Consider the following 230,686-nt stretch of genomic DNA (forward strand, 5'->3'; position numbering starts at 1 on the left):
CAGGCGTTCGAGCACCTGGCTCATGCGTTCGCGGGTCGACAGGGCCTCGCGGCTGACCTGATGGCTTTCGAACATGTCGCTGCGCCGTAACACGTCGGCCATCGACATCAGCAGCTCGTCCAGGCTGACCTCGGGCAGCAGCTTGCGTACCTTGGCCTGAGGTGCATCGAGCCTGGGCACGTAGAGGTCGCGGCCTACCCGCTTGAGGGTATCGATACCTTCGGCGGCGGCCTTGAAGCGCTCGTATTCCTGCAGGCGGCGAATCAGCTCGGCCCGCGGGTCGTGCTCGTCATCCTCGACCACGGCGCTGCGCGGCAACAGCATGCGCGATTTGATCTCCGCAAGCATGGCGGCCATCACCAGATATTCGGCGGCCAACTCCAGGCGTACGGTTTTCATCAGCTCGACGTAGCCCATGTACTGACGGGTGATCTCCGCCACGGGGATGTCGAGTATGTCGATGTTCTGCTTGCGGATCAGGTACAGCAGCAGGTCGAGCGGGCCTTCGAACGCTTCGAGGAACACCTCCAGCGCATCCGGCGGGATGTACAGGTCCTGCGGCATCTGGGTGAACGCCTGGCCGTAGACCAGCGCCAGTTGCAGCTGCTCGGGCGAGCCCTGGGCGAGATTCGCCGGCGGATCTTCGACCGCACTCAGATCACTCACGCCATGGCCGCGAACGGTGCCGGATCGCCACAGCCCACGCGCACCACCTGCGGATCGCCATCGGCCAGGTTGATCACGGTGGACGCCTCGGTGCCGCCGAAACCACCGTCGATGATCAGATCAACCTGCTTTTCCAGCAACTGGCGCATTTCGTAAGGGTCGCTGAGCGGCTCCTTGGCGCCGGGCATGATCAGGCTCACGCTCATCAGCGGTTCGCCCAGCTCTTCCAGCAAGGCCAGAGCGATCGGATGGCTGGGCACGCGCAGGCCGATGGTGCGGCGCTTGGGGTGCAGCAGCAGGCGCGGCACTTCACGCGTGGCACTGAGGATGAACGTATAGGGCCCCGGCGTGTGCGCCTTGAGCAGGCGGAACGCTGCCGTATCGACCTTGGCGAACAGCCCCAGCTGCGACAGATCGCAGCAGATGATCGCGAAATTGTGCTTGTCGTCCAGCTGACGCAGGCGACGCACCCGTTCCACGGCGTTCTTGTCGCCGATCTGGCAACCGATGGCGTAGGAAGAATCGGTGGGGTAGATCACGATGCCACCGCCGCGAATGATCTCGACCGCTTGCTTGATCAGCCGCGGCTGCGGGTTCTGCGGATGGATCTGAAAGAATTGACTCACGTTGGCATCCTGTTCAGGCGGAGGTTGACGGGTCGTGCTTGAACCGCGCGGACAACGGCGGCAGGTCGACGGGCAATGGCCGATAGACACCGATTTCACCCCACGTGCCCGGGCCGTGGAAGTCGCTGCCGCCACTGACCATCAAGCCGAATTCGCGGGCCAGGATGGACAGCGTGCCGACCTGTTCGGCGGCCTGCATGCCGTTGACCACCTCGATCGCATGGCCACCGGCCTGGATGTAGTCGCCGATCAGCTTGCGCCGCTTGCTGCGCGTGAAATCGTAGTGCAGCGGATGAGCCAGGCTGATCCAGGCCTTCGCCTCGCGCAATGTGCGCACGGTGTCCTCGAGGGTGGGCCAGTGTTGCTTGACGTCACCCAGCTTGCCCGCCCCGAGCCACTTGCGGAACGCTTCCTGGCGGTCCTTGACGTGGCCCTGCTGCACGAGGAAATCGGCGAAGTGCGGTCGCGCCGGCGCATTGCCGCTGTCGCCCAGACCCTTCTGGATGGCCCGAGCACCGTCCAGCGCACCCGGCATGCCCTTGAGCGCCAGGCGTCGGTCGATTTCCTCGGCACGCAGCCAGCGACCGTGGTGCAGGCTGTCGAGCGCGGCCACCAGCGGCGGTGCATCCAGAGCGAAATTGTAACCGAGCACGTGGATGGTGGCACCGCCCCAGGTGCACGACATTTCGACACCACTAACCCACTGCATGTTCAGTGCTGTGGCCGCCGCACGGGCCTCTGGCAGGCCTTCCAGGGTGTCGTGGTCGGTCAGGGCCAGGGTCTGCACGCCATGATCGAACGCTCGCTGCACCAGAACGGCAGGCGCGAGGGCGCCATCGGAGGCGGTGCTGTGGCAGTGCAGGTCAACATTCATAGTGGCGCTTTCGCAGTCATTGATGTTTGTTATTATGCCGTCACATCCTGCTTCTGGCTGCCATTGTGAAACAATTGATCGATTTCATCCCGCTGCTCCTGTTCCTCATCGTCTACAAGACCGACCCGCACATGGTCGACCTGGCGGGGTACAGCTTCGAACTGGGCGGCATCTTCAGTGCTACCAAGGTGCTCATCGCCAGTTCGGTGATCGTCTATGGCCTGCTGTTCCTCAAGCAGCGCAAGCTGGAAAAGGGCCAGTGGCTGACCTTGATCGCCTGCCTGGTGTTCGGCAGCCTGACTCTGGCCTTCCACAGCGAAACCTTCCTCAAGTGGAAGGCGCCGGTGGTCAACTGGCTGTTCGCCCTGGCGTTCGCCGGCAGTCATTTCATCGGCAAGCAACTGCTGATCAAGCGCATGATGGGCCATGCGCTGACCCTGCCGGACCCGATCTGGGCGAAACTCAACGTTGCGTGGGTGGTCTTCTTCCTGTTCTGCGGCGCCGCCAACCTGTTCGTGGCTTTCACTTTCGAGCAGTTCTGGGTCGACTTCAAAGTGTTCGGCAGCCTGGCCATGACCTTGCTGTTCCTGGTGGGCCAAGGTATCTACCTGTCCCGTCACCTGCATGATTCCGATCGTACAACACCTAAAACCGAGGATTGACATGCTCTACGCCATCATTGCCACCGACACGCCCAACTCCCTGGAAAAGCGCCTGGCCGCACGGCCCGAGCACCTGGAACGGCTGAAACAGCTGGAAGCCGCCGGGCAACTGGTACTCGCCGGGCCACACCCGGCCATCGACAGCAACGACCCAGGCGAGAGCGGCTTCAGCGGCAGCCTCATCGTGGCCCGCTTCGAGTCCCTGGACGAAGCCCAGGCCTGGGCCGGCGCCGACCCGTTCGTTGCCGCCGGGGTGTACAAGGACGTGCTGGTCAAACCCTTCAAGCAGACTTTGCCTGCGCCCGAATGAAGGTCTAGATGAGCGATCTGCTACTGATCGACGATGACGTCGAGCTGTGTGAACTGCTGAACAGCTGGTTGAGCCAGGAAGGTTTCCAGGTCCGCGCCTGCCACGATGGCAGCAGCGCACGCAAGGCCCTGGCCGAGCTGGCACCGGCGGCCGTGGTGCTCGACGTGATGCTGCCCGACGGCAGCGGCTTGGAACTGCTCAAGCAGCTGCGCAGCGAACACGCCGAGTTGCCAGTGCTGATGCTCTCGGCCCGGGGCGAACCGCTGGATCGCATCCTGGGCCTGGAACTGGGCGCCGACGACTATCTGGCCAAACCCTGTGATCCGCGCGAACTGACCGCCCGCCTGCGCGCGGTACTGCGCCGCAGCCACCCGGTTGCCGTGGCGGGGCAGATGGAGCTGGGCGACCTGTGCTTCAGTCCGGCGCGCGGCGTGGTCAGCATCGATCAACACGACATCAACCTGACGGTGTCCGAAAGCCGCCTGCTCGAGGCACTCATGCGCCAGCCGGGCGAGCCACTGGAGAAACAGGAGCTGGCGCAGATCGCACTGGGCCGCAAGCTCACCCTCTACGACCGCAGCCTCGACATGCACGTCAGCAATCTGCGCAAGAAGATCGGCCCGCACGCCGACGGCCGCCCGCGGATCATGGCGCTGCGCAGCCGCGGCTATTTCTATGCGCAATAGCTGCCGCCGCGTACGGCGCGAACGGCCTGGTTTGTAAATGCCACCCGCGTCATGTCTTTACACAAGCCTTACGCGGCATTGACCGCGCCTGACCTTGATCTCCATAAACTGGGCACATCCGGTAAACACCGGGAACCAGACAGGAGATTCACCATGCGCAAGACCACACTCGCAATGCTGTTCGCCGCTACCCTGCCAACCCTGGCCATGGCCATGCCGCAGGGCGGCCCTGACGGTTTCGGCCCAGGCCCAGGCAAGGGCGGCCCAGGCCCCCGTGGCGGCGAGCCGTTCGCCCAGCTCGACCTGACCCACGAGCAACGCACCCAGGTGGGCAAACTGATGGGCGAAGAACGCCATCAGCAGCGCGACATCACCAAGAAGTACCTGGACAAGCTGCCGGCGGCCGATCGCAAGGCCATGGAAGATGAAATCAAGGCCAACCACGACAAAGCCCAGGCCGACGTACGTGCAGTGCTCAAACCCGAACAGCAGAAGCAGTTCGACGAAATGAAAAAGAAGCAGGACGAGCGCCGCGCCGAATGGGCCGAATTCCAGGCCTGGAAAGCCCAGCAAGGCAAGAAAACCCAGTAATATCGGCGCAAGCCCCCAGCCCGGTCCGCGCATGCGTACCGGGCTTCTTTCATTGAGGAATTTGCCTTGCGTTCACTGTTCTGGCGCATCCTGGCCAGCTTCTGGCTGGCCATCGCCCTGGTAGCCGGCCTCTCGGTACTGCTGGGCCACATGTTGAACCAGGACACCTGGATCCTCAGTCGGCACCCGGCGGTGAAGCATTTTGCCCAGGACTGGGTGGAGCGTTACGAAAGCAAAGGCGCCGAGGCGGCCCAGGAACTGCTCGAACAGCGCAAGCGTCGCTATCGCATCGACACCCAGGTCCTCAACGAGGCCGGCGAGGCGGTGGTGCCGGGGACCTTCCCGCGTCGCGCCGAAGCCTTCGAGGCGCGCCACAACGAAGCCGATCGCGACCTGCCGTGGCGCCGACTGACGGCGGACTACACCAGCCCCACCACGGGCGACACCTACTTGCTGATCTACCGCATCCCGCACCCCGAACTCGACTCGTGGCATCGCGACTCCCTGCTCATGCCGATCAGCGCACTGGTGATCGCATTGGTCGTACTGACGCTGTTCAGCCTGATGGTGACGTTGTCCATCACGCGCCCATTGAGCAGGCTGCGCGGTGCCGTGCACGAATTGGGGCAGACCACCTATCAGCAGAACAGCCTGGCGCAGCTGGCCAGTCGTCGCGACGAATTCGGCGTGCTGGCGCGCGACTTCAACCGCATGGGTGCGCGCCTGCAGAGCCTGATCGGCAGCCAGCGACAGCTGTTGCGCGACGTGTCCCACGAGTTGCGTTCGCCCCTGGCGCGGCTGCGCATCGCCCTGGCCTTGGCGGAACGGGCCGAGCCTGCCCAGCGCGACCTGTTGTGGCCGCGCCTGACGCGCGAATGCGATCGTCTTGAAGCCTTGATCAGCGAGATCCTGGTGCTGGCGCGGGTCGATGCGGAACAAGCCACGGCCGAAGACGTGGACCTGCCGGCACTCCTGCAGGCGGTGCGCAAGGACGCCTTGATCGCCGTGCCGGAGCAGGCCATCGAGCTGGACGTTGCCGCGCACCTTGCGCTGCAGGGCTGGCCGACCATGATCGAACGGGCCGTGGACAACCTGCTGCGCAACGCCCTGCGCTTCAACCCTGGGCCCGCACCGGTCGTGCTGTCGGCGCAACAGGTGCAAGGGCGGGTGCGCATCAGCGTGCGCGATCACGGCCAGGGCGTGGCGGAGGAACACCTGGCGCGCCTGAGCGAGCCATTCTTCCGCGCACCGGGCCAGAGCGCTGCTGGCCATGGCCTGGGCCTGGCCATCGCCCGCCGCGCCGCCGAGCGACACGGCGGCAGCCTGCAGCTGGAAAACCACCCTGAAGGCGGCTTGATCGCGACCCTGGACCTGCCGCCGGTACCGGTGGTGGTGGCCTAGACCGCCGCGATCGGTTGGCTCGAACCTGAACGCTTCAGGCCTCGACGCCCCAGGCTTGCACGAAGTCGGCGGTAGCCAGCGCCGGCGCTTCGCGCAACTCTCGCGCCGGCGTGCCCAAGTACAGGAAGCCGATGATCTGTTCGCCTTCGATCAGGCCCAGCTTGCCGGCCACATAAGGCGCATAGGACAGCTCGCCGGTGCGCCATACCCCACCCAGCCCTTGAGCATTCGCGGCAAGCAGAATGCCATGGGCGGCGCAGCCAGCCGCCAGCAGTTGTTCGCTCTGCGGCACCTTGCGATGCTCCTGCAAGCGGGCGATCACTACCACCACCAAGGGCGCGCGCAACGGCATGTTGCGGGCTTTTTCCAGCGCCGCTTCGCCAGCCTCGGGGTTGAGCGCAGTGGCCTCGGCCAGGACTTCGCCGAGCTGCTGCAAGCCTTCCCCTTCGACGGTGAGAAAACGCCATGGCCGCAGCTGGCCGTGGTCGGGCGCGCGCAGCGCGGCCTGGAACAGCACTTCACGCTGCGCGGCCGTCGGCGCGGGCGCCATGAGCCGGGGAGCTGAAACACGATTGAGCAAAACCTCGAGCGCCTCCATGGGCAACCTCCTGTCGAACGATAAGCCGCTATTCTAGACCCAAGCGGCCTTCGCCTGCCGGGTTTACATGCTGTGGCCCGCAGGTAGAATGGCGGCCCTTTCCTTCATGGCCAGAGCTGACCCCATGGCGTTGCCGACCCTGCGCATCATCGGTTTCATTATCGGCATCTTCCTGATCACCCTGGCCGTGAGCATGGTCGTGCCCATGGGCACACTGGTGGTGTTCGAACGCACCGAAGACATCCAGTCGTTCCTCTGGGCCAGCCTGATCACCTTCGTCGCCGGCCTGCTGCTGGTGCTGCCCGGCCGCCCCGACAACGTCAACCTGCGGCCGCGCGACATGTACCTGCTCACGGTCAGCAGCTGGGTGGTGGTGTGCGTGTTCGCCGCCCTGCCCTTCCTGCTGACTCAGCACATCAGCTACACCGACGCCTTTTTCGAAAGCATGTCGGGCATTACCGCCACGGGTTCCACGGTGCTCAGTCATCTGGACGAGATGTCACCGGGCATCCTCATGTGGCGCTCGATGCTGCACTGGCTGGGCGGCATCGGCTTCATCGGCATGGCCGTGGCCATTCTGCCGCTGTTGCGCATTGGTGGCATGCGGCTGTTCCAGACCGAATCCAGCGATCGCTCCGAAAAAGTCATGCCGCGCTCGCACATGGTCGCCAAGTACATCGTGCTGGTGTATGTCGGCTTCACCGCCCTGGGCACCCTGGGGTTCTGGTTGGCAGGGATGAGCCCGTTCGACGCGGTCAACCACGCGATGTCGGCCATTTCCACTGGCGGCTTCTCGACGTCCGACCTGTCTCTGGGCAAATGGCAGCAACCGGCCGTGCACTGGGTGGCCATCGTGGTGATGATTCTGGGCAGCCTGCCGTTCGCGCTCTACGTCTCGACCCTGCGCGGCAACCGCCAGGCGCTGCTGCGCGACCAGCAGGTGCAAGGCATGCTGATTCTGTTGATCGCCACCTGGCTGGTGCTGGGTACCTGGTACTGGGCCACCACCGAGCTGCCGTGGTGGACGGCCTTTCGTCACGTGGCCCTGAACGTCACCTCGGTGGTGACTACCACGGGCTTCGCCCTGGGCGACTACAGCCTGTGGGGCAATTTCTCGCTGATGCTGTTTTTCTATCTGGGCTTCATCGGTGGCTGCTCGGGCTCGACCGCGGGCGGGATCAAGATATTCCGCTTCCAGGTGGCCTATATCCTGCTCAAGTCCAACCTCAACCAGCTGATCCATCCGCGCGCGGTGATCAAACAGAAATACAACGGCCATCGCCTCGATGAGGAAATCGTCCGATCGATCCTGACGTTCTCGTTCTTCTTCGGCTTCACCGTCGGCATCATTGCCCTGGCATTGTCACTGCTGGGGTTGGACTGGATGACCGCCCTGACCGGCGCCGCCAGCACGGTTTCCGGTGTAGGGCCGGGGCTGGGCGAGGTGATAGGGCCGGCCGGCAATTTCGCCACGCTGCCCGATGCGGCGAAGTGGATCCTGGCCCTGGGCATGCTGCTGGGCCGACTGGAAATCATCACCGTGCTGATCCTGTGCATGCCGGCTTTCTGGCGACACTGAGCATGAGCCGGCAGAGGCTTACTCGGCTGCCGGACTTCTGGATTCGTTATGGCCCAAGTCGCGCTCGGGATCGATCAGGTCACGGATGCGCTGCTTGAGCACCTTGGCCTCGGGAAAACCACCGTCGGCCTTGCGCTCCCAGACCTGCACGCCGTCGCAGGTTATGAGAAAGCGCCCGCCACTGGCGGGCGCCAACGCCACCTGCCCCAGGTCCTCGCCAAAAGTGCTGAGCAGCTCCTGGGCCAGCCACGCGGCGCGCAGCAGCCATTGGCACTGTGTGCAATAGGTGATCACCACCTGAGGCTTGGATGCCGTGGCTTGGCTCATGCTTCGTCCATCCGATTCAGCAACTGCCGGGCCGCCTGCTTGCAGGAGTCATCGCCTTCGCGCAGCAGTTCGTGCAAGAGCACGCTGGCTTCGCTGGTATCGCCGTCGTCGAGCAACTGCTGGGCCTGATCGAGTTTCTCCGCCGAAGCGTGCTGCAGTTCCAGGTCGTCGAAATCCACGGTCAGGGCATCCAGCTCGGGCAGGTCGCTGTCGGCAATGAAGCTGTCGAGGAAATCGTTGTCGATGTCGTCCTGAGTCTTCCCGGCCGGGGCCTCGTCCTGCTGGAGGAACGGCTCCTCCTCGACATCGGCGAAGTCGCTGAGGAACTGCTCGTCGGGCATCTCGAAGACTTCCGGCAGTTCGTTCAGATTGCTGGTGAACGCCGGGTCCATCTCGACCTCGGGCGGTGTCTCGACGACCACCGGCTTGCCTTTGGGCGACGGCGCATCATCGAATGGGCTGACCAACGCCCAATCGGCGTCCATGGACAGGTCATCGAGGTTGAGCTGGAATTCGTCTTCCTGCTCGCGCCGCGGGGTTGACCGAGCTGATGGCTCAGGCGCTGCCAGGTCGAGATCGGGCAGCTCGAATTCCGGCTCGGGGTCCGGCTCGGGCTCAGGCTTCGGAGCGGGCTGCACCGACGCTGCGGCTGCTGCAGTGGACGCCAGCGTCACTGCAGTCGCTGCCACTGCCGGTGACAGACCCGCGGTAGCGGTTGGCGTCGACGCTGCTGGCGCGGGTTCGAGATTGGCGAAGCGGCTGCGTATCTCGGCCAGCGTCGCCGCGCTGAAGCCTGCCGCCAGCAACAGGCTTTCCTGCTCGGCAAATCCCTTGGCATTACCCTGCTGGCCCAGCACTTCGAGCATGCGCACGCGCAGGTCGGTACGTTCTGGCTGCTTGGCCAGCCCGTCGCGCAGAATACCCAGCGCTTCGTTGAAGCGGCCGTAGGCGATATAGATGCTTGCACCATCGAGGGCGTCGGTGGCAGTCGGTGTTTCACGGCGTACCACCGGCGCCGGCTCCGCACGCAGCGGCGCGGTGGCGGCCGCCTCTGCAGCGGCCGGCACAGTGGCGACCGGCGCCGCACGGACCGGCTGGGTAGCGACCGGCTCGAAGGCGTCCTGCAGCGCGGCCGACTTGCGCTGTCGCTGGCGGCGCAACAGCAGCAACAGTGCGATGATCAACAGCAGTGCCGCAACCAGCGCCAGGATGTTCAACCAGCCACTGCCATCCTCCACCGGAGCCGGAGCCGGGGCCGGTGCTGGCGTGGCAACCGCTGCGGGTGGGGCAGATACAGGCGAAGGCGCAGGCGTTGCCGCAGCGAGTGCGGTTGCGGGAGCGACGGACGAATCGGCCTCGGCCGCAGGGGTTTCAGCCATGCGTGCCTGCAGCTGGGCAACCTGCTTGTCCTTGTCGGCTACCTGCGCCTCCAGGCTCTGCAGGCGCGCCTGCACCTCGTCGAAGCTCTTCTGCAGTTGCTGGTTTTCCAGGGCGGCGGCAGCCAGTTGCGCAGCGTCCTGCGCAGCGGCCTTGGCCGGCGCCTGTTTCGCAGGCTCACTGGCGCTCGGCGTGGGTGCACTCGCTTCCCTGGGCCTGGTCGGCGCTGCTGCAGGCTGCGCACTGGCCTGCGCCGGCTGTATGCGCTGCGGCGCGCGGTCGGCGAGGCCTGGCCCCATCCCCGGCGGGTCGAGCAATACCGTGAAGGCACGCAGCAGCTGCCCATTCGGCCGGCCGACCTGAATCACGAAACTCATGAAGGGCTCGGTGACCACTTTGCTGGAGCTGACATGAATGACCTTGCGCCCGCCGCTGAAATCGGGCGAGAACTTGAGGTCGTTGAGGAAGAAACTGCGTTCCACCCCTGCCCTGGCGAACTCTTCGGCCGTCGCCAGGCTGGCACGGATGTCGTCCTGCTCCAGCCCTGCGGTGTCGAGCAAGGCGATATCGGCGCGAAACGGCTGGTTGAGCGATGAGCGCAGGGTCAGCTCGCCAAGGCCCAGCGCGGAGGCGGCCGTGGAATAGCACAGCGCCATGGCCCACACCGATGCCAGCAGACGACGTGAAGCAAACCTGGTACGCGACGGTATACGCACTTGCATGGGAATCCCTTGAAGACCGACATCCAATAACTTTATAGCCCGTACGGCCCACTTGCTCCAAGCGGGTGACGGCCCGTTGACTTCAGGATTTCTTTTCCAGATTCGCCAGGATGCGGCTGTGTACCCGCATGGCGGTGCTCAGTTCTTCTTCGTCGACCCCCATGAACAGCTCGGCACGCAAGGCGTTGGCGATGGTTTCGATCTGCTCGATGAGCGGCCGGGCGGGCGCGCACAGCGTGATCTTCTTGGCCCGACGGTCTTCGACCACGGCCTGGCGCTCGACCAGGCCCTGGGCTTCGAGACTGTCCAGCAAGCGTGCCAGGGTCGGCCCCTCGACGCCCACGCTCTGCGCCAGCTCGCGCTGGGTCGGCGCTTCGCCGAACCGCGCCAGGTGCAGCAGGACCAGCCAGCGCGCCTGCGACAATCCCAGGCCCGCCAGCCGACGGTCCAGTTCGGCCCGCCAGCCACGGGACATGTGCGCCAGCTGCATTCCGAAGCGATGTTGATCAGTTAACGGCATAGATCTCTCTTGAAAAAACAGCCTTGCACAAGCAGCGCATGCGTGAAGGTCGGAGCTGATGATTAGTCAGCTAATCATGACCTTAGCCCACAGGCAAGACTCATGCCGAGTGGCAGCCTCGTTCACACCTCGAATTCGGACTGCAACGCCGCACGTATGCAATACAGGACGCCTTCGGGCACACGGCCGGTGAACTGCCCCGCAATCTCGGCGACGCCGGGCAATTCCCCTTCGCCGTCGAGAAAGGCGTCCTGGATTTCACTGAGCAGTTCCTCGGGAAGATCCAGCGCCTGCTCCAGCGACAGCTGCTGCTGGCCGATGGCTTCGGCCAGCAGGCTGTAGACATTCTTCTCACTGCACTGTAACTGGCCAGCGATCTGCAGCGGCGTCATGCCTGCGCGGGCAAGGCTGATGAGCTCGTGGCGGATATCGGCCACCTCGCGTGGCGCCTCTGCCCCGCCCGACCCAGCCAGTACCTGCAGGAACGCTTCACCGTAACGCTCGAGCTTGCGAGCGCCGACGCCACTGACCCGCCCCATATCGGCCATGCTGGTCGGCTGGCTGCGGAGCATTTCGAGCAGGGTCGAGTCCGGGAAGATGACGTAGGGCGGTACCGCATGTTCCTGCGCCAGGTTGCGCCGCAGAGTGCGCAGTGCTTCCCACTGTTCACGTTCCTCGTCGCGCACCAACTGGCTGGCGGGGCTTGCCGAGCCGCTGCCGCGGGCAGAGGTCTGCGGCTTGATTTCCTTGCGCAGCGCAAGCGTCACCTCGCCGCGCAGCAGCGGTCGGCAGCTGTCGCTCAAACGCAGGCCGCCGTAGCCCTCCAGGTCGATATCGGCCAGACCGCGCGCGACCACCTGGCGATACAGCGACCGCCACTCGCCTTCCGAGCGGCCCTTGCCGACACCGAACACTGCGAGTTTGTCGTGGCCGAAACTGCGCACCTTTTCGGTGTCCTTGCCCAGCAGCACGTCCACCAGATGGCCGACGCCGTAGCGTTGCCCGGTGCGGTAGATGGCCGACAGCGCCTGGCGCGCCGGCTCGGTGGCATCCCAGGTCTGCACGCCGTCGACGCAGTTGTCGCAGTGACCGCAGGGGTTGGGCATCTCTTCATCGAAATAGGCCAGCAGCGATTGACGGCGGCAGCGGGTTTCTTCGCACAGCGCCAGCATGGCGTCGAGCTTGTGCTGTTCAAGGCGCTTGTGGCGCTCGTCACCTTCGGAATTCTGCAGCATCTGCTTGAGCATCAGCACATCCTGCAGCCCGTAGGCCATCCAGGCGTCTGCCGGCAGACCATCGCGGCCGGCGCGGCCGGTTTCCTGGTAGTAGGCTTCCAGCGACTTGGGCAGGTCCAGGTGCGCGACGAAACGCACGTTGGGCTTGTCGATGCCCATGCCGAAGGCGATGGTGGCCACCATGATCAGGCCTTCCTCGTTGAGGAAGCGCTTCTGGTTGGCGGCCCGCGTCGCAGCAGGCAGACCGGCGTGGTACGGCAACGCCGGAAAGTTGTTTTCGCACAGGAACGCGGCGACTTCGTCGACTTTCTTGCGCGACAGGCAGTAAACGATACCGGCATCGCTGCGCCGCTCGGTGAGGAACGCCAGCAACTGTTTGCGCGGGCTTTCCTTGGGTACGATGCGGTAGAAGATGTTGGGCCGGTCGAAGCTGGACAGGAATCGCTCGGCGTCCTGCAGGTGCAGACGGGTGACGATCTCCTCGCGCGTGCGCTTGTCGGCAGTGGCGGTCAGGGCGATTCGCGGCACCTGGGGAAACTGTTCGGCCAACTGGCCCAGCTGCAGGTATTCGGGACGGAAGTCATGCCCCCATTGGGAAACGCAGTGGGCCTCGTCGATGGCGAACAGGGCGATGTCCAGGCCGCGGAGGAAATCCAGCATGCGCGGCTGCACCAGGCGCTCCGGCGCCAGGTACAGCATCTTGATTTCGCCCCGGCGGATGCGCGCGGCCAACTCGCGCTGCTCATCGGAGCTGAGCGTGGAGTTCAGCGCCGCTGCCGCCACGCCCAGTTCCTCGAGGGTGGCGACCTGGTCGTCCATCAAGGCGATCAGCGGCGAAACCACCACTGCCAGGCCGTCGCGCAGCAAGGCCGGGACTTGAAAACACAGCGATTTGCCACCGCCGGTGGGCATCAATACCAAGGCATCGCCACCGCGGGCCACACGCTCGATAATGGCACCCTGGCGACCGCGGAAGCTGTCATAGCCGAAGATGTCCTTAAGAACGCGTTGAGCCTGTTCGAGCATGGGTCACTCCAGAAATCGTAAAACCACCCGGGCCGCACAGGCTGGATGAAAAGCGCTTTTGCCGCATCCGCCTTTGCGTAAGCGGGGGTTACCGCCCCGTGAACTCGGGGCCTGAGCGAAAGACCGCGGCAGTATACCCCAGTGCCAGCACCGCGGCGCAGCACCCGCCCATCCTGCCATTTCACCCCTTGGGTGGCGCACAGGGCCTAACAAGGCCTAGAATTCAGTATCCGCATAGTCTTCCAAGGTAACCTGTTAATGTCCTTCGCCGAGCAACTGACCCGCCTGCAAGCCTTCCTCGACGCCGATGAGCTGCATGACGAGGCGCTGGACTACGTCGCCGCCCATGGCTACCTGACCGCCCTCTCCATCTGTTCCGAAGAGGTGCCCGAGCGCGAGTGGATCGACGCCTTGTTCGCCGAGCCGCCGCACTACAGCGACGATGCCCAGCGCGAAGAGATCGAAGGCACCCTCATCCAGCTCAAGGCGCATATCGCGCGCCAGCTGGCCAGCGACGAGGAGTTCGAGCTGCCCTGCGAGCTCGACCTGGGCGACGAGCCGGATGATTCCGACCTGCGCGGCTGGTGCATCGGGTTCATGGAAGGGGTATTCCTGCGCGAGGCCGCCTGGTTCGAGACCGCCGAAGACGAAGTCAGCGAGATGCTCCTGCCGATCATGGTCGGTTCCGGCCTGTTCGACGAGCAGCCGGAGTTTTCCGACATTGCCGCCGATGCCAATCTCATGGACGACATGATCGTGCAGATCCCCGAAGCGCTCACCGCCCTCTACCTGCTGTGCAACGCTCCGGACGAGAAACCGGCCATCCTCAAGCCCCGTCATCACTAAGTCCTGCGCCATGCGGCCGGCTCGGTCCGCCTGGCTGCGTTACCTGCTGTTGGGCATCGGCTGCATCAGCGTTGCACTCGGTGTCATCGGCATCTTCCTGCCGGTGATGCCCACTACCCCCTTTCTGCTCCTCGCCGCAGCGTGCTTCGCGCGAAGCTCGCCGCGCTTCCATGCGTGGCTCCTCGGCCATCCGCAACTCGGCCCTTTGCTCAAGGCCTACCTGGGCGGCGAAGGCATTCCGCGCAAAGCCAAGGTGCTGGCCATTGGTTCCACGTGGGTCAGCATCGCGGTGTCCTGCTGGCTGGTGCCCTGGCCGTGGCTGGGTGTACTGCTCGTGGGCATCGCGATGGCAGTGACCGTCTATATTGCTCGTCTGAAGACAAGTGCCGTAAAGGGTCAGCATCCGTTGGGCAATGATGTCGACGAACGGTCGATACTCGACAAAAACCGAATGAAATCAACTGACTAATCTCATCTCTCGGAATGAATCAACGGTGATACACCCTATATTCACTGTGACAATTTTCCGTCACTAACCGACTGCAATTTTCCGTCTTCTCTCGCCTATGCCCCGCGACCCCCGAAAACGCTGGCGTTGCGCCTTCTTTATCGCCGAACCCCGCTCACACCGCGCGCCTCAGGAGCAGTGAAATCTATTTGCCATCATCGAAACGAATGATGGCATAAGTGTTTTTTGCTCTATATCATGTGAAAATTCCGTTGAACGCGCTGCTTTCGGCGCCTCGGTTGCGCTTGTTACAAACCCGAAACGGACTTTTAAACGAGTTATTCGCCAACATTCTGGCGTCTGCACGACTTCACACATCACGGAGAAGCACCCGAATGCGCGTTTTCACCCCCATCTGCAGCGCGATTTTGTTGGCCATGGCGTGCTCGCACGCGCAAGCCATGTCGCTCACCGAGGCGATCCAGAGCACCGTGGATAACCACCCTGAGTTGGCATCCAACATCAACAGTCGCCTTGCCGCGGATGAGGACACGAAGATTGCCCAGGGTGCCTACCGCCCCAGCGTCGATTTCGTTGCAGGCTACGGTCGCGAGCGTTCGGACAACCTGAACACCCGCGCACGCGGCAATCACAACAAGGAAACGCTGAACTACACCCAGTCCGAGTTGCGCCTGCGCCAGATGCTGTTCGACGGCTCCAGCGCCTCCAGCGAAGTCAGCCGGACCCGCTCGACCGCCACGTCGCGTGCCTACTATGTGCAGGCTACCGCCCAGGACCTCGCCCTGCGCGCCGTTCAGGTCTACCTCGACGTACTGCGCAACCGTGAACTGGTAACCCTGGCCAAGAACAACCTGCAGGCGCACCTGCGCGTCAACGACCAGATCGGCCTGCGCAGCGAGCGCGGCGTGGGCAGCACCGCCGACGTCGACCAGTCGCGTGCTCGTCGCGCCCTCGCCGAGAACAACTACAACACCGCTCAGGTCAACCTGGCCGATGCCGAAGCGGCCTTCTTCAGCGCCGTGGGCCGCATGCCCGACGAACTGGAACCGCTGCCTTCGATGCGTGGCGAACTGCCGGCCGACCTGAACGCCGCCCGGCAGTCGATGATGGAAAACAATCCGTACCTCAAATCGGCCCAGGCCGACGTACAGGCTGCCGAAAGCCAGTACGCAGGCGCCAAGTCGGCGTTCTACCCACGGATCGACGCTGAACTGGCCACCGGTGCCAACAACAACCTCTCGGGCGAGCGCGGCCACAACAACACCGATTGGCGTGCCGGCGTGAGCATGAGCTACAACCTGTACCGTGGCGGCAGCGACAAGGCTCGTCTGCAGGGCGATGCACATCGCATCAACCAGGCCATGGACATCCGCAACAATGCCCTGCGTCAGTTGAACGAGAACATGGCGCTGTCGTGGAACGCGATGAAAAACGCCAGCACGCAGATTCCGTACGCCCGTGAATACGCCGAGACCACCACCCGCGTGCGAGCGGCCTACCAGGACCAGTTCGGCCTGGGCCAGCGTACCCTGCTCGACGTACTCGACAGCGAGAACGAGCTGTACACCGCCAACACCCGCTACGCCGAAGTGCGCTACACCGAGGAATACTCGATGTACCGCGTGCTCTCGAGCATGGGTGAGCTGCTGGCCAAGACCCGCGTCGTGCTGCCAGCCGAAGCCGTTGCCCTGAGCGAAGTGAAGAGCGAAGCGCGCCTGCCAGACATGCGCTGATTGCCGCTACGCCGAACCCCGTGACCGCTCGTTCGCAGCCGGTCACGGGGTTCGCATGACGAAAGCCCTGGGCTCAGCTCAGGGTTTCGTCGATCACCAGCACCACCTTCCCGGAAATCTGATTGCTCGCCAGCGCTTCGAACGCCGCTTCGGCGTCGGCAATCGGAAACGTCTTGGCCAACTGCGACTTCAAACGCCCTTCGGTGAACAATGGCCATACCTGCTGGCCCAGGTCACTGAGCAGGTCGGCCTTGAACTGATCGTCACGACTGCGCAAGGTGGAACCCTGCAGGCGCACCCGTTTGGCCAGCACCTTGGCCAGGTCGAACTGCGCCTCGCGACCGCCCATCAGGCCGATCATCACCCAGCGCCCGTCCAGTGCCACTACGTCCAGGTTCAGCTCGCTGTAGTTGGCGCCGACCGGGTCGAGGATCACATTGAAGGGCCCCAGGTCCTTCAGCGCTTCAAGCCCGTCGCCGCGTACCACACCGCCCTGGGCGCCCAGCGCTTCGCAATAGGCCAGGCGCTCGGCGGAACCAACGCTGACCCAGGTTGGGTTGCCGAACGCCTTGCACAGCTGGATCGCCGCCGAGCCAATGCCACTGGCACCGGCATGCAGCAGGACCTTCTCGCCCGGCTGCAGGTCGGCCAGCTGGAACAGGTTCAGCCACACCGTCGCGTAGACCTCGACGATGCCCGCGGCTTCGTGCAGGCTCAGCCCCTCGGGCACAGGCAGCACATGGCGGCCATCGACCACCACTTCTTCGGCCATGCCGCCACCAGCCAGCAAGGTGCAGACACGGTCGCCGACCTGCCAGGACGATCCCACGCCGACTTCGCTGATGACGCCCGCACATTCCAGGCCGAGGATATCGCTGGCACCCGGCGGCGGCGGGTACAAGCCTGCGCGCTGCATCAGGTCGGCCCGATTCAGGCCGGCCGCGGCTACCCGAATCTTCACTTGACCTACGTCACACGTCGGGCTCGGTTGTTCGAGCCACTCCACATGTCCTTCCACGCCTTGCAATGCCTTCACGGTGCCTCCATAGTTGAGTCATGACTGAGCCCGACGCCTTGGCGTCGGGCTTTTCGCATTATGCGTCCGGCTTCAACGGAACCGGCGAATTCAAAGACGGCCTAATATGCGTGATCAATTGCCCCCACGTCGAATCAGCATGAAGCATTTCATTCCCGGCAGTGCCCTGGCGCTGTGTATCGGCCTCGGCACCCTGTCGATGTCCGCCAATACCTTCGCTGCCAACAGCTGGGACAAACTTCAGCCGGATCGCGACGAAGTGGTGGCCAGCCTCAATGTCGTCGAGCTGCTCAAGCGTCATCATTACAGCAAGCCGCCGCTCAACGATGCGCGCTCGGTCATCATCTACGACAGCTACATCAAGCTGCTCGATCCCTCGCGCAGTTATTTCACTGCGGCCGACATCGCCGAATTCGACAAGTGGAAGACCCAGTTCGACGACTTCCTGAAGAACGGCAACCTGGATCCCGGTTTCGTCATCTACAAGCGCTATCTGGACCGGGTCAAGGCACGCCTGGACTTCGCCCTGGCCGAACTGAACAAGGGCGTCGACAAGTTCGACTTCACCACCAAGGAAACCCTGCTGGTAGACCGCAAGGATGCCCCTTGGCTGAAAAACGAGGCCGAACTCGACGACTTGTGGCGCAAGCGCGTGAAAGATGAAGTGCTGCGCCAGAAGATCGCCGGCAAGGACGCAGCGCAGATCCAGGACACCTTGTCCAAGCGCTACAAGAACCAGCTCGCGCGCCTGGACCAGACCCGCGCCGAGGACATCTTCCAGGCCTACATCAATACCTTCGCCCAGTCCTACGATCCGCACACCAACTACCTGTCTCCGGACAACGCGGAAAACTTCGACATCAACATGAGCCTGTCGCTCGAAGGTATCGGTGCGGTCCTGCAAAGCGACAACGACCAGGTCAAGATCGTCCGCCTGGTACCCGCGGGCCCGGCCGACAAGACCAAGCAGGTCGCCCCTGCCGACAAGATCATCGGTGTCGCCCAGGGCGACAAGGAAATGGTCGACGTGGTCGGCTGGCGCCTGGATGAGGTGGTCAAGCTGATTCGCGGCCCGAAAGGCTCCACCGTGCGCCTGGAAGTCATTCCGCACACCAATGCGCCCAACGACCAGACCAGCAAGATCGTTTCGATCACCCGCGAAGCGGTCAAGCTCGAAGAGCAGGCGGCGAAAAAGTCGATCCTCAACCTCAAGGAAAACGGCCGCGACTACAAGCTGGGCGTGATCGAGATCCCTGCGTTCTACCTGGACTTCAAGGCATTCCGCGCCGGTGACCCGGACTACAAGTCGACCACCCGCGATGTACGCAAGCTGCTCACCGAATTGCAGAAAGAGAAAGTCGACGGCGTGGTCATCGACCTGCGCAACAACGGCGGCGGCTCCCTGCAGGAAGCTACCGAACTGACCAGCCTGTTCATCGAGAAAGGTCCGACCGTGCTGGTGCGCAACGCCGATGGCCGGGTCGACGTACTTGAAGATGAAAACCCCGGTGCGTTCTACAAGGGCCCGCTGGCGCTGCTGGTGAATCGCCTGTCCGCTTCGGCCTCGGAGATTTTCGCCGGCGCCATGCAGGACTATCACCGCGCGTTGATCGTCGGCGGCCAGACCTTCGGCAAGGGCACGGTGCAGACCATCCAGCCGCTCAACCATGGCGAGCTCAAGCTGACCCTGGCCAAGTTCTACCGCGTCTCCGGGCAGAGTACCCAGCACCAGGGTGTACTGCCGGACATCGCCTACCCGTCGATCATCGACACCAAGGAAATCGGTGAAAGCGCCCTGCCCGAAGCCATGCCCTGGGACACCATCCGCCCGGCCATCAAGCCGGCCAGCGATCCGTTCAAGCCCTACCTGGCCAAGCTGACCGCCGACCACGACGCCCGCACCGTCAAGGATCCGGAATTCATCTACATTCGCGATCGCCTGGCCCTGGCCGAGCAGTTGATGAAAGAGAAGACCGTCAGCCTGAACGAAGCCGACCGTCGCGCACAGCACAGCGATATCGAAGCCAAGCAACTGGCCCTGGAGAACACCCGACGCAAGGCCAAAGGCGAAGAACCGCTGAAAGAGCTGAAGAAGGAAGACGAGGATGCCTTGGGTGCCGATCCGGACAAGACCAAGCCGGAAGATGACGCCTACCTCGCGGAAACCGGGCGCATTCTGCTCGACTACCTCAAGCTCAACACGTCGGTGGCCAAGCATTGACCGGAGCATGGCCCTGCATTGACGGATAGGTGACAGGACGGTCATCAAACCGACATGAAGCTGTCGTGAAATAGGGACCCGCTGCGCCTGCAGCGGGTCTTTTTTTGCGTCTGGCCCGCGGCTTTCGACCCGTTCGCGCGACCGGCCAGCACGACATTCAGCAAGGTAGGAACCGATGACCGTCATAGAACAGCTCAGCGCCCTGGACACCATTCTTGCCCAAAGCGGTGTGCACTGCTTGTTCCAGCCGATCGTGTCACTGTCGCAACGGCAGATACTGGGCTTCGAGGCATTGAGCCGGGGGCCTTCGAACAGCCCGTTGCATTCGCCCATCAATCTGTTCGCGGTGGCACGCCAGGCCGGTCGGCTCAACGAGCTGGAAGTGATGTGTCGGGAAACCGCCTGCCGCCGTTTCAGCGAACAGCGCCTGGACGGCAAGCTGTTTCTCAACGTCTCGCCCGAGTCGCTGCTCGAACCGCTGCACGAGGACGGCCGCACGTTGCAGCTGTTGCAGCGCTACGGCATCAGCCCGAGCCAGGTGGTCATCGAACTCACCGAGCAGACTCCTACCGACGATTTCCAACTGCTGTTCAACGCCCTGCATCACTACCGCGCCATGGGCTTTTCGATTGCCCTGGACGATCTGGGTGCAGGCTATTCAAGCCTGCGCCTGTGGTCCGAGTTGCGTCCGGACTACGTAAAGATCGACCGACACTTCATCGACGGCATTCACCAGGATGCGCTCAAGCGCGAATTCGTCGGTTCCATTCTGCAGATCGCCAAGGCTTCCCGGGCCCAGGTGATCGCCGAAGGCATCGAGCTGGTCGAGGAGTTGCTGGTATTGATCGAAATGGGTGTCGACCTGGTCCAGGGTTATCTGCTCTGCCGCCCTCAGGAACAGCCGCCACGGGACGCACGTGGGCTGGTCCCGCGGCTCGAGGACGGCAATCCGCCGCTTGGCGACAACGGCAGCGACCTCGCACCGTTGATCATCGAGCAGGCTGCGGTGCATCGCGATACGCCGACTCAGCAGGTCCTGGAAGCCTTCCGGCTGCAGGCCAACCTGAACACCCTCGCCGTCGTCGACGGCGAGCGGCGCCCCTGCGGCATCGTTCATCGGCACTCGCTGTCCGATGCATTGCTCAAGCCATTCGCCACCGAGCTGTTCGCGCGCAAGCCGATCAGCCGATTGATGAGCAATGATTTTCTGGCAGTGGACTGCAAACAATCGCTGCAACAGGTCAGCCGTTTGCTCACCGGGCGTGCGCGGCAGCGCATCGAGGAAGACTTCATCGTCATCCAGGGTGGGTGCTACCTGGGGCTGGGCCGGGTCATCGACGTGCTCAAGCTGATCACCGAGCTGAAAATCCAGCAGGCCAGGCATGCCAACCCCTTGACCCTGTTGCCTGGCAACGTGCCGATCCAGCAGTGCCTGACCCGTGTGCTGGAACAGGGCCGCGAGGCGATCATCTGCTATGTGGACATCGACAACTTCAAGCCCTTCAACGACATCTATGGCTACGCACGTGGCGATGAGGTGCTGCTGTGCCTGGCCCAGTGCCTGAGCGAGCGCGTGGATCCGAGCCGAGACTTCGTCGGCCACATCGGTGGCGACGATTTCATCCTGGTCATCAGTCCGGCCGACTGGTGCCGGCGCCTGAGTCAGTTACAGGAAGACTTCCAGCACCAGTGCCGGCGCTTCTATCGCCCCGAGCATCTGCAAGCAGGCTGTTTTCTGGCCACGGATCGTCGCGGCGAGCAGCAACGATTTGCCCTGCTGTCGCTGTCCATCGGCGTGGTTCATTTGCGGGCCGAGGCCTGTAGCCTCATGGATGGCAGTCAACTGGCGGAAATGGCTTCGCAGGCCAAGCACCTGGCCAAAGAGGTCCAGGGGTCCAGTGTGCACGTGATCGACACGCAGCTCGCCGAGTCGGCCTGACGACTCAGGCCGTCGTAGTGGGCGGGTAGATGTATTCGAACACCCGCGCCACTTCCGAGGCATGCCACGAGGCGGCGGCAACGCCATCCGACGGGCCGCAGAAACGTCCGAGTTTTTCCGCACACTCGAAAAAACCGGTACGCGGCAGGCGGCTGGCGCCCTGGCTGATCACCAGAGAGCTGCGCAGTGGCTGATCGGCGCGGGCGTCGATCATGGCCAGGTATTCGAGTGCCGCCGTCAGTGTCTGCATAGCGGGCGTGGGCAATTCCAGGCGTTCGAGCAGCGCGCGGTAGGTGAGCAGGTGACGCTGGCGGCGAGCGTGGTCCAGCTCGCCGAGCAGGCCGTCCCATTGCTGCCGACTGATGCGCACGCTCACGAGCGGGTGCTCCAGCCCGGCACCCCCAACTCCCAGGCGAGGCTGCGGCGAATGGCGGCATCCGGCTCCCGCTCGCCGGTTTCGATCATCGACAGGTAGGAGGGACTGATGCCCACGGCGCGCGCCAGGCTTTCAAGCGGCAGGCCCTGCGCCTCGCGCAGTTCGCGCAGACGCTCGAAGCCTGGCGGGGGGGCGAGCGGCGCAGCGCCGACAGGGCCGGCAGCAGGCTGCGAGGCTGCGACGTCGGCAGAGGCGCCAACCGGGTTGACCGCAGCTGCAGCAATCAACCGCTGATACTCGTCCCATGGCACGACCGCATACTCCGGCTGGCCGTCGCGGCTGATCACTTGAACCCCCATTGCATCCTCCCGCCCGATGAGCGCGCACATCGGACGATGCGAGCGTAATGGCGGAATGTTAACAGGGGATTGCCGACTCCGGGGCGTTAACTGCGCGCCAAAGCCAGCGGGGCGGCTTCAGCGGTGGGACTTTTCCAGTTCCAGATCCTTCTCCGAGGCTGGCAGGCGTTCGAGCACTCGCAGTTTCTCCGGCGACTGACGCTGACGCCAGGCACGGAACGCATCGAGTTCCCCGGACAGGGTCTTCATCACCCAGGCCAACACGGCAATGTCATCGAGCATGCCGACACCGATCAAAAAGTCGGGGATCGCATCGATGGGGCTGACGAAATAGACCAGTCCGGCAACGATGGACACCAGTGCCTTGGGGCTGATGCTGCGGTACTCGCCGCGCCAGTACGCCAGGCACAGGGCCTGCAGCAGTTGCACGTCCTCTTTCAAAGCGCCCAACCGGTAGCCCTTGCCCTTGCGTGCCACGGCGAAGATCAGGGCCGGCAGACGGCCTCGACTCAGGACACGTTCGGCAATGGGCAGGAAACGAGTGAAATTCCAAGGTGCTTTCATGAGCCCTCCGATGCCGAATGATGGTTTGAGGTTATCCACAGTATTTGTGGATAACCTTGTGAACAGAGCCGCTTTTCGCGCCTGACCTGCCCGGTTTCCAAGGGCTGAGGTCAAATCGGGCGTTTTTTACTCACACAAAAAACCCACGAAAATCCTTGACGCAGCGTTCTGAAAACAGTTACTGCCGCTTCCTTTAAGACCCATTGGCACAGACCCGGTTCAAACGAAAACGCCCCGTCGAGACGGGGCGTTCCGGGAAACGAAGCAGCTTACTTGGCGGGTGCTGCTTCTTCGACTTCAGCGTCGTCGGTTGCAGCTTCAGCGTCAGCGGCAGCCTTGGCTGCGTCCTTGATGGCGATCAGCTCGAGGTCGAACACCAGCACCGAGTTGGCTGGGATGGTCGGGCTCGGGCTCTGCGCGCCGTAGGCCAGATCAGCCGGAATGAACAACTTGACCTTCTCGCCCACGTGCATCAGTTGCAGGCCTTCGACCCAGCCCGGGATCACGCCGCTGACCGGCAGATCGATCGGCGCGCCGCGCTCGATGGAGCTGTCGAAGACCTTGCCGTCGATCAGCTTGCCTTCGTAATGAACGGTAACCACATCGGTCGGCTTGGGCTGGGCGCCTTCGGCCTTCTTGATGACCTGGTACTGCAGGCCGGAGGCGGTAGTGACCACGCCGTCTTTCTTGGCATTGTCCTCGAGGAACTTCTTGCCGGCGGTCTGCGCCTCGGCGTTCATCTTGGTCATGCGTTCTTCGGCGCGCTTCTGCAGATCGGCAAAGGCTGCGACCAGGTCGTCGTCCTTGATCTTCTGCTCTTTCTTGCCGACGGCGTCTTCGATACCCAGGGCAACGGCCTTGGAGTCGAGATCGTCCATGCCTTCCTGAGCCAGGCTCTTGCCCATGTTCAGGCCGATACCGTAGGAAGCTTTCTGCGCCGGGGTTTTGAGCTCGACGCTGGTCTGGGAATCGCAACCTGCGAGGACCAGGGTGACCAAGGCAACTGCCGCCGCCAACCGATGCTGTTTCATGCTATTTCCTTGTTCATGCGCCATAAGGGCAATCGAATGAGGCCGCGAGCTTATCAGGCGGCCACGACCAATGGCTACCGGCATGAGAGAGGCAAAAAGACGATAAGTTCAGGCCAGCAAAAGGAAAGTGGTGCGGCAGCGGCTGGATGAAACATGTGTCACGCAGGGCTGGGTGCCTGGCCGTAGTGCGCAGCCACTTCACGCACCACCTCGCACAGCCACTGAGCCGGCAAGGCCAGCGGCAGCGCGGCGTTGCGGCAGATACCCACCGAACCACCCGGCTCGTGCACGCCCAGATCCAGTTCGCACAGCTGGCCGGTGGCGATATCGCGCTGCACCGCATCGCGCGGGGCCACCCAGATGGCGTCACTGCTTGCGACGTAGCGTCGACTGAGGGTCGGTGAAAGCGTTTCCAGACGTTGCGCCGAGGGCGTGATGGCGCATTGCACGAACAAACTGTCGGCATGCTTGCGAATAGTCGTACCGGCCAGCGGCAGCACCCAGGGATAGCTGCCGACCTGTTCGGCGCTCAGCGGGCGCATCTGCAGCAGCGGATGCGCCGGGCGCACCACCAGCGTCATGGATTCGCTGTACAGGTGTTCGAACGACAGACCCTGGATCTGCGGGCTGTCGGTCATGCGGCCGATCACCAGGTCCAGTTCGCCGACGTGCAGTTGCGCCAGCAGGTAGGCACCGGGGCCGGTCGCCACGCTGACCACCAGGGCGGCGTGGCGTTCGTGCAGGCGGCAGAGTACTTCGGGCAACAGCTGGCTTTCCACGGTCGACAGCACGCCGATGCGCACCTGGGGGGCTTCGTGGGGCTCGCCGCGCAAGCTGCTGACGCCGTCGCGCAAGGCCTGCACGCAGGGCCCGGCATAACGCATGAAGCGCACGCCGGCGGCGGTCAGTTCGACGCCGCTCTTGTCGCGGTCGAACAGACGGGTCTGCAACAGGTCTTCGAGTTCCTTGAGCGTCTTGGAAATCGCCGGCTGGCTGATGGACAGGCCATCGGCAGCCTTGGCGAAGCTGCCCTGGCGGGCAATTTCGAGAAAGCACAGCAGGTGGCGGAATTTGATGCGGCTGTCGAGGTTCATGGCGCCAATCGTAGCATTGGGCCATGGGGTTTGCTTTGGTAGTCAGGGCCTCTTCGCGGGCAGAGGCCAGCAAGACCACCCTAGACCCTGCCAATCTCCACCCGATCACCATTGAAGCGCACCGGCCACACCCTGATGCCCTGCTCCGGCGCCTCCAGGCAGCGCCCGTCGCTGAAACAGTAATGCTGCTTGTACAGCGGCGCAGCCACCACCAGCTCGCCCTGCAGATACCCGACGATGCCACGCCCCAGCACATTGGCGCCCGAGCGCGGGTCGTGGTTGTCGATGGCGTGCAGCACCCGGCCCTCGCCCGCGTCGGGGAGATAGAACACTGCCACCTGGTCGCCGTGCAGCCATACCACTACACCAGAATTGGAGATCAAGTCCGCTCGATCGCACACTGCTTGCCAGTCCATCGCTTGCACCGCCTTGGCCGCCTGCATCACAACACCTCCTCCATCACCGGGATCAACGTGACCACATCGCCCACCTGCGCCGGGCGACGCTGGCCACGTTCCTTGACGAACTGCACACCCGGGTCCGCACGCTTGTCGTTGACGAAGGTGCGGAAGCGCTTGAGCTTTTCCGGATCCTTCAGGGCATTGGCCCATTCGCATTCATAGTGATCGACCACCCGCTGCATCTGCGCTTCGAGTTCGGCGCCCAGGGCCAGGCTGTCCTCCAGCACGACCTGCTTGAGGAATTCCAGCCCGCCCTCCAGGCTTTCGCGCCAAACCGAGGTGCGCTGCAGCTTGTCGGCGGTACGGATGTAGAACATGAGGACGCGGTCGATGTAGCGAATCAGCTGTTCATCGTCTAGATCGGTGGCGAACAGTTCGGCGTGCCGCGGACGCATGCCGCCGTTGCCGCACACGTAGAGGTTCCAGCCCTTCTCGGTGGCAATCACGCCGATATCCTTGCTCTGCGCCTCGGCACATTCGCGGGTGCAGCCGGAGACGGCGAACTTGAGCTTGTGCGGCGAGCGCAGGCCCTTGTAGCGATCCTCGATGCGCAAGGCCATGGCCACGCTGTCCTGCACGCCGTAGCGGCACCACGTGCTGCCCACACAGGATTTCACGGTACGGGTCGACTTGCCGTAGGCATGACCGGTCTCGAAGCCGGCTTCGATCAGCTCGCTCCAGATCTCCGGCAACTCGTGCAACTGGGCACCGAACAGGTCGATGCGCTGGCCGCCGGTGATCTTGGTGTAGAGGTCGTATTTCTTCGCCACCACACCGATGGCGATCAGCTTGTCCGGGGTTATCTCACCACCCGGAATGCGTGGCACCACCGAGTAGGTACCATTCTTCTGCATGTTGGCCATGAACGTGTCGTTGGTGTCCTGCAGCGGCACCAGCGAGGGGTCCATGATCGGCTGGTTCCAGCAGGAGGCGAGGATGTTGCCGACAGTGGGCTTGCACACGTCGCAACCTACTGCGCCGCGGCCATGGCGGGCGAGCATGTCCTCGAAGCTGGCGATGCCCTCGACACGGGCCAGGGCATAAAGCTCGGCGCGGGTGTAGGCGAAATGCTCGCACAGGCTCTTGTCGACGCTGACGCCGCGGGCAATCAGCTCATGTTCGAACACTTGCTTGAGCAGCGCGGCGCAGCCGCCGCAACCGGTGCAGGCCTTGGTCTGCGACTTGAGCGCCGACAGGTCGCCACAGCCTCCATCGATGGCAGAACAGATCGCCCCTTTGCTGACGTTGTGGCAAGAGCAGATCATGGCGGTGTCCGGCAACGCATCGGCGCCCAGGGTCGGTGCACCGTCGGACAACGGCAGGATCAGCGTCGAAGGATCGGCCGGCAGGGCGATGCCGTTCTGAGCATATTGCAGCAGGGTGTCGTAGTAACTGTTGTCGCCGACCAGCACAGCGCCCAGAACGTGTTTGCCGCTGGCGTCCACCACCAGGCGCCGGTAGCTGGCGTTGGCTTCGTCGATGAAACGGTAGCTCTTGGCGCCCGGCGTGGTGGCATGGGCATCGCCGATGGAGCCGACGTCGACGCCCAACAGCTTGAGCTTGGTCGACATGTCGGCGCCGCTGAACGCGACCGGCGCCTCCCCGGCCAGCTCACAGGCGACGTTGCGGGCCATGCTGTAGCCCGGGGCCACCAGGCCGAAGACGCTGCCGTTCCACGAAGCGCATTCGCCGATCGCATACACCGCCGGGTCGCTGCTGCGGCAGTGCGGGTCGATGACGATGCCGCCGCGGGCGGCGATCTCCAGGCCGCAGGCGCGGCCCAGCGCATCCTGTGGACGAATGCCGGCGGAGAATACGATCAGGTCGGTTTCCAGGAACTCGCCGCCGTCGAAGTTCATCCGGTAGCGATGGGTCTCGCCGGCCTCGACGTTCTGCGTGGCACGGGAGGTGTGCACGCCCACCCCCAATGCCTCGATGCGCGCACGCAAGGCAGCGCCGCCGTCGACGTCCAATTGCACGGGCATCAGACGCGAGGCGAATTCGACCACGTGAGCTTCCAGCCCGAGCGACTTCAAGGCATTCGCCGCTTCGAGGCCAAGCAGACCGCCGCCGACCACCACACCACGGCGCGCACCGCACGCGGCTGCACGAATGGCGTCCAGATCGTCCAGGGTGCGATAGACCAGCCGTGCGTTGCCTTCGCAACCTGGAATCGGTGGCACGAAGGGGAACGAGCCGGTGGCCAGTACCAGCACATCGTAGCCATGCCGCCCAGTGGCGGTGACGACTTCGCGGGCCTGGCGATCGATCTCGAGTACCGGCTGCCCCAGGTGCAGGGTGACGCCGTGCAGGCCATACAGCTGGGCATCGCCCAAGGCCAGGGTTTCGGCACACGAGCCGCCGAAGTATTCGGACAAGTGCACTCGATCGTAGGCGCGCTGGCGTTCTTCGCCGAAGACATGGATCTCGTAGCGATCGACCGCGCTGCGCTCGATCAGCTGCTCGACACAATGATGACCGACCATGCCGTTGCCGATAACGATGAGCTTCTGCCGGGGCCTGAGGTTCACGAGCGCATTCATAGGTATCTCCAAGCGGGTCACGGTGTCCTGACCATCGGGCAAAAAAAAACGCCTGGAGCGAATGCTCCAGGCGCCTTTGCCTGATGGTCGGATTGAGGTTGTCCGGTAGGGTGATCGTCGTTGATCACCGGGACTTGGCCAAGGTGAAAGCAGATTGCGTGCCAGGGTGGTTTGGTGTGTGTCAGGTAGGGCCTTTCCGCGGGCAGAGGGCTCGCCGCGAAGAAGCCCTCACTGACAACAAGACCCATCCCAGTGCACCACGCACCGTTTCAGTACACATCCCGCACGTAGCGCTTGTCGCGACTGAGCTGCGCCATATAAGCCTCGGTCTGTACCTCGCTCATGCCGCCGTGCTCGGCCACTACCTGCCGCAGCACCGCATCGACATCCTTGGCCATCCGGCTGGCATCCCCGCAGACATAGAAATGGCCACCTTGCTGCAACCATTGCCAGACCTGGGCACCCTGCTGGCGCAAGCGGTCCTGGACGTAGATCTTTTCCGCCTGATCCCTGGAGAACGCTGTATCGAGCCGATGCAGATGGCCGCTGCGCAACCAGGCGTGCAGCTCGTCGCGGTAGTAGAAGTCGCTGAGCTCGCGCTGCTCGCCGAACAGCAGCCAATTGCGTCCGCTGTGGCCGAGCGCCTGCCGCTCGTGGAGGAAGGCGCGAAACGGCGCTATGCCGGTACCCGGTCCGACCATGATCATCGGTGTCTCGGGTTGGCTGGGCACGCGAAACCCGGTGGCCTTGTGCACGAAGATCGGTACCAGCGCCGCCGCCGAGCGATCCGCCAGAAAGCCCGAACACACCCCGCTGCGCACACGCTCGTTGCAGTGATAGCGCACCGTCGAGAGGGTGATGTGCACCTGCTGCGGGTCGGTGCGGGCACTCGAGCTGATGGAATACAGCCGCGGCTGCAGCGGCTTGAGCAGGCCAAGCAGTTCCTGCGTGGTGAGTGTGACGGGAAAGGCGTCGAGCAGGTCGATCAGTTGCCGACCCCACAGCCATTGCTGGAGCTCACCGGCGCGGTCGGGCGTGAGCAGCGTGGCCAGCAGCGGGTCGGCGCAGCGCTGGCCAATGAACGCCAGCCACTGCGGGGTGATGCGGGTAATGTCCAGATGCTTGTGCAACGCCACCGCCAGCGGCTGTTCACCCTGCCCCTTGAGCATCACCCGCTCGCTGCTGTCCAGGCCCAGGCACGCCAGCAGTTCCTCGACCAGGCTCATGCAGTTGCTCGGCCACACCCCAAGCGCATCGCCGGCCTCGTACACCAGCCCGCTGTCCTTGAGGTCGAACACCACATGGCGAACTTCCTTCTCGGTACCTGCCGCATTGAGCACTTGATTGTGCAGGACCCGCGCGAGCCATGGCCGCTTGCGGGTGTACAGCGGCGGGTCCTGGGTCGCCAACGCAGGCGTGCTGCCCGTTGCTGCGCCAGCAAGCAAAAGGCCGACGTCCTGCGTCCACTGCTCGGCGAGTTCCTGATCGTCGGGTTCGCACTCGACACGGGCAAGCAGGCGCTGCCCGCCCAGTTGGTGCAGGCGTTCGTCCAGCTTGCGGGCGAAGCCACAGAACTGTCCATAACTTGAATCGCCCAGAGCCAGCACAGCGTAGCGCAGGCCCGAGCAGCGCTCGATCCGCTCGGCCTGCAGCTGCGCCCACAGGCCCACGGCGTTGTCCGGTGCGTCGCCGTCGCCGAAGGTACTGGTCACCAGCAATACGTCGCGCTCGGCCAACAGGTCGGCGGGGGTGATCGCGTCCATGCCGCGCAGCAGTACCAGGGCACCGCGTTCGCGCAAGGTCTGCGCGCAGCGCTCGGCGATGGCCTGCGCGTTGCCGGTCTGCGAGGCCCAGAGCACCAGGGTCCCCCCTTGCCCGGCAAGCGGCGCAACAGCCTCGGCCAGCGCTGGATCGAGGTCGTGCAGGGTGATCTTCGGCGAGCCGACCCGTTGCAGGGCCACGGCCGCGAATTTGAACGCGGGCTGTTGCGACAGCGGATCGCTGGCGTCGCTGGTCAACGCATTGATGGCCAGGTCGCTGCCGTAGACATCGCTCCAGTGAAACGGCGCGAAGCAATTGCCTGGCCGCACTCGGTCGCTGATGCGTGCCGGCAATACCGCCTGGCCGCGCCGCGAGCGGACCTGCACTTGATCGGCCTCGCCGATGCTCAGGCGCTCGGCATCATCGGGGTGGATTTCAATGAACGGGCCAGGGTCGAGCTTGTTCAGCGTAGCGACCTTGCCGGTCTTGGTCAGGGTATGCCACTGGTGCTGCAGACGGCCGGTATTGAGCACCATCGCGAACTGGCCGTCGGGCAGGTCGGCGGGCGGCAGATGCGGACGGGCGAAGAAACGTCCGCGGCCGCTGGCGGTCGGAAAACGCGGCCCGGCGTCGGTCAGGTAGCGAATCGGGCTGCGCGGATCGTCTTGGCCAGGGGCAGCGGGCCATTGCCGTGGCTGCTGGCGCAGTTGCGCATAGCCTGCGCCACGGATGTCATAGCCGCTCTGCGGATTGTCGAACCGTTGCAGCTCTTCATAGACCTGCTCGGCGCTGGCGTAGTCGAAGCCTTCGGCGAAGCCCATGGCGCAGGCCACCCGGGCGATGATCTGCCAGTCGGCCAAGGCCTGTCCCGGTGCGTTCACGGCCTTGGGCATCAAGGTCATGTTGCGCTCGGAGTTGATCATCACTCCTTGCGCTTCGGCCCACAGCGCAGCCGGCAGCAGGACGTCGGCGTAGCGGTTGGTTTCGGTATCGAGAAACGCATCCTGGGTGATCACCAGTTCGGCGGCCTGCAAGCCCTCGATCACTTGCCGGCGGTTGGCGACACTGGCCACCGGGTTGGTGCAGATGATCCAGCAGGCCTTGATCGCGCCCTCGCCCATTCGCCGGAACAGGTCGATGGTACCGGCGTTGCCTTCCTTGCGCAGGCTGCCGGAAGGGATGTTCCAGAGCCGCTCGACATGGGCCCGGTCCGCGTCCACCAGCAATGAGCGCTGGCCGGGCAGACCAGGCCCCATGTAGCCCATTTCGCGTCCGCCCATGGCATTGGGCTGGCCGGTCAGGGAAAACGGCCCACTGCCCGGACGGCAGATGGCGCCCGTGGCCAAGTGCAGGTTGCACAGCGCATTGGTGTTCCAGGTGCCCTGGATACTCTGGTTCAGCCCCATGGTCCAGCAACTCATCCAGTTCGCCGCGCCGCCGATCCACTGCGCGGCCTGACGGATCGCTCCTTCATCGAGGCCGGTGATCTCGGCGACCCGCGCCGGCGTGTAGTCGGCCAGAAACGCTGGCAATTCCTCCCAGCCTTCGGTGTGTGCCGCGATGAACGCAGGGTCGGTAGCGCCATCGGCATGCAACAGGTGCAGCAAGCCGTTGAGCAAGGCCAGATCGGTGCCCGGCTCGATCTGCAGAAAGAGGTCGGCCTTGTCGGCAGTGGCAGTACGTCGCGGGTCGACGACGATCAGCCTGGCGCCCGCCTTGAGCCGGTCCAGCAGGCGCAGGAACAGAATTGGATGACAGTCGGCCATGTTCGCGCCGATCACCAGGAACACGTCGGCGTGATCGAAATCATCATAGGAACCGGGCGGGCCATCGGCACCCAACGACAGCTTGTAGCCGCTCCCCGCACTGGCCATGCACAGCCGCGAGTTGGACTCGATGTGCCGAGTGCGAACGTAGCCCTTGGCAAGCTTGTTGACCAGGTACTGGGCTTCCAGCGACATCTGCCCGGAAACATAGAAAGCCACTGCATCCGGGCCATGTTCATCGAGGATCTGCCGCAAACGGCCACCGGCGTCCGCAATGGCCGCGTCCATGCTCGATTGCACCGGCTCGTGGTCGCGCCCGTGGCGCACGTAGGCATGCTGCATCCGGCCCGGATCAGTCAGCGGCTGGGCACAGCTGCTGCCCTTGGTGCACAGGCGCCCGGCGTTGGCCGGATGCTGCTTGTCACCGCTGACCTTGACCACCCGATCGTTCTCGACGGTCATGACGATACCGCAGCCCACCCCGCAGTACGGGCACACGCTACGGACAGAAGTGCGGGTCATCGGCGTTCCTCGCTGCTGGCTACAAAACAAAAACGGCGCCGGCTGCCTTCGCTCATCAGAGCGGGCAGCACGGCACCGTTGTCGTGTGGGGGCAATCGGCATCGATTGCATTGTGTGCGAGGGTGCTTGCAATACATGCGCCAACCCCATCGGATCGAGCGGATCACGTTAAACGAGGGTCAGCGCGGTTGAGTGGGTCAGGAATTTTCAGGTGCGGCGCACCGTTGAGGCGCGCTATGCACCGTGGGTGCTCAGCGACTCAGCAAGATGGACAACGTAAAAAAAGGCGCCAAGCCTTACAGTTGATCATGAGCGCACCCAGGCATCATCTATCTGGTGCAGTGAGTCTGCGGCCAATCAATGATCATTGATCAGCGCTTCAGCCACCTAAAGCAATTTCGCTTCTGTTGATCACCTTTTCATTGACCACGCGCCTTACTACCGGGACAGAAGGTTTCTTCGGCGGAATCGGCTTGATATAGCCATTCGGCTTGGATTTCTCGTTGTCGGGTTTCATTTTCTTTCTCCTGGTGGCGCCTCATCCAATGTCATTCGACGAGGGGGGGCTGCAGGTTTGACTGGAGCTGGAGGCTTTGACTGCTGTTCAGCAGTGGCTTTTTCAGAGTCACTCAATGTTCTCGACCTCATTGCAAGCAAAGCATTTTCCAGAATTATAGTCCTTTTTTCCAAATCTGCTATCTGATTACGTCCAGGACCAGCAAGGAGCTGATTCTTTAACGACGAGATCTCATCTCCTACATAGCTGTCCCTGATAGACAGGTTTTTTCTCGGAGACGATGTATCCATATCAAAGACAACGAACAGGACGCTTGCCAACACGAGAGGTATGCACGCGATCAGGAAGGCTGCAACCGATTTGAAGACCCATCTTGAACGTTGCTCGTTGACCAATGCGTTATGAGTTGCGCACCGCACGTAGGTTTGGGAAATATAAGACTCGGTTTCATGTATGGGGTCTACGAGATCAAGTTGTTCGGCATGGCTGACCTGGAAATTATATTTCTTGACCTCACTGTTATAGTTTAGTTGGTCGTCATGGTATTTCTTTACCTCAGCGGCATATGGCATTCGATTGAACTCAGACCCACTGAATGCCCTGCAGTTGAAATAAACAGAAACCGAAATAATGACAATCACCAATAGAATCAAAGAAGCGATCACATAAGCAATACCATGACGTTCAGTGAAGTCCAGAAATCTAGCCAAATACGCAGATACGGACAAGAGCGCGAAGATGGCAGTGAATATCAATTGGGTCTTGATGGAAATACTGTTCTTTATCTCCTCTTCATAGGCATACATTTTCTCATAAGTAACTTCTATGCTTCGATCCTTCAAAATAATCATCCTTAATCCGGTCATTACATCCATGGACGGACTCGATCTTCGTGATCGATTTCCCCCTCGCGGCGGCATCTGTGAATACTAGCACCCGCATGCCTGGGCTCAACGCACGCAGGCAGCATCCATCAGCTGTGCGAAGCCGCGTATGAGTCAGCCAGCCCCTTAGAGCCGGAGTGCAACATCAGGCAAACCCCCTACCTGCGGCTTCTCAGCTTTCGCCGCGCTGCAGGGCTGTCAGGCGCGCCTTGATGCCGGCGGCGGTCTGCTCACCGAGCAACTGGTCGCGCACCTTGCCTTGGGCGTCGATGATATAGGTGACCGGCAAGGCCTGGCTGCGGGGCAGCTCGAAGCGCGGTGCTGGATCCTGGGCCAGCACCGTGAAGTCGATTCCCAGGGTCTTCGCGGCGGCGCTCAATTCGGCGCCCTGCAGGTTGTCGAAATTCACCCCGAGCACGCGCACGCCCTGCCCTTCCAGGCTCTGCGACAGCGCATTGAGTTCGGGGATCTCGCGGCGGCACGGCCCGCACCATACGGCCCAGTAGTTGATCACCAGCCACTGCTTGTCCAGCGTCTTGGCGCCGACCTGCGTGCCATGCTGATCGGGCCCGTAGTCGCCGCCGCAACCGCTCAGCAGCAGGGCGCCCAGCAACAGGCCAGCCAGCGGCGCGATGTGGGTCTTGATACGCCAGTTCATGGGTCTATCCTTCCTTATTCCTGAGGCCATGCGAAAAAGGCGACCGAATACCGCCACGTGGTTAGAATACCCGCCACTGGATGCCGGAGGCGACTTTTCCCATGACCCAACTGACCCTTTACCACAATCCGCGCTGCTCCAAATCACGCGCGGCGCTGGAGCTGCTGCACGCCCGCGGGCTTGCGCCCGTCGTGGTGCTCTATCTGGAAACGCCTCCCGATGCGGCCACCTTGCACGCCCTGCTGGGCAAGCTGGGCGTCAGCGCCCGAGCCTTGCTGCGCACCGGCGAAGAGGAATACAAGACCCTGGACCTGGCCGACGCGACGCTGGGCGAAGAACAACTGGTGCAAGCCATGGCCAGCCACCCGAAACTCATCGAGCGTCCGATTCTGGTCAACGGTGAGCGCGCGGTGATTGGCCGGCCACCGGAAAACGTCCTGGAGATTCTTGCGTGAACACACCTTACATCCTGGTGCTCTATTACAGCCGCCACGGCGCGACCGCCGAGATGGCCCGACAGATCGCCCGCGGCGTCGAGGCCAGCGGTCTTGAGGCACGTCTGCGCTGCGTGCCGGCGATCTCCACCGAGTGCGAGGCCGTCGCACCGTCAATTCCCGAGCAAGGCGCGGTATACGCCAGCCTCGACGACCTGAAGAACTGCGCCGGCCTGGCCTTGGGCAGCCCGACGCGCTTCGGCAACATGGCCGCGCCGCTCAAGTACTTCCTCGACGGTACCAGCAGCCTGTGGCTCAGTGGCGATCTGGTCGGCAAGCCGGCCGGGGTATTCACTTCCACCGCGAGCCTGCACGGCGGCCAGGAAACCACCCTGCTGTCCATGCTGCTGCCCTTGCTGCACCACGGCATGCTCGTCACCGGGCTGCCCTATAGCGAGTCGGCACTGGTGGAAACCCAGGGCGGCGGCACCCCGTATGGCGCCAGCCACCACGCCGGTGCCGACGGCAAGCGCCTGCTCGACGAGCACGAAAAGACCCTTTGCCGGGCGCTGGGCAAGCGTCTGGGCCAGACCGCACAACTGTTGAGCACACCGCGTGGCTAAGTTGAATCTCGGGTTGAATCGCAGGTTGAATCGCACGATGGCGGGTCACGCTTGAGTATCCACACCTACACCAAGTACCCCGCCACGGCCCTCGGCGACGAGTCGCCGCTGGCCTGGATCAGCGAACACATCCGCAAGCATTATCAAGGCCATCGGCACACCTTCGTGGTGGCCATCGCCGGCAGCGTCGCCGTGGGCAAGAGCACCCTGTCCACGCTGCTCAAGGAGCGGTTCGAGCGCTGGCCGCAAGCACCGCGGGTCGAGGTGGTCAGCACCGATGGTTTTCTGTATCCCAACCGGATTCTGGAACAGCGCCAGCTGATGCCACGCAAGGGCTTCCCGGAAAGCTATCGCACCGACGACTTGAAGGCGTTTCTGCATGACCTCAGGCAAGGTGCGCGCGGTTTGCAGGTGCCGGTCTATTCCCAGGTGCTCAAGGACATCGATACGCACTTCCACCTGATCGACCAGCCCGACATTCTCATTCTGGAAGGCCTGAACATCCTGCAGCTGGACCACGCCCACGACTTTTCCATCTACCTGGATGCGCCTACTGCGGACATTCGTCACTGGTACATGGAACGCTTCATGAGCCTGACCACTCTATCGGGCGACGCTGCACAGGCGCGCGCCGACTATTTGTGGGAAGAGGTCAACCTGAAGAACCTCACGGAAAACATCCTGGTGACCCGCGATCGGGCGCAGATGATTCTGCACAAGGCACCGGACCACCGCATCGACGAGGTCTGGCTGCGCGAAGGCGACCTGCCCGTGCATTCATCCAGCAGTTGAGGACACCGGTTCCATGCATGACTACAAGTGGCTGAACGAGTACTGCCTGAATCGCTTCGGCTCGCAGAAAGCGCTGGAAGCGCGTTTGCCGACGGCCAAGTCGGCGGCGCAGCTGCGCAAGATCAGCGCCGACCGCTACCTGTCCACCATGGCCCTGAGGGTCTTCCGCGCAGGCTTGAAGCACAGCCTGGTCGACTCGAAATGGCCTGCCTTCGAAGAGGTGTTCTTCGGCTTCGATCCGGAGAAAATCGTGCTGATGGGCGCCGAGCGCCTGGAACGGCTGATGCAGGACACGCGCATCATCCGCCATTTCGGCAAGCTCAAGAGCGTGCCGCGCAACGCCCAGATGATTCTCGACGTGGCCATGGAACACGGCAGTTTCGGTGACTTCATCGCCGATTGGCCGGTAGAGGACATCACCGGGCTATGGCAGTACATCGCCAAGCATGGCAACCAGATGGGCGGGTTGTCGGCGCCACGCTTCCTGCGCATGGTGGGCAAGGACACCTTCATTCCCAGTTGGGACGTGGTAGCGGCACTGAGCGCCCAGGAGATCGTCGACAAGGTACCCAGTTCCAAACGCGATCAGGCGGCGGTCCAGGCGGCATTCAATCAGTGGCATGCCGAAAGCGGTCGACCGATGTGCCAACTCTCGGCGATGCTCGCCTTTACCGTGAACCACTGATGCACTGATGCATCCGTTTGGTTGCAGGGCCCGGCTCGCGGTCCTGCTACCCTGCTCTCCTGCTCTCCTGCTTTCCTGCGGCCGCCTGTCCGTGCATACCCTTGTGTACATGTCCGCTTGCAACTGCCTTTCCTTAGCACCGATCGAAGCGGCAAATCTCGTCTACGCTTAGCCTCCAAGGGCACGACTGCCCTGGGCATGCCTGTGGCCGACGTGCTCGACGTCAAAATGTCATGAGCGTCACCTACGTTGGCTCGGGTATTGCTGAATCCAGATCAATCCAGTCGTCGACAGTCCCCTCGTTTCGATAGGCGCCCATAGGAGCACCGGATGAAAAAGCTTTTCCTGGCCACACTGTTAGGTTCGAGCATCGCGTTGTGCAATCTGGCTTCGGCCGCAGATACCGATCTGCAAACCCTTGAAGCCGCGGCCAAGACCGAAGGCATGGTCAACAGCGTCGGCATGCCCGACGCCTGGGCCAACTGGAAGGGCACCTGGGACGACCTGGCCAGCAAGTACGGCCTCAAGCACATGGACACCGACATGAGCTCGGCGCAAGAGGTGGCTAAGTTCGCTGCCGAGAAAGACAACGCCAGTGCCGATATCGGCGATGTCGGTGCAGCATTTGGCCCCATCGCCACGAAACAGGGCGTGACCCAGGCCTACAAGCCTTCCACCTGGGCGCAGATCCCCGATTGGGCCAAGGATGCCGATGGCCACTGGATGCTGGCGTACACCGGCACCATCGCGTTCATCGTCAACAAGCAACTGGTCAAACCCGAAGATGCCCCGAAAAGCTGGGCAGACCTGAAGAACGGCAAGTACAAGGTGGCCATCGGTGATGTCAGCACCGCGGCCCAGGCAGCCAATGGCGTGCTGGCGGCGGCAATCGCGTTCAAGGGCGATGAAAGCAACCTGGCGCCGGGCCTGCAACTGTTCACCGAACTGGCCAAGCAGAAACGCTTGTCCCTGGCCAACCCGACCATCCAGACCCTGGAAAAAGGCGAGATCGAAGTGGGTGTGGTCTGGGACTTCAATGGCCTGAGCTATCGCGACCAGATCGATCCGAAACGCTTCGATGTGCTGATCCCTTCCGACGGGTCGGTGATTTCCGGCTACACCACCATCATCAACAAGTACGCCAAGCACCCGAATGCCGCGAAGCTGGCCCGCGAGTACATCCTCAGCGATGCCGGGCAGATCAACCTGGCGCGCGGCTACGCCCGGCCGATCCGTGCTGACCACATCAAGCTGCCGGATGATGTCGCGGCCAAGCTGCTGCCGGCCGAGCAGTATCGCCATGTCACACCGATCAAGAATCCGGACGTCTGGGAGGCAAGCTCCAAGGCCCTGCCACAGCAGTGGCAGGAACAGGTGATCTTCGAAATGCAGTGATCGCGGTGCATCAGGTAGGGCCTCTTCGCGGGCAGAGCCCGCTCCCACATGAGCAGGAGCGTCGATCCCTGTGGGAGCGGGGCTCTGCCCGCGAAGAGGCCAACACCGATCACCTCCGATACCCCGCAACATCTGTAGGAGCGGTCAGCGGCCGCGAAGCCGCCAACGCCGACATCCCTGACACCCCGGAGCCATGCAACAGTGACCACCCCCACCCGCGGCAGAACCCTGGCCCTGCTACTGCTGGTGCCCTTCGCCCTGTTCTTTTTCGTCTTCCAGATCGCTCCACTGGCCTGGGTGGCGATCCACAGCGTGCAGACCGACGCCGGTTGGAGCCTGGACAACTTCAGCAAGGCCTTCGGCTCGCGGTTCTATCGCCAGGCCATCCAGTTCAGCCTGGAAATCAGCTTCTGGTCGAGCCTGTTCGGCATCGTCATCGCCGTCATCGGCGCCAGTTCACTGCGCCGGGTCGACTCGCGGCTACGGGATTTCGTCAGCGCCTTCGCCAACATGACCAGCAACTTTTCCGGCGTACCGCTGGCGTTCGCCTTCATCATCCTGCTGGGTTTCAATGGCGCGATTACCATGATGCTCAAGCAAAGCGGCCTGATCGACGATTTCAACCTGTACTCCAAGACCGGCCTGATCATCACCTACACCTATTTCCAGATCCCGCTGGGCGTACTGCTGCTCTACCCCGCTTTCGACGCGTTGCGCGAAGACTGGCGCGAGTCCGCCGCCCTGCTCGGGGCCAGCGGCTGGGCCTACTGGCGCCACATCGGCCTGCCGGTGCTGACCCCGGCGCTGCTGGGCACCTTCGTCATCCTGCTGGCCAATGCCCTGGGTGCCTACGCCACGGTGTACGCGCTGACCACCGGCAATTTCAACGTGCTGCCGATCCGCATCGCCGCCATGGTGGCCGGCGACATCAGTCTGGACCCCAACCTGGCCAGCGCCCTGGCCATGATTTTGGTGGGGCTGATGACCCTGGTCACCCTTGTCCATCAATGGCTGTTGCGCAGGAGCTACCATGTCGCGCGCTGAACTCGACGCACCCGGCCTCTACCACCGGGCCGTGGTCTGGCTGCTGTTCCTGATTCTGCTGCTGCCGTTGGCCGGTACCCTGCTGTACTCGGTCGCCACCAGCTGGTCGGCATCGATCCTGCCCAGCGGGCTGACCTTCAAGTGGTACCTGCAGCTGTGGGGCGACCCGCGATTCCTCCAGGCCTTTGGCCAGTCGCTGGTGGTCTGCGTCGGTGCGCTGGTGCTGTCGGTGCTGGTGATCCTGCCGCTGCTGTTCGTGGTGCACTACCACTTTCCGCGGCTGGATGCGCTGATGAACATTCTCATCCTGCTGCCCTTTGCCGTGCCCCCGGTAGTGTCCTCGGTGGGCCTGTTGAACCTGTACGGCTCGGGACCGCTGGCCATGGTCGGCACACCCTGGATCCTGATCGGCTGCTATTTCACCGTGGCCCTGCCGTTCATGTACCGCGCCATCACCAACAACCTGCAGGCGATCAACCTGCGCGACCTGATGGACGCAGCGCAGCTGTTGGGCGCCAGCACGTTCCAGGCGGCTGTTCTGGTGGTGCTGCCCAACCTGCGCAAGGGCCTGATGATCGCCCTGCTGCTCTCGTTCTCGTTCCTGTTCGGCGAGTTCGTGTTCGCCAACCTGCTGGTGGGCACCCGCTACGAAACCCTGCAGGTCTACCTGAACAACATGCGCAACAGCAGCGGCCACTTCAACAGTGCGCTGGTGATCTCCTATTTTCTTTTCGTGTTGCTGCTCACCTGGGGTGCCAATCGCTTGAACAAGGACAAAGACTGATATGAGCTTCGTCAGCGTCGAAAGACTGGATAAGCGCTACGGCACTACCGAAGTATTCAGCGATATCAGCTTCACCGTCGAGCGAGGCGAATTCATCACCCTGCTCGGGCCCTCCGGCTGCGGCAAGTCGACCCTGTTGCGCGCCATTGCCGGGCTGACCCCGATCAATGCCGGCACAATCCTGCTCGATGGCCAAAACCTTGCTCCGCTTGGCCCGCAGAAGCGCGATATCGGCATGGTCTTCCAGAGCTATGCCCTGTTTCCCAACATGAACGTGGAACAGAACGTCGCGTTCGGCTTGCGCATGCAAAAGGTCAAGGGCGCCGAAAGCACACGCCGCGTGGCCGAGGTACTGGCGCTGGTGGAGCTGGGTGAGTTTGCCGGGCGCTATCCCCATCAGTTGTCCGGCGGCCAGTGCCAACGGGTCGCCCTGGCCCGCTCGCTGGTCACCCGCCCGCGCCTGTTGCTGCTCGACGAGCCCCTGTCGGCCCTGGATGCACGTATCCGCAAGCATCTGCGCGAGCAGATCCGGCAGATCCAGCGGGAACTGGGCCTGACCACGATTTTCGTCACCCACGACCAGGAAGAGGCGTTGACCATGAGCGACCGCATCTTCCTGATGAACAAGGGTCGTATCGTCCAGAGCGGCGATGCGCAAAGTCTGTACACGGCGCCGGTCGATGCGTTCGCTGCCGGTTTCATCGGCAACTACAACCTGCTCGATGCCGCCCAGGCCAGCGCCCTGCTGCAGCGGCCGATCCACACCCGCGTGGCGATTCGCCCGGAAGCCATCGAACTGGGGATTGACGGTGCCCTGGACGGCGAGATCCGCAGCCATAGCCTGCTGGGCAACGTAATCCGCTACCGGGTGCAGGCCCACGGCGTGCAGTTGCTGGTGGACGTGCTCAACCGTACCGCCGCCGACCTGCTGCCCGACGGCCAAAGGGTGTCCCTGACGATTGGGCCCGACGCACTTTGTGAGGTAGCCTGAGCGTCTTTCCACGGGAGGTTCCACATGGCTCTGGCGATTTTCGATCTCGACGAAACCCTGATCCACGGCGACTGTGCTTCGCTCTGGAGCGAACAGATGGGTCGCCTCGGCTGGGTCGATCCCGAGTCCTTCATGCGCCGCGACCACGAGCTGATGCAGGCCTACAACGACGGTCGGCTGGCCATGGAAGACTACATGGCGTTCAGCCTGGAGCCGATGCTCGGGCGCACGCCGGAAGAGGTCGAACACCTGGTCGAGCCGTGGGTGGAAGATTTCATCGAGCCGATCATTTTCAGCGACGCCACCCGCACCATCGCCGCCCACCGCGCGGCCGGTGACCGCATCCTGATCATTTCCGCCTCGGGCATTCACCTGGTCGGGCCCATCGCGGCGCGGCTGGGCGTCGACGATGTGCTGGCCATCGAGCTCGAGCTCAAGCACGGCACCTACAGTGGCAATACGGTGGGCGTACTGACCTACCGCGAGGGCAAGATCAAGCGCCTGCGCGAATGGATGCACGACGAGGGTGAAACCCTGCAAGGCGCAAGCTTCTATTCGGACTCACGCAACGACCTGCCGCTGTTGCTGGAAGTACCGTCGCCTCATGCGGTCAACCCCGACCCGGTGCTGCGCGAGCATGCCGAACAGGCCGGCTGGCCGATCCATCAATGGCGCTGATGGTTGCGCCGATAGACCTCTTCGCCCATGGCAGCGATCTGACCTTCGATGAGCGCGTCGAAGGGCTTGAGCAAAGCCTGAAAGGATGCCGGTGATTCGAGTACTTCCAGCGCCTGGGTGATGGCTTCGAGGGTCGATAATGCGCCGGGGCCGGGTGCCTTGCGCAAGCGATAGCGCGAAGGCTCGGCGGTTGCCAACTGAACCCTGGGCAAGGCGGCCAGTGGTGGATTGAGGTGCAGCAGTTTGCGTGCCTTGCGCCAGGTACCATCCGGTACCACCAGTAGCCTGGGCTGGGCGGCGGGCTCGTAGGCGCTCAATGCTTCGCTGTGTTCCCCGGGAAACAGCAGGCAGGGCTGATATCCCGGCTGGGCCAGCCACTGGGGCAGGTCTTCGAAGATTTCGCCGACTCTGATTTCGCACTGCTGCAGGCCCAACGCAGCCAGGCGCGCGGTGTTGAGGGCGTGATCGACCTCGCTGGGGTGCTGCAGGATCAGCACCCGCGTATGGCTGGGCAGGTTCGGGATCAGGGCGCACAGGCACTGTGCAAGGGGGCGATGGCAGCGCGGGCATTGGGGTCTGGACATGCGCAATTGTGCCACGGCGCGGCGAGCAGGCAACACCTTGCCCGATCGACCAGCACGGAAAAAGTCGCCCACGGTGCCGCTAAACCTTTGTACCCACGTGGCCGATCCGCTCTAATGTAAACCCCACTGTCCCAGGACCTTGCCGCAATGAAATACTGCTGCGCATTACTTCTCAGCTTCCTGTCCCTTACTGCCCAGGCCACGGAGATCGGTGAACGCCTGGGCCCCTGGACCCTGCTCGACCAATTCGAACAACCCTACTCGCTCAGCGACCAGACCCAGTTGATCATCGTCGCACGCAGCATGGACGCCGCCCAGTTGATGGGGACTGCCATGGAGAAGCGGCCCAAGGACTTTCTCGAATCACGGCATGCGGCCTACATCGCGGATATCGAGCACATGCCTTCGGTGGCCAAGTGGATCGCCATCCCGGGCATGAAGAAACTCAACTACCGCATCCTGCTGGACGAAGAAGGCCGGGTGGCGCCGCGCTACAACGGTGATCGGGAAACCGTGCAGTGGCTGGAACTCAAGGATGGCGTAGTGGTGGACATCAAGACCTTCAATGACCCGCAGCAACTGGCCAGTGCGCTCTCGGCGCGCTGAGCCACTGCCGCTCACACCGGCCGGACCGGAATCCTGAAGATGGCGCGCAGGCCGTCTTCGCCACTGTCGAAGTCCAGGCTACATCCGCAACGCTGGGCGATGGCCTGAACGATCGCCAGGCCCAGCCCGCAACCGGCACTGGCGCGGCTGCGCCAGAAACGCTGGGTAAGGTGTTGCAGGTCTTCGGCACCGATGCCAGGGCCGAAGTCGCGCACCGTGAAGCAGACCCAGCCAGGCTCGGTGGCCAGCGTCAGCCACACCGGCGCCCGGTCGGGGCTGTGCCGCAGGGCGTTGTCGATCAGGTTGCGCAGCGCCTGTACCGCGAGGGTCGACGGCATGCCCAACGCAATCGACGGCAACTGCGGCGGCATGTGCAACTCGACCCGCCAACGATCCGTCTGACTGGCATCGCCGATGGCCAGGCGCGCCACATGTTCGGCACTGCACGGTGCGCCATCGTCGAACGACAGACTGCCCTCGACTCGCGCCAGCAGCAGCAACTGCTCGAGCGTGCGCTGCAGCCGGTCGGCGCCTTCCTCGGCGTGCGCCAGAGCCTGCTCATGGGCAAGGCCGGTGGTCATGCGGGCCACCTGCAAGTGGGTCTTGATCGCGGTCAGCGGGCTGCGCAACTCATGCGCCGCATCGCCTGTCAGTTGTCGCTCGCGCTCGAGGGTGCGACCGATGCGCAGAAACAGCTGGTTCTGGGTGTCCAGCAACGGCTGCAGTTCGCTGGGCAGCGACTTCAGCACCAGCGGGTCGAGGGCATCGACATCGCGCTTGCGCAGCGCCTCGCACATCCGGTTGAGAGGCGCCAGGCCCTTGCCGATACCCAGCCAGAGCATCGCGATGCTGCCGAGCAGGGCCATGAGCACCGGCGCGGAGGCAGCCAGCATGACCGAACGGTTCAAGGCTTCGCGTTCCAGTTCGCGGTCGGCGGTGGTGATTCGCACATCGTCACGGGCCAGGGTAAAACTGCGCCAGTGCTCGCCATCGATGGCCTGATCGTGAAAACCGGTGCGCTGATCGTCCAGCACCTGGTCGGCATTGCTGTGGCTGCGGGCAAGGATTTCGCCGCGCAACGAGCTGATCTGGCAGGCGATGCCATCAGGAATGCTCCATTGGTCGGCACTGAAGCGGGTGCCTTCGCCCTGTGCCGCAAGCGGTTGCGGCAAACGGTCTACCATGCCGGCGACCATGCGTGCCGAGGCCACCAGACGCTGGTCCAGAGAGAACATCATCTGGCTGCGCAGATCGCGGAACATCCAGGTGGCGGCGAGTGCCCAGATGACCACGAAGGCCGCGCCGAGGATCAGGCTCAAACGCAGACGCAGGCTCATGGGGCCTCTTTTGGTTCGGTGTGGGCCGGGCCCAGGCGGTAGCCCAGCCCGCGGACGGTTTCGACGATGCCGTTACCCAGCTTTCGGCGCAGGTGGTGAATGTGCACGTTCAATGCATTGCTTTCCACTTCGTCACTGAAGCCGTAGACGCTGTCCTTGAGCTGTTCGCCGGAGAGGACGCGGCCGCGGTTCTGCAGCAGGGCGTACAGCAGCGCCTGTTCGCGGCGGGACAGGTCGATGGCCTGGCCGGCCAGCCAGGTCTGCCGGGTGCTGGGATCATGCTGCAGCGGGCCATGTTCGATCATGTTCAAGGTGCGGCCAGCCACGCGGCGCTGCAGGGTGTGCAGCCGCGCGCACAGTTCGCGCAGGTCGAAGGGTTTGAGCAGGTAGTCGTCGGCGCCTGCCTGCAACCCGGCGACCCGGTCGCTGACGCTGTCGCGGGCGGTCAATACCAGCACCGGCAGAGCCACCCCACGCTGGCGCAGGCGGTGGAGCAGTTTGATACCGTCTTCGTCGGGCAGACCCAGATCCAGCACCAGCACATCGAAGCTGGCTGCCTGCAGCATGGCCTGCGCGGCCGAGGCGGTGGCCACCCGGTCGACGTTCAGCCCCTGGGCATTGAGCCCGGCGACGATGCCGCTGGCGATCAGGTCGTCGTCTTCGCAAAGCAATACGTGCATGACAGCGCTCGAAGAATAAAGGCCGCACAGTGACGGGCCGTGATTAACACAACATTATGCCCCTGATACAGGGTAGGAGCGGTCATTGGCCGCGAAAAACGCACCGCGGTGCATCTGTGCGAACTGCACTGGCCCTTCGCGGCCACGGACCGCTCCTACAATGCGCTGAACAGCGCCCCCCTGTAGGAGCGGCCATCGGCCGCGAAGCTGGCGCTGCGGTCTGTCTGATATACCGTGCCGCCCTTTCGCGGCCACGGACCGCTCCTACAGGGAGATATCGAGTGCACACAGTGACAATGGTCTGGAGCTGGTTAACCATCGGTTAACCTTGATGCAGCCATACTTGTCGGATCACTTCATCAGGATCTGTTGTCATGTTGAGCCTTGCCGTAGGGCCTTTCGCCCTTTCCCTGCATCACCTGCTGATATTGCTGGCGCTGGGCTTGGCCAGCCTCGTGGGCTGGCAGCTGGCGCGCAAGGGGTTTGGCAGCAATCCAGAAGCGCTGATATTTCGCCTGTTCCTGCTGTGCCTGGTGGTCGCGCGCGGGGCTTTCGTGCTGCGCTATTGGGCGCAGTATCGGCAGGATCTCTGGCAGATTCCAGACATCCGCGATGGCGGTTTCCTGCTGTGGCCGGGCTTGCTGGTGAGTGCTCTGGTGGCGTTGGTGTGTGCCTGGCGGCGCCCTTCAATGCGCCGCACGCTGGGCTGGAGCCTGGCCAGCGGCCTGTTGTTCTGGACGCTCGCCAGCGTCGGCAGCCACGGGTATCAGCAGGCGCGGCACTCGCAGTTGCCCGAGGTCACCTTGCACACCGCCACAGGCCAACCCGTAGCGCTGCGCAGCTACGATGGCAAACCTATGGTAATCAACCTCTGGGCAAGCTGGTGCCCACCCTGCAGACGAGAAATGCCTGTGCTGCTGGAAATGCAGAAACTTCACCCCGAGGTGCGTTTTCTGTTCGTGAACCATGGCGAAACCGCGCAGATCGTGGCGAGCTTCGCCGGGACGACGGGGCTGGATTTGACTCAGGTGCTATTCGACAGCCAAGGCGAACTGGGCCGCGCGCTGGGTTCGGTCGCGCTGCCGACCACGCTGTTCTACAGCAGCGAAGGAAAGCTGCTCGGCAGCCATCTCGGCGAATTGTCGAAAGCCAGCCTGCAGCATGCGCTGGAAACCTTCCCAGCCCAATAAGCACACCACCCCACCACAACCCCCGTAGCAGCGGCGCAAGCCGCGTCGGCGGTGGGTGCGGCATTCCTGAAAGAACGCGTTGGATCCGGACGCGGCTCGCGCCGCTGCTACAGAGATCCAACCCCCTGTAGCAGCGGCGCAAGCCGCGTCGGCGGTGGATGCGGTAATCCTGGACGAACGCGTTGGACCCGGACGCGGCTCGCGCCGCTGCTACAGAGATCCAACCCCCCGTAGCAGCGGCGCAAGCCGCGTCGGCGGTGGATGCGGTAATCCTGGACGAACGCGTTGGATCCGGACGCGGCTCGCGCCGCTGCTACAGAGATCTAACCCCCTGTAGCAGCGGCGCAAGCCGCGTCGGCGGTGGATGCGGTCACGCTGGAGGAATCAGCGCTCCAGCAGGATCCGCAGCATGCGACGCAGCGGCTCGGCGGCGCCCCACAGCAGTTGGTCGCCGACGGTGAACGCGCCCAGGTACTGCGAGCCCATGTTCAACTTGCGCAGGCGCCCGACCGGGATGTTCAGCGTGCCGGTAACCTGTGTAGGCGTGAGTTCCTGCATGCTCGCTTCGCGGCTGTTCTGCACCAGCTTGACCCATGGGTTGTGCTGGCTGATCAGCCCTTCGATGTCCGCCATCGGCACGTCCTTGTTCAACTTGATGGTCAACGCCTGGCTGTGGCAGCGCATCGCACCGATACGCACACAGATACCATCCACCGGGATCGGGCTCTTGAACCGTCCCAGAATCTTGTTCGTCTCGGCCTGGGCTTTCCACTCTTCACGGCTCTGCCCATTCGGCAGTTCCTTGTCGATGTAGGGAATCAGGCTGCCAGCCAGTGGCACACCGAAGTTCTCGGTCGGGTAACCCTCGCCACGCATGGCTTCGGCGACCTTGCGATCGATGTCGAGAATGGCGCTGGCCGGGTTGGCCAGGTCATCGGCAACCGAGGCATGGGTGCTGCCCATCTGCCTGATCAGCTCGCGCATGTTCTGTGCGCCGGCGCCCGAAGCCGCCTGGTAGGTCATGGCACTCATCCACTCCACCAGCCCGGCCTCGAACAGCCCGCCCAGGCCCATCAGCATCAGACTCACGGTGCAGTTGCCACCGATGTAGTTCTTGGTGCCGGCATCCAGTTGCTGGTCGATCACCCGGCGGTTGACCGGGTCGAGCACGATCACCGCGTCATCCTGCATGCGCAGGCTGGAAGCCGCGTCGATCCAGTAACCCTGCCAGCCGGCCTCGCGCAGCTTGGGGAATACCTCGCTGGTGTAGTCGCCACCCTGGCAGGTCAGAATCACGTCGAGTGTCTTCAGCTCTTCAATGCTGTAGGCATCCTTGAGCGGGGCAATGTCCTTGCCGACCGCCGGGCCCTGGCCGCCGACATTGGAAGTGGTGAAAAACACCGGCTCGATCAGATCGAAGTCCTGCTCTTCCAGCATCCGCTGCATAAGCACGGAACCGACCATACCGCGCCAACCGATCAGACCTACACGTTTCATCGCAACTACACCTTCTTGAAAAGTGGGCCGCTGCTGTCGATGGAAAGTCGCAGCGGGCCCAAGAGATTACAGATTCCGCAGCGCGGCGACTACTGCATCGCCCATTTCCTGCGTACCGACCCGTGTGGTGCCCTCAGACCAGATGTCGCCGGTGCGCAAGCCCTGATCCAGCACCAGGCTGACCGCCTGCTCGATGGCAGCGGCAGCATCGTGCTGGTTGAAGCTGTAACGCAGCATCATCGACACCGACAGAATGGTCGCCAGCGGGTTGGCGATGCCTTGCCCGGCGATGTCCGGCGCCGAACCGTGGCAGGGCTCGTACATGCCCTTGTTGTGGGCGTCCAGCGAGGCCGAAGGCAACATGCCGATGGAGCCGGTAAGCATCGACGCCTCATCGGAAAGAATGTCGCCGAACAGGTTGTCGGTGACCATCACGTCGAACTGTTTCGGCGCGCGCACCAACTGCATCGCGGCGTTGTCGACGTACATGTGGCTCAGCTCGACATCGGGATAATCCTTGCCGATCTCCTCGGCAACTTCGCGCCACAGCTGGCTGGAAGCCAATACGTTGGCCTTGTCCACCGAGCACAGCTTCTTGCCGCGCACCTGGGCCATGTCAAAGCCGACGCGCACGATGCGGCGGATTTCGCTCTCGCTGTACGGCAGGGTGTCGTAGGCCTGGCGCTCGCCGCCTTCCAGCTCGCGCACACCACGCGGCGCGCCGAAGTAGATGCCGCCGGTCAGCTCACGGACGATGAGGATGTCCAACCCGGCAACGATTTCCGGCTTCAGGCTGGAAGCATCGGCCAGTTGCGGGTAGAGAATGGCAGGACGCAGGTTGGCGAACAGGCCCAACTGCGAGCGAATCTTCAGCAGACCGCGTTCCGGGCGAATATCGCGCTCGATCTTGTCCCATTTCGGCCCGCCCACCGCGCCCAGCAGCACCGCGTCGGCGGTACGGGCACGTGCCAGGGTCTCGTCGGCCAGCGGCACGCCATGCTTGTCGATGGCAGCGCCGCCGATCACGTCGTGGGCCAGTTCGAAGCCCAGCTGGAACTTGGCGTTGGCCAGTTCCAGCACCTTGACCGCTTCGGCCATGATTTCCGGGCCGATGCCGTCGCCTGGGAGAATCAGAATCTGCTTGCTCATGCGTTCCTCGTTAATTCCGGTAATACGGCATGCCCTCGGGCGGGCCGTGAATAAATGCTCAACGCTGGGCCCACAACACCAGCACGTCGGTACTGAACGAGCCATTGTCGTCGATCTGGTAATACTCGCGCACCTCGGCGCCCACGGCTTGCTGCAAGGCGCGGATGGCCGCGCGCATGACCTCGGGCGTGCGCATGCGCTCGACCCACGAGGCGTATTCAAGGCGCAGGCGCTGGCGAGTGTGCCCGCGTACCTGCAGACCCGCTTCATTGACCTGGCTCAGCCATTCGCCGGCACTGTAGTCGCGCACATGGCTGGTGTCGCGCAGCACTTCGACACTTTGCAGATGGGTATCGAGCAGCGGGCTGCCCGGCGACATCACGTCGATGAAGCAGGCCATGCCACCGGGTTTGAGCACACGGCGCACTTCGCGCAGGGCCAGGCCGAGGTCGCTCCAGTGATGCGCCGAATAGCGGCTGAACACATAGTTGAAGGCGGCGTCGGCGAACGGCAGCCGCTCGGCCGGGCCGAGTTGGGTGCTGACATTGCCCAGCCCCCGCTCGCTGGCAGCGCTGGCGACCACGTCGAGCATCTGTTGCGACAGATCATAGGCCACCACCTGTTTGACCAGTGGCGCGCAATGAAAACTGACGTGGCCGGCGCCACACCCCAGGTCCAACAGCCGAGCCTGGGACTGGCCCGCCAGCTCCGCCTGAAGCAGCGCAAATTCCGCGCCCTGGGCGTGAACGGTGCTGCTCAGATAGGCCGAAGCCTGTTCACCGAACTGTTTCTGCACGACTTGGGTGTGCTGGGTCATGGGCTGGGCTTCCTTGTGCCTGGGTTTTCGGTGGCCTTGCGGGCCTCTTCGCGCGTAGAGGACTCGCCGCCCATGTGGGAGCGGGCTCTGCCCGCGAAGAGGCCAAACCTGCCTACATCAATCAATCACGAAACAACCAAGGCTGGCTGGCCCGATGCTTGGCCTCGAACGTCGCAATCGCCTCACCGTCCTGCAAGGTCAAGCCGATATCGTCCAACCCATTCAACAGGCAGTGCTTGCGAAACTCGTCGATCTCGAAGCTGTAGACCTTGCCGCTCGGGCTGGTCACGCTCTGGGTCGCCAGGTCCACGGTCAACTGGTAACCCGGCGCGGCCTCGACTTCCTGGAACAACTCATCGACTTGCTCATCACTGAGGATGATCGGCAGCAAGCCGTTCTTGAAGCTGTTGTTGAAGAAGATATCTGCATAGCTCGGCGCGATCACGGCGCGAAAGCCATACTCATCCAATGCCCACGGCGCATGCTCGCGGCTGGAACCGCAACCGAAGTTCTCCCGCGCCAGCAGCACGCTGGCACCTTGGTAGCGCTCGTGATTGAGGACGAAATCCTTGTTCAACGGGCGCTTGGAATTGTCCTGGTAAGGCTGACCGACATCCAGGTAGCGCCATTCGTCGAACAGGTTCGGGCCAAAGCCGGTGCGCTTGATCGACTTCAAGAACTGCTTGGGAATGATCTGGTCGGTGTCGACGTTGGCACGATCCAACGGAGCGACCAGGCCGGTGTGTCGAGTGAAGGCTTTCATGCTGCGTCCCCCTGGATCAATTCACGAACGTCGACGAAACGACCGACGACGGCGGCGGCGGCGGCCATGGCCGGGCTGACCAGATGGGTACGCCCACCGGCGCCCTGGCGGCCTTCGAAGTTGCGGTTGGAGGTCGATGCGCAGTGCTCGCCCGACTCCAGCCGGTCCGGGTTCATCGCCAGGCACATGGAGCAGCCCGGCTCACGCCATTCGAAGCCCGCCTCGAGGAAAATCTTGTCCAGGCCTTCGCGCTCCGCTTGCGCCTTGACCAGGCCCGAGCCTGGCACGACGATGGCCTGCTTGATGGTCGAGGCCACCTTGCGGCCCTTGGCGATCACTGCGGCGGCGCGCAAGTCTTCGATGCGTGAATTGGTGCACGAGCCGATGAACACGCGGTCGAGCTGAATGTCGGTGATCGCCTGATTGGCGGTCAGGCCCATGTATTTCAGCGCGCGCTCGATGGAACCGCGCTTGACCAGATCCGACTCGCGCGCCGGGTCCGGCACGTTCTGGTCAACGGCCAGGACCATTTCCGGCGAGGTCCCCCAGCTGACCTGCGGCTTGATCTGCGCGGCATCCAGGCGCACCACGGTGTCGAAGTGGGCATCGGCGTCGGACACCAGCCCTTTCCACGACTCCACCGCCTTGTCCCAATCGGCGCCGCTGGGCGCGAACGGCCGACCCTTGACGTAGGCGACGGTCTTTTCATCGGCAGCCACCAGGCCCACGCGGGCGCCGGCCTCGATGGACATGTTGCAGATGGTCATGCGGCCTTCCACCGACAGGTCGCGAATGGCGCTGCCGGCAAACTCGATGGCATGGCCATTGCCGCCGGCGGTGCCGATCTTGCCGATCACGGCCAGCACGATGTCCTTGGCGGTCACGCCAAACGGCAAGGTACCTTCGACCAACACCTGCATGTTCTTCATTTTCTTGGCCACCAGGCACTGCGTGGCGAGCACGTGCTCGACCTCCGAGGTACCGATGCCATGGGCCAGGGCACCGAAGGCACCGTGGGTCGAGGTATGCGAATCGCCGCAGACCACGGTCATGCCGGGCAAGGTCGCGCCCTGCTCCGGGCCGATGACATGGACGATGCCCTGGCGTACGTCGTTCATCTTGAATTCGGTGATGCCGTACTCGTCGCAGTTGTCGTCCAGGGTCTGCACCTGCAGACGCGACACCTGGTCGGCGATCGCGCCGATGCCGCCCTTGCGTTCCGGGGTAGTCGGCACGTTGTGGTCGGGCGTGGCGATGTTGGCGTCGATGCGCCACGGTTTGCGGCCGGCCAGGCGCAAGCCTTCGAACGCCTGGGGCGAAGTCACTTCGTGGATGATGTGACGGTCGATGTAGATCAGCGCCGAGCCATCGTCGCGCTGCTTGACCAAATGCGAATCCCAGAGCTTGTCGTAGAGCGTTTTGCCGGCCATCAGACGTTTCCTCATCAGTCTTGCTGTCTTTTCTATGCCTATAACCGCTTGGCTTGTAGGGGTGATGCTATGAGGTTATCTTGAATAACTCAAATTCATAATTTTCATACTTTGGATAACCAAAAGGAATTCGCGCATGGACCTGGCCAGTCTCAATGCCTTTATAGCCATCGCCGAAGTGGGCAGTTTTTCCAGGGCCGGGGATCGGCTGCACCTGACCCAGCCGGCGATCAGCAAACGCATCGCCGGGTTGGAATTGCAGCTGGGCGTGCGTTTGTTCGATCGCCTGGGCCGCGAAGTCAATCTGACCGAGGCCGGCCGGGCCCTGCTGCCACGCGCCTACCAGATTCTCGATGTGCTGGAAGACACCCGCCGCGCCCTGACCAACCTGAGCGGCGACGTGACGGGCCGCCTGACCCTCGCCACCAGCCACCACATCGGTCTGCACCGATTGCCCTCGCTGCTGCGCACCTACACGCGGATGTACCCCAAGGTCGCCCTGGACATCCAGTTTCTCGATTCGGAAGTGGCCTATGAGGAGATCCTGCACGGACGTGCGGAGCTGGCGGTGATCACCCTGGCGCCCGAGCCCCATCACCTGGTGCGCTCGGTACCGGTGTGGCATGACCCGCTGGATTTCGTCGCCGCCCCGGAACATCCGCTGGCCCTGCAGGCGGTGGTGAAGCTGAGCGATATCGCCGAACATCCGGCGGTGTTTCCGGGCGGCAATACTTTCACCCACCACATCGTCAGCCGCCTGTTCGAGGCGCAAGGCCTGAGCCCGAACATCGCCATGAGCACCAACTACCTGGAAACCATCAAGATGATGGTGTCGATCGGCCTGGCGTGGAGTGTGCTGCCGCGCACCATGCTCGACGAGCAAGTGGCGCGCTTCCAGCTACCCGGTGTGCAGCTGAGCCGCCAGTTGGGTTATATCCTGCACACCGAACGGACCCTGTCGAATGCGGCGCGGGCCTTCATGGCGCTGCTCGACGATCAGGCCGGCACACTGGCTTCGGCGCAATCAGGGCTGGGCACCGAGCAGTAGCCGGCCGCTGCTGATCAACGTGGCGTAGCCGCCGATCTTGACTCGTTCGCCTTCCATCCGGCAAAACAGATCGCCACCCCGCGCCGAGCACTGGTAGGCAGTGAGGCTGGTCTTGACCAGACGCCTCGACCAGTACGGGATGAGGCTGCAATGGGTGGAGCCGGTGACCGCGTCCTCGTCGATGCCGATGGCAGGTGCGAAGTAGCGCGAAACGAAGTCCTGATGGTCGCCCCGGGCGGTAATGATCACCCCGGGCCAGGGCAAGCGTGCCAGGGCCGCCATGTTCGGGCGACACTGGCGTACCGCCTGCTCCGACTCCAGCAGGACGAACAGCGACGCCGCCGCCATTACGTCGACCGCTTCGCAACCCAAGGCACGCTCGACCTCCAGGGTCAGGCCCAACTGCTCCTCGGGCATCATCGCCGGGAAGTCCAGCCACAGCCGGTCGCCCTCGCGGCTGACGGTAAGGTTGCCCGAGCGGCTGGCGAATGACAGGCTCGACGCTGTCTCCCCATAGACATGAAACAGCACGTAGGCGCTGGCCAGGGTGGCGTGGCCACACAAGGGCACCTCGGTGCGCGGGGTGAACCAGCGGATGTGCCAGCCCTGCGCTTCGCGAACCAAAAACGCGGTCTCCGCCAGGTTGTGCTCGGCGGCGATCTTCTGCATCAGCTCGTCGGCCAGCCAGCTGTCGAGGCGGTAGACCATTGCCGGGTTGCCAGCAAAAGGCTGTTGGGTAAACGCATCGACCTGATGGAAATCCAGTTGCATGGCAATCCTCGCTGTTGCGGAAAGGGGTGGCGGCCAAGCCGTCTGGCTATCGGCGTTCGACTCGTCGAGTCGATGAGTAATTTCCTTGGTGCATCAGGGGCGGCCGATATCGGCGAAGCGACCCTGGGTGTGCTCGGCCAGCAGCTGCGGCGCCAGCTCGACTTCCAGCCCGCGCCTGCCGGCGCTGACGAACATGCTGGGCAATGCCTCAGCGGTTTGGTCGATGAAGGTCCGCAAGCGCTTCTTCTGCCCCAGCGGGCTGATCCCGCCCAGCAGATACCCCGTGGCCCGCTGCGCAGCCTGCGGATCTGCCATCTCGCATTTCTTCACGCCGGCCGCATGCGCGAGCGCCTTGAGATCCAGGGTGCCGGTCACCGGCACCACTGCCACCAGCAGCTCGCTTCTTTCGGTGGCCGCCAGCAGTGTCTTGAACACCCGCGCGGCGGTCAGACCGAGCTTTTCCACCGCTTCGAGTCCATAGGAAGCTGCCTTGGGATCATGTTCATAGGCATGCACTCGATGCTCGGCGCGGTGTTTCTTCAAGAGGTCCAGGGCGGGGGTCATGCAGGGACTCCAGACAAATAAAAAACATGCCCGGCATTAGGACACAGGCGGGCAAGCCACGCCAACCGTGGCTTTGCCGGAAATGCGCGGAAAAGTTTGCAGGCAATGAACGAACTCGTTCGCTTTCGACCTTTGACAGCGGCGTTTCTTGTCTATATTTTTTCGTTTGTGAAGATAGGCACGATAGTACAATGTGCTCGAAGGCTGTACTGCGACGTGCGATGGGGATCGTACGACGACAGATTCCAGGCGCCGAAAACGGCGTCAGACAAAAAAAACAATTGGGGTAATACACGATGACCGCACAGCAACAACCGACCTTGTCGGGCCAGTGCACTGCCGAGTTTCTCGGCACCGCGCTGCTTATCTTCTTCGGTACCGGCTGCGTCGCGGCGCTCAAGGTCGCCGGTGCCAGCCTCGGCCTGTGGGAAATCAGCATCATCTGGGGCGTCGGCGTGAGCATGGCGATCTACCTGACGGCCGGCGTGTCCGGTGCCCATCTGAACCCGGCGGTCAGCATCGCTCTGTGCCTGTTCGGCGGCTTCGAGAAACGCAAGCTGCCCGTCTATATTCTGGCTCAGGTGGCAGGCGCGTTCTGTTCCGCAGCACTGGTCTATACCCTCTACAGCAGCCTGTTCTTCGATTACGAACAAACCCACGGCATCGTCAGGGGCACGCAAGCGAGCCTCGAAACGGCGAGCATCTTCTCCACCTACCCCCATGCGGCGCTGTCCATCGGTCAGGCCTTTTTGGTCGAGATGGTCATCACCGCCATCCTGATGGCGGTGATCATGGCCCTGGGCGACGAGCACAACGGTCTTCCGCGCGGGGCCATGGCGCCGCTGCTGGTCGGCTTGCTGATCGCCGTGATCGGCAGCGCCATGGGGCCGCTGACCGGCTTTGCCATGAACCCGGCCAGGGATTTCGGTCCAAAGCTGATGACGTTCATCGCCGGCTGGGGTGAAATAGCCTTCACCGGTGGCCGCACGATTCCCTATTTCATCGTTCCCATCGTGGCGCCGATCGTAGGTGCCTGCCTGGGCGCTGGCGCCTACCGGGTACTGATCGCACGCCATTTGCCAAACTCGAACAACGAGTCGGCCGAAGCGTCCGCATCGAAGGTGCAGGCCTCCTGAGCCTGCACAAACACCACATTCCGCATTTATTGCACACTTGCGCAAGGCCATCGACATGACCGATACCGACAACAAGAACTACATCATTGCCCTGGACCAAGGTACCACCAGCTCCCGGGCGATCATTTTCGACCGCGACGCCAATGTCGTCGGCACCTCGCAGCGCGAATTCGTCCAGCACTATCCGCAGGCCGGATGGGTCGAGCACGACCCGATGGAAATCTTCGCCACCCAGAGCGCGACCATGGTCGAGGCCTTGGCCCAGGCCGGGCTGAGCCACGCCCAGGTTGCGGCCATCGGCATCACCAACCAGCGTGAAACCACCGTGGTGTGGGACAAGAACAGCGGTCGCCCGATCTACAATGCCGTGGTCTGGCAGTGCCGACGCAGCACCGAGATCTGCCAGCAGCTCAAGCGCGACGGCCTGGAAGACTACATCAAGCAGACCACCGGCCTGGTGGTCGACCCGTACTTTTCCGGCACCAAGCTGAAATGGATCCTCGACAACGTCGAAGGCAGCCGCGAGCGCGCACGCAACGGCGAGCTGCTGTTCGGCACCGTCGATAGCTGGCTGATCTGGAAATTCACCGGCGGCAAGGTGCACGTCACCGACTACACCAACGCCTCGCGCACCATGCTCTTCAACATCCACACCCTGGAGTGGGACGAGAAGATGCTGCAGACCCTGGACATCCCGCGCGAGATGCTTCCAGAGGTCAAGTCGTCGTCGGAAATCTACGGCCATACCAAGAGCGGCATCGCCATTGCCGGGATCGCCGGCGACCAGCAGGCCGCCTTGTTCGGCCAGATGTGCGTCGAGCCTGGCCAGGCCAAGAACACCTATGGCACCGGCTGCTTCCTGCTGATGAACACCGGCAAGAAGGCCGTGACGTCGCAGCACGGGATGCTCACCACCATCGGCTGCGGCCCGCGTGGCGAGGTGGCCTATGCCCTGGAAGGCGCCGTGTTCAACGGCGGCTCGACCGTGCAGTGGCTGCGCGACGAACTGAAAATCGTCAACGACGCCTACGACACCGAATATTTCGCCAGCAAGGTGAAGAACACCAACGGTGTCTACCTGGTCCCGGCGTTCACCGGCCTGGGCGCGCCCTACTGGGACCCCTATGCCCGTGGCGCACTGTTCGGCCTGACCCGCGGCGTACGCGTCGACCACATCATTCGCGCGGCGCTTGAGTCGATTGCCTACCAGACCCGCGACGTGCTCGACGCCATGCAACAGGACTCCGGCGAGCGCCTGAGCGCCTTGCGCGTGGACGGCGGCGCGGTGGCCAACAATTTCCTCATGCAGTTCCAGGCCGACATTCTCGGCACTCCGGTGGAGCGTCCGCAGATGCGCGAAACCACGGCCTTGGGTGCCGCCTACCTGGCGGGCCTGGCGTGCGGCTTCTGGGGCAGCCTGGATGAGTTGCGCGGCAAGGCCGTGATCGAGCGTACCTTCGAGCCTCTGCTCGACGAAACCGGCAAGGAAAAACTCTACGCAGGCTGGAAAAAGGCCGTTGAACGCACCCGTGACTGGGAACCGCACGAAGAGCAGTGACCGAGTGAACGCGCAGACCGGCCAGTTCCGGCCTGCGCAAGTGCGGTCCATGGAATCACTTCTGGCGATGGGGCCCGTTCCTGCGGCATCATGCATGCTTTTGCATGGCAGCCAAAGGAAGCCCCATGAACCTGCCTCCCCGCCAACAGCAGATCCTCGAACTGGTACGCGAACGCGGCTATGTCAGCATCGAGGAAATGGCCCAACTGTTCGTCGTGACGCCGCAAACCATCCGGCGTGACATCAACCAGCTGGCCGAGGTCAACCTGCTGCGTCGCTATCACGGTGGCGCCGCCTATGATTCGAGCATCGAAAACACGGCCTACGCCATGCGTGCCGACCAGATGCGCGACGAGAAACAGCGCATCGCCGAGGCGATTGCCGCCCAGATCCCCGACCACGCCTCGCTGTTCATCAATATCGGCACCACCACCGAATCCATCGCCCGCGCCCTGCTCAACCACAGCCACCTGAAGATCATCACCAACAACCTGCACGTGGCCTCGATCCTCAGCGGCAAGGACGACTTCGACGTGCTGCTGGCCGGCGGCAACGTACGCCGTGACGGCGGCGTGGTGGGCCAGGCGAGTATCGACTTCATCACCCAGTTCAAGGTCGACTTCGCCCTGGTCGGCATCAGTGGTATCGACGAAGACGGCAGCCTGCTGGACTTCGACTATCAGGAGGTTCGCGTCAGCCAGGCGATCATTGCCAATGCGCGCCAGGTCATTCTGGCCGCCGACTCGAGCAAGTTCGGCCGCAATGCCATGGTCCGCCTGGGCCCGATCAGCCTGATCGACTGCCTGGTCACCGATCAGCCACCCGTGCCCGCCTTGCTGCAATTGCTGCAACAACACAAGATCCGCCTCGAGATCGTCTGACCCTGTGGCAGCGGCGCAAGCCGCCCTGCCCGTCCACAATCCCCACCTGGCAACGCCCACGGCGCATCAGCTTCGCTTCTGATGTTCGTATTTCTTCGCTTTGACCCCCTTCGATCAACAATTTCAATCATCTTCGACTGGCTAAGCCCTTCGTATTGGGCTAGTATTTTCGAAATTGAACATTGATGTTCGAATTCAAAGCACTCATTCGAACGCTCCTTGATAAACGCAGGAGGCTGCCATGCCCCATTCGACCTTGCCCCGCCAACCGCTGGCTGAAATCTACGACGTCGCCGTGATCGGTGGTGGCATTAATGGCGTAGGGATTGCCGCCGACGCTGCCGGGCGTGGGCTTTCCGTGTTTCTCTGCGAGAAGGACGACCTGGCCAGCCACACCTCTTCGGCCAGCAGCAAGCTGATCCACGGCGGCCTGCGTTATCTGGAACACCACGAATTTCGCCTGGTACGCGAAGCATTGGCCGAACGCGAAGTGTTGCTGGCCAAGGCTCCGCACATCGTCAAGCCCATGCGTTTCGTCCTGCCGCACCGGCCCCATCTGCGTCCTGCCTGGATGATCCGCGCCGGGCTGTTCCTCTACGACAACCTGGGCAAGCGAGAAAAGCTGCCTGGCTCGCGCAGCCTGCGCTTCGGCGCCGACAGTGCGTTGAAGCCGGAAATCACCCGCGGTTTCGAATATTCCGACTGCTGGGTCGACGACGCTCGCCTGGTGGTACTGAACGCCATGGCAGCGCGGGAAAAAGGCGCACACATCCATACCCGCACCCGCTGTGTCGACGCGAAGCGTCTAGACGGTGTGTGGCAGGTCAATCTGCAGCGCGAGGACGGCAGCACATTCACCCTCAAGGCGCGCGCGCTGGTCAATGCGGCCGGACCCTGGGTAGCGAAGTTCATTCGTGACGACCTGCAGTTGCAATCCCCATACGGCATCCGCCTGATCCAGGGCAGCCACCTGATCGTGCCACGCCTGTACGAAGGCGAGCAGGCGCACATCCTGCAGAACGAAGACCAGCGCATCGTCTTCACCATCCCGTACCTGGATCGCTTCACCATCCTAGGCACCACCGACCGTGAATACACGGGCGACCCGTCCAAGGTGGAGATCACCGACGCCGAGGCCGACTACATTCTCAAGGTGGTGAACGCCCACTTCAAGAAACAGGTCAGCCGCAGCGATGTGGTGCGCACCTATTCGGGCGTTCGCCCGCTGTGCAACGACGAGTCGGACAACCCATCGGCCATCACCCGCGACTACACCCTGTCGCTCAGCGGCGGCCAGGGCGAGGCGCCGATCCTTTCGGTGTTCGGTGGCAAGTTGACCACTTACCGCAAGCTGGCCGAGTCGGCCATGGCACAGTTGAAGCCATTCTTCGCGCAGATGCGCGGTAGCTGGACGGCGACCAGTGCCTTGCCCGGTGGCGAAGACATGAGCACGCCGCAGGCCCTGGCTCAGGACATGCGGGTGAAAGCTCCCTGGCTGCCAAACGGCCTGGCCGAGCGTTGGGCGGTCAGCTACGGCAGCCGCAGCTGGCGTTTGATCGAAGGTGCACAGTCGGTAGTCGATCTGGGCGAGGAATTGGGCACGGGGCTGTTCAGCCGCGAAGTCGATTACCTGTACGAGCAGGAATGGGCCACCCGCAGCGAAGACGTGCTGTGGCGTCGCAGCAAGCTGGGGCTGTTCGTCGATGATGCGGCCGCGGTTCGCCTGGATGCTTACCTGGCGAAAGTCGACGCCAGCCGGGCCAATACCCAGGCGGCTTGAGCGCTGTCAGCAACGAAAAACGCCCCGTAAGGGGCGTTTTGCATGGCGCGCGACGGGCCCGGAGGGCTCAGCGCCGAGGGCGCTGCCGAGGCCGGTGGTTGTCGGCCGGGATAGGCACAGGCTGTGGTGGCGGCGGCACCAGCCCCAGTGCGACAGCCAGATCGTGGAGCCAGTTGTACAAGTTACCGTTCATATCGCCCCCCTTCAGGGAAAAGCCCGAACGACGGTCATGGTCCGTCGCTTCTGTTCGATCATAGCGCTAAGCGACGTAGGATGCATTCACGCACTTGTGTCGAAAAGTCGCAGTCCTACGTATTGATCATCTGCCGGGCAAGTAATTCATTACCTTATCCACGTTCGTAATCGTCGGCGCACCCACTGCTCGGCGCTGACCAAGGTGATGCCCAGCAGTACGAACAGCGCGCCCAGAATGAAATTCACGCTCAGCGGTTCGCCCAGCAGCAGCACACCGAACGTCACGCCGAACAGCGGGGTCATGAACGAGAACACGGCCAGATTGGACGCCAGGTAGCGTCGCAGCAGCCAAAACCAGATCAGGAAGCTGGCGAAAGACACCACCACCCCTTGGAACAATACGCTGGCGATGCCGACCGGGGTAAAACTGACCTGCGTGAACTGCCCCGTGGCCAGGGCGATGAGCAACAATCCGATCACGCAGACGATTAGCTGGTAGAACAGCGTCAGCGTCACGGGTGCTTCTGAGAGGCGCGAGGTGCGCACCACCACCGTGGTCGCGCCCCAGCACAAGCCTGCCATCACGCCCAGTGCATCACCCAGCAGCATGCGTCGGTCCAGATGTTGCCAGGAAATTCCGCCGGCGAAAGCGAAGGCGATACCGCTGAACGCCAGGGCAATGCCCAGCCATTGCAGGGGCCGCAGGCGCTCTCCGGGTAGCAGGGCGTGCAAGCCAAGCGCCGTGAACACCGGGGCGGTGTAGAGAAAGACCGACATGTGCGCTGCCGAGGTCAGCTTCAGGCCTTCGGCGATGAACAAGAATTCCAGCCCGAACAGCGAACCGGCCAGCAACCCGGCGCGCCAGGTGTAGGGCATGTGCGCCCAGCCCCCGCGCCAGCACATCAGTGCGGCCACCAGGACCGCGGAAATGCCCGAGCGCATGGCCGCCTGCATCACCGGAGCGATATCGGGCGCGGCCCACTTTATGGTGACCTGCTGGATACCCCAGATCAGGCACAACCCGAGCATGACCTTGAGCGCGAATCCATCGGGTTGACGGCGTTCGATGCTCATCGGCGAATTGACCACGACATGACGATGCCTTCAGGCAATGAGGAATCGCCAGTGTAACAAGCCACGCGCCACAAGGCTTACGCGGCGGATGGCTGCGCTCACACAGGCACACCATGTCGCCTGCTTCGCGGCCGCGGACCGCTCCTACATCGGCACACCGTATTCCGCCCTTGTAGGAGCGGTCAGCGGCCGCGAAGAGAGCAACACGGTTTCAATCCATGCCAAAGGCTCAGACAATCTGCGGCTTACTGGCCAGCTCATCGAAGGTGGCCGGGTCCAGCGCATCGTCCTGCTCGTCGAGCACTTCCAGCCCGTGATCGTTATCGGGGATGCTGCTGTCGAGCAGGCTCAGCAGGCTGGAGCCACGCATCGTCAACTGGAAATTGCGGCCCGTGCCACCTTCGCTGTCAGGACGCTGCTCGATGAACCCGCGCTCCAGCAACAGCTTCTCATAGTCGCGGGCCTGGGTTTGCAACTGGTCGACAGCAGCAGGCGTGTCACCCTGAGCGGTGGCTGCATCGGCGTGGTCCTGGGCATAGCGGTGCGGGGTGAAATCCTGATTGGCGCCGTTCTGCACTTCGTGCAACAGCCGTTCGATCAACTGCCAGTCGTAAGTGGTCATCCGGAAGAACCTCCAACACATGAGTGAAAGGGCTTGCCAGGTATGGGACCGGGTGGGTGCGGGGGAGTTGCGCGAAGACAGCTTTGCGGGGTGTTTTGGCAGGTCTGGCCTCCGCCGGGAAGCCAGCCTGCCTGGCGCAGTTTACTCGCTGACAGCCGGCTTGCGACGCTTGAGCGGTGCCAGCCCGTCCTGGCTTACCAACGCCGGTGCATCGGCCTTGGGACGGTTGACGCTCTTGCGCTTGGTCGGGCCCTTGGCAACGCTTTTCTTGTCGCCCTTTTTGTCCTTGTCGGTCTTTTTCTTCTTCACGCCGACCGCCTTGCCCGACGCCTTGACCTTCTTCGGTCCGCCGTAGGTACCTTTGACTTCCTTGATCACCCGGCGCTCGAAGGTCTGCTTGAGGTAGCGCTCGATGCTGGACATCAAGTTCCAGTCACCGTGGCAGATCAGCGAGATCGCCAGGCCTTCGTTGCCGGCGCGGCCAGTCCGGCCGATGCGGTGCACGTAGTCATCGCCGCTGCGCGGCATGTCGAAGTTGACCACCAGGTCCAGGCCGTCGACGTCCAGGCCGCGGGCCGCCACATCGGTAGCCACGAGGATTTTCACGCCGCCCTGCTTGAGGCGATCGATGGCCAGCTTGCGGTCCTTCTGGTCCTTGTCGCCGTGCAGCACGAACGCCTTGTATTCCTGCGCCACGAGGCGCCCATAGATACGGTCGGCCATGGCCCGGGTGTTGGTGAAGACGATTGCCTTCTGGTACGTCTCGTTGGCCAGCAGCCAGTTGAGGATCTGCTCTTTGTGGACGTTGTGGTCGGCGGTGACGATCTGCTGGCGAGTGCCCTCGGCCAGTTGGCTGACGTTGTTGATCAGCAGGTGCTCGGGATCCTTCAACACCTTGCCGATCATGTCGCGCAGCCCGGCACCGCCGGTGGTGGCCGAGAACAGCAGGGTCTGTTCACGCTGGCCGCACTCGTCGCTCAGGCGCGTCACGTCTTCGGAGAAGCCCATGTCGAGCATGCGGTCGGCTTCGTCGAGCACCAGCACCTCGACCTTCTTGAGGTCCAGGTTGCCGGCGTTGAGCTGTTCCAGCAGGCGGCCAGGGGTGCCGATGAGGATATCCGGTACCTTGCGCAGCATGGCTGCCTGCACCTTGAAGTCTTCACCGCCGGTGATCAGGCCCGCCTTGATGAAAGTGAACTGGCTGAAGCGCTCCACTTCCTTCAAGGTTTGCTGGGCCAGTTCGCGGGTCGGCAACAGGATCACCACGCGAATGTCGACGCGCACCTTGGCCGGGCCCATCAGGCGGTTCAGAATCGGCAGGACGAATGCGGCAGTCTTGCCGCTGCCGGTTTGCGCCGTCACCCGCAGGTCGCGCCCTTGCAATGCCAGGGGAATGGCGGCCAGCTGCACCGGCGTCGGCTCGACAAATTTCAGCTCGGCGACGGCTTTGAGCAGGCGTTCATGCAGGGCGAATTGGGAAAACACGGGTGTTACCTCGACGGAGTACATAAATTCGACTGCATAGGGTACCGGTTTGCGCACGATTAGCCGAATTTCTTTACCCGTAAGTCGGTAAATTGCGTGCAAATCTTTCCAGGCGTGGCGATTGCCCCACTCGATGGGCTTTAATCCCCGCCCCTTTTCAATCCGGGAGCTGCACGCCACCCCATGAACATCGAATCGCTCTGGCACCAAACCGTCACTTTCATCACTGGCCTGGACGACCAGCCGGTCCTGCAGGCCGGTGTGTCGCTGTTCCTGCTGCTGATCGCCGCCTTCGCCCTGGGCCGATTGGCGCGCTTCCTTACCCTGCACGCGGTCAAGCTGCTCAGTCGCCGGCCATCGCTGCACTGGCTCAACGACTTTTTGCACAACAAGGTCTTCCATCGCCTGGCGCAAATGACGCCGTCGCTGGTGGTGCAGTTCAGTCTGGGCTTGATCCCGGTGCTGAGCGACAACAGCAAGCACGTGATCGGCAACATCGCGCTGGGCTTCACCATCCTGTTCCTGGTGCTGGCCCTGGGGGCCCTGCTCAATGCACTGATCGACATCTATGCGCGCACCGAGCACGCCCGCACCCGCTCGATCAAGGGCTACGTGCAACTGGCCAAGATGATCCTGTACATCTTTGGTGCCATCATCATCGTCGCCACGTTGATCGACCGCTCGCCGCTGTTGCTGCTGTCCGGGCTGGGCGCCATGTCGGCGGTCATCCTGCTGGTCTACAAGGACACCCTGCTGTCGTTCGTGGCCAGCGTGCAGTTGACCAGCAACGACATGCTGCGCGTCGGCGACTGGATCGAGATGCCCCAGGTGGGCGCCGACGGCGACGTCGTCGACATCACCCTGCACACCGTGAAGATCCAGAATTTCGACAAGACCATCGTCTCCATCCCCACCTGGCGGCTGATGAGCGAGTCGTTCAAGAACTGGCGCGGCATGCAGCAGTCCGGCGGCCGGCGCATCAAGCGCAGCCTGCACATCGACGCCAGCGGCATACGCTTTCTCGACGAACAGGAGCAGTTGCGCCTGACCCAGATTCGCCTGCTCAGCGGCTACGTCAGCAGCAAACAGGCCGAACTCAAGGCGTGGAACGCGGCGCAGGGCGAGGTCGCGGAACTGTCGGCCAACCAGCGGCGCATGACCAACCTGGGGACTTTCCGCGCCTACGCGCTGGCGTATCTCAACGCCCACCCGGACATCCAGCCGAACATGACCTGCATGGTCCGTCAGATGGAAGCCACCGCCGAGGGCGTGCCGCTGGAAATCTACTGCTTCACCCGCACCACGGCGTGGGCGGAGTACGAACGGATTCAGGGCGATATCTTCGATTACCTGCTGGCCGTGCTGCCCGAGTTTGGGTTGAGCGTCTACCAGAAGCCCAGCGGCGCCGATCTGCGCGGCGGGTTGACCGCAGTGACCGGTCCGCACTGAACGCAACCCCGTTCGTAGGAGCGGTCCGTGGCCGCGAAACAAGCGCCGCGGTGTGTCAGGTACCATGCGGTGAACCCTTCGCGGCCAATGACCGCTCCTACGGGATGCCGCAGCCCCTGTGGGAGCGGGCTCTGCCCGCGAATGAGCCGCCGCGGTGGATCAGGGACTGCGCGGTGTGCCCTTCGCGGGCAGAGCCCGCTCCCACAATTGGCGCGAGATTTCCCACAGGTGGGTCAGTTTTTTCTGTGGGAGCGGGCTCTGCCCGCGAATGAGCCGCCGCGGTGTGTCAGGCACTGCGCGGCACGCCCTCCTCGGCCGATGACCATGTGGCGGAAAACCACGATCAGTTCTCATGTTCGCGCGCCCGCAGCCGAAACGCTTGAGACCACCGTTATCGGCGCAACTCGATGGCCGCCATCCGGTGCTCGCCCCCAGTCCGACCTGCTGCCTGACAGCGCTGCCGCATCCCCAGCACGGCGCCTGGCTTTCGCCCCCTCATGCCCCGGAACCTCTAGCGTCCATGAACTTGAAATTCAGCCATAAAATCCTGATCGCCGGGTGCAGCATCGTCATCCTGGCGTTCGCACTGTTCACGCTCTACAACGACTACCTGCAGCGCAGCGCCATCCAGCAGAACCTCAGCGCATCGGTCAAGCAGTCGGGCGAGCTGACCGCCAGCAGCGTCAAGAACTGGCTCAGCGGCCGGATGCTGGTGATTGAAAACCTGCGCCAGAACATTGCCTATCAAGGCGATAAGGCGGACTACCCGGGCCTGCTGGACCAGCCCGTGATCACGACCAACTTTCAATTCACCTACATGGGTGTGGCCGACGGCACCTTCATCCAGCGGCCCGACACCAAGATGCCTGACGGGTACGATCCGCGTCAGCGGCCCTGGTACAAAGCTGCAGTGACAGCGGATCAAGTCATGCTGACGCCGCCCTATCTGGCATCGGTGGGTGGCCTGGTCGTCACGGTGGCAGCGCCCGTCAAACGCCAAGGTCAGTTGATGGGCGTAGTCGGCGGCGACTTGAGCCTCGACACATTGGTGCAGATCATCAATTCGGTGGATTTTGGCGGGATCGGCCAGGCGTTTCTCGTCAGCGCAGACGGTCAAGTGTTGGTGTCGCCGGACAAGGATCAGGTCATGAAAAACCTGAAAGACATCTACCCCGGCAGCACGCCGCGAATCGAGAAGAATCTGCAGGAGGTCACCCTCGATGGTCAGGCGAGACTGCTGTCGTTCACGCCGGTCACAGGGTTGCCTTCGGCGGATTGGTACGTGGGTCTGTCGATCGACAAGGACAAAGCCCACGCCCCACTGCGCCAGTTCCGTACGTCGGCCGTGATCGCCATGGTCGTTGCCGTTCTCGCCATTGCCTTGTTGCTGACCTTGCTCATCAAATTCTTAATGCGTCCACTGGTCACCATGGGCCGGGCAATGCGTGACATCGCGCAGGGCGAAGGCGATCTGACGCGTCGCCTGGTCGTTGAAAGCCGTGATGAATTCGGTGAACTCGGTACCTCGTTCAACCAGTTCGTCGAGCGCATCCATGCCTCCATCGGCGAGGTGTCGTCGGCTACCCGGGAAGTGCATGCATTGGCCCAACGGGTCATGCACTCTTCCAACCAGTCCATCGCAGGCTCCGACGAGCAAAGCGCCCGTACCGAAAGCGTTGCAGCTGCAATCAACGAGCTGGGTGCTGCCGCCCAAGAGATTGCACGCAACGCCGCGCAAGCGTCGCGTCAGGCCAGCGATGCCAGCGGTCAGGCCGACGACGGTCGCCAAGTGATGACGCGGACCATTGAGGCAATAAGCACGTTATCCGAGAAAATCAGCCTGTCGTGCGAGCAGATTGAAACCTTGAACGCGGGCACCGACAACATTGGCCACATCCTCGACGTGATCAAGGGTATATCCCAGCAAACCAATCTGTTGGCCTTGAACGCTGCCATCGAGGCGGCGCGGGCCGGTGAAGCGGGCCGTGGTTTTGCAGTCGTGGCCGATGAGGTGCGAAACCTGGCGCATCGCACCCAGGAGTCTGCAGAAGAGATTCACAAGATGATCACGGCGCTTCAGGTGGGTTCGCGCGAAGCGGTGGTGACCATGAATACCAGCCAGGCTTCCAGTCAGCAAAGCATGACGGTGGCCAACCAGGCCGGCGATCGTCTGGCCATCGTGACCCAGCGAATCGGCGAGATCGACGGCATGAACCAATCCGTTGCTGCCGCTACCGAGGAGCAGACTTCGGTGGTGGAGGCGCTGAATGTGGATATCAGTCAAATCAACATGCTGAATCAGCAGGGCGTGACCAACCTCACCGAAACCCTGCGAAATTGCGATGCGCTCTCCCAGCAGGCCAACCGTTTGAAGCAGTTGGTGGACAGCTTCAAGATCTAGTCATGCCCGCTGTGGCATTCAGGCCTGATGCTTGATGAATTGTGAAGAGGCGGAAAGGCTTACCCTTCCGACTTTTCCTTAGCTTCCTGCTCGGCTGCAGAGTGTCGGGTTTCGGATTTCTCGTCACCCTCCGTCATCCACGGCTTGGCGCTCTGCTGCGCCTTGTCGATCGTCTCGTTGATCTGCTTGGCCGATTCGCTGAAGGTGTCACGCGCTGCTTCGACCAGTTGCGTCTTGGAGGTTTCGATGACCTTGTTCGCCGCGGTTTCGGCCGCGTCACAGCCGGCAAGAAGGACGGTCAGCGCGACCATGGCCGGGTAAGCGATGAGTCTGGACTGCATGGAAACCTCTGGGAGGGATGGGAATGCGCCAGATCATACCGTTACAGGTTTTTGCCGAAGCAGGGATTCTGAATCAAGGTGTGTCCTGGTAGAGGCACCAGGCCCTGGCCCCGAAGCAGATTCATCTGTAGGAGCGGTCCGTGCCCCTGCCCACAGGTCATGGTCAGTACGCCATGGACAGGCTCATGGTCACCTGAGGGACCACGCTGTCGGTTTCGCCGCTCGGGCCGCTGAGTTCGCGCAAGGTGCCATCGCGGTAGATTGCCAGGGCCTCGGCGCGGGCGCTCCAGCGTGTTTCCCCCCACTTGAAGGGCTGCTCGAGCGCCAGCCCGCTGCGGGCATAGAGACGGTCGCCGGAATCGGGACCATAGAATCCATTCCAGCCGATACCGACCGTGCTGGGAAAACTCAAGCGCAGACCGGCATCGCTCAGGTCTACGCCCGGCTCCACGCTGCCTTGGGTATACAGGCCACTGTCCCCCTGCGTACGGCTGGTGACCGCCAAGCCTGGCCGCCATGCGCCAAACCCCGACTCAGCCTGGTAGGCCAGGGTGAAGCTCGCCTCCTGAGTGGTGTCGGCGACATCGTTCGGACTGGTCTTGACCGTGTAGACAAACCCCAGCCTCAACCCCTCGACGGGCGATATCACCAATCCCAGCAGGTTGTTGCTCTCGTACCAGCGCCGCGGGCTTACCCTTTCATCGCTCGATGGATCATGGAAACCGTTGCTGGTGCTGAACACCAGCCAGGCATTGGCACGACCGTCGACAGCCTGGTGCAGGTCGAGGGCAAAACCGGCCTGGGCATGCAATGGCACGCGACCCAGGCTCGCCGCGTCATCGTCATAGTTGCCGCGGGCGAAATCGCCATTGCGGACATCCACACTCAGTTGCGGGTGAAAGCGGCCTGATGCCTCGCCGATCTCGACACTGCCCAGTGCGGCATCTTCGGTATCGATGGAAGGCACGCTGCGCGGTGCCGCCACGCTTGGTTGGATGACTGCGACCAGCGCGAAGGCGAACAGTGGAAGACGAGATACGGTGGGCATGCGCGAACGCTCTGTCAGAAAAGTCACTGTGTAGACTCTGCACGACTGAAAAAGTACCGCGAGCTGCCTGCCAGCCCATCACCGTTTTGCGTGCCGAAGCGACCGCCTGTCCGTCGCCCGCCGGACGCGGTTCAGCTTGACCTTTCGTCGCCGATAGGTTGAAAGCGATGCGAAGAACAATTCCCGAGACTGCACGCAGCACACTGCCTTTCCTTCTGCCGACCAACACCTATAAAACCAGCGGAATACACCATGAACATCAAGCAAAAATTGACCTGGGGGTTCGCGATCATCGCCTGCCTGCCAGTGATCGTGGTCGCCGTGCTCGTCGTCTTCAACTTGCGCGAAGCTGCCAGGGCCGACTTCGTCGACAGCAGCGGGCGGGAGATCCGTCAGATCGACAATGGCATGAAGCAGTTCTTCGATGGCATCAGCCAGAACGTGGAGTACCTGGCCAAGGACCCACGTATCGTCGCCGCCACGGGTCTGAAGAATTACTCGGGCGCAGACGCCCCACAGATTCCCCTGACCGAAAACAACCAGCGTTTGCTGGAGATTTTCAACGGTTTCGCCAAAACCCATCCGAGCACCGCCTACCTGTCCCTGGGGCTCAGCGATGGCGGCTACGCCAGTTGGCCCAACGATCCGAAGATCGCCAACTACGACCCGCGCCAGCGCCCCTGGTACAAGGCGGCGATGGCCGCACCCGGCACCACCGTGCGCACGGACGCCTACTATTGGGCGGCCGATGATGTGTCGTTGATCGGTACGGTGCACAGCGTCACCGACGCTGCCGGCAAGGTGGTCGGCGTGGTGGGCCTGGATGTTTCGCTCAAGCAGATGACCGAACTGGTGAAAAACATCAAGCTGGGCAACAGTGGCTACCTGATGCTGATCGAAGCCAACGGCAACGTGTTGGTGGACCCCAGCGATGCACAGCACAACTTCAAGCCGCTGGCCGACCTGGGCGCCAACTACGCCGAGCTGGCCAGGCACGGCGACGGTTCGACCCAGGTCGAGATCGACGGCAAGGTGTACATGGCCAACATCGTCAGCTCGTCCGGGCTTGGCTGGCGCTTCATCGGCCTGATCGAGCGTGAAGAGGTGATGGCCCGGGCATCGAACCTGACCTGGCTGATCGCAGCCATCGCCGCAGCCCTTGCCGTGGTATTCGCCATCGTCGGTGCAAGCTTCGCCGGGGTCATCGTGCGGCCGATCCGGGGCGTCGCCAACGGCCTGCAGGAAATTGCCGAAGGCGAAGGCGACCTGACTCGTCAGCTGACGGTTCAGGGCAAGGACGAGACGGCGGCGTTGGCCGGGTGGTTCAACCAGTTCATCGGGATGATTTCGCAGCTGGTGCAACGTATCGGCACCGCATCGTCCGACCTGCAGGTGGCCGCCGCCGACACGCACGAGGTCGCGCGCAATATGGATGAAGTGGCTGGGCGCCAGCGCGAAGCGGTGGAGCTGGTCAGCACGGCGTTCAACGAAATGGTCGCGACGGCCAACGAAGTGGCGCGTTCCTGCGGCGAAGCGGCCACCAGCGCCGACAATGGCTACCAACAGGTCAGCGACGGTCAGCAGCGTATTGGCGAGGCAACCACCTGCGTGCTCAAACTGAGTTCGGAGCTGCAACAGTCGACCGAAACCATGCAGCTGCTGCAGCAGGACAGCAAGAACATCAACAGCATTCTGGACACCATTCGCTCCATCGCCGAGCAGACCAATCTGCTGGCGCTAAACGCCGCCATCGAGGCGGCGCGGGCCGGAGACCAGGGGCGTGGTTTTGCCGTGGTCGCCGACGAGGTGCGGGCGCTGGCCCGTCGTACCGCCGACTCGACCGGGGAAATCGACGGCCTGTTGGGCAATCTCGCTCGTCGTACCCAGGTCATCACCCAGCAGATGCAGGGGAGCCTGCAGGTGTCCCAGGACAGCGTCGAATGCATCCAGCAGGCGCGGGATAGCTTCGACAAGATTCGGACTTCGGTTGATTCGATCCGTGATCAGAACAACCAGATCGCCACGGCGGCAGAGGAGCAGCACCAGGTGGCCGAAGAAATCAACCGGCACATCGCGCAGATCCATGCCGATGCTCAGTTGGTCGAAGAGTACGCGCACACGGCACAATCGGGATCGGGGCGGCTGACAGACATTTCCGGACATCTGAAAGGGTTGGTCGGACGCTTCAAGGTTTAAGCCGATACACCGCAGTGTCTTTTTCGCGGGCAGAGCCCGCTCCCACAGGGTCCCGCTTCAACCTGTGGGAGCGGGCTCTGCCCGCGAAGGCTTCATCGCATACCGTCTGACACACCACAGCGCCCGCTCCCACAGATGGCTGGTCCCACGGACAGTCAGAAGCCAACCGTGGCGGAGACCAGGTAGGTTCTCGGGGTGGCCAAGGTCAACCCCGGCTCGCTATCGTCCGAAGCGCCAGCCGACGCCCAGTAGCGCTTGTCCAGCACGTTCTCGACATTGGCGCGCAGCGTGACGGCCTTGCCCTGCACCTTGAACGCGTACCGCGCACCCACGTCGAATCGCTCCCAACTGTCGATTTCCTTGCTGTTGGCTTGATCCAGGTACTGCGCGCTGGAGTAGATCCCGCGTCCACTGAGCGTCAACCCTGGCAAGGCCGGCACGTCCCACTCTGCACCCAGGTTGACATTGAGCTCGGGCGTGGCGGGTGCACGGTTGCCATCGAAGGCGCCTGCAGTGGTACCGCTCAGCTCGCTGTCGATGTACATCACCCCGCCCAGCAGGCGCACGCCAGCAAGCGGCTCACCAAACACGCTCAATTCCACGCCGTTGTTTTCGCGCTTGCCATTGGGCCCGAAGGTGCGGGTGACGGTGTTGGTTTCGTACGCCGGCTGCTTGATACGAAACGCGGCCGCGGTGATAGCCAGGCTGCCCAGATCGTACTTGGCACCCACCTCCACCTGGCGGCTGATGAAAGGCGGGAAAATCTCGTCCTCGTTGATCGAGGTGGAAGGCGCGATCTTGCCCTGGCTCAGGCCTTCCAGATAGTTGGCATACAGCGACAGCTCGTCGGTGAGTTTGTAGAGCACGCCTGCCGAAGGCGAAAACTTCTCCTCGTCGTAGCCCGTATCGCCTTTCACCCCATCGCTCCAGTCATCGACCTTGACCCGCTGCCAGCGCCCGCCCAGGGTCAGCAGCAAGCGGTCGTCGAAGAAGCCGAGGGTGTCGGACAGCGCCACGCCGTCGAACCTGTTCTCGGTATAGACCTTCGCGTCCTGCCGCGTGGGATTGTTCGGAGTCGGCGTCGCTATCGGGTTGTAAAGGTTGCTGCGCCCCCTGGCGTACCGCGCGCCGCCATTGGTGAAGTCCATGTAGAAATGACTGGCGGCCAGATTCACTTCATGACTGACCGGGCCGGTCTGGAACCAGTTGCGCACGCCCACCGTGGCCGTGCGCACGCTCTCGTCGCGGGTGAAGTCGCGGGGCAGTACCTCGAAGTCACCGGCATCGTTGGTGACGGACACGTTGTGCCGGAGGAAATCGTGGTTGCTTTCCCGTGCACCGATGCTGCCGTACAGCAGGGTCGAATCATTCAAATCGTATTCGCCATTGAACGCCCCGAACGTATCCTCGGTACGCGCCTTGCTCCAGCGTTGCGCATAGTTGTCGCGAACGTGGTTGGCGCCCGGCACGCGCGCGTTGACACCGACCTGGACGCGCTCCTGCGGCGCATCGGTATCACGTTCGGTATGCCCCAGGTCGGTGGAAAGCCGCAGGCGCTCGCCGCGAAAATCCAACCCGATCGCGGCCATCTCGCGGTCCACGCTCTGCTGGTCCCACGTGGTATCACCTGCTTGCTTCACCGCATTGAGGCGGACACCAAAGCGCTGATCTTCACCAAAGCGGCGGCCGACATCCACCGCGCCGCCGGCCTGGCTGTCGGAAGCGTAGCTGGCGGTGAACTCGTTGATCGGCGTATCGGTGGCACGCTTGGGCACCACGTTGATGCCGCCACCGACACTGCCCCGCGGGGAAATGCCATTGATCAACTGACTGGGCCCACGGAGGATGTCCACTCGGTCGGCCATTTCCATGTCGATGGAATACGTGGGCAGTATTCCGTACAACCCGTTGTAGGACACATCGCTGTTGAACAGGCTGAAGCCACGAATGGTGAACTGTTCGAAACGCCCGCCTGCCGGGTTGGTGGTACGCACTGCCGGGTCGCTGGCGACCAGATCGCCCAGGGTGCGGGCCTGCTGGTTCTTGCTGGTCTCGCTGGTGTAGCTGGTCATGCTGAACGGCGTGTCCATGAAGTCTCGCACACCCAAAAGGCCTTGCGAGCCACGCCGCGCCACCTGTCCACCGGCATACGGCTCGCCTGCAAGGCTGCCTTGCGCGGCACCGGTCACCGTGGTGGGGGTGATCTCCACGACGTCTGCCCCTTGGGGCGCAGCTACCAGGATATAGGCATTCTGCCCTACCGCCTGCAGACGCAGACCGCTACCGGCCAGCAACTGGGCGAAACCGCTTTCGACGCTGTACTCACCGGCCAGCCCGGCGCTGCGCCGACCGTCGACCAACGCGGGGGCGACCGACAGGCTGACACCGGCCTGGCTGGCAAAGCGTGTCAACGAAGCAGCGAGATCGCCCTGCGGCACGCTGTAGACGCGAGCGCTACCTTCGGCAAGGGCCATTTGCAACGGCATCGGCGCCAGGCCGAGCAGCACGCTGAGATGCAGCGCACGAGCATAGTGGGTCGGTGGCTTGCGGGTGGACCGGGGAAACGAACGAGGGGGCCGTGCGGGCATGGCTGAAGGCTCTTTGAGTGTGCTTACCTTTCCATGACAAGCGAGCGCGCAAAAGGGGACAGGCGCTACGCGGATTTTTCCTGGGGCACCAGGGTGGCCCAATAGCGCGTGCGCCACTGCACGCGCAGCTGCAGGCTGACCGCCAACAGATTCAATACCTGATCCGGCTCGTCCAGGCGAAAACTGCCGGTCACGCGCAAGGCGTCCAGTTCGGGCTGCCAGCGCAGAATGCCGGGGCGATAACGGTCCAGCTCGCGCAGAAACTCCCCCAGGGGCTGGTTGAGGGCAACGATCACGCCTTCGCGCCAACCCGGTTGGCGAGGATCGAAACCGGTGATCGGACCAGGCCCTGCGTCGGATAACTGTATACGTTGCCCCGCGCGCAAGGTAAGCGCGGCAAAGCCTGTGGGGCGAACCTCTGCCTGCCCGGCAAGCACCGACAGCCGACAGACGCCGCTGCCCTCGCGGACGTTGATCTCACCCTGGTCGAGCCTCACGTCGGTGAGCGCCGTGCGGATGTGGAACGGCGTGGCGTCGGCCAGGCGCAACATGATTTCTCCGCGCCGCAGCCTGAGTTGCCGTTTTTCGGCATCGATATCGACCGCCGTCGAGGTATTGATATGCAACACGCTGCCATCGGCCAGTGTCAGTCGGCGCCGCTCGCCAGTCCCGGTGGCCTCATCGGCGCGCCAGGCGTCGAGGGGCAGCTCGCGCGCGAGCCACCAGCCGGCGGGGGCCACTACGGCTACGCCCAGCAAGCCCTTGAGCATGTCGCGACGGCCTGGCGCCGGACGATCCAGGCTGGCCATGGCCAGCGCTGGCGGCAGGATCTGAAAGCGGCCCTTGAGCGCCGATACCCGCCGCCAGGCCGACTCGTGGGCGTCGCTGGCTTCACGCCAGCGTTGCAGGCGGGCAAGATCCTGCTCGCTGACCGCGCCGGACTCGATGCACACCCACCAGCGTGCCGCCGACCGGGCAACCCGACGTGCTTCGTCGCTCGGCTCGGGGCTCAGCACAGCTCGGCCAGCAGGCAGTGCTCGTAGGCCTGCGCCATGTAGCGCTTGACGCTGCGCTCGCTGACCTGCAACCGTTCGGCGATTTCCCGGTACCCCAGCCCCTCCAGCTGGCTGAGCAGAAAGGCGCGGCGAACTGCGGTGGGCAGGCCATCGAGCAGCTGATCCAGGGCGTGCAGGGTTTCCAGCACCTGCCAGCGCTGTTCCGGCGAAGGCGCGACGTCTGCAGGCAGCGTGGCGAGCGCATCCAGATAAGCTTGCTCCAGGCTGCGCCGTTTGTAGAAGTTCACCAGCAGACGTTTGCCGACGGTCTTGAGATAGGCGCGAGGCTCCTGCAGGTCAGCCACCGACTGAGGGCTGGCCAGCACCCGGACAAACGTATCCTGGCTAAGGTCCGCCGCATCCCAGGCACTGCCCAGCCGGCGGCTGAGCCACTGCTCCAGCCAGCTGCGATTGTCGCGGTAGAGCGTTTCGAACGCCCGAACGTCCGCCCCCGCAAGATCGACCATCATCGGCACCTGTCAGATGTAAATGAGATCGATTGTATTTTAAAAAGGGTTGCAAGCGGAACCGTTAGTTACGCCCTCGATGCTGCATCCGACCAGCACGCGGTCACCCAGGCAAACCGCATGCGCCGCCGACGCGGCTCGCGCCGCTGCTACAGGGACCGCGTTGCCCTGTATCGGGCCTCAACGCGTTACCCCAGAAACACCGCATTCCCCTGCATCCGGCCTTAACGCGTTCCCCCGACCCCCCGCATTCCCCTGTATCGCGCCTCAACGCGTTACCCCAGAAACACCGCATTCCCCTGCATCCGGCCTTAACGCGTTCCCCCGACCCCCGCATTCCCCTGTATCGCGCCTCAACGCGTTACCCCAGAAACACCGCATTCCCCTGTAGCAGCGGCGCAAGCCGCGTCCGGGATCGGCGAGGTGTTGCAGACCGGTCAACCCGAGGCGGGTGCCGAATGACCACGCCGATACGTCGTGTGCCAGCACAGCAGCAAGCCCGCCCCCGCCATCAGCGCACCGACGCTGCCGATGTTCGCCACCCCCAACTGGGTGATCACCACACTACCCAGCAGCGCCCCACCGCCAATGCCGACATTATAGATGCCCGAATGCAGCGCCATGGCCACGTCCGTGGCATCCGGCGCCAGCTCGAGCACCTTGGACTGCATCGCCAGGCTGAAGCACATGATCGATATGCCCCAGACCACGCTCACCACACTCAGGTAGGTGGCGTGGCGCGCCAGCGGCAACAGCAGCATCAGGCACAGGCCCAGCAGGGCGATCGACACCACCATGAAGCTACGCGGATAACGGCCGCTGTAGCGGCTGAATACCAGGGAGCCGATCACCCCCGCGCCGCCGAACAGCAGCAGCAAGGTCGTGGTCATCTCCCCGCTCATGCGTGCCGCCGCCTGCACGAACGGTTCGATGTAGCTGTAGGCCGTGTACTGCGCAGTGATCACCAGCGCCGTGGTTACATACAGCGCGACCAGCACCGGGCGCTTGAGCAACATGGGCAGGCTGCGCAGCGAACCGGAGTTCTGGCTCGGCAGCGCCGGCAGGCTTTTCGCCAGCCACAGCCCCACCGCCGTCGCCACCACACCGATTCCGACGAACGTGGTGCGCCATCCCAGCGCCTCGCCCACCACCCGCCCCAGCGGTACGCCCAGCACCATGGCCAGGCACGTCCCGGTGGCCAACAACCCCAACGCCTGGGTGTGCTTGCCCGGTGGCGCCAGCCGCACCGCCAGCGATGCCGTGATCGACCAGAACAGGGCGTGGGCAAAGGCGATACCGATGCGACTGGCCAGCAACACTGCGTAGCTCCAGGCGACACTGGACACCACATGGCTGACCACGAACAGCATGAACACCCCGATCAGCAACCGGCGACGTTCGACGTTGCGCGTGAGCAACATGATCGGCAACGACATCAGCGACACCACCCAGGCATACACCGTCAACATCAGCCCCACCTGCGACGTTGGCATGGCGAAGCTCTGACCGATGGACGTCAGCAGCCCGACCGGCGCGAACTCCGTGGTATTGAAGATGAACGCCGCCAGTGCCAGCGCGATGACGCTGGACCAGTTGCGTGTGGACGTTTCTGTGGATCCTGTTTTCATCATGCTCGCACCTTGCTGTCACGCACGCCCAGACGGCTCAACCACACCGAGAAAAGGATCACACCGCCACCCAGGAACAGCCGTCCCAGTGGTTCGTCCTGGTTCCAGATCAGCAGGTTGAGCAGCAGACCGACCGGTACGTGGAGGTTGTTCATCACCGCCAGCGTCGCCCCCGGCACAAGGCTTGCGCCCTTGTTCCACCAATACATGCCGAGCGCCGTCGACACCAGCCCGAGAAACGCCAGCACGCCCCATTGCAAGGGCGCCTGCGGCAGGTGGTCGGGGTTGCCGAACAGCAGGAATGCCGGAAGTACCACCAGCAAGGCGCCGACATAGAAATAGCCGAAGCGGCGGTATTGCGGCTGATCGCTGGGGTGGCGCGCGAGCAGATGCTTGTACAGCACCTGACCGGCAGCATAGGTGAAGTTGGCCACCTGCAACAGCAGGAAACCGATGAAGAAGTCCGGGCTGACGCGGTCGAAGCGGATCACGGCGGCACCTGCCACCGCGACCAGGGCCGCTACCAGCGCCCAACGGTTGAAACGGCGATTCAGCGCATCCTCGATCAAGGTCACGTGCACCGGCGTCAGAATGGTGAACAGCAGCACTTCCGGCACGCTCAGCACGCGAAAACTGAGGTACAGGCACACGTAGGTAATGCCGAACTGCAGCGCGCCGATCAGCAGCATGGCGCGCACAAAGCGCGGTTCGACCTGGCGCCAGCGGGTGAGCGGCAGGAACACCAGCCCGGCGAGCAGGACCCGCGCGAGGACGGCAAAATAGCTGTCGACATGACCGGCGAGGTATTCGCCGATGAGGCTGAAAGAGAAGGCCTGGATGAGGGTGACGATCAGAAGGTATTGCATGGTGCGCCCCGAATTTGCGAGGCGCGGACCTTAGCGCATCTGGGGCAGGTCAGGCCAGTGAAGCCAGCGTGGGATCGATGGAAGACCCCTGGATACCTGCTACGACCCATCAAATAAGTTGTCTTGTCCGATCATTCCTCTACCCTGTGGCGCATCGGGACGGATCGCTGCACCCTCGGGCGGGCGGTGCGCACAAGACACAGGAGTCGAAGATGAAAGCGCCGCGCGTCACCCTTGATCAATGGCGAACCCTGCAGGCCGTGGTCGACCATGGCGGCTTCGCCCAGGCGGCCGAAGCCCTGCACCGCTCGCAGTCTTCGATCAGCTACACCGTGGCCCGCATGCAGGACCAGCTCGGGGTACCGCTGCTGCGCATCGACGGGCGCAAGGCGGTGCTCACCGACGCCGGTGGCGTGCTGCTGCGCCGTTCCCGGCAACTGGTCAAGCAGGCCAGCCAGCTGGAAGACCTTGCGCACCACATGGAACAGGGCTGGGAAGCCGAAGTCCGCCTGGTGGTCGACGCGGCCTACCCCAACGCGCGGCTGATTCGTGCCCTGACCGCGTTCATGCCGCAGAGCCGCGGCTGCCGAGTGCGGCTGCGCGAGGAAGTGCTGTCGGGGGTCGAGGAAGTGCTGCAGGAAGGCGTCGCCGACCTGGCGATCAGCAGCTACAGCATTCCGGGCTACCTGGGCGCCGAAATGAGCGCCATCGAATTCATTGCCGTCGCGCACCCCGAACATGCCCTGCTGGCCATGGGCCGGGCGCTGAGCGTGCAGGACCTGCACGGCCACATGCAGGTGGTGATCCGTGACTCGGGGCGCCAGCAACCGCGCGACGTCGGCTGGCTGGGCGCAGAGCAGCGCTGGACCGTCGGCAGCCTGGCCACCGCCGCCAGCTTCGTTGGCAGTGGCCTGGGCTTTGCCTGGTTGCCCCGGCACATGATCGAACGCGAGCTGCGCGAGGGCACCCTCGCCGCCTTGCCTCTGGAACAGGGCGGCAGTCGGCACCCCACGTTCTATCTGTATTCGAACAAGGACAAGCCGCTGGGTCCGGCCACGCAGATTCTCGTCGAACTGCTGCGCACTTTCGATACCGCCCCGCTGGACGTGCCGATCCTGGCGCTGGAGCAGATGGTGCTGGATCAGGGCGCCTGACCCCCTCGTTCTGCGAACATTCGGTAACATTGATTTTTCCACTGCGGCTCGCCGTGGCCGTCCTTTGGCGGCACGCTTGCCACACATTGCCCCGAACGCTTGCGCCGCTTTTGGCTCAAAGCATTTGCCTCCCCTTTTCAAGGACTTCACACCCATGCTGAAAAAAATCCTTCTGGCCGCCTGTTCCCTGTCCCTGGCGGGCCACCTGATGGCCGCCGACGCCCAGCACCCTCACGTGTTGCTCGACACCAGCATGGGCCCGATCGAAGTCGAGCTGGACGCAGCCAAGGCACCGATCAGCACCGCCAACTTCCTTGCCTACGTCGACAAGGGCCACTACAACAACACCGTGTTCCACCGCGTGATTCCGGGTTTCATGGTCCAGGCTGGCGGCTTCACCGCAGACATGCGTGAGAAGGCAACCCAGGGTCCGATCAAGAACGAAGCCGACAACGGTTTGCACAACGTCCGGGGAACCCTCGCGATGGCTCGCACTCAAGTAAAGGACTCGGCCACCAGCCAGTTCTTCATCAACCAGAAGGACAACGACTTCCTCGACCATGGTGGCCGTGATTTTGGCTATGCAGTCTTCGGCAAGGTGGTCAAGGGCATGGAAGTGGTCGACCAGATCGCCAACGTGCCGACCACGACCTCACGCGGCATGCAGAACGTGCCCAGTGATCCGGTGATGATCAAGTCGGCGAAACGCGTGGACTGATTCGCACGCCACGTCGGCCCCGGCCAGGACCGTCAACCCGCATAGGAGAGCACGCTTGAGCATTTATCGCCGCTTCGAACAATGGATCGATATCTTCCGCGAAGCGCCTACGGAAACGCCCCCCAACAAAGTCCTGGCCTTCTACATCTACTACCTCAAGCAGGTGTGGCCCAGCTTCGCCACCCTGTTGGTGGTGGGCTTGATCGGTGCATTGATCGAAGTCGCACTGTTCCGCTACCTCAGTCGCATCATCGACATGGCCCAAGGCACGCCCAACGTGCACTTCTTCAGCGACAACGCGCTGGAGCTGACCTGGATGGTGGTGGTGGCGCTGGTGTTCAGGCCTATCTTCATCGGCCTGCATGATCTTCTGGTGCACCAGGCGATCAGTCCCGGCATGACCAGCCTGATTCGCTGGCAGAACCACAACTATGTGCTCAAGCAGAGCATGAATTTCTTTCACAGCGACTTCGCCGGGCGCATTGCCCAACGCATCATGCAGACCGGCAACTCGTTGCGCGATTCGGCGGTCGCCGCAGTCGACGCCCTGTGGCACGTACTGATCTACGCGATCAGCGCCCTGGTGCTGTTCGCCGAGGCCGACTGGCGGCTGATGATCCCGCTGATCCTGTGGATCGTCGCCTATGTGATCGCGCTTTATTACTTCGTTCCAAGGGTCAAGGAACGCTCGGTAGTGTCTTCGGACGCACGCTCGAAACTGATGGGCCGCATCGTCGACGGTTACTCCAACATTGCCACGCTCAAGCTGTTCGCCCATACCAGCATGGAGCAGCAGTACGCGCGTGATGCGATCAGCGAGCAGACCGAGAAAACCCAACTGGCAAGCCGCGTGATCACCGCCATGGACTTCGCCATCACCACCATAAACGGCCTGTTGATCGTCGCCACCACGGGGTTGGCGCTGTGGCTGTGGACGCAGTCGCTCATCTCGGTGGGCGCGATTGCCCTGGCCACCGGCCTGGTCATCCGTATCGTCAACATGTCCGGTTGGATCATGTGGGTGGTCAACGGTATCTTCGAAAACATCGGCATGGTGCAGGATGGCCTGCAGACCATCGCCCAGCCCGTCAGCGTGACCGACAAGAAAGGGGCTCCACGGCTCAAGGTCGACCGCGGCAACGTGCGCTTCGAAGACGTGCACTTCCATTACCCCAAGGGCGACAGCATCATCGAGGGTCTGACCCTGGATATCCGTCCGGGTGAAAAGATCGGCCTGATCGGCCCCTCAGGGGCGGGTAAATCCACGTTGGTCAACCTGCTGCTGCGGCTGTACGACCTGCCCAGCGGCCGCATCCTGATCGACGGCCAGGACATTGCCGAGGTGACCCAGGAGAGCCTGCGTGAGCAGATCGGCCTGATCACTCAGGACACCTCGCTGCTGCACCGCTCGATCCTCGACAACCTGCGTTACGGCAAGCCCAATGCTACCGAGGAGCAGGTCTGGGAAGCGGTACGCAAAGCCCGCGCCGATGACTTCCTGCCGCTGCTGTCCGACAGCGAAGGCCGCCGTGGTTTCGACGCCCATGTGGGTGAACGCGGCGTGAAGCTCTCCGGCGGCCAGCGCCAGCGCATCTCGATCGCCCGTGTCCTGCTGAAGAACGCGCCGATCCTGATCATGGACGAAGCGACTTCGGCGCTCGATTCCGAAGTCGAAGCGGCGATTCAGGAAAGCCTGGAAACTTTGATGAAAGGCAAGACCGTGATTGCAATTGCTCACCGCCTGTCCACCATCGCCAAAATGGATCGCCTGGTGGTGCTGCAGAAAGGCAAGGTGGTCGAAATCGGCAGCCATACCGAGCTACTGGCGCAACGCGGCCTGTACGCAAGGCTGTGGCATCACCAGACCGGCGGTTTCGTAGGCATGGACTAAAATCCCCCCGTGGGAGCGGGCTATGCCCGCGAAAGGCAACACTGCGGTCTACCAGACACACCTCAGTGCACCCTTCGCGGCCACTGACCGCTCCTACAGTTGATCGCATGTCACACCCACCCCCCTGTGGGAGCGGGCTCTGCCCGCGAAGGCAGCACTGCGGTCTGCCAGACACACCTCAGTGCACCCTTCGCGGCCACTGACCGCTCCCACAGTTGATCGCATGACCGCATGTCACACCCACCCCCTTGTAGGAGCGGTCATCGGCCGCGAAAGGCGCGCCGCGATGCATCAGGCATACCCGTGGAATGTTCAGGCCTGCCGATACGGCAAGGCTTCCCGTGCCTGCTCGGCGTAGGCCAGCACCCCTGCCCGCTCGGCCTGCAGAAAATTTTCCACCGCATCGCGTAGCCCTGGGTGGCGCAGGTAGTGCCATGAGCGCGTGATCACCGGCTCGAACCCGCGAATCAACTTGTGCTCGCCCTGCGCCCCGGCATCGAACCGCTCGATGCCGTGGGCGATTGCATAGTCCATGCCTTGATAGAAACAGGTTTCGAAGTGCAGCCGGTCATACTCGGCCAGGCAGCCCCAATAACGGCCGTAGAAACTGCCCCCACCCACCAGGCTGAAAGCCATGGCCACCGGACGCCGCTCGTGAGTCGCCAGCACCAAACGTATCGCCTCGGGCATCCGTTCGGCCAAAAGGCTGAAAAAATCCCGGGTCAGGTACGGCGAACGCCCGCGTACCAAGTACGTATTGGCATAACACGCATAGACGAAATCCCATTCGGCTTCGCTCACCTGCGCGCCTTCGCGCCATTCGAACTCGATACCCTGGGCTCGCACCTGCTCCCGCTCCTTGCGCATCTGCTTGCGCTTGCGCGAGCTCAGTGCATCGAGAAAATCATCGAAGTCCCGATAGCCTCTGTTGTGCCAGTGATACTGGCAGCCCAACCGCTCCATCCAGCCCTGCTCGGCCCTCAACAGTTCATCGAGGGCGGGGTCGGTGAAATTGACGTGGGCACCACTGAGCCCTTCCATCTCCAGATAGCCCGGCACACAGCGCAGCAGCTCGACCCCGTCCCCAGGGAGACGCGCAAGCAGTCGCGGACCACTCACCGGACTGAAGGGCACCGCGCCAAGCAGCTTGGGGTAATAGTCGATACCAGCGCGCTCGCAAGCGTCGGCCCAGCCGTGATCGAACACGTACTCCCCGTAGGAATGCCACTTGCGGTAGCTGGGCAACGCCGCCACCAGCCGCCCTTCTTCGATCTGCACCAGGTGCTCGGGCGCCCAGCCCGAGCGCTCGCCCAGGCTGCCGCTGTCCTCCAGCGCGCTTAGAAAAGCATGCCGCAGGAACGGCTGCGGTTCAGGCAGCAGCGCGTCCCACTGCGCGGCGTCGATGGCGGACAAGCTGGCAGCTACATGCAGCGGCATCGGTAGGGCTCCAATTGACGGGACGTGCCGCCCAGTATCGCGCAGGCTCTCGTCGCGGTCACCCGCGAATACGGTGCCATCACTCGGCAAAGGCTCTGGCTCAAGCTATTCAGTCATTTCAGTGTCATCGCTAAGCCATTGTTCTGACATTATTTTGTCATCACCCCTCGCAATACTTGCGCCAGTTTTCCGGGGTCAGCCACGCCGTCTGCCAGGCGCGTCCGGAAGTACTTTCAGGCTCGGCGCTTGCCGGCCTTTTTTGCGATAGGGAGAATGTCATGCGTCGTGTTTCAACACTCACCAAGGTCAGCCTGAGCGCCACCGTCCTCATGGCCATCAGCACCCAGGCCAGTGCCGCGGTCGATGCCAAGCTGCTCGACATGCTGCGCGCCAATGGCTCGATCAACGCTGCGCAATACGCCGAATTGAAGACCGAGCTAGACGGTGAGAAACAGGCCCAGCAAGTGGCCGCCGCCGAACAATCGAAGAAGATGAGCGCGTTCGACCAGAAAGTCGCCTGGGCCGCAAAGACACAGATCAAGGGCGACGTACGCCTGCGCCACGAAAGCATCAACGTCGATGGCGAGCGCGATGGTTCCAGCGGCGACCGCAACCAGGACCGCCAGCGCATCCGCGCCCGCATCGGCGTCTACAGTGAAATCAACCCACAGGTCGATGCCGGCATCCGCGTCGCCACCGGCAGCAGCGCCGACGCCCGCTCCACCAACCAGAGCCTGGACGGCGCCTTCAGCAAGAAATCCATCTGGCTCGACCAGGCTTACCTCGACTGGCACCCTACCGCCATCAAGGACCTGCACCTGATCGGCGGCAAGATGGCCCAGCCTTGGGTCAGCATGGGCGACGTGATCTGGGACGGCGACATCAACCCCGAGGGCGTAGCCGCCACCTACAAGCTGCCTCTGGGCGGCGCTGAACTGTTCGGCAGCACGGGCTACTACGTACTGACCGACAACATCGACGGCGAAGGTCGCCAGTTCGAGCACGACCTGCGCATGTACACCGGCCAGGCCGGCGCGCGCTTTGCGCTGGGCGACAACGTCAAGATGACCCTGGGCGGCAGCGTCTATTCCTACGACAATGACAACGCCACCAACGCCGCCGCCGTGCTGGCCGTCAACGGCAACGCCTCCACCGAATTCACCCTGTACGAAGGCTTTGGTCAACTGGACATCACCGGCCTGCCGTTGCCGCTGTCGGTCTATGGTCAGTACGTGGTCAACGGTGATGCCGAAGCCACCGCTCTGGTCGGCAAGCAGGACACTGCCTGGCTGGCCGGCTTCAAGACCAAGTTTGCCGGCTTCGGCCTGGACTACAACTACCGCGACGTGCAGCGCAACGCCGTGGTGGGGGCTTTCACCGACTCCGACTTCGCCAACGGCTTCACCGGCTCGCGCGGCCACAAGGTCAAGCTGGGCTACGAAATCGACAAGAACTTCGCCGTGGGTGCCACCTACTTCCTGGCCGAATCCGACGTTGCCAGCCGGACCCGCACCGATGCCGACGTGAACACCCTGCAACTGGACCTGGAAGCCAAGTTCTAACTCCACATCGCCCTACTGAAAAAGGCGCAACGTGCGAGTTCATCGCAGGTTGCGTCTTTTTCATTGGTGTTGCGGCAGTCGATCAGCGCTTGCGCAGAATCACGCTGCCGATGGAGTAGCCTGCGCCGAAGGAGCTCAACACCCCGAGCGAGCCTGGCGCCAGATCATCCTGATGGGTGTGCAAGGCAATCATCGATCCCGCCGAACTGGTATTGGCATACCGGTCGAGAATCACCGGCGCCTCGTCGACGCTGGCGTCGCGGCCAAGCAGCTTCTTCACGATCAAGTGATTCATGCTCAGGTTGGCCTGATGCAGCCAAAAGCGCCTGACGCTTTGCACGGCAATGTCGTTCTGCGCCAAATGGGCGCTGATCAGTTCGGCAACCATCGGGCAGACTTCCTTGAACACCTTGCGGCCTTCCTGCACGAACAGCTTGTCGTCGCCTCCTGCCCCCAACGCTTCGGCCCGATTGAGGAAACCGAAGTTGTTGCGGATATTGTTGGAGAACTGCGTCTGCAGACGGGTGCTGACGATGTCGAACTGGTTAGTCGAAGTGGCCAGGTCTGCCCGTTCCACCAATACGGCCGTTGCTGCATCGCCGAAGATGAAGTGGCTGTCGCGGTCGCGGAAATTCAGGTGCCCGGTGCAGATCTCAGGGCTCACCACCAGTACTGCGCGCGCCTGCCCCAACTGAACACTGTTACTGGCCTGCTGAATGCCGAAGGTGGCCGAGGAACAGGCCACGTTCATGTCGAAGCCGAAACCCTGAATACCCAGCGCCTGCTGCACCTCGATGGCCACCGCCGGATAGGGACGTTGCAGGTTGGAACAGGCAACGATCACCGCGTCGACATCGGCGGCAGTGCGACCGGCCCGTTGCAGCGCCTGCTCCGCCGCAGCGACCGCCATCTGGCACAGAATGGACTGCTCGTCATTGCTGCGCTCGGGCAGGTGCGGTTTCATCCGCTGCGGATCGAGAATCCCGGCCTTGTCCATGACGAAGCGGCTCTTGATGCCACTGGCCTTCTCGATGAAAGCCGCGCTGGACGGCGCCAGCGCCTGTGCATCGCCACGCTCGATGGCGGCGGCGTTGTCTGCATTGAACGCTTCGACGTAGTGGTTGAAAGACTCGACCAGCTCTTCGTTGGAGATGCTCTGGGCCGGCGTATACAGGCCGGTGCCGCTGATGACGACGTTATGCACGCTCGTTCCTCTATTGTTAGGGGCAACTCATTCACATGGACGCCACGCAGGCCCAGGTCAATCGACCCGGGCAGATTCAGGCGTCCACTGCGCTCCACTGCTTGCTCAAGCGCTTGTCCGATACCGGCACCTTGGTGCCCAACTGCTGCGCGAACAGCGACACTCGATACTCCTCCAGCAGCCAGCGGTAGGCCGCCAGCTGTGGATCACGCTTGCCTTCCTGGCCATGCTTGTTCAGGCGTGCCTGATACTGGCTCCAGAGATTGGACAGCTCACCGCTCCAGACCCGGTCTTTCTGCACCTGGCTGGGCAGTTTCTCCAAGCGTAGCTCGACAGCCCTGAGCAGGCGCGGCATTTCCTTCAACCACGCCGCGGGGGTGTCGCGCACAAAACCGGGATAGACCAGATTGCCCAGTTGCTGCTTGATATCGTTCAACGCCACGGCATGGGTCAGATCGATCTTGCCCTTGAAGCGCTTCTGCAGGCCGTGCCAGAGCTTGAGAATATCCAGGGTCAGGCGCGCCAGACGCTCGGCATGCTCCGCCCAGGCACCGCGCTTGCGCTCGGCCAGCGTTGCCAGTGCCACGCCATCGCGCGGCAGGCTGGCCTCGCCCTCGAGCACGCAGCCGTCGAGGCTGGCCAGCAGAATATCCTCGACCAAGGCTTCGACACGGCCCAGTTCGCGGTACAACAGGCCCAGCTCGGTCTGGCCCGGCAACTTGCCGCGCAGGAACTTGGCAGGCTCGGCCAACTGCTGCAGCAACAGGCGCTGCAGAGCGCGGCGATGCTGGTATTCGGCTTCGGCCGCTGTCGAGAAGCGCCCTTCCTTGACCGTACCACCCTCTTCGACCAATGCGGGATACACCGTCATCGACAGTCCGGCGATGTTCTGCTGGGTAGTCTGCTCGACCTTGGCGAACGCCTTGGCCTGCACCGGTTGCTGGCTCTTGGCCGTGCTCGGCACGGCCAACGCCGCGCTGCTGGCCTCGGCGAAGCGCGCGGTCAGCTCGGCCAGGTCACGCCCTTCACCCAGAAACTTGCCCTGGCCGTCGAGCACTTCGATGTTCATGCGCAGATGGCTGTCGACCTGCTGGGCCGCCTCGGCCCACGCCTCGTCGCTGACTCGCGCGCCGGTCATGCGCAGCAATTCGCCCCCCAGCGCCTGCGGCAGCGAGCCTGCGCCGAACGTCAGGCGTGCGAGCGCTGCGCGAACGAAGTCCGGCACCGGCACGAAGTTCTTGCGCAAGGCCTTGGGCAGGTTGCGCACCAGCGAAATGCATTTGGCTTCCAGCAACCCCGGCACCAGCCACTCCAGACGCTCACCCGGCAAAGCGGGCAGCAGCGGCGCGGGCACGCACAACGTCACGCCATCGCGCGGATGATTGGGCTCGAAGTGGTAGCTCAGCTGCAGGCTCAGGTCGCCCAGCCGCAGGGTGTCCGGGTACTGCGCGGCAGTGACTTCGCTCGCCTCGCGGGCCAGTACGTCCTCTTCGCGCATGATCAGTAGATCGGGTTGTTTCTGACTGTTGACCTTGTACCAGCTGTCGAAGGTCGCGGTCTGGTGAATCTCGGCAGGAAGGCGTGCCTCATAGAAGCCGTAGAGGGTTTCTTCGTCGGCGAGAATGTCGCGGCGGCGGGCCTTGGCCTCCAGCTCGTCGAGTTGCTCGAGCAGCAGGCGATTGGCCGTCAGGCACTTGGCCCGCGACTGGATCTCGCCACGTACCAAGCCTTCGCGAATGAACAGCTCGCGTGACGTCACCGGATCAATGGGGCCGAAATGCACCGGGCGCCGGCCAACCACGATCATGCCGTAGAGCGTGATCTGCTCGAACGCCACCACCTGGCCGCGCTTCTTCTCCCAATGCGGTTCGAAATGGTTCTTCTTGATCAGATGCCCGGCCAGCGGTTCGATCCAGTCAGGTTCGATCTTGGCGACCATGCGCGCATACAGCTTGGTCGTTTCGACCAGCTCGGCGGCCATCAGCCACTGAGGCTTCTTGCGCCCCATGCCCGAGGACGGGTGGACCCAGAAGCGACGCTGGCGTGCGCCCAGGTAGTCGCCGTCTTCGGTCTTCTGGCCGATCTGACTGAGCAGGCCGGACAGCACCGCCTTGTGGAACCTGGGATAGTCCGCAGCGTCCTTGTTCACTTCCAGCTGCAGGTCACGGCAGATCAGGCTCAGTTGCCGATGCGCATCGCGCCATTCGCGCAGGCGCAGGTAATTGAGGAACTGTTTGCGGCACCAGTTGCGCAACGCGCTTGCGCCCAGCTCCTGGCGCTGGGTTTCGAAACCACGCCACAGATTGACCAGCGCGGCGAAGTCCGAATCGGCATCCTTCCATTGCGCATGCGCCTGGTCGGCAGCCTGCTGGCGCTCGGGCGGACGCTCGCGCGGGTCCTGCACCGAGAGCACGCTGGCAATGATCAAGACTTCCTGCAGGCTGCCCTGGCGCGCGCCCTCGAGCAGCATGCGGCCCAGCCGCGGGTCGATCGGCAACCGGGCCAACTGGCGGCCCATTGGCGTGAGCTGGTTCTCGCGGTTGACCGCGGACAACTCCTGCAAAAGATTGAAGCCATCGCTGATAGCCTTGCCATCAGGCGGCTCGATGAACGGAAACTGGTCGATTTCGCCCAGGCGCAGGTGCAGCATCTGCAGAATCACCGCCGCCAGGTTGGTGCGCAGGATTTCCGGATCGGTGAATTCGGGGCGCGAGAGAAAATCCTCTTCGCTGTACAGGCGGATGCAGATGCCCGGCTCGACCCGGCCACAGCGACCCTTGCGCTGGTTGGCGCTGGCCTGGGACACCGCCTCGATCGGCAGGCGCTGGACCTTGGCACGGTAGCTGTAGCGACTGATGCGTGCGGTGCCGCTGTCGATCACGTAGCGAATGCCTGGCACGGTCAGCGACGTTTCCGCCACGTTGGTGGCCAGAACCACACGGCGCCCGGGATGGGACTGAAAGATGCGCTGCTGCTCGGCCGGCGACAGGCGCGCGTACAGCGGCAAAATTTCCGTGTGCCGCAGCTGCGCCTTGCGCAGCATGTCGGCGGCATCGCGAATCTCGCGCTCGCCGGGCAGGAACACCAGCACGTCGCCCGGCGTCTTGCGCTCGCTGCGCTCGAAGGCGGCGATTTCGTCGAGCGTCGCCAGGATCGCCTGGTCGACGGTCAGGTCGTTCTCGATCTGATTGCCTTCCTCGTCCTGCTCGGCAGTGAGCGGCCGATACCAAGTGTCCACCGGGAAGGTCCGCCCGGACACCTCGATGATCGGCGCGTCGTCGAAGTGCTCGGAGAAACGCTGCAGATCGATGGTGGCCGAGGTGATGATGACCTTGAGGTCGGGCCGCCGTGGCAGCAGGGTCTTCAGGTAGCCCAGCAGAAAATCGATGTTGAGGCTGCGTTCGTGCGCTTCGTCGACGATGATGGTGTCGTAGCGTTCGAGGAAGCGGTCGTGCTGGGTCTCGGCCAGCAGGATGCCATCAGTCATCAGCTTGACCAGGGTATTGGCATCGCTCTGGTCTTCGAAGCGCACCTGATAGCCAACCAACCCGCCCAATGGCGTGGCCAATTCCTCGGCGACCCGACTGGCCACGCTGCGCGCGGCGATCCGGCGCGGTTGGGTATGAGCGATCAGACCATGCTGGCCGCGGCCCATTTCCAGGCAGATCTTGGGCAACTGGGTGGTCTTGCCCGAGCCGGTTTCACCGGCAATGATCAGCACCTGGTGCTCGGCGAGGATTTTCTTGATCTCGTCGCGCTTGGCGGCAATCGGCAGGCCTTCGTCGTAGCGCACGCTTGGCACGCTCAGCCGACGCGCCTGGACGCGGGCGAACGAGGCCTGGACTTTCTCGACCCATTGGCCAAGCTTCGCCTCGTCAGGACGCTTGCGCAGTTCGTGCAACTGTCTGCGCAGGCGGTGACGGTCGCCGATCATGGCCTGGTCGAGGTTTTTCAGAAGCTGGTCAATCGAAACGGTTTGGTCGGTCATCAGGTACGCAGAGGTCTTGGTGGGGTACGTCGAAGGTTACACCCCGCGATTGTCGCAGATTTGCGGGGGTTGTGTCGGCAGCCCCCGGAGCTGGGCAGAGATCAGGCCGATTTCTTGATGCCCAGTTTCTTCAGTTCTTCGTCGCGCAGTTCACGCCGCAGGATCTTGCCCACGTTGGTGGTCGGCAGCACGTCGCGGAATTCCACCGTGCGCGGCACCTTGTAGCCGGTGACGTTGGCACGCATGTGCTCCATGACCTTCTCCTTGGTCAGGGTGACACCCGGCTTGGCCACGACGAAGATCTTGATCGACTCGCCGGACTTTTCGTCCGGTATGCCGATGGCGGCGCACTGCAGCACGCCCGGCAGGGTCGCAAGGACATCCTCAAGCTCGTTGGGGTACACGTTGAAACCGGAGACCAGGATCATGTCCTTCTTGCGATCGACGATACGCATGTAGCCGTCGGGCTGTATCAGTGCGATGTCGCCGGTCTTCAGCCAGCCCTGGGCGTCGAGGATCTCGGCAGTGGCGTCCTGGCGCTGCCAGTAGCCCTTCATGACCTGTGGGCCCTTGATGCACAACTCGCCGATTTCGCCCAACGGCAGCTCTTCGCCCGCATCGTTGATGATCTTGGCCAGGGTGGACGGTACTGGAATGCCGATGGTGCCGATCTGGATGCGCTGGTTGGGGTTCACCGAGGCGACCGGGCTGGTTTCGGTCATGCCATAGCCCTCGCAGATGGCACAGCCCGTCACCTCTTTCCAGCGTTCGGCGGCCGCCAGTTGCAGGGCCATGCCCCCCGACAGGGTGACTTTCAACGCCGAGAAGTCGAGCTTGCGGAACGCATCGTTGTTGCACAGGGCCACGAACAGCGTGTTGAGCCCGACGAAGCCGCTGAACTTCCACTTGGAAAGCTCCTTGACCATCGCCTGCAGGTCGCGCGGATTGCTGATCAGCACGTTGTGGTTGCCGATCAGCATCATCGCCATGCAATGAAAGGTGAAGGCATAGATGTGGTAGAGCGGCAGCGGCGTGATCAGCACTTCGCAGCCTTCATCGAGGTTGGCGCCCATCAAGGCCTTGCACTGCAGCATGTTGGCGACCAGGTTGCGGTGGGTGAGCATCGCCCCCTTGGCCACCCCGGTGGTACCGCCGGTATATTGCAGCACGGCTACTTCCGAGCTGGCCGGATTGGCCTCGGTGACGGCCTGGCCGCGACCCTTGCTCAACACGTCGTTGAACTTCACCGCACGCGGCAGGTGATAGGCCGGGACCATTTTCTTCACGTACCTGATCACGCTGTTGACCAGCAGTCGCTTGAGCGGTGGCAGCAGGTCGGCGACTTCGGTGACGATGACGTGGCGCACGGCCGTTTTGGGCACGACCTTTTCTGCCAGGTGCGCCATGTTGGCCAGACAGACCAGGGCCTTGGCGCCGGAGTCCTTGAACTGGTGTTCCATTTCCCGCGCGGTGTACAGCGGGTTGGTATTGACCACCACCAGGCCTGCGCGAATGGCACCGAAGACCGCCACCGGATACTGCAGGACGTTTGGCAACTGCACCGCAATGCGGTCACCCGGCACCAGGTCGGTGTGCTGCTGCAGGTACGCGGCAAAGGCACCGGACAGCTCATAGAGCTCGCCGTAGCTGAGGGTCTTGCCCAGATTGGTGAACGCCGGCTTGTCGGCGAAGCGCTGGCAGGACTGCTTGAGCACCGCCTGGATATTGGGGTACATGTCTGGATCGATATCCGCCGCGATTCCAGCCGGATACTTATCCTTCCAGAAATTTTCGATCATGGAAGCCCACTCCTCCAGCGCCAGCGAATCTTCACCGCATTCGATGCGATTATTATTGATATGTCAGCACGACCGCTACAGGTCCGAATGCCGAAAAGCGCGCCGAGAGTAGCAGCTTTGCCATAAGGCGACTAGAGGCCGAAGGTGGCTCGCCGGTAACCATTGTGACCGGATCGTCAATTCCGGTCACACCTGATTTCACACGACGCAGGCCAGCAGGCGTCAGCGTTCGAGGGCTGTGACACCAGCGCCTGGCGCCTGCATTGCGCGTCACTCGTCGCGCAGCTCACGCCGCAGGATCTTGCCCACGGGCGTCATCGGTAAGGCATCGCGCAGGACAATTTCCCGTGGCAGCTTGTAGCCGGTGAAGTTGGCCTTGCAGTAGGCCATCAGCTCGGTCGTGGTCAGTTGCGGATCCCGAGCCACGACGAACAGCTTGACCGCCTCGCCTGAGCGCGCGTCCGCCACGCCAATGGCCGCGCAGTTGGCCACTTGCGGATGGGCCATGACTACGTCCTCGATCTCGTTGGGATAGACGTTGAAACCGGACACGATGATCAGGTCTTTCTTGCGGTCGACGATGCGCACGTAGCCATCGGGATCTATGACGGCGATGTCGCCGGTCTTGAACCAGCCTTGCGCGTCCAGCGCCTCGGCGGTCGCCTCGGACTGCTGCCAGTAGCCGCGCATCACCTGGGGCCCCTGGATGCACAGCTCGCCCCGCTCGCCCAACGGCAACTCGCAGCCCTGCTCGTCGATCACCTTCAACGCCGTGCCAACCACAGGAATACCCACGCTGCCGATGCGCGCGCTCTGGCCATACGGGTTGGTGCAGGCCACCGGCGAAGTCTCGGTCAGGCCATAGCCTTCGACGATGCGGCAACCGGTAAGGCTTTCCCAGCGTTCGGCAGTGGCCTTGACCAAAGCCGTGCCGCCGGAGTTGGTCACCTTGAGGCGGGAGAAGTCCAGCGAACGGAACTGCGGGTGCTCCATCAATGCCACGAACAGCGTGTTCAGGCCGAGCAGCGCGGTGAACCGCCATTTTTTCAGCTCCTTGATGAAGGCACCGATATCGCGGGGGTTGGTGATCAGCACGTTATGGTTGCCGGTGACCATCATGCACAGGCAGTTCGCGGTGAACGCATACACGTGGTACAGCGGCAGCGGCGCGATCATCACCTCGTGGCCTTGCTGCAGGATCGTCTGCCCCTGTTCGTCGAGCTGATGGAAACACGCCCGTACCTGCTGCATGTTGGCGACCAGATTGCCATGGGTGAGCATGGCGCCCTTGGCCAGGCCAGTGGTGCCGCCGGTGTACTGCAGCACCGCGAGGTCTTCGAGGGTCGGCGCTACCGGACGTGGCGCAAGCTCTGCGCCTCGCGCCAGAACCGTCTTGAACGACGCCGCCTGGGGTAGATGGTAGGCAGGCACGCGCTTCTTCACCTTGCTCACCAGCGTGTTGACCAGCCAACCCTTGGCAGTGGGCATCAGATCGCCCAGGCGGGCTTCGATCAGGTAGTGCAGCGTGGTGTCCGGCAGCACCTGTTCGACCTTGTCGCCGAACAGATTGAGGTAGACCAGCGCCCGCGCACCGGAATCGCGAAACTGATGGCGCATTTCCCGCACGGTATATAGAGGGTTGGTATTGACCACGACCAGGCCCGCGCGCAGCGCGCCGAACACCGCGATCGGGTACTGCAGGACATTGGGCAACTGCACGGCGATGCGGTCGCCGGGGACCAGATCGGTGTGCTGCTGCAGCCAGCTGGCAAAAGCGCTGCAGAGCCGATCGAGCTCGGCGTAGGTCAGGGTAACGCCCATGTTGCTGAAGGCCGGACGATCGGCAAAGGTGCTGCAGGAGCGGTCGAACACATCGACAATGGACGTGAATTCATCGACGGGGAGCGTGTGGGGCACGCCCGGTGGGCGCTTGTCGTTCCAGAAATCAGGATGCATTATTATTGTCCTCTGATTCGAAGCCCGCCCGGCCATTGCGCCTGCGGTATGCTGCCGACGTTAGCAGCTGCCGCAACCCACGCAAATGCGCACGACCCCGCTGTTAACATCGTGAATCTATTTGACGCGGCCACGACCGTCGCCAAGCCAAGGACCCACCGCTCATGACCCAAGTCACCAATACCCCGTACGAAGCGCTCGAGGTCGGCCAGACCGCCAGCTTCAGCAAGACCGTGCAGGAACGCGACATCCAGCTGTTCGCCGCCATGTCGGGCGACCACAACCCGGTGCACCTCGACGCAGAATTCGCCGCCAGCAGCATGTTCAAGGAACGCATCGCCCATGGCATGTTCAGTGGTGCGCTGATCAGCGCCGCAGTGGCATGCGAGCTGCCAGGGCCCGGCACCATCTACCTGGGCCAGCAGATGAGCTTCCAGAAGCCGGTGAAACTGGGCGACACCCTGACCGTGCGCCTGGAAATCCTCGAGAAACTGCCCAAGTTCCGCGTCCGCATTGCCACTCGCGTGTTCAATCAGCGCGATGAACTGGTGGTCGACGGCGAGGCGGAAATTCTTGCGCCACGCAAGCAGCAGACCGTGACCCTGGTCAGCCCGCCCCCCATCAGCATCGGCTGAAGGGCCTTCAGCGCTTCTTCGGCTTCTTGGCTTTCTTCCCGGCCTTGGCCTGGGCCAGTGGCAGCGCCTGTTCGAATGCCTGACGCATTTCGTTGAGGCGCTTGTCCTTGAGGTCATGGATGCGCTTGCCGCGTTCGCTGGCAAAATCGATCAGGTTGTCGTCTTGGCTCATGGCAGTGTCGGGTCGGATGGCGAAAGGATGGTCCATGATGCAGCGCGCGAACGGCTCTGACTAGACCTGGATATCGACCCACAGCCCCTGGCGCGGCGGGTCCTCGACCAAAGGCGCCACCGGAACCGTATTGTCGGCGTTGAGCGAGTCACCCGGCACCGGCGTGTGCTCGTCGGGGTCTGGCTGCCGGCCCTCACGCTGGCGTCGTCGCTGCTCCTCGCGCAGGAGCAGGGCGGTCTGGTCGGCATCGTGATGGCGCAGGTCGATGGCGGTTTCGTTCGAGCCGGGCTGGGCTGGCGCGACCGGCGCGATGCTGGGCGTGGACTTGACCGGGTCCAGTTGCGAGGTCACCGGCACGACGCTGATCGGGATCAGGGGCGGAATCATGAGGGAAGTCTCCTAATCTCAGGTTGTCGGCCGTCCTCGCAGCGACTTGAGGCATTTTGTCGCATTGGCATGATCGCACTGACGCGGACGGATCACCGAACGCTGCTCGCAAGCCCTGACAACAGGTGAAAAAATCCCTTGGCCCCTTTATAGTGTTCGGTCTTCGTTTCACTTCCAGTAGCCGAGCCCCATGTCCGAGCCACGCAAGATTCTCGTCACCAGCGCCCTGCCCTATGCCAACGGTTCCATCCACCTTGGCCATATGCTGGAGTACATCCAGACCGATATGTGGGTGCGCTTCCAGAAGCATCGCGGCAATCAGTGCGTCTATGTCTGTGCAGATGACGCCCATGGCTCGGCCATCATGCTGCGCGCGGAAAAGGAAGGCATCACGCCGGAACAGCTGATCGCCAACGTCAAGGCCGAGCACAGCGCCGACTTCGCCGACTTCCTGGTGGACTTCGACAATTTCCACTCCACCCACTGTGAAGAAAACCGCGAGCTGTCGAGCGAGATCTACCTGAAACTGCGCGAAGCCGGTCATATTGCCCAGCGTTCGGTCACCCAGTACTTCGACCCGCAGAAGCAGATGTTCCTGGCCGACCGCTTCATCAAGGGCACCTGTCCCAAGTGTGCGGCAGCCGACCAGTACGGCGACAACTGCGAAAAGTGCGGCGCCACCTACGCACCCACCGAGCTCAAGGATCCGAAATCGGCGATCTCGGGCGCCACGCCCGTACTCAAGGATTCCCAGCACTTCTTCTTCAAGTTGCCTGACTTCCAGCAGATGCTCGAAGGCTGGACTCGCAGCGGCACCTTGCAGGACGCAGTGGCCAACAAGATCGCCGAGTGGCTCGATGCCGGCCTGCAGGAGTGGGACATTTCCCGCGACGCGCCGTATTTCGGCTTCGAGATTCCCGGCGAGCCAGGCAAGTATTTCTACGTGTGGCTGGATGCGCCGATCGGCTACATGGCCAGCTTCAAGAACCTCTGCGCCCGCCGCCCCGAACTCGACTTCGATGCGTACTGGGGCAAGGATTCGACGGCAGAGCTGTACCACTTCATCGGCAAGGACATCATCAACTTCCATGCGCTGTTCTGGCCAGCCATGCTCGAAGGCGCCGGCTACCGCAAGCCGACCGCGCTGAACGTGCACGGCTTCCTCACGGTCAATGGCGAGAAGATGTCCAAGTCGCGCGGCACCTTCATCAAGGCCCGTACCTACCTGGATCACCTGGCACCCGAATACCTGCGCTACTACTTCGCATCGAAGCTGGGCCGTGGCGTGGACGACCTGGACGTCAACCTCGATGACTTCGTGCAGAAGGTCAACTCCGACCTGGTGGGCAAGGTGGTCAACATCGCCAGCCGCTGCGCCGGTTTCGTCCACAAGGGCAACGACGGCGTGCTGGTCACCGTCAATGCCGCGCCGGAGCTGACCCAGGCGTTCCTCGATGCGACGCCAAGCATCGCCGAAGCCTATGAAGTCCGCGACTTCGCCCGTGCCATGCGCGAAATCATGGCACTGGCCGACCGTGCCAACGCCTGGATTGCCGAGAAAGCGCCGTGGTCGCTGGCCAAGCAGGAAGGCCGCGGCGACGAGGTACAGGCCGTCTGTGCGGTGGGCATCAACCTGTTCCGTCAGCTGATCATCTTCCTCAAGCCGGTATTGCCCGAGCTGGCCCGCGAAGCCGAACGCTTCCTCAATGTCGAACCCCTGAGCTGGGACGACCATGCCACATGGCTCGCCGACCATCGACTCAACCCGTTCCAGGCCTTGATGACCCGTATCGACCCGGTCAAGGTGCAGGCGATGACCGATGCCTCCAAGCAAGACCTCGCCGCTGCCCAGGATCCTGTCGCACCTGCGCCCGCCACCGGCAACGGCGAGCTGACCAAGGAACCACTGGCCGCCGAGATCGACTTCGACGCCTTTGCCGCGGTCGACCTGCGTGTCGCGCTGATCCTCAAGGCCGAAGCGGTGGAAGGCGCAGACAAGCTGCTGCGTTTGACCCTGGACATCGGCGATGAACAGCGCAACGTCTTCTCCGGGATCAAGAGCGCCTATCCTGACCCGGCCGCGCTGGAAGGTCGATTGACCATGATGATTGCCAACCTCAAGCCTCGCAAGATGCGCTTCGGCATCTCCGAAGGCATGGTCATGGCAGCGGGCCCTGGCGGCGAAGAAATCTACCTGCTCAGCCCCGACAGCGGCGCCAAGCCCGGCCAGCGCATCAAATAGGTCCGCGGCTCGCGCACCCTGCCCGTCATCTTCAGCGCATGACGACGGGCCAGGCTGCTGCCAACGTCACCCTTGCCATCTGCCCTCATCCGCACTCCGGCCGGCCCATGACCCTGATCCAACGCATCGACGCATTGCTGCCGCAGACTCAATGCGGCAAATGTGGCCATGCCGGCTGCAAGCCCTACGCGGCCGGTATTGCCGCCGGTGAACCGATCAACCGTTGCCCGCCAGGGGGTGATTCGACCATCGTCGCCCTGGCGCAGTTGCTGCAGTTGCCGGTACTGGCACCGGACCCGGAACGCGGCACGGCACCCGCCCAGGTCGCCTACATACGCGAGGCGGAATGCATCGGCTGTACCAAATGCATTCAAGCCTGCCCGGTGGACGCCATTCTCGGCGCGGCCAAGTTGATGCACAGCGTACTGGCAGACGAATGCACGGGTTGCGACCTGTGCGTGGCGCCCTGCCCCGTCGACTGCATCGAGATGCGCCCGGCGCCGACATCGGCTTTCACGTCGCTGGCGAGCGACCCTTCGTGCGGTCCCGAACAGCAACGCGCTCGGCTGCGAAAGCGCGGTCAGGCCCGACAACGCTACCAGGCCCGCAACGAGCGCTTGCAACGGGTCGAGACTGCCCGACAGGCCGAGCGAGCGCCAAGGCCCCTGCGTTCAGCGACCGTTGCGCTAGCGCAGGGCCCAGCCCTGTCGGCACTCGAACGGATCAAGGCAGCGAAGGCGGCCAAGGCCAGCGGTGGCGATAGCGCCCTGAAACAGGCGAAGATTGCCGTGGCCATGACCCGCGCACAGCTGGTGAAAACCCGGAAGGCTTTCGTGACCCCGCCAACATTCGAGCAATTCCTCGTGCTCGACACCTTGGGCCGCGAGCATGAGGCCGCCGAACGTCAGCTCGCCGCACTGCAAACACTCTAGCCCAGCCTGCCAAGGATCTATTCACCCGATGAACGCGACGAAACGCCAGGAAATCTTCCGTCGACTGCACGAAGACAATCCAGAGCCCAAGACGGAACTGGCCTATGGGTCTGCCTTCGAGCTGCTGATCGCCGTCATTCTCTCTGCACAATCCACTGACGTGGGCGTGAACAAGGCCACCGCGAAATTATTCCCCGTCGCACCGACTCCCCAGGCGATGCATGCGCTGGGCGTCGAAGGGCTGTCGAGCTACATCAAGACCATCGGCCTGTACAACAGCAAGGCGCGCAATGTCATCGAAACCTGCCGCCTGCTCGTGGAACGGCACGACGGCCAGGTGCCGCAGACCCGCGAAGCTCTCGAAGCGCTGCCTGGCGTTGGACGCAAGACCGCCAACGTGGTGCTCAATACGGCGTTTCGGCAACTGACCATGGCCGTCGACACTCACATATTTCGTGTCAGCAACCGCACCGGGATCGCGCCGGGGAAAAACGTGGTCGAGGTCGAGCAGAAACTGATGAAGTTCGTGCCCCGCGCGTACCTGCTCGACTCGCACCACTGGCTGATCCTGCACGGACGCTACGTTTGTCAGGCGCGAAAGCCCCGCTGTGGTAGCTGTCGCATCGAAGACCTGTGTGAATACAAGCACAAGACCAGCGACGATTGAGGTTGCCTGTAAGAGCTCAGCTCTCGATTGAAAAAATCTTTTTTACGCCGTCTTCGAATATCGCTATAAGGTCCGCCATTGGCAGCACATGCCTGGAGCTGACATCATGAGTACCGATAACGAAGTGCTGGAAACGGAAGACGACTTCACCACCGTAGAAAGTGAAGAAGCCGAGCCCGTCGTCGAGCCCGTCAAGAGCAATCTGAGCAAGCGCCGTACGATCGATAACCTGCTCGAGGAAAAACGTCTGCAACGGCAGTTGGCTGACTACGATTTCGATATATAGGCCACATGGCTTGCCTGCAGATCAGGCCAACCCATTGCGCTGAGCCAACTCGATCAGGTCGACGAGCGAGCGAGCATTGAGTTTCTGCAGCAGGCGCGTCTTGTAGGTACTCACGGTCTTGTTGCTGAGGAACATGCCGTCGGCGATCTGCTTGTTCGACTTGCCCTTGGCCAATTGCTGCAACACCATCATTTCTCGCCCGGACAGGCGATCCACCATATCGGCTTCCGAGGCATTGCCCAGGCTCGCTCGCACCGAGTGCAACGCCTGATTGGGGAAATAGCTGTAGCCGGACAATACGGCCTTGATCGCACTGAGCAGTTCGGTGAGGTCCTGCTGTTTGCACACGTAGCCCGCCGCACCTGCCTGCATGCAACGCATGGAGAAATGCCCCGGTGCCTGCGAAGTCAGCACCAGCACCTTGAGCTGAGGCTCGCTGACCGTGAGCCGACCGATGACTTCCAGCCCGTCGAGCTTGGGAATACCGATATCGAGAATGACGATGTCCGGGGCGTGGTCACGGGCCAGTTGCAACGCGTCGACGCCGTTGTCGGTCTCGGCCACTACCTCGTAGCCGTGGCGCTCCATCAGCAACCGCACGGCGAGGCGGATGACCGGATGGTCGTCCACGATCAGCACTTTATTCATGGGAAGATCCAATTTTCGCTGTTCGAATTCTAGAGCCCGCACATTACCCCAGACAACTGCCGCCTTGGACGATAGAGAATCTGGGCAGGCAATAACTAAGACACTTCCTACAACACCCGACGAATATTCCTACATATTAAGCCGGTGAAAATTTCTGTACAGTGTTTGGCGGCATCGAGCTCTGCTTATAAAACCAAGGAGCAGGAGCATTGCATAATTGACCAGCCGCTTCAATTGAGCCGTGCACCTCGAACCGGCCAAGCTGTTGCAGGATAAATACCGGCAATCGATCTACACAACTTCAGCTGGAAAACACCGGGCCAGAGCCTTGGCGACCGCGTGCAGCGGCGCATGCCCGTGGGCACCACGACAGCGGCAGGCAGATAACTATGCATCCTGCGCGGCCCGGCGACCCTACTACTATCGTTGGCCCAGCAACTACCGGCCGGACACGGCCCTGCGAGGCACACGTGGCTAACAAGAAGATCACCCGTCCCAATCCGCTGGGCGTCATCGCGCTGTTCACGGCCATGGTCGAGGCATCGGCCTTGGCGAGCCTGCCGTTTCTGGACGACACCAGCCAGACCATCTATATATGGTTTCTGGTAGGCTTTCCAACTTTCCTGGCCATTCTTTTCTTTGCAACGCTCAACTTCAATCGACGTGCACTTTACTCGCCCTCGGACTTCGAGAGTTCAGCGTATTTTCTTGAAAGTCTCGACAACGAAGTGGACGCTTATAAATACCGAGCCGATAACCGGGTACGCCTGGCGCACAATGATCTGCATATCATCGACACCAGCACGTTGCCCACGCGTACCCGCGTGGCAGCCCATCTGGAACGGCTGGCTGATATTCTGGAAACGCGCAAGCACGTCCGACCGTTATTGATCGTGCTGGTGGGCCAGGCTGCACCGCCACCCTTGCCCAGTGCACTGGTCACGCGCCTGACCGGGCTGCATTGCCAAGTGGCGGCGCTGCAGCCCGGTCGTTTGAAGTGGACGGTACTGCTGAGCTGATCGATAAAAAAACCCCGGTCGAAACCGGGGTTGACGACACGCCTGCGCTGTATCAGAACAGCGTGCGGCCCTTGTTGGCGGCAATACGCATGCGCAGAGCGTTGAGCTTGATGAAGCCTGCGGCATCGGCCTGATTGTAGGCGCCGCCATCTTCCTCGAAGGTCGCGATGTTGGCGTCGAACAGCGAATCGTCGGACTTGCGACCGGTAACGATCACATTGCCCTTGTACAGCTTGAGTCGGACCACACCGTTCACGTTGACCTGCGAGGCGTCGATCATCTGTTGCAGCATCAGACGTTCAGGACTCCACCAGTAGCCGGTGTAGATCAAGCTGGCGTACTTGGGCATCAGCTCGTCCTTGAGGTGGGCCACTTCGCGATCCAGGGTGATGGATTCGATCGCACGGTGGGCGCGCAGCATGATGGTGCCGCCCGGAGTTTCGTAGCAACCACGGGACTTCATCCCCACGTAGCGGTTCTCGACGATATCCAGGCGGCCGATGCCGTGCTCGCCGCCGATGCGGTTCAGCGTCGCCAGCACGGTCGCGGGGGTCATGTCGACGCCATCCAGCGCGACGATGTCACCATTGCGGAAGGTCAGCTCCAGGTACTGTGGGGTGTCCGGGGCGTTCTCCGGCGAGACGGTCCAACGCCACATATCTTCTTCGTGCTCGGTCCAGGTGTCTTCCAGCACACCGCCCTCGTAGGAAATGTGCAGCAGGTTGGCGTCCATCGAGTACGGCGATTTCTTCTTGCCGTGGCGCTCGATCGGAATGTTGTGCTTTTCGGCGTAGTCCATCAGCTTTTCACGGGAGAGCAGATCCCATTCACGCCATGGTGCGATGACCTTGACGCCGGGCTTGAGTGCATAGGCGCCCAGTTCGAAGCGCACCTGGTCGTTGCCCTTGCCGGTGGCGCCGTGGGAAATGGCATCAGCACCGGTTTCATTGGCGATTTCGATCAGGCGCTTGGCGATCAGCGGACGAGCGATGGACGTACCCAACAGGTACTCGCCTTCGTAAACGGTGTTGGCGCGAAACATCGGGAACACGAAGTCACGCACGAATTCTTCGCGCAGATCGTCGATGTAGATTTCTTTCACGCCCATGGCCTGTGCCTTGGCGCGGGCCGGTTCGACCTCTTCGCCCTGACCCAGGTCGGCAGTGAAGGTCACCACTTCACAGTTATAAGTATCCTGCAGCCACTTGAGGATCACCGAAGTGTCCAGGCCGCCGGAATACGCCAGAACGACCTTGTTTACGTCCGCCATGCCATCACTCCACGGGTTCTACGGAAAGCCGTCGATTCTACCGCCCAAGGCCGCGAATTTACAGGGGCGCGACAGCTTTGGTTGAACAAGCGACAATCACAAAGGCTTGGCAGGGGGTTTTTCCGTGGCCAGAACGGCGGGCGAATCGGTAGCTGGGGTGACGTTCGGGGCCGCTTCGGCTCGGCTCAACTCAATGCTCACACGGCGGTTGCGCGCCCGATTGGCAGCTGTGTTGTTGGTCACCAGCGGGTAGCTTTCGCCATGGAAGCGCAAGGTGATCTGGCTGTCGCTCAAGCCATGGGCCAGCAGGTATTCCTGCACGGCCATGGCCCGACGCCTGGACAGATCGCGATTGACCAGGCGGTTGCCGCTGTTGTCCGAGTGCCCGTCGAGCTGAACGTGATTGACGCTCGGATCGGCCTTCATGAAAGCCAGCAGCTTGTCCAGGCGCGCCTTGGCCGCCCCATCGAGCTCGAGGTTGCGGGGAAAGCCTACTTCGCTCAGGCGGATCTGGTCGTAGTTCATCGGCATCAACTTTGCTGCACAGGCCTGGTACTCGCCGAAAGCCTGGCCGAAACGCGCCGAGAGCAGGCGGATCTCCACCGGCTGGCCGCCTCCGGACTGGCTGCGTACCAGGGTCATGCGACCCTCAAGCAGGCCATTGATCAAGCCGCTGGCCTGGCTTTGCGAGCTGGTGAGCAGGGCTTCGCCATGGCCCAGGCGTACGCTGCCCAGATTGATGTCGCCGCGACCGGGTTGCCACGGTGCCGCAGCCGCAATCAGCGTGGCAGAACCCGTGCCCAGCAGGCGGCTGGCGGAAGTCAGGCGAAACACGGCCTGCTCGCCGGCACGGCGGACGAATTCGGCCGAACCGAAATTGGTCACCGGCTGGCCCAGGCGGCATTCGAACTGGTCACCCGCGACCTTCCACTCGACGTTCTCCAGACGGGTCTGGAAATTCATCGCCAGGGCCGGAAGGCTGGCAAACACACTGAGCAGGGCAATATAACGCTGGCGCACGACAGGCTCCACGGGTTCGAACAGGGTACTTCCAAGGTATCGGACATGGCCTGCAAAACTTGATAGCGGATGCCGTGCACGGCGTTTTCCGGTAGCATTCGCGGCGAGTTCGAACCGCCTGGAATCCCCAATGTCCGACCGCCTGACCCTTCTGCGTCCCGACGACTGGCACATTCATCTTCGTGATGGTGCCGTGCTGCCGCATACCGTGGCCGATGTATCGCGAATCTTCGCCCGCGCCATCGTCATGCCCAACCTGGTACCGCCGGTGCGCACCGCCGCCGAAGCCGATGCCTATCGCCAGCGCATCCTTGCCGCACGCCCTGCAGGCAGCGCCTTCGAACCGCTGATGACCTTGTACCTGACCGATCGCACCAGCGCTGCCGACATCCGCGCCGCCAAGGCCAGCGGCGTCGTCAAGGCGGCCAAGATGTACCCGGCCGGCGCCACTACCAATTCCGATTCCGGGGTGACCAGCCTGGACAACATCACCGAGGCGCTCGAAGCCCTCAGCGATGCCGGCATGCCGCTGCTGATCCACGGCGAGGTCACCCGTGGTGATGTCGACGTGTTCGACCGCGAAAAGATCTTCATCGACGAGCACATGCGCCGGCTGGTAGAGCGCTTTCCCGCGCTCAAGGTGGTGTTCGAGCACATCACCACGGCCGAGGCTGCCGAATTCGTCAAGGCCGCGCCGGCCAATGTCGCGGCGACCATCACCCCGCAGCACCTGCTGTACAACCGCAACCACATGCTGGTGGGCGGCATCCGCCCGCACTTCTATTGCCTGCCGATTCTCAAGCGCAATACGCACCAGGTTGCCTTGCTCGACGCCGCCACCAGCGGCAGCACCAAGTTCTTCCTGGGCACCGATTCGGCGCCCCACGCGCAGCATGCCAAGGAGGCGGCCTGTGGCTGCGCCGGCTGCTACAGCGCCTTCGCCGGTATCGAGCTGTACGCCGAGGCGTTCGAGCAGCGTGATGCGCTGGACAAGCTGGAAGGCTTCGCCAGCCTGCATGGCCCGGACTTCTACGGCCTGCCGCGCAACACCGACACCATTACCCTGGTCCGCGACGAGTGGACCGCCCCAACCAGCCTGCCATTCGGTGAGCAGGTAGTCATCCCGCTGCGCGCCGGTGAAAAACTGCGCTGGCGCCTGCTGGAGAAAGATGCGTGAGTGAAGACAACTACGACGACGAAGACACGGGCGGTTCGGGCACTGGCTCGCGCCATCCCATGGCCGCACGTTTCCGCGGCTACCTGCCGGTAGTCGTGGACGTGGAGACGGGCGGCTTCAACTGCGCCACCGACGCCCTGCTGGAAATCGCCGCAACGACCATCGGCATGGACGAGAAAGGCTTCGTCTTTGCCGACCATACCTACTTCTTCCGCGTCGAGCCGTTCGAGGGGGCCAACGTCGAGGCCGCTGCGCTGGAGTTCACCGGTATCAAGCTGGACCACCCCCTGCGCATGGCCGTCAGCGAAGAGACAGCGTTGACCGACATCTTCCGCGGCATCCGCAAGGCGCTGAAGGCCAACGGTTGCAAGCGCGCGATCCTGGTGGGCCACAACAGCAGTTTCGACCTCGGCTTCCTCAATGCCGCGGTTGCGCGTACCGAAATGAAACGCAACCCGTTCCATCCCTTTTCCAGCTTCGACACCGCTACCCTGGCAGGGCTTGCCTACGGCCAGACCGTCCTGGCCAAGGCGTGCCAGGCCGCCGATATCGATTTCGACGGGCGCGAGGCTCACTCGGCTCGCTACGACACGGAGAAGACCGCCGAGCTGTTCTGCGGCATCGTCAATCGCTGGAAGCAGATGGGCGGCTGGCAGGATTTCAACGATTGAACCGGTGCAGCAGGGAACGTCGAGAACGATCGACGGCCCCTGCTGCAACCGTTCATCGCTTGTGCCAAACGTAGTCGCGAGTTGCTTTGACAAGCATTCTCATTAACATTAGGATCGTCCGCATTGAAACCAACACAGCGGCGGTTCTTACGTATGTATGTCTGTCTTTGCCAGGGTGTCACCGATGGTCAGATTCGCGATGCGATCTACGAAGGCTGCTGCAGCTTTCGTGACGTGCGTGAAACCCTCGGCGTGGCCACGCAGTGCGGTAAATGTGCCTGCCTAGCCAAAGAAGTGGTACGCGATACCCTGACTCAAATCCAGACCGCTCAAGCCTCTGCACTGCCCTACCCAGCAGAATTTACACCCGCGTGAAACCACCGTCTTTGAAGAAACCGGGCCCCGCCCGGTTTTTTTATGTCTGGAATACAACGACTTAGCAACAAACGCGGAACTCAGTCATTCTTATTCCGATTAATTTTCATATAGTATTCAATAACTTAGGTTTGACATGCTTAGTTCCTGAGGCCAAACTTCACGCCATTACTCCTATACCCGCGCAGGCTCTCTGATCATGAAAGGCGATATCAGCGTCATCCAGCATCTCAACAGGATCCTCGGAAACGAGCTGGTCGCCATCAACCAGTACTTCCTGCATGCCCGCATGTACGAAGACTGGGGCCTGAACAAGCTGGGCAAGCACGAATACAAGGCGTCGATCGACGCAATGAAATACGCCGACAAGCTGATCAAGCGCGTGCTGTTCCTCGAGGGCATTCCCAACCTGCAGGAACTGGGCAAGATTCTGATTGGTGAACACGCCGGTGAAATGCTGGCCTGCGATCTCAAGATCGAATACAAGGGCCTGGGCGATCTGAAAGGCGCCATCGCTCATTGCGAAACCGCTGGCGACTTCGGCAGCCGCGAAATGCTCGAAGACATCCTTGAAGGCAAGGAAGAACAGATCGACTGGCTGGAGACTCAACTGAGCCTGATCGACAAGGTCGGGATCGAGAATTACCTGCAGTCGAGCATGGGCGAAGAAAGCTGAGTCTTCCCAACCCTGACGCGAAACCATGAAAAAGCCCCGCGCTGTGTGAACAGGCGGGGCTTTTTCATGGCTGGCTGGCACCCAGGCCAGCCAGCAAGCGGATCACGCGTCGGCTTTGGGCTGTGCGGCCTTGGCCGAAGCGTCCTTGACCAGCGTCTGCAATTCACCGTTGGCGGCCATTTCGGCCACGATGTCGCTACCGCCTACCAGCTCGCCGGCCACCCACAGCTGCGGGAAAGTCGGCCAGTTGGCGTACTTGGGCAGGTTTGCACGGATTTCCGGGTTCTGCAGGATGTCGACGTAGGCGAACTTTTCGCCACAGGCCATGATCGCCTGCGAAGCCTTGGCCGAGAAACCGCACTGGGGCGCATTCGGCGAGCCTTTCATGTAAAGCAGGATTGTGTTGTTGGCAATCTGCTCTTTGATCGTTTCGATAATATCCATGGAGCACCTCGCTCGGCTTGTATATCCGACTCAGTCGTCGGCACGGTGAGGCATTGTAACGGAAAGCCGAGCGCTACGCTCGGGCTCTTGCGCTGACCGTTGCTCAGAGCGAAGGCGTTGCCAGGTGTGCCGAACTAGTTCAGCGGCAGCGAAGGTGGCAGTGCCTGCAGCTGGATTTCCAGGACAGTTTCGACTTCTTCCTGGGCGACATGCACACCGGTCAATTCGCCGATGAGGCGCCAGTGGTCGTCCAGGCCGGTGCTGATGGTCGCCATGCGATCGATCATGTGCTTGCCGGCCGAGCGTGTGACCTCGTCGGAACTGCGCAGCAGTTCGAACGACATCGAGGTCATGGATGCCGTCAGGTGGGTCAGGGTGCGCGCGGTCAGGCCGAGCAGCTCCAGCAGTTGTTGTTCTTTCGATTCCATTCCGCAAACTCCGTGTGTTTCCCAAGACGCATTTATAACCCACGCCCGATGTTTAGGAAACGTCAGATGGTCGGGCGAAACATCCAGCTATCGAAACCCTGTGAAACTTGTTGGCCCCGTTCAAAACTGCAGTGGCTGTTGGTAAAAGGCGACAGTTCCTTATAGGATGGCGCCTTCCCTTATTTCGTCGCCCCGTGCGGCTTTCGCCGCAGGTCTCACTCGTTTTTCCGAAAAACCTGTTTTCGAGTACCTGCGGTCCGTGGCAAAAGGTAGTCAATGATGAGCGCAAGGCACTTTCTCTCCCTTATGGATTGCACGCCCGAAGAGCTAATCAGCATCATTCGTCGAGGCATCGAGCTCAAGGACCTGCGCCAGCGCAGCGTGCTTTTCGAACCCTTGAAGAACCGCGTACTGGGCATGATCTTCGAGAAATCGTCGACGCGTACCCGCCTGTCCTTCGAAGCCGGCATGATCCAGCTCGGCGGCCAGGCGATTTTCCTGTCCCCGCGCGATACACAGCTGGGCCGTGGCGAGTCCATCGGCGACTGTGCCATTGTCATGTCGCGCATGCTCGATGCGGTGATGATCCGCACCTACGCCCACCAGACACTGACCGAGTTCGCCGCCAATTCGCGGGTACCGGTGATCAACGGCCTGTCCGATGACCTGCATCCTTGCCAGCTGCTGGCCGACATGCAGACGTTCCTAGAACACCGTGGTGCCATTCAAGGCAAGACAGTGGCCTGGATCGGCGATGGCAACAACATGTGCCACAGCTATATAGAAGCGGCCATCCAGTTCGACTTCCAACTGCGCATTGCCTGCCCCGAAGGCTTCGAGCCCGACTCGCGATTCCTCGCCATGGCGCCGGACCGCGTCAGCGTGGTCCGCGATCCGCGCGAAGCCGTACGTGGTGCGCATCTGGTCAGCACCGACGTCTGGACCTCCATGGGCCAGGAAGAAGAAACCGCCCGCCGCCTGAAGCTGTTCAAGCCCTATCAGGTCAACCGCGAGCTGCTCGACCTGGCGGCCGACGACGCGTTGTTCATGCATTGCCTGCCTGCACATCGCGGCGAGGAAATCAGCCACGACGTACTCGACGACCCACGCGCCGTGGCCTGGGACCAGGCCGAGAACCGCCTGCATGCGCAGAAGGCGCTGCTGGAATTTCTGGTCGCTCCCGGATACCGTCCTGAATGAGCACCGCACTGCTGCTCGAACTGCGCAACCTGGCCTGCGGCTACGGCGCCCAACGCGTGGTGCAGAACCTCAATCTGCACCTTAATGCCGGCGATATCGGTTGCCTGCTTGGCTCCTCCGGATGCGGCAAGACCACGACCCTGCGCGCCATCGCCGGTTTCGAGCCGGTTCATGAAGGCGAGATCACGCTCGATGGCGAAATCATTTCCAAGGCCGGGCACACCCTGGCCCCGGAGAAACGTCGGATCGGCATGGTCTTTCAGGACTACGCGCTGTTTCCCCACCTGACCGTGGCCCAGAACATCGCCTTCGGCATTCGCAAGCACCCGCGTCAGGCACAGGTCATCGGCGACATGCTCGAACTGGTCAACCTGGGTGGCCTGGATGCGCGCTATCCCCATGAATTGTCGGGTGGCCAGCAACAGCGTGTCGCGCTGGCCCGAGCACTGGCGCCGGAGCCGCAGCTGCTGTTGCTGGACGAACCCTTCTCCAACCTTGACGTCGAGCTGCGCCGTCGCTTGAGTCACGAAGTGCGGGACATTCTCAAGCGCCGAGGTACCAGCGCGATCCTGGTCACCCATGATCAGGAAGAAGCCTTCGCCGTCAGCGATCATGTGGGCGTATTCAAGGAGGGTCGGCTGGAGCAGTGGGATACGCCGTACAACCTGTACCATGAACCCGCTACGCCGTTCGTGGCCAGCTTCATCGGCCAGGGCTATTTCATACGTGGTCAACTGCTGGATCCGGAGACGGTGGGTACCGAGCTGGGTGCTCTGCGTGGCAACCGCGCCTATACATGGCCTGCCGGTAGCGCCGTCGATCTGCTGCTGCGTCCCGACGACATCGTGCACGCGCCCGACAGCTCGCTCAAGGCACGCATCGTCGGCAAGAGCTTCCAGGGCGCCGCTACCCTGTATCGCCTGCAGCTACCGACCGGCAGCCAACTTGAAGCCGTATTCCCCAGTCACCTGGACTATCAGCCAGGGGCCGAAGTTGGTATTCAGGTCGCCGCCGACCATCTGGTGTTGTTTCCTGCAGCAGGCAGTGTGCCGGTGCTGGCCGGCACGCGCCGACAGGCCTGACAACCCGAAGAATTTCAGGCAATAAAAAAGGGCGCCCCACCAGGCGCCCTTTCTTCTACGGCTTCAAGCGTTACTGCAGACGAGTCTGCGCGGATCCATTGATGGGGATCCGCTTGGCCTTGGCCTCTTCAGGCACGACACGCAGCAGGTCGATATTGAGCAGCCCGTTGTTCAACGCTGCGGCCTTGACCTCGATATGGTCGGCCAGGCGGAACGACAGCTTGAACGCGCGCTGGGCAATGCCCTGGTGCAGGTAGGTCACTGCACTGGTATCGGCGTCGCGCTTGCCACCACTGACGGTCAGTACGCCCTTCTCGACCTGCAGCTCCAGGTCTTCTTCCTGGAAGCCTGCGGCAGCGATGACGATCCGGTACTGATCATCGGCATGCTTTTCGACGTTGTAGGGTGGGTAGCTGCTGGCCGACTCGTTGCGTGCGGCAGACTCGAACAGGTCATTGAACCGATCGAAGCCCACGGAGTGGCGAAACAGTGGAGCAAGGGAAAATGCGGTAGTCATGTGTCTCTCCTGAATCTCAGCGAGTGGTTGTCTCCGCGACCCGAATTCGGCATCGCGTACCCCATAGATAGGGACCACCCAAGGGCTTTCAAGAGTTCGCACGAAAAAATTTTAACGGCGCAGCGATTTTTTCGTGCGGTAAGGCGACCCACTAGCCCGGCTGCAGCAGCCGTTCCACGGCGTCGCAATCCTGCTCGCGACGCACGAGGGTGAACAGCTCGGTCGCTTCGGGGTAGGTGCGGGTCAGCATGGCCAGCCACTGCTTGAGTCGGCCCGGTGCCTGGCGTGGTGTCAGTTGCGCACGGGCCTGGCGCCAGAATTCGCGGATCAATGGCAGCAGCTCGGACCAGGTCATGTCAGGCAGCTCGATGCCTTGCCGGGCCGCGACGATCTGCCGAGCCAGGTCGGGCCTGGACACCAGGCCACGACCGAGCATGAAGTCTTGCGCGCCACTGACCTCGCGACAGCGCCGCCAGTCGGCCACGGTCCAGATGTCGCCGTTGGCATAGACCGGCACCTTCACCACGTCCTGCACCTTGGCGACCCACTCCCAGTGCGCAGGCGGCTTGTAGCCATCGACCTTGGTCCGCGCGTGCACCACCAGCACATCCGCCCCGCCCTCGGCCAAGGCCGTGGCGCATTCGATGGCGCTGTCTGGGGTATCGAAACCCAGGCGCATCTTGGCCGTCACGGGGATGTGCGCAGGGACGGTGGCGCGCACTTCGCGCAGGATGCGGTGGAGCAACTCGGGCTCCTTGAGCAGCACCGCACCGCCACGGGATTTGTTCACCGTCTTGGCCGGGCAGCCGAAATTCAGATCAATCACAGGCGCGCCGAGGGTACAGGCGAACGCGGCGTTGTCGGCGAGGGCCGAGGGGTCGGAGCCAAGCAGTTGCACGCGCAGCGGCACCCCGGCGCGGGTCTTCGCACCGGTAAGCAGCTCGGGGCCGAACTTGTGATAGTAGGCGGCGGTGAGCACGCGCTCGTTGACGCGGATGAACTCGGTGACGCACCAGTCGATGCCGCCGACCTGGGTGAGGACGTCGCGCAGGATATCGTCGACCAACCCTTCCATGGGCGCCAAAGCTAATTGCATGGGGTAGTTCTCGGGCAGAGGCGTGAAAGGGAGCGGATTCTAGCAGAAAGCCTGCACATCGACGGCAGCGCTGCTACCCGATGGTGCCAACGCTTGATGGCTCTAGGACTCCAGGGCTCTAGGGCTCGATAGCTATCGCCGAGCCATACCCTTCCAGAAACTGCGGCGGCATGCGTTTGGGCTTGCCGCTGGACAGCTCGATGCACACGAAGGTAGTGCGGGCCCGCAGCAGCACCGCACCATCGCGCGGACGCAGCAGCTGGAATTGGCGTGTCATTTTCAGGCGGCGGTCCCAGTCGAGGATCCAGGTACCCAGGTGCAGCTCATCGCCTTCGTGGGCACTGGCCAGGTAGTCAATCTCATGGCGCACCACGGCCATGGCGCGATCCAACTGGCGATAGGTCGCAAGATCCAGACCCAGGTGCTGCGAGTGCTGCCAGGCACAGCGCTCGAGCCAGGTCACGTAGACTGCGTTGTTGGCATGCCCGAGGCCGTCGATGTCGTCGGACTGGACCTGGAGCTGGATAACGAAGGGGGTGGGCCGATCCCAGTTCATGGGCGCTCCTGAAGAATTGGGCGGTGGCGATTCAGGAATGGGCGATTATTGCGAGGGCAGAAAAACAAAAGGCTCATTCAATAATCGAATGAGCCTTATAAGTCCCGCAGAGCGGGTAATCGTGGCGTCCCCTAGGGGACTCGAACCCCTGTTACCGCCGTGAAAGGGCGGTGTCCTAGGCCACTAGACGAAGGGGACGCAAAACCTTCAGTCAAGCCCGCTGACGCAGGCTCCGGCAAATTGGTGGAGCTAAACGGGATCGAACCGTTGACCTCTTGCATGCCATGCAAGCGCTCTCCCAGCTGAGCTATAGCCCCGAATTTATCGCCCTGCGGCGGAATGCCGACTTCACTCGGCATTTCTGTACAACTGGCGTCCCCTAGGGGACTCGAACCCCTGTTACCGCCGTGAAAGGGCGGTGTCCTAGGCCACTAGACGAAGGGGACATACCTTCTACCAAGATCAGTCTGGAACTGATCGGCTCGTTATCAGCACGTGACATCGAACCTGGAATTTGGTGGAGCTAAACGGGATCGAACCGTTGACCTCTTGCATGCCATGCAAGCGCTCTCCCAGCTGAGCTATAGCCCCAAACAGTGTGTTGCTGTGTGGACGGGGCGCATATTAAGACGACCTCGCCAGGGTGTCAAACTTATTTTCAGAATTATTTTGAAGTTTTTTATCGCGATTACAGGGACTTACCGGATATGCGCGGTTGGAGCCAAGGGCGACGCGGCTTGCGCCGCTGCTACAGGGGGCGTGGGGTGCCTGATGGACGGATAGTATGGGCGGACGCGGCTTGCGCCGCTGCTACAGGGGGCGTTTGTAGCAGCGGTGCGAGCCGCGTCATTTGGGGTGGCGAATAGCTGCGGTCAGGCGATTGCGGCCAGGAGCTTTTCCCATTCCTTGTTTTCTTTCTTGGAGACGCCGCCGAGCAGGTCGAGGGCCTGGCGCAGACGGAAGCGGGTCAGGTCCGGGCCGAGGATTTCCATGGCATCCAGGACCGACACCGAGCTGGCTTGCCCGGTGATTGCGGCGAACATCAGCGGCATGGCGTCGCGCAGTTTCAAACCAAGCGACTCGACCACGGCCTGGATGGTCGCGGTGATGCGTTCCTTGTCCCACTGGCGCAGGCTTTCCAGCTTCCACAGGATCAACTGCATCAGCTGCCGCACCTGGTCCGCAGAGAGTTTCTTGCTTTCGAACAGGCGCGCGTCCAGCTGCAGCCCGCCGGCGAAGAAGAAGCCGCCCAGCGGAACGATCTGACTGAAGGTTTCCACCCTGCCCTGCACGTGGGGAGCGATCTTCATCATGTAGTCAGGGTTGAAAGCCCACTGTTGTACCCGTGCGGCGAACTGCTCCACCGGCAGCTCGCGCAACCACTGGCCGTTGAGCCACGAGAGCTTCTCGATATCGAAGATCGGACCGCCCAGGGATACACGGGAAAGATCGAAGTGCTCGACCATTTCAGTCAGGGAGAACTTTTCGCGCTCGTCGGGCATCGACCAGCCCATGCGGCCCAGGTAGTTGAGCATGGCTTCAGGCATGAAGCCCATGCGCTCGTAGAACGTGACCGAGGTCGGATTCTTGCGCTTGGACAGCTTGCTCTTGTCAGGATTACGCAGCAGCGGCATGTAGCACAGTGCCGGTTGCTCCCAGCCGAAGTATTCGTAGAGCTTCATCAGTTTGGGCGCCGAGGGCAGCCATTCTTCACCGCGCAGCACGTGGGTGATGCCCATCAGGTGGTCATCGACCACGTTGGCCAGGAAGTAGGTGGGCAGACCGTCGGTTTTCATCAGGACCTGCATGTCCATGCGGTCCCACGGGATTTCGACATCGCCGCGCAGCATGTCCGGGACCACGCAGACGCCCTCGGTAGGGACCTTCATGCGGATGACGTGGGGCTCGCCTGCTGCCAGGCGACGCTGGACTTCCTCGGCCGATAGCAACAGGGCACGACCGTCGTAGCGCGGGGTTTCGCCCCGGGCGGTTTGTTCTGCGCGCATCTGGTCGAGTTCTTCGGCCGTGCAGAAGCAGGGGAACGCGTGACCCATGTCGACCAGTTGCTGGGCGTACTGCTTGTAGATGTCGCCCCGCTCGCTTTGCCGGTAAGGGCCGTGAGGGCCGCCTACATCCGGGCCTTCGCTCCACTCGATGCCCAGCCAGCGCAGGGCGTCGAAGATCTGCTGCTCGGATTCGCGGGTGGAGCGCAACTGGTCGGTGTCTTCGATGCGCAGGATGAATTCGCCGCCATGCTGTTTGGCAAAGCAATAGTTGAACAGGGCGATGTAGGCCGTGCCGACATGGGGGTCGCCGGTGGGCGATGGGGCGATACGCGTACGAACGGTCATGAAGGGTCTCGAGCAGGTTGAATCGAAACGCCGATGTTAGCAGGGCTTGGGGGCAAGGCTCCAGAATCGTATGGCGACGGGCATGGGTGCTTGGCTAGGAACGCAGTGCGGCCTTCGCGGGCAGAGGGCTCGGCCGCCCGCCCCGCTCCCACATGGGGGCGGGCTGGGTGACGCTTTTCTGTGGGAGCGGGTTCTACCCGCGAAGGGGGCGACGCGGTGTCAGACCTTGAGCAGACGCTCGCGCAGCTTGCCGATTTCGTCGCGCATCTGTGCTGCCGCTTCGAACTCCAGGTCCCGCGCCAGCTGGTACATCTTCTCTTCCAGCTGCTTGATGCGCTTGGTGATCTCGCTCGGCGAGCGCAGCTCGTTCTCGTAGCGTGCGTTTTCCTCGGCAGCCTTGGCCATGCCCTTGCGCTTCTTGCTGCGCGAGCCGGGCACGGTGGCGCCTTCCATGATGTCGGCGACATCTTTGATCACGCCCTTGGGCACGATGCCATTGGCCTCGTTGAAGGCGATCTGCTTTTCGCGACGGCGCTCGGTTTCGCCGATGGCACGTTCCATCGAACCGGTCATGCGATCGGCATACAGAATGGCACGCCCATTGAGATTTCGTGCGGCACGGCCAATGGTCTGGATCAGCGAGCGGTCGGAGCGCAGGAAACCTTCCTTGTCGGCATCCAGAATCGCCACCAGCGAGACCTCGGGCATGTCCAGGCCTTCGCGCAGCAGGTTGATCCCCACGATCACGTCGAACGCGCCCAGGCGCAAGTCGCGGATGATCTCGACCCGTTCCACGGTGTCGATGTCCGAGTGCAGGTAGCGCACGCGCACGTCATGGTCGGCCAGGTAATCGGTAAGGTCCTCGGCCATGCGCTTGGTCAGCACGGTAACCAGAATGCGATCGTCGGTTGCGACGCGCTTGCGGATCTCGGACAGCAAGTCATCCACCTGGGTCAACGCGGGCCGCACTTCCACCTGGGGGTCTACCAGACCGGTCGGACGCACCACCTGCTCAATGATGCGGCCGGCGTGCTCGGCCTCGTAGTTGCCGGGGGTAGCAGAGACGAAAATGGTCTGCGGGCTCACCCCCTCCCACTCGTCGAAACGCATCGGCCGGTTATCCAGCGCCGACGGCAGGCGGAAGCCGTACTCGACCAGGGTTTCCTTGCGCGAGCGGTCGCCCTTGTACATCGCCCCGACCTGCGGAACGCTGACATGGGACTCGTCGATCACCAGCAGGGCGTCGGCTGGCAGATAATCGTACAACGTGGGCGGAGCGGCGCCCGAAGGGCGGCCGGAGAGGTAGCGCGAATAGTTTTCGATGCCGTTGCAATAGCCCAGCTCGAGGATCATCTCGAGATCGAAGCGGGTGCGTTGCTCCAGCCGCTGGGCTTCAACCAGCTTGTTCTTGTCGCGAAAGTAGTCCAGGCGCTCCTTGAGCTCTTCCTTGATGCCTTCCACGGCGCCGAGCAGGGTCTCGCGCGGAGTAACGTAGTGGCTCTTGGGGTAGAAGGTGAAGCGCGGCAGTTTGCGCGTGACCTCGCCGGTCAGCGGGTCGAACGCGGCGATGTTCTCGACCTCGTCATCGAAAAGCTCGATACGGATGGCTTCAAGATCGGACTCGGCCGGGAACACGTCGATCACGTCGCCGCGCACACGGAACGTGGCGCGGGCGAAGTCCATTTCGTTACGGGTGTATTGCAGGTCGGCCAGACGGCGCAGCAGCGCGCGCTGGTCGAGCTTGTCGCCGCGGTCCACGTGCAGGACCATTTTCAGATAGGTTTCAGGGCTGCCCAGACCGTAGATGCACGACACCGTGGTGACGATGATGGCGTCCTTGCGCTCTAGCAGTGCCTTGGTGGCGGACAGGCGCATCTGCTCGATGTGATCATTGATCGAGGAATCCTTCTCGATGAAGGTGTCCGACGAAGGCACGTAGGCTTCGGGCTGATAGTAGTCGTAATAGGAGACGAAATACTCGACGGCGTTGTTCGGGAAAAACGCCTTGAACTCGCCGTACAACTGAGCTGCCAGGGTCTTGTTGGGCGCCAGCACCAGTGTCGGACGCTGAACCTGGGCAATCACGTTGGCAATGCTGAACGTCTTGCCCGATCCGGTTACCCCCAGCAATGTCTGGTGCGCCAGCCCTGCCTCGATCCCCTCCACCATCAGGCGAATGGCTTCCGGCTGATCGCCAGCAGGCTCGAAACGGGTAACGAGTTGGAACTCGGACATGCCACACCTCATGAGTCGCACCAGCCGGACATTTTCCGACTGTATTTATAGACAGTACTTAACCCTAGTTTGCGCCTGTTCCTACGAGTTTCAAGGGCAAGGCCCAAGACCTCCGGTAAACGCGGGACCAATGGTCGAAAATAAATCGGCAAAAACAGGTAAAACCAGGTGCAACCTGTCGCCCCGTCAGCCAAGCGTCTTTATACTGACATCCCACTCGTGCACCGCTTCGCGCAGCATGGATGAAGCGTGCATCCTTCCTTACTCCCGATCAGAGCTACGGTAAAAATGAGCCTGTTTTCCGCTGTCGAATTGGCACCCCGCGATCCTATCCTGGGCCTCAACGAAGCATTCAACGCCGACACCCGCACCGACAAGGTGAACCTGGGCGTGGGCGTGTACTGCAACGAAGAGGGGCGAATTCCCCTGCTGCGCGCGGTGATCGAAGCCGAAGCGCAGCGCGTTGCACAGCACGCGGCCCGTGGCTATCTGCCCATCGATGGCATCGCTGCCTACGACAAGGCCGTACAGACCTTGATATTCGGTGCCCAGTCGCCCCTGCTGACAGCAGGCCGCGTTGTGACCACCCAGGCCGTCGGTGGCACCGGTGCCCTGAAGATCGGCGCCGACTTCCTTAAGCAGCTGTCGCCCGATGCGGTCGTCGCGATCAGTGATCCCAGCTGGGAAAACCACCGTGCGCTGTTCGAAGCTGCAGGCTTCGGCGTCCGCAACTACCGTTACTATGATGCGACCAGCAACGACGTGAACCGTTCAGGCATGCTCGAAGACCTCGACGCCTTGCCCGCAGGCTCCATCGTCGTGCTGCATGCATGCTGCCACAACCCCACCGGGGTCGACCTCAACGCGGCGGACTGGGTCAACGTGTTGGATGTGGTCAAGCGCAAGGGCCACGTGCCGTTCCTCGACATGGCTTATCAGGGCTTTGGCGACGGCATCGAGGAAGACGCGGCGGCCGTGCGCCTGTTCGCCGAGTCGGGCTTGAGCTTCTTCGTTTCCAGTTCGTTTTCCAAGTCGTTCTCGCTGTATGGCGAGCGGGTGGGCGCGCTGTCGATCGTCACCCAGTCGAGCGACGAGCGCGCGCGCGTGCTGTCGCAGATCAAGCGGGTCATTCGTACCAACTACTCCAACCCGCCGACCCATGGTGCGATGATCGTAGCCAACGTGCTCAACAGCCCCGAACTGCGAGCCATGTGGGAAGCCGAGCTGGGCGAGATGCGCCAGCGCATTCGCGGCATGCGCCTGCAAATGGTCGAGGGCCTGGCTGCCCACGGCGCGAACCGTGACTTCACCTTCGTCGCTCGCCAGGCGGGGATGTTTTCGTATTCCGGGCTGAGCGCCGAGCAGGTCGGTCGCCTGCGCAGCGAGTTCGGCATCTACGCGCTGGATACCGGGCGCATCTGCGTGGCCGCCTTGAACCAAAGCAATATCGACGGCGTGATCAAGGCCATCGTCAAGGTGCTGTAACAACCTTGCTAAGGGGAAAGCTTGACTTCCCCTTAGCAATCAGTAACATACGCAGCAGATTCCGCGATAGCTCAGTTGGTAGAGCAAATGACTGTTAATCATTGGGTCCCTGGTTCGAGTCCAGGTCGTGGAGCCAGATCCTGAAACAAGCCCCTCATCGCAGGGGCTTTTTCATGCCTGCGTCACGGGCCACGCGCAGCGCTCGTCAAGGCGCATGCCTTCGAACTTTCCCCTGCCCCACCCCCTCATAACAACACACCCATTACCTGGCCGACCTGCCATGGATCTTGTCGTCGCTCGTCCCGAAGGTCTGTATTGCACCGCCGGCGATTTCTATATCGATCCGTGGAAGCCCGTCGAGCGCTCGGTGATCACCCACGGTCACGGCGACCACGCGCGCACAGGCAACCAACACTATCTGGCCGCAGCACCGGGCGAAGGCATCCTGCGCACTCGCCTGGGCCAGGACATAAATCTGCAATTGCTCGAGTACGGCGAAGTCCTGCAGCACAACGGTGTGACCCTGAGTTTCCATCCTGCCGGACACGTCCTGGGCTCGGCCCAGGTCCGCCTGGAATACAAAGGTGAGGTGTGGGTAGCCTCGGGCGACTACAAGGTCGAGCCAGACGGTACGTGCGCGCCCTTCGAGCCGGTGCGCTGCCACACCTTCATCACCGAATCGACCTTCGGCCTGCCGATCTATCGCTGGCAGCCGCAAGCGGAGATCTTCGAGGAAGTGAACCAGTGGTGGCGAGCCAACGCCGAGCAAGGCAAGGCCAGCGTGTTGTTCGCCTACGCCTTCGGTAAGGCCCAGCGCTTGCTGCACGGCATCGACGCCAGCATCGGACCGATTCTAGCCCACGGCTCGGTCGAACCGCTGAACCGCGTCTACCGCGATGCCGGTGTCTATATTCCGGAAACCCAATACGCCGGGGACTTCAAGAAAACCGACCCGGCACTGCGCAACGCGTTGATCATCGCCCCGCCCTCGGCCGGGGGCAGTATCTGGATGCGCCGCTTTGGTGAGTACAGCGACGCCTTCGCCAGTGGCTGGATGCGTCTGCGCGGTACCCGCCGCCGCCGTGGTGTGGATCGAGGCTTCGTGCTGTCCGACCATGCCGACTGGCCAGGCCTGCTCTGGGCCATCGAGCAGACCGGAGCCGAGCGGGTCATGGTCACCCACGGCTCGGTAGAGGTGCTGGTGCGCTATCTGCGAGACATCGGCCTGGACGCACAGGGGTTCACCACTGAGTACGGCAATGAAGAGGAACCTCAGGAGGTCGCGTCTTGAAAGCTTTCGCGCAGTTGTATGCCAATCTCGACGAAACCACCTCGACCAATGCCAAGCGCCAGTTTCTGGAAGATTACTTCCGTCAGGCGCAACCGGCCGATGCTGCCTGGGCGGTGTACTTCCTTTCCGGTGGCCGTCCACGGCAGCTGGTGCCGACCAAGATCCTGCGCGAGCTGGCGATCAAACTGGCGAACGTGCCCGAGTGGTTGTTCGAAGAAAGCTATCAAGCCGTAGGTGACCTGGCCGAGACCTTCTCGCTGTTGCTGCCCGAAGCTGAGCAAAGCAGCGACGAAGGCCTGGCCTGGTGGCTGGAAAACGCCCTGTTGCCCCTGCGCGGGCTGCCGCCCGAGGAGCTCCACGCGCGCTTGCCGCCGCTGTGGGCGCAGCTGGATCGGGCCAGCCTGATGCTGTGCCTGAAGCTGATCACCGGCAGCTTTCGCGTCGGTGTGTCGAAGCTGTTGGTCACCCGCGCGCTGGCGCAGATGGCCGGTATCGACAGCAAGCGCGTCGCCCAGCGCCTGGTGGGCTACACCGACCTGTCGCACCGTCCGGTCGCCGAAAGTTACCTCAAGCTCATCGCCCAGGAATCGGCGGACGAACATGCCCAAAGGGGTGGCCAGCCCTACCCGTTTTTCCTCGCCCACTCTCTGCAGCAACCGGTCGATCAGTTCGACACCTTGCTGGGCCCCAGCAGCGACTGGCAGGTGGAATGGAAGTGGGATGGGATTCGCGCCCAGCTGGTCAAGCGCGAGGGGCGCTTGTGGATCTGGTCGCGCGGCGAGGAACTGGTATCGGATCGCTTCCCGGAGCTGCACTCACTGACCGCGAGCCTGCCTGACGGTACGGTCATCGACGGTGAGATCGTGGTCTGGAAAACCCCGCCAGCAACCGATGTGGCACCTGAACATTTCAGCCTGGACGAGTCATCGAGTGCGTCGGCCGATGCACCCGCCGTGCAGCCGTTCGCCCTGCTGCAGCAGCGCATCGGCCGTAAAACCTTGAGCAAGAAAATCCTTGAAGAGATTCCGGTGGTGGTGCTCGCCTACGATCTGCTCGAATGGGCAGGGGAAGACTGGCGCAACCGCCCGCAGCACGAACGTCGCACGCGGATGGAACAGGTCATCGCGCAGGCCGCCGACCCCGTGCTGCGCCCCTCGCCGGTATTGACCGGCGACGATTGGCAAGACCTCGGCCGACAGCGCGAAGCGTCGCGCGCGCTGGGTGTGGAAGGCATGATGCTCAAGGCCCGCGATTCGCTGTATGGCGTCGGCCGCACCAAGGACATGGGCACCTGGTGGAAATGGAAGGTCGACCCGTTCAGCGTCGACGCGGTATTGATCTATGCCCAGGCCGGCCACGGGCGCCGGGCAAGCCTGTACAGCGATTACACGTTCGCCGTGTGGGATGGCCCACCCGAAGCGTCCGAGCGAACGCTGGTGCCGTTCGCCAAGGCCTATTCCGGATTGACCGATGAAGAAATGCGCAAGGTCGACGCGATCGTTCGCAAGACCACCGTGGAGAAGTTCGGCCCGGTGCGCAGCGTGACCCCGACGCTGGTCTTCGAATTGGGCTTCGAGGGCATTGCCTTGTCCAAGCGCCACAAAAGCGGTATTGCGGTGCGCTTCCCGCGCATGTTGCGCTGGCGCCACGACAAACCGGTGGCAGAAGCGGACAGCCTGGCGACCCTGCAGGACCTGTTGGCCTGACCCTTCTGAATGCACCGTCGAGGTGCATTTTTTTGCCGTGGATTATTTCAGGGCATTGCTGTACCAATGACGCGCAGCGCGGACATCCAGGGTCACTCGGGCCATGGCGAAACTTGCTGCCACGCGACACAACCTTGCTCAGAGCGGTCTGCACTGGGACTATGGTGCGGAAATTGCTATCAAAATGATGTCTGGCACTTGCCGGTAACGCACATCGCCCTCACCAACGCATTCAACTGGTTTTAAGGACTGCACGATGAAAAAAGCATTGCTGACCCTTTCTGCTCTGGCCCTGGCGTTTTCGGCCGGCAGCGCAATGGCCAAGGAATACAAGGAGTTGCGCTTCGGGGTCGATCCTTCCTACGCACCGTTCGAATCCAAGGCCGCCGACGGCAGCCTGGTGGGTTTCGACATCGATCTGGGCAATGCCATCTGCAAGGAACTGAAAGTGACCTGCAAGTGGGTCGAAAGCGACTTCGACGGCATGATTCCCGGGCTCAAGGCGAAGAAATTCGATGGCGTGATTTCCTCGATGACCGTCACCCCGGCGCGGGAGAAAGTCATCGACTTCTCCAACGAACTGTTCTCGGGCCCGACTTCGTTGGTGTTCAAGAAAGGTGCAGGCCTGAGCACCGACCTGGCGTCGCTCAAGGGCAAGACCGTCGGCTACGAGCAGGGCACCATCCAGGAAGCCTACGCCAAGGCCGTGCTCGACAAGGCTGGGGTGAAAACCCAGGCCTATCAAAATCAGGACCAAGTGTACGCCGACTTGATCTCGGGTCGTCTCGACGCATCCATCCAAGACATGCTGCAGGCCGAGCTTGGCTTCCTGAAGTCGCCACAGGGTGCTGGCTATGAAGTCAGCGAGGCTATCGACAGCGAGCTGTTGCCGGCCAAGACGGCCGTGGGTATCGCCAAAGGTAACAAGGAACTCAAGGCGTTCATCGATAAAGGTATCAAAGCGTTACATGATGATGGCACCTACAGCGAAATCCAGAAGAAACACTTCGGTGAGCTGAACCTGTACAGCGGTAAATAAATCCCCGCTGTGACAGCGCCCATTCCCGCTCGGGGATGGGCGTTTTTTTGATCGGCAAAGGCCAGATTCATGTTCGATGACCTTTTGCAGTACCTCGGGTTGTCTGCGTTCAGCTTGAAGGGCTTCGGCCCGTTGCTGCTCGAGGGCACCTGGATGACCATCAAGCTTTCCCTGCTCTCGCTGCTGGTCAGCGTGGTGCTGGGCCTGCTCGGCGCCAGCGCCAAGCTGTCCGGCGCTGCGGCGCTGCGCGTGCCTGCGCAGCTCTACACCACCCTGATTCGCGGCGTGCCCGACCTGGTGCTGATGCTGCTGATTTTCTACAGCCTGCAAACCTGGCTGACCGGTATTACCGAAGCGCTGGAATGGGACTACATCGAAATCGATCCTTTCGCCGCTGGGGTCATCACCCTGGGTTTCATCTACGGCGCCTATTTCACCGAGACCTTTCGCGGTGCCATGCTGGCAGTACCGCGCGGGCAACTCGAAGCGGCCACGGCCTATGGCCTCAAGCGCTCGCAGCGCTTTCGCTATGTCGTGTTTCCGCAGATGATGCGCTACGCCCTGCCCGGTATCGGCAATAACTGGATGGTCATGCTCAAGGCCACGGCGCTGGTGTCGATCATCGGCCTGGCCGATCTGGTCAAGGCCGCCCAGGACGCGGGCAAGAGCACTTATCAGTTGTTCTACTTCCTGGTGTTGGCCGCGCTCATCTACCTGTTGATCACCAGTGCCTCCAACATCGCCCTGCGCTGGCTTGAACGACGCTACAGCGCGGGCACCCGGGAGGCCCTGCGATGATCGAGCTTCTTCAAGAATACTGGCGACCGTTCCTCTACTCCGACGGGCAGAACATCACCGGCCTGGCGATGACCCTGTGGCTGCTCACTGCCGCCCTGGTGATCGGCTTCGTGTTCTCGGTGCCGCTGTCGATCGCACGGGTCTCGAATCGGCGCTGGGTACGCTGGCCAGTGCAGTTCTACACGTACCTGTTCCGCGGCACCCCGCTCTATATCCAGCTGCTGATCTGCTACACCGGCATCTACAGCCTGGAGGCGGTGCGTGGGCAGCCTCTGCTCAACGACTTCTTCCGCGACGCGATGAACTGCACGGTGCTGGCATTCGCGCTGAACACCTGCGCGTACACCACGGAAATCTTCGCCGGGGCCATCCGCAGCATGAACCACGGCGAGGTCGAGGCGGCCAAAGCCTACGGCCTCAGCGGTTGGAAGCTGTATGCCTACGTGATCATGCCGTCCGCCCTGCGCCGTTCGTTGCCCTACTACAGCAACGAAGTGATCCTCATGTTGCACTCGACCACGGTGGCGTTCACCGCCACCATCCCGGACATTCTCAAGGTCGCGCGTGACGCCAATTCGGCGACCTTCCTGACCTTCCAATCCTTCGGTATCGCCGCGCTGATCTACCTGACCGTCACCTTCGCTCTGGTTGGACTGTTTCGCCTGGCCGAACGCCGCTGGCTGGCCTTTCTCGGCCCGACGCACTAGGACCTGAACATGCAACACGACATTCATGAACTGCTGGCTCCGCTGCCGGGCACCGCGCGCCAGATACACAGCTTCAGCTACGGCCCGAGCGGTGCCGGCAAGGTCTATATCCAAGCCTCGCTGCATGCCGACGAGCTGCCGGGGATGCTCGTCGCCTGGCACCTGCGTCAGCGCCTGGCCGAACTGGAAAGCGCCGGGCAACTGCGCTGGCAGGTCGTGGTGGTGCCCATCGCCAACCCGGCCGGGCTCGACCAGATCGTCATGGACACCCCCATGGGCCGCTACGAGCTGGAGACCGGCGAGAACTTCAATCGCCGTTTCGTCGACCTGGCCGATCAGGTCGGGTGCGCCGTCGAGAGCCTGCTGGGTGAGGATGTGGCACGCAATACCGCGCTGATCCGCACGCATCTGCGCGATGGGCTGAACCGGCTGCAGCCCGCCACCGCCCTGCAGTCGCAGCGCCTGACCCTGCAGCGCCTGGCGTGCGACGCCGATATGGTGCTGGACCTGCACTGCGACTTCGAAGCCGTGCAGCATCTGTACACCACGCCCGAGGCCTGGCCGCAGGTAGAGCCGCTGGCGCGCTATCTGGGCGCCCAGGCCAGTCTGTTGGCTACCGATTCGGGCGGGCAGTCGTTCGACGAGTGCTTCAGCCTGTTGTGGTGGCAGCTGCAGCAACGTTTCGGCGAGCGCTTCCCGATCGCCATGGGCAGCTTTTCGGTCACTGTCGAATTGCGCGGCCAGGGCGACGTCAACCATCCGATGGCCAGCGGTGACTGCCAGGCCATCCTCGACTACCTGGCCAGCGTCGGTGCCATCGACCGCCAGCCGGCCGAGCTGCCGGCGTTGCTCGCCGCAGCAACGCCGCTTGCTGCCGTAGAACCGGTTACAGCGCCGGTGGGTGGGCTGCTGGTGTACAGCGCGATGCCCGGACAGTACCTGGAAGCCGACCAGTTGATCGCCGAGATCATCGATCCGCTGAGCAATACGGTTACCCCGGTGCGCAATCGTCAGCCTGGCCTGATGTACGCCCGCTCGCTGCGGCGCATGGCCACCGCTGGCATGCTGGTGGCCCATGTCGCGGGTACCCAGGCCTGCCGCAGCGGCTATCTACTTCAACCTTGAGGACGTGTTGCGCATGTACAAACTGACCATCGACGGCCTGCACAAGAGCTATGGCGACAACAAGGTGCTCAAGGGCGTCTCGCTCAAGGCCAGCACGGGTGACGTGATCAGCCTGATCGGCGCCAGCGGCTCGGGCAAGAGCACCTTTTTGCGCTGCATCAATTTTCTCGAGCAGCCCGACGACGGCGCCATGAGCCTGGATGGCAAGCCGATCCAGATGATCAGCGACCACGGCGGCATGCGGGTTGCCGACGCCGAAGAATTGCAGCGCCTGCGCACGCGCCTGGCCATGGTGTTCCAGCACTTCAACCTGTGGAGCCACATGACCGTGCTCGACAACATCACCATGGCGCCACGCCGGGTGCTGGGCATCGACAAGGACGAAGCGCGGGCCCGCGCGTTGCGCTACCTGGACAAGGTCGGCTTGCCTGAGCGGGTTGCCAGCCAGTATCCAGCGTTCCTCTCCGGCGGCCAGCAGCAACGCGTGGCCATCGCTCGCGCACTGGCCATGGAACCGGAGGTCATGCTGTTCGACGAACCTACCTCGGCGCTCGACCCGGAGCTGGTGGGTGAGGTGCTGAAGGTGATCAAGGGCCTGGCCGAGGAAGGCCGGACCATGATCATGGTCACCCACGAGATGAGCTTCGCCCGCGAAGTCTCGAGCCAGGTGCTGTTCCTGCATCAGGGGCTGGTCGAGGAAGAAGGCCCGCCCTCCCAGGTGCTGGCCAATCCGAAAAGCGAACGCCTCCGGCAGTTTCTCAGCGGTAATCTCAAGTAGCCTTCAAGCGCCGCCGACCTGTGGGAGCGGGTTCTACCCGCGAATGCGTCTTCGGACACTTCTCCTCCTTATAACCGATCGTTCTAAAACTCTCGCTACCCGCCTCGGTCAGTTTCATACCTGGCCGAACTTCACTCGGCCATTCCCCAACGGAAAAACCGGTAAGGACTTATGTGCGGATTAGCTGGTGAGTTGCGCTTCGACTTTCAACCTGCGGACCTTGCGGCCGTGGAACGCATTACCCATGAACTGGCCCCACGCGGGCCGGACGCCTGGGGTTTTCAGGCGCAAGGGCCGATTGCCCTGGGCCATCGCCGCCTGAAGATCATGGACCTGTCGGACGGCTCCGCGCAGCCGATGACCGACGCCCAGCTGGGCCTGAGCCTGGCGTTCAACGGTGCCATCTACAACTTTCCCGAACTGCGCAGCGAGCTGGAAGCGCTGGGCTACAGCTTCTATTCGGGCGGCGACACCGAGGTGTTGCTCAAGGGCTATCATGCCTGGGGCGAAAAACTGCTGCCCAAGCTCAACGGCATGTTCGCCTTCGCCATCTGGGAGCGCGACACGCAACGTCTGTTCATTGCCCGCGACCGTCTGGGCGTCAAGCCGTTGTACCTGTCGCGTACCGACAAGCGCCTGCGCTTCGCTTCGGCCCTGCCGGCGCTGCTCAAGGGTGGCGACATCAGCCCGATGCTCGACCCGGTGGCGTTGAACCACTACCTGAACTTCCACGCCGTAGTGCCTGCGCCACGGACGTTGATCGCGGGCATTGAAAAGCTGCCGCCAGCGACGTGGATGCGCATCGATGCCAACGGCAAGACCGAACAGCAAACGTGGTGGACCTTGCCCTATGGGCCCCATGCCGACGAAGCCAACCTGACCCTGGAAGACTGGCGCGACCGTGTGCTGGAAAGCACCCGCGAAGCGGTTGCCATTCGCCAGCGGGCCGCCGTGGATGTGGGCGTGCTGCTGTCTGGCGGCGTCGATTCGAGCATGCTGGTAGGTCTGTTGCGCGAAGTGGGCGTGAAGGATCTGTCGACCTTCTCCATCGGCTTTCAGGACGCCGGCGGCGAACGTGGCGACGAGTTCCAGTATTCCGACCTGATCGCCAAACACTACGGTACTCAGCACCACCAGCTGCGCATCGAGGAGCGAGAGATCATCGAGCAGCTGCCCGCCGCGTTCCGCGCGATGAGCGAGCCGATGGTCAGCCACGACTGCATCGCCTTCTACCTGCTCTCGCGGGAAGTTGCCAAGCATTGCAAGGTCGTACAGAGCGGCCAGGGCGCCGACGAACTGTTCGCAGGCTACCACTGGTACCCACAAGTGGACGGCGCCAGCGACCCGTACCAGGCCTATCGCGATGCGTTCTTCGACCGCAGCTACGACGACTACGCCGCAACCGTGACTCCCAAATGGCTGACCGCCAACGATGCTGCCGGTGACTTCGTGCGCGAGCACTTCGCCATGCCCGGCGCCGATGCAGCGGTGGACAAGGCCTTGCGCCTGGACAGCACAGTGATGCTGGTCGACGACCCGGTCAAACGCGTCGACAACATGACCATGGCCTGGGGCCTGGAAGCGCGCACGCCGTTCCTGGACTATCGACTGGTCGAACTTTCCGCGCGGGTTCCAGGCAAGTTCAAGCTGCCCGATGGTGGCAAGCAGGTGCTCAAGGAAGCGGCGCGGCTGGTGATTCCGAGCGAGGTCATCGACCGCAAGAAAGGCTATTTCCCGGTGCCTGGCCTCAAGCATCTCGAAGGCGACACACTCAACTGGGTGCGCGACCTGCTGTTGGACCCCAGCCAGGACCGCGGCTTGTTCAACCCGAACATGCTCGACCGTCTGCTGACCGATCCGCAAGGCCAGCTCACGCCACTGCGCGGCTCCAAGCTCTGGCAGCTGGCGGCGTTGAACCTGTGGCTCAGCGAACAAGGACTCTGATCGATGAAAGCTCATGCCACGGCATTCAACCAGCGCTTGCAGCGCGGCCAGTCGCCGTCCTACGAGCGCTTGCAGGCGCGGCTGGCCGAAGAAGGCCATAGCGACGACCTGCAACAACGACCGTTGCACTGCGGCTGGGGCCGCGTGCTGATCGGGCATACCTACCCCGACGCGGACGCCCTGGCTGCCGAGCTGCTCAACGAACAACCGGGTGAGCGGGACATCGCTCTGTATGTTGCCGCGCCGCAGCAGGTGTTGGCCAAGGCGCCTCAACAACTGTTCCTCGATCCGTCCGATACCCTGCGCCTGTGGTTCAGCGATTATCGACCCGCGCAGCGGGTGTTTCGTGGGTTCCGTATTCGTCGGGCGCAGAGCGATGGCGATTGGCAGGCCATCAACCAGCTTTATCTCAAGCGCAAGATGCTGCCCATCGACCAGAGCCTGCTGACCCCACGACATCAGGGCGGGCCGGTGTACTGGCTGGCCGAAGATGAAGACACCGGGCATGTGATCGGCAGTGTCATGGGCCTCAACCATGCCAAAGCCTTTCGAGATCCGGAAAAAGGCAGCAGCCTGTGGTGCCTGGCCGTCGACCCACGTTGCACACGCCCAGGTGTGGGCGAAGTGCTGGTGCGGCATCTGGTCGAGCACTTCATGAGCCGCGGCCTGGCCTACCTCGATCTGTCGGTGATGCACGACAACCGCCTGGCCAAGAACCTCTACGCCAAGCTGGGCTTTCGCAACCTGCCCACCTTCGCCATCAAGCGCAAGAACGGCATCAACCAGAAACTGTTCCTGGGCCCCGGCCCGCAGGCCGATTTCAATCCCTACGCGCGGATCATCGTCGACGAGGCGTTTCGCAGGGGCATCGATGTGCAGGTGGACGACGCCGAGGCTGGTCTGTTCACGCTGGCGCACGGTGGCCGGCGCATCCGTTGCCGCGAATCATTGTGCGACCTGACCAGCTCGGTGAGCATGACCCTGTGCCAGGACAAGAGCCTGACCCACAAGGTGCTCAGGGCCGCTGGCCTGAGCTTGCCGGCGCAGCAGCTGGCGGGCAGTGCCGACGACAACCAAGACTTCCTCGACGAACATGGCCGGGTGGTGGTCAAGCCGCTCGACGGTGAGCAAGGCAACGGTGTGGCCGTGGACCTGAGCACACTCGACGAGGTGCAGCAGGCCATCGAGCATGCTCGTCAGTTCGATAGCCGGGTCCTGCTCGAAAGCTTCCATGAAGGGGTGGACCTGCGCATCGTGGTCATCGGCTACGAAATGGTTGCGGCAGCCATCCGCCGGCCGGCGCAGATCATCGGTGACGGGCACACCGACATTGGCACGCTGATCGATGTGCAGAGCCGCCGTCGCCAGGCGGCCACTGGCGGCGAGAGCCGGATTCCGCTGGACCAGGAAACCCTGCGCACCGTGCAGGCCGCCGGTTTCGATATGCACAGCATTCTGCCGAGCGGCCAGACGCTGACAGTGCGCAGAGCGGCCAACCTGCACACCGGCGGGCATCTGGAGGACGTCACGCAGACTCTCCACCCGGTACTGGCCGACGCAGCGGTGCGTGCCGCTCGCGCGCTGGACATACCGGTGGTGGGTCTGGACCTTTTGGTTCCGGCCGCCGACCAGCCGGAGTACGTGTTCATCGAAGCCAACGAGCGCGTGGGCCTGGCCAACCACGAACCGCAACCGACGGCAGAGCGTTTCGTCGATCTGCTGTTCCCGCACAGCGGCCCCAGGTAAAAGCCCGCATGGAGCCTGCCGCGGCGACCCGCACAGGCTCCGCGCTGAAACGCTACCGGGATCGTGAAGAAGCGGTCCCCATAACCCTATCCACCTCAGGAGTTTCCATGACAGCCAAAATTCCCGAACCGGATATCCAGTACTTGCAGAAAGTGCTGCTGGAAATGCTCGCCATTCCCAGCCCTACCGGGTTCACCGATACCATCGTGCGCTACGTCGCCGAACGTCTCGAAGAGCTGGGCATTCCCTTTGAAATGACACGCCGCGGTACCATTCGCGCGACTCTCAAGGGCAAGCAGAATTCACCGGACCGCGCGGTGTCTGCGCATCTGGACACCATTGGCGCCAGCGTACGGGCGGTGCAGGACAACGGTCGCCTGTCACTGGCGCCGGTAGGCTGCTGGTCGAGCCGCTTTGCCGAAGGCAGCCGTGTCAGCGTTTTCACCGACAGCGGCGTGATCCGCGGCAGCGTGCTGCCCCTGATGGCCTCCGGGCATGCGTTCAACACCGCCGTCGACCAGATGCCAGTGACCTGGGACCATGTCGAGTTGCGCCTGGATGCCTACTGCGCGACGCGTGCCGACTGCGAGTCGCTGGGGGTGAACATCGGCGACTATGTGGCGTTCGATCCACTGCCCGAGTTCACCGACAGCGGCCACATCAGTGCCCGCCATCTGGACGACAAGGCAGGTGTTGCCGCGCTGCTGGCATCGCTCAAGGCCATCGTCGAGAGCGACTACGAGCCTCTGATCGATTGCCATCCATTGTTCACCATCACCGAGGAAACCGGCTCCGGCGCGGCGGCGGCTCTGCCGTGGGACGTCAGTGAGTTCGTCGGCATCGACATCGCACCTGTCGCACCCGGCCAGCATTCGAGCGAGCACGCCGTGAGCGTGGCCATGATGGACTCCGGTGGCCCCTACGACTATCACCTGTCGCGGCATCTGTTGCGGCTCGCCGACGAGAACGAACTGCCGGTGCGGCGCGACCTGTTTCGTTACTACTTCAGTGACGCCCACTCGGCCGTCACGGCCGGACACGACATTCGTACCGCGCTACTGGCGTTCGGCTGCGACGCAACCCATGGCTATGAACGCACCCACATCGACAGCCTGAGCGCGCTGAGCCGCATTCTTACCGCCTACATGCTGAGCCCACCGGTGTTCGCCAGCGATGCCAAGCCGAACAACGGCTCGCTCGAGCGTTTCAGTCATCAGCTGGAGCACGACGCGCAGATGGAATCGGACACCCGCGTACCTGCGGTCGAAGACGTGCTGGGGCAGAAATCCAGCCATTGATCGGCCTGATCCAACCGGACCACCGCCGCCCTCCCCCTTGCCGCTGTCTGGCTTGGGGCCTCGGGCAGGCGCGGCACTGTTACAATGCCGGCCTACCCTGTGAGCGCCGAACATGCTGATTCCCTACGACCACCTTGAAGCCGACACCCTGACCCGCCTGATCGAAGATTTCGTGACCCGCGACGGAACCGACAACGGCGATGAAACACCTTTGCAGACGCGGGTCGAGCGCGTGCGTCATGCACTGGCCAAGAAACAGGCGTTCATCGTTTTCGATCCGGAGAGCCAGCAGTGCACGCTGATGCTCAAGCACGACATAGCGCCCGAGCTGTTCGACTGAGCGTCACACCACCGGCACCTCCTTGGCATGCTTGCCGTGCTTCTCCTGGATTCGCCGATAGACCTCGGCACGGTGCACTTCCACGTCCTTGGGCGCCTGGATGCCGAAGCGCACGGTGTTGCCCCGCACGTCCAGCACCTTGATCCAGACGTCATCGCCGATCGAGATCAGCTCGCCTACATGTCGCGTCAATACCAGCATGGCTTTGTTCCCTCAAATGAATGCTTCTTGAGGGTGGACCCTGTTTTCGACCATCACAAGGCAAGCAGAGCAATACAGTTTAAGCCTACGAAAGTTAGTAAATTCCCTGTCAGATATTTCGCACTTGCAGCAGGCAAGCCGTCACTTAGTTGTACCGATCCATACACTTCAGGCTTTCTTTGTATGGATATTTACAATCTTGGCCACACTCGCCACTCCTAGCCCTGTTGCAGCTTCGGCCCCCACAGGATGATGCTCGCCCCCAGCACGCACAACGTTGCGCCGAGCCAGTCGAAGGTCTGCGGCCGAACTTTCTCGACCACCGCCAGCCACCCCAGCGAAGCGACGATGTAGATGCCACCGTAGGCTGCATACGCACGGCCAGCATAGGCGGCTTCCACGCGCGTGAGCAGCAGCGCGAAACAGGTCAGGCTCAGCACGCCCGCCAATGCCCACAGCGCGCTCTTGCCCATCCGCAGCCAGAGGTAGAAGGCATAGCAGCCGGCGATCTCGAAAAGGGCGGCCAGCAAAAACCACGCATAATTGAGCACTCGAACTCTCCAGAGCCAATATCAGCCCGCGAGAATACGCCAGCCCAGACCCGGCTCGGAAACATTTTTAAATCTTTGGGACTTTTTACGGCAGGTCATAGTCCGAGCTATTAGGCGGACGAGTGCTACTGGCTCGCTGACGAATCATCTCATTGTCCAAATAAGGAAATCGCCATGGGCACCATACTGATCATCGTTCTGATTCTGCTGTTGATTGGCGGATTGCCAGTATTCCCGCACTCCAGAAGTTGGGGTTATGGCCCGTCGGGTATCATCGGTACTGTACTGGTCATCCTGCTGATCCTGGTATTGCTCGGCAAGATATAATCTTGCCGATGTGCAGCCTGCACCGGGCCGCACAGCAGAAATGAAAAAATCCGATGCCCTCGCGGGCATCGGATTTTTTTTGCTTGCAGCGTGGTGCAGGTATCAGTGGGAGACTGCCCCGCTGGAACCCAGACCGGTTTGCGAACGCACGAACTGCGGGTAGAACAGCGCACGCTCTTCGTCAGCGGCTGCCGACTTGTCGGTGATCGAGAAGAACCAGATACCGATGAAGGCGATGGCCATCGAGAACAGTGCTGGGTACTCGTAGGGATAGATCGGTTTGTCGTGATGCAGAATCTGCACCCAGATGGTCGGGCCGAGGATCATCAGCGTCACGGCGCTGATCAAGCCCATCCAGCCACCGATCATGGCGCCGCGAGTGGTCAGGTTCTTCCAGTACATCGAGAGCAGCAGGACCGGGAAGTTGCAGCTGGCCGCGATCGAAAACGCCAGGCCCACCATGAAGGCGATGTTCTGGCTTTCGAACGCGATACCCAGGCCGATCGCCAGGACACCGAGGCAGACGGTGGTGATCTTGGAAACGCGGATCTCATCCTTGTCGTTGGTCTTGCCTTTCTTGATGACGCTGGCGTACAGGTCGTGGGACACCGCCGAAGCACCGGCCAGGGTCAGGCCGGCTACCACAGCCAGGATGGTGGCGAAGGCCACGGCCGAGATGAAGCCGAGGAAGATGCTGCCGCCGACCGCATCGGCAAGGTGCACCGCGGCCATGTTGTTACCACCGAGCAAGGCACCGGCTGCGTCCTTGAACGCCGGATTGGTGCTGACCAGCAGAATCGCGCCGAAACCGATGATGAAGGTCAGGATGTAGAAGTAGCCGATGAAACCGGTCGCGTACAGCACCGACTTGCGGGCTTCCTTGGCATCGGACACGGTGAAGAAGCGCATGAGGATGTGCGGCAGGCCGGCGGTACCGAACATCAACGCCAGGCCCAGCGAGAAGGCCGAGATCGGATCCTTCACCAGCCCACCGGGGCTCATGATGGCTTCACCCTTGGCGTGCACCTTGATGGCTTCGGAGAACAGCACGTTGAAGTCGAAGTTGACGTGTTTCATCACCATCAGGGCCATGAAGGACGCACCGGACAGCAGCAATACCGCCTTGATGATCTGTACCCAGGTGGTCGCCAGCATGCCGCCGAACAGCACGTACAGGCACATCAGGATACCCACCAGAACCACGGCCACGGCGTAGTCGAGGCCGAACAGCAGCTGGATCAGCTTGCCGGCACCTACCATCTGCGCGATCAGGTAGAACGCCACCACCACCAGCGAACCACAGGCCGACAGGGTACGGATTTCTTTCTGCTTCAGGCGATAGGACGCCACGTCGGCAAAAGTGTACTTGCCCAGGTTGCGCAGACGCTCGGCGATCAGGAACAGGATGATCGGCCAGCCCACGAGGAAGCCGATGGAGTAGATCAGGCCATCGTAGCCGGAGGTGAACACCAGCGCGGAAATACCCAGGAAGGACGCCGCCGACATGTAGTCGCCGGCAATTGCCAGGCCGTTCTGAAAACCGGTGATCTTGCCGCCGGCGGCGTAGTAGTCCGCGGCTGACTTGTTGCGCTTGGAGGCCCAGTAGGTGATGCACAGGGTGGCACCGACGAACAGCACGAACATGATGATCGCCGCCACGTTGAGCGGCTGCTTCTGCACCGCGCCGGTCAGTGCATCAGCCGCCATCACGCTTGGAGCCAGGGCGAATGCGCCCAGTGTTGCCAATAGACGCCGCATCATTGCTTGGCCTCCTGCAGGATCAGGCGATTCAGGTCATCGAACTCGCCATTGGCGCGCTTGACGTAGATACCGGTCAACACGAAGGCGGAAAGAATGAGGCCGACACCGATGGGAATGCCCCAGGTGATCGACGACTCAGGACTGATCTTGGCGCCCAGGATGTGCGGGCCGTAGGCAATCAAGAGGATGAAGGCCGAATACAGTCCAAGCATGATTGCTGAAAGTATCCAGGCGAACTTCTCTCTTTTTCTCACCAGCTCCTTGAAGCGTGGGCTGTTTTGAATCGAGAGGTAAATGCTGTCGTTCATTGTTTTTGTCCTCGCAGCATAGATGGATAGAACGTATTCCACTTTAGGCTGCTCTGGAGCGCACTCCAGACGACCTTAGTAGTAGATCGGGGCCTGGAAATGAAAAAAGGTCGCCCATGGGCGACCTTTTCACAATTCGACGTAGGAGCGGTCCGTGGCCGCGAATGGTGCAGTGCTGTATCTGGTGCTCCGCGGTGCCTGATTCGCGGCCGATGACCGCTCCTACAGGCGGCCCTTTTGGGGGTTACTTGGTTACTTGGCGGTCCACTCGGCCACACGGTCAGGGTGCTTGTCGACCCAGGCCTTGGCGGCGGCATCAGGCTTGGCACCGTCCTGGATGGCCAGCATGACTTCGCCGATCTCGTCCTTGGACGACCACTGGAACTTCTTCAGGAAGGCAGCCACTTCCGGCGCCTTCTTGTCCAGGCCCTTGCTGCCGATGCTGTTGACGGTTTCCGCAGCGCCGTACACGCCTTTAGGGTCTTCGAGGAAGCGCAGTTTCCACTTGGCGAACATCCAGTGCGGCACCCAACCGGTCACGGCAATGGATTCGTTGGCCTTCTCGGCACGGGTCAGCTCCGAAATCATGCCGGCGCCGGAGCTTGACTGAAGCTTGTAGGTGGACAGGCCGTAGTCCTTGATCGCCTGATCGGTCTTGAGCATCACACCCGAGCCCGCGTCGATGCCCACGATGCGATTCTTGAAGGTCTCGTCGGTCTTGAGGTCGTCGATGGTCTTGGCCTTGACGTATTCAGGCACGATCAGGCCGATCTTGGCGTCCTTGAAGTTGGGGCCGTAGTCGACCACCTTGTCCTTGTTCTTGGCCCAGTACTCGCCGTGGGTCACCGGCAGCCAGGCAGAAAGCATCGCGTCGAGTTTGCCGGTGGCCACGCCCTGCCACATGATCCCGGTGGCCACTGCCTGCAGCTTCACGTCATAGCCCAGCTTCTGCTTGATGACCTCGGCGGCGACATGGGTGGTGGCAACGCTGTCCGACCATCCGTCGACGTAGCCGATGGTGACTTCCTTGGCGGCAGCGCTGGCCCAGCTACATCCCATGGCCAGAACCAGAGCAGCACTGGCTCCGAGAACTTTCTTCATGTTCATTCTGCTTCCCCGATAAGGCTGCGCGCGACGAATGCCGCACGGCATATGTTGGCGTCCTGATCATCGACTTCGCGCGCCGATGATCATGCTCCACCTACGACCTTGAACCGTCGAGAAACGACATGGCCGGGCCTTGCGGTCCGGCCGGGGGAACTCAGCTGCGCATGCCGCGACCACTGACCAGCAACTTCACGCAGGCGAAGTACAGCACCACCGTGGCCACCAGCATGAATGCCACCGCTACGCCGATGCTGATGTCCGAGACGCCGAGGATGCCGTAGCGGAAGGCGTTGACCATGTGCAGCACCGGATTGGCCAGGGACACGGTCTGCCAGAACGGCGGCAGCAGGCTGATCGAATAGAACACCCCACCCAGGTAGGTCAAGGGTGTGAGGACGAAGGTCGGCACGATGGAGATGTCGTCGAAGTTGCGCGCGAACACCGCGTTGACGAAGCCCAGCATGGAAAAGATCGTGGCGGTCAGCAGCACCACCAGCACCGTGATGCCCAGGTGATGTACCTGCAGATCGGTGAAGAACAACGACAGTGCGGTGACGATGATCCCGACCATCAAGCCGCGCAACACCCCTCCTGCAACATAGCCGATCAGAATGGTGTGCGGCGACAGTGGCGAAACCATCAGCTCTTCGATGGAGCGCTGGAACTTGGCGCCGAAGAAACTCGAGACCACGTTGCCGTAGGAGTTGGTGATCACCGACATCATGATCAGCCCCGGCACGATGTACTCCATGTAGCTGAAGCCACCCATGCCACCGATCTGCTTGCCGATCAGGTTACCGAAGATGACGAAGTACAGCACCATGGTGATGGCTGGCGGCAGCAGGGTCTGCGGCCAGATCCGCGTGAAGCGCCGCACTTCGCGGTAGACGATGGTGTTGAGAGCGACCACATTGGCCTGAAATTCGGAACTCATACCGCAACCTTCCTCAGATTCTTCTCCACCAGAGACACGAACAACTCCTCCAGGCGATTGGTCTTGTTGCGCAGGCTCAGCACCGGAATGTTCAACAGCGCCAACTGGCCGAACAGCGAGGTGATGCCGATCTCCTTGTCGACCTGCACTTCCAGCGTCTGCGGGTTGACCAGCGTGCAGGGGTAGCCTTGCAGCTGCGGCGCCGCGTTCAGCGGCTGGCCCAGATCGAGCAGAAAGGTCTCCACGTGCAGGGTGCCGAGCAGTTCACGCATGCTGGTGTTCTGGACGATGGTGCCGTGGTCGATGATGCCGATGTTGCGGCACAGCTGCTCGGCCTCTTCCAGGTAATGGGTGGTGAGGATGATGGTGATGCCTTTTTCGTTCAGCTCGGTGAGGAAGCCCCACATCGAACGCCGCAGTTCGATGTCGACGCCGGCGGTGGGCTCATCGAGAATCAGCAGGCGCGGCTCGTGGATCAGCGCCCGTGCGATCATCAAGCGCCGCTTCATGCCGCCCGACAGCGACCGCGACGGCGTATCGCGCTTGTCCCACAGCCCCAGCTGGGTCAAGTACTGTTCGGCACGCTGCTTGGCGACCTTGGCCGGAATCCCGTAGTAGCCGGCCTGGGTCACGACGATGTCGAAGGTCTTCTCGAACTGGTTGAAGTTGAACTCCTGAGGCACCACGCCAATGCTGCGCTTGAGCGCTGCCGGCTGGCGGTCCAGGTCGTTGCCGAAGATGTTGACCGTGCCGCTGGTCTTGTTGACCAGGGTGGAAAGAATACCGATGGTGGTCGATTTGCCTGCGCCGTTGGGGCCCAGCAGTGCGAAGAAGTCGCCTTCCGCTACGTCGAGGTCGATGCCGCTGAGGGCCTGAAACCCGTTGCCGTAGGTCTTGGTCAACTGTCGAATGGACAGAGCAGAACTCATAAGGGGTCTATACGCCGTGTTGAGAGTGGTGATGAAGTAAGGGCGACTGCGATGATTTGCAACCAGATGTGTAACAGCTGACTCCATGATGGGCGCGGTGACCGCCCCCGTAAAGTGACTGCTGTCGATAGTGCACATCAGTCCCACGCGTGCCGCGAGCGCCCATGCAGATAGGGCCACAGCGGCCAGCGAACGTTCCGGGCAACTGCCTGCGGCCTTCTGCGCCGCGAACTCCCCTACCCTGCAACGGTCACTATCCAGGCAAGTACCGGATCTGTCCCACACCGAAGCTTACGTGCCTGGCCACCGTTTTCCCGTCTGCCGCCCCGTGTCGACGGCAACTGCAGGTGGTTCGTCCCGCCTGGCTTACACGGAGAAAACACTATGTTGTTGTTGTGGATCGTCGCCCTCGTGGTCGGCATCGCCTGGCTGGCTCATCGGCGCATTGCCGCCCTGCCCGCCATGGGTATCGTCGCCGTGTTTCTGGTGATCATGGGCGCGGCCAGTCACGCGCCTGGATGGTTGCTGACGCTGCTCTGGCTGTTGCTGATTGCCAGCGCGCTGCCATTGCTGCTGCCAGAGCTGCGCCGCAAGCATTTCAGCGCGCCCTTGTTTCGCTGGTTCAAGAAGACCCTGCCGCCGATGTCCGACACTGAGCGCGATGCCATCGATGCCGGCACGGTCTGGTGGGATGGCGAACTGTTCAGCGGCCGGCCCGACTGGAACACCTTGCTGGCCTACCCCAAGGTGCAGTTGAGCGCAGAAGAGCAAGCATTCATCGACGGCCCGACCGAGCAGCTCTGCGCCATGGTCAGCGACTGGCAGATCGGTCAGGACATGGACCTGCCGCCGGCCGCCTGGACCCACATCAAAGAGCATGGCTTTTTCGCCCTGATCATTCCAAAGGAATATGGCGGCAAGGGCTTTTCGGCCTACGCTCACTCCCAAGTGGCGATGAAGCTGGCCACTCGCAGCGGCGACCTCGCGTCTACCGTCATGGTGCCGAACTCGCTCGGCCCCGCTGAACTGCTGCTGCACTACGGCACCGACGAGCAGCGCAATCACTACTTGCCTCGCCTGGCACGGGGCGACGACATCCCCTGCTTCGCGCTGACCGGCCCCCTGGCAGGCTCGGATGCGGGCGCGATGCCCGACGTCGGTGTCATCTGCAAAGGCCAGTGGCAAGGTGAGGAAGTCATCGGCATCCGCCTGACCTGGGAAAAGCGCTACATCACCCTGGGTCCGATCGCCACCCTGCTTGGCCTGGCCTTCAAGGCCCACGACCCCGAGCACTTGCTGGGCGACAAGGAAAACCTGGGCATCAGCCTGGCGCTGATTCCGACCGACACACCGGGTGTGGAAATCGGTCGTCGCCACTTGCCACTCGGCGCTGCTTTCATGAACGGGCCGAATTCGGGCAAGGACGTGTTCATCCCCCTCGACTACCTCATCGGCGGCCAGCCGATGCTGGGCAAGGGCTGGATGATGCTGATGAATTGCCTGTCGGTGGGTCGTTCGATCTCCTTGCCGGCAGTCGGCACCGGTGCCGCCAAGTACACCAGCCTGGTCACAGGCCAATACGCGCAGATTCGCGAGCAGTTCAACGTCCCGCTGGCGGCCTTCGAAGGGATCCAGGAATCTCTCGCCAGGATTGGTGGCAACGCCTGGCTGATGGACAGCGCCCGCATGCTGACCGCCAATGCGGTAGACCTGGGGGAGAAACCCTCGGTGCTTTCGGCCATTCTCAAGTACCACCTGACCGAGCGCGGGCGCGATTGCATCACCCACGCCATGGATGTCCACGGTGGCAAGGGCATCATCATGGGCCCCAACAACTACCTGGGTCGCAACTGGCAAGGCGCACCGATCTTCATCACCGTGGAGGGCGCGAACATTCTGTCGCGCAACCTGATGATCTTCGGCCAAGGTGCCATCCGCTGCCATCCGTTCGTGCTCAAGGAAATGGCCCTGGCTGGCCGCGAAGACCAGGATCAGGCACTGCTGGAGTTCGACGCGCTGCTGCTCAAGCACATCGGCTTCGCCGTCGGTAACGCGGCCAGTACCTTTGTCTTGAGCCTGGGCCTGGGCCACTTCGAACAGGCGCCGGGTGACCGTCTTGCCCAAGGCTATTTCCGCGCCCTGAACCGGCAGGCAGCTGCCTTTGCCCTGCTGGCGGACCTGAGCATGATGCTGCTCGGTGGCGAGCTCAAGCGTCGCGAGCGGCTGTCGGCGCGTCTGGGCGATGTGCTCAGCTACCTGTACCTGAGTTCTGCAGCGCTCAAGCGCTATCACGACCAGAACTCGCCCGAGCATCTGCGGCCGCTGTTGTGCTGGGCCATGGAAGAAAGCCTGGGCCAGGCCGAGCACGCGCTGGATGGCATCTTGAAAAACTTCCCCAACAAGGCGCTCGGGTATCTGCTGCGTGGCGTAGTCTTCCCGTTCGGTCGGCGACACACCGGGCCTTCCGACAAGCTGGAAGCCGAAGTGGCGGCCATCACCGGTCGCCACAAAGGCGACCCGGCGCTGGAAGAACTGCTGGCCGGCTGCTACCGCCCACAGGACGCGGACGATCCGGTCGGCGCGCTGCAGGTTGCCTTCGATCTGCTGCGTGACAGCCAGCCGTTGCACAAGAAGCTGCAACAGGCCTACAAGGCGCGCCAGTTCAGCGCCACGCCCGGGCAATCGCTGATCGACGCAGCCCTGGAAGCTGGCGTCTTGCAACCCGCCGAGGCGCAGACGTTGCAACAGGCTGAAGCGGCGCGACGCAAAGTGATCGACGTCGACGACTTCAGCAAGGAAGAGCTGCTGCCCACTGCGGACAAGGTCCGCTGAGGATCAGCGAAAAGACAGCGGGCGCGTGGAGCTTTATACTCCCGCGCCCGTTTCGCTCAAGAGGACCCCACCATGGCCATTAACCATCTCGAATACCACCTTGTCCTGCTCGACCATCTGCGCAGCATCCTCGGGGCTCTGGGCGAGGCGGAGCAGGTCCCCGAGGAAAGCCACGCGCTGTTTCTGGAGCGCTTCGATGAGCTGCGTGCGCAACTGCCGGTCGACCCGGTGGAAAGCCAGTACCTGGGCCAGGACATCATGTGCCAGGTGATCACCCGTTACCCGCAGATTGCCCACCTGGTGCCGCGCGACCTGCTGTGGTTCTTTGCCGGCGACTGCCTGCACTACATGCCTGACGAAGAAATCGCGCTGTACCAGGCGCTGGAAGAGCGCCGTTTCGAAGCCGAGGAGAACGACGAACCGTTCGACTGGAATCAGGAGAAGCAATTGATGGCGATGTCGGGGCAGGAAGCTCGCCACTGACTGGACGCCGGATGCATAACGACAAAGGGGTCGCTCATCGAGCGACCCCTTTGTCGTTTCAGCCAGGTGGGATCAGATCACATCTGATCCAGCAGACCCTCCACTTGACTGGCGAACCCTGGCCCACCATCCACTGCGGTGTAGCGCAGGTTGACGATGATGTCAGTCAAGGTATCGAGCATTGCGCTTTGAGGCGCACGATCGTGGCGAGGGAATTTCAATTGCCAGCTGGAAACCGCGCCAGTTCCCTCGAACGGCAGGTAGCGCTCGTCGTTGAAGTCGAGCATGAACAGGCCGTGATCGTCCATGCCAGAGGACAGGGCGATGCTTTGGCTGGCACGGGGGTTGAACAGGATATGCTGGGTGTTCGCATCCGGCAGGCCGTACAGCGAATTCATCGCCCGCAGGTCGGCCTTGGTCACGGTTTTGCTGGACACTTGGGTCAACACGCCATGGATCTGCTGATAGGGCCCGACCACAACCGGCAGTGATACCGAGACGCTGACCAACTGCCGCAGGTAATGCCCCGGGTAATCGCCGTCGAACAACGAGCAGTGAAGGTCGAACGTCAGTTCCCCGCGCTCCTTGAGCTGGGTCAGCGCCATCTCCCAGCGCTCTTTGCTGCCTATCTTCTCGAACAGAGACTTGAGGGAAACAGTCTTGGTCAGCTCCAGACGCCGTTCATTGCGTTTCAGGTAGGCCGCCTCCATGCGCAGCAGTTGCAGCTTCAGCGCGTCGCCGGCGGTGAGGCCGAAGTAGTTTTCGAACCACACGTTGGGCTGGATGAATCGAGTCTGGAAATCACCCAGCTCATACTGCCAGCAGGCTTCCAGATTCAGGCTCAACGCGACAACCGCATCGTACGCCTGGAAGTAAAAGGTCGACAGCTGACTGAGCAGCCATTGGTACAGGCCGGCATTGGTGCTGCGGGTTTTCAGAAATGCATAGTAGTCCTGCGACTGCTGTTCGCTGCGTACGGCATGGGCCAGTTGCTCACGAGCGGATTCTATCTGCAGCTTCTGGACATTGATCTGCTTGTCCACCGCCGACAGCTCGGCCGACGCCTGGTCGCGCTGAAACTCCCACTCGACCAGGCGACGCCGGTATTGCTCGTTGATGGAAAGCATCTCGCCATTGATACGCATGGAATCGGCTGCCATTCCGGCAACCACGGCCACAGCCTGGACGGCCGAACCGGCACGGGTGTGTCCACCACCCACAGCCGTGACGATCACCGAGCCCATATTCACCGCGCCGGCGACACGTTCCAGGGCCTGAGTGCCTGCGCTGGCGATGGCGGACTTCAAGTTCAGGTCCTTGGCCCGCTCCTCTGCCGACGAAACGTTCTCTTCGGCCAGCTTTGAGTAGTAGTCGAAGCGCTGCTTGATGACCTGGCGACTGCTGGTCAATGCCACCAGACCTGCGTCAGCTTGGTCGATCGCCAATTCCTGCAGCTTGATCCCGAACTGCGACAGCTCCAGGACGTGGGACTGTTGCAGTTCTTCCTGCTCGGCACGATCCTTGAGCTCACGGTAAGTGCGTACCTGCTCGCCGAAACGAATCAGGGTCTCCACCGCATTCTGCACCCGCGGCAGCAGCGCGCGGAAGCGATACGGCGGAATCGGCGCCATGCCACCGACACTGCGCTGTACCAGCCCACTGGCGCTGTTCTGCGCGCGCAGCAGCATTTTCGGGTCCACCGGCGGAGCATAGAGCGGCAACAGCAGCGGCTTGCCGTCGATGGTCAGATTGTTGCGCAGGTTCTCGAGTCGCCGCGCAATGTCGTCCCAGATATCCAGCAGCTGGGTGTTGACCGGCAGGCGGAAACGTTCGGAGTCGAGCAGTTCGAACCACGGCCGATCCTCGCCCTGTATGGCGGGTAGCGAGCGTGCGCTCAGTGGATGTTCGTAGCGTGCGAACGTTTGCCCGTTCATTTCAGCAGCCACGCCCAGGCTGACAGGTTCCCAGCGACCGACCATCCGGTTGTCCGGTTTGTTACCCATCAACGAGAGCGCACGCACGTACATCAGCTTCGCCTCGTTCAAACTGTCGCGGGTCAGGCGACGGTACAGGGAATCGCCATAGGCCATGAGGTTGCGCACATACAAGGTAAAGATCGCTTTGCGGTAGTGCTCTGGATGTGAATAGCAGATCGCGTCGGGATCGGTGATACCGACCACTTCATAGTCACCACTGCTGGCCTCCTCTAGAGGGCGCACCGACCAGTACAAGGGGCTGGGCGGCTGGGTGGGCTTGATCTTGGCTTGCGGGTTGAAGATGTAGTGGAGCCACTCTTCGGCACCGAAGAAATCGAACTCGTTGTGCAGACGTTGGGCGACCGCATGGGGCACATGGAAAAACAGCTCCCAGAAATATCGTCCGTTGGCGCCATGGAAGTCCATGTAGCTCACCGCAGTGCTACCCGGAAGCGGCGGTTCCTGCATATGCTGGGTGGACCAGTTGAGTACGGCATCTACCGACACGTTTGCCTTGGCAACCAGGTCTCGGGCAAACAGCGTATTGAGGCGGACGTATTGCAGTCCAGTCAGCCGCAGCGCGGTCAAGTCGAGAAACTGCCCTCCAGTCGCCTCGTGACGCAGTTTGGGACGAGCCTCGGGCAAGGCATTGAGCGTGACCACATAATGATCCCGCGAAGGTGTGCTCGCCACGTCGCCAAAGCTGATGTCGATCGTGGACGGGATGTCCCCAGGTTGTGCGCCAAACACAAACATGACATCCGGCGTCCAGGCATTGCCGTTCAGGGCGATGTCGCGGAACTCTGCCCCCGCCTTTTGCACCCCGCTGACATAACAGCTCAAAATTAAATGGGCGTTATGCGGGCGTTCTGTCGTGGCGTTGATGAAGGCTTTAGTGACTTGACCACGAACGCGCAGGCAGTAGCGCCCTTCTTTATCGATGCAGAACCACGTCACCAACCGCATCCACCCACTCAAAGCGCCAACTTTATGATAAGCCTCTTCATAGCCTTGAGTCACTGCAGGGTGGGTCCAGCGGTCGCTGGCCAGCGGATGTTGCAACGAATTATCTGCGTTGGAGAAATGCTGCAAGGCATTGAGCATTTTTCCCAGATAACCGCTGACGCCAGTGTGATTCACGACATCGTGAAACAGCACATTGAACCGCGCATCGAAAATCAATCCTTCATAATCAGGCTGGTCTGCATCGGTCACGCCATATGCAAAGACAATTTTCTTGTCGTCTGGATCGGCCTCGCTGACAAAGGCCACGAAATAGTCGGCGTCTGGATCGTATTTACGCTTATCCATGAGCACCGTGACCATGGCTGGCGACCAACTGCCATCAATCATTTGGTAGGCCACGTTCAGACTGTAACTTGGCACGGACTCGTGGGTACCTACCACGTCGTCGCCGTCGGGGCGTTCGCGCATCTTTTCTTGCTGGCTGATCCACGCGACATACAAACGACCGTCCAGTAGTAGCGGCCTGATGTGCAGGATCTCGCTTCCCGAAGGGATGTTTACCGGCAACCACTCGCTCCAGGCAGTGGGGCTCAGGTAATCGTCACCTTCGGCCTGGCCGGTGGCCTCGCCAAAACGTACCTGGGCCTTGCGCCAGAAATACTGATAGGGCTCGACGTTCTGCCGCCCCAGAAAGTAGTAATCGGCATTACGAAAGTCCACGCCATCAATATAGCCGGCCACCACGTTCAGATTGCTCAAGTGTTCGAACTTGTTCAAGTAGTGCCGCAATGCGTGCTGCACGGAATCTTTGGACGGACGACTCTGATTGATATCGTTGGTGAACTCCGTGAATGCCTGCGTCTGATTGAGACGTAGTGTGGGTTCGATGTAGTTCTCGGGGTAATCCTGCAACATCTGATTACCCGCCCAGATAGCGTACTCACTCTTGCTTTCGCGCCAGAGTTGCTGCGCCTGCTTGTCGAAAATTCCACGATAGCCAGGCTCCATCCCATTGTAGATGGCATGAATGTATTGCTGAAGACTGGCCATGCCCATGGCGATACGGCTGGTATCGACAGGGGCATTGACCTGGTTATCGATAAGCAGGTATTCGTACAAGTCCTCAGGGGTTTCCAGACGGCGAGCGCCGGGCACGGGGTGTTCCAGAACTATTTGGCCTAGGTAATAGGCGACCAGTGCGTCGCGGTGTGCGGAAAATAGAGCAGCAGTGAACTCGGTCACGATAATATCTCGATAATAAGGGCAATACAATTGATCAACCAGACACTTTTATTCCGGAATGATCTTCATGATTTCGTAGCCTACAAAATTGTCCACCACGCTGTACGGACTGGTTTGAGTCTCGGACAGCATCAATTCCATGTAGCCATCCGGGCCGCAGGTTCCAGGTGTCGAGACGACCCTATAGCCAGCAGGAGTTATAGCCAGCACGGGTTCGTTACCGTACAGAACCCTGACCGTCATCGGCACTTCGGCGCGTTTGGGAACATAAGCAATGTTTCCTTCGAACCGTACGCGTGAATCACTGCTACTGGCCACAGTTCTGAACGCCGCCGGCAGATTTCGCCGGTCTTCGGGGATAACAAAGTTCACATGATCAACAGTGTTCATTCCGTCCCTGAACACCGCGCAGGTATCCGGGCGTACAGTAAGCGTGTTATCCCAGCGGTTATTACTGGTATAGATTCCTCTGTAAGCACAGCCCCCAGCACTGTTTGGTAATAGAGGTCTTTCCGGGGGGTTTCCATCCGTTTGCCTGAAGTGCACCGTGCCGCCTATCAGCGGACGTCCACTTTGCGAGTTCAGCTGGACACTGAGCCCGTGGGTATTTAGGTAGTCATGCTGCCTCCAAGCTTGAAAGATGCCAAGTGTCACGATCTCCTTCACATGCACTTCTCGGGTTTCAATGACACCCAAATTGCTCTCGAATCTCAAGACAAGCACGTTATCCGCTGCACCACCTTCTTTGAAATCGGCGTACTCCCCATTGAAATCAAAATGCATGTGCCCTTGCTCATCGGCATAGGCTTTCTCGCCCGCTGCAGGTGAAATGACAATTCCTTGCATGTCGGCAGCGCCGCCAACCAAGCTCCATTGCACCCATGCACGATCATCGCCGATATCCCCACGGACAGCACGTACGCTCAATGCTCCCTGCCCACCACGCCCCATGACGAACGAGCTGCCATCAGAATGATTCAACAGATCACCCGTTTCACCCAGCGACGACACTTGTAAAGATTCGTGAGCGTGCATGACTGCGACTGCGAAATCAGCCGCGTTGTTTACCCCAATGGTTCGCGCTGTCACCACTTTCTGGCCGTGATCACCCGCCGCGAAGCGATATTCGAATGCGGTCCAACCTTGACTATCGGTGTAGCTGGTTCCGAGCTCCCTACTGCCTTGGTGCCACGTCACGGGGTAGCGGCTCAATGCTGGCTCCAGGCGTACACGGAACTGCGCTGGGCGTGACTGGCCGATGCCGAAAATCTGCTCCAATGGTGCATGTTCGACCAGTCTTGGCAGCTCGAAGATAGGCGTCGCAGCACTGGCGAGGGGGCGCAATTGGGTGTCCGACACAGTGGCATCAACGCTCACTATCACGGACCCTGCCTGGGCTGCGGTGAAATTGATGCGGGCAATACCCTGCCCATCGGTGATGCTCGTAGCTTGCTGATCAAAGCCGCCGACGGTGCAACCCCAAGTCACTGTGGCGCCGATTACAGGCGTTTCATCCAGGTTGATAATGCGGCAAGTGACCTCTACCGGCTGGGTCGCCGCGATGGCGCTCGCGAAGCGTATGTATTGAAAGTAAGGCTGTTCCAGGAACCTGACGGGTTGAAACGCGTGCTCGTTACCGTTGAACTCGAACACCGCTACCACGCTGGCCGGACCCGACGGCTGGCTGTGCAACGTCGCATACGCCAGGCCTTCGCTATCGGTGCGCGTCTGCGGACGCAGGAATTGACCCAGGTCCGTCTCCCACCGCACCACACGATCGCGACCCACGTTGCCATGCATATCCACGAGTTCCACCGCAAACTCGATTTCTTCACGGTCACCCGCCAGCGCCTCGGCAGGATTCGGGTAATGGGGCACCTCGATGAAGTCAAGGGTGCTTTCATCGCAATCGATCCGCACCAGCGGCGCCTGGATCTGCCGGTCCAGGCCGTAGGTGGCGGTGACCTGAGCGGTGCCCATCTCATCGCCAGACATCAGGGTCGCGGTCATTTCGCCATTGGCGTCGGTTTCCGTCATCGCGGGTAATTGCAGTTCGCCCAGGCTGGTACGCCAGGCGACTCGAATACCACCCATCGGCTGGCCCAGGAAGTTTCTGACGGTAATGGTGAAGCGTGCGACCTCGTCGGTCCTGGCCACCAACAGCTCACGGTCGACAATGATCCATGAAGACTCGCTTTGCCCCAGTTCACCTTCCACTTGTTTGCCTTCACCTGACAGGCTGGCGGTCAAGCTGGCCAAGGCACCCTCGCCAGCGGCCCGGTAGTCGTTGCGCGAACTGTCGCTGCGCAGCCGACTCAAGTCGACCACTGCCGTGGTGCCCAATTGCAGCTCGTTACAGAACTCGCGAATACGGATCAGGTGATCCAGTTCCAGCACGGTCAGCAGAATCCCGTTGTCAGCCAACAGCGCGGCTGTTTGCAGAATGTCGCGAGTGCCGAAGCCGATAAATCCGGCGATCTTGCCCGCAGCATCTTCGCGTACAAGTTCGGCATCGGCATCGCTGAGCTCTTGGGGCAGGCTGTTCACCAGCTGTAGGTAGTCGAGCAACTCCTGCTCACCGCGACGGCTGAATTTCACCACTCGCTGGTACTGCACCAGGCTGTAGAGGTCTGCAAAGCCGATGTCGTCGATCGACCAGGTGGCGGATCTGGTTCGGCGAACTTGCGCCGGGCGGCCGAACCACTCAGGGTTACGCACAAAACTGCGCAAGGCCATGGCGCTGACGTTCAGCTGTTGCGCGATCGCTGCCCGGCGGGCCAGACGTGCCAGGATGGTCAGCACTTCATCGCCCACGGGCACCGCGACACCGGCGCCCCCCTCGATGGCGAACACCCGCAGTACTTCGGCAAGCAACTGATAGGTCGTGCCACGCGCCCACAGCAGCAGCTCGCGGCACTGCTCGGCAGTCACCTTCAAGGTGCTGGCCAGGCATTCCCAAACCAGGCTCTGCTGAGCGGCACGGGCGTCCATCACCACACTGAACAGTTTGATGCGCAGGTCGGAGATCGCTGTGACGCCATGGCGGCTCATCACGCGATCGATCAGCTCCAGCAGCCGCTCGGTATAGTAGGCTTCGTCCTCGTACTCGGGGGCCATGATGCTGCGATCAATGATCAGGCCGTCACCGGAAACGAGCGCTTCGAATTCAGCCAGCCAGTCAATCGCAGTTGGCGCATCACCCGCTGAATACTGCGGTGCACCTGCTTCGACGAAGGTCGCCTGGCTGACCAATACCGCTCCCATACGTGATTGAATCTGCTTGAGCAGATCGATCTCGTGCTCGGTCGCTGCCGCAACGGGAGTCAGTGGCATGACCTGCTGATACAACCAGTTGACCGACAACTGATGCGTGTTGCACCACTTGATCACATCGGCCAAGGACTGGATCACACTCAGGGTGTCAGTCGTTTCCGAGTGCTGATGCACGGCAAGCCGGGGCTGCGCCAGGCGGTTGATGTACTGGTTGGCGCTCTGGTTGATCAATTGCAGCAAGGCAATCGCCTCGATACTCGAAATGCCCAGATAGCGTGGCAGCTTCACCAGGCGGTAGAACGCCGAGACTACAGCGTGGGACCACCGCAAGCTGTTGATATCGAAGTCAGCCATGCTTTCGTTGCCCTGACTGTGGAGCCCCTGAGCGATGTAGCGAGCGATATAGACGTAGGTTTCGAAACTGATGCCCAGCGCGCTGCACAGATGATCGACCTTGCGGTACTGATTCTCCGTCGCCGGGACGATTGGAAATACGCTGTCGTCCAGACACAACGGCGTTTCAAACAGGCCGCTGGCATTGAAAATGCGATCGAACTGCGGCGTGTCACTGCCGCACGCATACAGGCCTACGCCATGAACGAGCGCCGAAAAGTCTTCAGCGGTTACCTTGAAATCGCGCTGCAGTTGGCGAAACAGACCCAGCATGCGCAGGGTGTTTTCGGTGATCTGAAAAGCGTGCGGGGTCTTGCCGTGCTCGGTCTTGAAGGCTGCCGATAGCAGCAGATCGATGTCGGCGAAGCTCAGCTCCATCCAGCGCGACAGACGAATGATGCGTTGCAGGCGGTCGAAATGGCCATCGGTGTGGCCGATGAAACGGTGCATCGCCCCACCCTCACTGACCACGCCCAAGGTCGGCGCGGTACCCGCGTTGATGTAGCTGGAACCGACCACGGCAGGCGATGCCGGCGCCAACCCGGCCACATTGGGCGAAGCCACCGGTGCGCGCGTTTCAATGGACAGCAGGTCTTCCAGTTGCGCCTGGTTGATGCCCGTGCGCTTGCAGAAGGTAGGGATATCCACCAGCGGCTCGGCGTTGGCAACACCGTAGTGACGGTTGTAGAAGCTGGCCTGAGCCACGGCCATGGCTGCCTGGCGCTGGAGGCCTGGGGCCTTGCGGGCCAGGTTCGTCAGCGGAAAATAAGGCGCTTCCAGCAGCAGCGCGCGCTGCTCGGGGCCAAACGCGGCGTCCAGTTGCAGGGCATCGTCGGAGGCCGCCGAATGCAACCCTTGCTCCTTGAAATAGGGGAACTTGGGATCGAGTTGTCGAACCACGTCACCCAGTTGGTAGCGCTTGCGCTGCAGCACATGGTTGATCTGCGCCTGATACCGCTCATACGGCAACTGGAAAGGATAACGGGTGGCCAGCAGTACATCGTCTACCGCTTCTTCGCTGCGGTTGCGGCCGTCCAGAAACTCGCGCGCGGCGCGCTCGAGAATCTCATTGACGATCACTACAGTCGGCTCGACGCGCTCCAGGCTCACAGGGTCCAAGGTCAGGTCAACCAGATCGGGACGACGCTTGGCCAGCGTGATGGCTTCACCTTCGATTGCCAGAGGCTCGATGGTCTGGGTGGCAAGACGGTAAAGACTGGTCAGATAAGCCGCAGGCGAGGAGGTTGCCTCGATAGCGCCGGGCATGCAGTTGCTCGACCAACTGGGGGTGAACTGGCTTTCGAAGCTGGGGCCGTCGACCAGCGCACGGACGCCGCTACGGGCCATGGCCGCCGAAGCCGGCTCGCTGGCCTTGAGGCGTTGTTCGCGCATCTGTCGCGCTGCGAGCACGGCCACCGAGCTGGCGCGCTGATGCAAGGCTTGCGCTTGATCTACGTCAAAACCCTTGCCGAGCTTGATCAGGTCGTCGACGCTGCCTTGAGCGATCTCCATTGCCGTGCAGCCTTGAACCTTGGACAGGGTCTGGTGCTGTTCGGCATTGACGGCGATATTCTTCAAATGTGCGGATAGGGTACGTTCCGCCGGCGTTTCATCTTTCATGGCTATCTACCTTGGCTGTTCGGCGCAGGCCCGCGAACGGGCTGCGCAGTGAAGCCGCCACACTAGGTAATGTTTCCTTGGACGTCGCCTGACAGAAGTGATAGGTACGTGTATGTTTTTAAAAGAGAAATTTGTATATGCGAAGATGACAGGCGCCTACTGAGAACCTTTCGCATCGATAAAGAACCGGCGGGTGAAGTGCAGTGCGAATCAGTTTGGCCGGTGAGGCTGCATAAGCTGATAACTAAACGCCATTACCGTGCGTTGAACTGTTCTTCTATAGTCGCTTCACCGGATCACCGGCATGCCCTTCCCCGTTCTCTTCGAGCCGACCGCGCCCCGCGGATGCGTCGGAGACGAGACTTGAAACCATGTCCACCCTCTTCACCCCGCGGCACCTGCTTGCCGCCAGCCTCAGCGTTGCGCTCGGCGTTGCCTTCAGCTTTTCGGCAGCGGCAGAAACCCAGCTGCGCATCGGTTACCAGAAGTCCTCGACGCTGATGGTGCTGCTCAAGCAGCAAGGTACGCTGGAGAAGCAACTGGCAGACAAAGGCGTGCGCGTCAGCTGGCACGAATTTGCCAGTGGCCAGCCGCTGCTCGAAGCGCTTAACGTCGGCAACGTCGACCTGTCGGCAGACGTTGCCGACACGGTGCCGGTGTTCGCTCAAGCTGCCGGCGGCAAGCTCACCTACTACGCGTCCGAATCGGCTTCACCGCAGGCCCAGGCGATTCTGGTGCGGCAGGACTCGCCGCTCAAATCGCTGGCAGACCTGCGTGGCCATACCGTAGCAGTCACCAAGGCGGCAGGGGCTCACTACCTGCTGCTGGCGGCCCTGCGCAAGGGTAATCTGACGTTCACTGATATCAAGCCGGCCTACCTGACCATCGCCGACGGCCGCGCCGCCTTCGAAAACCAGAAGGTGGATGCCTGGGTGGCGTGGGAACCGTTCCTCAGTGCCGCGCAGCAGCACCAACCTACCCGCGTACTGGCGGGCAGCGAAAACCTGGCCTCGTACAAGCGCTACTATCTGGCAGGCACGCCTTATGCGAAGGCCAACCCGGCGATCCTGAAAACGGTGTTCGACGACTTGGCCGAAACTGGCAAATGGGTCAAGGCAAACCCGGCCGACGCCGCCGCGATTCTGGGTCCGCTCTGGGGCAATCTTGACCCGGCAGTGGTGCAGCAGGCGAACGCCCGCCGCAGCTACGATGTGCAGCCCGTCACCCGCGAAGGATTGGCCGAGCAGCAGAAGATCGCCGATGCCTTTCACGACGAGAAGCTGATTCCCAAGCGGATCGATGCGGTGAACGTGGAGGTGTGGGCGCCGGGCGAGTAATCCAACGACGCACTCCCAGGATCTGTGCGGCGGCCCCTCACCTGCCGCCGCCAACCGGGCCGGAAAACGCAGCCCATGAGCAGTCCACTGCTCCGATTACGCCGCAGACAAATGCTCGTAGAGAATCACCGCACCGACCAGCATCAACACGATGCCGCCCACGATTTCCGCGCGCTTGCCCACCACGACGCCCAGTACCCGACCCAGCATCACGCCGATCGTGACCATGACCGTGGTCGCCACGCCGATGGCGGCGGCTGCAATCCAGATGTTCACGTCGACGAAGGCCAGGCCTACGCCAACCGCAAGAGCATCGATGCTGGTGGCAAAGGCGGTGACGGCCAGAATGGCAAAGGAATGCTGTTGCGGCTTGTCTTCTTCAGGGGCTTCATCCTTGACGCCGTTGTAAATCATGTGCAGCCCAAGTCCCACCAATAGCACGAAGGCGATCCAGTGGTCGAAGTCTTGAACGTACTCAGTCGCCGCCTGGCCTATGAACCACCCTATCAAGGGGGTGATGGTCTCTATAGCACCGAAGATGACACCCGTACGAAGTGCTTCCGTGAATCGCGGTTTGTGCAGTGTCGCGCCTTTGCCGATGGCGGCGGCGAAGGCGTCGGTGGACATCGCCAGGGCGACGAAGATGATGGAAATGGGGTTCACGGTCGAAGATCCAGCCGGGCTATGAGTCAACGACGCGACCACACGCCCGGCTTTAGGCATGGATGCATCGTTGGTCTCACCAACCACAAGGTGTTCGTGCCACGGCAGGCAGCCGAGAATGTTGACACGAACGCGCTGGACCGAGGTCCAGAGCAGGCTACTCCCCAACAAGGGACGCCACTGTAATCAGCGGCACATGAAAATTTCGTGAGCTCGTTGATGGGTGTCAGAGCGCCAGTGCCTGACGCCCTATTGCAACCAGGGCGCTGTCATCCTGAGGCGTGTGAATGCGCGCGCAGAGCACGTTGCGGTAGTGCCTTTCCAGCGCGTTGCGACGGTCCAGCGCCGGGTTGCCGCCGGCTTCGATGGCCAGAGTCACGGCGCGTATGGCCTGGTTGCACACTAGGTACTTGATGGCGGGCCAGCGCTCGGCGGGCAGGCGGCCTTCGGCGGCCGATTGCAACAGGGCCTGGTTGGCCAGCAGCAGGCTGTCGATCTCGCCGACCCGTTCCTGGAAGCGCGGCAGCGTCGCCAGGGCGGCACCGAGATTGGCCGGTACGCGGTGCTGCAGCCAATCGATGAACGAATCACGTGCGGCCTGGGCGACGCCGTCGTAGACACTGGACATCAGCACCGCCATCCACAGCAGGCCTTCGCCGTCCAGTTCCGGCTGCGGCGTGCTGGCCGGACTTACGCTGACGGCCTGGTCGAACGGCACCAGCACGTCGTCGAAGACCACATCGTGGCTGCACGTGGCACGCATGCCCAAGTGGTCCCAGGTGTCTTCGATGGTGATTCCGGGGGTGTCTCGGTGCACCAGCCAGGAACCCACCAACGGATCGTCATCATCGCTGCGCGCCCACACCAGCAGCCAGGTCAGGCCGTGGCTGCCAGTGGAATAGATCTTGCGGCCGCCCAGTCGCCAGCCCTCGGCGGTACGTCGCGCCACGGTGTTGGGCAGGCCGCCGCGGGCCGGCGTGCCCAGTTCGGGCTCGACCCGCAGCGAGTTGATCAGCGCCCCTCTTTCCACGGCGTCCAGCGCCAGGCGCTGCTTCCAGGCCTGAGGCCAACGCTCGCTCTGGTGCAGACGGGCCTGCTGCAGGTACTGCATGACCAGGATCAACGCCGTCGCCGGCTCGCCCTTGGCGACTGCGGCCACCACTTTCTGCGCTGTTGCCAGGTCGGCCCCGCCGCCGCCATAGGCCGTGGGCACGGTCAGCGCGAGCAGGCCGAGGCTGTGCAGGTGGTCGATGTTGTCATGGGGGAACTCGCCACTGCGGTCGTAGCGCTCGGCGTGCAGTGCCATTCGTTCGGTGAGCGCGGCAAGGGCGCCGGGGTCTAACTGGGGCATGGCGAGAACTCGGTCGGACAAGTGCACGGCAACGCAACTCGAAGCGGCAGCGCTGTGGTTGTGGACTAATCTACGCACCTTCAAGGACATGAGTAAAGATCATTTTAGGCATATCCTAATATGCGAAACGCGCACATATCTTGCTCCATCAGTCCGTATTCATCCCTTGTGCCACGCTTTCCCCGAACAGCCTGATCGCGCCTTGCAGGTTGCCGACGAACGCCGCATGCACCAGCCACAGGTCGACCATGGGTTTGAAATCCGCCACCTGCAGAACCTGCAGTTGTTCGCGGTGGCGACTGTGCTGCAACAGCGGTGCCGGGACCAGACCCAGGCCCATGCCGCTGGCCGCCAGGCCCAATTGCAGGTCGGTGCCGAAGGTCTCCAGGTTCAGTTTCAGGCTCAGGCCCTGCTCGGCCAGGGCGTGCGAGAGACCAGCGCGAAAGCCACAGCCGTCGGGGTTCAGCACCCAACCTTCGCCTTGGCAGTCGGCCAGCTTGCAGCGTTTGCCGAAATCCAGGCCCTTGGCTCCAACCACCAGCAGCGGCATGCGCGCCAGCGAGTGACCCACCACGCCGTCGGGAAACACCTTGCCTGCCGGGAACAACGCCGCAGCCGCATCCAGCTCACGGTGCTGGATACGCTGGACCAGCTGTCCACCCCAGCCGTGGGCAACCTGCACGTGCAAATCGACGAAGCGCTGCTTCAAGGCTTGCAGGGCATCGAGCAGCACGGCGTCACCGACCGTCTGCGGCACGCCGAGGCGCAGCGTGCCGGAGGGCGCTGCGTCTTCGGCCACCAGCTCGTGCAGCGAATCGACCTCGCGCATCACGCCCTGGCAGCGTTCATACACGCGCAGGCCGATGGCCGTGGGTTTCATCGGCTTGGTGTGCCGGTCGAGCAGAATTGCGCCCAGCGACTCTTCGAGACTTTGCAGGCGCCGGGTGACGGCGGACTGAGTCAGCTGCAGGGATTCGGCGGCCACGCTCAGGGACTGCAGGCGCACGACTGCCAGGAACGCTTGGATGTCATCTATCTTCATTCGCTTTTCGCATATTAGCTTATGAACAAATTGAATTTCGGGAAGCTTAATCCCTTTGCTAGGGTAATAACGAATCTGTTCGAGGGCTACTGAAATGACTCATCCACTGCGCTATGACCGCTTTCGCCAGTTCGTCGGCGACCTGGCCGAGTTGCTGGATCGCGAACCCAGCGAGCCGGCGGTGCTGGAACAAGGCGCAGTGCTGCTGCAGCGGCTGGTCAGCCACGACGACTGGCTGCCGGCCATCGCTGTCCAGCCCGATCCGCAACGCTACCAGCAATTCCTGCTGCACGCCGACGCCCGCCAGCGCTTTTCCGTGGTGAGCTTCATCTGGGGCCCTGGGCAGAGCACACCGATCCATGACCATCGCGTCTGGGGCCTGATCGGCATGTTGCGCGGTGCCGAGTTTTCCCAAGGCTTCAGCCGCGAAGCCGATGGGCGCCTGGTGCCCGACGGCGCGCCGATCCGCCTCGGGCCGGGCCAGGTCGAAGCGGTATCACCCAACATCGGCGACATCCATCAAGTCAGCAATGCCTTCCACGATCGGGTGTCCATCAGCATCCATGTCTACGGCGCCAATATCGGCGCGGTAGCGCGCGCTGTGTACAGCGAAAGCGGCGAAGAAAAGCCATTCATTTCCGGTTATTCCAATGCCGGTATCCCCAATTTCTGGGACTTGTCCAAAGAGCGCCAGCCAAAAGAGAGTTCACCTGCATGAGCCAGATTGCCGTACGCCCCTACTCCACCTTGCGCCAGGCACTGCTGGACGGCCAGGAAGTGGCATTGATCGATGTCCGCGAAGAGGCGCCTTTCGCCGAGGCTCACCCGCTGTTCGCCGCCAATATCCCCCTGTCCCGGCTGGAACTGGACATCTACGCCCGGGTACCGCGCCGCGATACGGCCATCACCGTCTATGACGAAGGCGAAGGCCTTGCCGCCGTGGCCGCGCAACGCTTGCAAGCGCTCGGTTATACCGATGTGGCGCTGCTGCAAGGCGGGCTTGCCGGCTGGCACGATGCAGGCGGCGAGCTGTTTCGCGACGTCAACGTACCGAGCAAGGCCTTCGGCGAGCTGGTCGAAAGCCTGCTGCATACGCCTTCACTGGCGGCCGAGGACGTGCAGGCCCTGCTCGACAGCCGGGCCGACGTGGTGGTGGTCGACGCACGACGCTTCGACGAATACCAGACCATGAGCATTCCGGGCGGCATCAGTGTGCCGGGCGCCGAACTGGTGCTGCGCATCCGCGAGCTCGCGCCCGATCCGCAGACCCGGGTGATCGTCAACTGCGCCGGTCGCACCCGCAGCATCATCGGCACGCAGTCGCTGGTCAATGCGGGCATTCCCAACCCGGTGTCGGCGCTGCGCAACGGCACCATTGGCTGGACACTCGCCGGTCAGGCACTGGAACATGGCCAGCAACATCGCTTCGGCGAAGTCGCCGAGCACACCCGCGCGGCAGCGGCGCAGTCGGCACGCGCGGTCGCGGACAGGGCCGGTGTGCAACGCGCGACGCTTGCAGCGCTGGCCCGCTGGCAAACCGAACAGGGCCGCACCACCTATGTGTTCGACGTGCGCACCCCGGAAGAATACGCGGCCGGGCACCTGCCTGCGGCGCGCTCTACCCCGGGCGGCCAGTTGGTGCAGGAAACCGATCATTTCGCCAGCGTGCGCGGTGCGCGGCTGGTGCTGGTGGACGACGACGGCGTACGCGCCAACATGAGCGCGTCGTGGCTGGCCCAGATGGGTTGGGACGTGTTTGTGCTGGACGATGCACAGTCCAGCGATTTCACAGCCGACGGCGCCTGGCAGACGCCCCTGCCGACCCTGCCGGAAGCCGAGACGATCAGCCCGGCAACGCTCGCTCGGTGGCAACGCGAGGGCAACACCCAGGTGTTCGACTTCACCAGCAGCGCCAACCACGTGCAACGTCATATCGCCGGTGCCCATTGGGCACTGCGCGCGCAATTGCCCCAGGCCCTGGAGAACGTACCCGTGGCCGAACGCTACGTGGTGACCTGCGGCAGCGGCCTGCTGGCGCGCTTCGCGGTGGCCGATCTGCAGGCGTTGACCGGCAAACCGGTGTTCCTCCTCGAAGGTGGCAACGCCGCCTGGGTGGCCCAGGGCCTGCCGGTGGAAACCGGCGAACGCCATCTGGCCGTGCCCCGCAGCGATCGCTACCGGCGCCCCTACGAGGGCACCGACAACCCTCGCCAAGCCATGCAAGGCTACCTGGATTGGGAGTTCGGTCTGGTCGAGCAACTGGCCAGGGACGGCACCCACGGCTTCAAGGTGATCTGACACCGCAACGCCCCTACATCACTGGCTGCTCGGGACCTGATGAAACCGGACCGAGCGGCGATCGCACTCATGTGCCGTCGCCGCCGGCACGCACGTTTTTCAGGAGAGACCCGATGACTTCGTTGTCCGTTCTGCACGATTCCACGCCCACGCTGCGCCAGCGTGTCACGCCGCAGGAATGGGAGGTGCGCGTCAAGCTCGCGGCCGCCTATCGCCTGGCCGCGCAACTGCGCTGGACCGACCATATCTACACGCACTTCTCGGCCCGTGTGCCGGGTGATCAGGAGCACTTCCTGATCAACGCCTTCGGCCTGCTGTTCGATGAAATCACCGCATCCAATCTGGTCAAGGTGGATATCGACGGCGAGCTGATCGACGATCCGCTGGGGCTGGGCATCAACCACGCCGGCTACGTGATCCACAGCGCCATCCACCGCGCACGCCCCGACCTCAAAGCCGTGTTGCACACCCATACCCGCGATGGTGCTGCAGTGTCGGCCCAGCGCAACGGCTTGCTGCCGTTGTCCCAGCACGCATTGCTCTACTACAGCCGCGTCGCCTACCACGGTTATGAAGGCATAGCCCTGGACCTGGACGAACAGACGCGCCTGGTTCGCAACCTGGGCAACAGCAACATCCTGATTCTGCGCAACCACGGCCTGTTGACCGGAGGCGTCAGTGTCGAGCATGCCTTCCGCGAACTGCATGGGCTGGAGCGGGCCTGCAACATCCAGATCGCCGCGCAGGCCGGCGGCAATGCCGACCTGCTGCTGGCGCCGCAGGCGGCCATCGACAAGGTGCATCAGCAATCCGCCAGTGCGGCCAGCGGCGACAACCCCAAGATCCAACTGCACTGGGACGCCCTAATCCGTCAGCTCGATCGCGAGGGCCAAGACTATGCCACCTGAAATCGCCTCTGCGCCGATCGCCAGGGCGCCCATCCACATGCTCGAAGTCACGCCCAGCGCACCCCGGCGCGGCGTGCAGGTGCCAGGCTTCGTACTCAGGCTGCTGAGCCCGCTGGCGATCCTGGTGCTGTGGGAGCTGGCCTCGCGGGCCGGGCTGATCCCGCCGCGTATCATCGCCGCGCCGTCGAGCATCGGTGTGACGTTCTGGGCGCTGACCATCAGCGGCGAGCTCCCGGCGCATCTGCTGATATCCCTGCAGCGCGCGGTGTCGGGCCTGGCCATTGGTGTGTTCATCGGCACCGTCGCGGCCCTGCTCACCGGCCTTTCGCGGCGTGGCGAAGTGCTGCTCGACTCACCCATGCAGATGCTGCGCACCGTACCTTCACTGGCGCTGGTGCCGCTGTTCATTCTGTGGTTCGGCATCGGCGAGTTCACCAAGGTCGCGCTGATCGTCATGGGCACCACCTTTCCGGTGTACCTGAACCTGTTCGCCGGCATCCGCAGCATCGACCCCAAGCTGATCGAAGCCGGCAACACCCTGGGGCTGAACCGTCGCGAACTGGTCTGGCACGTGATATTGCCCGGCGCGCTGCCGTCGTTCTTCGTCGGCCTGCGCTATTCGCTGGCGATCTCCTGGCTGGCGTTGGTGTTCGTCGAGCAGATCAACGCCACCTCCGGCATCGGCTTCCTTGCCAGCGACGCGCGCGACTTCATGCGCACCGACATCATCGTCATCTGCCTGCTGGTGTACAGCCTGCTGGGGCTGCTGATCGACGGCATCATCCGCGCCCTGGAGCACTACGCCCTGGCCTGGCGCCCCTCCTTCGTGAAGAGCTGATCCCATGACCGCACACAACGTCACCCGCCCGTTGCACCCACAACCCGCCGTCAGCCTGCAGAACGTGGTACGTCAGTTCGGCGCCAACCGCGTCATCGATGGCTTGAACCTGGACATCGCGCCCGGCGAGTTCGTTGCCCTGCTGGGCGCCAGCGGCTCGGGCAAGACCACCCTGCTGCGCTCGCTGGCCGGGCTCGACCCGATCGAAGGTGGCCGCCTGCTGGTGCCTGCGGCCCGCTCGGCGGTGTTCCAGGAACCGCGCCTGATGCCGTGGAAGCGCGTGTGGAAGAACGTCACCTTGGGCGTGCGCACCCCCCAGGCCCGCGAGCGTGCGGTCAAGGCGCTGACCGAAGTGGGTTTGGCGCATCGGCTCGATGCCTTTCCCGCCACCCTGTCCGGGGGTGAAGCCCAGCGCGTGGCATTGGCCCGCAGCCTGGTGCGCGAGCCCCGCCTGCTGCTGCTGGACGAACCGTTCGCTGCCCTCGATGCGCTGACCCGCATTCGCATGCATCAGTTGATCATCGATCTGTGGCGTGCCCACGGGCCTGCAGTGCTGCTGGTCACCCACGATGTCGAGGAAGCGATCCTGCTGGCCGATCGCATCATCGTGCTCAAGAACGGGCGCATTGCCGAAGCGCTGCCCATTGGCCTGGATCGCCCTCGGGAAAAAGGCACACCGGCCTTCAATGCCATTCGCCGACGCCTGTTGGGGCTGCTGGGCGTGGAAGCCGGCCCGCCTCAGGTGGCCGATGGACCCTTGCCGCAGGCCAACAGACCACGAGCGCTCGCTACCTGAATCGAAGTGGGGCCATTCGCGGGCAGAGCCCCGCTCCCACAGAGAACTTGCCGCCCGCCCCGTTCCCACAGGCACCACCAACCTCTGTGGGAGCGGGGCTCTGCCCGCGAAGGCCCGCACCCCAAACCCAAGCCGATCACAGCACTACAAAGGACAGTCACCCATGCCCCACCCAACCCACCCATCGGCTTCGAACCTGCCCCAACGCCCCCGCCTGCTGGCACTGGGCATACTGCTCGCAACACTGGCGGGCTGCTCGCCCTCGGCCCCCGAACACGCCGACAAGACCCTCAAGATCGCCTTCTTCGGCGACAACACCACCCTGGTCAGCGTCGACCCGTTCCAGGTCTATTGGCTCGAACATCGCGTGCTGCTGCGCAACGTCGCCGAATCACTGACCGACCAGGACCCGGACACCGGCAAGATCATTCCCTGGTTGGCCAAGAGCTGGGACATCAGCGACGATGCCCTGAGCTACACTTTCCAACTACGTGACGACGTCACCTTCAGCAACGGCGAGCGCTTCGACGCCCACGCCGTGAAGGCCGCCTTCGACAGCGACAAGGCATTCGCCCAGGAGCTGCCGGCGACCTTCGGCGCAACCTACCTGGCGGGCTACGACCATGCCGAAGTGCTCGACGACTTCACCGTCAAACTGGTGCTGTCACGACCCAACGCCGGCTTCCTCCAGGCCACGTCCACCACCAACCTGGCAATTCTTGCACCGGCCTCCTACCAGTTGACCGCCAAGCAGCGCTCGCTCGGCCAGATCATCGGCACCGGGCCGTTCGTGCTCGAGCACTACACGCCGGAGAGCGGCGCCCGACTGACCCGTCGACCGGGCTACCACTGGGCGTCGGCGAACATGAAGAACAAGGCCGACGCCCATCTGGATACCGTGGAAATCAGCTACATCGCCGAGGAAAGCGTACGCAACGGATTGTTCCTGCAGGGCAAGGTCGATGTGCTGTGGCCGCGCAACCCGTTCTCGGAAGTCGACCTCAAGCTGTACCAGAGCAAGGGCGCTACCATTCAGAGCCGCGCCTTGCCCGGCCCCGCGTTGAACCTCTACCCCAACACCCGCAACGGCCGTGTACTGGCCGACAGGAAAGTGCGCCAGGCACTGCTAAAGGCCATCGACCGCAAGAGCTACGCCAGCACCGTGTACAACGCCGATTTCCCCGTCGTCGACGGTGTGTACGACAGCACCACGCCGTACTTCAAGGCCCAGGGCGCCAAGCTTGGCTACGACGCTGTCGGCGCCGCACGGCTGCTGGACGAGGCAGGCTGGGCACCGGCTGCCGATGGCTATCGACACAAGGACGGCAAGCGACTGAGCCTGGCCTACAACATCAACGGCAGTGAAACGGCCGGCGATGTGCTGGTTCAGGATCAACTGCGCAAGGTGGGTATCGACCTGAAACTCAACGTGGTGACCCGCGCCGAATGGACCGCCGCCAATGCCCAGGGCAACTACGACCTGACGTCCACCTACATGACCCGCGCCGATCCGATCATTCTGCAGACCATTCTCGATCCGCGCAGTGCCAACAGCTCGACCCTGGCCACCAATACCTACGAACCGGCGACCCTGAACCGGGCCACCGCGCTGTTCGACGCTGGCATCACTGCCACTCGAGCCGAGCAACGCGCCAAGGCGTACGGCGATCTGCAGGACCTGCTGGTGGACGAGGCCTCGGCCATCCCGATCTACGAGCGTGTCTGGCAGGCAGCCACGGCGGCTCGGGTGAAGAACTTCCACTGGACCGCAGAAGGCTTCGCCTTCCTCGGTGACATCGAGGTCGGCACGCCATGAACCGTTACCTGCTGGGGCGTGTCGGCCAGGCGCTGCTAGTGCTGTGGGGCGCCTATACCATCACCTACTTCATCCTCTACCTGCTGCCCGGCGACACGCTGTCGATCATGCTCAGCGCCTCGGGCCTGGAAGTCGATGCGCTGTCACCGGCGGACCTGGCCAAGGCGCGTGCCTACTACGGGCTGGATCGCGGGCTGTTCGAGCAGTACGTGCATCTGCTCTGGCAGGCCCTGCACGGTGACTTCGGCCAGTCGCTGTCGCTCAACCGCCCGGTGACTGCGCTGCTGGCCGAGCGCCTGCCACAAACCCTGACCCTGGCCGGGTCGGCCATCGTGCTGTCGTTGATCGGCGGCATCGGTCTGGCCTACCTGACCGCCTACGTGCGCTGGCAACCCCTGCAATCGGCCATGGCGCGCCTGCCGTCGCTGGGGTTCTCGGTGCCGATATTCTGGCTGGGCCTGCTACTGATCCAGGTGTTCGCCTTCGGCCTGGGCTGGTTCCCCGCCACCGGCAGTCAGGGCCTGGACAGCCTGGTGCTGCCGGCCATCACCCTGGCGATCCCCAGCGCAGCGGTGTATGCCCAGGTGCTGCAACGCGGATTTCAGCAGGTGTGGCGCGAGCCCTACATCACTACGGCCTACGCCAAGGGTCTGAGCCGCGCCCAGGTGCAGTACCGCCACGGCCTGAAGAACGCCGCGCTGCCGATTCTCACGCTGTTCGGCCTGCAGGTCGGCAACACCGTGTCGGGTGCGGTGCTGGTGGAAACCATCTTCAGCCGCAACGGTGTCGGGCGCTTGGCCCAGGAAGCCGTACTGCGCCAGGACATTCCGGTGGTGCTGGCGATCGTCGCCATCTCCGCGGCCGCTTTCGTGGTGGTAAACCTGTTGGTGGACCTGCTCTACCCGATGTTCGACCCCCGTATCACCCACGCGCCCCGTGCGCCCAGTGCGGCCTAGGCCTGCCAAGGATTCCGCTCATGCCTTCATCCAACGCCGTGCACAACCTCGACCGTCGGTTCGGCTCGCCGTCGATACAACGCTTGCCGGCTACGACGCCATCCGCGCCATTGCCAGTGGAGGCCACCACGCCATGGCGACGGCGCAATCGCTGGTCACGCCTGCTCAGCGCTTCACGTCCCCTGTTGCGCCGGCCCGGCTTCATGCTGGCCGCGCTGGTAGTCGCCTTTGCTTTGCTGGCTGCGCTGGCACCGGGCGTGCTGAGCGGCTTCGACCCCAATGCCACGGCGCCGCTGGCCAAGCTCACCGCGCCCAACGCCACCCATTGGTTCGGCACCGACGAGCTGGGCCGCGACCTGTATACCCGCGTGATCCACGGCGCCAGCCTGTCGATTCAGGCAGCGCTGCTGGCGGTTGGCCTGGCCCTGCTCGGCGGCTTGAGCCTGGGCGTGCTGTCGGGGTTCGCCGGGGGCCGCGTGGATGCGCTGATCATGCGCGTGATCGACGTGCTGCTGGCCCTGCCTGGCTTGCTGCTGGCGCTGGCCATCGTCACCGCCATCGGCTTCGGCACCTTGCCGGTAGCCCTTGCCGTGGGTGTAGGGATCATTCCCGGTTTTGCCCGCACCACCCGTGCCGAGGTGTTGCGGGTGAAGACCCTGCCCTACGTGGAGGCCGCCCGCTTGGGCGGCGCGAGCTGGTTGCAGACGTTGTGGCGGCACATCCTGCCCAACGCCTGGGGGCCGGTCGCCGTGCTCGCCACCCTGGACTTCGGCGCCGCCATTCTGGCCACCGCAGGCCTCAGTTTCCTGGGTTTCGGCGCCGCGCCACCGGCGCCGGAATGGGGCACGCTGATTGCCACCGGCCGGCATTTTCTGATCACCGCGCCATGGGTGGCGCTGTCGCCCGGCGTCTTTGTCGTGGCCGTGGTGTTCAGCCTCAATCACCTGGCCCGCACCCTTGAAGAGATCAAGCGATGAACGCGCTCATTGAAGTCCACAACCTGGGCATCGCCTACCGCCAGGGTGCGCAGCACACCCAGGCGGTGACGGATGTATCGTTCAGCCTGGCCCAGGGCGAGACCCTGGCCATCGTCGGAGAATCGGGCTCGGGCAAGACCACTGTGGCCAACGCTATGCTCGGCTTGCTGCCTGACAGCGCCGTGCTGACCGCCGGTCGGCTGGTGGTGGCCGGGCAGGACCTGAGCCAGGCCAGCGAACGCGTCAAGCGCCAACTCCGCGGCCGCACCATCGGCCTGGTGCCTCAAGACCCGATGGTCAGCCTCAACCCCACCCAGCGCATCGGCGTGCAGATCGCCGAGGCTCTGGTGCTGGCCAGAGGTGGGCGCTACCGCGGGGTGGACAACGATGTCGGCGAGCTGCTCGCCCAGGTCGGCCTGGACAACCCGACGCTGCGCGCCCGGCAGTACCCTCACGAGCTGTCAGGCGGCATGCGCCAGCGCGTGCTGATCGCCATCGCACTGGCCGGCAACCCGCGACTGATCATCGCCGATGAGCCGACCAGTGCGCTGGATGTGACCGTGCAGCAGCGGATTCTCGATCATCTCGAGGGGCTGGTGCGCGAGCGAGGCATCTCGTTGCTGATCATCACCCACGACCTGGGCGTGGCCGCCGACCGCGCCGACCGGGTGCTGGTGATGAAGTCCGGGAGGCTGGTCGAGCACGGCACGCCGCAGCAGGTGCTGGCCAAGCCGACCCAGCCTTACACCCGCGCCTTGATCGCCGCCGCGCCGGCCTTCGCCGAGCCCCGCGCACCGCGTACTGCAGCTGCGCCAGGGCAACCGCCGCTGCTGGCGCTGACTGCGGTGAACAAGCATTACCGGCTGCCACGGGTCCGTGGCCAGGCCGACCGCTTCCAGGCGCTGGCCGATGTCAGCTTCAAGGTCTGCGCCGGGCAGACCCTGGGCATCGTCGGCGAATCCGGGTCGGGCAAAAGTACGGCGTTGCGCATTGCCCTGGGGCTGGAGAAAGCCGACAGCGGCCGCATCGAGTTTGCCGAGCAGGACGTGACCGATTTCGGCTGGCGACAATTCCGGCCGCTGCGTCGGCGCATGCAACTGGTGCAGCAGAACCCGTTCGCAGCGCTGGACCCGCGCTTGTCGATCTTCGACAGCATCGTCGAACCTCTCGTCTCGTTCGGCCTGGCCCGAGGGACGGAGCTCGATCGGGCTGCGCGTGAATTGATCGAACGAGTGCATCTGCCGGCCCACTTCCTCGACCGCTTGCCCAGGGAGCTGTCCGGCGGCCAGCGCCAGCGTGTGGCCATCGCCCGGGCCCTGGCACTGCAGCCCGACCTTCTGCTGCTGGACGAGCCGGTGTCGGCCCTGGACGTTTCGGTGCAGCGGCAGATCCTGGATCTGCTCGACGAGCTGCAACGCGAGCTGGGCATCGCCTACGTCATCGTCTCCCATGACCTGGCGGTGATCGCCAACGTCGCCGATGCGGTGCTGGTCATGCGCCAGGGCCGCATCGTCGACCAGGGCCCCACTGCGCAGCTGTTCAACCATCCGGGGAATGCCTACACCCAGGCCCTGCTGGACGCCGTCCCCGGCAAGCGCCAACGCGCCCTGGCCTGACCCACGTCATCCCAGCGCCCCTTCGCGGCCACGGACCGCTCCTACAATACTCCACGCAACCCCCGTAGGAGCGGTCATAGGCCGCGAAGAAAGCACCGCGGTATGCTTGATACATTGCAGCGCCCCTTCGCGGCCACGGACCGCTCCTACAATACTCCGCGCAACCCCCGTAGGAGCGGTCATCGGCCGCGAAGAAAGCACCGCGGTATGCCTGAACCACCGGAGCGCCCCTTCGCGGCCACGGACCGCTCCTACAATACTCCGCGCAATCCCCGTAGGAGCGGTCATCGGCCGCGAAGAAAGCACCGCGGTATGCCTGAACCACCGCAGCGCCCCTTCGCGGCCACGGACCGCTCCTACGAGACAGACCCATACAAAAATATGCTAGCTACGCATATTGCCATCACCTAAGAATTCATAAAAAGAATAATTAACTTAGAACTAAATGTCATTTCACAGCGCCTCGTTAGAGCTTTAGCTTGAATGCAGACCGACCCCTCGCCTGGTGGAGGTAACTCAATCCCTCTTCAGGAGTCGCTGTCCATGACCCGTTCCCATGTCCTTACTTTCGTCCTGGCCGTCGGGCTGTTGGCCACCGGCCCCCTGGCCTGGGCCGACAAGCTCGAACCATTGCGCGTTGCCAATCAGAAATCCACCCTGAAGCTGCTGCTCACCGCCGCCGGTGAACTCAAGAACGTTCCCTACCCCATCGAGTTCTCGGAATTCGCAGCCGCCGCGCCGCTGGGCGAAGCGTTGAACGCCGGCGCGGTGGACGTGGGTTATCTGGGCGATGCGCCCTATGTCTTCGCGCTGGGTTCCGGCGCGCCGCTCAAGGCCGTCAGCATTACCCATTTCGAAGGCCGCTATACCACGTCCATCCTGGTGCCCAAGGACTCGCCGCTGCAGTCGGTCGCCGACCTAAAGAGCAAGCGGGTCGTTACCAATCGCGGTTCCATCGGCCACTTCCTGGTGATCAAGGCCTTGCGTGACGCGGGCCTGAAGACGTCCGACATCACCTTCGTCAACCTGCTGCCCAGCGATGCCCAAGGCGCCCTGCAGTCCGGCGACGCCGACGCCTGGTCGACCTGGGACCCCTACACCACCATTGCGCTGAACCAAGGCAACGCCCGCATCCTGCGCAAGGGCACCGACCTGCTGACCAACAACACCTACCTGGTCGCCACCCAGCAAGCCACTGAAACCAAGCGCGCGCAGGTCGAGGACTTCGTCGTGCGCCTGGAGCGTGCCTACCAATGGGCCAACACTCACCACGACGAGTTCGCCGCAGCCCAGGCCCAGGTCACCCGCCTGCCCCTGGCGGTGCACCTGGCCTCGGTCAACGAGACCCGCTACACCCGCGCCGAGATCACCGACGCGGTGATCGCCGACCTGCAGCAAACCGCCGACATCTATCTGGAGGAAGGCGTGCTGGCCCAGCCGGTCAAGGTTGCCCAAGGTTTCGACAAGCATTTCAACGCCTACCGTGCACCCACCCAAACCCCACTGGCCAGCGCGCCATAACAGGAGATTCCCATGAGCACACGACAACTGAAACTGGGCGCCATGATCCACGGTGTGGGGCACGGCTGGGGCGAGTGGCGCCATCCGCAGGCGTTGGCCGACGCCAGCACCAACCTGCGCTACTACCAACAGCAGGCGCGGCTGGCCGAAGAGGCGCGCTTCGACTTCGCCTTCATCGCCGACAGCCTGCACATTCACGAACGCTCGAGCCCGCACTACCTCAATCGCTTCGAGCCGCTCACCCTGCTCTCGGCGCTGGCCGCCACTACCGAGCACATCGGCCTGGTGGCTACCATCACGGTCAGCTACACCGAGCCCTACCAGGTGGCGCGGCAATTGGCTTCGCTCGACCACATCAGTGGCGGGCGCGCCGGCTGGAACGTGGTCACCTCCTGGCTGTCCGGCACCGCCGACAACTTCAGCAAGGCCGAGCACCCGCCCCATGCCGTTCGCTACCGCATCGCCCGGGAGCACGTGGATGTGGTCAAGGGGCTGTGGGATTCCTGGGAAGACGACGCCTTTACCCGCAACAAGGCCACCGGCGAGTTTTTCGACCGCAGCAAGCTGCACGCACTGAACCATCAGGGCGAATTCTTCCAGGTCAAGGGACCCCTGAACATCGCCCGCTCGCGCCAGGGTCAACCGGTGATTTTCCAGGCCGGCGTTTCCGAGGACGGCCGCAACTTCGCCGCGCAGAATGCCGATGCGATCTTCTGCCGGCACGAGTCGTTCACCGAGTCGCACGCCTATTACCAAGACCTCAAGCAACGTGCTGCGAAGGCCGGTCGCAACCCAGACAAACTGTTCATCCTGCCCGGCATCAGCCCGATCGTGGGGCGTGACCGCGACGAGGTCGAGCGCCGCTATCAGGAAGCTGCAGACCTGGTGGGCATCGAAGACGCCATCGTCGCCCTCGGCCGCCCGTTCAATGACTACAACTTCAACGGGCACGACCTGGACGCGGCCTTCCCCGATCTGGGCGACCTGGGCGCCAACAGCCACAAGGGCACGTCCGAGCGTATCAAGCACGTGGCCCGTGAAGAGAACCTGACCTTGCGCCAAGTGGCGCTGCGCTTCGCCAAGCCCGACCGGGATTTCGTCGGCCTGCCAGAAGAAGTCGCCGACGCGGTGCAAGCCTGGTTCGAGGGTCACGCCGCCGATGGCTTCATCATCAACTCGCTGTTGCCCAACGGCCTTGAATACTTCACCCGCTACGTGGTGCCGATCCTTCAGCAACGCGGCCTGTTGCGCACCGAATACCCCGGCCTGACCCTGCGCGACAACCTCGGCCTCGAGGTGCCGGCCAATCGCAACGCAACCGCGCGCCGCAACGAAGAAGTGGCCTGAATTCCCTTCCCCCACCCGCCGTGGCCGTGGGCTCCGGCACTCGATTGCAAAGGACATCTGCCATGTTTGCCGAAAAAATACCGCGCCCTGGCACGGCGATCCGCGCCACTGCGCTGGAGCCGACCATCGGCGCGCAGATCGAGGGCGTGGATCTGCGACGCCCACTCGACGTGCACGCCCGTGATGAAATACGTGCCTTGCTGCTCAAGCACAAAGTGTTGTTCTTCCGTGACCAGCACATCGATACCGCCCAGCAACTGGCGTTCGCCCGTCAGTTCGGCGAGCTGTACCAGCATCCGACCACCCAGAAGCAGGACCACGAGCGTCCCAACGCCCACCTGATTCTGGGAAGTGAAGCCCGCGACCGTTACGGCGACGCCCGCAAGGGCCGCTGGCATACCGATACCAGTTGGATGCTCAAACCCACCTTCGGCGCCGTGCTACGCGCGGTGTCGCTGCCCGAAACCGGCGGCGACACGCTCTGGGCCGACACCGGGCTGGTGTACCGCAGCCTGCCGGCGGCCCTGCGCGAGCGCATCGACAATGCCTTCGTCACCCACAACTTCAAACCCGCGCTGGACAAGGTCGGCTACAACTACCCGATCCTCGCGCACCCGCTGGTGCGTACGCATCCGGAGACGGGCGAAGATGCGTTGTTCATCAACTTTTCGATGTCACCGCAAATTCTGGGTCTGTCACTGGAAGAAAGCCGCGAGATCGTCGGCCTGTTGCTCAAGGAAGTGAGCAACCCGGAGTACCAGGTGCGTTTCAAGTGGCAAGCCGGAGATGTAGCGTTCTGGGACAACCGTGGGGCATTGCATTACCCGGTGTACAACTACGGTGATTTCCCGCGGGCAATGGAACGGGTATTGATTGCCGACGACGACATTCCCCATCGGCGCCGGGTTCAGCCCGACAGCCCGCAGTGAACCCTTCGCGGCCGCTGACCGCTCCTACGGTCGGCTCGCTACTGCGCAGGAGCGGTCATCGGCCGCGAAAGGCACGCCACGGTGCATGACTCATAAATCACGCACGAACAAAAACGCCGCTCATCTCTGAGCGGCGTTTTCATTGAATTTGGAGCGGGAAACGAGACTCGAACTCGCGACCCCGACCTTGGCAAGGTCGTGCTCTACCAACTGAGCTATTCCCGCAAATGGCGTCCCCTAGGGGACTCGAACCCCTGTTACCGCCGTGAAAGGGCGGTGTCCTAGGCCACTAGACGAAGGGGACACGCTGACCGAAACACATGGTGTGTATTCCGGGGCCCAGACCCAAGTCCGAAGACTGGATGCTGGTTTCACTCAGTGCCGCCCGAAGGCCACACTGCTTAAACTGGAGCGGGAAACGAGACTCGAACTCGCGACCCCGACCTTGGCAAGGTCGTGCTCTACCAACTGAGCTATTCCCGCAATGGCGTCCCCTAGGGGACTCGAACCCCTGTTACCGCCGTGAAAGGGCGGTGTCCTAGGCCACTAGACGAAGGGGACACGCTACAACTTCACTCCCTGCCGCGCTTCGCTGTGTGCTTTACGCTGCAAGTGGCGCGCATTCTATGGATGCTTTCGAGGGTCGTCAACCCCCTGTTATAAATTTATTTAAATCAATGACTTCACCGTGCTTTGCGGGCCAGCCGGGCGTGCTGATGAAGCAGCGAGACACGTGGACATGAATAAGCTTTTGACAGCAGTAATAGCACAAAGCCATAGTTGCGACGGACAGCGCTGGTACCTCTATAAATGCGTTGCAGCGTGTTGTGCTATCGGTGTCGGCAGACCGGCCCTACACTTCAACCTCACTCAACCTCGAGAGCTCCCCGGTGACTCCACTCATGATCACCCTGTTCATCGTAACGGGGATCGCCATCCTTATCGTCATCGGCCTGCTCAACAACATGGTCGAGAGCAACAAGCTGGCCAAGGCGCGCGACAAGCTCGAGCTCACCGACCGCCTGCGCCGCTGCGGGCGCATCGGCGAGACGTTCCCCGGCCAGCTGATGACCCCTGCCCTAAAGCAACTGCTTACCCGGCTGGAGCTGAACATCAGCCAGCGCCTGCTGCTGCTCGACAGGCAGAACGCGCCGCTCAAGACGCGCCTTGAAGAGCTGCAAGGTGAGATCGCCAAGGGCGATGACATTGCAATCGGCAATCCGCCCTTCCCGATCCTGACCGAAGACCAGGCCAAGGAAGTGCGCTTTCTGCTCGAAGCTTTGCATGCGCAGGTCACGCGTGCCGCTCAGGAGGGCTTTCTCAACCCGGCCGAAACCAAGCACTGGGGCCGCGAGATCCGCAGCATTCTGGTCCTGCTGCACATCGAATTCTTCAACAACCTGGGCCAGCAACTGCTGGGAGAGGGCCAGCCGGGCCGCGCGCGGCTGGCATTCGAGCGGGGCGTGCAATACCTCAAGGGTCAGCCCGACGCTGCGCTCTACCAAGAGCAGCTGGAGTACTTGCAGAAGATGCTCAAGCGCACCAATGCCATGGTGCTCAGCCAGATGGAGCCGACCGGGAACGAAGTCAACGAACTCACCGACGGCTTGAAGGCCGACGAGAAGGAAGACCCATTCCAGAAGAAGACCAACTACGACTGAACAGGCTGGCGCTTCAGTAGCGGCTGCAGTCGGTCGCTTCGAGGAAGATCGCCGCCAGCTGTTCCAGGCCCTGCTGGTCCGCTTCGCTGAAGCGGGCAGTACGTGGGCTGTCCAGATCCAGTACGCCGATCAGCACGCCGTCCTTGACCAGCGGAATCACCAGTTCGCTGTTCGATGCGCTGTCGCAGGCGATGTGCCCGGGGAACGCATGCACGTCCTCGACCCGCTGGGTCTGCCGGGTCGCCGCAGCGGCCCCGCAGACGCCACGGTCAAACGCAATGCGCACGCAGGCCACCTGCCCCTGGAAGGGCCCCAGTACCAGCTCCTCGTTGCGGTTGAGGTAGAAGCCCGCCCAGTTCAGGTCGTCGACCTGGTTGAACAGAAACGCCGAGAATTGCGCCGCATTGGCGACGAAGTCACGCTCGTCGGCCAACAGCGATTGCAGTTGAGCGCACAGCATGCGGTAGCCTTCCAGCCCCGCGCCTGCGGCGTGCAAATCGATCATGCTTGTTGCTCCAGCAGTTTGAGGCCTACCCAGTAACGGGCGAATTGATAGGCGCAGCGGCCGTTGCGGTTGCCCCGTCCGGTCGCCCAGCGCACGGCAAGGATATCCAGTTGCTCGTCACGCGACCATTGCAGGCCGCTGTCGCGAGCGAGTTCGCCGATCCAGTGCTCCACCACACGCAGGAAGTGCTCCTGGGTGAACGGATAGAACGACAGCCACAGGCCAAACCGGTCGGACAGAGCGATCTTGTCTTCGACCGCTTCGCTGGGGTGCAACTCGCCGTCGACCCGGGACCAGTTCTCGTTGTCGCTCTGATGCTCGGGGACCAGATGGCGACGGTTGGAGGTTGCATACAGCAGCACATTGTCAGGCGCCTGCTCGAGGGAGCCGTCGAGCACGCTCTTGAGCACCCGGTAGTCGCCCTCGCCCGCTTCGAACGAAAGGTCGTCGCAAAACAGCACGAAACGCTGCGGCAGTTTCTGCAACTGCTCGACCACCCGCGGCAGGTCGGCCAGATGGTCGCGCTCGATCTCGATCAGGCGCAGCCCTGCGCCCGCATGTTCGGCAAGCAGCGCTCGCACCAGCGATGACTTGCCGGTGCCGCGCGATCCCCACAGCAACGCATGGTTGGCTGGGTGGCCATCGAGAAACTGCTGGGTGTTGCGCGCCAGCTGCTGGCGCTGCTGGTCGACACCGATGAGGTCGCTCAGACGCATGTCCAGGCTGACCTCCAGCGGCAACAGGTAGCCGCTGCGGCCTTCACGCTGCCAGCGCGCGGCCAGGCACTGATTCCAGTCGATTTCGCTGCGAAGCGCGGGCAGCAACGGCTCGAGCCGCGCCAGCACGGATTCGGCGCGCTCAAGAAAGGCATTCAAACGAGAGTCCACGACTTTTCCTCAAGGCAAGTTGCGTGTAAAAGGTTCGGCAAGGCGGACATGCCGTCGCACGCTGCGGCGCACACACATGGTCCATGCTTTGGCCCTGCGCACGGAATGGAAATTGGCCCAGTACCCATGGATATAAAATTCACCCAGCGGCTGTCCTATAAACAAGCACGCCTGACGGTACTGGTCGGCTTCATTCTGGGGGCTTTGCTCAGTGTTATCCAGATCGGCATCGATTATTCCAACGTCAACGAAGCCATCGATCGGCAGATGCGCTCGCTGCTCGAAATCAGCCACAACCCGGCCTCGCGTATCGCCTACAACATCGATGCCGAACTCGCCAAGGAACTCACCCTGGGCCTGCTGCAGTCGGAGTCGATCACCGGCGCGCGGCTGACGGACAACAACGGCAACGTGCTCGCCAGCGTGCAGCGACCGCGCCTGGAAAGCAGCTACCGCTTCCTCAGCGACATACTCTTCGACGCTCAGCGCCAGTACGAAGACCCCCTGTTTCTGTCGCACATGCCCAACGACCGCCTGGGCACCCTGCAACTGAGCGTCGACACCTTCGCCATCGGCAACCGATTCCTGCGCCGCGCCGAAATCACCCTGGCCAGCGGCTTCCTGCGCACGGCGCTGCTCACCGGCATGCTGCTGGGGTTTTTCTACCTGATGCTGACCAAGCCCCTCAACCGGGTCATCCGCGCCTTGAGCAGCAGCGATCCGCACCAGCCCAAGCCCGCGCGCCTGGACTACCCGCCGGGCCACGAGCACGACGAGATCGGCGTGCTGGTGAAGGTCGCCAACCAGCAGTTCATCAGCATGGCCACGGAGATCCAGCAGCGGCGCAGTGCCGAGAATCGCTTGACCGAGTACCTGGGTGAGCTGGAAAACATCGTGTCGGCGCGCACCACCGAGCTCAAGGCCAGCAATACGCGCCTGAGCATGTCCAACGAAGAATTGGAAAAGGCCCGCCGCACTGCCCTGGACATGGCCCAGGCGCGCGCCTCCTTCCTGGCCAACATGAGTCATGAGATTCGTACCCCGCTCAACGGCCTGCTGGGCATGATTGCCCTTTCGCTGGACAGCCCGCTCAACGCCGAGCAGCGTCAGCAACTGTCCATCGCCCACGACTCGGGCAAGGTGCTGGTCGAGTTGCTCAACGATATCCTCGACCTGTCCAAGTTCGACGCCGGCCAGTTGGAGCTGGAGCGCATCCCCTTCGACCTCGGCGCCCTGATCGAAGACACCGCCAACCTGCTGTCGCAGAACGCGGCGCCCAGCGTCGAGCTGACCTGCCTGATCGACCCGCACTTTCCCGCCCTGGTCCTGGGCGACCCCACCCGGGTGCGGCAGATCGTCAGCAACCTGTTGTCCAACGCATTGAAATTCACCCGCTTCGGCCGCGTCGACGTGCGCCTCTATACCCGTCCGGGTGGCGTGCGCATCGAAGTCAGCGACACCGGGATCGGTATCGCCCAGGAAGCGCAGGTCAAGATCTTCCAGCCCTTCACCCAGGCCGGCGCCGGCATCACCCGGCAGTTCGGCGGCACGGGCCTGGGCCTGGCCCTGACCAACAACCTTTGCGAGGCCATGCAGGGACGCCTGAGCATCAGCTCGGAGGCCGGTTTCGGCAGCCAGTTCTATGCCGACCTGCCGCTCATGGCGCACAGTCCGGCCTACGTTCCGCCGTTGCTGCGTGGCCAGGTGTTGCTGGTCGGGCACGCCGGCAGCGGCCTGGCAGAGCTGTTGCACGATCTGCTGCCGCTATGGGGCATCGATTACCAGCGCTACGACCTGGGCGCGGACCTTACCGGTATCACTCCAGACCTGGTCGTCACCGACAGCCTGGACTGCCTGTTCGGCCTGCGTCCCGGCATCCAGGCACCGATTCTGCTGGTGACCGCCTACGGCAACTTCCTGCCCACCGAGCAGGCCAACGCGCTGATGCCGTTGCAGCAACAAGCCCGGCCGCTGGCACGCAATGCACTGTATCAGGCGTTGCGCCGCAGCCTGGTGGGTGACGAACCCACCGCGCTCGACCACCTGGCCAACCGGCGCAGCGCGCAACGGCGGGCACGCATCCTGCTGGTGGAGGACAACCCGGTGAATCAGCTGGTGGCCAAAGGCATGCTGAGCAAGCTGGGGTGCGAGGTCACCGTGGCCGCGCACGGTGGCGAGGCACTCAGCGAGCTGGAGAAGCACGAGTTCGACCTGGTGCTGATGGACTGCAACATGCCGGTCATGGATGGCTACGAAGCCAGCCGGCAGATTCGTCGAAGCGGGCGCTGGCCGCAGCTGCCGATCGTGGCGCTGACGGCCAATGCCATGCCCGAAGAACGCGAGCGCTGCCGCGCGGCGGGCATGAGCGACTATCTGGCCAAGCCGTTCCGCCGAGAAGAACTGGTCATGCTGATCGACCAGTGGGTACCTGAATAGCAACCAGGTTCAGCGCAGCGCTATTTCCAGATTCAGCGCAGCGCCATTTCGATCTCGTGGGCCAGCGTGGCGGGTTTGGTCAACGGCGCGAAGCGCTTGACGCTGCCGTCGGGCGCCACCAGGAACTTGGTGAAATTCCATTTCACTTTCTCCGACCCGAACAGCCCCGGTGCGCGCTTTTTGAGCTGCACGAACAGCGGATGGGTCAGGTCGCCGTTGACATCGATCTTGCGAAACATCGGGAAGCTCACGCCGAAGTTCTTTTCACAGAACTGCACGATGTCCAGGGTATCGCCGGGCTCCTGATTGCCGAACTGGTTGCAGGGAAACCCCAGCACCACCAGGCCCTGCTTGCGATACGTCTGCCACAGCTCCTCCAACCCCTTGTACTGTGGCGTAAAGCCACACTGGCTGGCCGTATTGACCACCAGCAGGACCTTGCCGGCGAAATCGCCGATGGTCTTGTGCTGGCCGTCCAGGGTGATGCACGGGATGGAAAGAAGGTCTTTGCTCATGGTCGCTTTCTTGTCAGAGGTCATGCCGGCTGGTCGGCCCGCGGCTGGAAGTCCAGGCACACCGAGTTGATGCAGTAGCGCAGGCCGGTCGGGGCCGGGCCGTCGGGAAACACGTGACCCAGGTGCGAGTCGCACGTGGCGCACTTGACCTCGGTACGGACCATGCCGTGGGTGGTATCGCGGATCTCGACCATCGCCTGCTCGCCGATCGGTGCGGAGAAACTCGGCCAGCCGCAGCCGGAATCGAATTTGCTGCGCGAGTCGAACAACGGCTCTTCGCAGCCGACGCAGGTGAAGATGCCGTCACCCTTGAAGTCGTTGTACTTGCCCGTGAAAGGCCGCTCGGTCGCGCTCAGGCGACACACATTGTACTGCTCGGGATCGAGCATTTTCTTCCATTCTTCTTCGCTTCGCGTGAGCTTGCCCATCGGTACACCTCGGCAGTTCAAAAAGCCCGATCTGTGTCTTTTGCAACGATCAGGCGGCACGTATGATTGCGCCTTTGGACAGCAATCTGTCACCCGCGTTGCAGCGAATCGTTTTTTTCATCATCAGGGCCGGCGCGGGCCTTGCCATCTTTCGGGACCTCACCATGCAGTTCAGCAAATCGAACAAGCTCGCCAACGTCTGCTATGACATCCGCGGGCCGGTGCTCAAGCACGCCAAGCGCCTGGAAGAGGAAGGCCACCGCATCCTCAAGCTGAACATCGGCAACCCGGCGCCGTTCGGTTTCGAGGCACCCGTGGAAATTCTTCAGGATGTCATCCGCAACCTGCCCACCGCCCAGGGCTACAGCGACTCCAAGGGCCTGTTCAGTGCGCGCAAGGCGGTCATGCAGTACTACCAGCAGAAGCAGGTGGAAGGGGTCGGCATCGAGGATATCTACCTGGGCAACGGCGTCTCCGAGCTGATCGTCATGTCGCTGCAGGCCTTGCTCAACAATGGCGACGAAGTGCTGATCCCGGCGCCCGACTACCCGCTGTGGACAGCCTCGGTCAGCCTTGCAGGTGGCCATGCCGTGCACTACCTCTGCGACGAGCAGGCCAACTGGTGGCCAGACCTGGACGACATCAAGGCCAAGATCACCCCCAACACCAAGGCCATGGTGATCATCAATCCGAACAACCCCACCGGCGCCGTGTATTCCAGGGAAGTGCTGCTGGGCATGCTGGAAATCGCTCGCCAGCACAACCTCGTGGTGTTTTCCGACGAGATCTACGACAAGATCCTCTACGACGACGCCGTACACATCTGCACCGCCTCGCTGGCCCCGGACCTGTTGTGCCTGACCTTCAACGGCCTGTCCAAATCCTACCGCGTGGCCGGTTTCCGTTCCGGCTGGATCGCCATTTCGGGGCCCAAGCACAACGCCCAGAGCTACATCGAAGGCATCGACATCCTCGCCAACATGCGCCTGTGCGCCAACGTGCCGAGCCAGCACGCGATCCAGACCGCGCTGGGCGGCTACCAGAGCATCAACGACCTGGTGCTGCCCAACGGTCGCCTGCTGGAACAGCGCAACCGCACCTGGGAGCTGCTCAACGACATTCCCGGCGTCAGCTGCGTCAAGCCCATGGGTGCGCTTTACGCCTTCCCGCGCATCGATCCCAAGGTTTGCCCGATCCTCAACGACGAGAAGTTCGTGCTCGACCTGCTGTTGTCGGAAAAGCTGCTGGTGGTCCAGGGCACGGCGTTCAACTGGCCCAACCCGGACCATTTCCGGGTAGTGACGCTGCCGAGGGTCGATGACCTCGAGCAGGCCATCGGTCGCATCGGCCGCTTCCTGAAGAATTATCGCCAGTAAAAACCGAACGTATTCAAGTGTCCGTGCGCATATACACAGTTTGAAATAGTCCCCCGGTTGAATCGACCGGGCTCGGGCCTTATATAGCGCATACGCAACACTTCTATCCGTCAGGAGAACGTTACAACCATGATGCGCATCTTGCTGTTTCTGGCCACTAACCTTGCGGTTGTGCTGATTGCCAGCATTACCCTGAGCCTGTTTGGCTTCAATGGGTTCATGGCGGCCAACGGGGTGGATCTGAACCTCAATCAGCTGCTGATCTTCTGCGCCGTGTTCGGCTTCGCCGGTTCGCTGTTCTCGCTGTTCATCTCCAAGTGGATGGCGAAGATGAGCACCGGCACGCAGATCATCACCCAACCGCGCACCCGTCACGAACAATGGCTGCTGCAGACCGTCGAGGAGCTGTCGCGCGAGGCAGGCATCAAGATGCCCGAAGTCGGCATCTTCCCGGCCTACGAGGCCAACGCCTTCGCCACCGGATGGAACAAGAACGACGCCCTGGTGGCCGTCAGCCAGGGCCTGCTCGAGCGCTTCTCGCCCGATGAGGTCAAGGCGGTGCTGGCTCACGAGATCGGCCACGTGGCCAACGGCGACATGGTCACCCTGGCGCTGGTGCAGGGCGTGGTGAACACCTTCGTGATGTTCTTCGCACGAATCATCGGCAACTTCGTCGACAAGGTGATCTTCAAGAACGAGCAAGGCCAGGGCATCGCCTACTACATCGCGACCATCGTCGCCGAACTGGTGCTGGGTATCCTGGCCAGCGTCATCGTCATGTGGTTCTCGCGCCGCCGTGAGTTCCGCGCCGACGAAGCCGGTGCCCGGCTGGCCGGCACCAACGCGATGATCGGTGCGCTGCAGCGCCTGCGCTCCGAGCAAGGCGTTCCCGTGCAGATGCCCGACTCGCTGAACGCCTTCGGCATCAATGGTGGCCTCAAGCATGGCCTGGCCGGCCTGCTCATGACCCACCCGCCGCTGGAAGACCGTATCGAAGCGCTGCGCCGTCGCGGTTGAATGCAACAGGCTTGATCGAGGGCGACGCGAGTCGCCCTTTTTTGTGGGTAGCGGCAATGCACTTTCGGCCCCATGCCGGTTGCAACTTCGCTACACGTTCCCCATCAATAGATCATGAACCTACCTGCACAGCTCGATTCGGCACTGGCCAACTTCCATCCGGCGGTAAGCGCCTGGTTCCGCCGGCAATTTGCTGCCGTCACTCCCGCCCAGGCCCAGGCCTGGCCGTTGATCCAGCAGGGCCACTCGACCCTGATAGCCGCACCCACCGGCTCGGGCAAGACCCTGACGGCCTTCCTGGCCGTTCTCGACGAGTTGGTGCAGCTGGGCCTCGCGCAAGGAGGCGAGCTGCCGCGACGCACCCTGGTGCTGTACGTCTCACCGCTCAAGGCCTTGTCCAACGACATCCAGCTGAATCTGCAACGTCCACTGCAGGGTATTGCCGAGCAATTGGCCGGCATGAACCTGCCTGCGCTGACCCCCATCGCCGGGGTACGTACCGGCGATACGCCGCAGAAAGAGCGGGCCGCCATGCGCCGGCACCCTCCGCACATCCTGGTTACCACGCCCGAATCGCTCTATGTCCTGCTCGGATCCGACTCCGGCCGCCGCATGCTCGCGGATGTCGGCACGGTGATCGTCGATGAGATCCATGCAGTGGCCGGCAGCAAGCGCGGCAGCCATCTGGCCTTGAGCCTGGAGCGTCTGCAGGCACTGTGCAGCAAGCCGCTGCGACGTATCGGCCTGTCCGCCACGCAAAAGCCGATCGCTCAGGTGGCGCAGTTCCTGGTCGGTGCGCAGCGGATGTGTTCGATCGTCGACATCGGTCACGCCCGCCCCCGCGACCTGGCCATCGAAGTGCCCGCGGTGCCGCTGGCGGCGGTCATGCCCAATGACGTCTGGGAGTTGGTCTACAACCGCCTGGCCGAGCTTGCCCAGGCGCACCGGACCACCCTGGTGTTCGTCAATACCCGGCGCCTGGCCGAGCGTCTGGCGCGCCATCTGAGCGAGCGGCTCGGGCGCGAGCAAGTGGCGGCCCACCATGGCAGCCTGGCGAAGGAGCAGCGTCTGGATGCCGAACAACGGCTCAAGCGTGGCGACCTGCAGGTGCTGGTCGCCACGGCCTCGCTGGAGCTGGGCATCGACATCGGTGACGTGGACCTGGTCTGCCAGATCGGCTCGCCCGGCTCCATTTCAGCGTTTCTACAACGGGTGGGCCGTTCCGGCCACCACGTCGGCGGTATTCCCAAGGGCCGCCTGTTTGCAATTTCTCGGGATGACCTGATCGAATGCGTAGCGTTGCTGGACTGCGTGCGGCGCGGCGAACTGGACATCCTGCGCATTCCCCAGGCGCCGCTGGACGTACTGGCCCAGCAGATCATCGCCGAGGTCAGCTGCCAGGAATGGCCGGAGCAGGCGTTGCTGCAGATGTTCCGTCAGGCAACGCCCTATGCGGCCTTGGACGATACGCGCTATGAAGCGTTGCTGCGCATGTTGGCCGAAGGTTACAGCGGGCGTCAGGGCGTGCGCGCCGCCTATCTGCACCGTGATGCAGTCACCCAGAGCCTGCGCGGCCGGCGCGGCAGCAAGTTGACTGCGGTCACCAGCGGAGGCGCCATAGCCGACAACGCCGACTATGCGGTGCTGCTGGAGCCCCAGGCGTTGAGCATCGGCAGCGTCAACGAGGATTTTGCCGTGGAAAGCCTCGCTGGCGACATCTTCCAGCTGGGCAATCGCTCCTACCGCATCCTGCGCATCGAAGGCGGCAAGGTACGGGTCGAAGATGCCCACGGTCAGGCGCCGAACATCCCCTTCTGGCTCGGCGAAATACCCGGACGCAGCGCCGAGCTGTCAGCGGGCGTGGCGCGCCTGCAGGCCTCGATAGACCAACGCCTGGCGCTCAGTGACGGGCTACCCGAGCCCGTGCTGCCGTGGCTGCAGGACGCGCTCGACCTGGCCCAGGACAGCGCTGGGCAATTGCTCGATTATCTCTCCCGTACGCGCGAGGCGCTTGGCGCGCTGCCGTCCCAGGACACGCTGATCATGGAGCGTTTCTTCGATGCCTCGGGTGCCACGCAGCTGGTCATCCACACGCCATTCGGCAGCCGCATCAACCGGGCCTGGGGCCTGGCCCTGCGCAAGCGGTTCTGTCGCACGTTCAATTTCGAGCTGCAAGCGGCAGCCAGCGAAGATGCCATCGTGCTGTCGCTGTCAACCAGCCACAGCTTCGCCTTGGAGGACGTCTGGCACTACCTGCACAGCAACAGCGCCGAGTCGATATTGACCCAGGCGCTGCTCGACGCTCCGCTGTTCGGCGTGCGCTGGCGCTGGAACGCCGCTACGGCCCTGGCCCTGCCCCGCTACAGTGGCGGACGCAAGGTGGCCCCGCAGCTCCAGCGAATGAAAAGCGAGGACCTGATCGCCACGGTATTCCCCGACCAGATCGCCTGCCTGGAGAACATCGTCGGCGAACGGGAGATTCCCGACCACCCGCTGGTCGCGCAAACCCTCGACGACTGCCTGCACGACGCCATGGACAGCGAGGGCTGGCTGGCCCTGCTGCGGCGCATCGAAACCGGTCGGATCAGCCTCATCCAGCGTGATCTGCCCCGCCCTTCGCCACTGGCGGCAGCGATCCTCAATGCCAGGCCGTATGCGTTTCTCGACGACGCTCCGCTGGAAGAGCGACGTACCCAGGCGGTGCTCAACCGGCGCTGGGACGAACCGCGCACAGCGGACGACATGGGCGAACTGGACAAGGATGCCATCGCGGCAGTGGCCGCCGAAGCATGGCCCTCCCCTGTCAGCAATGACGAGATGCACGAGGCGTTGATGAGCCTGGGCGCATTGGCCGAACGCGAGGTTGGGGCCAGCGAGCTACCGCTGTTGAAGGCCCTGGGCGGTACAGGTCGCGCGGCACGCCTGACCCTGGGCGACGGCAGCCACCTGTGGCTGGCCCTGGAACGGGTGGCCTGCCTGCAGGCCATCTATGGGGGTATCGAGCTGTCGCCAGCATTGCGGATGCCCGCGCACTTGGCGCAGACGTGGACGAAGCAGGAAGCGACAGTGGAACTGATCCGCGCTCGCTTGAGCGGGTTCGGCCCGCAGCGGCTGGGTGAAATCGCCGCCCCGCTGAACCTGCATCCCGCGCTCGTCGAACAAGCCCTACTTGTGTTGGAAAACCAGGGCTACGTCATGCGTGGCCGGTTTATCGCACACATCGAGGAAACCCAGTGGTGCGAACGGCACCTGCTGGCGCGCATCCACCGCTACACGGTGAAGCGTCTGCGCCGCGAGATCGAACCGGTCAGCCTGCAAGTGTTCATGCGCTTCCTCCTCGACTGGCAGTGCCTCGCGCCCGGTACGCGCCTGCAAGGCGAAGCGGCAATGAGCCGCTTGCTCGACCAGCTCGAAGGCTACAGCGCGCCGGCCAGCGCCTGGGAGAACGACCTGCTGCCGGCTCGACTGCGCGGATACGATCCGTCGTGGCTGGACCGCGCCAGCCGCAGCGGCAAGACGGTCTGGGCGCGGCTGGCCAGCAGTGGCAAGGGTGCGACCCTGCGCAACACGCCGATCGTGCTGCTGCCGCGCGCGCGCCTGCCTTTGTGGCGCAGCCTGGCTGCGGCAGTGCAGCCGCAGGAACTGTCCATGCGTGCGCAGAAGCTGGAGCAGACCCTGGCCGCGCAAGGCGCCATGTTTTTCGACGACTTGGTCCACCAGACACGCCTGCTGCGCACCGAAGCCGAGAACGCCCTGCAGGAGCTGGTCGCCGCGGGTCGCGTGAATGCCGACAGTTTCGCCGGCCTGCGCGCGCTGATCACCCCGGCCGGCAAACGTCAGGCGCGCAGCAGTCGCCGCGGTCGTGGCGCGTTCATCGGTGGCATGGACGATGCCGGCCGCTGGGCTCTGCTGCAGGCGCCCGGTTGCGCGCCCGATGAAGCCGTGGAACAGGTCGCACTGGTGCTGCTGCGCCGCTACGGCGTGGTGTTCTGGCGCCTGCTGCAACGCGAAGCCGACTGGCTGCCCAGCTGGCGCGACCTGTTGCGCGCGCTGCAGCGCCTGGAGGCACGTGGGCAGATCCGCGGGGGGCGTTTCATCGATGGTTTGTCCGGTGAGCAGTTCGCACTGCCCGAGGCCATCCCAGCCCTGCGCGAGGTGCGCAAGCGACCGGTCGATGGCACCATGGTGTCGATCACGGCCAGCGACCCGTTGAACCTGGTCGGTACCCTGCTGCCACTGCCCGGAGCCGACCCCCTGCAGATCCAGAAAAGTGTGCCGGCGCTGCCGGGCAACCGCGTGCTGTACCGCGACGGGCTGCCCGTGGCGGCGTTGATTGCAGGCAAACCGGTGTACTGGAGCGAAGAGACCGCGGAAGTGCGCCGGCAACTGATCCACCCATCCCTGTAGCAGCGGCGCAAGCCGCGTCATGGGTGCGCACGGTGAGCCTGAAAGCGGTGAGGCCGGACACAGCTTGCGCCGCGACCACAAGGGCTGCGTCAACTCAGCCTTGTGACATTCTGTAATAGCCAAACTTTTGCAATTCGTTGCGAAACCGGCCAACCTCCGCGCCGCTGATCGAGAATGGCCGCCGATACGGAACCGTAATGCCCGGTGCCCAATCCCTACTACATCCTTCCTATTCGCAAGAGCCTGTCGCCATGACTAACGATCGAGACCATCGGATCGATTTCTATCGAGGTTTGGCGTTGATCTTCATTTTCTGGGATCACATACCGCAAAACCCACTGGCCAGCTTCACGCTGCGCAACTTCGGCTTCAGCGATGCGGCGGAGGTGTTCGTGTTTCTCGCCGGCTACGCAGCCGTGCTGGCCTACGGCAAGATCGCCCTGCGCGACGGCTACCTGGTCGCCACGGTGCGCATACTGCGCCGCGCCTGGGTGTTGTACGTGGTGCACATCTTCCTCCTGGCGGTGCTGATGGGCATCATCTTCGTTGCCAACAATCACGTCGAAACGCGCGACATGATCCAGGAAATGAACCTCACCTATTTCGTCTCCAACCCGCAACAGGCCATGGTCGACGAACTGCTGCTGCGCTTCAAACCCAACCTGATGGACCCTTTGCCGCTGTACATCGTGTTGCTGCTCGGCCTGCCGATCGTCCTGCCACTGCTGATCAAGCGGCCAGCGCAGGCCATCGGCTTGTCGCTGGTGTTGTACCTGGCAGTGCAATGGCTGGGCTGGAACATCCCGGCGCACGACAACGGCCTGTGGTATTTCAACCCCTTGGCCTGGCAAGTGCTGTTCGTACTGGGTGGCGCCACGGCGCTGCATGCGGCACGCGCGCCAGTCGCGGTGGCACGCCCGTTGGGCCGCCAGCCGCTGTTTCTCGCGTGCGCCACACTGGTGACATTCAGCGCGCTGGTCGCCCTGGGCTGGCGCTGGCCGGTGCTGCACGAGGCGCTGGTGCCTGGCTGGTTTGGCGAACTGCTCTATCCCATCGACAAGACCAACCTCTCGCCGTCACGCCTTTTGCACTTCGTGGCCCTGGCCTACTGCGTGGCCAAGCTGATACCCCAGGGCGAGTGGGTGAATCATCTGCTGGCACGCAAGGTTGCGCTGATGGGACGTTATTCGCTCGAGGTCTTCTGCCTCAGCGTGGTGCTGGCACCGTTGGCCGACATGGCCAATGCCCTGGCCGACGACCAGCTAACGATGCAGATCGCAAGTGCGCTGGTGGGCGCGGGCCTGATGCTGGCCCTGGCCGAATGGCTGGAACTGAACAAACGACTGGGCCGTCCGCGGCCAGAGTTGCCGAAGCTTGATCTGGCGAAGTCCGAACGGCCTGTGGTCGCGCTGGGCAAAAGCCTCTGATCAGGCGTTACCGGCCAGCTTCAGGCGCGCGGCCTGGGTGAAGTCCAGCATGCGCTTGAGCGGCCGAATGGCCTGGGGAATCAGCGCCGCGTCCACGGTGATTTCGTTGCTGCCCGCGCGCAGGCATTCCAGCATGCGCTGCAGGGTGTTCATGGCCATCCACGGGCAATGCGCACAACTGCGACAGGCGGCACCGTTGCCGGCCGTAGGGGCCTCGATCAAGGTCTTGCCGGGAACTGCCTGCTGCATCTTGTAGAAGATACCGCGGTCGGTAGCCACGATCAGGGTCTGCTGCGGCAGTGTTCGGGCGGCGGCAATCAATTGGCTGGTCGAACCCACGGCGTCCGCCAGAGCGATCACTTCGGCCGGCGACTCGGGATGCACCAGAATCGCGGCGTCGGGGTACAACGCCCGCATGTCGGCCAACTGCCGTGCCTTGAACTCCTCGTGGACGATGCAGGCACCGTCCCACATCAACATGTCCGCGCCGGTGTGGGTCTGGATATAGTTGCCCAAGTGCTTGTCGGGCGCCCAGATAATCTTCTCGCCGTTGTCCATCAGGCTCTCGACGATCTCCAGCGCGCAACTCGACGTCACGACCCAATCAGCACGGGCTTTCACCGCAGCCGAAGTATTGGCGTAAACCACCACGGTGCGTTCGGGATGCTGGTCGCAGAAGGCCGAGAACGCGTCCACCGGGCAACCCAGGTCCAGCGAACAGGTCGCCTCCAGGGTGGGCATCAGCACACGCTTTTCCGGATTGAGAATCTTCGCCGTTTCGCCCATGAACCTGACACCTGCCACCAACACCGTTCGGGCCGGATGCTGATTGCCAAAGCGCGCCATCTCCAGCGAGTCGGAGACGCAGCCACCGGTTTCCTCGGCCAATGCCTGGATCACGGGATCGCAGTAGTAATGGGCAACCAGAACCGCATCCTGAGCCTTGAGCTCGGCGGCGATGGCAGCACGATAGTCGGCTTCCTGTTCCGGTGTCAGAGGCCGGGGCTGCTTGGCATCCAGGTGAGCCTGGACCAGAAGGCGTTCGGATATCTGCGTCATGGGGCAAGACCTGCGGGCGCTGATGCGCGAGAGTCGAGTATAGGCCGGGCCGACAAGGCCTGGGAGTATATGCCCTGGCTTTCGTGAGGCTTTTGAGGGCTGGCGCAGGCTACAGAGAAACCAGCCGTTAGCAAAGCCTTATAGACGTGGCAGGCACCAGCGCCGAATCACGGGCATAAAAAAACCCGCAGCCTTTGCAAGCTGCGGGTTTCGAAATGGTGGGTCGTGTGGGATTCGAACCTACGACCAATTGGTTAAAAGCCAACTGCTCTACCAACTGAGCTAACGACCCGTTTCGTGGGGCGTATAATACCGAATTCTTTCGGTAATTCAACACCCTACAGAAAATAAATCAAAAATAGCGTGTCGGATCGCTCACACCTGCCGCAGCGAAGCCCTCGGCACGCAGGCGGCAGCTGTCGCACTTGCCACAGGCCTGGCCCTGATCATCGGCCTGGTAGCACGACACTGTCAGGCCATAGTCCACACCCAGCGCCACGCCTGCCTTGACGATGTCAGCCTTGCTCATGTTCTGCAGCGGTGCCTGTATGGTGAAGCCATTGCCTTCCACTCCCGCCTTGGTGGCCAGGTTGGCCAGACGCTCGAAAGCCTCGATGAACTCGGGTCGACAATCCGGATAGCCCGAATAGTCCACCGCATTGACGCCAATGAAGATGTCGCGCGCTTCGAGCACCTCGGCCCAACCTAGCGCCAATGACAGAAACACCGTGTTGCGGGCCGGAACGTAGGTGACCGGGATGCCCTCACCCAAGGTCTCCGGCACATCGATCGAGGTGTCGGTCAGTGCCGAGCCGCCCATGCCATCCAGGTCGAGCCCGATGACCTTGTGCTGTATCACGCCCAGGTCCCGAGCCACACGTGCCGCGGCATCGAGTTCGGCCCGATGGCGCTGGCCATAGTCGAAGCTCATGGTATAGCAGGCGTAGCCTTGGGCCTTGGCCATCGCCACGACAGTGGCGGAATCCAGGCCGCCGGAAAGCAGAATGACTGCCTTTTTCTCGTGTTGGGTATGGTTCATCTCAGCGCCCCGGCTCGTCGTTCCAAAGAAGTTTGTGCAGCTGCATCTGCAGGCGCACCGGCAGGTTGTCGGCCACGATCCAGTCGGCCAGATCGGTAGCGCGCAGTTGATCCTTGCTCGGCGAGAACAGCACTTCGCCGGCACGACCGTCCAGCCCGTACTGAATCAGCTTGGACACGGCCCAGTCATAGTCTTCGCGCGAGCACAGGACGAACTTGACCTGGTCGTTGCGGGTCAGCAGCTCGATGTTCTCGTAACGGTTGCGATGGACTTCGAGAGAACCCGGTGTCTTCAAGTCGAGCACGCGACTGACCCGAGTATCGACTGCGCTGATGTCGAGTGCGCCGCTGGTTTCCACGGAAACTTCATAGCCGGCATCGCAGAGCCGCTGCATCAACGGGATGGCATTGGGCTGAGCCAACGGCTCGCCTCCGGTAACGCATACATAGCGAGGCTTGTAGCTGGCCACCTGTTCCATGAGCGAATCGAGCGTGCGCTGGGTTCCCCCACTGAACGCGTAGGCGCTGTCGCAATATTGGCAGCGCAAGGGGCAACCGGTCAGGCGTACGAAAACCGTGGGCAAGCCGGCGGTCCGCGTCTCACCCTGCAACGAGTAGAAGACTTCGGTAATACGTAGTGTGTCTTGCATAGGGTCCACGGGCGTGACAGCGAAACAGGCTGACCGCCTCCGTTGGGCACTTCAGGCGGCCCGCGATCGCGCGGCCTCAGGAAGCGTGTTCATAAAATGGCGGCAAATTCTAACGAAAAAACCCGCGACAGGCGCGGGTTTCTTCGAATCACATGGCAGGCTTCACAATCTTTGCAGGTCTTTCTGCGCCAACTGCGCAGCGGACGTGCCCGGATATTGGGTCACAACCTGCTGCAGAATGCCTTTGACTCGGTCGGTATGGCCCAAGCGGCGCTCGACGTCGGCCAGCTTGTAGAGCGAATCCGGCACCTTGTTGTGCTTGGGATAGAGCTGGCTGACCTTGGCGAAAGCCTGGCCTGCGCCCTGCAGGTCACCCTTGGCAAGGTTGACCTCGCCCAGCCAGTATTGGGCATTGCCCGCATACTGGCTGTTCGGGTATTTGCGCAGGAACGCGGCGAAGGCCTGGCTGGCCTTGTCGAAATCCTTGGCCTTGATCAGGTCGAAGGCTGCATCGTAATACAGCTTCTCCTTGGCCGGATCGCCAGGCTCTGCGCCTGCGGACGACTGGCCGGCAGCCGATGAAGCACCAGCGCCGCTAGACGCGCCGCTGGCTGAAGAATTATCCGGTTGGGCACTGGGTGCAGGTGCAACCCCCGAGCCAATCCGACGATCGAGTTCCTGATACCGCTCGAGCCCTTCCTGTTTCAGGCGCTGGATATCGTTCTGCTGGACTTCGACCTGACCTCGCAGGCGTGCGATGTCTTCCTGCATTTGCTGCAGTTGCATGAACAGCTCGCCCTGAGCCGAGACAGGCGCTTGCGCGACTGTCCCGGCCGAGGCGCCGTTCGTACCGTAACCTGAGGGCGGATAGCTGCCACCAACGGCGCCACTGTTACCGTAGCCTCCATTGTTGTTGCTATCGACCACAGGCACCGCGCCCCAAGCCATCACAGGCAGGGCGAAAGCCAGAACAGTTACAGCACGACGGCACGTTCGCATGACGAATTACTTACGCAGTTCGACGCGACGGTTCTGAGCCCACGACTGCTCGTCGTTGCCAGTAGCCACTGGACGCTCTTCACCGTAGGAAACCAGTTCCAGCTGGGCTGGCGAAACGCCTTGCAGTACCAGGTAACGCTGAACGGCCTTGGCACGACGCTCGCCCAGTGCCAGGTTGTACTCGCGAGTACCGCGCTCGTCGGTGTTACCTTCCAGGACGACGCGAGCGCCGTTGGCTTTCAGGTCCTTGGCGTGAACGTCCAGAGCGCGCATGGCTTCTGGCTTCAGGTCCGAGCTGTCGTATTCGAAGTAGAACGTGGTGATAGCGCGCAGAGCAGCTTCTTCGCTCAGGGAACCGTCAACGGCACCGGTGTTTGCGCCGTAACCAGCGTTAGGGTCGACAGCAGCGCCGCCTTGACCGGCATCTTCGCCGCCTTTGGACGAGCAACCTACAGCTACGGACAAGGCCAGGGCCAGCGCAGCGAACTTACCAAACTTCAGCATTTCCATCGTGAAACTCCTAATGAACCCCAATGTGTTAAGTACAACGTATTACGCCGCGTCAGTTCAGGTAAGGGGACCAGGACGGTTCTCTGACTTCGCCTTGAGCGGTAGGAAGCGGGAGCCTCACGCGGCCGTTTAGCGACACGAGCATCAAGACTCCCCGGCCCTGCTGGCGGGTGGCGTAGATTACCATGGTGCCGTTGGGCGCAACAGTAGGCGACTCATCAAGAGTTGAATCTGTGAGGATCTTTACGCTTCCGCGCTCCAGGTCCTGCGCCGCCACCTTGAAATTGGTGAAACCATCTTGCCGATGGATCATTACAAGGGTCTTTTCGTCAGCCGAAAGTTTCGGGTTGGCATTGTAGTTGCCCACGAACGTCACACGCTCGGCATTGGCGCCACCGGATGTGCTGGTCTTGTAGATCTGTGGCTTGCCGCCACGGTCCGACGTGAAGTACAGGGTCGAACCATCCTTGCCCCAGAAGGGTTCGGTGTCGATGGCCGGGCTGTTGGTCACGCGGGTCAGCGCGCGCGAGGCCAGGTTCATCACGTAGATCTCCGGGTTGCCGTCCTTGGACAGCACCAGCGCCAGGCGATTGCCGTCCGGCGAGAACGCCGGGGCACCGTTGAGGCCTTCGAAGTTGGTCAACTGCTCGCGGCGGCCGGTGTCGACGTTCTGCAGGAAGATCCGCGGACGGCGCTGTTCGAACGATACATAGGCAATGTTGCGGCCGTTGGGCGAGTAGCGTGGCGACAGGATCGGCTCGCGCGACTGCAACAGGGTCACCGCACGGGCGCCGTCGTAGTCCGAACGCTGCAGGGTGTAACGGGTGGCATTGGTGCCGGCCCGTTCGGCGGTCACGTAGAGCATGCGCGTGGAGAACGCACCCTTGATCCCGGTCAGCTTCTCGAACGACTGATCGGAGATGAAGTGGGCCATGTCACGCAACTGGTCGGTAGTGCCCGAGACGCTGCCGGTCAACACCTGTTGCTGGGTATTGACGTTAAGCAGCGCGTATTGCACCTGCAAGCGGCCGCCGGCCGGCGTGATGCTGCCGACCATGACGTACTGGGCACCCAGCGCCTGCCAGTCGCGGTAGATGACTTCGCTGGCCTGGGAAGGCTGGCTGATCATGTTCTGCGGTGGAATGGGTGCGTAGTAGCCCGAGTTGCGCAGGTCGTTGCCGACGATCTCGGCAATGTTGTCAGGCAACACGCTGCCGCCCTGGAAACCGAACGGCACGACGGCAATCGGCGTGGCACGGTCGGCACCGCTGGTGACCAGAATGTTCTTTTCGTCCGCAGAGGCCATGCCGGCTGCGCAGCAAAGGACGACGAGCAGTCCTCGAAGAAGGGTAATCACAAGGCAAGATCCTCAGGTGTAAATGTCATCTTGAAGGAACGATAGGGGTTGAAGTCAGCTGGTTTCAAACCCTGCATTTCCGTTAAACGGCCAATGTTCTTGACCGCAGCAACCGCCGAACTGTCGAAGGGACCATCGCCACTGGAGCGTGAGACGCTGACATTGGTGACGGTACCATCGGGCAACATGTTGATCTGCAATACCACGGTCATGTTCTTGCGTGCCGAAGGCGGACGCGCCCACCCTTCGGCTGCTCGCGAGCGGATCAGATCGTCGAAGTTGCCCGCGACCTCATCACCCTGCTCGTCGGCGAGCGCCTGCTGGCGTTCAGGCTTGTCGGAAAGCAGATCGGCCAATGCCTGCGCCTTCTTGTCCTCCGCTGCCTTGCGAGCTGCGTCCTGAGCCTTCTTCTTCGCAGCATCGGCCGCAGCCTTCTTCTTCGCGTCCTCGGCGGCCTTCTTCTTCGCTTCCTCGGCCGCAGTGGCCTTCTTGGCGTCGTCTTCGGCTTTCTTCTTCGCGTCTTCGGCGGCTTTTTTCTTGGCGTCCTCGGCAGCCTTCTTCTTCGCGTCCTCGGCTGCCTCCTTCTTGGCCTCTTCCTGCTCGGCCTTCTTCTTGGCGATATCGGCCAGCTCGCTCTTCTTGGCTTCGGCCGCTTTTTCAGCGGCTTCGGCCTTGGCAGCCTCAGCCTTGGCCGCTGCCGCAGAGGCGGCTTCCGCCTTGGCGGCAGCATCGGACTTCTTGGCTTCGTCGGCCTTCTTCGCCGCTTCGGCCTTTTGAGCGGTTTCCTCTTTCTTTTGTTCCGCGGCCTTGATGGCTTCCTGCTCCAGCTTCTTGGTCTCCATCTGCTCGACTTCGGTCTGCCGCGCAGCAGACTTCTTCGCCTCGCCCGCCAGTTTCTGGTTGGTCTGGGTGGTGGCCTGGCTCTTGGACTTGAGCTGATAGAGCGTAGCCTGCACGATGGGTCGCGCTTCAGGCAGTTCGGGCGTCATGGCGAAACTGACGAACAGCATCCCGAAGATCAGCACGTGCAGGGCTACCGCCCAGACCGTGGGCCAGAAGAAGCTTTCCGAGGCTGAATGCTCTCGCTTTCGCATCAGGGGGCCTCGGTAATCAAGCCAACGTTACCGACACCTGCCTGCTGCAAACCACCCATGGCGCCCATGACAGCACCGTAATCCACGGTCTTGTCACCGCGAATGAAGACCTGGGTCTTCTTGCCGCTGGCATTGCCCTGGTTGATGATCGCGGTGGCGGCCTGGGTCATCTGCGCCAGCGTCATAGCCTTGTCCTGCTGCTTTTCAGTGTCTACTTCCTTGCCGACGTTCCAGTAGTAGGTCTTGTCGGCCTTGATGGAAATGGTGAGCACCTGAGTGTTGTTGTCCTGCGGCAACGCTTCGCTGGAAACCTTGGGCAGATCGACCTTCACACCTTGGTTGATCATCGGAGCGGTGACCATGAAGATGACCAGCAGTACCAACATCACGTCGATGTAGGGCACCACGTTCATCTCGGCGACCGGCTTGCGTTTTGGGCGACGACCTCGAGTCATTGGGTTATCCCTGCTCACTCTTCGCTGGTGTGCACTTTACGGTGCAGGATGGCCTGGAACTCGTCAGCGAACGTGTAGTAGCGGTTGATCAGGGTTTCGCTGCGGGCAGCGAAACGGTTGTAGGCGATGACGGCCGGAATCGCTGCGAACAGGCCGATGGCCGTGGCAATCAGTGCTTCGGCAATACCTGGCGCAACGGTGGCCAGAGTGGCCTGCTGGGCCGAGGCGAGGCCGCGGAACGAGTTCATGATGCCCCATACGGTACCGAACAGGCCCACGTAGGGGCTGGTGGAACCGACGGTTGCCAGGAATGGCAGACCCTGTTCGAGCTTCTCTTCCTCACGGGAAATCGCCACGCGCATGGCACGGCCCACGCCTTCCATCACGGCATCGGGATCGACGCCCTGCTGCTGGCGCAGGCGGGAAAACTCCTTGAAGCCAGCACGGAAAATCTGCTCGACACCCGAATCAGGGTCGGGATTGCTGCCAGCCTGACGGTACAGCTTGGACAGGTCGATCCCCGACCAGAAGCGTTCCTCGAAGCTGTCCAGGGCACGACGACCGGCGCGCAGCATCGAACTGCGCTGAAAGATCATGACCCACGAGGTGACCGAGGCGGCCACCAGAATAAGCATTACCAACTGCACCACGACACTGGCATTGCTGACCAAACTCCACATGGAGGTATGGTCGACGACGTTAGCTTCCACGCTTAATCTCCTGCACTGGATTGTTTGCCCAGGCCGCCTGCGTCGGCAAAGGCCGTACGCAAGGCTGGGGGAATGGCCCGGGGTCTGAAGTTATCGGCGCGCACACAGGCCACCATGAACTGCCCTTCGCAGAGCAGCGTTGTATCTTTCACCCGCCATACCTGCTGTTTGAAACGCAGGCTGGCGCGATTCAATTCGGTTATTTCGGCGGTCACCGCGAGCTCGTCGTCCAACCGCGCCGGCGCATGGTAGCGCGCCTCTGCCGAATGCACGACGAACAGCAGGTTCTCACCTGCCAGCTGCGACTGGACGAAACCCAGCGCACGCAAGCGCTCGGTACGAGCCCGCTCCATGAATTTGAGGTAGTTGACGTAATAGACGACGCCGCCGGCGTCGGTGTCTTCGTAATAGACCCGACACTGATGGGCGAACGCCTGAACCCCGTTTTGCGCGCGCATACTCTAGTGCTTACTCCTCAGGTTGCCAATCCGCCCGGGCAACTGTTTTTTCGTCGCGTGTGCAGGCAAGGGCCATGCAAAAGCCGTGTCAGCCCCTAGGACCACGGAAAGCCGAATTAGGTCGCTGTGCGAGGGGCCTTTCATGCGTCGATTTCTTCGGACATGGCATCGCTGCCCGGCATGTCGCCCAGCCGGTTGGGAATGTTCAGACCGAAATGCAGGTAGGCGTGGCGCGTCACGACCCGGCCGCGCGGGGTGCGCATGATGTAGCCCTGCTGAATGAGGTAAGGCTCCAGGACGTCCTCGATGGTGTGGCGCTCTTCGCTGATGGCTGCGGCGAGGCTGTCGACACCCACCGGCCCACCGTCGAACTTCTCGATCATGGTCAGCAGCAGCCGGCGATCCTGGTGGTCGAAGCCGCGCTCGTCGACGTCGAGCATGTTCAGCGCCAGGTCGGCGATGGGCTTGGTGATGTGCCCCTTGCCACGCACCTGGGCGAAGTCGCGCACGCGGCGCAGCAGGCGATTGGCGATTCGCGGCGTACCGCGGGCGCGGCGGGCGATCTCGAAGGCACCTTCGTCCTCGATCTCCAGGTTGAGGATATTGCCCGATCGACTGACGATGGTTGCAAGGTCCGCGGTGCTGTAGAACTCCAGGCGCTGGACGATACCGAAGCGGTCACGCAGCGGATTGGTCAGCATGCCCGCCCTGGTGGTGGCCCCGACCAGGGTGAACGGCGGCAGATCGAGCTTGATGGAACGTGCCGCGGGACCCTCGCCAATCATGATGTCGAGCTGGAAGTCCTCCATGGCCGGATACAGGACTTCCTCGACGATGGGCGACAGCCGGTGGATCTCGTCGATGAACAGCACATCGTGGGGTTCCAGGTTGGTGAGCAGGGCAGCCAGGTCGCCCGGCCGTTCCAGTACCGGCCCCGACGTGCTCTTGATCGACACGCCCATTTCCTGGGCGATGATATTGGCCAAGGTCGTCTTGCCCAACCCGGGCGGGCCGAAGATCAAGGTGTGATCCAGGGATTCACTGCGCCCGCGCGCAGCCTGGATGAACAGCTCCATCTGCTCGCGCACGGTGGGCTGGCCAATGTAGTCGGCCAGGCTGAGCGGGCGGATGGCCCGATCCTGTACTTCTTCCCGATCGCGGCCGGTGGCGGCGATCAGACGGTCGGCTTCGATCACTTAGATCATTCCCTTCAACGAGCGGCGGATCAATTCTTCGCTGCTCAGCCCCTTGGCGTCGATGGCCGCCACGGCGCGACTGGCCTCCTGGGGCTTGTAGCCCAGGGAGATGAGCGCACTGACGGCATCGGCTTCGGCGCTGTTGACCGGCGCCGGCCCCTGCGGCCCACTGGGCACCAGCTCGAACATGCTCGGCGTGGTCTGCCAGGCCTTGAAGCGATCCTTGAGTTCGACCAGAAGCCGCTCGGCGGTCTTCTTGCCCACGCCGGGTATCTTCACCAGCGCCGAGGTGTCCTGAGCCTGCACGCAGCGCACGAGTTCGTCGACGTCCAACCCCGACATCAGCGCCAGTGCCAGCTTGGGGCCGACGCCGTTGAGGCGGATCAGCTCACGGAACAGCTCGCGCTCGCGCTTTTCATAGAAGCCATAGAGTAACTGAGCGTCTTCACGCACAACCAGGTGGGTGTGCAGGGTCACGCTTTCGCCGACCGGCGGCAGCCGATAGAGCGTGGTCATCGGCACTTCGAGCTCATAGCCCAGCCCGTTGACGTCGAGAATCAGGTGCGGCGGCTGCTTTTCAGCCAAGGTACCGCGCAGGCGTCCAATCACGTATGAATCCTTTGTCGGAAGGCGCAGTCACGCGCTGTTCATGCGGGCCAGTTCAAGGGCCATCATTACAGGACTGAGGTGAGCTGCAAGCAAAAAAGTTTGAAACGATGTAAGCCGCTACAGGCGCAGGCGCCCACCGCGACTGCGGGCGGCGCTCAGGCCGTGGGGCATGAGGCTGGACCGGGTGTGCGCGTGGGTAAGTGCGATGGCCAGGGCATCGGAGGCATCGATCTGGGGTTTCTGGGTCAGCTTGAGCAGGTGCATGACCATCATCTGTACCTGCTCCTTGTTGGCGGCACCGGTGCCGACGATGGCCTGCTTGACCTGGGTGGCACTGTACTCGGCGATCTCCAGCCCCTCCTCCGCCGCTGCGACGATGGCAGCGCCGCGCGCCTGGCCCAGCTTCAGGGCCGAATCGGCGTTGCGCGCCATGAACACCCGCTCGATGCCCATGGTCACCGGACCGTAGGTCTGGATCACCTCACGCACCCCACGAAAAACGATCTGCAGACGATCATGCAGCAGTCCGCCGCCGGTACGAATACAGCCCGAAGCCACGTATTCGCAACCGCGTCCGGTTTCACGCACGACGCCAAACCCGGTGATGCGCGAGCCTGGGTCGATTCCAAGAATTAAAGTCATAAAGCCTGCAGTAGTGAGGAACACGGCTGATGCCTTCGCGGGTAGAACCCGCTCCCACATGGGTGTGCATAGCATGTGGGAGCGCCGCGGGCGGCGAGCCATCTACCGGCCAAGAAGCCGGCACTGGTAAAGCATGGCTTAGATGAAACACACGGGCCGATCAGCCAAGCTGCTCCATCACGGCGTCGGATATCTCGGCGTTGGAATAGACGTTTTGCACATCATCCAGATCTTCGAGCATGTCGATCAGCTTCAGCACCTTCTCGGCACCTTCCGCATCGAGTTCGGCACTGGTCGTCGGCGCCATGACGATCTCCGCTTCATCGGCATTGAAACCGGCCGCCTGCAGCGCATTGCCCACCGAGTAGAAGCTGGCGAACGAGGTGAACACGTCCATCGAGCCGTCGCCATGGGTCACGATGTCGTCGGCATCGGCCTCCATGGCCGCCTCCATCAACGCATCCTCGTCCACGCCCGGGGCGAAGGACAACTGCCCCTTGCGCTCGAACAGATACGCCACCGAACCATCGGTACCCAGATTGCCCCCGCATTTGCTGAACGCATGGCGCACCGCGGCAGCGGTCCGGTTGCGGTTGTCGGTCATGCATTCGACCAGCACGGCAACGCCACCAGGTCCGTAGCCCTCGTAGCTCAGCTCGACCACGTCGTCGCTGCCGGCTGCCCCGGTGCCTCGTGCAATCGCGCGATCGATGATGTCGCGACTCATGTTGGCGCTCAGCGCCTTGTCCAGCGCCAGGCGCAGACGCGGATTGGAACCTGGCTCGCCGCCGCCCTGGCGGGCAGCGACGGTCAGCTCACGAATCCACTTGGTGAAGATCTTGCCCCTCTTGGCATCCTGGCGCTCTTTGCGGTGCTTGATGTTCGCCCACTTGGAATGACCAGCCATAACGCAACTCCAGTTTCTGTGTGTTACCCATACGAACCCTGCCCCTGGCAAGGTTTTTCCACCGCACAACGCAAGGGCGCATCCGAAGATGCGCCCTGTCAGCAGTTACTCGGCCTTGGGCTGTTCGCGCAGGCGAATGTGCAGTTCACGCAGCGCCTTGGCATCGACCACGCCAGGCGCCTGGGTCATGACGTCGGCGGCGCTCTGGGTTTTCGGGAAGGCGATGACTTCACGGATCGACTGCGCACCGGTCATCAGCATGACCAGACGGTCCAGGCCGAAGGCCAGGCCACCATGGGGTGGTGCACCGTATTTCAGCGCGTCGAGCAGGAAGCCGAACTTCTCTTCCTGTTCCGCAGCTTCGATACCGAGCAGGCGGAACACGGCCTGCTGCATGTCCTTGCGGTGGATACGGATCGAACCGCCGCCCAGCTCGGTGCCGTTGAGTACCATGTCATAGGCGCGCGACAGGGCAGTGGCCGGGTTGGCCTCCAGCTCGGCAGGCGTGCACTTGGGCGCGGTGAACGGATGGTGCAGCGCGCTGAAGCTGCCGTCGTCGTTCTCTTCGAACATTGGGAAGTCGACGACCCACATCGGCGCCCATTCGCAGGTCAGCAGGTCGAGATCGTTGCCCAGCTTGATGCGCAGCGCACCCAATGCCTCGCTGACGATCTTGGCCTTGTCGGCGCCGAAGAACACGATGTCGCCATCGACCGCGCCAACGCGATCCAGGATCACGTCGAGGTTGGCTTCAGGGATGTTCTTGACGATCGGCGACTGCAGGCCCTCGACGCCCTTGGCGCGCTCGTTGACCTTGATGTAGGCCAGGCCCTTGGCGCCGTAGATGCCGACGAACTTGGTGTAATCGTCGATCTGCTTGCGCGGCATGCTCGCCCCGCCTGGAACGCGCAGTGCGGCAACGCGGCACTTGGCATCGTTGGCCGGGCCGCTGAAGACCTTGAACTCGACATCCTTGAGCTGATCGGCGACGTCGACCAGCTCCATCGGGTTGCGCAGGTCGGGCTTGTCCGAGCCGTAGCGGCGCATGGCTTCTTCGAAGGTCATGTGCGGGAAATCGCCGAACTCGACGTCCAGCACTTCCTTGAACAGCTTGCGCACCATGGTTTCGGTGATGCCGATGATTTCGCTCTCGTCGAGGAAACTTGTCTCGATGTCGATCTGAGTGAACTCGGGCTGACGATCGGCACGCAGGTCTTCATCGCGGAAGCACTTGGCGATCTGGTAGTAACGATCGAAACCGGCCACCATCAGCAACTGCTTGAACAGCTGAGGCGACTGCGGCAGGGCGAAGAAGCTGCCAGGGTGGGTACGGCTGGGCACCAGGTAGTCGCGAGCGCCTTCAGGCGTGGCACGGGTCAGGATCGGCGTTTCGACGTCGAGGAAGCCGTTTTCGTCGAGGTAGCGGCGAATGCTGGTGGTGATGCGCGAGCGCAGGCGCAGTTTCTCGGCCATCTCGGGACGGCGCAGGTCGATGAAGCGGTAGCGCAGGCGCGTTTCCTCACCCACGTCGGAGTACTCGTTGAGCGGAAACGGCGGGGTTTCCGCTTCGTTCAGCACTTCGAGCTCGTAGCCCAGCACTTCGATGGCGCCAGACGCCATGTTCGGATTGACTGCGCCGGCGGGCCGCGCACGGACCTTGCCGGTGACCTTGACCACGTACTCGCTGCGCACGCGATCGGCGGCGGCGAAGCTGTCGGCGCGATCGGGGTCGAAGACCACCTGGGCCATGCCTTCACGATCCCGAATGTCGAGGAAGATCACCCCGCCATGGTCGCGACGGCGATGGACCCAGCCGCACAGGGTGATTTCCTGACCTTCCAGGGTCTCGTTCAGTTGGCCGCAATAGTGGCTGCGCATCATAGTAGTGGTTTCACTTCTCGTAATTCATGATTCGATGACGGCGTGTAGCTGGACACGCGGCACCCTGGACATAGTGCAGGAGCAGGCCGGGGCCGGGCAATTCACTCGGCCTTGTCGCCGCCTGCCAGATTCTTCTTGTTGCCGGTCTTGAAATCGGTCTCGTACCAGCCGGTGCCGCTGAGGCGGAAGCCCGGCATGGAAAGCACCTTTTTCAGTTGTGGCGCCTGGCAGGCAGGGCAATCGGTCAAAGGCTCGGCGCTGATCTTTTGAATGACTTCCATCTGATGACCGCAGGAAGCACATTGATAGTCGTACATCGGCATGGGTAGTGTCTCGGCAACCAAATGACCGCGGCGCAAGCGGCGCCAGGGCGAAACGCGGGATTATATCCGGTTAATCGACGCTGCGCAGCCGTCCAAGGTAACAGACGACGTTCGATCACGTCCCATCAAGTAGGTGACACAGACTACCCGCACCAGTCCGCTGAAATTCTTGACGCCGCCATGGCGCAGGTGGACTTCGCGGTCGACGTAGGAAAGCAGCGCGTTCACCGTGCATTCATTGGCCAGGGCGATGCGCTCGAGAATCTCCCAGTAGATCCGTTCCAGGCGCAGGCAGGTGGCGAAACCGTTCAAGCGAACCGAACGCGAGACGGGCCTGGCCAGGCCCATGTCGAAGTTGTCCGAGTAGGGATCGACGGCAAGCTTGCTCGATCGGTCGAGCTGGCGCGCCCGGGTGACGATGATGTTCCGTTCCATGGATCAGTGCTTCCTAGATGATCGCCCCTCCAACCCTGGAGGTGTGCTGACGGATCTATGGAAGCGTATCGGCGAACGATGACGACAGGGGAATACGGAAGTGCATACGTACGAAGAGCGGCGTCGTTGGGTAGGAGCGACCCCCCCGTACCCAGGCCGTGGCAGGCGGGAAAAGCTGGATCGACACGGCGGGCGCAGCAGTGCAAAAGGCGCCGCCGTGTCGCCAGGGATCAGCCTTCGAGCAGCGAACGCAACATCCAGGCAGTCTTCTCGTGCACCTGCATGCGCTGGGTCAGCAGGTCGGCCGTCGGCTCGTCGCTGACCTTGTCCAGCAGCGGGAAGATACCGCGGGCCGTGCGGGTGACAGCTTCCTGGCCTTCGACCAGTTGCTTGATCATGTCCTGGGCCGAGGGCACCCCTTCCTCTTCCTTGATCGAAGACAGGCGGGCATAGACCGAATAGGCGCCAGGCGCGGGAAAACCGAGGGCACGGATACGCTCGGCGATGGAGTCCACGGCCAGCGCCAGTTCGGTGTATTGCTCTTCGAACATCAGGTGCAGGGTACGGAAAGCCGGGCCGGTCACGTTCCAGTGGAAGTTGTGCGTTTTGAGGTACAGGACGTAGGTGTCGGAAAGCAGACGGGACAGGCCGTCCACGATCGATTTGCGATCTTCTTCGCTGATGCCGATATCGATTGCCATGTGATGTCCTTGATGACGATGAATGTATACCACCACGGGTGGATGCCCACTTTACCAAGACCCATCGACCCACGCAGCTCCGGCCTCGGGCAAGTTGCGCAGGCTATCCGCCCGACGGCGTCGGGCGGCGCTCTGGCCGATTTGAGAAGGATCGGGCTTTGCTGTTAAATAGACCGCGTGCCGCCGGGGCGATTCATCAAGCCGTGGCGCATAGGCTGATCCCTGCAGATGCTCGGCAATTATTGTCACCCCAACGCTGTGCTTGTTGCGGTATCAGCTCTTCCTGATGCCTGATCTTAGAGTGAGCCAATCAAATGTTGAAAATCGTCCACCTCCTGACGGGCGCAGCGGCCGTGCTGCTGTCGTTCATACCAAGCCTGCGGGCCGATGTAGCGCCTTACCTGCAACAACCCGACGCAATCTACCTGGCGCTGTTCGGTCTGCTCAACCTGCTTTTGGCTCCAGTGATACCGCGCTGGAACAAAGGCCCACGTCATCTGTTGCAAAATCTGGTCAGTGTGCTGCTGGTTGCCTCGGTGATCACCCAGACCCTGACGTTGCTGGTGCCGCTGCCGGCCATCGGCATCCTGCCGGGCCTGTTGTGCGCACTGCTCGCGTGCCTGGCGCACCTGTCGATCAGCTTCTACCGCGCGTCACCGGCACCCAGCGCCGTGCAGTACGACATGACCAACCGCGATACCGGTACGGTGAAGTGGTTCAACACGTCGAAGGGCTTCGGCTTCATTTCCCGCGATTCCGGCGACGACATCTTCGTGCATTTTCGTGCCATTCGTGGCGAAGGCCATCGCGTGCTGGTCGAAGGCCAACGGGTCGAGTTCTCGGTCATGAACCGTGACAAGGGTCTGCAGGCCGAAGACGTGATTGCGGCATCGCCACGTCGCTGACTCCAATGCAGCAATAAAAAAACGCGGGCATTGCCCGCGTTTTTCATTGCCGAAAAAAAGATTTCAGTAATGCGGCGGCGGCGCCTCCTGGGTAGCCGTTTCGAACTGGCCGACCATTTCTTCCTGACGCTTGAGCAGCGCGGCCAACTGCATCTGCAGGCGCTCGATCGCCCGCTGTTGCAGGATCAGTTCGTCGCTGAGCGAAGACAGGGTGTCATCCTGAAAAGCCAGACGTGTCTCCAGCTCCATCACGCGATCTTCCAGACTCATGCCCTGCCCTCCGTGAAAACGAAATCGGTGCCCAGCACGCCTGCCAGCCTTTGGCGAACCGCCACCAATTGCTCGGCGGTGTATGGCATGGACGGCAGCTTGCCCCACACGGGCGCAGGCCAGGCCGCGTCGGCCCGGTAGCGAACGATCACGTGCATGTGCAACTGACTCACGACATTGCCCAGGGTCGCGATGTTGATCTTGTCGGCGCCATAGTGCTGGTGAAGCAACTTTGCCAATGCATTGGTTTCGCTCCACAGCACTTCACGGTCTGCGTCATCGAGTTCGAACACCTCGGTGATCTCCGGGCGTCGCGGCACGAGGATGAACCAGGGATACCTGGCGTCATTACTGAGCAGCAGGCGACAAAGTGCGAAGTCACCGATGACATGAGCGTCTCCGGCAAGTCGGGCATCCAGGCTGAACACGGGCGTTCTCCACAGGAAGGAATGGGGGATCGAGGCATGGCCGCGAATCATCGAATGCCAAGGATAGCGTGCCTGATCGGTTTTTTCCGAACCCACCGGCATCAACTCGACATGCCTGCAACCGGCGCATCTCGCACCGAGTCGTAAGGGAAGCACGGTTTTGGTGCCTTCCGCCCCAGGATCGCCCGCGGCATCAGGGCTTGCCGAACCGCCTTTCGCTGCAGTTCACGCGCTTTATGCAGTACCGCGCGTAACCGCCTGACAAGCGGTCCTTCTTTACGTGGGCACAGCGTTGCCAATTCCTGTCGGTGGTCTAGCCTTGCCATTCAGGACGTCACCTTTCGCACCAAAAAGGTCCACCAGGGAAGGTCTCGGTGCATCAAGGCCTCGCAATCTACCCACTCTTGTCACCCTGCGGTAACGTTTGCGCCGCGAAACAGGATTCACTCGCACAGCGGTATTCGTTGCCGAGGAAAGCAGGAATGGCCCGATGCGCCGGTTTTACGCGGGCTTGGCCGAACCACTGGAAGAAAAGTGAAAAATATGTGAACTGCTGGCACGTTTGTGCACGCTTGTTGCATTCATCCCAGCACGGTCACCGGGGACGTGGGAAGACGAAACCGGAACAAACGGAAACAGTGAATCAATGACGCACGTTAGTGCAGGCACGCAACCCAAGTGTGGTTGTAAGCCTGGACATGCAACAGCGGACTTGAAGTATCGCCAACATGACCGGCGTGGTATACGTTCCGCGCCGTCATAAAAAGAAAGAACTGCCTCAGATAAAAAAACAGGTGAGGCAGTGGTTACTCTTCTTAAAAACCAAAGGAGCAAATCACGATGCGCGTGATGAAGTGGAGCATGATCGCACTGGCTGTAACAGCCGGCACCTCGCAGTTGGCTTTGGCCTCCGCCCAGGACGAGTCCAAGGGTTTCGTGGAAGACAGCACCCTGAACCTCAAGCTGCGTGCCTTGTACATGAACCGTGACTACAAGCACGGCGCAGGCAACCCTACCGCAGGCAGCGACAAGGGCTATCGTGAAGACACTGGCCTTGGCGCCCAGATGTTCTACGAGTCGGGCTTCACCCAAGGCACCATCGGTGCCGGTGTCGATGCAATGGGCTTCGGTTCGGTACGCCTGGACGGCGGTACCGGTCGCCGCAGCAACGGCCTGTTCGCAGCCGACGACGAAGGCAACCTGGAACACAGCCAGACCAAGGGCGGAGCGGCCGTCAAGTTCCGCTTCTCCAACACCGTACTCAAATACGGCCAGCAGATCGTTGCCAGCCCGGTCTTCGCGACCGATGACGGCCGTCTGTTGCCTGAAGTCGCTACCGGCACGTCGATCACCAGCAACGAAATCGACAACCTGACCCTGAACATCGGTCGCTTCACCTCGATGAGCGCGCAGACCGGCATGGGTCACGACTCCCTGGGCCTGAAGTCCGCCGACATCGCCGGCGCCACCTACGCCTTCACCAAGAACTTCACCGGTACGGTCGCTGCGTCCGACGTGGAAGATTACTGGAAGCGTCAGTACGTCAACCTGAACTACACCCTGCCGATCGACGACCTGCAGTCGCTGAACTTCGACTTCAACGCCTATCGCACCAAGAGCCAGGGCGAAGATCTGGGCGGCGACGTCGACAACAAGATCTGGAGCACCGCGGTTGCCTATAGCCTGGGCGCGCACAAGTTCACCCTGGGCTACCAGCGCAGTTCCGGCGACACCGGCTACGCCTACGGCGTGGACGGCGGCGGCACCGTGTTCCTGAACAACTCCGTTCAGTACTCCGACTTCGTCGGCGCCGAAGAGAAATCGTGGCAGGTTCGCTACGACATCAACATGGCAACCTACGGCGTACCTGGCCTGAGCTTCATGACTCGCTACATCACTGGCGACAACATCGAAGCCAGCAACGGTGAAGAAGGCAAAGAGCACGAGTGGGACTTCGAAACCAAGTACGTGGTTCAGCAAGGCCCGATCAAGGACATGTCCTTCCGCCTGCGTAGCGCCATCTACCGCGCCAACAACGCCTACGATGCCGACTACGGTCCGTCGAACAACGACCTGCGCTTCATCGTCGAGTACCCTCTGAGCATCATGTAACAGCCCAGCAGGTCGCTTCACCTCGAAAAGCCCGGCCCTGCCGGGCTTTTCTGCGTCTGGATCGCGGCGCCCGGCAAAGCCCGGCCCTACGCCTGTACGTCGCCCAATCACCCCCGTACAATGCCAGACCTCGATAAAATTTCGCGAAGACAACGGTCAACCATGCGCACCAGTCAATATCTGCTCGCCACACAGAAAGAAACCCCTTCCGATGCGGTCGTGATCAGCCATCAGCTGATGCTGCGTGCCGGCATGATCCGCAAGCTCGCTTCGGGCCTGTACACATGGTTGCCGATGGGTCTTCGGGTGATGCGCAAGGTTGAGCGGATCGTGCGCGAGGAAATGGACGCCGCCGGCGCTCTCGAAGTGCTGATGCCCGGCATCCAGCCGGCCGAACTGTGGCAGGAGTCGGGGCGCTGGGAGCAGTACGGTCCCGAGCTGCTGCGCCTCAAGGACCGCCACGACCGTGACTTCTGCGCCGGCCCCACCCACGAAGAAGTCATCACCGACCTGATGCGCAACGAGCTAAACAGCTACAAGCAGTTGCCCATCAATCTCTACCAGATCCAGACCAAGTTCCGTGACGAGATCCGTCCGCGCTTCGGCCTGATGCGCGGTCGCGAGTTCATCATGAAGGATGCGTACTCCTTCCACGCCGACCAGCCCTCGCTGCAGGCCACCTATGACCGCATGCACCTGGCCTACAGCAACATCTTCACCCGCCTGGGCCTGAAGTTTCGCGCGGTGGAAGCCGACAACGGCTCCATCGGCGGCGCCGGCTCCCACGAATTCCATGTGCTGGCAGAGTCCGGCGAAGACGACATCGTCTTCAGCGATACGTCCGACTACGCAGCCAACATCGAGAAGGCCGAGGCGATCCCCCGCGAAACCGAGCGTGGCGCCGCACTCGAGGAACTGCGCCTGGTCGACACGCCCAACGCCAAGACCATCGCCCAACTGGTGGAAAACTTCGGCCTGCCGATCGAGAAGACCGTGAAGACGCTGGTGGTCCACGCCGCCGAAGACGGCAAATTGATTGCCTTGATCATCCGTGGCGATCACGAGCTGAACGAGATCAAGGCCGCCAACCAACCGCTGGTTGCCAATCCGCTGGTCATGGCCAGCGAAGCGGAACTGCGTGATGCCATCGGCGCGGGCGCAGGTTCCCTGGGCCCAATGAACCTGCCCCTGACCTGTATCATCGATCGCTCGGTAGCTTTCATGAGCGATTTCGCCGTGGGCGCCAACATCGACGACAAGCATTACTTCGGCGTCAACTGGGAGCGCGATCTGCCGCTGCCCGAGATTGCCGATCTGCGCAACGTGGTCGACGGCGACACCAGCCCGGATGGCCAGGGCACCCTGACCATCAAGCGCGGTATCGAGGTGGGTCACATCTTCCAGCTGGGCACCAAGTACAGCGAAGCCATGAAGTGCCAGGTACTGGGTGAGAACGGCAAGCCGGTGACCTTGGCCATGGGCTGCTACGGCATCGGTGTGTCGCGCGTGGTGGCTGCTGCCATCGAGCAGAACAACGATGCTGGCGGCATCATCTGGAGCGATACCCTGGCGCCTTTCCAGGTCGCCCTGGTGCCGTTGCGCTACGAAACCGAGCAAGTGCGCGAAGCCACCGACCGGCTGTACGCGGAATTGACCGAGGCGGGCTTCGAAGTGCTGCTGGACGACCGCGACAAGAAAACCAGCCCCGGGATCAAGTTCGCCGACATGGAGCTGATCGGCATTCCCCATCGGATCGTCATCAGCGACCGTGGCCTGGCCGAAGGCAACCTGGAATACAAGAGCCGTACCGAGGAAGCCGCACAGGCCTTGCCTGTCGACGACGTCCTGTCTTTCATCCAGGCTCGCGTGCGCCGCTGACAGATTCGAGAAACCATGTTCAAGCGAACTACCTTGGCCTTCGGTGGTGCTGCCCTGTGCAGCACCCTGCTGGTCAGTGGCTGTGCCAACCAGATGTCGCAGCGCAACGAACACGAAGAGCGCATCGAGCGCAAGCTGCTCGAACACAGCGTGCAGATCGACCTGGGCAAGCCCGAGGTGCTGCAGACGCCGCAACGTCGCGTGCGCATTCGTGAACTCAAGGATTTCGAGGTCACGGCGTTCGAGACCACACGTCACTACGACCGCTACACACCCTATCAACCCTGGCGTGAAGTCTACGAGATTCCGCTAGGGGTGGTGGCCGTGGTCGCCGGCGTCGGCGCCAACGTGGTGAACGTGGCGACCTTCGGCAGCCTGCCCGACAGCGTGACCAAGGACTGGGTCAGCTACGGTTTCGCCGGGCTCAATCCGTTCATGAACGTGCAGTCCAACGGCCGTGCCGAGCAGAACCTTGCTGGTATCGACGAGGTGCAGACAGACAGGCGCGTGGAGCACGACAGCACGCCATGGAGCGAGCGGCCTGTACAAGTGGGCACCGGCCGCAAGACCTATGACCTGGAAACCGACGCCAACGGTGTGTTGCGCATCAACCTGCTCGACAACCCGTTTGCGGAACAGGATCTTACCCACGTCACACGCCTGCAACTGAGTGTGGTGGACGAGGAAAGCCAGACCCGGGCCAGCGCCCTGCTGCCGGTGAGCCCGGACCTGCGCGGCAAACTGGCCGAAGCGCACACGCTGATCTTCGATGACCTGGAAGGTGACGAGGTCGGTCAGTGGGTGTATCGGGTCAAGCGCCTGGCCGAACTGGGCCTGGAAGACGAAGCCAGCGAACTGGAACAGAGCCTGATCGAGCTGACCCGCAACGACCCTGAATTGCAGCAGGATTTTCTCAAGTCGCTGCGCAGGGACACCGGCCGACTGGTCGCCGATCCCGGGACCTGAGCCAGCCGGTCAGCCGTCGCTGAACAGTTCCAGCTGCTCGTGGGCCCCACGCAGGTCCAGCAGGCGCACGCCGATGCCCAACAGGCGCACCGGCTTGCCACCCCGGGCGAAGGCCTGACCCAGTAGCTGCCGGTAGCTTTCCAGGTCCCTGCCCGCCCCTGCCTGTTCCAGGGTGGTCTGGGTAAAGTCGTGAAACTTCACTTTGACGAAAGGCTTGCCTGGACGATAGCTGCTGTCGATCCGGTCGATGCGCTCGGCCAGGGTCTGCATCAGCTCTGGAAGCTTGTCCAGGCAACTGGCCAGATCCGGCAGGTCCGCCTCGTAGGTGTTTTCCACGCTGATGGACTGGCGCCGACTGTCGTTCTGCACCACGCGCTCGTCGATGCCGCGTGCCAGGCTGTAGAGACGCTCGCCAAAGCTGCCGAATTCGCGGACCAACGCCAGCTTGGTCCATTCACGCAGTTCCAGGCAGCTGTCGATCCCCAGGCGGGCCAGCTTGTCGGCGGTGACCTTGCCTACGCCATGCAGCTTGGTGACCGGCAAGGCGGCGACGAAGTCTTCGATCTGTGCCGGGGTGATGACGAACAGGCCGTCCGGCTTGCGCCAGTCGCTGGCGATCTTGGCCAGAAATTTGTTCGGCGCTACCCCCGCCGAAACGGTGATGTGCAGGCGCTTGGATACCTTGCGCCGGATGTCCTGGGCAATTCGCGTGGCGCTGCCGGAAAAATGCGGGCAGTCGGAAACGTCGAGGTAGGCCTCGTCCAGCGACAGCGGCTCGATCAGGTCGGTGTACTCGCGAAAAATCCCCTGAATCTCCCGCGACGCTTCTTTATAGGCATCCATGCGCGGTTTGACGATGGTCAGGTCGGGGCACAGTTTGATCGCGTGCCGCGAGCTCATGGCTGAACGCACGCCATAGGCGCGGGCTTCATAGTTGCAGGTGGCGATCACCCCGCGACGCTCCGCCGAGCCGCCGACGGCCAGTGGCTTGCCGGCCAGCCGGGGGTCGTCACGCATTTCGATGGCGGCATAGAAGCAGTCACAGTCGACATGGATGATCTTGCGCTGCGTCATGGTCTGGGCGGGGTACCAAGCTGGTAAAAGATCGTACAAAAACAACGGTATTATCTCACTCGCAGCGATAAGCGCCATGGCCAAAGCCCGGCGCGCATTCTTTTGCCCATCGACAAATCCCCCCAATACCGCTGGAAGCCCCGCCCCGCCTGACTCGTAGCACTATCGGCAAAGCTAAGCGATTGATGGAAAAGAGTTTTCTTGAAATCAGGGTTTGACAAGCAGGCGCTGCGCTGTAGAATAGCCCACACAGACGCGGGATGGAGCAGTCTGGTAGCTCGTCGGGCTCATAACCCGAAGGTCGTCGGTTCAAATCCGGCTCCCGCAACCAAACAACGAAGAAGGCCACTTGAAAAAGTGGCCTTTTTTGTTGCCTGCAATTTGTTCGCCGACCTGTTACCCGACCAGGTCGCCTGGCCGATCCACATCGCGGTAGATCCCTGGGTCGGCGCACGCCACCCGTTGCGTGTGTGCCTCGGCGAACAATCGTCGAGCACCCTGATCGCCCTGCAGCGACAGCAACTGCTCACGAAAGGTGCGGCCGAAGCCTACCGGGTGCCCGTGACCTTGAGCGCCATGGGCAACGCAGATACGCTCCGGCGCCATGCACTGGCGAACCCTGGCGAACGTTCCGGGAGTCACGAACGGCATGTCGCCCAGGCACACCAGCCAGCCATCGGCATCCAGACTGGCTTCGACACCCGTGCGCAGGCTGTCGCCCATGCCTGCGGAGTCGAGCAACACCACCTCGCAGCCGTAGGCTTCGCCCAGCTGTATCACCTGCGTCTTGTGCGCACGGGTGACCAGCACACGCCGCTCGAGCGTATCACCGAGGTTGCGCATCACCTGTTCGATGACGCTGCGCTCGATGCCGTCCAACCCGCTGCACTGGGCAAGCAGTTTGTCGCTGCCCTGCCCTGCGGCGTCCTGGAAACGGCGCCCTTGCCCTGCAGCGAGAATCAATGCACAGGGAGCGGTGATGGCTGACATGGGGGTAGGCTCCGATAGTCACGATGCGCCGTACGGACGCTCAGTACAGATTGGGTTCCATCTCCAGCACCACACCGAAGCGTGACTGGATATCGTCCTGGATGCGCTGGGCCAGGGCATGCAGCTGCTTGCCCGATGCATTGCCGTGATTGACCAGCACCAATGACTGCAAGCGGTGCACGCCGGCGTCGCCCTCGCGATGGCCCTTCCAGCCGGCGCGCTCGATCAGCCAACCCGCCGCCAGTTTGTACAGGCCATCGGCCTGGGGATAGGCAACCACATCGGGATGCTCGCGGCGAATGGCGTCCAGCACCGAGGCGGTCACGACCGGGTTCTTGAAGAAGCTGCCGGCATTGCCCAGCTCGGCAGGGTCGGGAAGCTTTTCTCGACGGATGCTGCAGATGGCGGCGCTGACGTCGGTGGGCGTCGGGTGCTGGATTCCCTGTTCGGCCAGCCGCTGACGCACCGGGCCGTAGTCCAGATGCACCGGCGCGGAACGTGAAAGCGTGAAGCGCACGCGCAGGATCACCCAACGGCCGGGCTGGCGCTTGAACAGGCTGTCGCGATAGCCGAATGCGCACTCGGCGGCGCTGAAGTCGCGTATCTGCAACGTGTCCCGGTCAAGCGCAGTGAGGCCGGCGAACACGTCTTTGATCTCGACGCCGTAGGCACCGATGTTCTGCATCGGCGCCGCACCCACGGTTCCAGGAATCAGGCTGAGGTTTTCCAGGCCCGCCAGACCCTGTTCCAGCGTCTGCAATACGAAGGGATGCCACGGCTCGCCGGCTTCGGCTTCCAGCACCACCTGATCACCCGCCTCTGCGAGCACGCGCACGCCGCGGCTGGCCATGCGCACCACCAGTACGTCGGAGAGGTCGGCGGTCAGCAACAGGTTGCTGCCACCACCGATCACCAGCGCACGCAGACCGTTCGTGGTGGCCCAGGCCAACGCCTGGATCAGCTCGACATCGTCATGCACCGCGACCAGAAACGCCGCCTTCACCTCGATACCAAAGGTGTTGTACGGCTTGAGCGACTGGTTGGCGCGAATGTCCAGGTTCAACAGCTCACCTGCCGGAACGTTGCCATGGGCTGCCATCAAGCCTCCAGCAGGCGCCGTACGCGCTCCAGGTCTTGCTCGGTGTCGACACCGGCGGGCGGCGCCTGCACGGCATCGGCCACATGGATGCGTACCCCGTGCCAGAGCGCACGCAGCTGCTCGAGGCGCTCGGTGTTTTCCAGCCAGCACGGGCCCCACTGCACGAAGTCCTGCAGAAAGCCGGCACGGTAGGCATAGATACCAATGTGACGACGGTAGGGCACCTGAGCCGGGAGGGCATCGCGATCGTTGGCGAACTCGTCGCGCGCCCACGGCAGCGGTGCTCGGCTGAAGGTCAGCGCCAGGCCGTTCAGGTCGGTGACCACCTTGACCACGTTGGGGTTGAACAACGCTTCCACGTCCGTGATCGGCTCGGCCAGGGTTGCCATGGCGGCCTCGTGGCTGGCAGCGAGATTGGCCGCCACCTGGTCGATGACTACGGGCGGAATCAACGGCTCGTCGCCCTGCACGTTGACCACGATGGACTCGGCATCCACACCCAAAGCCTGGCATACCTCGGCCAAACGGTCGGTACCGGACTCATGATCGGCCCGGGTCATCACCACCTCGGCGCCGAACGCTCGGCAGGCGGACTCGATGCGCACATCGTCGGTGGCAACCACGACTCGCGCCGCCGTGCTCTTGCAGGCCTGTTCCCAGACATGCTGGATCATCGGCTTGCCGGCGATCATCTGCAGTGGCTTGCCCGGCAGGCGGGTCGACTGGTACCGCGCGGGTATCACTACGGTGAAAGCCGTGCTCATTTATCCAGGCGCTCGTCGTCGGTCAGGGTCCGCGCTTCGGTTTCCAGCATCACCGGAATGCCGTCGCGGATGGGATAGGCCAGGCCAGCGCCCTTGCTGATCAGCTCGCGCTTGTCGGCGCTGAGCTTGAGCGGACCCTTGGTGATCGGGCAGGCGAGGATATCGAGCAGTTTGGTGTCCATGGAAAAATCCTTCAGGGCAAGGGGATCAGGGCAAAAGGCTGGTCAGGCGCTGGTCGAGCCAACCGATGAAATGGGGCGAAGGCTGGGCGTCGACGGCCAGGTACCACCAATCCGCAGCGGCGAACTCGCGGCACTTCACGGCATCTTTCTCGGTCATGACCACGGGCAACGGTGGCTCGAAACACAGGGCCTGCGGCGTGAACCGGGCATGATCGGCGAAAGCGTGAGCGACAGGCTGCCAGTGTAGCGCCTGCAGGGTGTCGAAGAAACGTTGTGGGTTGCCGATCCCGGCCACGGCGTGCACTGCCTGCCCTGGTGGGAAATGGCTCAATGGCCGGCGCTCGCCGCTGCGCACGTTGATCAACGCCCGGGCTTGCAGGGTCAGGCCGTAGCCACGCGGCGAATCGTCGGCGGCACCGTTGAACAGCACGGCATCGACCGAACGCAATCGCTCGGCGGGCTCGCGCAACGGACCCGCAGGCAGGCAGCGGCCATTGCCCAGCCCGCGCGCAGCGTCGATCAGCACCAGTTCGATGTCGCGCGCCAGGCGGTAGTGTTGCAAGCCATCGTCGCTGAGCACCAGGTCCACGGGCTCGGCTTCGAGCAGCGCACGTACGGCGCGGCCACGGTCGGGGTCGATCACCAGCGGCACCCCGCTGCGCCGCACGATCAGCAACGGCTCGTCGCCCGCCTGGGCAGCGTCCTGATCGGCGCGGACCCGCCATGGCAGGCTCGGTGGCCTGGCGCCGTAGCCGCGACTGACCACGCCAACGCGCAGGCCGCGCGCCTGGCAGTGCTCGATCAGCCAGAGGATCATCGGGGTCTTGCCGGTGCCACCGACGGTGATGTTGCCGACCACCAGCACCGGCACCGGGGCGCGGTAGATTGCGCCCTGCCCGGCCTCGAATCGCCGACGCTTGCGCGCCACGACACTGCGGTACAGACATTCCAGCGGACGCAACAGCCACAGCGCGCGATGGCCGGCATACCAGGCGGCGGACAATCGGTCGGCGAAGCTCATCAGGGATTCGCCTGCGCCTCGACGGTGATCATGCTGATCTGGCTGAAACCCAGCTTGCCGGCCGCGTCCATGGCGCTGATGACCGCTTGATGCGGCGTCTTGCCGTCGGCGCTGATCGACAGTGGCAGCGAGCTGTCACCGGCCGATGCGGTACGCAGGGCGTCGAGCAGGGTCGGCAGGTCGCTTTTCGGTAGCAACTGGTTGTTCACCGCATAGACGCCTTCGGCGCTGATGGCGATGTCGATGCGTTTGAGGTTGCTGGCCTGTTCCGGCGCGCCGTTCACCGCTTCGGGCAGCTCGACACGCAACTGGGTTTCGCGAGTGAACGTAGTGGTGATGACGAAGAACAGCAGCAGCACGAACACGACGTCTATCAGCGAGATCAGGTTGAGCTCGATGTTTTCCCGACTGCGACGACGAAACTTCACGCTTTTTCCTCGGCCAGGTCGACCTCGCGATCCCCCTGCACGACTTCCACCAGTTTGATGGCTTCCTGCTCCATGCCGACCACCAGCTCGTCGATGCGCCGTTGCAACAGGCGATGGAAGAACAGCGCCGGGATCGCGACGATGAGACCTGACGCCGTAGTGACCAGCGCTTTGGAAATACCGCCTGCCATGAGACCGGGGTTGCCGCTGACGGTGCCTCCGGTGAACGAGCCGAAGATCTCGATCATGCCGATCACGGTGCCCAGCAGACCGAGCAGCGGCGCCATGGCGGCAATGGTGCCCAAGGTGCTGATGTAGCGTTCCAGCTCGTGGATGACTCGACTGGCCGCCTCCTCGATGCTTTCCTTCATGATTTCGCGGCCATGGCGAGAATTCGCCAGGCCAGCCGCGAGGATCTCGCCAAGCGGCGAGTGGGCACGCAACTCCTTGAGCTTTTCCTTGCTCAGTTGCTTGTCTTTCTTCCAGCGCCAGACCTGGCCGACCAGATGGGCAGGCGCAACACGGCTGGCACGCAAGGTCCACAAGCGCTCGGCGATGATAGCCAGGGCGACGATGGAGCTCACTATGATTGGCAACATCATCCAGCCGCCAGACTTAACCAATTCCCACACAGGTACGATCCCCTCGAAAAAGTTCGCCACTCTACCATAGGGGTGAGGCGCGTCGAAGCGTGCGATGACCGTTGGAAAGCTCAGGGGTGGTCGGGTGCCTCGCGCCAGAAACGTCGCTGGGAGCGCTGCCGCTGCACCGGGCCAAAGGTACCCAGGCGGACACGCAACGCGCCGTCCTCGGCGGTGTCGTGGGTGGCGATGCCCAATGCCTGAAAACGCGCCAGTACGGAGGCATGGGGATGGCCGAAGGTATTGCCATGCCCCCTGGAGATCAACGCTGCCTGTGGACGCACTGCATCCAGCAAGGGCTTGCTCGATGACGTCCGGCTGCCGTGGTGCGGCACTTGCAACCAGTGCGCCTGAACCGGCAAACCGCTCGCGACCAGGGCTTTTTCGGCCGCCGCGTCGATGTCGCCGCTGAGCAGCAGGCGCTCGCCATTGGCTTCGACCCAGAGTACGCACGAGGCAGGATTACCGGGCACGGCCGACGGCCAGCGCCACAAGACGAACTTCACCTCGTCCCACTCCCAACTGCGCCCGGGCTCGCAAGGCTGCGCCTGCCACGCGGCGGGCAAAAGGTCGGGCTCACCGGCCAGCGTCTGGTCGACCGGCAGGCGTCGCATAACGGTGCCAGCACCACCGGAATGATCGAGGTGCGCATGACTGATGATCATCGCATCCAGGCGCCGCACGCCCAGGGCTACCAGGCTGGGCACCACCACACTGGCGCCGGCGTCGATTTCGCCCAGGCCGGGACCGGTGTCGTAGAGCAACTGGTGGTGGGCGGTGCGCACGAGCACACCCAGCCCCTGGCCGACATCCAGCACCCAGATATCGGCCTGGCCCACGGGCGGTGCCTGACGCGGGCTGAACAACAGCAGCCCGACCATCGGCACGCCCAACCAGCGCAATGGAGTACCGGCCGGCAGCAACAGCAACAGCACGCCGATGACCAGCACCAGCCATACCCCGGGCGACAGCCCCGGCGGCAGCCAGGAAGGCCCCCACTCGGCGGCCCAGGTCAGCCATTGAAACAGGCCGCGCAGTGCGCCGCCGGCCAGCCACAGCAGGGTTTCGCCCACCCAGGGCACAGGCAGCAGCACGGCACCGGCCATGGCCACCGGCAGCACCAGCAGACTGATCCAGGGCACGGCCAGCAGATTCACCAGCGGCCCGCTGATACTCACCGGCAACGCCAGGGCCACCATCACCGGCAGCAGACCCACCGCCACGCAGCACTGCGCGCGCGTCCAGGCCTGCCACCAGCGCCAACCGCCCAGACGTCCGGAAAACGTCAGCAGCAGCACTCCCACCGCGCAAAACGACAGCCAGAATCCCGGCTGCAGGCTGACCAGGGGGTCGACCAGCAAGACCGTGGTGAATGCCAGCAGTAGCGGCGACCACACGCCCAGGTGGCGAAAGCGCAGCCGCCACAACAGCACTAGGCCGATCATGATGCAGGCTCGGCGTACCGGCACCTGGAAGCCGGCCAACAGCCCATACGCCAACGCGCCGGTGAACGCCAATGCGCAGGCACAGGGCAACCAGGGCCAACGCGCCGGCCAGACACCGAGTTTTGCCAACAGGGCAACCAGGCCATACAGCAACCCCGCAAGCAGGCCGACGTGCTGGCCGGAGATAACCAACAGATGCACGGTCCCCGTGGCCTGGAGAACGTCCCACTGCTGGCGGGACACGCCCGAACCGTCGCCCAGCAGCAAGGCGGCGAGCGTGCCGCCCTGCTGCTGGCTGTCCACAGCCAGCAGCCGCTGGCGCACGCCATCGCGCCAGGCCAGACGGGCCGCCCGCACCCGCTGGCCGGCCTTGACGCTGCCGGTGGCGCCGATGCCCTTGGCCAGGGCCCAGGCCTGGGCGTCGAAACCTCCGGGGTTGACCAATGCCCGCGGCCGCTTGAGTTTCACGGCCAGCCGCCAACGCTCGCCGCTGACGACCCGCGGGCCGCCATACCAGGCCAGGCGCAGGTGCGACGGTAGCTGCGCACGACGCGACCAGGCCTCGGCCAGTTCGAAGCGCACCGTGCTGCCGTTGGTTGCCGGCAGGCCCACCACCTCCCCTTCGAGCCACAGGGTTTGTCCGTCCAGCGCAGACGCCAACTGTCCGTTCGTCGCCCAGTGGGCGTGCAGACAGGCCCAACACAGGCCCAGCAGAACGAGCGCGCAATGCCAGCGGCGCGCTGCCAGCAACAACATCGCACCTGCACCCATGCCTACCAGCCAGCTCAATGATGGAAGCGTCGGCAGCCAACGCAGACACACCATCCCGGTCGCCAACGCCAACATCGCTGTGCGCATACCTTCCTCCCTGGAAAAACCGCCGGGCAAGGCTAAGGGCAAACAGGCCGCGTCGCGCCTTATCAAATGTCACAAAGTCTGAGCTCGGACTTCAGGCAACTTGTGCATACTGCCGGACACATCCAGACAGATACGTGCGAGACCGCTATGCCGCGTCGCCTGTTCAAGCGCTACATGCCGGACCCAGAGACGATTCGTGAACACAAGTCGCTGCGATTTTTGGGTGGCCTCCTGCATGACGCCAACCTCTGGCACCTGAACCGTCATTCCGTGGCCCGGGCGATGGCGGTCGGCCTGTTCGCCGCGTTCATGCCCATCCCGCTGCAGATGCTCCTGGCGGCGGCCCTGGCCATCGTGGTGCGCGGCAACATGCCCATCGCGGTCAGCCTGGTGTGGCTGACCAACCCGATCACCATGCCGCCGGTGTTCTATTGCACGTACAAGGTAGGGTCCTGGCTGCTGGGTCAGCCACCACGGCAGCTACCCGACGCCTACAGCTGGGACTGGGTGATGAGCCAGATGTCCACGCTGTGGCAGCCGTTCCTGCTCGGCTCGGTGGTGACTGGCGTGGTACTGGGGGCGTTGGCATACTTCCTGACAATGTTTTACTGGCGCTGGTGGGTCAGTCGCCAATGGCGGCGACGCAAGCAGCGGCGGTAGCACTGCTCACTGTGGCGTGCAGCAGGTCGGAGCACGCGCATCGAGTGGTAAATTCAGTGTATCTTGCCGCCGGTCAGGACGAGTTGTTGTGTTAAAAACCCAGCGGCTTGGCAACTTGCCACCAGTGCGCTTGTCCTAGCCTCGAACGTCAACACAGCATTCTCCTCTAGGGACTCCGTCATGCTCCGATCATTGCGCTTCGCTGCCCTGCTTGGCGGCCTCATCATGAGTGCGTCCGCGTTGGCGAAGGATATCGACCCCGCCACCTATGGCTATCCGCTCACCAACCCGTTCGAGGCCACGATCGCTTCGACACCGCCGGAGCTGCGGCCCAAGCTGCCCCTGGACGAAGACATCGATCAGGCCGACTACAGCCTCAAAGTGCGCCCGGAGCGAGAGTTCATCCTGCCGGACAATTTCTGGGCCGTGAAGAAGCTGCGCTATCGCCTGGCCCAGCAGGACCATGCCGCGCCACTGATCTTCCTCATTGCCGGCACCGGTGCGCCCTACAGCAGTTCGCTCAACGAATACCTGAAAAAGCTGTATTACCAGGCCGGCTACCACGTGGTGCAGCTGTCCTCACCCACCAGCTTCGACTTCATCAGCGCCGCGTCGCGCTTCGCCACTCCGGGCGTGACCCGCGAAGATGCCGAAGACCTGTACCGGGTCATGCAGGGCGTGCGTGCCCAGCATCCGAAGTTGCCGATCACCGATTTCTACCTGACCGGGTACAGCTTGGGCGCGCTGGACGCAGCGTTCGTCAGCCAGCTGGATGAGACCCGGCGCAGTTTCAACTTCAAGAAAGTGCTGCTGCTCAACCCGCCGGTCAACCTCTACACCTCGATCACCAACCTCGACAAGTTGGTGCAGACCCAGGTCAAGGGCATCAACAACAGCACGACGTTCTATGAGCTGGTCCTCAACAAGCTGACGCGCTACTTCCAGCAGAAGGGCTATATCGACCTCAACGATGCGCTGCTCTACGATTTCCAGCAGTCCAAGCAGCACCTTTCCAACGAGCAGATGGCCATGCTGATCGGCACCTCGTTCCGGTTTTCGGCTGCCGACATTGCCTTCACCTCCGACCTGATCAACCGCCGTGGGCTGATCACGCCGCCCAAGTATCCGATCAGCGAAGGCACCAGCCTAACGCCGTTCCTGCGCCGGGCGCTGCAGTGCGACTTCGACTGCTACCTGACCGAGCAGGTGATTCCGATGTGGCGCGCCCGCACCGACGGTGGCAGCCTGCTGCAGCTGGTGGATCAGGTGAGCCTGTATGGCATCAAGGACTACTTGCAGAACAGCACCAAGATCAGCGTCATGCACAACGCCGACGATGTGATCCTGGGCCCTGGCGATCTGGGCTTCCTGCGCAAGACCTTTGGCGATCGCTTGACCGTTTACCCTTATGGCGGCCATTGCGGCAACCTCAATTACCGCGTCAACAGCGACGCTATGCTGGAGTTCTTCCGTGGCTAGAACATTCCTGTTGATGGCAACGCTGCTGTGCGCAGGCGTTGCCCAGGCCGACGACAGCACCGTCCAGAAGGTCGACAGCGACGGCTTCAAGCAACCGTTGCAGGTACTCAAGTTCAACCCTGGCCTGGACCAGCGCGAGTTCGAGCGCTCCACGCTCACGGCGTTGAACGTCTACGACCCGTTGGAAAACCTGAACCGGCGCCTTTACCACTTCAACTATCGTTTCGACGAGTGGGTATTCCTGCCGGTGGTCAACGGCTATACGTACATCACGCCGTCGTTCCTGCGCACCGGGGTGAGCAACTTCTTCAGCAACCTGGGCGAAGTGCCGAGCCTGGTCAACAGCCTGCTGCAGTTCAAGGGCAAGCGTGCCCTGGATACATCTGGACGGTTGTTGGTGAACACCACGCTGGGCGTGGCGGGCCTGTGGGACCCGGCCACCTGGTTCGGCCTGCAGAAGCAGGCCGAAGACTTCGGTCAGACCCTGGGCTTCTACGGTGTGCCGAACGGCGCCTACCTGGTCTTGCCGATCCTGGGGCCGTCCAACCTGCGCGACACCACCGGCCTGGTGTTCGACTTCGCCGTCGAGAACCAGATCAATTTCCTCAATGTGTCCGAGGTCAGCAGCAATCATCCAGAGTTGTGGGCGTTGCGTGCCGTGGATCGGCGCTACAGCAACAGCTTCCGCTACGGTCAGCTGAACTCACCGTTCGAGTACGAGAAGGTGCGTTACGTGTACACCGAGTCGCGCAAGCTGCAGATCGCCGAGTAAGCGCATCGCGCACGGGCCTCTTCGCCGGTAGCAACCGCTCCAACCAGAGCTGAGCTTCAGGCGATTGTGAGAGCGGGGTCGACGCTGGTTCGTCCACCCCACCCCGCTCAGCGCTTCTCGTACAGTTTCGGTGCGCCGACAGGCCGCGACTTGAAGCGGCGGTGGGCCCACAGGTACTGCTCGGGGCATTCGGTCACGGCCTGTTCCACCCACTGGTTGATGCGCAACGCATCGGCCGCTTCGCTCTCGCCGGGGAACCCCTGCAGCGGTGGATGCAAAACCAGCCGATAGCCAGAGCCGTCTTCCAGCCGCCGTTGCGTGAACGGGATGACCCGTGCCTTGCCCAATCGGGCGAAATGCGTGGTAGCCGTCACCGTGGCCGCCTCGATACCGAACAGCGGCACGAAGATGCTCTGCTTGGCGCCATAGTCCTGATCGGGTGCGTACCAGATAGCGCGGCCCTTGCGCAGCAGCTTGATCATCCCGCGCACGTCCTCGCGTTCTACCGCCAGCGAATCGGGATTGTGCCGTTCGCGGCCCTGGCGCTGGACGAAATCGAACAGTGCATTGCGATGCTCGCGGTACATGCCGTCGATGGTGTGGCGCTGGCCCAGCAACGCTGCACCGATTTCCAGGGTGGTGAAATGCAGCGCCATCAGAATTGCGCCCTCGCCCTCACGTTGCGCCGCCTGCAGGTGCTCGAGCCCTTCGATGTGCGCCAGCCTTGCCAGGCGCGACTGTGGCCACCACCAGCTCATGGCCATTTCGAAGAATGCGATGCCGGTGGATGCGAAGTTTTCCTTGAGCAGGCGTTTTCTTTCGACGGGCGGCATCTGCGGGAAGCACAACTCGAGGTTGCGCGCCGCCACACGTCGACGTTCGCTGGCCACACGGTACATGCCCATCCCCAGCCAGCGGCCCAGCCGGAGCAAGGCGCGATAGGGCAATTGCACGACCAGCCACAACGCGCCGAGCCCCAGCCACAGGGGCCAGAAGCGCGGATGAAGAAAAGATCGGCGAAAACGCGGGCGGTCCATTGACGATTCCGAACAGGCAACAAGGCGGGGCATTCTACATGGGTTGACCGCCCATCGCTGCGTCGCGGCTTGCAGGGGAAGGTGGTTCTCGCTATAAGTCTCGGCACTTTTTTTAGTTACAAGGCGCGTTTTGCCGACCATGAGCCAGACCGATCAGCTAGACCAGGAACCTGTGTTCCAACTCAAGGGCAGCATGCTCGCCATCACCGTGCTTGAGTTGGCGAAGAACGATCTTGCCGGCCTCGACCGCCAGTTGGCGGCCAAGGTCGCGCAGGCCCCGAACTTCTTCAGCAACACGCCGCTGGTGCTGGCGCTGGACAAACTCCCCGCCAACCAGGGCAGCATCGACCTGCCGGGCCTGATGCGCATCTGCCGTCATCATGGCCTGCGGACCCTGGCGCTGCGTGCCAGCCGCATCGAAGACATCGCGGCGGCAATCGCCATCGACTTGCCGGTGCTGCCACCCTCGGGTGCCCGCGAACGACCGCTGGAAGTCGAAGAGCGCAAGCCCGAGAAGCCTCCGGAAAAGCCTCCAGAGCCCTTGATCCAGCCGACTCGCGTGATCACCACGCCGATCCGTGGCGGCCAGCAGATCTACGCCCAGGGCTGCGACCTGGTGGTGATCAGCTCGGTAAGCTCGGGTGCCGAACTGCTGGCCGATGGCAACATTCATGTGTACGGCCCGATGCGTGGCCGCGCCCTGGCGGGCATCAAGGGCGACCGCAAGGCCCGCATCTTCTGTCAGCAGCTGGGCGCCGAACTGCTTTCCATCGCCGGGCAGTACAAGGTCTCCGAAGACCTGCGTCGCGACCCGCTGTGGGGTGCGCCCGTTCAGGTGAGCTTATCGGGGGATGTGTTGAACATCACCCGTCTTTAACGGATACTGCCGCCATTTTCAGCGCAACTTTCAAATAGCGCGGTTGTCGAGCGGTACGCTTCCGGTACCGCAGGCACATGCAGTCCGCCGATGTTTTGAAGTCATGTTTTTTCGGGGATTAACAGTCCCTTTTTAAGTAGGGGTGATACACCTTGGCCAAGATTCTAGTGGTTACATCCGGCAAGGGTGGTGTGGGCAAGACCACCACCAGCGCCGCCATCGGCACCGGCCTCGCACTGCGCGGCCACAAAACCGTCATCATCGACTTCGACGTCGGCCTGCGTAACCTCGACCTCATCATGGGCTGCGAACGCCGCGTGGTGTACGACTTCGTCAACGTAGTGAACGGTGAAGCGACCCTGCAGCAGGCCCTGATCAAGGACAAGCGCGTCGAGAACCTCTTCATCCTGGCTGCCAGCCAGACGCGCGACAAGGACGCCCTGACCAAGGAAGGCGTCGAGAAGATCATCACCGAGCTGTCCAAGACCCACGACTACATTCTGTGCGACTCCCCGGCAGGCATCGAGAAAGGTGCTCACCTGGCCATGTATTTCGCCGATGAGGCGATCGTGGTGACCAACCCCGAGGTGTCCTCGGTACGCGACTCGGACCGCATGCTTGGCCTGTTGGCGAGCAAGTCGCGACGCGCCGAGAACGGCGAGGATCCGATCAAGGAACACCTGCTGATCACCCGCTACAGCCCCGAGCGCGTCAGCCGCGGCGAGATGCTGGGCGTGGAAGACGTCGAGGAAATCCTGGCCATCCGCCTGCTGGGCGTGATTCCGGAATCCGAAGCAGTGCTCAAGGCGTCCAACTCGGGTACGCCGGTGATTTTCGACGACCAGAGCGACGCCGGCCAGGCGTACAGCGATGCCGTCGACCGTTTGCTGGGCAAGGAAAAGCCCCACCGCTTCCTTGATTTCAAGAAGAAGAACTGGGTCGAGCGCCTGTTTGGAGGTCGCTAATGAATATTTTCGACTTCTTTCGTGACCGCAAGAAAGGCAATACCGCGTCGGTCGCGAAAGAGCGTCTACAGATCATCGTGGCGCATGAACGCGGCCAACGCACTACCCCTGACTACCTGCCGGCTCTGCAGAAAGAGCTGGTGGAAGTGATTCGCAAGTATGTGAACATCGAGAGCGACCAGGTACAGGTTGCGCTCGAGAATCAGGGTAGCTGCTCGATTCTGGAATTGAACATTACCCTGCCCGACCGCTGAGCCCTGCGCTCGGCTCCACGGCGGCCCGCCGGCCCTTTGCTGAAAAGGGTCGACGCGCCGCCGTTGGCGTTTCTGAGAGATAGACCTTTCATGCCGTTGTCGAACATTCGCATCATCCACCAGGACGCCGCCGTGCTGGTCATCGACAAGCCGACCCTGTTGTTGTCGGTGCCCGGGCGCGCCGACGACAACAAGGACTGCCTGATCACCCGCCTGCAGGAAAACGGCTTTCCCGAGGCGCGCATCGTGCATCGCCTGGACTGGGAAACCAGCGGCATCATTCTGCTGGCGCGCGATGCCGACAGCCACCGCGAGCTGTCCCGTCAGTTCCACGACCGCGAGACGGAAAAAGCCTATACCGCCCTGGCCTGGGGCCAGCCTGCGCTGGACAGTGGCAGTGTCGACCTGCCGCTGCGCTACGATCCGCCGACCAAGCCACGGCACGTGGTGGATCACGAGCACGGCAAACATGCGCTGACCTTCTGGAAGGTGCTGGAGCGCTGCGGCGAGTGGTGTCGCGTGGAGCTGACGCCGATCACCGGGCGTTCGCACCAATTGCGCGTGCACCTGTTGTCGATCGGTCATCCGCTGCTGGGTGACCGGCTGTATGCCCACCCCGAGGCGTTGCAGGCACACGAACGGTTGTGCCTGCATGCCAGCATGCTGGCGTTTACCCATCCGGTGACAGGTGAGCGGATGAAATTCGAGTGCGCCGCACCCTTCTGAACAGCGGCGAGGCTTTCGCGGCCGATGACCGCTCCTGCCGGTATGCCAGGTCCTGTGTGGGAGCAGCAGCCACACGGGTGGGCAATCGGGTAAACTCGGTGGCATTGCTGTCTGGAGTTTTCTATGCGTGAAGCTTTGAACCAAGGCCTGATCGATTTTCTCAAGGCCTCCCCTACCCCATTCCACGCCACCGCGACGCTGGCTCGCCGCCTCGAGGCAGCCGGTTACCAGCGACTGGACGAGCGCGAGAGCTGGAACACGGTGCCCGGTGGGCGCTACTACGTAACGCGCAACGATTCCTCGATCATTGCCGTCAGGCTGGGCAAGCATTCGCCGCTGCTGAGCGGCTTGCGCCTGGTTGGCGCTCACACCGACAGCCCCTGCCTGCGCGTGAAGCCGCAACCCGAGTTGCAGCGCCAGGGCTTCTTCCAGCTGGGCGTCGAAGTCTATGGCGGTGCGTTGCTGGCGCCCTGGTTCGACCGCGATCTGTCGCTGGCCGGGCGGGTCACCTTTCGCCGTGACGGCAAGGTCGAAAGCCAGCTGATCGATTTCCGCCTGCCGATTGCCGTGGTGCCCAACCTGGCCATTCATCTCAACCGCGAGGCCAACCTGGGCTGGGCGATCAACGCACAGAACGAACTACCACCCGTGCTGGCTCAGGTGGCCGGTGACGAGCGGGTCGATTTCCGTGCGCTGCTGACCGAGCAATTGGCACGCGAACACGGGCTCAATGCCGACGTGGTGCTGGATTACGAGCTCAGCTTCTACGACACGCAAAGTGCTGCGGTGATTGGCCTGCACGGTGATTTCATCGCCGGCGCGCGGCTCGACAATCTGCTGTCCTGTTACGCCGGCCTGCAGGCCCTGCTCGATGCCCAGGGCGATGAAAGCTGCGTGCTGGTGTGTACCGACCATGAAGAGATCGGTTCCAGTTCGGCCTGTGGCGCCGACGGGCCGATGCTCGAACAGGTCCTGCAGCGCCTGCTGCCCGAGGGCGACGAGTATGTACGCAGCATCCAGCGTTCGCTGCTGGTGTCGGCCGACAATGCCCACGGTGTTCACCCCAACTACGCCGACAAGCACGACGCCAACCACGGGCCCAAACTCAATGCCGGGCCGGTGATCAAGGTCAACAGCAACCAGCGCTACGCCACCAACAGCGAAACGGCGGGGTTCTTCCGCCACCTGTGCATGGCCGTGGAAGTACCGGTGCAAAGCTTCGTGGTACGCAGCGACATGGGTTGCGGTTCGACCATCGGCCCGATCACCGCCAGCCACCTGGGCATCAGGACCGTCGACATCGGCTTGCCGACGTTTGCCATGCATTCGATTCGCGAGCTTGCCGGCAGCCATGACCTGGCGCATCTGGTGAAGGTACTGGGCGCGTTCTATGCCAGCAACGAGCTGCCCTAGCAGCACGCACGTGAGCGGCCGGCACGCAGGTGACGCTCACGTTTACACTCTTCGTGGTCGGCCCTCGGCGGGCACAGGGCGGACCACGCAAACACCGATCTACAGGTGATTCCACTGATGGCCCTTTTCCTGCGCCTGGCGCTTGCAGTCCTGATGCTACTGCCGATCACCGCCCAGGCCGTTGCCTTGCCTGGATTGCTGGGGGGAAGTTCGGAGAAACCCGCCGAGCAACCTGCCCAACCCCTGGGTCAGTCCCTGGATCAGGTGATCCAGACCCTGGAAAACGAACAGCAGCGCACGCGCCTGCTGAGCGACCTGAAAAAACTGCGGGACAGCACCCGGCAAGCCCAACCTGCGGCCGAGCAGGGCGTGTTGGGCATGATCGGCAGTGCCTTGGCGCACGTCGACCAGCAGTTTTCCGGCGATAACAGTCCGTTCCAGCGCTGGGGCGCGGAAGTCGCCCTGGCCCATGAAGAGCTAGAGGCGCTGGCCCTGCCGATGGCCGAATGGCCGCCGATCATCGGCGCATTTCTGTTGATCATTCTGGTGTGGAGCCTGCTTGCCTACAGTTTGATCTGGATCGGGCATCGCGTGCGCGTGCGCTTTGGCCTGTCGGAAGAGTTGCCGCAGCATCCGCGTACCCTCGACCTGCTGCGCTTTGCCTTGCGCAAGCTCGGGCCCTGGCTGGTCGCGCTGGTCATTACCGTTTATGTGGGCTACGCCCTGCCCTCTTCATTGGGCAAGAGCCTGGCGATGGTGATGGCCTACGCGCTGGTGGTCGGCACACTGTTTTCCGCGATTTGCGTGATCGCGTTTTCCCTGCTCGACGGACCCCATCGACACCGCGCGCTGAACATCCTGCGTCACCGTGCGTTTCGCCCCCTGTGGCTGATCGGCAGTTTCGCCGCCTTCGGCGAGGCGTTGAGCGACCCACGGATGGTCGCTGCGCTCGGCCAGCACCTGGCACACAGCGCCGCGACCCTGGCCAATGTACTGGCGGCACTGTCGACCGGGCTGTTCATCCTGCGCTTTCGCCGGCCCATCGCCCACCTGATCCGCAACCAGCCGCTGTCGCGGCGCCTGACCCGACGAGCCTTGAGCGACACCATCGAGATCCTCGGCAGCTTCTGGTACCTGCCGGCGCTGGTGCTGGTCGGCATCTCGCTGTTCGCCACGTTCTTCTCGGCCGGCGACACCAGCACCGCCCTGCGCCAGTCGCTGATGTGCGCGGTGCTGTTGATCCTGTGCATGGTCATCAATGGCCTGATCCGGCGTCACGCCCTGCGCCCGCCCAAGGGCCCGCGGCGTCATGCCTTGTATTCAGAGCGCTTGAGTCACTTTGCCTACACCTTGATGCACCTGCTGATCTGGGTGGTTTTCATCGATCTGGGTCTGCGCGTGTGGGGCATGTCGCTGATCGGCTTCACCGAAGGCGATGGCCACGAGATCTCGGTGCGCCTGGCCAGCCTGGTGGGCACGCTGATCTTCGCCTGGCTGGTGTGGATCCTGGCTGACACCGGTATCCACCATGCCCTCACGCGCTCGCGCAAGGGCATGGCCAATGCGCGCGCGCAGACCATGATGCCGCTGATTCGCAACGTGCTGTTCGTGACCATTTTCATCATTGCGGCGATCATTGCCCTGGCCAACATGGGCATGAACGTGACGCCACTGCTGGCGGGTGCGGGTGTGATCGGCCTGGCCATCGGTTTTGGCGCGCAGTCGCTGGTGGCGGATCTGATCACCGGGCTGTTCATCATCATCGAGGATTCCCTGGCCATCGATGACTACGTGGATGTAGGTGGGCACCTGGGCACTGTGGAAGGCCTGACCATCCGTACCGTGCGCCTGCGCGACATCGACGGCATCGTGCACACCATTCCGTTCAGCGAAATCAAGAGCATCAAGAACTACTCGCGGGAATTCGGTTATGCCATCTTCCGCGTGGCGGTGCCCTACAGCATGGGCATCGACGACGCCATCAAGATGATGCGCGAAGTGGGCCAGAAGATGCGCAGCGATCCGTTGCATCGGCGCGATATCTGGTCGCCGCTGGAGTTTCAGGGCGTGGAGAGCTTCGAGTCGGGTACGGCGATCCTGCGGGCGCGGTTCAAGACCGGCCCGATCAAGCAGTGGGAGGTGTCGCGGGCCTTCAACCTGGCACTCAAGCGGCAGATGGACGAGGCCGGGCTGGACCTGGCGACGCCGCGCCTGAGTGTGCAGGTGATCACGGCAGGCGCGGCTGGCGAGAAATAGCGGGGCGCCCTTCGCGGCCACTGACCGCTCCTACAGGGGGTCTAGGCTTTCGCGGCCGATGGCCGCTCCTACGGCGATCCAGATCTCCCGTAGGAGCGGCCATCGGCCGCGAACGGGGCGCCGCGGTGTTACAGGTTCACCACATTGGCGATCCGCACCGGGGCGCTGTCGTCGATGCGCAGGTTGTGGAAGTCGAACAGGTTGCGGTCGGCCAACTGCGATGGCATCACGTTCTGCAGGCTGCGGAAGATGCTGTCGGTGCGGCCGGGCGTCTTGCGCTCCCAGTCAACCAGCATGTCCTTGACCACCTGGCGTTGCAGGTTTTCCTGGGAACCGCACAGGTTGCAGGGAATGATCGGGAACTGCTTGAAGTTGGAGTAGGCCTGGATATCCTTCTCGTGGCAGTAAGCCAACGGCCGGATCACCACGTTGCGCCCGTCGTCGGCAAGCAGCTTGGGCGGCATGGCCTTGAGCGAACCATTGAAGAACATGTTGAGGAAGAACGTCTCGACGATGTCGTCGCGGTGGTGCCCCAGGGCCATCTTGGTCGCACCGATCTGGTCAGCGAAGTTGTACAGGGTGCCGCGACGCAGGCGCGAGCACAGCGAGCAGGTGGTCTTGCCTTCGGGGATCAGCTCCTTGACCACCGAATAGGTGTCCTTCTCCACGATGTGGTACTCCACGCCCAGCTGTTCCAGGTAGGCCGGCAGCACCTGCTCGGGGAAGCCCGGCTGCTTCTGGTCCATGTTCACGGCGACGATGCTGAAAGCGATGGGCGCCACCTTCTGCAGGTGCAGGAGCACATCGAGCATCGTGTAGCTGTCCTTGCCACCCGAAAGACAGACCATGACCTTGTCGCCGTCTTCGATCATGTTGTAGTCGGCGACGGCTTCACCGGCCTGCCGGCGAAGGCGTTTCTGCAATTTGTTCTGGTTGACCGAAAGAGTGCCCATGGCGACAGGATCCGCGAGGTGTGTGACAAAAGCCGGGCATTTTACGCGCTTTGATGTATTGGGTGTAGCGCCGCGGCAAGCGATACCTGCGCGTGGTACCGACGGGTGGCTCGGCAATGCCTGGACGTTGCGGCATAATCGGCGCATCTGGAGTGTGTCAAAGAATGCCCGAGCAACTCAATCAACGCGTCGAAGCCTGCTTCTGCCAGGCCGAACTGTTTTTCAAGCGGCCTTTCCGGCGCCCGGTGGTCAGCACCAAGCTGCGCGGGCAGAAAGCCGGTGTCGCGCACCTGCATGAAAACCTGCTGCGCTTCAATCCACAGCTCTACCGCGAGAACACCGAGGACTTCCTCAGGCAGACCGTGCCCCACGAAGTCGCGCACCTGGTCGCCCATCAGTTGTTCGGCGACCGCATTGCGCCCCATGGCGAGGAATGGCAACTGATCATGCGCGGTGTCTACGAGCTGACACCCCACCGTTGCCACAGCTATGCGGTGAAACGTCGCCAGGTTATCCGTTACCTCTACAAATGCCCCTGCGCCGACGGCGACTTCGCCTTTTCGGCCCAGCGCCACGGCATGGTTGGCAAAGGCCGCCGCTACCTGTGCCGGCGGTGCCGCCAGACCCTGGTATTCAGCGGTGAAACGCGCGTGCAATGATCGTCATTCCCTTGCACGACGAGGCTGGGCAGAATGCGCACATGAATACAGCCCTCCCCGCTTGCCTGAGCGATCTGCGCCAGCACTGGCCACTGCCTGAATCGGTGCCCGGCGCAAGGTTGTTCAGCAACCGTTTCGAGCACAGCGCGTTCACGACCGAGGATTTCGCGCGGTGCGGCATCGTGCCGCCTGCGTCGATCCAGCGTTCGGTGGCCAAGCGCCAGGCCGAGTACCTGGCTGGGCGTGTCTGCGCACGCGAGGCACTGCTGGCCCTCACCGGCGAAGCGCAGGTGCCGGTCATCGGCACCGACCGCGCGCCGATCTGGCCTGAACAGACCGTAGGGTCGATTACCCATGGCAGCGGTCGCGCCGCAGCCGTGGTCGCCAGCCGCGATGACTGCCAGGGACTGGGCCTGGATATCGAGAGCCTGCTGCCGCTGGCGCGCGCCGAACGGCTGCGCGCGGAAATACTGACCCTGGACGAGCAGGCCCGGATGGACCCCAACCAGGTGGCCATGGTGGTGACCTTGACGTTCTCCCTCAAGGAAAGCCTGTTCAAGGCACTGTATCCGCTGGTCGGCAAGCGCTTCTATTTTGAACATGCCGAAGTGCTGCATTGGTCTGCCCAAGGGCAGGCACGCTTGCGCTTGCTGACCGACCTGTCGCCGCAGTTCGCCAGCGGATTCGAAATCGACGGGCAGTTCGCCTGGCTCGATGGGCAGCTGTTGAGCCTGGTGGCGGTCCGTTGAGACCACCCCGACGGCAGCGTGCTCGGCGTGCAGCGGCCTTGCTGGTTGCACTGGCGCTGTGGGCCGGCCTCACCGGCGCCGCCGATCTCGACAGCCCGCGCCTGCTCGATCAGACGCTGAACAGCCAGGCTGCACGGCAATCCATCGCGCGAATCCTCGCTTCACAGCCGTCGGTGAGTACGCCCTATCGAGGTGCCCGGAACTTTCTCCAGGCACAAGGGCTGGCCAACCAGGCGACAACCACTTGCGACGAACTGGACACGCTGCCTGCACGCGGCCACAGCCTGATGCTGCTGCACCGGCAAACGCCGCTGTCGGCCCAGCAAGTCGACCGTCTGCTGGGCTGGGTGCAGCGTGGCGGACGCCTGCTGGCGGTCGCCGACGCCTTGTGGGACGAGGCCCGCGCCAGCAGTGGGGATGCTTTGCTCGATCGCCTGCAGATTCGCGTGCAGTCGAGCTCGCAGTTGCCGCAACTGCCGCCTGCGGCGGGCGACGACTACCCTTCGCTGACCAAGCTCTATCTGGAAGACGAATCGGCGCCGGCCTATATGGGTTTCGACACGCAACGCCATCTGGATGACCCGACCGGCAAGGTCCAGTCCTGGGCCAACAGCAACGGCGCCACGCATCTGATGCAGATGGCCTACGGCGAGGGCCTCATCACCCTGGTCAGCGATGCCCGTTTGTGGACCGACGAGCAGATCCAGCGCTACGACAATGCCTGGCTGCTGTGGTACCTGAATCAGGGCAGCGAAGTGACCTGGGTGTTCGAGCCGGTGCCTGAGCCGCCTGGGCGATACGCGCTGTGGGTGTTTGCCGCGCTGCTTCTGGCAGCCGTGCCGGGCCTGTGGTGGATGAGGACGCGACAGCGGCCGCACCGTGCGCCGAACCTGCTGGACCGAAGTCAGTTGCGGGGCATTCGTGAGCAAGGACGTCGATCCCTGCGCGAGCTGGGGCCGAGAGAAGTGTTGGCCGCCCTGCAGCGAGACCTGCTGCAGCGTGCCTGCCTGCACCATCCGGGCTTCGACGCGCTTGCAGTGGCCGAGCAATGGCAGGTGCTGGCCCAACTCTCGCAGCAATCGACCCGCAGCATCGGTGCCGCACTGATGCCCGTGCGCGGTCGGCGGATGCCCGCTCGAGTGTTCACCCGCACCGTGGCGCAATTGCAAAGCTTGCGGGACAGCCTGGGGCCAATGTCGGCCGCTGCCCGGATCGGCCACCCCGTCGCTGCTGCAGTGGGGACGGTCGGGCCGTCCGCCATCCCGGCCGAGCGGGCGGTGATGATCCTGCTCGAGTGTGGCGCCTGGTCCAGTCACCCAGGTGCCCACTCAAACGACCTGAAACACGCCGTACACGCTTGCCTGCAACTGGCCGAAACGGTACTGGCTGACGGATTCGCCGTCGGCCTGCACGTGTCTTCCAGCACGTCGCCCGTACACTTGAAACCGCAACCCGGCGCCGAACAGTTGCAGCGCCTGGTCGAAGCGCTCGCGCAGCTCGAGCCCTGCCCGATAGACGGCGATCCCGCCACGGTCCTGGATGCCCTGCACCGCGACGAACACGACTACGCACTGCTGGTGATGGTGACCGGCTTTCATGCCGGGATCGAATCGACCTTGCCCCTGGTGTTGAGCAGGGCCGCGCAGCGCTGGCCGGTATTGCTGGCCAGCCTGCGCGACGAAGCACTCGAGCGCCTGCGTCAACAGCCGGTCCGAACCCGCCGCGAAGCACTGCTCTACTGCGGAGTGATGCAGCGCCTGCTGCTGCGCCAGCGCCTGCATGATCGGCTGGCCGCAGGCGGCGTGAATGTCGTGGACGCATGGCCTGGCGAGATCGCCGCAGAATCGCTGATGCGCTATCGAAGCCTGCGGCAGCCGCGTACCTGAACCCTGGATGACCCGTCAGGCCGACGTGCCATGGGGATGGAACGTGAAATACTGACGCAGCGCGTCGACCAGCTTGAGGAACTCGGTGGGCACCTGGCCCTGCAACTCGAAGCCCGAATCGTAGTGCCCCGGCGTGGCGTCTTCATGGCACCACAGGCACTGCGCCGAGAGGTCGATGAGCTTGGGCTCGCCTTCGACCGAAGGGATTTTCACCTGCAGTTCGAACACCGGCCCGACCAGCAACGGCAGCTCGCTGATCAGCATCAGCCCGACATCCGACACGTTGCCCATGTAGCCCATGGCACGACCGGTGTGACGGTTGTAGACCTTGAGGTAGTACGGCAGTTGATGCCGCTCGATCCGACGTTCGGTGTACATGATGGGCCTGCTGTAGATATCCGGCATATGTGTCGTGTTCATCCTCTGTCGTTTCGTAGCTCCACTCGTCCAGCGTAGCCCAGGCCTTCTTCAAGGCCGTTTCAGAGTACAGGAAATTTACCTCAGAATGCCGCCGGCCGTGGCTGCGCGGGCACACCCGGACGCACGTGGCCCAGTTGATCGAGTGTCTGCAGACGCGCCTGGGCGCGGTAGGCGTACTCGCTGGAGGGATAGCGGTTGATGATGTACTGGTAGGTCTGGGCGGCATCGACGTACAACTTCTGGCGCTCCAGGCACTGGCCACGCAGCATCGAGACCTCCGGTTGCACATAGGGCCGCGACCGGCTTTTGCGGTCGACCTGGGACAGTTCCAGCACGACTTTCTCGCAGTTGCCGTCGTCGTAGGCGCGATAGGCGCTGTTCAAGTGCTGGTCCATCGACCAGCGGGTGCAGCCTGACACGGCGATGGCCAGGGCAATCAATACAAGCGCGCGCATGGGATTCTCCTGCCGCAGGGGGGTATCAGGGTTTATCGACCCATTGCCGGGAATCTTCAATACCCAGGCATTGGATGCCGGTGCGTGCAAATCCTCCCGGCCAATTCCTGGACATGTTGTGCAGAGGAACGATGACTACAGCGCAATTGAGGAGTAGCCTTTGGCAGCGCTTCAATAAAGGAGTCAGTGCATGACCGTTCGCCGTACCAAAATCGTTGCCACCCTGGGCCCCGCCTCCAACTCGCCGGAAGTGATCGAACAACTGATCAAGGCTGGTCTGGATGTCGCTCGCCTGAACTTTTCCCACGGTACACCGGATGAGCACAAGGCTCGCGCCCGTCTGATCCGCGAGATCGCCGCGCGCCTGGGGCGTCACGTCGCCCTGCTCGGCGACCTGCAAGGTCCGAAGATCCGCATCGCCAAGTTCACCAACAAACGCATCGAACTGAAGGTCGGCGACCGCTTCACCTTCTCCACCAGCCATCCGCTCACCGACGGCAACCAGGAGGTCGTGGGTATCGACTACCCGGACCTGGTCAAGGATTGCGGCGTGGGCGACGAACTGTTGCTCGACGATGGCCGCGTGGTCATGCGCGTGGAAACCGCCACCGCCGACTCGCTGCACTGCTCGGTACTGATCGGCGGTCCGCTGTCCGACCACAAGGGCATCAACCGCCGCGGTGGTGGCCTGACCGCACCGGCCCTGACCGAGAAAGACAAGGCTGACATCAAGCTTGCCGCCGAGATGGACCTGGACTACCTGGCCGTGTCTTTCCCGCGTGATGCGTCGGACATGGAATACGCGCGCCAGTTGCGCGACGAGTCGGGCGGTACCGCCTGGCTGGTGGCCAAGATCGAACGCGCCGAAGCAGTCGCCGACGACGAAACCCTCGACGGCCTGATCCGCGCCAGTGACGCGGTCATGGTGGCCCGCGGCGACCTGGGAGTGGAAATCGGCGACGCCGAGCTGATCGGCATCCAGAAAAAGATCATCCAGCACGCTCGCCGCAACAACAAGGCGGTGATCGTGGCGACCCAGATGATGGAGTCGATGATCCAGAACCCCATGCCGACCCGCGCCGAAGTGTCCGACGTGGCCAACGCCGTGCTCGACTACACCGACGCCGTGATGCTTTCGGCCGAAAGCGCTGCCGGCTCCTACCCGATCGAAGCCGTGCAGGCCATGGCGCGGATCATCGTCGGCGCGGAAAAGCATCCGACCAGCAAGAAGTCCAGCCATCGCCTGTACACGCAGTTCCAGCGGTGCGACGAAAGCATCGCGCTGGCTGCGATGTACACGGCGAACCACTTCCCGGGTGTGAAGGCAATCATCGCGCTCACGGAAACCGGCTACACCTCGCTGATCATGTCGCGCCTGCGCTCATCGGTGCCGATCTTCGCCTTCTCGCCACAGCGGGCCACCCAGGCCCGTGCCGCGATGTTCCGCGGGGTCTACCCGGTGGATTTCGATCCGGCCGTTCTGCCGCCGAGCGAAGTGAGCAAGGCTGCCATCGACAAGCTGCTCGAGATGGGCATCGTGCAACAGGGCGACTGGGTCATCCTGACCAAGGGCGACAGCTATGCACAAACGGGTGGCACGAACGGGATGAAAATCCTGCACGTGGGTGACCCGCTGGTCGACTGATAGCCGTTGGCTGCAAGACCAAAGGCCCCGGGGTTGAAACCTCGGGGCCTTTTGCATTTCTGTAGGAGCGCTCTGTGGCCCGCGAATGCGTGTTGCGACTCAGCCGCGGCCGACGAAGACATCGCTGTACAGCTGACTTCTGGGCAGGCCGGCCAGGAACAGCCTTCGGGAAAACTCTTCCACGCTGATCGGCGAGCCGCACACCAGGGCGATGGTCTGGCGCGACAGGAGGCGCAACGGCGGCGGCTCGCCTGCCGGGAACTGCTCTACCGCAAGGTTGGCATGAAGCTGGGCAAGCGCGCGCAACGGTTCATCCAGGTAGTGCTCGTTGGCCATGTGCAACAATCGGATCGGGCCGTGATGACCTTGTCGCAACGCTTCTCGCAGCACACCCCACAACGGAGCCAGACCTGTGCCGGCAGCGAACAACCACAATGGCCGAGCCTGCCATTCAGGATCGTAGTGCAAGGCTCCACCGCGCACTTCGCCCAGCTGCAGACTATCGCCAACCTTCAGGCGACGAGCCTGGTCGATGAAAGCACCGGGGCGCCGACAGTCCAGATGAAACTCCAGGAAGTCATCGGCCTGGGCGAGGCTGGCGATGGAATAGGGCCGCGCGATTTGCACGCCGTCGGGTGCAACCGTCCACAGCAGCATGTGCTGACCGGCTTGATAGCGCAGCGGGCGCTGCGCCTCTAGTCGCAGGCGCAGCACGTTTGCCGAAGGCCAGTCACAGCCGATCACATGCGCCGTCACACCGTCGCCCTGTGGATCGAAGACCGCCACCTGCAGATCCTCGACGACTTGACACTGACAGGCCAGGCGCCAGCCCTGCTCACGCTTTGTGGCATTCAACGCATCGGGCTTGCGGTCCTGTGGCTCACCGCCAACACAGCGCACCAGGCAGGCGTGGCAACTGCCGGCGCGACAGCTGAAGGGCACCTGCAAGCCGGCCTGGTTGAGGGCGTCGAGCAGGTTGCTGCCCGCCGCCACCGTCCAGCGCCTGCCACCGACGTCCAGCTCAGGCATCGGCCATGTCCCAGGCCGCCGCGCAGCGGTTGCGGCCTTCACCTTTGGCGCGATACAGCGCCTGGTCGGCACGCTGCAGCGCATCATCCAGATCATCGCCCTGCTTGAGCATGGTCATGCCCACCGACAGACTCAGATTGGCTGCGCCCAGCCCTTGCGGATCGGCGTCGGCAAAGGCGCTGCGCAGCCGCTCGCAGCACCGCACCAGCTGGTCTGCGTCGACTTCGGGCATGAGCAGCACGAATTCTTCACCGCCGTACCGGGCCAGCACATCGCCGTCGCGCAGGCAATCCTGGGTCAAGGCCGCGAAGGCTTGCAGCACCTGGTCACCGGCCGCATGGCCGTGGATATCGTTGATGCGTTTGAAGTGATCGAGGTCGATCAGCGCCAGGCCATGCTCGACATCGGGCTTGAGCGTGGCCAGCTCGCGCGAGGCCAGGCGCAGGAAGTGTCGACGATTGAACAAGCCTGTCAGCTCATCGGTGGCGACCAGGTCTTCAAGCTGGCGCATCATGCCCCGCAGGGTATCCTGATGGGCCTGCAAGGCATAACGGCGTTGGCGCATGCGTTGGCGCGAGGTTTGTACATAGCTTGCATACATGCACAACCACAACAGCACCACCAGCATGGCGCAGATCTGCAGGGTGGCCAGGCCCGGGTCAGGCAGGGCCATGCGATAGGCCTCCCACAGATTGACCCCGACGAAGGCGACGAACACCACCAGCGCACAGCGTACGAAGGCGCGACGTGGCAGGTGGAAAACGCCGAACAGCAGGATCAACACATACATCACCATGAAGGTGCCGCGTGCCACTTCCAGATTGCCGATCAACCAGGTGTGCCAGGCTACCGCCAGCAGCACCTGAAACTCGGTGAGACTGGGATCGCTGAAACGTTGATTGGCACCGCTGCGAAATACCCAATACAGCGCGCCCTGGCTGATCGCGACCAGGCAGGTGGTGCCTACCGCCGTCACCAGAGACACGCGGCAATACTGCGTCAGAACCGCCACCCACACCAGCGCCACTACCAAAGCGTAAGTGCCGGCGGCCAGTGAGAAACGCTTGATCAGTAGATGTTGCAGGGTGGACTCGGTCACTCGCAGGCTCGCTGTGCTGAATGGGAATCCCTCCCCTGATTGCACCGTAATAGTGCAAAGGCGTGATGCCATAGTAATGGCCAAGGGGTGAAATAACTATTCAAATTTGGATTGCTCGACGAAGTCTACTGGCTACCGGACCAACGGCGTATCCGCCTCGACACCACGCCTACCCGCCATTGCGGAGTGTCAGCTCGATCCAGCCGCGCTATACTGCCGCGCCTTTTTCGCGCCGACCTGCTACAAGTTGACGCACCTCGAAAGCCATGCGCCAGGCAAGACCTGACCGGCTTTTTCAACGAATGTTCCCCACAAGAGGAGCGCGCCCCATGACCGTGATCAAACAAGACGACCTGATTCAGAGCGTCGCCGACGCCCTGCAATTCATTTCCTATTACCACCCCGTGGATTTCATTCAGGCCATGCACCAGGCCTACCTGCGTGAAGAATCCCCGGCGGCGCGCGACTCCATCGCCCAGATCCTGATCAACTCGCGCATGTGCGCCACCGGCCATCGGCCGATCTGCCAGGATACCGGCATCGTCACCGTGTTCGTGCGGGTAGGCATGGATGTGCGCTGGGACGGCGCCACCATGAGCCTGGACGACATGATCAACGAGGGCGTGCGCCGCGCCTACAACCTGCC

At 62.7% G+C, this 230,686-nt stretch carries 205 protein-coding genes, 11 tRNA genes and 2 pseudogenes (2 of these 218 cut by a window edge); 100 read left to right on the top strand and 118 right to left on the bottom strand.

What is annotated here, in order from left to right; translation table 11 throughout:
* The 3 genes from IFT76_RS04555 to IFT76_RS04565 all read right to left on the bottom strand — a co-directional run.
* A protein-coding gene (locus IFT76_RS04555; RefSeq protein ID WP_192057785.1) for a segregation and condensation protein A crosses the window boundary here: on the bottom strand, positions 1–531 show its 5' portion. 171 nt of this gene lie to the left of the window's left edge; only the first 531 of its 702 coding nucleotides appear in the window; the start codon lies at positions 529–531; its stop codon lies beyond the left edge, outside the window.
* A gap of 131 nt (positions 532–662) precedes the next feature.
* On the bottom strand, positions 663–1,292 hold the full coding sequence (locus IFT76_RS04560; protein ID WP_122479167.1) for an L-threonylcarbamoyladenylate synthase: 630 nt from the start codon (positions 1,290–1,292) through the stop codon (positions 663–665).
* Positions 1,293–1,305: 13 nt separating this feature from the next.
* Positions 1,306–2,166, bottom strand: a complete 861-nt coding sequence (locus IFT76_RS04565; RefSeq protein ID WP_122479168.1) for a PHP domain-containing protein — start codon at positions 2,164–2,166, stop codon at positions 1,306–1,308.
* Positions 2,167–2,231: 65 nt separating this feature from the next.
* Here IFT76_RS04565 and IFT76_RS04570 point away from each other — a divergent pair, with 65 nt between their 5' ends.
* From IFT76_RS04570 to IFT76_RS04590, 5 genes are all read left to right on the top strand, one after another.
* The gene (locus IFT76_RS04570) at positions 2,232–2,828 is read left to right on the top strand and encodes a septation protein A (RefSeq protein WP_122479169.1); all 597 of its coding nucleotides are present in this window, start codon (positions 2,232–2,234) and stop codon (positions 2,826–2,828) included.
* A gap of 1 nt (position 2,829) precedes the next feature.
* Positions 2,830–3,138, top strand: a complete 309-nt coding sequence (locus IFT76_RS04575; protein ID WP_122479170.1) for a YciI family protein — start codon at positions 2,830–2,832, stop codon at positions 3,136–3,138.
* Positions 3,139–3,146: 8 nt separating this feature from the next.
* A complete protein-coding gene (locus IFT76_RS04580; RefSeq protein ID WP_122479171.1) occupies positions 3,147–3,824 on the top strand; it encodes a response regulator transcription factor in 678 nt (225 codons plus the stop codon).
* Between the two features lie 153 nt (positions 3,825–3,977).
* The gene (locus IFT76_RS04585) at positions 3,978–4,415 is read left to right on the top strand and encodes a Spy/CpxP family protein refolding chaperone (RefSeq protein ID WP_122479172.1); all 438 of its coding nucleotides are present in this window, start codon (positions 3,978–3,980) and stop codon (positions 4,413–4,415) included.
* Positions 4,416–4,481: 66 nt separating this feature from the next.
* On the top strand, positions 4,482–5,816 hold the full coding sequence (locus IFT76_RS04590) for a sensor histidine kinase (protein WP_192057519.1): 1,335 nt from the start codon (positions 4,482–4,484) through the stop codon (positions 5,814–5,816).
* Between the two features lie 34 nt (positions 5,817–5,850).
* Here IFT76_RS04590 and IFT76_RS04595 read toward each other — a convergent pair whose 3' ends face one another.
* Positions 5,851–6,414: an NAD(P)H nitroreductase gene (locus IFT76_RS04595; RefSeq protein WP_122713169.1), complete on the bottom strand. Its 564-nt coding sequence runs from the start codon at positions 6,412–6,414 to the stop codon at positions 5,851–5,853.
* A 124-nt stretch (positions 6,415–6,538) separates the two neighbouring features.
* Between IFT76_RS04595 and IFT76_RS04600 the strand changes: the two genes are divergently transcribed.
* Entirely contained in the window at positions 6,539–7,993 is a 1,455-nt protein-coding gene (locus tag IFT76_RS04600) for a TrkH family potassium uptake protein (RefSeq protein ID WP_185793857.1), read from the top strand.
* Between the two features lie 18 nt (positions 7,994–8,011).
* On the opposite strand, the gene IFT76_RS04605 is transcribed toward IFT76_RS04600, so the two are convergent.
* The 4 genes from IFT76_RS04605 to recQ all read right to left on the bottom strand — a co-directional run bounded on the left by IFT76_RS04605 (position 8,012) and on the right by recQ (position 13,200).
* Positions 8,012–8,320 carry a SelT/SelW/SelH family protein gene (locus IFT76_RS04605; RefSeq protein ID WP_192057520.1) on the bottom strand — a complete coding sequence of 103 codons (309 nt, stop codon included), beginning with the start codon at positions 8,318–8,320 and terminating at the stop codon, positions 8,012–8,014.
* Positions 8,317–10,419 (bottom strand): FimV/HubP family polar landmark protein, encoded by a 2,103-nt coding sequence (locus tag IFT76_RS04610; protein WP_192057521.1) that lies wholly within the window; start codon positions 10,417–10,419, stop codon positions 8,317–8,319. The genes IFT76_RS04605 and IFT76_RS04610 overlap by 4 nt, the downstream gene beginning before the upstream one ends.
* An 82-nt stretch (positions 10,420–10,501) precedes the next feature.
* The gene (locus tag IFT76_RS04615; protein WP_185793860.1) at positions 10,502–10,939 is read right to left on the bottom strand and encodes a MarR family transcriptional regulator; all 438 of its coding nucleotides are present in this window, start codon (positions 10,937–10,939) and stop codon (positions 10,502–10,504) included.
* A gap of 122 nt (positions 10,940–11,061) precedes the next feature.
* On the bottom strand, positions 11,062–13,200 hold the full coding sequence (recQ, locus tag IFT76_RS04620; RefSeq protein ID WP_192057522.1) for a DNA helicase RecQ: 2,139 nt from the start codon (positions 13,198–13,200) through the stop codon (positions 11,062–11,064).
* Between the two features lie 258 nt (positions 13,201–13,458).
* Between recQ and IFT76_RS04625 the strand changes: the two genes are divergently transcribed.
* The 3 genes from IFT76_RS04625 (at position 13,459) to IFT76_RS04635 (ending at position 16,248) form a co-directional block, all read left to right on the top strand.
* Complete coding sequence (locus IFT76_RS04625; RefSeq protein ID WP_192057523.1) at positions 13,459–14,046, top strand: UPF0149 family protein; 588 nt, start codon at positions 13,459–13,461, stop codon at positions 14,044–14,046.
* A 10-nt stretch (positions 14,047–14,056) separates the two neighbouring features.
* The gene (locus IFT76_RS04630; RefSeq protein WP_192057524.1) at positions 14,057–14,515 is read left to right on the top strand and encodes a YbaN family protein; all 459 of its coding nucleotides are present in this window, start codon (positions 14,057–14,059) and stop codon (positions 14,513–14,515) included.
* Positions 14,516–14,889: 374 nt separating this feature from the next.
* A complete protein-coding gene (locus IFT76_RS04635) occupies positions 14,890–16,248 on the top strand; it encodes a TolC family outer membrane protein (RefSeq protein WP_192057525.1) in 1,359 nt (452 codons plus the stop codon).
* 73 nt (positions 16,249–16,321) lie between these two features.
* Here IFT76_RS04635 and IFT76_RS04640 read toward each other — a convergent pair whose 3' ends face one another.
* The gene (locus tag IFT76_RS04640; protein ID WP_192057526.1) at positions 16,322–17,284 is read right to left on the bottom strand and encodes a zinc-binding dehydrogenase; all 963 of its coding nucleotides are present in this window, start codon (positions 17,282–17,284) and stop codon (positions 16,322–16,324) included.
* 139 nt (positions 17,285–17,423) lie between these two features.
* Here IFT76_RS04640 and IFT76_RS04645 point away from each other — a divergent pair, with 139 nt between their 5' ends.
* Together IFT76_RS04645 and IFT76_RS04650 are read left to right on the top strand one after the other, a co-directional pair.
* Positions 17,424–19,505: a carboxy terminal-processing peptidase gene (locus tag IFT76_RS04645; RefSeq protein ID WP_192053901.1), complete on the top strand. Its 2,082-nt coding sequence runs from the start codon at positions 17,424–17,426 to the stop codon at positions 19,503–19,505.
* Positions 19,506–19,680: 175 nt separating this feature from the next.
* Positions 19,681–21,444, top strand: coding sequence for a bifunctional diguanylate cyclase/phosphodiesterase (locus IFT76_RS04650; RefSeq protein WP_192057527.1), 1,764 nt, complete (start codon positions 19,681–19,683; stop codon positions 21,442–21,444).
* A 4-nt stretch (positions 21,445–21,448) separates the two neighbouring features.
* Here the strand turns inward: IFT76_RS04650 and IFT76_RS04655 are convergent, their stop codons facing one another.
* The 11 genes from IFT76_RS04655 to IFT76_RS04705 form a co-directional block, all read right to left on the bottom strand.
* Positions 21,449–21,820 carry a hypothetical protein gene (locus IFT76_RS04655; protein ID WP_192053898.1) on the bottom strand — a complete coding sequence of 124 codons (372 nt, stop codon included), beginning with the start codon at positions 21,818–21,820 and terminating at the stop codon, positions 21,449–21,451.
* Positions 21,817–22,179 (bottom strand): helix-turn-helix domain-containing protein, encoded by a 363-nt coding sequence (locus IFT76_RS04660; RefSeq protein ID WP_192057528.1) that lies wholly within the window; start codon positions 22,177–22,179, stop codon positions 21,817–21,819. Before IFT76_RS04660 ends, IFT76_RS04655 begins: the two co-directional genes overlap by 4 nt.
* Positions 22,180–22,296: 117 nt before the next feature.
* Positions 22,297–22,743 carry a YkvA family protein gene (locus IFT76_RS04665; RefSeq protein ID WP_122479188.1) on the bottom strand — a complete coding sequence of 149 codons (447 nt, stop codon included), beginning with the start codon at positions 22,741–22,743 and terminating at the stop codon, positions 22,297–22,299.
* A gap of 269 nt (positions 22,744–23,012) precedes the next feature.
* Positions 23,013–23,774, bottom strand: a complete 762-nt coding sequence (locus IFT76_RS04670) for an FKBP-type peptidyl-prolyl cis-trans isomerase (protein WP_122479189.1) — start codon at positions 23,772–23,774, stop codon at positions 23,013–23,015.
* Positions 23,775–23,932: 158 nt separating this feature from the next.
* Positions 23,933–24,868 (bottom strand): pca operon transcription factor PcaQ, encoded by a 936-nt coding sequence (pcaQ, locus tag IFT76_RS04675; RefSeq protein WP_122479190.1) that lies wholly within the window; start codon positions 24,866–24,868, stop codon positions 23,933–23,935.
* An 80-nt stretch (positions 24,869–24,948) separates the two neighbouring features.
* Positions 24,949–25,311 (bottom strand): nitrite reductase small subunit NirD, encoded by a 363-nt coding sequence (nirD, locus tag IFT76_RS04680; protein ID WP_192057529.1) that lies wholly within the window; start codon positions 25,309–25,311, stop codon positions 24,949–24,951.
* A complete protein-coding gene (nirB, locus tag IFT76_RS04685; protein ID WP_192057530.1) occupies positions 25,311–27,872 on the bottom strand; it encodes a nitrite reductase large subunit NirB in 2,562 nt (853 codons plus the stop codon). Before nirB ends, nirD begins: the two co-directional genes overlap by 1 nt.
* 269 nt (positions 27,873–28,141) lie before the next feature.
* The gene (locus IFT76_RS04690; protein WP_192057531.1) at positions 28,142–31,921 is read right to left on the bottom strand and encodes a bifunctional nitrate reductase/sulfite reductase flavoprotein subunit alpha; all 3,780 of its coding nucleotides are present in this window, start codon (positions 31,919–31,921) and stop codon (positions 28,142–28,144) included.
* 379 nt (positions 31,922–32,300) lie between these two features.
* Positions 32,301–32,438, bottom strand: a complete 138-nt coding sequence (locus IFT76_RS04695) for a hypothetical protein (RefSeq protein WP_163007603.1) — start codon at positions 32,436–32,438, stop codon at positions 32,301–32,303.
* The gene (locus tag IFT76_RS04700; RefSeq protein ID WP_122479194.1) at positions 32,435–33,313 is read right to left on the bottom strand and encodes a hypothetical protein; all 879 of its coding nucleotides are present in this window, start codon (positions 33,311–33,313) and stop codon (positions 32,435–32,437) included. The genes IFT76_RS04695 and IFT76_RS04700 overlap by 4 nt, the downstream gene beginning before the upstream one ends.
* 181 nt (positions 33,314–33,494) lie before the next feature.
* On the bottom strand, positions 33,495–33,980 hold the full coding sequence (locus tag IFT76_RS04705; RefSeq protein ID WP_192057532.1) for a TlpA disulfide reductase family protein: 486 nt from the start codon (positions 33,978–33,980) through the stop codon (positions 33,495–33,497).
* A 101-nt stretch (positions 33,981–34,081) separates the two neighbouring features.
* Here IFT76_RS04705 and arsC point away from each other — a divergent pair, with 101 nt between their 5' ends.
* The 9 genes from arsC to IFT76_RS04750 all read left to right on the top strand — a co-directional run bounded on the left by arsC (position 34,082) and on the right by IFT76_RS04750 (position 41,406).
* Positions 34,082–34,435, top strand: a complete 354-nt coding sequence (gene arsC / locus IFT76_RS04710) for an arsenate reductase (glutaredoxin) (RefSeq protein ID WP_122479196.1) — start codon at positions 34,082–34,084, stop codon at positions 34,433–34,435.
* Entirely contained in the window at positions 34,432–35,037 is a 606-nt protein-coding gene (wrbA, locus tag IFT76_RS04715) for an NAD(P)H:quinone oxidoreductase (protein ID WP_185793874.1), read from the top strand. The genes arsC and wrbA overlap by 4 nt, the downstream gene beginning before the upstream one ends.
* Before the next feature lie 51 nt (positions 35,038–35,088).
* Entirely contained in the window at positions 35,089–35,829 is a 741-nt protein-coding gene (locus IFT76_RS04720) for a type I pantothenate kinase (protein ID WP_192057533.1), read from the top strand.
* A gap of 13 nt (positions 35,830–35,842) precedes the next feature.
* Positions 35,843–36,514, top strand: coding sequence for a DNA-3-methyladenine glycosylase I (locus IFT76_RS04725; protein ID WP_122479199.1), 672 nt, complete (start codon positions 35,843–35,845; stop codon positions 36,512–36,514).
* A 330-nt stretch (positions 36,515–36,844) separates the two neighbouring features.
* Positions 36,845–37,909 carry an ABC transporter substrate-binding protein gene (locus IFT76_RS04730; protein ID WP_122479200.1) on the top strand — a complete coding sequence of 355 codons (1,065 nt, stop codon included), beginning with the start codon at positions 36,845–36,847 and terminating at the stop codon, positions 37,907–37,909.
* Between the two features lie 201 nt (positions 37,910–38,110).
* A complete protein-coding gene (locus IFT76_RS04735) occupies positions 38,111–38,953 on the top strand; it encodes an ABC transporter permease (protein ID WP_192057534.1) in 843 nt (280 codons plus the stop codon).
* Positions 38,940–39,737 carry an ABC transporter permease gene (locus tag IFT76_RS04740; protein WP_122479202.1) on the top strand — a complete coding sequence of 266 codons (798 nt, stop codon included), beginning with the start codon at positions 38,940–38,942 and terminating at the stop codon, positions 39,735–39,737. Before IFT76_RS04735 ends, IFT76_RS04740 begins: the two co-directional genes overlap by 14 nt.
* Before the next feature lies 1 nt (position 39,738).
* A complete protein-coding gene (locus tag IFT76_RS04745; protein WP_192053882.1) occupies positions 39,739–40,728 on the top strand; it encodes an ABC transporter ATP-binding protein in 990 nt (329 codons plus the stop codon).
* 24 nt (positions 40,729–40,752) lie between these two features.
* Positions 40,753–41,406, top strand: coding sequence for an HAD family hydrolase (locus tag IFT76_RS04750; protein WP_192057535.1), 654 nt, complete (start codon positions 40,753–40,755; stop codon positions 41,404–41,406).
* Here IFT76_RS04750 and IFT76_RS04755 read toward each other — a convergent pair.
* Positions 41,394–41,990 carry a tRNA-uridine aminocarboxypropyltransferase gene (locus IFT76_RS04755; protein WP_192057536.1) on the bottom strand — a complete coding sequence of 199 codons (597 nt, stop codon included), beginning with the start codon at positions 41,988–41,990 and terminating at the stop codon, positions 41,394–41,396. The two genes, IFT76_RS04750 and IFT76_RS04755, sit on opposite strands and share 13 nt — an antisense overlap.
* A gap of 147 nt (positions 41,991–42,137) precedes the next feature.
* Here IFT76_RS04755 and IFT76_RS04760 point away from each other — a divergent pair, with 147 nt between their 5' ends.
* Positions 42,138–42,596: an FAD/FMN-containing dehydrogenase gene (locus IFT76_RS04760; protein WP_192057537.1), complete on the top strand. Its 459-nt coding sequence runs from the start codon at positions 42,138–42,140 to the stop codon at positions 42,594–42,596.
* Positions 42,597–42,607: 11 nt separating this feature from the next.
* Here IFT76_RS04760 and IFT76_RS04765 read toward each other — a convergent pair whose 3' ends face one another.
* Complete coding sequence (locus tag IFT76_RS04765; RefSeq protein WP_185793879.1) at positions 42,608–43,933, bottom strand: ATP-binding protein; 1,326 nt, start codon at positions 43,931–43,933, stop codon at positions 42,608–42,610.
* Positions 43,930–44,613, bottom strand: coding sequence for a response regulator (locus IFT76_RS04770; protein WP_122479207.1), 684 nt, complete (start codon positions 44,611–44,613; stop codon positions 43,930–43,932). The genes IFT76_RS04765 and IFT76_RS04770 overlap by 4 nt, the downstream gene beginning before the upstream one ends.
* A 374-nt stretch (positions 44,614–44,987) precedes the next feature.
* Between IFT76_RS04770 and IFT76_RS04775 the strand changes: the two genes are divergently transcribed.
* A complete protein-coding gene (locus IFT76_RS04775; RefSeq protein ID WP_192057538.1) occupies positions 44,988–45,803 on the top strand; it encodes a TlpA disulfide reductase family protein in 816 nt (271 codons plus the stop codon).
* Positions 45,804–46,187: 384 nt separating this feature from the next.
* Here the strand turns inward: IFT76_RS04775 and asd are convergent, their stop codons facing one another.
* From asd to leuC, 5 genes are all read right to left on the bottom strand, one after another.
* Positions 46,188–47,300 carry an aspartate-semialdehyde dehydrogenase gene (asd, locus tag IFT76_RS04780; RefSeq protein ID WP_122479209.1) on the bottom strand — a complete coding sequence of 371 codons (1,113 nt, stop codon included), beginning with the start codon at positions 47,298–47,300 and terminating at the stop codon, positions 46,188–46,190.
* A 66-nt stretch (positions 47,301–47,366) separates the two neighbouring features.
* Positions 47,367–48,449, bottom strand: coding sequence for a 3-isopropylmalate dehydrogenase (gene leuB / locus IFT76_RS04785; RefSeq protein ID WP_192057539.1), 1,083 nt, complete (start codon positions 48,447–48,449; stop codon positions 47,367–47,369).
* A gap of 58 nt (positions 48,450–48,507) precedes the next feature.
* Entirely contained in the window at positions 48,508–49,266 is a 759-nt protein-coding gene (locus tag IFT76_RS04790) for a class I SAM-dependent methyltransferase (protein ID WP_192057540.1), read from the bottom strand.
* Positions 49,267–49,387: 121 nt separating this feature from the next.
* Positions 49,388–50,029 carry a 3-isopropylmalate dehydratase small subunit gene (leuD, locus tag IFT76_RS04795; RefSeq protein WP_122479212.1) on the bottom strand — a complete coding sequence of 214 codons (642 nt, stop codon included), beginning with the start codon at positions 50,027–50,029 and terminating at the stop codon, positions 49,388–49,390.
* The gene (leuC, locus tag IFT76_RS04800) at positions 50,026–51,459 is read right to left on the bottom strand and encodes a 3-isopropylmalate dehydratase large subunit (RefSeq protein WP_192053873.1); all 1,434 of its coding nucleotides are present in this window, start codon (positions 51,457–51,459) and stop codon (positions 50,026–50,028) included. Before leuC ends, leuD begins: the two co-directional genes overlap by 4 nt.
* A 136-nt stretch (positions 51,460–51,595) precedes the next feature.
* On the opposite strand from leuC, the gene IFT76_RS04805 reads away from it, so the two are divergent.
* Positions 51,596–52,507: a LysR family transcriptional regulator gene (locus IFT76_RS04805; protein WP_185793883.1), complete on the top strand. Its 912-nt coding sequence runs from the start codon at positions 51,596–51,598 to the stop codon at positions 52,505–52,507.
* On the opposite strand, the gene IFT76_RS04810 is transcribed toward IFT76_RS04805, so the two are convergent.
* Positions 52,484–53,278: a PhzF family phenazine biosynthesis protein gene (locus IFT76_RS04810; protein ID WP_122479215.1), complete on the bottom strand. Its 795-nt coding sequence runs from the start codon at positions 53,276–53,278 to the stop codon at positions 52,484–52,486. The genes IFT76_RS04805 and IFT76_RS04810 overlap by 24 nt on opposite strands.
* Before the next feature lie 93 nt (positions 53,279–53,371).
* The gene (gene ybaK / locus IFT76_RS04815; RefSeq protein ID WP_122479216.1) at positions 53,372–53,842 is read right to left on the bottom strand and encodes a Cys-tRNA(Pro) deacylase; all 471 of its coding nucleotides are present in this window, start codon (positions 53,840–53,842) and stop codon (positions 53,372–53,374) included.
* Between the two features lie 296 nt (positions 53,843–54,138).
* Between ybaK and IFT76_RS04820 the strand changes: the two genes are divergently transcribed.
* The 4 genes from IFT76_RS04820 (at position 54,139) to glpD (ending at position 59,197) form a co-directional block, all read left to right on the top strand.
* A complete protein-coding gene (locus IFT76_RS04820) occupies positions 54,139–54,978 on the top strand; it encodes an MIP/aquaporin family protein (RefSeq protein WP_192057541.1) in 840 nt (279 codons plus the stop codon).
* A 55-nt stretch (positions 54,979–55,033) separates the two neighbouring features.
* Complete coding sequence (gene glpK / locus IFT76_RS04825; protein WP_122479712.1) at positions 55,034–56,536, top strand: glycerol kinase GlpK; 1,503 nt, start codon at positions 55,034–55,036, stop codon at positions 56,534–56,536.
* A gap of 125 nt (positions 56,537–56,661) precedes the next feature.
* Positions 56,662–57,417 (top strand): DeoR/GlpR family transcriptional regulator, encoded by a 756-nt coding sequence (locus tag IFT76_RS04830; protein WP_043187404.1) that lies wholly within the window; start codon positions 56,662–56,664, stop codon positions 57,415–57,417.
* A 241-nt stretch (positions 57,418–57,658) separates the two neighbouring features.
* Positions 57,659–59,197: a glycerol-3-phosphate dehydrogenase gene (gene glpD, locus IFT76_RS04835; protein WP_192057542.1), complete on the top strand. Its 1,539-nt coding sequence runs from the start codon at positions 57,659–57,661 to the stop codon at positions 59,195–59,197.
* 67 nt (positions 59,198–59,264) lie between these two features.
* Here glpD and IFT76_RS20920 read toward each other — a convergent pair whose 3' ends face one another.
* From IFT76_RS20920 to IFT76_RS04850, 4 genes are all read right to left on the bottom strand, one after another.
* Positions 59,265–59,390 (bottom strand): PA1414 family protein, encoded by a 126-nt coding sequence (locus IFT76_RS20920; RefSeq protein WP_286916280.1) that lies wholly within the window; start codon positions 59,388–59,390, stop codon positions 59,265–59,267.
* A gap of 149 nt (positions 59,391–59,539) precedes the next feature.
* Complete coding sequence (locus tag IFT76_RS04840; protein WP_122479219.1) at positions 59,540–60,466, bottom strand: DMT family transporter; 927 nt, start codon at positions 60,464–60,466, stop codon at positions 59,540–59,542.
* Between the two features lie 229 nt (positions 60,467–60,695).
* Positions 60,696–61,088, bottom strand: coding sequence for a transcriptional regulator (locus IFT76_RS04845; RefSeq protein ID WP_185793888.1), 393 nt, complete (start codon positions 61,086–61,088; stop codon positions 60,696–60,698).
* 141 nt (positions 61,089–61,229) lie between these two features.
* Positions 61,230–62,573 carry a DEAD/DEAH box helicase gene (locus IFT76_RS04850; RefSeq protein ID WP_163007604.1) on the bottom strand — a complete coding sequence of 448 codons (1,344 nt, stop codon included), beginning with the start codon at positions 62,571–62,573 and terminating at the stop codon, positions 61,230–61,232.
* A gap of 183 nt (positions 62,574–62,756) precedes the next feature.
* On the opposite strand from IFT76_RS04850, the gene IFT76_RS04855 reads away from it, so the two are divergent.
* Positions 62,757–64,022, top strand: a complete 1,266-nt coding sequence (locus IFT76_RS04855) for a mechanosensitive ion channel family protein (protein WP_192049748.1) — start codon at positions 62,757–62,759, stop codon at positions 64,020–64,022.
* A 520-nt stretch (positions 64,023–64,542) separates the two neighbouring features.
* Positions 64,543–66,423, top strand: coding sequence for a methyl-accepting chemotaxis protein (locus IFT76_RS04860; protein WP_192057543.1), 1,881 nt, complete (start codon positions 64,543–64,545; stop codon positions 66,421–66,423).
* 59 nt (positions 66,424–66,482) lie between these two features.
* Here the strand turns inward: IFT76_RS04860 and IFT76_RS04865 are convergent, their stop codons facing one another.
* Together IFT76_RS04865 and IFT76_RS04870 are read right to left on the bottom strand one after the other, a co-directional pair.
* A complete protein-coding gene (locus IFT76_RS04865; RefSeq protein WP_122479223.1) occupies positions 66,483–66,764 on the bottom strand; it encodes a hypothetical protein in 282 nt (93 codons plus the stop codon).
* A 163-nt stretch (positions 66,765–66,927) separates the two neighbouring features.
* Entirely contained in the window at positions 66,928–67,812 is an 885-nt protein-coding gene (locus tag IFT76_RS04870) for a hypothetical protein (RefSeq protein WP_244647861.1), read from the bottom strand.
* 252 nt (positions 67,813–68,064) lie between these two features.
* Between IFT76_RS04870 and IFT76_RS04875 the strand changes: the two genes are divergently transcribed.
* Positions 68,065–70,008, top strand: a complete 1,944-nt coding sequence (locus IFT76_RS04875) for a methyl-accepting chemotaxis protein (RefSeq protein WP_192057544.1) — start codon at positions 68,065–68,067, stop codon at positions 70,006–70,008.
* Between the two features lie 155 nt (positions 70,009–70,163).
* On the opposite strand, the gene IFT76_RS04880 is transcribed toward IFT76_RS04875, so the two are convergent.
* From IFT76_RS04880 to IFT76_RS04900, 5 genes are all read right to left on the bottom strand, one after another.
* Positions 70,164–72,494 carry a TonB-dependent receptor gene (locus IFT76_RS04880; RefSeq protein WP_244647893.1) on the bottom strand — a complete coding sequence of 777 codons (2,331 nt, stop codon included), beginning with the start codon at positions 72,492–72,494 and terminating at the stop codon, positions 70,164–70,166.
* Between the two features lie 167 nt (positions 72,495–72,661).
* Positions 72,662–73,612, bottom strand: coding sequence for a FecR domain-containing protein (locus IFT76_RS04885; RefSeq protein WP_185793893.1), 951 nt, complete (start codon positions 73,610–73,612; stop codon positions 72,662–72,664).
* Positions 73,606–74,118 (bottom strand): sigma-70 family RNA polymerase sigma factor, encoded by a 513-nt coding sequence (locus IFT76_RS04890; RefSeq protein ID WP_122479226.1) that lies wholly within the window; start codon positions 74,116–74,118, stop codon positions 73,606–73,608. The genes IFT76_RS04885 and IFT76_RS04890 overlap by 7 nt, the downstream gene beginning before the upstream one ends.
* Before the next feature lie 437 nt (positions 74,119–74,555).
* Entirely contained in the window at positions 74,556–75,749 is a 1,194-nt protein-coding gene (locus tag IFT76_RS04895; RefSeq protein ID WP_274603793.1) for a sugar transporter, read from the bottom strand.
* Positions 75,746–76,612, bottom strand: a complete 867-nt coding sequence (locus tag IFT76_RS04900; protein ID WP_192057546.1) for a carboxylate/amino acid/amine transporter — start codon at positions 76,610–76,612, stop codon at positions 75,746–75,748. The genes IFT76_RS04895 and IFT76_RS04900 overlap by 4 nt, the downstream gene beginning before the upstream one ends.
* A 212-nt stretch (positions 76,613–76,824) precedes the next feature.
* On the opposite strand from IFT76_RS04900, the gene IFT76_RS04905 reads away from it, so the two are divergent.
* The 3 genes from IFT76_RS04905 to IFT76_RS04915 all read left to right on the top strand — a co-directional run bounded on the left by IFT76_RS04905 (position 76,825) and on the right by IFT76_RS04915 (position 80,375).
* Positions 76,825–77,766, top strand: a complete 942-nt coding sequence (locus IFT76_RS04905; protein ID WP_192057547.1) for a LysR family transcriptional regulator — start codon at positions 76,825–76,827, stop codon at positions 77,764–77,766.
* Positions 77,767–77,920: 154 nt separating this feature from the next.
* Positions 77,921–78,484, top strand: coding sequence for a peptidylprolyl isomerase (locus tag IFT76_RS04910; protein ID WP_122479230.1), 564 nt, complete (start codon positions 77,921–77,923; stop codon positions 78,482–78,484).
* Between the two features lie 61 nt (positions 78,485–78,545).
* Positions 78,546–80,375, top strand: coding sequence for an ABC transporter ATP-binding protein (locus tag IFT76_RS04915; protein ID WP_122479715.1), 1,830 nt, complete (start codon positions 78,546–78,548; stop codon positions 80,373–80,375).
* Between the two features lie 312 nt (positions 80,376–80,687).
* On the opposite strand, the gene IFT76_RS04920 is transcribed toward IFT76_RS04915, so the two are convergent.
* The gene (locus IFT76_RS04920; RefSeq protein ID WP_192057548.1) at positions 80,688–81,812 is read right to left on the bottom strand and encodes a GNAT family N-acetyltransferase; all 1,125 of its coding nucleotides are present in this window, start codon (positions 81,810–81,812) and stop codon (positions 80,688–80,690) included.
* Between the two features lie 278 nt (positions 81,813–82,090).
* Between IFT76_RS04920 and IFT76_RS04925 the strand changes: the two genes are divergently transcribed.
* Positions 82,091–83,374 (top strand): putative porin, encoded by a 1,284-nt coding sequence (locus IFT76_RS04925; protein ID WP_122479232.1) that lies wholly within the window; start codon positions 82,091–82,093, stop codon positions 83,372–83,374.
* Positions 83,375–83,456: 82 nt separating this feature from the next.
* On the opposite strand, the gene IFT76_RS04930 is transcribed toward IFT76_RS04925, so the two are convergent.
* The 4 genes from IFT76_RS04930 to fadD2 all read right to left on the bottom strand — a co-directional run bounded on the left by IFT76_RS04930 (position 83,457) and on the right by fadD2 (position 92,321).
* Positions 83,457–84,578: a beta-ketoacyl-ACP synthase III gene (locus IFT76_RS04930; protein ID WP_192057549.1), complete on the bottom strand. Its 1,122-nt coding sequence runs from the start codon at positions 84,576–84,578 to the stop codon at positions 83,457–83,459.
* Positions 84,579–84,654: 76 nt separating this feature from the next.
* Complete coding sequence (hrpA, locus tag IFT76_RS04935; protein ID WP_192057550.1) at positions 84,655–88,566, bottom strand: ATP-dependent RNA helicase HrpA; 3,912 nt, start codon at positions 88,564–88,566, stop codon at positions 84,655–84,657.
* A 101-nt stretch (positions 88,567–88,667) separates the two neighbouring features.
* Positions 88,668–90,365, bottom strand: coding sequence for a long-chain-fatty-acid--CoA ligase FadD1 (gene fadD1 / locus IFT76_RS04940; RefSeq protein ID WP_122479235.1), 1,698 nt, complete (start codon positions 90,363–90,365; stop codon positions 88,668–88,670).
* A 270-nt stretch (positions 90,366–90,635) separates the two neighbouring features.
* Complete coding sequence (gene fadD2, locus IFT76_RS04945; RefSeq protein WP_192057551.1) at positions 90,636–92,321, bottom strand: long-chain-fatty-acid--CoA ligase FadD2; 1,686 nt, start codon at positions 92,319–92,321, stop codon at positions 90,636–90,638.
* 164 nt (positions 92,322–92,485) lie between these two features.
* On the opposite strand from fadD2, the gene IFT76_RS04950 reads away from it, so the two are divergent.
* A complete protein-coding gene (locus IFT76_RS04950) occupies positions 92,486–92,956 on the top strand; it encodes a MaoC family dehydratase (RefSeq protein WP_043187336.1) in 471 nt (156 codons plus the stop codon).
* Positions 92,957–92,963: 7 nt separating this feature from the next.
* On the opposite strand, the gene IFT76_RS04955 is transcribed toward IFT76_RS04950, so the two are convergent.
* Positions 92,964–93,128, bottom strand: a complete 165-nt coding sequence (locus IFT76_RS04955) for a hypothetical protein (RefSeq protein WP_163007605.1) — start codon at positions 93,126–93,128, stop codon at positions 92,964–92,966.
* Positions 93,129–93,188: 60 nt separating this feature from the next.
* Entirely contained in the window at positions 93,189–93,515 is a 327-nt protein-coding gene (locus IFT76_RS04960; protein WP_122479237.1) for an aspartate-semialdehyde dehydrogenase, read from the bottom strand.
* 190 nt (positions 93,516–93,705) lie between these two features.
* On the opposite strand from IFT76_RS04960, the gene metG reads away from it, so the two are divergent.
* From metG to IFT76_RS04980, 4 genes and pseudogenes are all read left to right on the top strand, one after another.
* On the top strand, positions 93,706–95,757 hold the full coding sequence (gene metG / locus IFT76_RS04965) for a methionine--tRNA ligase (protein WP_192057552.1): 2,052 nt from the start codon (positions 93,706–93,708) through the stop codon (positions 95,755–95,757).
* Between the two features lie 107 nt (positions 95,758–95,864).
* Positions 95,865–96,680: pseudogene (locus IFT76_RS04970) on the top strand (RnfABCDGE type electron transport complex subunit B); the annotation flags it as partial.
* Positions 96,681–96,717: 37 nt separating this feature from the next.
* Complete coding sequence (nth, locus tag IFT76_RS04975) at positions 96,718–97,356, top strand: endonuclease III (protein WP_122479240.1); 639 nt, start codon at positions 96,718–96,720, stop codon at positions 97,354–97,356.
* 106 nt (positions 97,357–97,462) lie between these two features.
* On the top strand, positions 97,463–97,642 hold the full coding sequence (locus IFT76_RS04980; protein ID WP_192053803.1) for a PA3496 family putative envelope integrity protein: 180 nt from the start codon (positions 97,463–97,465) through the stop codon (positions 97,640–97,642).
* Between the two features lie 21 nt (positions 97,643–97,663).
* Here the strand turns inward: IFT76_RS04980 and IFT76_RS04985 are convergent, their stop codons facing one another.
* Entirely contained in the window at positions 97,664–98,290 is a 627-nt protein-coding gene (locus IFT76_RS04985) for a response regulator transcription factor (protein ID WP_122479241.1), read from the bottom strand.
* A 470-nt stretch (positions 98,291–98,760) separates the two neighbouring features.
* Here IFT76_RS04985 and IFT76_RS04990 point away from each other — a divergent pair, with 470 nt between their 5' ends.
* Positions 98,761–99,309: a hypothetical protein gene (locus tag IFT76_RS04990; protein ID WP_122479242.1), complete on the top strand. Its 549-nt coding sequence runs from the start codon at positions 98,761–98,763 to the stop codon at positions 99,307–99,309.
* Positions 99,310–99,361: 52 nt separating this feature from the next.
* Here the strand turns inward: IFT76_RS04990 and IFT76_RS04995 are convergent, their stop codons facing one another.
* A complete protein-coding gene (locus IFT76_RS04995) occupies positions 99,362–100,579 on the bottom strand; it encodes an argininosuccinate synthase (protein WP_122479243.1) in 1,218 nt (405 codons plus the stop codon).
* Between the two features lie 96 nt (positions 100,580–100,675).
* The gene (locus IFT76_RS05000; protein WP_192057554.1) at positions 100,676–101,599 is read right to left on the bottom strand and encodes an OmpA family protein; all 924 of its coding nucleotides are present in this window, start codon (positions 101,597–101,599) and stop codon (positions 100,676–100,678) included.
* 130 nt (positions 101,600–101,729) lie between these two features.
* On the opposite strand from IFT76_RS05000, the gene pyrC reads away from it, so the two are divergent.
* The 4 genes from pyrC to bfr all read left to right on the top strand — a co-directional run bounded on the left by pyrC (position 101,730) and on the right by bfr (position 104,498).
* Complete coding sequence (gene pyrC, locus IFT76_RS05005; protein ID WP_192057555.1) at positions 101,730–102,776, top strand: dihydroorotase; 1,047 nt, start codon at positions 101,730–101,732, stop codon at positions 102,774–102,776.
* Positions 102,773–103,447 (top strand): ribonuclease T, encoded by a 675-nt coding sequence (gene rnt / locus IFT76_RS05010; protein WP_122479246.1) that lies wholly within the window; start codon positions 102,773–102,775, stop codon positions 103,445–103,447. The genes pyrC and rnt overlap by 4 nt, the downstream gene beginning before the upstream one ends.
* Before the next feature lie 153 nt (positions 103,448–103,600).
* Positions 103,601–103,822 (top strand): bacterioferritin-associated ferredoxin, encoded by a 222-nt coding sequence (locus tag IFT76_RS05015; RefSeq protein WP_122479247.1) that lies wholly within the window; start codon positions 103,601–103,603, stop codon positions 103,820–103,822.
* A 199-nt stretch (positions 103,823–104,021) separates the two neighbouring features.
* Positions 104,022–104,498 (top strand): bacterioferritin, encoded by a 477-nt coding sequence (gene bfr / locus IFT76_RS05020; RefSeq protein WP_122713240.1) that lies wholly within the window; start codon positions 104,022–104,024, stop codon positions 104,496–104,498.
* A 102-nt stretch (positions 104,499–104,600) separates the two neighbouring features.
* Here bfr and grxD read toward each other — a convergent pair whose 3' ends face one another.
* Both grxD and IFT76_RS05030 read right to left on the bottom strand, forming a co-directional pair.
* The gene (gene grxD, locus IFT76_RS05025; RefSeq protein WP_043187303.1) at positions 104,601–104,942 is read right to left on the bottom strand and encodes a Grx4 family monothiol glutaredoxin; all 342 of its coding nucleotides are present in this window, start codon (positions 104,940–104,942) and stop codon (positions 104,601–104,603) included.
* A gap of 134 nt (positions 104,943–105,076) precedes the next feature.
* Positions 105,077–105,370, bottom strand: coding sequence for a hypothetical protein (locus tag IFT76_RS05030; protein WP_122479249.1), 294 nt, complete (start codon positions 105,368–105,370; stop codon positions 105,077–105,079).
* 279 nt (positions 105,371–105,649) lie between these two features.
* Here IFT76_RS05030 and argF point away from each other — a divergent pair, with 279 nt between their 5' ends.
* Together argF and IFT76_RS05040 are read left to right on the top strand one after the other, a co-directional pair.
* Positions 105,650–106,570 (top strand): ornithine carbamoyltransferase, encoded by a 921-nt coding sequence (gene argF, locus IFT76_RS05035; protein WP_192057556.1) that lies wholly within the window; start codon positions 105,650–105,652, stop codon positions 106,568–106,570.
* Positions 106,567–107,652, top strand: coding sequence for an ABC transporter ATP-binding protein (locus tag IFT76_RS05040; protein ID WP_192057557.1), 1,086 nt, complete (start codon positions 106,567–106,569; stop codon positions 107,650–107,652). The genes argF and IFT76_RS05040 overlap by 4 nt, the downstream gene beginning before the upstream one ends.
* A 70-nt stretch (positions 107,653–107,722) precedes the next feature.
* Here the strand turns inward: IFT76_RS05040 and IFT76_RS05045 are convergent, their stop codons facing one another.
* The 9 genes from IFT76_RS05045 to uvrB all read right to left on the bottom strand — a co-directional run bounded on the left by IFT76_RS05045 (position 107,723) and on the right by uvrB (position 114,407).
* Positions 107,723–108,169, bottom strand: a complete 447-nt coding sequence (locus IFT76_RS05045) for an Hsp20 family protein (protein ID WP_122479252.1) — start codon at positions 108,167–108,169, stop codon at positions 107,723–107,725.
* Positions 108,170–108,320: 151 nt separating this feature from the next.
* Entirely contained in the window at positions 108,321–109,265 is a 945-nt protein-coding gene (locus IFT76_RS05050) for a tRNA dihydrouridine synthase (RefSeq protein ID WP_122479253.1), read from the bottom strand.
* Between the two features lie 118 nt (positions 109,266–109,383).
* Positions 109,384–109,821: an acyl-CoA thioesterase gene (locus IFT76_RS05055; RefSeq protein ID WP_122479254.1), complete on the bottom strand. Its 438-nt coding sequence runs from the start codon at positions 109,819–109,821 to the stop codon at positions 109,384–109,386.
* A gap of 122 nt (positions 109,822–109,943) precedes the next feature.
* Positions 109,944–110,019, bottom strand: a tRNA-Glu gene (locus tag IFT76_RS05060).
* Between the two features lie 43 nt (positions 110,020–110,062).
* Positions 110,063–110,138, bottom strand: a tRNA-Ala gene (locus tag IFT76_RS05065).
* A gap of 53 nt (positions 110,139–110,191) precedes the next feature.
* Positions 110,192–110,267, bottom strand: a tRNA-Glu gene (locus IFT76_RS05070).
* Between the two features lie 69 nt (positions 110,268–110,336).
* A tRNA-Ala gene (locus IFT76_RS05075) sits at positions 110,337–110,412 on the bottom strand.
* A gap of 281 nt (positions 110,413–110,693) precedes the next feature.
* A complete protein-coding gene (gene gltX / locus IFT76_RS05080; RefSeq protein ID WP_192057558.1) occupies positions 110,694–112,172 on the bottom strand; it encodes a glutamate--tRNA ligase in 1,479 nt (492 codons plus the stop codon).
* A 219-nt stretch (positions 112,173–112,391) separates the two neighbouring features.
* A complete protein-coding gene (gene uvrB, locus IFT76_RS05085) occupies positions 112,392–114,407 on the bottom strand; it encodes an excinuclease ABC subunit UvrB (protein WP_122479256.1) in 2,016 nt (671 codons plus the stop codon).
* A gap of 288 nt (positions 114,408–114,695) precedes the next feature.
* On the opposite strand from uvrB, the gene IFT76_RS05090 reads away from it, so the two are divergent.
* The 13 genes from IFT76_RS05090 (at position 114,696) to IFT76_RS05150 (ending at position 128,664) form a co-directional block, all read left to right on the top strand.
* The gene (locus tag IFT76_RS05090) at positions 114,696–115,892 is read left to right on the top strand and encodes an amino acid aminotransferase (protein ID WP_192057559.1); all 1,197 of its coding nucleotides are present in this window, start codon (positions 114,696–114,698) and stop codon (positions 115,890–115,892) included.
* 60 nt (positions 115,893–115,952) lie between these two features.
* Positions 115,953–116,028: transfer RNA gene (locus IFT76_RS05095), tRNA-Asn, on the top strand.
* Positions 116,029–116,172: 144 nt separating this feature from the next.
* Complete coding sequence (locus IFT76_RS05100; protein WP_192057560.1) at positions 116,173–117,183, top strand: ligase-associated DNA damage response exonuclease; 1,011 nt, start codon at positions 116,173–116,175, stop codon at positions 117,181–117,183.
* A complete protein-coding gene (locus IFT76_RS05105) occupies positions 117,180–118,889 on the top strand; it encodes an ATP-dependent DNA ligase (protein ID WP_122479259.1) in 1,710 nt (569 codons plus the stop codon). Before IFT76_RS05100 ends, IFT76_RS05105 begins: the two co-directional genes overlap by 4 nt.
* 256 nt (positions 118,890–119,145) lie before the next feature.
* On the top strand, positions 119,146–119,928 hold the full coding sequence (locus IFT76_RS05110; protein WP_192053787.1) for a transporter substrate-binding domain-containing protein: 783 nt from the start codon (positions 119,146–119,148) through the stop codon (positions 119,926–119,928).
* A 69-nt stretch (positions 119,929–119,997) separates the two neighbouring features.
* Positions 119,998–120,726 carry an ABC transporter permease gene (locus tag IFT76_RS05115; protein ID WP_192053784.1) on the top strand — a complete coding sequence of 243 codons (729 nt, stop codon included), beginning with the start codon at positions 119,998–120,000 and terminating at the stop codon, positions 120,724–120,726.
* Positions 120,723–121,433 carry an ABC transporter permease gene (locus IFT76_RS05120; RefSeq protein ID WP_122479262.1) on the top strand — a complete coding sequence of 237 codons (711 nt, stop codon included), beginning with the start codon at positions 120,723–120,725 and terminating at the stop codon, positions 121,431–121,433. The genes IFT76_RS05115 and IFT76_RS05120 overlap by 4 nt, the downstream gene beginning before the upstream one ends.
* A 9-nt stretch (positions 121,434–121,442) precedes the next feature.
* Entirely contained in the window at positions 121,443–122,558 is a 1,116-nt protein-coding gene (locus IFT76_RS05125) for a succinylglutamate desuccinylase/aspartoacylase family protein (protein WP_192057561.1), read from the top strand.
* A 13-nt stretch (positions 122,559–122,571) separates the two neighbouring features.
* Positions 122,572–123,336: an ABC transporter ATP-binding protein gene (locus IFT76_RS05130; RefSeq protein ID WP_185793914.1), complete on the top strand. Its 765-nt coding sequence runs from the start codon at positions 122,572–122,574 to the stop codon at positions 123,334–123,336.
* A gap of 171 nt (positions 123,337–123,507) precedes the next feature.
* A complete protein-coding gene (locus tag IFT76_RS05135; RefSeq protein ID WP_192057562.1) occupies positions 123,508–125,280 on the top strand; it encodes an N-acetylglutaminylglutamine amidotransferase in 1,773 nt (590 codons plus the stop codon).
* A 3-nt stretch (positions 125,281–125,283) separates the two neighbouring features.
* A complete protein-coding gene (ngg, locus tag IFT76_RS05140; RefSeq protein ID WP_192057563.1) occupies positions 125,284–127,026 on the top strand; it encodes an N-acetylglutaminylglutamine synthetase in 1,743 nt (580 codons plus the stop codon).
* Between the two features lie 107 nt (positions 127,027–127,133).
* On the top strand, positions 127,134–128,324 hold the full coding sequence (locus IFT76_RS05145; protein ID WP_122479267.1) for an osmoprotectant NAGGN system M42 family peptidase: 1,191 nt from the start codon (positions 127,134–127,136) through the stop codon (positions 128,322–128,324).
* Positions 128,325–128,436: 112 nt separating this feature from the next.
* Positions 128,437–128,664, top strand: a complete 228-nt coding sequence (locus IFT76_RS05150) for a YheU family protein (protein WP_122479268.1) — start codon at positions 128,437–128,439, stop codon at positions 128,662–128,664.
* 3 nt (positions 128,665–128,667) lie between these two features.
* Here IFT76_RS05150 and csrA read toward each other — a convergent pair whose 3' ends face one another.
* On the bottom strand, positions 128,668–128,865 hold the full coding sequence (csrA, locus tag IFT76_RS05155) for a carbon storage regulator CsrA (RefSeq protein WP_043187251.1): 198 nt from the start codon (positions 128,863–128,865) through the stop codon (positions 128,668–128,670).
* 218 nt (positions 128,866–129,083) lie between these two features.
* On the bottom strand, positions 129,084–129,416 hold the full coding sequence (locus IFT76_RS05160; RefSeq protein WP_122479269.1) for a YnfA family protein: 333 nt from the start codon (positions 129,414–129,416) through the stop codon (positions 129,084–129,086).
* A gap of 168 nt (positions 129,417–129,584) precedes the next feature.
* Here IFT76_RS05160 and IFT76_RS05165 point away from each other — a divergent pair, with 168 nt between their 5' ends.
* On the top strand, positions 129,585–129,743 hold the full coding sequence (locus IFT76_RS05165) for a DUF3309 family protein (protein WP_122479270.1): 159 nt from the start codon (positions 129,585–129,587) through the stop codon (positions 129,741–129,743).
* A gap of 102 nt (positions 129,744–129,845) precedes the next feature.
* Here the strand turns inward: IFT76_RS05165 and IFT76_RS05170 are convergent, their stop codons facing one another.
* The 5 genes from IFT76_RS05170 to IFT76_RS05190 form a co-directional block, all read right to left on the bottom strand.
* Complete coding sequence (locus IFT76_RS05170; protein ID WP_192057564.1) at positions 129,846–131,504, bottom strand: cation acetate symporter; 1,659 nt, start codon at positions 131,502–131,504, stop codon at positions 129,846–129,848.
* The gene (locus IFT76_RS05175; RefSeq protein WP_122479272.1) at positions 131,501–131,812 is read right to left on the bottom strand and encodes a DUF485 domain-containing protein; all 312 of its coding nucleotides are present in this window, start codon (positions 131,810–131,812) and stop codon (positions 131,501–131,503) included. The genes IFT76_RS05170 and IFT76_RS05175 overlap by 4 nt, the downstream gene beginning before the upstream one ends.
* A gap of 252 nt (positions 131,813–132,064) precedes the next feature.
* Complete coding sequence (locus tag IFT76_RS05180) at positions 132,065–132,919, bottom strand: glycine betaine ABC transporter substrate-binding protein (protein ID WP_122479273.1); 855 nt, start codon at positions 132,917–132,919, stop codon at positions 132,065–132,067.
* Positions 132,920–133,073: 154 nt separating this feature from the next.
* Positions 133,074–133,853, bottom strand: a complete 780-nt coding sequence (locus IFT76_RS05185; protein WP_122479274.1) for an ABC transporter permease — start codon at positions 133,851–133,853, stop codon at positions 133,074–133,076.
* A complete protein-coding gene (locus IFT76_RS05190; protein WP_122479275.1) occupies positions 133,850–134,782 on the bottom strand; it encodes an ABC transporter ATP-binding protein in 933 nt (310 codons plus the stop codon). The genes IFT76_RS05185 and IFT76_RS05190 overlap by 4 nt, the downstream gene beginning before the upstream one ends.
* A 384-nt stretch (positions 134,783–135,166) precedes the next feature.
* Here IFT76_RS05190 and IFT76_RS05195 point away from each other — a divergent pair, with 384 nt between their 5' ends.
* Positions 135,167–137,614, top strand: coding sequence for an acyl-CoA dehydrogenase (locus IFT76_RS05195; protein WP_192057565.1), 2,448 nt, complete (start codon positions 135,167–135,169; stop codon positions 137,612–137,614).
* Between the two features lie 72 nt (positions 137,615–137,686).
* On the top strand, positions 137,687–138,097 hold the full coding sequence (locus IFT76_RS05200; protein WP_192057566.1) for a PA2817 family protein: 411 nt from the start codon (positions 137,687–137,689) through the stop codon (positions 138,095–138,097).
* A 77-nt stretch (positions 138,098–138,174) separates the two neighbouring features.
* Here IFT76_RS05200 and IFT76_RS05205 read toward each other — a convergent pair whose 3' ends face one another.
* Together IFT76_RS05205 and IFT76_RS05210 are read right to left on the bottom strand one after the other, a co-directional pair.
* Complete coding sequence (locus tag IFT76_RS05205; protein WP_342365564.1) at positions 138,175–142,281, bottom strand: Tc toxin subunit A-related protein; 4,107 nt, start codon at positions 142,279–142,281, stop codon at positions 138,175–138,177.
* Between the two features lie 48 nt (positions 142,282–142,329).
* Positions 142,330–147,567, bottom strand: a complete 5,238-nt coding sequence (locus IFT76_RS05210) for a Tc toxin subunit A (RefSeq protein WP_192057568.1) — start codon at positions 147,565–147,567, stop codon at positions 142,330–142,332.
* Positions 147,568–147,938: 371 nt separating this feature from the next.
* Here IFT76_RS05210 and IFT76_RS05215 point away from each other — a divergent pair, with 371 nt between their 5' ends.
* Positions 147,939–148,904: an aliphatic sulfonate ABC transporter substrate-binding protein gene (locus IFT76_RS05215; protein WP_192057569.1), complete on the top strand. Its 966-nt coding sequence runs from the start codon at positions 147,939–147,941 to the stop codon at positions 148,902–148,904.
* 96 nt (positions 148,905–149,000) lie between these two features.
* On the opposite strand, the gene mntP is transcribed toward IFT76_RS05215, so the two are convergent.
* The 3 genes from mntP to IFT76_RS05230 form a co-directional block, all read right to left on the bottom strand.
* Positions 149,001–149,567, bottom strand: coding sequence for a manganese efflux pump MntP (gene mntP / locus IFT76_RS05220; protein WP_192057570.1), 567 nt, complete (start codon positions 149,565–149,567; stop codon positions 149,001–149,003).
* A 226-nt stretch (positions 149,568–149,793) separates the two neighbouring features.
* Positions 149,794–150,918 (bottom strand): acyl-CoA dehydrogenase family protein, encoded by a 1,125-nt coding sequence (locus IFT76_RS05225; RefSeq protein WP_192057571.1) that lies wholly within the window; start codon positions 150,916–150,918, stop codon positions 149,794–149,796.
* Positions 150,919–151,066: 148 nt separating this feature from the next.
* Entirely contained in the window at positions 151,067–151,960 is an 894-nt protein-coding gene (locus IFT76_RS05230) for a LysR family transcriptional regulator (RefSeq protein WP_122479283.1), read from the bottom strand.
* 94 nt (positions 151,961–152,054) lie between these two features.
* Between IFT76_RS05230 and IFT76_RS05235 the strand changes: the two genes are divergently transcribed.
* From IFT76_RS05235 to IFT76_RS05290, 12 genes and pseudogenes are all read left to right on the top strand, one after another.
* Complete coding sequence (locus IFT76_RS05235) at positions 152,055–152,678, top strand: cysteine dioxygenase family protein (protein ID WP_192057572.1); 624 nt, start codon at positions 152,055–152,057, stop codon at positions 152,676–152,678.
* Positions 152,675–154,258, top strand: coding sequence for a rhodanese homology domain-containing protein (locus IFT76_RS05240; RefSeq protein WP_192057573.1), 1,584 nt, complete (start codon positions 152,675–152,677; stop codon positions 154,256–154,258). Before IFT76_RS05235 ends, IFT76_RS05240 begins: the two co-directional genes overlap by 4 nt.
* Positions 154,259–154,371: 113 nt before the next feature.
* Positions 154,372–155,166 (top strand): class II aldolase/adducin family protein, encoded by a 795-nt coding sequence (locus tag IFT76_RS05245; RefSeq protein ID WP_122479286.1) that lies wholly within the window; start codon positions 154,372–154,374, stop codon positions 155,164–155,166.
* Between the two features lie 64 nt (positions 155,167–155,230).
* Positions 155,231–156,004 (top strand): annotated as a pseudogene (locus IFT76_RS05250) (ABC transporter permease); the annotation flags it as partial.
* Between the two features lie 4 nt (positions 156,005–156,008).
* Positions 156,009–156,800, top strand: coding sequence for an ABC transporter ATP-binding protein (locus tag IFT76_RS05255; RefSeq protein WP_192053751.1), 792 nt, complete (start codon positions 156,009–156,011; stop codon positions 156,798–156,800).
* 163 nt (positions 156,801–156,963) lie between these two features.
* Positions 156,964–158,616: an ABC transporter substrate-binding protein gene (locus IFT76_RS05260; protein WP_192057575.1), complete on the top strand. Its 1,653-nt coding sequence runs from the start codon at positions 156,964–156,966 to the stop codon at positions 158,614–158,616.
* Positions 158,613–159,572, top strand: coding sequence for an ABC transporter permease (locus IFT76_RS05265; protein WP_192053747.1), 960 nt, complete (start codon positions 158,613–158,615; stop codon positions 159,570–159,572). Before IFT76_RS05260 ends, IFT76_RS05265 begins: the two co-directional genes overlap by 4 nt.
* Positions 159,573–159,592: 20 nt before the next feature.
* Entirely contained in the window at positions 159,593–160,549 is a 957-nt protein-coding gene (locus IFT76_RS05270) for an ABC transporter permease (RefSeq protein WP_192057576.1), read from the top strand.
* The gene (locus tag IFT76_RS05275; RefSeq protein ID WP_192057577.1) at positions 160,546–162,165 is read left to right on the top strand and encodes a dipeptide ABC transporter ATP-binding protein; all 1,620 of its coding nucleotides are present in this window, start codon (positions 160,546–160,548) and stop codon (positions 162,163–162,165) included. The genes IFT76_RS05270 and IFT76_RS05275 overlap by 4 nt, the downstream gene beginning before the upstream one ends.
* A gap of 543 nt (positions 162,166–162,708) precedes the next feature.
* The gene (locus IFT76_RS05280) at positions 162,709–163,686 is read left to right on the top strand and encodes an ABC transporter substrate-binding protein (RefSeq protein ID WP_192057578.1); all 978 of its coding nucleotides are present in this window, start codon (positions 162,709–162,711) and stop codon (positions 163,684–163,686) included.
* A gap of 12 nt (positions 163,687–163,698) precedes the next feature.
* Positions 163,699–165,033 (top strand): LLM class flavin-dependent oxidoreductase, encoded by a 1,335-nt coding sequence (locus tag IFT76_RS05285; RefSeq protein ID WP_192057579.1) that lies wholly within the window; start codon positions 163,699–163,701, stop codon positions 165,031–165,033.
* Between the two features lie 62 nt (positions 165,034–165,095).
* Positions 165,096–165,962: a TauD/TfdA dioxygenase family protein gene (locus IFT76_RS05290; protein ID WP_192057580.1), complete on the top strand. Its 867-nt coding sequence runs from the start codon at positions 165,096–165,098 to the stop codon at positions 165,960–165,962.
* Between the two features lie 149 nt (positions 165,963–166,111).
* Here IFT76_RS05290 and IFT76_RS05295 read toward each other — a convergent pair.
* The 4 genes from IFT76_RS05295 to IFT76_RS05310 form a co-directional block, all read right to left on the bottom strand.
* Positions 166,112–166,187 (bottom strand) — tRNA-Gly (locus tag IFT76_RS05295).
* Between the two features lie 3 nt (positions 166,188–166,190).
* A tRNA-Glu gene (locus tag IFT76_RS05300) sits at positions 166,191–166,266 on the bottom strand.
* A 103-nt stretch (positions 166,267–166,369) separates the two neighbouring features.
* Positions 166,370–166,445 (bottom strand) — tRNA-Gly (locus IFT76_RS05305).
* 2 nt (positions 166,446–166,447) lie between these two features.
* Positions 166,448–166,523: transfer RNA gene (locus tag IFT76_RS05310), tRNA-Glu, on the bottom strand.
* Between the two features lie 329 nt (positions 166,524–166,852).
* Between IFT76_RS05310 and IFT76_RS05315 the strand changes: the two genes are divergently transcribed.
* Positions 166,853–167,623: a hypothetical protein gene (locus IFT76_RS05315; RefSeq protein ID WP_192053738.1), complete on the top strand. Its 771-nt coding sequence runs from the start codon at positions 166,853–166,855 to the stop codon at positions 167,621–167,623.
* Positions 167,624–167,636: 13 nt separating this feature from the next.
* On the opposite strand, the gene IFT76_RS05320 is transcribed toward IFT76_RS05315, so the two are convergent.
* Positions 167,637–168,128, bottom strand: a complete 492-nt coding sequence (locus tag IFT76_RS05320) for a GAF domain-containing protein (protein ID WP_192053736.1) — start codon at positions 168,126–168,128, stop codon at positions 167,637–167,639.
* On the bottom strand, positions 168,125–169,015 hold the full coding sequence (locus IFT76_RS05325; RefSeq protein ID WP_185793938.1) for a DUF815 domain-containing protein: 891 nt from the start codon (positions 169,013–169,015) through the stop codon (positions 168,125–168,127). Before IFT76_RS05325 ends, IFT76_RS05320 begins: the two co-directional genes overlap by 4 nt.
* A gap of 126 nt (positions 169,016–169,141) precedes the next feature.
* Between IFT76_RS05325 and IFT76_RS05330 the strand changes: the two genes are divergently transcribed.
* Positions 169,142–171,451 carry a response regulator gene (locus tag IFT76_RS05330; protein WP_192057581.1) on the top strand — a complete coding sequence of 770 codons (2,310 nt, stop codon included), beginning with the start codon at positions 169,142–169,144 and terminating at the stop codon, positions 171,449–171,451.
* A gap of 32 nt (positions 171,452–171,483) precedes the next feature.
* Here the strand turns inward: IFT76_RS05330 and IFT76_RS05335 are convergent, their stop codons facing one another.
* Entirely contained in the window at positions 171,484–171,966 is a 483-nt protein-coding gene (locus IFT76_RS05335) for a glutathione peroxidase (protein WP_192057582.1), read from the bottom strand.
* A gap of 20 nt (positions 171,967–171,986) precedes the next feature.
* Positions 171,987–172,394 carry a peptide-methionine (R)-S-oxide reductase MsrB gene (msrB, locus tag IFT76_RS05340; RefSeq protein WP_122479301.1) on the bottom strand — a complete coding sequence of 136 codons (408 nt, stop codon included), beginning with the start codon at positions 172,392–172,394 and terminating at the stop codon, positions 171,987–171,989.
* A 164-nt stretch (positions 172,395–172,558) separates the two neighbouring features.
* Here msrB and IFT76_RS05345 point away from each other — a divergent pair, with 164 nt between their 5' ends.
* The 4 genes from IFT76_RS05345 (at position 172,559) to IFT76_RS05360 (ending at position 180,621) form a co-directional block, all read left to right on the top strand.
* Entirely contained in the window at positions 172,559–173,770 is a 1,212-nt protein-coding gene (locus IFT76_RS05345) for a pyridoxal phosphate-dependent aminotransferase (RefSeq protein ID WP_122479716.1), read from the top strand.
* A gap of 129 nt (positions 173,771–173,899) precedes the next feature.
* Positions 173,900–174,787, top strand: a complete 888-nt coding sequence (gene htpX / locus IFT76_RS05350) for a protease HtpX (RefSeq protein ID WP_043187206.1) — start codon at positions 173,900–173,902, stop codon at positions 174,785–174,787.
* A 114-nt stretch (positions 174,788–174,901) separates the two neighbouring features.
* Entirely contained in the window at positions 174,902–179,194 is a 4,293-nt protein-coding gene (locus IFT76_RS05355; protein WP_192057583.1) for a DEAD/DEAH box helicase, read from the top strand.
* A 251-nt stretch (positions 179,195–179,445) separates the two neighbouring features.
* Positions 179,446–180,621 carry an OpgC family protein gene (locus tag IFT76_RS05360; RefSeq protein WP_122479303.1) on the top strand — a complete coding sequence of 392 codons (1,176 nt, stop codon included), beginning with the start codon at positions 179,446–179,448 and terminating at the stop codon, positions 180,619–180,621.
* Here the strand turns inward: IFT76_RS05360 and nadA are convergent, their stop codons facing one another.
* From nadA to IFT76_RS05455, 19 genes are all read right to left on the bottom strand, one after another.
* Complete coding sequence (gene nadA, locus IFT76_RS05365) at positions 180,622–181,680, bottom strand: quinolinate synthase NadA (RefSeq protein ID WP_122479304.1); 1,059 nt, start codon at positions 181,678–181,680, stop codon at positions 180,622–180,624. It lies immediately after the preceding gene.
* Positions 181,681–181,896: 216 nt separating this feature from the next.
* Positions 181,897–181,972 (bottom strand) — tRNA-Lys (locus IFT76_RS05370).
* A gap of 60 nt (positions 181,973–182,032) precedes the next feature.
* Positions 182,033–182,719, bottom strand: coding sequence for a 7-cyano-7-deazaguanine synthase QueC (gene queC, locus IFT76_RS05375; protein ID WP_185793942.1), 687 nt, complete (start codon positions 182,717–182,719; stop codon positions 182,033–182,035).
* A 1-nt stretch (position 182,720) separates the two neighbouring features.
* Positions 182,721–183,368, bottom strand: a complete 648-nt coding sequence (gene queE / locus IFT76_RS05380) for a 7-carboxy-7-deazaguanine synthase QueE (RefSeq protein ID WP_122479306.1) — start codon at positions 183,366–183,368, stop codon at positions 182,721–182,723.
* Positions 183,369–183,530: 162 nt separating this feature from the next.
* Positions 183,531–184,367, bottom strand: a complete 837-nt coding sequence (ybgF, locus tag IFT76_RS05385) for a tol-pal system protein YbgF (protein ID WP_185793943.1) — start codon at positions 184,365–184,367, stop codon at positions 183,531–183,533.
* Between the two features lie 6 nt (positions 184,368–184,373).
* On the bottom strand, positions 184,374–184,877 hold the full coding sequence (pal, locus tag IFT76_RS05390) for a peptidoglycan-associated lipoprotein Pal (RefSeq protein WP_043187198.1): 504 nt from the start codon (positions 184,875–184,877) through the stop codon (positions 184,374–184,376).
* Between the two features lie 52 nt (positions 184,878–184,929).
* On the bottom strand, positions 184,930–186,234 hold the full coding sequence (gene tolB, locus IFT76_RS05395) for a Tol-Pal system beta propeller repeat protein TolB (protein WP_122479308.1): 1,305 nt from the start codon (positions 186,232–186,234) through the stop codon (positions 184,930–184,932).
* Positions 186,231–187,328, bottom strand: a complete 1,098-nt coding sequence (gene tolA / locus IFT76_RS05400) for a cell envelope integrity protein TolA (RefSeq protein WP_446730837.1) — start codon at positions 187,326–187,328, stop codon at positions 186,231–186,233. The genes tolB and tolA overlap by 4 nt, the downstream gene beginning before the upstream one ends.
* Positions 187,328–187,783 carry a protein TolR gene (tolR, locus tag IFT76_RS05405; RefSeq protein ID WP_122479310.1) on the bottom strand — a complete coding sequence of 152 codons (456 nt, stop codon included), beginning with the start codon at positions 187,781–187,783 and terminating at the stop codon, positions 187,328–187,330. Before tolR ends, tolA begins: the two co-directional genes overlap by 1 nt.
* Positions 187,784–187,797: 14 nt before the next feature.
* Positions 187,798–188,493: a protein TolQ gene (tolQ, locus tag IFT76_RS05410; protein ID WP_122479311.1), complete on the bottom strand. Its 696-nt coding sequence runs from the start codon at positions 188,491–188,493 to the stop codon at positions 187,798–187,800.
* Between the two features lie 2 nt (positions 188,494–188,495).
* Positions 188,496–188,951: a tol-pal system-associated acyl-CoA thioesterase gene (gene ybgC, locus IFT76_RS05415; protein ID WP_192057584.1), complete on the bottom strand. Its 456-nt coding sequence runs from the start codon at positions 188,949–188,951 to the stop codon at positions 188,496–188,498.
* A 140-nt stretch (positions 188,952–189,091) separates the two neighbouring features.
* Positions 189,092–190,147, bottom strand: a complete 1,056-nt coding sequence (gene ruvB, locus IFT76_RS05420; protein ID WP_122479313.1) for a Holliday junction branch migration DNA helicase RuvB — start codon at positions 190,145–190,147, stop codon at positions 189,092–189,094.
* Positions 190,148–190,756 carry a Holliday junction branch migration protein RuvA gene (gene ruvA / locus IFT76_RS05425; RefSeq protein WP_122479314.1) on the bottom strand — a complete coding sequence of 203 codons (609 nt, stop codon included), beginning with the start codon at positions 190,754–190,756 and terminating at the stop codon, positions 190,148–190,150.
* A gap of 117 nt (positions 190,757–190,873) precedes the next feature.
* Positions 190,874–191,398, bottom strand: a complete 525-nt coding sequence (gene ruvC, locus IFT76_RS05430; RefSeq protein ID WP_122479315.1) for a crossover junction endodeoxyribonuclease RuvC — start codon at positions 191,396–191,398, stop codon at positions 190,874–190,876.
* A 160-nt stretch (positions 191,399–191,558) separates the two neighbouring features.
* Positions 191,559–192,305: a YebC/PmpR family DNA-binding transcriptional regulator gene (locus tag IFT76_RS05435; RefSeq protein ID WP_122479316.1), complete on the bottom strand. Its 747-nt coding sequence runs from the start codon at positions 192,303–192,305 to the stop codon at positions 191,559–191,561.
* Between the two features lie 105 nt (positions 192,306–192,410).
* Positions 192,411–194,186, bottom strand: a complete 1,776-nt coding sequence (gene aspS, locus IFT76_RS05440) for an aspartate--tRNA ligase (protein ID WP_122479317.1) — start codon at positions 194,184–194,186, stop codon at positions 192,411–192,413.
* Between the two features lie 101 nt (positions 194,187–194,287).
* Positions 194,288–194,509: an FmdB family zinc ribbon protein gene (locus IFT76_RS05445; RefSeq protein WP_122479318.1), complete on the bottom strand. Its 222-nt coding sequence runs from the start codon at positions 194,507–194,509 to the stop codon at positions 194,288–194,290.
* Positions 194,510–194,569: 60 nt separating this feature from the next.
* Positions 194,570–194,857, bottom strand: coding sequence for a ribbon-helix-helix domain-containing protein (locus IFT76_RS05450; RefSeq protein ID WP_122479717.1), 288 nt, complete (start codon positions 194,855–194,857; stop codon positions 194,570–194,572).
* Between the two features lie 317 nt (positions 194,858–195,174).
* Complete coding sequence (locus tag IFT76_RS05455) at positions 195,175–195,645, bottom strand: Dps family protein (RefSeq protein WP_090356750.1); 471 nt, start codon at positions 195,643–195,645, stop codon at positions 195,175–195,177.
* Between the two features lie 314 nt (positions 195,646–195,959).
* On the opposite strand from IFT76_RS05455, the gene IFT76_RS20890 reads away from it, so the two are divergent.
* Positions 195,960–196,550: a cold-shock protein gene (locus IFT76_RS20890; protein ID WP_049861522.1), complete on the top strand. Its 591-nt coding sequence runs from the start codon at positions 195,960–195,962 to the stop codon at positions 196,548–196,550.
* A 63-nt stretch (positions 196,551–196,613) separates the two neighbouring features.
* On the opposite strand, the gene IFT76_RS05465 is transcribed toward IFT76_RS20890, so the two are convergent.
* On the bottom strand, positions 196,614–196,820 hold the full coding sequence (locus IFT76_RS05465) for a SlyX family protein (protein WP_049861523.1): 207 nt from the start codon (positions 196,818–196,820) through the stop codon (positions 196,614–196,616).
* Positions 196,817–197,248 (bottom strand): HIT domain-containing protein, encoded by a 432-nt coding sequence (locus IFT76_RS05470; RefSeq protein ID WP_192053959.1) that lies wholly within the window; start codon positions 197,246–197,248, stop codon positions 196,817–196,819. Before IFT76_RS05470 ends, IFT76_RS05465 begins: the two co-directional genes overlap by 4 nt.
* A gap of 840 nt (positions 197,249–198,088) precedes the next feature.
* Between IFT76_RS05470 and IFT76_RS05475 the strand changes: the two genes are divergently transcribed.
* From IFT76_RS05475 to IFT76_RS05485, 3 genes are all read left to right on the top strand, one after another.
* Entirely contained in the window at positions 198,089–199,360 is a 1,272-nt protein-coding gene (locus IFT76_RS05475) for an OprD family porin (protein ID WP_122479320.1), read from the top strand.
* A 162-nt stretch (positions 199,361–199,522) separates the two neighbouring features.
* Entirely contained in the window at positions 199,523–201,238 is a 1,716-nt protein-coding gene (locus IFT76_RS05480; protein WP_192057585.1) for a proline--tRNA ligase, read from the top strand.
* Positions 201,239–201,253: 15 nt separating this feature from the next.
* Positions 201,254–202,204: a hypothetical protein gene (locus tag IFT76_RS05485; RefSeq protein WP_122479322.1), complete on the top strand. Its 951-nt coding sequence runs from the start codon at positions 201,254–201,256 to the stop codon at positions 202,202–202,204.
* Positions 202,205–202,213: 9 nt separating this feature from the next.
* On the opposite strand, the gene dinB is transcribed toward IFT76_RS05485, so the two are convergent.
* Complete coding sequence (gene dinB / locus IFT76_RS05490; RefSeq protein ID WP_192057586.1) at positions 202,214–203,278, bottom strand: DNA polymerase IV; 1,065 nt, start codon at positions 203,276–203,278, stop codon at positions 202,214–202,216.
* A gap of 254 nt (positions 203,279–203,532) precedes the next feature.
* Here dinB and IFT76_RS05495 point away from each other — a divergent pair.
* Positions 203,533–203,609: transfer RNA gene (locus IFT76_RS05495), tRNA-Met, on the top strand.
* A gap of 65 nt (positions 203,610–203,674) precedes the next feature.
* On the opposite strand, the gene IFT76_RS05500 is transcribed toward IFT76_RS05495, so the two are convergent.
* The 8 genes from IFT76_RS05500 to IFT76_RS05535 form a co-directional block, all read right to left on the bottom strand.
* Positions 203,675–204,268 (bottom strand): nucleotidyltransferase family protein, encoded by a 594-nt coding sequence (locus IFT76_RS05500; protein ID WP_192057587.1) that lies wholly within the window; start codon positions 204,266–204,268, stop codon positions 203,675–203,677.
* Positions 204,269–204,308: 40 nt separating this feature from the next.
* On the bottom strand, positions 204,309–205,331 hold the full coding sequence (murB, locus tag IFT76_RS05505; protein ID WP_244647898.1) for a UDP-N-acetylmuramate dehydrogenase: 1,023 nt from the start codon (positions 205,329–205,331) through the stop codon (positions 204,309–204,311).
* A gap of 35 nt (positions 205,332–205,366) precedes the next feature.
* Positions 205,367–206,131 (bottom strand): 3-deoxy-manno-octulosonate cytidylyltransferase, encoded by a 765-nt coding sequence (gene kdsB, locus IFT76_RS05510; protein ID WP_192057589.1) that lies wholly within the window; start codon positions 206,129–206,131, stop codon positions 205,367–205,369.
* A complete protein-coding gene (locus tag IFT76_RS05515; RefSeq protein WP_122479326.1) occupies positions 206,128–206,313 on the bottom strand; it encodes a Trm112 family protein in 186 nt (61 codons plus the stop codon). Before IFT76_RS05515 ends, kdsB begins: the two co-directional genes overlap by 4 nt.
* Positions 206,314–206,338: 25 nt before the next feature.
* A complete protein-coding gene (gene lpxK / locus IFT76_RS05520; protein ID WP_192057590.1) occupies positions 206,339–207,334 on the bottom strand; it encodes a tetraacyldisaccharide 4'-kinase in 996 nt (331 codons plus the stop codon).
* Positions 207,334–207,762 (bottom strand): ExbD/TolR family protein, encoded by a 429-nt coding sequence (locus tag IFT76_RS05525; protein ID WP_122479328.1) that lies wholly within the window; start codon positions 207,760–207,762, stop codon positions 207,334–207,336. The genes lpxK and IFT76_RS05525 overlap by 1 nt, the downstream gene beginning before the upstream one ends.
* Positions 207,759–208,394 carry a MotA/TolQ/ExbB proton channel family protein gene (locus IFT76_RS05530; RefSeq protein ID WP_192049900.1) on the bottom strand — a complete coding sequence of 212 codons (636 nt, stop codon included), beginning with the start codon at positions 208,392–208,394 and terminating at the stop codon, positions 207,759–207,761. Before IFT76_RS05530 ends, IFT76_RS05525 begins: the two co-directional genes overlap by 4 nt.
* An 80-nt stretch (positions 208,395–208,474) precedes the next feature.
* The gene (locus IFT76_RS05535) at positions 208,475–210,706 is read right to left on the bottom strand and encodes a DNA internalization-related competence protein ComEC/Rec2 (protein ID WP_192057591.1); all 2,232 of its coding nucleotides are present in this window, start codon (positions 210,704–210,706) and stop codon (positions 208,475–208,477) included.
* Between the two features lie 147 nt (positions 210,707–210,853).
* Between IFT76_RS05535 and IFT76_RS05540 the strand changes: the two genes are divergently transcribed.
* The 3 genes from IFT76_RS05540 (at position 210,854) to IFT76_RS05550 (ending at position 213,617) form a co-directional block, all read left to right on the top strand.
* Complete coding sequence (locus IFT76_RS05540) at positions 210,854–211,366, top strand: DUF2062 domain-containing protein (RefSeq protein ID WP_192057592.1); 513 nt, start codon at positions 210,854–210,856, stop codon at positions 211,364–211,366.
* A 180-nt stretch (positions 211,367–211,546) separates the two neighbouring features.
* Entirely contained in the window at positions 211,547–212,845 is a 1,299-nt protein-coding gene (locus tag IFT76_RS05545) for a serine/threonine protein kinase (protein ID WP_192057593.1), read from the top strand.
* A complete protein-coding gene (locus IFT76_RS05550; RefSeq protein WP_122479333.1) occupies positions 212,838–213,617 on the top strand; it encodes an MlaA family lipoprotein in 780 nt (259 codons plus the stop codon). Before IFT76_RS05545 ends, IFT76_RS05550 begins: the two co-directional genes overlap by 8 nt.
* A gap of 107 nt (positions 213,618–213,724) precedes the next feature.
* Here IFT76_RS05550 and IFT76_RS05555 read toward each other — a convergent pair whose 3' ends face one another.
* Complete coding sequence (locus IFT76_RS05555; RefSeq protein ID WP_192057594.1) at positions 213,725–214,654, bottom strand: lipid A biosynthesis lauroyl acyltransferase; 930 nt, start codon at positions 214,652–214,654, stop codon at positions 213,725–213,727.
* 139 nt (positions 214,655–214,793) lie between these two features.
* Between IFT76_RS05555 and minC the strand changes: the two genes are divergently transcribed.
* The 6 genes from minC (at position 214,794) to IFT76_RS05585 (ending at position 221,145) form a co-directional block, all read left to right on the top strand.
* Positions 214,794–215,531: a septum site-determining protein MinC gene (minC, locus tag IFT76_RS05560; RefSeq protein ID WP_122479335.1), complete on the top strand. Its 738-nt coding sequence runs from the start codon at positions 214,794–214,796 to the stop codon at positions 215,529–215,531.
* 152 nt (positions 215,532–215,683) lie between these two features.
* Entirely contained in the window at positions 215,684–216,496 is an 813-nt protein-coding gene (gene minD, locus IFT76_RS05565; RefSeq protein ID WP_122479336.1) for a septum site-determining protein MinD, read from the top strand.
* On the top strand, positions 216,496–216,750 hold the full coding sequence (gene minE / locus IFT76_RS05570) for a cell division topological specificity factor MinE (RefSeq protein WP_122479337.1): 255 nt from the start codon (positions 216,496–216,498) through the stop codon (positions 216,748–216,750). The genes minD and minE overlap by 1 nt, the downstream gene beginning before the upstream one ends.
* 90 nt (positions 216,751–216,840) lie before the next feature.
* Positions 216,841–217,476 carry an RluA family pseudouridine synthase gene (locus IFT76_RS05575; protein WP_122479338.1) on the top strand — a complete coding sequence of 212 codons (636 nt, stop codon included), beginning with the start codon at positions 216,841–216,843 and terminating at the stop codon, positions 217,474–217,476.
* A gap of 123 nt (positions 217,477–217,599) precedes the next feature.
* Positions 217,600–218,889, top strand: coding sequence for a M18 family aminopeptidase (locus tag IFT76_RS05580; RefSeq protein ID WP_122479339.1), 1,290 nt, complete (start codon positions 217,600–217,602; stop codon positions 218,887–218,889).
* Positions 218,890–219,006: 117 nt separating this feature from the next.
* Entirely contained in the window at positions 219,007–221,145 is a 2,139-nt protein-coding gene (locus tag IFT76_RS05585; protein ID WP_192057595.1) for a mechanosensitive ion channel family protein, read from the top strand.
* Between the two features lie 128 nt (positions 221,146–221,273).
* Here IFT76_RS05585 and ttcA read toward each other — a convergent pair whose 3' ends face one another.
* Positions 221,274–222,098 (bottom strand): tRNA 2-thiocytidine(32) synthetase TtcA, encoded by an 825-nt coding sequence (gene ttcA, locus IFT76_RS05590; RefSeq protein ID WP_122479341.1) that lies wholly within the window; start codon positions 222,096–222,098, stop codon positions 221,274–221,276.
* 164 nt (positions 222,099–222,262) lie between these two features.
* Here ttcA and IFT76_RS05595 point away from each other — a divergent pair, with 164 nt between their 5' ends.
* The 3 genes from IFT76_RS05595 to IFT76_RS05605 are packed head-to-tail and all read left to right on the top strand — an operon-like array spanning position 222,263 to position 225,392.
* Positions 222,263–222,757, top strand: coding sequence for a SprT family zinc-dependent metalloprotease (locus IFT76_RS05595; RefSeq protein WP_122479342.1), 495 nt, complete (start codon positions 222,263–222,265; stop codon positions 222,755–222,757).
* A 41-nt stretch (positions 222,758–222,798) separates the two neighbouring features.
* On the top strand, positions 222,799–223,506 hold the full coding sequence (locus tag IFT76_RS05600) for a 4'-phosphopantetheinyl transferase family protein (RefSeq protein ID WP_192057596.1): 708 nt from the start codon (positions 222,799–222,801) through the stop codon (positions 223,504–223,506).
* The gene (locus tag IFT76_RS05605) at positions 223,503–225,392 is read left to right on the top strand and encodes a DUF4350 domain-containing protein (RefSeq protein WP_192057597.1); all 1,890 of its coding nucleotides are present in this window, start codon (positions 223,503–223,505) and stop codon (positions 225,390–225,392) included. Before IFT76_RS05600 ends, IFT76_RS05605 begins: the two co-directional genes overlap by 4 nt.
* Positions 225,393–225,407: 15 nt before the next feature.
* On the opposite strand, the gene IFT76_RS05610 is transcribed toward IFT76_RS05605, so the two are convergent.
* Entirely contained in the window at positions 225,408–225,770 is a 363-nt protein-coding gene (locus tag IFT76_RS05610; protein ID WP_122479721.1) for a PilZ domain-containing protein, read from the bottom strand.
* Between the two features lie 122 nt (positions 225,771–225,892).
* Complete coding sequence (locus IFT76_RS05615; RefSeq protein WP_056843377.1) at positions 225,893–226,267, bottom strand: tetratricopeptide repeat protein; 375 nt, start codon at positions 226,265–226,267, stop codon at positions 225,893–225,895.
* A 190-nt stretch (positions 226,268–226,457) separates the two neighbouring features.
* Here IFT76_RS05615 and pyk point away from each other — a divergent pair, with 190 nt between their 5' ends.
* Entirely contained in the window at positions 226,458–227,912 is a 1,455-nt protein-coding gene (gene pyk, locus IFT76_RS05620) for a pyruvate kinase (RefSeq protein ID WP_122479344.1), read from the top strand.
* A 99-nt stretch (positions 227,913–228,011) separates the two neighbouring features.
* Here the strand turns inward: pyk and IFT76_RS05625 are convergent, their stop codons facing one another.
* Positions 228,012–228,941: an iron-sulfur-binding ferredoxin reductase gene (locus IFT76_RS05625; RefSeq protein WP_192057598.1), complete on the bottom strand. Its 930-nt coding sequence runs from the start codon at positions 228,939–228,941 to the stop codon at positions 228,012–228,014.
* Positions 228,934–230,040, bottom strand: a complete 1,107-nt coding sequence (locus tag IFT76_RS05630) for a GGDEF domain-containing protein (RefSeq protein WP_122479346.1) — start codon at positions 230,038–230,040, stop codon at positions 228,934–228,936. Before IFT76_RS05630 ends, IFT76_RS05625 begins: the two co-directional genes overlap by 8 nt.
* Positions 230,041–230,369: 329 nt before the next feature.
* Here IFT76_RS05630 and IFT76_RS05635 point away from each other — a divergent pair, with 329 nt between their 5' ends.
* Positions 230,370–230,686, top strand: partial view of a fumarate hydratase gene (locus IFT76_RS05635; protein ID WP_122479347.1) — the beginning only. The gene runs 1,207 nt beyond the window's last position; only the first 317 of its 1,524 coding nucleotides appear in the window; the start codon lies at positions 230,370–230,372; its stop codon lies beyond the right edge, outside the window.

Source organism: Pseudomonas sp. CFBP 13727 (assembly GCF_014841915.1).
GTDB classification, from domain to species: Bacteria; Pseudomonadota; Gammaproteobacteria; order Pseudomonadales; family Pseudomonadaceae; genus Aquipseudomonas; species Aquipseudomonas baltica.

Coding starts and splice junctions, on each gene's coding strand:
- IFT76_RS05090 (WP_192057559.1), top strand. CDS start 114,696: ATGAGCCTGTTTTCCGCTGTCGAATTGGCACCCCGCGATCCTATCCTG.
- IFT76_RS04865 (WP_122479223.1), bottom strand. CDS start 66,764: ATGCAGTCCAGACTCATCGCTTACCCGGCCATGGTCGCGCTGACCGTC.
- IFT76_RS05360 (WP_122479303.1), top strand. CDS start 179,446: ATGACTAACGATCGAGACCATCGGATCGATTTCTATCGAGGTTTGGCG.
- IFT76_RS05225 (WP_192057571.1), bottom strand. CDS start 150,918: ATGCCCCAGTTAGACCCCGGCGCCCTTGCCGCGCTCACCGAACGAATG.
- IFT76_RS05230 (WP_122479283.1), bottom strand. CDS start 151,960: ATGAAGATAGATGACATCCAAGCGTTCCTGGCAGTCGTGCGCCTGCAG.
- IFT76_RS04910 (WP_122479230.1), top strand. CDS start 77,921: ATGCTGAAAAAAATCCTTCTGGCCGCCTGTTCCCTGTCCCTGGCGGGC.
- tolR (WP_122479310.1), bottom strand. CDS start 187,783: ATGACTCGAGGTCGTCGCCCAAAACGCAAGCCGGTCGCCGAGATGAAC.
- ybgF (WP_185793943.1), bottom strand. CDS start 184,367: ATGCGAACGTGCCGTCGTGCTGTAACTGTTCTGGCTTTCGCCCTGCCT.
- IFT76_RS04895 (WP_274603793.1), bottom strand. CDS start 75,749: ATGATGAAAACAGGATCCACAGAAACGTCCACACGCAACTGGTCCAGC.
- IFT76_RS04585 (WP_122479172.1), top strand. CDS start 3,978: ATGCGCAAGACCACACTCGCAATGCTGTTCGCCGCTACCCTGCCAACC.
- IFT76_RS05115 (WP_192053784.1), top strand. CDS start 119,998: ATGTTCGATGACCTTTTGCAGTACCTCGGGTTGTCTGCGTTCAGCTTG.
- IFT76_RS04595 (WP_122713169.1), bottom strand. CDS start 6,414: ATGGAGGCGCTCGAGGTTTTGCTCAATCGTGTTTCAGCTCCCCGGCTC.
- glpK (WP_122479712.1), top strand. CDS start 55,034: ATGACCGATACCGACAACAAGAACTACATCATTGCCCTGGACCAAGGT.
- IFT76_RS20890 (WP_049861522.1), top strand. CDS start 195,960: ATGTTGAAAATCGTCCACCTCCTGACGGGCGCAGCGGCCGTGCTGCTG.
- IFT76_RS05600 (WP_192057596.1), top strand. CDS start 222,799: ATGAATACAGCCCTCCCCGCTTGCCTGAGCGATCTGCGCCAGCACTGG.
- IFT76_RS05610 (WP_122479721.1), bottom strand. CDS start 225,770: ATGTACACCGAACGTCGGATCGAGCGGCATCAACTGCCGTACTACCTC.
- IFT76_RS05150 (WP_122479268.1), top strand. CDS start 128,437: ATGCTGATTCCCTACGACCACCTTGAAGCCGACACCCTGACCCGCCTG.
- gltX (WP_192057558.1), bottom strand. CDS start 112,172: ATGACCGTTCGTACGCGTATCGCCCCATCGCCCACCGGCGACCCCCAT.
- IFT76_RS04695 (WP_163007603.1), bottom strand. CDS start 32,438: ATGAAACCCGACAACGAGAAATCCAAGCCGAATGGCTATATCAAGCCG.
- IFT76_RS04875 (WP_192057544.1), top strand. CDS start 68,065: ATGAACATCAAGCAAAAATTGACCTGGGGGTTCGCGATCATCGCCTGC.
- IFT76_RS05055 (WP_122479254.1), bottom strand. CDS start 109,821: ATGAACTGGGATCGGCCCACCCCCTTCGTTATCCAGCTCCAGGTCCAG.
- IFT76_RS04890 (WP_122479226.1), bottom strand. CDS start 74,118: ATGGTCGATCTTGCGGGGGCGGACGTTCGGGCGTTCGAAACGCTCTAC.
- IFT76_RS05450 (WP_122479717.1), bottom strand. CDS start 194,857: ATGGGCCTGGCCAGGCCCGTCTCGCGTTCGGTTCGCTTGAACGGTTTC.
- lpxK (WP_192057590.1), bottom strand. CDS start 207,334: ATGAGCTTCGCCGACCGATTGTCCGCCGCCTGGTATGCCGGCCATCGC.
- fadD1 (WP_122479235.1), bottom strand. CDS start 90,365: ATGATCGAAAATTTCTGGAAGGATAAGTATCCGGCTGGAATCGCGGCG.
- IFT76_RS05030 (WP_122479249.1), bottom strand. CDS start 105,370: ATGGAATCGAAAGAACAACAACTGCTGGAGCTGCTCGGCCTGACCGCG.
- IFT76_RS05465 (WP_049861523.1), bottom strand. CDS start 196,820: ATGAGTCTGGAAGATCGCGTGATGGAGCTGGAGACACGTCTGGCTTTT.
- IFT76_RS04670 (WP_122479189.1), bottom strand. CDS start 23,774: ATGAAACAGCATCGGTTGGCGGCGGCAGTTGCCTTGGTCACCCTGGTC.
- ybgC (WP_192057584.1), bottom strand. CDS start 188,951: ATGCGCGCGCAAAACGGGGTTCAGGCGTTCGCCCATCAGTGTCGGGTC.
- IFT76_RS04725 (WP_122479199.1), top strand. CDS start 35,843: ATGCATGACTACAAGTGGCTGAACGAGTACTGCCTGAATCGCTTCGGC.
- IFT76_RS04705 (WP_192057532.1), bottom strand. CDS start 33,980: ATGAACTGGCGTATCAAGACCCACATCGCGCCGCTGGCTGGCCTGTTG.
- IFT76_RS04610 (WP_192057521.1), bottom strand. CDS start 10,419: ATGCAAGTGCGTATACCGTCGCGTACCAGGTTTGCTTCACGTCGTCTG.
- IFT76_RS05330 (WP_192057581.1), top strand. CDS start 169,142: ATGGATATAAAATTCACCCAGCGGCTGTCCTATAAACAAGCACGCCTG.
- IFT76_RS05045 (WP_122479252.1), bottom strand. CDS start 108,169: ATGACTACCGCATTTTCCCTTGCTCCACTGTTTCGCCACTCCGTGGGC.
- IFT76_RS04810 (WP_122479215.1), bottom strand. CDS start 53,278: ATGCAACTGGATTTCCATCAGGTCGATGCGTTTACCCAACAGCCTTTT.
- ttcA (WP_122479341.1), bottom strand. CDS start 222,098: ATGGGCACTCTTTCGGTCAACCAGAACAAATTGCAGAAACGCCTTCGC.
- IFT76_RS04925 (WP_122479232.1), top strand. CDS start 82,091: ATGCGTCGTGTTTCAACACTCACCAAGGTCAGCCTGAGCGCCACCGTC.
- IFT76_RS05100 (WP_192057560.1), top strand. CDS start 116,173: ATGGATCTTGTCGTCGCTCGTCCCGAAGGTCTGTATTGCACCGCCGGC.
- IFT76_RS05110 (WP_192053787.1), top strand. CDS start 119,146: ATGAAAAAAGCATTGCTGACCCTTTCTGCTCTGGCCCTGGCGTTTTCG.
- pyk (WP_122479344.1), top strand. CDS start 226,458: ATGACCGTTCGCCGTACCAAAATCGTTGCCACCCTGGGCCCCGCCTCC.
- csrA (WP_043187251.1), bottom strand. CDS start 128,865: ATGCTGGTATTGACGCGACATGTAGGCGAGCTGATCTCGATCGGCGAT.
- IFT76_RS05485 (WP_122479322.1), top strand. CDS start 201,254: ATGTTCAAGCGAACTACCTTGGCCTTCGGTGGTGCTGCCCTGTGCAGC.
- IFT76_RS05445 (WP_122479318.1), bottom strand. CDS start 194,509: ATGCCGATGTACGACTATCAATGTGCTTCCTGCGGTCATCAGATGGAA.
- IFT76_RS04750 (WP_192057535.1), top strand. CDS start 40,753: ATGGCTCTGGCGATTTTCGATCTCGACGAAACCCTGATCCACGGCGAC.
- IFT76_RS05245 (WP_122479286.1), top strand. CDS start 154,372: ATGACTTCGTTGTCCGTTCTGCACGATTCCACGCCCACGCTGCGCCAG.
- IFT76_RS05125 (WP_192057561.1), top strand. CDS start 121,443: ATGCAACACGACATTCATGAACTGCTGGCTCCGCTGCCGGGCACCGCG.
- IFT76_RS05320 (WP_192053736.1), bottom strand. CDS start 168,128: ATGATCGATTTGCACGCCGCAGGCGCGGGGCTGGAAGGCTACCGCATG.
- nirB (WP_192057530.1), bottom strand. CDS start 27,872: ATGAATGCGCTCGTGAACCTCAGGCCCCGGCAGAAGCTCATCGTTATC.
- IFT76_RS05275 (WP_192057577.1), top strand. CDS start 160,546: ATGAACGCGCTCATTGAAGTCCACAACCTGGGCATCGCCTACCGCCAG.
- IFT76_RS05255 (WP_192053751.1), top strand. CDS start 156,009: ATGACCGCACACAACGTCACCCGCCCGTTGCACCCACAACCCGCCGTC.
- IFT76_RS04605 (WP_192057520.1), bottom strand. CDS start 8,320: ATGAGCCAAGCCACGGCATCCAAGCCTCAGGTGGTGATCACCTATTGC.
- IFT76_RS04615 (WP_185793860.1), bottom strand. CDS start 10,939: ATGCCGTTAACTGATCAACATCGCTTCGGAATGCAGCTGGCGCACATG.
- hrpA (WP_192057550.1), bottom strand. CDS start 88,566: ATGACCGACCAAACCGTTTCGATTGACCAGCTTCTGAAAAACCTCGAC.
- IFT76_RS05545 (WP_192057593.1), top strand. CDS start 211,547: ATGCTCCGATCATTGCGCTTCGCTGCCCTGCTTGGCGGCCTCATCATG.
- IFT76_RS04820 (WP_192057541.1), top strand. CDS start 54,139: ATGACCGCACAGCAACAACCGACCTTGTCGGGCCAGTGCACTGCCGAG.
- IFT76_RS05240 (WP_192057573.1), top strand. CDS start 152,675: ATGAGCCAGATTGCCGTACGCCCCTACTCCACCTTGCGCCAGGCACTG.
- IFT76_RS05580 (WP_122479339.1), top strand. CDS start 217,600: ATGCGTGAAGCTTTGAACCAAGGCCTGATCGATTTTCTCAAGGCCTCC.
- IFT76_RS05015 (WP_122479247.1), top strand. CDS start 103,601: ATGTATGTCTGTCTTTGCCAGGGTGTCACCGATGGTCAGATTCGCGAT.
- IFT76_RS04745 (WP_192053882.1), top strand. CDS start 39,739: ATGAGCTTCGTCAGCGTCGAAAGACTGGATAAGCGCTACGGCACTACC.
- IFT76_RS05270 (WP_192057576.1), top strand. CDS start 159,593: ATGCCTTCATCCAACGCCGTGCACAACCTCGACCGTCGGTTCGGCTCG.
- IFT76_RS05175 (WP_122479272.1), bottom strand. CDS start 131,812: ATGAACGACAGCATTTACCTCTCGATTCAAAACAGCCCACGCTTCAAG.
- IFT76_RS04960 (WP_122479237.1), bottom strand. CDS start 93,515: ATGATTCCGCCCCTGATCCCGATCAGCGTCGTGCCGGTGACCTCGCAA.
- IFT76_RS05235 (WP_192057572.1), top strand. CDS start 152,055: ATGACTCATCCACTGCGCTATGACCGCTTTCGCCAGTTCGTCGGCGAC.
- nadA (WP_122479304.1), bottom strand. CDS start 181,680: ATGACGCAGATATCCGAACGCCTTCTGGTCCAGGCTCACCTGGATGCC.
- IFT76_RS05120 (WP_122479262.1), top strand. CDS start 120,723: ATGATCGAGCTTCTTCAAGAATACTGGCGACCGTTCCTCTACTCCGAC.
- IFT76_RS04635 (WP_192057525.1), top strand. CDS start 14,890: ATGCGCGTTTTCACCCCCATCTGCAGCGCGATTTTGTTGGCCATGGCG.
- bfr (WP_122713240.1), top strand. CDS start 104,022: ATGAAAGGCGATATCAGCGTCATCCAGCATCTCAACAGGATCCTCGGA.
- IFT76_RS04765 (WP_185793879.1), bottom strand. CDS start 43,933: ATGAGCCTGCGTCTGCGTTTGAGCCTGATCCTCGGCGCGGCCTTCGTG.
- IFT76_RS04565 (WP_122479168.1), bottom strand. CDS start 2,166: ATGAATGTTGACCTGCACTGCCACAGCACCGCCTCCGATGGCGCCCTC.
- IFT76_RS05615 (WP_056843377.1), bottom strand. CDS start 226,267: ATGCGCGCGCTTGTATTGATTGCCCTGGCCATCGCCGTGTCAGGCTGC.
- IFT76_RS05260 (WP_192057575.1), top strand. CDS start 156,964: ATGCCCCACCCAACCCACCCATCGGCTTCGAACCTGCCCCAACGCCCC.
- IFT76_RS04985 (WP_122479241.1), bottom strand. CDS start 98,290: ATGAATAAAGTGCTGATCGTGGACGACCATCCGGTCATCCGCCTCGCC.
- IFT76_RS04760 (WP_192057537.1), top strand. CDS start 42,138: ATGAAATACTGCTGCGCATTACTTCTCAGCTTCCTGTCCCTTACTGCC.
- argF (WP_192057556.1), top strand. CDS start 105,650: ATGAGCGCAAGGCACTTTCTCTCCCTTATGGATTGCACGCCCGAAGAG.
- IFT76_RS04900 (WP_192057546.1), bottom strand. CDS start 76,612: ATGCAATACCTTCTGATCGTCACCCTCATCCAGGCCTTCTCTTTCAGC.
- pal (WP_043187198.1), bottom strand. CDS start 184,877: ATGGAAATGCTGAAGTTTGGTAAGTTCGCTGCGCTGGCCCTGGCCTTG.
- aspS (WP_122479317.1), bottom strand. CDS start 194,186: ATGATGCGCAGCCACTATTGCGGCCAACTGAACGAGACCCTGGAAGGT.
- IFT76_RS05170 (WP_192057564.1), bottom strand. CDS start 131,504: ATGATGCGGCGTCTATTGGCAACACTGGGCGCATTCGCCCTGGCTCCA.
- minC (WP_122479335.1), top strand. CDS start 214,794: ATGAGCCAGACCGATCAGCTAGACCAGGAACCTGTGTTCCAACTCAAG.
- IFT76_RS05135 (WP_192057562.1), top strand. CDS start 123,508: ATGTGCGGATTAGCTGGTGAGTTGCGCTTCGACTTTCAACCTGCGGAC.
- glpD (WP_192057542.1), top strand. CDS start 57,659: ATGCCCCATTCGACCTTGCCCCGCCAACCGCTGGCTGAAATCTACGAC.
- IFT76_RS05190 (WP_122479275.1), bottom strand. CDS start 134,782: ATGAGTTCTGCTCTGTCCATTCGACAGTTGACCAAGACCTACGGCAAC.
- IFT76_RS05435 (WP_122479316.1), bottom strand. CDS start 192,305: ATGGCTGGTCATTCCAAGTGGGCGAACATCAAGCACCGCAAAGAGCGC.
- IFT76_RS04660 (WP_192057528.1), bottom strand. CDS start 22,179: ATGGGGGTTCAAGTGATCAGCCGCGACGGCCAGCCGGAGTATGCGGTC.
- IFT76_RS05540 (WP_192057592.1), top strand. CDS start 210,854: ATGCCGCGTCGCCTGTTCAAGCGCTACATGCCGGACCCAGAGACGATT.
- leuC (WP_192053873.1), bottom strand. CDS start 51,459: ATGGCCGGCAAAACGCTCTACGACAAGCTCTGGGATTCGCATTTGGTC.
- IFT76_RS04955 (WP_163007605.1), bottom strand. CDS start 93,128: ATGAGCCAAGACGACAACCTGATCGATTTTGCCAGCGAACGCGGCAAG.
- fadD2 (WP_192057551.1), bottom strand. CDS start 92,321: ATGCATCCTGATTTCTGGAACGACAAGCGCCCACCGGGCGTGCCCCAC.
- IFT76_RS04600 (WP_185793857.1), top strand. CDS start 6,539: ATGGCGTTGCCGACCCTGCGCATCATCGGTTTCATTATCGGCATCTTC.
- IFT76_RS04845 (WP_185793888.1), bottom strand. CDS start 61,088: ATGACCACTTACGACTGGCAGTTGATCGAACGGCTGTTGCACGAAGTG.
- leuD (WP_122479212.1), bottom strand. CDS start 50,029: ATGAAAGCCTTCACTCGACACACCGGCCTGGTCGCTCCGTTGGATCGT.
- IFT76_RS04855 (WP_192049748.1), top strand. CDS start 62,757: ATGAACATCGAATCGCTCTGGCACCAAACCGTCACTTTCATCACTGGC.
- uvrB (WP_122479256.1), bottom strand. CDS start 114,407: ATGTCCGAGTTCCAACTCGTTACCCGTTTCGAGCCTGCTGGCGATCAG.
- IFT76_RS04860 (WP_192057543.1), top strand. CDS start 64,543: ATGAACTTGAAATTCAGCCATAAAATCCTGATCGCCGGGTGCAGCATC.
- IFT76_RS05475 (WP_122479320.1), top strand. CDS start 198,089: ATGCGCGTGATGAAGTGGAGCATGATCGCACTGGCTGTAACAGCCGGC.
- IFT76_RS05280 (WP_192057578.1), top strand. CDS start 162,709: ATGACCCGTTCCCATGTCCTTACTTTCGTCCTGGCCGTCGGGCTGTTG.
- dinB (WP_192057586.1), bottom strand. CDS start 203,278: ATGACGCAGCGCAAGATCATCCATGTCGACTGTGACTGCTTCTATGCC.
- IFT76_RS05555 (WP_192057594.1), bottom strand. CDS start 214,654: ATGGACCGCCCGCGTTTTCGCCGATCTTTTCTTCATCCGCGCTTCTGG.
- IFT76_RS05145 (WP_122479267.1), top strand. CDS start 127,134: ATGACAGCCAAAATTCCCGAACCGGATATCCAGTACTTGCAGAAAGTG.
- IFT76_RS04575 (WP_122479170.1), top strand. CDS start 2,830: ATGCTCTACGCCATCATTGCCACCGACACGCCCAACTCCCTGGAAAAG.
- IFT76_RS05215 (WP_192057569.1), top strand. CDS start 147,939: ATGTCCACCCTCTTCACCCCGCGGCACCTGCTTGCCGCCAGCCTCAGC.
- IFT76_RS04830 (WP_043187404.1), top strand. CDS start 56,662: ATGAACCTGCCTCCCCGCCAACAGCAGATCCTCGAACTGGTACGCGAA.
- IFT76_RS04665 (WP_122479188.1), bottom strand. CDS start 22,743: ATGAAAGCACCTTGGAATTTCACTCGTTTCCTGCCCATTGCCGAACGT.
- htpX (WP_043187206.1), top strand. CDS start 173,900: ATGATGCGCATCTTGCTGTTTCTGGCCACTAACCTTGCGGTTGTGCTG.
- IFT76_RS05050 (WP_122479253.1), bottom strand. CDS start 109,265: ATGCAATTAGCTTTGGCGCCCATGGAAGGGTTGGTCGACGATATCCTG.
- IFT76_RS04770 (WP_122479207.1), bottom strand. CDS start 44,613: ATGCACGTATTGCTTTGCGAAGACGACGACCTGATCGCCAGCGGCATC.
- IFT76_RS04650 (WP_192057527.1), top strand. CDS start 19,681: ATGACCGTCATAGAACAGCTCAGCGCCCTGGACACCATTCTTGCCCAA.
- IFT76_RS04755 (WP_192057536.1), bottom strand. CDS start 41,990: ATGTCCAGACCCCAATGCCCGCGCTGCCATCGCCCCCTTGCACAGTGC.
- IFT76_RS05185 (WP_122479274.1), bottom strand. CDS start 133,853: ATGAGTTCCGAATTTCAGGCCAATGTGGTCGCTCTCAACACCATCGTC.
- IFT76_RS04905 (WP_192057547.1), top strand. CDS start 76,825: ATGAAAGCGCCGCGCGTCACCCTTGATCAATGGCGAACCCTGCAGGCC.
- IFT76_RS04730 (WP_122479200.1), top strand. CDS start 36,845: ATGAAAAAGCTTTTCCTGGCCACACTGTTAGGTTCGAGCATCGCGTTG.
- IFT76_RS05515 (WP_122479326.1), bottom strand. CDS start 206,313: ATGGACACCAAACTGCTCGATATCCTCGCCTGCCCGATCACCAAGGGT.
- queC (WP_185793942.1), bottom strand. CDS start 182,719: ATGAACCATACCCAACACGAGAAAAAGGCAGTCATTCTGCTTTCCGGC.
- IFT76_RS04790 (WP_192057540.1), bottom strand. CDS start 49,266: ATGACCCAGCACACCCAAGTCGTGCAGAAACAGTTCGGTGAACAGGCT.
- leuB (WP_192057539.1), bottom strand. CDS start 48,449: ATGAGCAAGCAGATTCTGATTCTCCCAGGCGACGGCATCGGCCCGGAA.
- nth (WP_122479240.1), top strand. CDS start 96,718: ATGAACGCGACGAAACGCCAGGAAATCTTCCGTCGACTGCACGAAGAC.
- recQ (WP_192057522.1), bottom strand. CDS start 13,200: ATGCTCGAACAGGCTCAACGCGTTCTTAAGGACATCTTCGGCTATGAC.
- pyrC (WP_192057555.1), top strand. CDS start 101,730: ATGTCCGACCGCCTGACCCTTCTGCGTCCCGACGACTGGCACATTCAT.
- IFT76_RS05265 (WP_192053747.1), top strand. CDS start 158,613: ATGAACCGTTACCTGCTGGGGCGTGTCGGCCAGGCGCTGCTAGTGCTG.
- IFT76_RS05130 (WP_185793914.1), top strand. CDS start 122,572: ATGTACAAACTGACCATCGACGGCCTGCACAAGAGCTATGGCGACAAC.
- metG (WP_192057552.1), top strand. CDS start 93,706: ATGTCCGAGCCACGCAAGATTCTCGTCACCAGCGCCCTGCCCTATGCC.
- arsC (WP_122479196.1), top strand. CDS start 34,082: ATGACCCAACTGACCCTTTACCACAATCCGCGCTGCTCCAAATCACGC.
- asd (WP_122479209.1), bottom strand. CDS start 47,300: ATGAAACGTGTAGGTCTGATCGGTTGGCGCGGTATGGTCGGTTCCGTG.
- msrB (WP_122479301.1), bottom strand. CDS start 172,394: ATGGGCAAGCTCACGCGAAGCGAAGAAGAATGGAAGAAAATGCTCGAT.
- IFT76_RS20920 (WP_286916280.1), bottom strand. CDS start 59,390: ATGAACGGTAACTTGTACAACTGGCTCCACGATCTGGCTGTCGCACTG.
- grxD (WP_043187303.1), bottom strand. CDS start 104,942: ATGGATATTATCGAAACGATCAAAGAGCAGATTGCCAACAACACAATC.
- IFT76_RS04950 (WP_043187336.1), top strand. CDS start 92,486: ATGACCCAAGTCACCAATACCCCGTACGAAGCGCTCGAGGTCGGCCAG.
- IFT76_RS04625 (WP_192057523.1), top strand. CDS start 13,459: ATGTCCTTCGCCGAGCAACTGACCCGCCTGCAAGCCTTCCTCGACGCC.
- IFT76_RS05195 (WP_192057565.1), top strand. CDS start 135,167: ATGTTGTTGTTGTGGATCGTCGCCCTCGTGGTCGGCATCGCCTGGCTG.
- IFT76_RS04690 (WP_192057531.1), bottom strand. CDS start 31,921: ATGACCCGCACTTCTGTCCGTAGCGTGTGCCCGTACTGCGGGGTGGGC.
- nirD (WP_192057529.1), bottom strand. CDS start 25,311: ATGCAGGCGGCCAAGGCGGTGCAAGCGATGGACTGGCAAGCAGTGTGC.
- queE (WP_122479306.1), bottom strand. CDS start 183,368: ATGCAAGACACACTACGTATTACCGAAGTCTTCTACTCGTTGCAGGGT.
- IFT76_RS05335 (WP_192057582.1), bottom strand. CDS start 171,966: ATGAGCAAAGACCTTCTTTCCATCCCGTGCATCACCCTGGACGGCCAG.
- IFT76_RS04920 (WP_192057548.1), bottom strand. CDS start 81,812: ATGCCGCTGCATGTAGCTGCCAGCTTGTCCGCCATCGACGCCGCGCAG.
- IFT76_RS05500 (WP_192057587.1), bottom strand. CDS start 204,268: ATGTCAGCCATCACCGCTCCCTGTGCATTGATTCTCGCTGCAGGGCAA.
- kdsB (WP_192057589.1), bottom strand. CDS start 206,131: ATGAGCACGGCTTTCACCGTAGTGATACCCGCGCGGTACCAGTCGACC.
- IFT76_RS04805 (WP_185793883.1), top strand. CDS start 51,596: ATGGACCTGGCCAGTCTCAATGCCTTTATAGCCATCGCCGAAGTGGGC.
- IFT76_RS05585 (WP_192057595.1), top strand. CDS start 219,007: ATGGCCCTTTTCCTGCGCCTGGCGCTTGCAGTCCTGATGCTACTGCCG.
- tolA (WP_446730837.1), bottom strand. CDS start 187,328: ATGCGAAAGCGAGAGCATTCAGCCTCGGAAAGCTTCTTCTGGCCCACG.
- ruvC (WP_122479315.1), bottom strand. CDS start 191,398: ATGACTTTAATTCTTGGAATCGACCCAGGCTCGCGCATCACCGGGTTT.
- IFT76_RS05180 (WP_122479273.1), bottom strand. CDS start 132,919: ATGAACATGAAGAAAGTTCTCGGAGCCAGTGCTGCTCTGGTTCTGGCC.
- IFT76_RS04645 (WP_192053901.1), top strand. CDS start 17,424: ATGAAGCATTTCATTCCCGGCAGTGCCCTGGCGCTGTGTATCGGCCTC.
- IFT76_RS04775 (WP_192057538.1), top strand. CDS start 44,988: ATGTTGAGCCTTGCCGTAGGGCCTTTCGCCCTTTCCCTGCATCACCTG.
- IFT76_RS05455 (WP_090356750.1), bottom strand. CDS start 195,645: ATGGCAATCGATATCGGCATCAGCGAAGAAGATCGCAAATCGATCGTG.
- IFT76_RS04740 (WP_122479202.1), top strand. CDS start 38,940: ATGTCGCGCGCTGAACTCGACGCACCCGGCCTCTACCACCGGGCCGTG.
- IFT76_RS05575 (WP_122479338.1), top strand. CDS start 216,841: ATGCCGTTGTCGAACATTCGCATCATCCACCAGGACGCCGCCGTGCTG.
- ngg (WP_192057563.1), top strand. CDS start 125,284: ATGAAAGCTCATGCCACGGCATTCAACCAGCGCTTGCAGCGCGGCCAG.
- IFT76_RS05200 (WP_192057566.1), top strand. CDS start 137,687: ATGGCCATTAACCATCTCGAATACCACCTTGTCCTGCTCGACCATCTG.
- IFT76_RS05285 (WP_192057579.1), top strand. CDS start 163,699: ATGAGCACACGACAACTGAAACTGGGCGCCATGATCCACGGTGTGGGG.
- IFT76_RS05210 (WP_192057568.1), bottom strand. CDS start 147,567: ATGAAAGATGAAACGCCGGCGGAACGTACCCTATCCGCACATTTGAAG.
- IFT76_RS05595 (WP_122479342.1), top strand. CDS start 222,263: ATGCCCGAGCAACTCAATCAACGCGTCGAAGCCTGCTTCTGCCAGGCC.
- IFT76_RS05040 (WP_192057557.1), top strand. CDS start 106,567: ATGAGCACCGCACTGCTGCTCGAACTGCGCAACCTGGCCTGCGGCTAC.
- IFT76_RS04630 (WP_192057524.1), top strand. CDS start 14,057: ATGCGGCCGGCTCGGTCCGCCTGGCTGCGTTACCTGCTGTTGGGCATC.
- IFT76_RS05625 (WP_192057598.1), bottom strand. CDS start 228,941: ATGCCTGAGCTGGACGTCGGTGGCAGGCGCTGGACGGTGGCGGCGGGC.
- pcaQ (WP_122479190.1), bottom strand. CDS start 24,868: ATGAACCTCGACAGCCGCATCAAATTCCGCCACCTGCTGTGCTTTCTC.
- IFT76_RS05345 (WP_122479716.1), top strand. CDS start 172,559: ATGCAGTTCAGCAAATCGAACAAGCTCGCCAACGTCTGCTATGACATC.
- ybaK (WP_122479216.1), bottom strand. CDS start 53,842: ATGACCCCCGCCCTGGACCTCTTGAAGAAACACCGCGCCGAGCATCGA.
- IFT76_RS04840 (WP_122479219.1), bottom strand. CDS start 60,466: ATGAGCATCGAACGCCGTCAACCCGATGGATTCGCGCTCAAGGTCATG.
- IFT76_RS04980 (WP_192053803.1), top strand. CDS start 97,463: ATGAGTACCGATAACGAAGTGCTGGAAACGGAAGACGACTTCACCACC.
- IFT76_RS05480 (WP_192057585.1), top strand. CDS start 199,523: ATGCGCACCAGTCAATATCTGCTCGCCACACAGAAAGAAACCCCTTCC.
- IFT76_RS04700 (WP_122479194.1), bottom strand. CDS start 33,313: ATGGATGTAATGACCGGATTAAGGATGATTATTTTGAAGGATCGAAGC.
- IFT76_RS04880 (WP_244647893.1), bottom strand. CDS start 72,494: ATGCCGTTGCAAATGGCCCTTGCCGAAGGTAGCGCTCGCGTCTACAGC.
- IFT76_RS05290 (WP_192057580.1), top strand. CDS start 165,096: ATGTTTGCCGAAAAAATACCGCGCCCTGGCACGGCGATCCGCGCCACT.
- IFT76_RS04870 (WP_244647861.1), bottom strand. CDS start 67,812: ATGCCCACCGTATCTCGTCTTCCACTGTTCGCCTTCGCGCTGGTCGCA.
- IFT76_RS04580 (WP_122479171.1), top strand. CDS start 3,147: ATGAGCGATCTGCTACTGATCGACGATGACGTCGAGCTGTGTGAACTG.
- IFT76_RS04995 (WP_122479243.1), bottom strand. CDS start 100,579: ATGGCGGACGTAAACAAGGTCGTTCTGGCGTATTCCGGCGGCCTGGAC.
- IFT76_RS05355 (WP_192057583.1), top strand. CDS start 174,902: ATGAACCTACCTGCACAGCTCGATTCGGCACTGGCCAACTTCCATCCG.
- minE (WP_122479337.1), top strand. CDS start 216,496: ATGAATATTTTCGACTTCTTTCGTGACCGCAAGAAAGGCAATACCGCG.
- IFT76_RS05535 (WP_192057591.1), bottom strand. CDS start 210,706: ATGCGCACAGCGATGTTGGCGTTGGCGACCGGGATGGTGTGTCTGCGT.